This window comes from Pseudomonas sp. PONIH3 (assembly GCF_002934345.1).
Taxonomy (GTDB): domain Bacteria; phylum Pseudomonadota; class Gammaproteobacteria; order Pseudomonadales; family Pseudomonadaceae; genus Aquipseudomonas; species Aquipseudomonas soli.
Map to the genome: position 1 here is coordinate 4,023,194 of NZ_CP026386.1, position 224,345 is coordinate 4,247,538.

Sequence of the window (224,345 nt, forward strand, 5' to 3'; positions counted from 1 at the left end):
ATCAGCGTCACCTTGACCTCGGCGGTGACGCCGCGCAGCGAGTTGCCACGCTCCGCGCTGCTCGAACGCGATGGCAAAACCCAGGTGTGGGTAGTCGACCCGCAGGGCAAGACCGTGGCCACCCGTGACGTCACCCTGGCGGAGCGTGGTCCTGACAGCATCATCCTGTCCTCCGGTGTACAACCCGGCGAACGCGTCGTCACCGCCGGCGTCAACAGCCTCAAGCCTGGCCAGAAGGTCATATTCGACGAGGACGCACGATGAAAGGAAGCTTCAACCTCTCCGAATGGGCGCTCAAGCACCAGTCTTTCGTCTGGTACCTGATGTTCGTCGGGCTGCTGATGGGGGTGTTTTCCTACTTCAACCTGGGCCGGGAAGAGGATCCGTCCTTCACCATCAAGACCATGGTGATCCAGACACGTTGGCCGGGGGCGACCCAGGCCGAGACACTGAACCAGATCACCGATCGGATCGAGAAGAAACTTGAGGAGCTCGATTCGCTCGACTATGTGAAAAGCTATACCCGTCCCGGCGAATCCACGGTTTACGTGTATCTGCGCGATACCACCAAGGCCAGGGACATTCCAGCTATCTGGTACCAGGTGCGCAAGAAGATCCAGGACATCCGTGGCCAGTTTCCCCAGGGTGTGCAGGGGCCGGGCTTCAATGACGAGTTCGGCGATGTGTTCGGCTCGATCTATGCCTTCACCTCCGATGGCCTGACCTTGCGCCAGCTGCGCGACTATGTGGAGCTGGCCCGCGCCGAGGTGCGCGAGGTGCACAACATCGGCAAGATCGAGCTGATCGGCACCCAGGACGAAGTGCTCTACCTGAATTTCTCCACCCGCAAGCTGGCGGCCCTGGGCATCGACCAGCGGCAAGTCATGGAGGCGCTGAAATCGCAGAACGCGGTGACCCCTGCGGGGGTGATCGAAGCCGGCCCCGAGCGCATCTCGGTGCGCACCACAGGCCAGTTCGCCTCGGAGAAGGACCTGGAGACGGTCAACCTGCGCATCAACGACCGCTTCTTCCGCCTGGCCGATATCGCCGACATCGAGCGCGGCTACGTCGACCCGCCGTCACCGATCTTCCGCTACAACGGCCAGCCGGCCATCGGCCTGGCCATCGGCATGAAGGCCGGCGGCAACATCGAGGTGTTCGGCGCTGCACTGAAGAAGAAGAAGGATAGCATCGTCAGCGAACTGCCGGTCGGGGTCGGCGTACACACCGTGTCCGACCAGGCGGTGGTGGTCAAGCAGGCGGTTGGCGGCTTCACCAGTGCCTTGTTCGAAGCCGTGGTGATCGTGCTGGTGGTGAGTTTCGTCAGCCTGGGCGTGCGTGCCGGGCTGGTGGTGGCCTGCTCGATTCCGCTGGTGCTGGCCATGGTGTTCGTGTTCATGGAGTACAGCGACATCACCATGCAGCGGATTTCGCTGGGTGCGCTGATCATTGCCCTGGGCCTGCTGGTGGATGACGCGATGATCACCGTGGAGGTGATGGTCACGCGCCTGGAAATGGGTGAGACGAAAGAGCAGGCGGCGACCTTCGCCTACACCTCGACGGCCTTCCCCATGCTGACCGGAACCCTGGTGACCGTGGCCGGTTTCGTGCCGATCGGCCTCAATGCCAGCTCGGCCGGTGAATACACCTATACCTTGTTCGCGGTGATCGCCGTGGCGCTGCTGGTGTCGTGGGTGGTGGCGGTGTTCTTCGCCCCGGTGCTGGGCGTGCATATCCTCAGCAGCGAAAAGCTCAAGCCCCACGAGGCCGAACCTGGGCGGGTGGGCCGGGCGTTCGAGCATGGCCTGCTGTGGTGCATGCGCCACCGCTGGGTGACAGTGATCGGCACCATCGTGCTGTTCGCACTGTCGGTGGTGGGCATGCGCTTCGTACAGAACCAGTTCTTCCCATCCTCGGACCGCCCGGAGATCCTGGTCGATCTCGACCTGCCGCAGAACGCCTCGATCGAGGAAACGCGCAAGGTGGTGGATCGCCTGGAGGCGAAGATCAAGGACGACCCCGACCTGGTGCGCTGGAGCACTTACATCGGCCAGGGGGCGATTCGCTTCTACCTGCCCCTCGACCAGCAATTGCAGAACCCCTATTACGCCCAGCTGGTGATCGTCAGCAAGGGCTTCGAAGAGCGCCAGGGCATGATCGAGCGCCTGCAGAAACTGCTGCGCGAAGACTTCGTAGGCATCGGCAGCAACGTGCAGTCGCTGGAGATGGGCCCGCCGGTCGGCCGGCCGATCCAGTACCGGGTCAGCGGCAAGGACATCGACCAGGTGCGCCGCTATGCCATCGAACTGGCCACGGTGCTCGACAGCAACGAGCATATCGGCGACATGATGTACGACTGGAACGAGCCCGGTAAGGTGCTGCGCATCGAGATCGCCCAGGACAAGGCGCGTCAACTGGGGCTTTCGTCCGAAGACGTGGCCAATGTAATGAACAGCATCGTCAGCGGCGTGCCGGTCACCCAGGTCAACGACAACATCTACCTGGTCGACGTCATTGCCCGGGCCGAGGACAGCGAGCGGGGCTCCCCCGACACCCTGCAGAACCTGCAGATCGTCAGCCCCAGTGGTGTGTCCATCCCTCTGCTGGCGTTCGCCACCGTGCGTTACGAGCTGGAGCAGCCATTGGTGTGGCGGCGCGACCGCAAGCCGACCATCACCATCAAGGCCTCGGTGGTCGGCGATATCCAGCCGACCAACCTGGTGGCGCAACTCAAGCCGAAGATCGACGAATTCGCCGGCAAGCTGCCGCCCGGCTACGGCGTGGCCACCGGCGGTACGGTGGAGGAGAGCGGCAAGGCCCAGGGGCCGATCGCCGATGTCATTCCGTTGATGCTGTTCCTCATGGCGACCTTCCTGATGATCCAGCTGCACAGCGTGCAGAAGCTGTTCCTGGTGGTCAGCGTCGCGCCGCTGGGGCTGATCGGCGTGGTCCTGGCCCTGGTGCCCACGGGCACGCCCATGGGCTTCGTGGCGATCCTCGGCATCCTCGCCCTGGCCGGGATCATCATCCGTAACTCGGTGATCCTGGTGACCCAGATCGACGAATTCGAAGAGCAGGGCTACACCCCCTGGGACGCGGTGGTGGAGGCGACCAACCACCGCCGCCGGCCGATCCTGCTGACGGCGGCGGCGGCAAGCCTGGGCATGATCCCGATTGCCCGGGAAGTGTTCTGGGGGCCGATGGCCTACGCCATGATCGGCGGCATCATCAGTGCAACGCTGCTGACGCTGTTGTTCCTGCCGGCGCTGTACGTGGCCTGGTACAAGATCCGCGAGCCGGAAAAGACTTCCTGAGAACCACGCGCACCCTGTGGGAGCCGGCTTGCCAGCTCCCACAGGACTCAGTGTTCGCGCTAATGGTTATATAAAAATTCTTAAACAGTATTTTTAAGAATATCCGCGCCTCACTAGTATTGCCCTCAAGCCAGGCGCAAATCCCCTTCAAAACCTCTGCCCGGCTCCCTTACTCACAGGAGAACGAGCATGAGTGCATCTCTGCGCAGCATCGACGGTCAGGACGAAGCCACCATTCTGCGTGAAATCCAGAGTGCCCTGCGCGACCTGCGCTTTGGCGCGGTGGAGATCACCGTGCACAACGCCCAGGTGGTGCAGATCGAACGCAAGGAGAAGTTCCGCCTGCAGCAGCCCGGCAACAAGACCGGCTGACACCGCACCCCTTCAAAACTAGAAAAATGCCAATCGGGAGCTTCACCATGTCCATCCGCCGTTATGCGCTTGCCGCCCTGGCCAGTGCCGTTTTTGCCGGTTCCGCGATCGCCAAGGACTACGAATTGCTGAACGTGTCCTATGACCCGACCCGCGAGCTGTACCAGCAGTACAACGCCGAGTTCATCAAGCATTGGCAAGCCGCCAACCCCGGCGACAAGGTGAAGATCCAGCAGTCCCACGGCGGTTCGGGCAAGCAGGGCCGCGCGGTCATCGACGGCCTGCGCGCCGACGTGGTGACCCTGGCCCTGGCCGGCGACATCGACGAGATCGCCAAGCTCGGCAAGACCCTGCCGGAGGACTGGCAGAAGCGCCTGCCGGACGCCAGCACGCCGTACACCTCGACCATCGTGTTCCTGGTACGCAAGGGCAACCCGAAAGGCATCAAGGACTGGGGCGACCTGATCAAGAAAGACGTCTCGGTGATCACGCCCAATCCAAAGACCTCCGGCGGCGCCCGCTGGAACTTCCTCGCCGCCTGGGCCTACGGCCTGAAGACCGGCGGCAGTGAAGACAAGGCCAAGGCCTACGTGCAGGAGCTGTTCAAGCACGTGCCGGTGCTCGATACCGGCGCGCGTGGCTCGACCATCACCTTCGTCAACAACGGCCAGGGCGATGTGCTGCTGGCGTGGGAAAACGAAGCCTTCCTGGCGCTGAAGGAAGACGGTGGCAGCGACAAGTTCGAGATCGTCGTCCCATCGCTGTCGATCCTGGCCGAGCCACCGGTGGCGGTGGTCGACAAGAACGCCGAGAAGAAGGGCAACGAGAAGATCGCCGAGGAATACCTCAAGCATCTGTACAGCCCGGCTGGCCAGAAGATCGCTGCACAAAACTTCTACCGTCCGCGTGACGCGAAGGTCGCCGCCGAATTCGGCAAGCAGTTCCCGAAACTGGACCTGGTGACCATCGACAAGGACTTCGGTGGCTGGAAGACTGCGCAGCCGAAGTTCTTCAACGATGGCGGTGTGTTCGACCAGATTTATCAGGCACAGTGATCGGCAATGAACAAGCGGGGCTGCGCAGCAGCCCCACAAACAAAACCCTTCAGTAGCCTGCACCGGCCCGGGATGACTCCCGGGCTTCGTGCGTTCAACCAGGGACCTTTATGTCACGTCGCATTTCCCCCGTCATACCCGGCTTCGGGCTGACGCTGGGCTACACCTTGGTGTACCTCAGCCTGATCGTGCTGATACCGCTGGCGGCCATGTTCATCCATGCCTCGCAGCTCACCTGGGAGCAGTTCTGGAACATCGTCAGCGCGCCGCGGGTCATCGCCGCGCTGAAGCTGAGTTTCGGCACCGCCCTGTTCGCCGCCATCATCAACGGCGTGATCGGCACCCTGCTGGCCTGGGTGCTGGTGCGCTACACCTTCCCCGGGCGCAAGGTCATCGACGCGATGATCGACCTGCCGTTCGCCCTGCCCACCGCCGTGGCCGGCATTGCCTTGACCGCCTTGTACGCCCCTGCGGGCTGGGTTGGTCAGTTCGCCACGGATCTTGGTTTCAAGATCGCCTACACCCCACTGGGCATCACCCTGGCGCTGACGTTCGTCACCCTGCCGTTCGTGGTGCGCACGGTGCAGCCAGTGCTGGCTGACATCCCGCGTGAGGTGGAAGAGGCTGCCGCCTGCCTGGGCGCGAAGCCTTTGCAGGTGTTCCGCCATGTACTGGCTCCGGCGTTGCTGCCAGCGTGGCTGACCGGCTTCGCCCTGGCCTTTGCCCGTGGCGTTGGCGAGTACGGTTCGGTGATCTTCATCGCCGGCAACATGCCGATGAAGACCGAGATCCTGCCGTTGCTGATCATGGTCAAGCTCGACCAGTACGACTACACCGGCGCCACTGCCATCGGCGTGTTGATGCTGGTGGTTTCCTTCATCCTGCTGCTGCTGATCAACTTGCTGCAGCGGCGCATCGAAACCCCTTGAAGGAGGCCCGCTAATGTCTTCATCAACCCTTGGCGCGACCGCCGCCGCCAACGCCGCCCGGCGTGGCAGTGCCACTTCGCGCCGCGTGCTGATCACCCTGGCCTGGATCGTCTTTGCGCTGTTCCTGGCGCTGCCGCTGGTGATCGTGGTGTCCCAAGCCCTGAAAAACGGCTTCGGCACCTTCTTCGAGGCGATCTTCGAGGCCGATGCCTTGTCTGCGCTCAAGCTCACCCTGCTGGCGGTGGCCATTTCGGTGCCGCTGAACCTGCTGTTCGGGGTCAGTGCCGCCTGGTGCGTGAGCAAGTACAGCTTCCGTGGCAAAAGTATCCTGGTGACCCTGATCGACCTGCCGTTCTCGGTGTCACCGGTGATCGCCGGCCTGGTCTACGTGCTGATGTTCGGCGCCCAGGGCCTGTTCGGCCCGTGGCTGCAGGACCACGATATCCAAATCGTCTTCGCCCTGCCGGGCATCGTCCTGGCGACCATCTTCGTCACCGTGCCGTTCGTCGCCCGTGAACTGATCCCGCTGATGCAGGAGCAGGGCACCCAGGAAGAGGAGGCCGCGCGCCTGCTCGGGGCCAACGGCTGGCAGATGTTCTGGCACGTCACGCTGCCGAACATCAAATGGGGCCTGATCTACGGCGTGGTGCTGTGCACCGCACGGGCCATGGGCGAGTTCGGCGCGGTATCGGTGGTCTCCGGGCATATCCGTGGCGTCACCAACACCTTGCCGCTGCACGTGGAGATCCTCTACAACGAGTACAACCATGTCGCGGCCTTCAGCGTGGCCAGCCTGCTGCTGATCCTGGCGCTCTTCATCCTGCTGCTCAAGCAGTGGAGCGAGAACCGTATTAACCGCCTGCGCCACAGCGCCGCGGAGGAATGATTCATGTCGATCGAAGTTCGTAACGTCAGCAAGCGCTTCAACAGCTTCCAGGCCCTGGACAACATCAACCTGGACATCCACAGCGGCGAGCTGGTTGCCCTGCTGGGCCCGTCGGGCTGCGGCAAGACCACCCTGCTGCGCATCATCGCCGGCCTGGAAACCCCGGATGACGGCAGCATCGTGTTCCATGGTGAGGACGTGTCCGGGCACGACGTGCGTGATCGCAACGTCGGCTTCGTGTTCCAGCACTACGCGCTGTTCCGCCATATGAGCGTGTTCGACAACGTCGCCTTCGGCCTGCGCATGAAACCCAAGGGCGAGCGCCCGAGTGAGAGCAAGATCGCCGAGAAGGTCCACGAGCTGCTGAACATGGTGCAGCTCGACTGGTTGTCCGATCGCTACCCCGAGCAGCTGTCCGGTGGCCAGCGCCAGCGTATCGCCCTGGCCCGTGCCCTGGCGGTGGAGCCCAAGGTATTGCTGCTCGACGAGCCGTTCGGGGCGCTGGATGCCAAGGTGCGCAAGGAACTGCGCCGCTGGTTGGCGCGGCTGCACGAAGACATCAACCTGACCTCGGTATTCGTTACCCACGACCAGGAAGAGGCCATGGAAGTTGCCGACCGCATCGTGGTGATGAACAAGGGCGTGATCGAGCAGATCGGCTCGCCGGGCGAGGTGTACGAGAAACCGGCCAACGACTTTGTCTACCACTTCCTTGGTGACTCCAACCGCCTGGCGCTCAGCGAAGGCCACCACGTGCTGTTCCGTCCGCACGAGGTGTCGCTGTCGCGCCATGAGACCGAAGGCCACCATGCCGCCGAGGTCCGCGATATCCGCCCGTTGGGCGCGACCACCCGGGTTACCTTGAAGGTGGAAGGGCAAAGCGAGCTGATCGAGGCCGAAGTGGTCAAGGATCATGACAGCCTGACCGGGTTGGCGCGGGGGGAGACGTTGTTCTTCCGGCCGAAGGTGTGGCAGAAGGTGGCGGATATCTGAACTACTGGATGTGAATGAAGAACCCGGGCCTGGTCCCGGGTTTTTTGTTACCTGGCGGACGCAATCGCGGGGCAGTTGCCCACATGCCATTCGAGCATTTTTTTCATGCCTTCCAGGCATGTCGAACACCCGACCCGGCTAGAGGTCGCTGGTGCCAAGGCTTGCAGCGGACCGGACAAAATCGATAGCAAAAAAAGCTATAACAATAAATTTAAACATTCCTTCATGGCCTAAGCCCCTGCCGTCGATGATTCAGCCACACACCTGAATCAACACCCCAGGAGTTTCTAGCAATGGGTAATGTCCAGTCGGCCGTCAGGGCCTTTGAGCAGCCTTGGCACCCGGCATCGGGCGACCTGGTCGAGCTCGGACGCACGCTACGCCTGCCGCTTGGCCAGTTACGCCTGCAACGCACGCCACTGAGCGGCCTCAAACGACGCGACAAGCTGGCGTTGGTGCTGCTGGTGCTGGCCCTGCACGGTGCCGTCGCCTACTGGATCAACCAGGCACCGACCCCGGCGTTGCCCATCGTTCCGCCGCAGATTCCGCCCATGACCATCGAGTTCGCCGCGCCCGCGCCGCCGGTCGTCGAGCTGCCGCCGCCAGCCCCGGCAGCGCCTGTGGTCGAACCGCCACCGCCGGTGATCGACGAGTTGGCTGCCAAGCCAAAGCCCAAGCCGAAAGTCTTGCCCAAACCTGTGGCCAAGCCACAGCCAAAACCGCAGCCGAAACCGAAACCGGTCGAGGCGCCGCCACCCACGCCGACGCCCGTGGCCGCGCCGGCTCCGCCTGCGCCACCCGCCCCGGCCCCGGTGACGCCAGCCTCGGCCAACGCCGCCTACCTCAAGAACCCGGCGCCGGAATATCCGCAGATGGCCCAGCGCCGTGGCTGGGAGGGCACCGTGCTGCTGCGCGTCGAGGTGCTGCCCAGTGGCAAGCCAGGGCAGATCCAGATCCAGAAAAGCAGTGGTCGCGACGCTCTGGACGCCGCCGCGCTAGCCGCGGTGAAACGCTGGAGCTTCGTCCCGGCCAAGCAGGGCGAGGTGGCCCAGGTGGGTTGGGTCAGCGTACCGATCGATTTCAAGCTTCGTTAACTTGCGAGCGCACACAGGAAGGACTTCATCATGAGCTTGTTGGCATCTCCCCTCGAATCCGTTGAAGGCGCGGTCATCTGGCTGCTGGTCGGCTTCTCCGTCGCCACCTGGGCGTTGGCCCTGGTCAAGGTCGTGCAGTTCGTGCGCCTGAAGAACCAGGACAAGCGCTTCCACCAGCAGTTCTGGGCCGCGTCCAGCCTCGACTCTGCCGCGGAGCCGGCCCACGATCTGCCAGGCCCGGCTGCCCGTGTCGCCCAGGCGGGATTCGCGGCGATCGCGGTTGGCGAGCCTGGTCACGCTAACGATTTGAGCCAGGCCATCAACCACCAGGACCGCCTGGAGCGCGCCCTGCGCCAGCAGATCGTTCGCGAGCGTCGTTCGCTGGAAACCGGCCTGGCGGTGGTGGCCAGTATCGGCAGCACTTCACCCTTCATCGGCCTGTTCGGCACGGTGTGGGGCATCATGGAAGCGCTCAAGGGCATCAGCGCGGCGGGCTCGGCGAGTTTGGAGACCGTGGCGGGGCCGATCGGTGCCGCACTGGTGGCCACCGGCGTGGGTATCGCCGTCGCGGTGCCGGCGGTGCTGGTCTACAACTACTTCCTCCGTCGCCTCAAGCTGACCGCCGCCGACCTCGACGACTTCGCCCACGACTTCTACAGCCTGGCGCAGAAGAGTGCCTTCCGCGTGCTGGTGCATCCGGCGGTGCAGCGCCAGCACACCGGCTTCACCCAACCTGTGAAGGAGGCGTCCTGACATGGCCTTCTCGACCCAGGACAGCGATGAAGTGTTGAGTGAAATCAACGTCACGCCGTTGGTGGACGTCATGCTGGTGCTGTTGGTGGTGTTCATCGTCACCGCGCCGTTGCTGACCAACGCCATCCCTATCAACCTGCCCAAGACCGAGGCCGTGGCACCGGTGGAGCAGAAGGACCCGCTGGTAGTGAGCATCGACGGCAGCGGCAAGCTGTTCATCAACAAGGACGAGATCCAGCCCGACCTGCTGGAGACCAACCTCAAGGCTGCCAAGGACAAGGACGCCGAGCTGCGTGTGCAGTTGCAGGCCGACGATGGTGTGAACTACGGCGAGGTCGCCCGGGCGATGGCGGCGATCGAGCGTGCCGGGATCAGCAAGCTGGCGGTGATCACCGCGCGCTGACCGGCGATACCTTCTTCAGGCAAGTGCTTAGGGGCCATTTTCCTTGGCAGGGGATGGCCCTTTTTTTATTTCACGATGACTCCAGCACCGAAATTCGCTGGACTGCGCTCAGACCCGATACAGCAGGTTTATCAATAACTTAGCTGTGTCCATCATATGCCGGTGCTTTCTGAAACCCGACCCGGCTTCCGCCCGCTTGGCCCCCATGTGGCTCTTGGAAACGGGTCTTTCCGAGGAGTCATCATGGCTAAGATCAAGCTCACCAAAACCGCCGTGGATGCGGCGCAACCCCAGGCGCAGGCCGTCGAACTGCGGGATACCGTGGTACCCGGCTTCCTATGCAAGATCACTCCGGCGGGCCGCAAGGTGTTCATGCTCCAGTACCGGACGAACACCGGGGAGCGCCGCAAGCCCGCCCTAGGCTTGTTCGGCGAACTGACCGTGGAGCAGGCCCGCGTGATGGCGCAGGACTGGCTGGCCGAGGTTCGCCGGGGCGGCGACCCCGGCGGGGCCAAGGCCGAGGCGCGCAAAGCGCCCACGATGGCCGAGTTGTGCGAGAAGTTCATGGAGGACTACTCCAAGAAGCGCAACAAGCCGAGCACGCAGGAAGGCTATCAGGCCGTCATCGACCGCAACATCGTCCCGCTGTTGGGCCGCAAGAAGGTTCAGGATGTGAAGCGCCCCGACATTGCTGGGCTGATGGAGAAGCTGGCCTACAAGCCGGCCGATGCGAATCACACCTTCGGCGTGCTGCGCAAGATGTTCAACATGGCCGAAGTTTGGGGCTTCCGCCCGGACGGCACCAATCCCTGCCGGCATGTCCCCATGTTCCCCGCAGGCAAGGCCACTCGCCTCATCAATGACGAGGAAATGACGCGAATCTTCCGCCACCTGGAGCACTTGGAGGCCGAAGGGCTGGAGAACTACGTCATTCCTCTGGCGATCCGGCTGCAATTCGAGTTCGCCGGCCGCCGCTCCGAAATCTGCGCGCTCGAATGGGATTGGATCGACTTGGAGAACCGGCGCGTGGTGTGGCCGGACAGCAAGACCGGCGGCATGTCCAAGCCCTTGAGCGAAGAAGCCCACCGGCTGCTTTCAACCGCGCCGCGCCGGCAGGGCTGCCCCTATGTCCTGCCGTCGCCCAAAGACCCGGCCAAGCACCTGACCTATGGCGAGCACTACGGCGGCTGGAGCCGGGCGCTCAAAGCGGCTAACGTGCCGCACGTCGGCACGCACGGCATCCGCCACCGCTCGGCGACCGACATTGCCAATTCCGGCATCCCGGTCAAGGTTGGCATGGTGCTGACGGCACACAAGACCGTGGCGATGTTCATGCGCTACGTCCACACCGAGGATAAGCCGGTGCGGGAAGCGGCCGAACTGGTGGCAAGCCGGCGCAAGACGATCACCGGCACCAAACGTCCCCTTGCTGCGGAGGCGACGACATGACCAGGCGCAAGGCATCCATTGCGTCACCCGCAGGGTCGATGGCGCTGCTGGGCGACATTCGGGCACTGATCGAGGCATCGCGCCAGCGCGTCGCCTCGACGGTCAATGCCGAGCTGACCCTGCTGTTCTGGCAGATCGGCCAGCGCATCCATACGGAGGTGCTGGCCGGGCAGCGGGCCGGGTACGGCGAGGAAATCCTGCCGACCCTGGCCGAGCAGCTTGCGCGCGACTATGGGCGGGGCTTTGGGGAGAAGAACCTGCGCCGGATGGTCAAATTCGCCGCCACGTTCCCCGAGGAACCAATTGTCGCGACACTGTCGCGACAATTGAGCTGGTCACATTTCGTCCTGCTGCTGGCACTCAAGGAACCGCTCCAGCGGGACTACTACGCGCAGATGGCAGGTACCGAACGCTGGAGCGTGCGGACGATGCGCGAGCGCATCGACTCGATGCTGTATGAGCGCACTGCGCTGTCCCAAAAGCCGGAAGAAACCATCGCGCAGGAGCTGGCGACCCTGCGCGACGCGCAGCGCATGACACCGGCGCTGGTCATGCGCGACCCGTACATCCTCGACTTCCTGGGCTTGCGGGATAGCTGGCAGGAAAGCGACCTGGAGGCGGCCATCATCCGCGAAATGGAAGCCTTCCTGCTGGAGCTGGGCGCGGGCTTTTGCTTCGTCGCGCGGCAGAAACGCATTCAGATTGACGACGAGGATTTCCACCTTGACCTGCTGTTCTACAACCGCAAGCTGCGGCGGCTGGTGGCGGTGGAGTTGAAGATCGGCGAGTTCAAGGCGGCCCACAAGGGGCAGATGGAGCTTTACCTGCGCTGGCTGGACAAGCACGAGCGCGAGCCGGAAGAAGCCTCACCGTTGGGGATCATCCTTTGCACCGGCAAGAAACGCGAGCAGATCGAATTGCTGGAACTGGACAAGTCGGGCATCCACGTTGCCGAGTACCTGACAGCCTTGCCGCCGAGGGGCGTGTTGGTTGAGCAACTACAACGGGCAACTCAGCGGGCAAAGTTACAGATGGAACAGCGAGAAGCGGGGAACGATTAGCCTTGTATCAAACAGACTGGTTTCTCAACGTGCCGCTCCAGCTATCTGCTCGCATCTCGCCTCCACTCTCGCGCTACCATATTAGTAAGAATTCTGATCCTTCGCAGGCCAATCATCTACTGATACAGCGGCTCAAGGGAACGCTGCTGGTGGTAAAGCGCGATGGTCTACTCAGGGCTGGACAATCTATCGCTACCCTAGCGTTAGCTGAAAACAATATGAAAAGGAGGGGCGGTGGAGCCCTCCTTAAATTACTAAAAATCATTCGATCACAATGATCGGATGACCTCGGTCACGCGGCGATCCCGGAAAATTCGAGTAGCACACTCTCTTTCCAGGTGTGGCTGATGACTTTGACCCATAAACGCTTTCTCGACTAAAAAAGGTCGTTACACCGTCGTCGCCATCTATGAATCCACTGTATCCGTTTTGAATTAGGTTTGTCACGCTTCCAATCTTTCTGTCAACGCCGATAAAGCAAAGATTAGAGATTCTCGCAACCACATCATCGGCGGTGGGGCGATCCGCAATATTGTATTGAAGGCAGTCTTCCACGAGGGACTGCAACTGTTGCGAAAGGATCTTATATTGCGGGTTTGACGTCATGAAATCTGGCCAAGGCTCTCTATTCTTATTTTGCACATTGACAGCAGCCTGAAGATACACGCCGAAAGGAACTTTTCCGGTCATTATTTGGAACATCATGGCACCAAGCGACCAAATGTCGACTGAGGCACCAGGATGTTCACCCGGTTGCCTGAACATCATTTCTGGTGCCATATAAGGCAGAGCACCGCGGATTGTTCCAGATGTCGATCTGGTTATATCGCCTTCTCGCGCAGCTTCGTCAAAGACCTCTTCTGTTAGCGTAGCGATGCCGAAATCAGTGATTTTTAGCTCGTGCAAATTAACGCCATGTTCAACAATGATGTTGCTTGGTTTTAAGTCACGATGAACAACTCCCGCATGATGTGAGGCGGCAACGCCTTTGGATACATGCAAAAATATACGAGCAGCGAGGTGAGGATCAATGGCTCCAAAAATCTTTAGCTTATTTTCAAGATTATCACCATCAACCAGCTCTTCGATAAGAAAGAGTCGGTCATTCTCCTCAATATAATCTAAGGTCTTTGCAACATTATGATGATTAACTCTCGCAGCTATTTTTGCGCTGCTTTTGAATCTCTTATCAGGCTGCCCGGGCTGAGGCGTTTTTAGTGCAACATTAGACTCCAGCAAAATGTCATGTGCCAAATAGACATCTTGCATACCGCCTCGACCGATGTGGCGCTCTATACGATAGCGACCGGAGACAACATCATTTGGATTCATGGCATTACCTCCGGATTTGAGACGTCAAAGGTCACGAACTTTCTGCCACCGCCATTGCCGAAGGTTAGAACACAACAACCTGGCACTATCGCCCCAACATTAACGGACGTGTTGTTTATATAAACAGCCCCTGTGACTTGTGTAACGCAAAACACCAAGCCATCATATTCAATCGTGAGGCTCCCGACAGTTGCATTTAGCGATATTCTTCTATTTTTATGATCTAGAGTGTTCGCCACTCCATTTAAAACGACGGTGGCGCGATGCTTATCCTTCAGAAGATGTTTTTCCAACAAGTTCTTGATGACTTGCATAGACGGCCTGTCTCTCCTGTCTGCCGCAAGGCATTGAAACAAGGTATTTGTAATTTCACTTGGCACCCCAGGGAGGAGAGCTGAAAAATCCGCTAGCGTTGGCTGACTTGGAGGCCTACTGCGCAGACTAAGAGGAGGCGTATCGGTGAGCAAGGCTAGGCATGTCACACCAAACGCATAGACATCAATAGATGAGTCAAAAGCAATTGTGTGGTCACCCCATAGTTCTGGCGCCATGAATATAGGAGTCCCTATTATGCTCCTTGTCTCAGCATTAGAATTACTTCTCGACAATCCGAAATCAATAATCTTGACCACACCCTCGCTATCTATTTTTATATTTCCAGGCTTAATGTCCCGATGGATGATTCCGTGAGAATGAATATCCGCGAGTCCGCACGAAATCTGCCATATCACGTTAAGGTAGTCTTGATTGACAGAAAAAGACCCAACCTGAAGTATCTCTCCATCAATATATTCAAGGACAATAGCGGGCTGTTGCACGCCTCCTCCTTGAATGTTCACGATGTCATAAAGTTGAACGACGTGCTTTGATCTAACCTTTGACAATGCCTTTTGCTCATCAAGCAATCTACGAGCTTCAACCCCAGCTTGTAGATGCTTCAATACAACCTGGCGTTGCAAATGAAGATCTTCGCAAAAAATTACCTCTCCCATTCCGCCCCTGTCGGAGTTATCGAGAGTTTTATATCTATTTGCTATCAGCACCGACGTCTCCCTGTTCGGCAGAATTGCCAATCTCTATATCCAGTTGAACCTCTTCCGGGTAATTCTCGGTTTTCTTTTTTCGAGATTTTCGAACGGGTGGCTTCGACTTCTTCGATGCTCGCTCAATCTTAGGTGGCTTGCTGGGTATGAGCTGGGATGAATAATTATTCACTGCGTCATTCATCTCATTTGGGGCTTGAGCGTGTTTTGCATTAAACGCCGGCTCTTCCTCGCGCAGCCAAAGGGTAGTTAGATCCCCGCCTGCATCCCACAAACGGATTCCGCTGCCTTGATATTGTGCAAGCGATGGAAGCATTTCGGCGATGTCAAATATGGCGGATGTTGAGTTGTCATTGCCTCCGCACCACATCGCGACAGAATTCAGACGCTCGGAAGCTTCGTTAAGACTTGACGAATTTTCCAAAATCCTGCTGAGGGTTTTTTCTTCTATGCCGTGAATGCCATCAGTGGTAATGGCGCAAAAACCTTCCTGACAAGAAAATTCAGATATCTTGGGCTGAATCGAATCGCCCATTCCAATAAATTGGAGCAATTCTCGGCCGCTTCCACCAACAGCCTCTACGAGAGAGTCGTCAGTTGTATGTCGCTCAACCTTTTTCCCAGCCCCGAAAGTGTAGACACGCGTATCACCAAGATGAACAATTATCTTGGCGCCTTGAGAATCCAGCAAAACTGCAGTTAGCGTAGAACCGCCATCGCCTCGATATATCTCGAATACTTGATTGTTTGATGCTTTTACAGCTTCGTAAGCTCTTTCCTTGATACCTAAATTACGGTGCTGTATCAAAGAGTAGAAGAAGCTCGATATTGCCAATGAAGAACATTTCCCGCCATCGCGCATGCCTCCCATGCCATCAGCAACCGCTATTGCAAACAGCGGATTTATTGACTTCTTTCCAGTGTAGAGAGCGGCCGCACGATCCTGATTCTCCTTTCGAACCAGTCCTATATCACTGGATAACACAAACGGAATATCAAGGCATTGACTGGATGAGCGGCTAGCAAGACGCCGAGAAATCCAAGTTTGTATATTCTCTTGGAATGGGTGCATTGTTTTCTCGCAACTCCTATATTGGAAGCAATCTATTTGCGTCTTCGTTGGGACTTACACCACTTTGGTCTTGAAGTGCTGTGCGATAGTTACATTTTAGCTGACGTACTTCCAAGCGTCACGCCCATACCGGTTTATATCGCCGACGCTTACGGCCCTTTCGGGCGGGCCCACTTACAGATTGAGCAGCGCAGACAGGACACCGAGTCGGCCAAGCAGCATTCGTGCGTCCCGGCGTGCCCCCGTAGGTCTCGCGGGCTGCACCCCGCGCCTTATGCCGAATCGTGGCTATCCGGCTTTGATCCCTTGACGCCTTCGGCCCATGTGGGCCTGCGCGCTCCGCTTGCCAAAGGCGGGTATGTGCATTGGGCGGGGTGTAGGCGGTCTTGCTGTTCCCTTCACCGTACCACGGCGTTCTCGCCGTCAAGGGCTTCGCGTGCTTGCACGCTTGCGGCCTGTGGCCGTCCTTGACCCCTGACTGCTTGCGCTGCGCCGTGCTCTCCACGGTTCCGGGCAATTCCGCCCGAGCAACCGGAGCACGATCATGTCGCAACTGTCCTTTCCTTCCTTCGATTCCCCGCTGCTGGTGCGCGACACGCAAGGGCGCTATCTGCCGGCATCGGCCGACGAGATTCTGGAAGCTGCGCGGCAGGTCATCGACCAGAAGATGCAGCGCGGGGCCGAGTTCACTTCGCCGGCGGCGGTCAAGGAGTACCTCCGCGCCAAGCTGGCCGGCTTCGAGCATGAGGTGTTCGCGGTGCTGTTCATGGACTCGCGCCATCGGCTGATCGAATACCGGGAGATGTTTCGCGGCACCATCGACGGTGCTTCGGTGTATCCGCGCGAAGTGGTCAAGGAGGCGCTGCGGTTGAATGCGGCGGCGGTCATCGTTTCGCACAACCATCCGAGCGGGAACCCCGAGCCGAGCGCGGCCGACCGGGCGCTGACCCTGCGGCTCAGGGAGGCGCTGGGGCTGGTGGACGTGCGGGTGCTCGATCACGTCATCGTCGCCGGTGCCGCAACGGCATCGTTTGCCGAGCGTGGGCTGATCTAACCAAAGGGGCTTCGGCCCCCTTTTTGCTGCGCCTGGTGGCGCAGCTCCGGCCTCTCGGGCCTGATGCTTAGGCGGTCGCAACCTGAACCATCTCGTCGTAATGTTTCTTGTCCACTTCTTCCAACCACTGAAAGATGTGCCCGATGACGCTATGGCTTTCGCCAGCCAAGTTTTCTGCGGATTCCTCTGTTATCTCAATAACGTCGCTATGTGAATACTTATTGATAAAACGGTAGATTTTTTCTTTAAGCTCCGGTGTCGTGATAGTGCAATCTTTTAGTCCAGCCTCCATCAATTGACTAATGTCGCTTCGCCGCCTTGGATATTTAAAGGTGAAGAACGATTCAACGAGCTTTCGGGCGAGGTTGGCGGTCAAGAACGCCTCATCTCGATTGAGTGTCGTGTGCGCCCTGTATTCATAGAGCTTCTTGAAGATATAGTGGTACTCGGAACCGTAGTTCTTAAGAGAGTCATCGGCATCGACAAGCAGGGAGTGACGAGGGGAGCCAGGTGGCGCATCCAGGCGATAAAAGAAGCAATTCTCGGCGTTGCCTTTCTTGACTCGATTCCTATTTGTGCCAGTGAACCAGTCTCTCACCAGCTTGAAGTAGGTGAAGTTGTGAGTCAGCACAAAAAGCTGCTTGGCTTCAGTGCATTGCGTTCTCAAGAATGAATAAGCATGAAACAAGTGATTTGAATCAAAGCTTGAGACCGGGTCATCAACGACGACGATCGTGTCCTTGATGTTATTTCCGTTTTCCTTGAGCTTCGTGATGAAGTAGACAAATGCAATCGCAGTCTTCTCACCTTCGCTCAAATTCCCGTCATGCTCACCAACCCCGTTTCTGATGATCTCATAACCCTTCTTCTTTTGATTGAAGCTCAGGCAAAGTTCAGAGCGGCCAATGAAGCGATGCAAGATGTCATTGAACTCCTTCGCTCCGACCGTTTCATTCGAGAGCAGCGCCTCTATGGCTCCGACCTCTTGACTAATCTTTTCAATCTCCTTGTGGTCGTTCTTTGCTTCTGACTCAAGGTCATTGCATTTCTTCTCACTTCCAGCATAGTCAAATTCTTGCACCTCAGCGGCAGCAAAGTGAAGCTCCAGCGCCACCTTGCTTTTTGATGTCTCAGATTTGAAGTTTGAAGTCTTATTGTTGTGCTTTCCGACAAGAGCAACAATCGACTTCAGGATGTCATTGAAATTGGTGACATCGCCTTCAACCACATCCGAGATCTGAATGTCTGTCTTCGCAGGGTCTGTGATCTTGGCCTTCAGGGCTTCCCGCCATGCGTCCATTTGCTGGTCGATCTTCTCAGCAGCAGTCGCGTAGTCCTTTTGAAGCTTCTCTGCCTCGGCCGATAGTTCTTTATAAAACTCGGTCGCTGCGGGCAACTGATTGGCTGGGGCGCCTTGAGACTCAATCCAAGTCGCCGCGTTCTGAAGTCGGCTCTGAAACTCTGTGAACTCTTTGCTGAAGTGGGCAGCAAGTGCCTCGGCACGAAGCTGGGCGAACGGAGAGCCGCAGAACTCGCAGGATTGCGAGTCGTGGTTTTTATGGATTTCCAAGCCTGTTTGAACCCATTCACGGATGTCCGGGTTATCAGTCAGCCGCTGGATAGCTTGATTGACCGCAGTAGTCCCAATCAAATCTCTGATGCGGCCCGCCGCCTTCTTAAAGTAGTCCGGCTCAATGGCCGTTGAGGCGAAAGCAATGCTTGGAAGCTGATCTGGCTTGGCGGCATTCGTAAGGTCGATAACCCTCTCATCTGGAAGCACCGACTCCGCCTTGATAATTGCCTCGCCATTATTCTGTATGAAGTTAGAGAGCTTGCGGCGGTCGTAATTCAAGTAATAACTGTCGCTCGTATCAATCGCCTGAAGTCCAAGCTTCATTTTCTTGGCAGCATTGGTCAGGAATTTCTCTAATGCCTCACGCTGCTTCTTGATATCGCTTTGCTTGTCGTCGTGAGCCTTCTTTTTCGACTGAAGCTCGCTCTTCAGCTTCTCCAGCTTCTGCAAGTCATCAATCTTCTCTTTCGCAATAAGAAGTATGCTCTTTACGGATTTGTCCCAATCAATGTTCTCATGCACGAAGCGCTGATTGAAAACATGAATATTCAATTGGGATGAGTGGAGTGTGGATTCTGTGATCGTTGAGCCATCCTCCAGAACTACTGAAAATTGGCCCGTGCTGAAGCGGGGAACCATCGAGCGAAGCTCAAAGCAAGAGAATAGATTTGATAACGTTGACTTGCCTGTTCCATTCCAACCATAGACCAAGTTGTACCGGCCAAACTTTTGGATCTTCGTTCCATTAAAGTCGCTGAAGATGCCGAACTGCTTGAGGCGGTTGATGCAGACAATCATTTCTAGATCTCCGTGTTTTTGCTTTTCCATCATTTGCTTGCGAAACAAATGGTAAACGAAGAGTCCTCTTGCGTCTCCGCTTCGCGGATCGCGCTGCTCCAGGTTCGCTAGTCGCTCATCCCTGGCGGGAGTGGCTTTGCCAGCCTTCCGCACCGCTGACGCCTACGGCCCGGCTTCCAGCTTCGGGCCTGCGCGCTTCGCTTGCGTGCGGTTTGGCACACAAGGGCGGCCGTTGCCATGCCCAGCCGTCTCCCCTGACTTCATCACCTTGTCCGCGACCGTAGCGCGCTCCCGTGTGTCGTCAAGGCGCGCAGGGCCGTGTCCTCGGCTGCGCCTGCGGGCCGCACCAACCCTGCGCTTGTCTCCTTGACGGCCCCCGTCCGCGCGCTCCTTTGGCCGCGGGCGATGAACTCAGGAAAGACGGTGGCAACAGGGCCAACCGGGTTCCTCGTGCCAACCGCACAGAACAGCCAAGAGCTGGGCTTCCGAATCTAGGAATCCGGTGTGCGGTGTGAACAGCAAACCCTTTTCGTCAGGAGAAAGATCATGCAACTCGCATCCCGTTTCGCTTCCCGTTCCCCCTCGCTGCGCAGCGATTACCCGCTGACCGATGACCAGATTCACCGCGTGGCCCCGTCTATCTTTGCGGACGCGCCGCATGAGAGCCGTTCGCAGCGGTACGCCTATATCCCCACCGCCGCCGTGCTGGCGGAACTGCGCAAGGAAGGATTCCAGCCCTTCATGGTGACGCAAACCCGCGTGCGCGACGAAGGCAAGCGCGAACACACCAAACACATGCTGCGCCTGCGCCACGCCAGCCAGATCAACGGCGCGGAGGCTAACGAAATCGTGCTGCTGAACTCCCATGACGGGACGAGCAGCTATCAGATGTTGGCCGGCATGTTCCGGTTCGTGTGCAGCAATGGGCTGGTGTGCGGCGACACCGTGGCCGATGTGCGCGTGCCCCACAAAGGCGATGTTTCCGGGCATGTCATCGAAGGCGCTTACGAAGTCTTGCGCGGCTTCGACCGGGTGAAGGATTCCCGCGATGCCATGCGCGCTATCACGCTGGACGAAGGCGAAGCCGAAGTGTTCGCCCGTTCCGCGCTGGCCCTCAAGTACGACCCCACCGACAACAAGCCCGCGCCGATCACCGAATCGCAAATCCTGATGCCGCGCCGCTTCGACGACCACCGCCCGGACTTGTGGAGCGTGTTCAACCGCACCCAAGAAAACCTGACCAAAGGCGGATTGCATGGGCGCAGCGCCAACGGTCGCCGCCAGCAAACCCGCCCGGTGCAGGGCATTGATTCCGATGTGCGCCTCAATCGCGCCCTCTGGATGCTGGCCGATGGCCTGCGCCAGTTGAAAGCCTGATTCCCCACGCGGCAGGGGCAGGCAGCAGCCCTTGCCGCTTTCCTCGCTGCTGCATCCCTGAACCGATAGGAGTTATCACCATGAACGCCATTACCCAAACCGAAGCCCGCGCCGTCAATACCGCCGCCGCTATCCCGCTGGAAGCAGCCGACTCGACCAAGAACCTGATTCTTGTTTCACTGTCGCGGCTGGTGTCGCGCCCGACCGGGCGCAACGTGCGCAAGACCCCGCGCATGTCCATTCCCGAACTCGCCGCCAGCATCCAGCGTGTGGGCCTGCTGCAAAACTTGATCGTCATTGCCGCCGCCGATGGCGAGCATTACGAAGTTGTGGCCGGTGGCCGTCGCCTTGCAGCCTTGAAGCTGCTGGCGAAGAAACACCGCATCAGCAAGGAATGGGACGTGCCTTGCCTGCTGGTGGCCGATGGCACCGCCCGCACGGCCAGCCTCACCGAGAACGTGCAGCGCGAAGCCATGCACCCCGCCGACCAGTTCGAGGCATTCGCCGCGCTGGTGGCCGAAGGCCGACCCATCGAGGACATAGCCGCCGATTTCAGCGTGTCCCCGCTGGTGGTGCAGCGCCGCTTGAAGCTGGCGAACGTCTCGCCCCGGCTGCTGGCCGACTACCGCGCCGAAGCCGTCACGCTCGATCAGTTGATGGCCCTTGCCATCACCGACGACCACGCCGCGCAGGAAAGCGCCTTCTACGACGCTCCGACGTGGCAGCGCAACCCGCACAACCTGCGCGAACGCCTCACCGAGCGCGAAATCGACGCATACCGGCATCCGCTGGTGCGCTTCGTCGGGCTGGACGGCTACGAGCAAGCAGGCGGCGGCATCCGCCGCGACCTGTTCGCGGAAGGCGACAAGGGCGTGTATCTGACTGATGCCGCGCTGCTGGAACGGCTGGCGCAAGACAAGCTGGCAGGCATCGCCGCCGAGTTGCAGGCCGAGGGTTGGGCGTGGGTGGATGCCACGCCGGGCATGACCCATGCCGACCTGCACACCTTCCAGCGTGCGCCGAGGGAACGCCGCAGCCCGAACAAGCGCGACGCGCAGCGCATCGAGAAGTTGCAAACCAAGATGCACGAACTGGCCGAAGCCGTGGATGCTGCGCTGGACGACGAGGACGAAGAAAAGGCCGATGCCTTGCAGGAAGAAGGCGAACGCCTGGGCGAGCAGTTGCAGGCGCTGGAAGATGGCTTGCTGGACTACGCGGCCAACGTGAAGGCGGCAGCCGGTGCCATCGTCACCATCGACCGCGACGGGCAGGCCGTGATTCATCGCGGGCTGCTGCGCGAAGCCGAGGCCAAGGCGCTGCGCACGCTGGAACGACTGCGGCAGGGTTTCGGCAGCGAAGGCGAAGCCGACAACGACGACGAAGGCGAGGACGACGACCCGCCCAAGAACGCCGCCATGTCCGACCGGCTGGCGCAGCGATTGAGCGCCCACCGCACCGCCACGCTGCAAATCGAAGTTGCCCGGCATCCGCGGGTGGCGCTGGCCGCGCTAGTGCATGGCATGGTGCAAACCGTGTTGCAAGACAGCTACCACCGTCACGACTTGCCGCTCGGCGTGAGCCTGAAAGTGCAAGACCGGCTGGAAAGCCTTGCCCCGGACGTGTCGGAATCGCCTGCCGCCGTGGCGCTGCGCACCTTGCAGGAAGTCGCGGGCGAAGCCTTGCCGGAGGACAGCGCCGAACTGTTCGCCGCGTTGCTGGCGAAGTCGCAGGATGAACTGGTGCGGCTGCTGGCCGTGTGCGTGGCTTCCACCGTGGACGTGGTGACACCCCGCGCCACGACGCAGCAACCGGGCGGGGAACTGGCGCAGGCCGTGGGGCTGGACATGGCGGCATGGTGGAAGCCGACCGCAGAGGGGTATTTCAAGCACGTTTCCAAGGCCGTGATCCTGGAAGCCGTGGGCGAGTTCGCCCCCGCGCACGTCACCCGGCTGGCGAAGCTGAAGAAAGGCGACATTGCCAGCGAAGTCGAGCGGCTGGCCGATGGCACCGGCTGGATGCCCGCCATCTTCGCCGCTGAAGCCACGCAGCAGACCGCGCAGGAGGTGGTGACGGACGAGGAAGCCGAAGCGCCGGAGGAAGTCGCCGCCGTGGCGGATGAGCAGCCGCAGGCCGAGGCACTGGCCGCGTGACCTTGCACCACAGATAGCGCCCCGGTTCCGGCCGGGGCGCTTCATGCCGAGGATTCCCCATGAGCCACGACACCACGAACCGCCCCCGCATGGCCGCGACCTACGCCCCCGGCACGGTACGCGCCCGTCGCTGGCATGGTGCTGGCGACGGGCGCGGCTACCGCCCGCCTCGCGGCTGGACAGCCCGCGCCGACCTGACCGACCTGCATCCCATTACGGGCCGCGCCTTGCCGCGTGCCGTGTGGTGGATCATCGAAACCAAAGAATAGGGAGCAGCCCCGCGCCCAAGCCGTTCCGTCTTGGGCGCGGGGAATGCCAAAAATCCGGGCGCGGCGGTGGCCGCGTCCGGTGTTCAAGGCTCAAAGCCAGAGCGCCCCTGCGCCGCCTTCGGGCAGGCCGCGCAGGGGCGGCGCACAAGTAGCCTTGTGCGCGGGAAACCCTCGAAGCCCATAAGTGCGTCGGCGCACAGCGCCGACGACATTCCGAATGCGCCCCGCCGCAATGAGCGGGGCTTGTGGGCCTACGCCCCGGCTTGCTGCCGCAGGTTGCACGAAAGCGTGCCGTCCACGACGCTGGCGGTTCGTCACCTGTACGTCACGAAGGACAGTTCACCGACACGCCACCCGGCCTAGCAATGGAGCTTCCACGCCACGCCTCAAGCAAGAGGCCGCCTGCTACGTCAGGGCGCTTTCACCTTGTCGCTGGCGTTGTCCTTGCCCGTGTCAGGGCGCAAGCCGGTGAAGCCGTCACGCGGGGAGCCGAGTCGGCCATGTTTCCTTTCGGAGCGGGTCGGCCCAAGGCGTCCTGTCTGTTTGTGAATCCTGGCGGTGGCCGGGCTTCTATGGCTACAACCTTCCAGCGAAAACAATTTCCCCTGCGCTACGCGCATTCCTCGCGGGACAAATTCTTTTCGATTCCAGGCGCTCCACTGCGTTGCGCCCGCAAGCGGTGCAGCCAGCCCGTCCTCCGCCGATCGGATCACAACAGGACGCGATGGGCGCGAACCCTGTTCAACGGAAAGGTGTTAATGGCCAATTAAACTGACCCACCTCTGGCCAACAATTTTGACCCACCCATAGTGGCATTGGCCACCGACCATGTAGCGTCACCCGCCTTATGCACAGGCCGGGGACAGATCATTGAAGGAGTGGGTTGTGATTCACAAGATCAAGGGGTTGTATGACCAGGGCCGAGGCCTGTCGGTCCGTGCCATCAGTCGTGAGCTGGGGATTTCCCGGAACACCGTACGCAAGTATCTCCACCTGGATGAGATGCAGATCAGCGCTACCATTGCTGACCCTTCACGCACCAAGGTGCTCGACGAGCACCGCGATTATCTGATTAATCAGTTGGGTCAGTTTCCAGCCCTGAGCGCAGTCAAGCTGGCCCGTCGCCTGAGGGAGCGCACCACCGAGCTGGCGGTGTCAGACCGGAGCATTCGCCGCTATGTGCAAGCGCTCAAGCAGCAGGTTGCCAGTGGCCAGTTGCGCTATTACGAGCCGGTCGTTGAGTCAGTGCCTGGCGTGCAGTGTCAGGTCGACCCCGGTGAGCTGCGAGGCGTCATGATTGGCGGCCTGGAGCGTGTCGTTCATTTTGTGGTGTTTGTGCTGTCCTGTTCACGGCTGATGTATGTCGGTCTGAACTTCCGGCCGCTGGATACCGAACGGTTTATCCAGATGCACGACGAGGCCTTCCGCTACTTCGGCGGCGTCACCGAGGAGTGCATCTACGATCAGACCAAGATGGTGGTGATCAACGAGCAGTACCGTGAGCTGACGCTGAACCAGCGCTTCCACCAGTATGCGACTACCGTCGGGTACCGCATCCATGCCTGCGAGGGCTATGACCCGGAGAGCAAGGGCAAGGTGGAGGCCGGGGTCAAGTACGTCAAGCGTGACTGCTTCTACGGCGAGCACTTCCAGGACGAGGCCGCCGTCCGACAGCACCTGAATGATTGGCTCGAGACTGTCGCCAACGCACGCGTGCACGGCACGACGGGGCAGCATCCAAGAGCGCATTTCGAGGCACTGGAGCGTAGTCAGCTCAAGCCCTATCTCGTCCCGCAGAACCTGCTGCACGTGGCGCCGACAAGGGAGACCCGCAAGGTCGACAAGACCGGCTTGATCTCATGGCAGGCCAACAAGTACTCGGTACCCATGGCCTGGCAGCAAGCCCGTGTCGGTGTCAGCGCACAGGACAACCAGTTGCTGATCCATGACCTGGAGAGCGGTGAACTCATAGCCACCCATGACCTGTGCAAGGCCAAGGGCCGGATGATCAAGAACAACAACCATTACCGAGACCATGCCCAGCGCATTACCGACCTGGAGCGCGGCATCGACTCGATCCTGCCCGATGCCCTTGGGGCAACCCTGTGCCAACTGCTCAAGCGTACTTCGCCGCGTATCTACAAGGATCAGCTGGTTGCTGCACGCGACCTGCTCATGGCCCATGCGCCGGTTGATACGGCGTTGCTCGGCGAGTTGTGCGAGCGCAGTGAACTGACCGCCACCGGGCTCAAGCGCTACCTCGAAGCATGGCAGCAAGCCAAGGCGCGGGGCCGGATCATCGGCGACCATGACTATGCGCCAGAGGCCGGTAGCCAGGTTAGTCACGCCGACCTGAACGCTTATGCCCGCATTGGCCAGTCGACTGGCCACGGGGTGACCCAATGAGCCTGCTCGACAGCACTATCGCGCAGTACCGAAGCCTGCGCCTCAGCGCGACCGCGGGTGAGCTGGCCACCCTGCTGGCCAGAGCCGAAGCCAATGAACTGTCCTACCTGAGCTTCGCCCAGTCACTGGTCGAGCATGAGCTTAACGCCCGCTCCAGTAGCCGCGTAAGCCGCAACCTCAAGCAGGCGCAGTTCCCCTCGGAGAAGCATCTGGAGGCCTTCGATTACCGGCACCAGACCACCATCACCAAGCGCCAGGTCAGCACCTTGCTGGACTTCAGCTTTATCGACAACCGCGACAACCTGGTGTTCATCGGACCACCGGGTGTGGGCAAGACCCACTTGGCCATTGGGATTGGCCACAAGGCGGTTCAGGCGGGCTACAAGGTGCTGTTCCGCACGGCTCTGGCGTTGGTCGAGGATCTGGAGCTGGCGGAAATGAAGGGCGAGCTGAAGAAGCGCCTTAATCAGCTGAGCAAATACGACGTGCTGATCATCGATGAGCTGGGCTACCTGCCGATGACGCGCCAAGCCCGGTACAACCTGTTCCAGTTAATCAACAACCTGTACGAGTACCGCTCGGTCATCCTGACCACCAACAAGGACTTCACCAGCTGGGGCGAGTTCTTCCATGACGACAACGTGGCCGTGCCCATCATCGACCGCGTGATCCACCATTCACACATCTTTATGCTGGGAGGTGAGAGCTATCGTTTGAAGCAGAAAACCGGCGGTTAGCGGTGAGCAAGTGGGTCAATTCTATTGGCCAAAAGTGGGTCAAAATTAATGGCCATTGACAAAAGGAAACTCATCATGGCAAACATCGGCACCTTCACCGCAGAGAAAGACGGCTTCACCGGCACGCTTCGCACCCTGACCCTGAACGTCAAGGTCAAGCTGGTTGCCAACGCCAAGGGCGAGAACGAAAGCGCCCCCGACTTCCGCCTTCAGGCGGCCGGGCACGACATCGGCGCGGCGTGGAAGAAGACCAGCGAAGCCGGACGGCCCTACGTGTCCGTATCCCTCGACGATCCTTCGTTCCCGGCGACGGTCTATGCCCGCCTGATCGAGAACGAGGACGGCACGCACGACCTGATCTGGTCGCGCAGCAAGCCCAAGGCGGCCTGACGGCCGCCCACCGCGCCCAGCCCATTGCGGCTGGGCGCTTCGTGCTTATGAGTTTTCGCTGTCAGACAGCGCACTTCAGATACATGAGGTCCCAGCGGGGGGCAAGTCATTCAAGCGAACTCGTTCGACAACCATCCGCGCTGCCTCCAGCGGTGTGTACTCGTCCAAATCTACGTAACCATCAATCGAAAAGCTGCCGCTTATATCGGCATGATCGAAGCGCATGAACATGATTGCGTGATCGTTCTTGTTCTTGATGATGTTTCGGATGGCGCGCCACTCTAGGCCACACCATTCCTTACGCTCGTACTCTGCGCAAAGAAATACGACGACCAGATCGGAGTTGTTGAGGTAGATGCGCTGCAACAAGGTGTCCAGATTGGGCCGTGCTAGCTGTGCAGTGAAATCCTTGTCATAGAAAACGGCATCGCGCCCCAAACGTTTCTTCACTTCTGCGGCTACGGCAGCTACGTAATCTCGCTTCTCACCGGGAAAGGACAGCGCGACCCGAAATCGCATTTCTTCAACGCGACCAGGCGGGCGGCCTTCAGCAACATAGCTCTCATCCACAAGGCCCTCCGAGGCAAGCAGTTCAAAAAGATCCTCGTCCTTTACGGCCCAGTGGGTGCGCGACATCTCCCACCTTCCAATGTCAAGCTTTGTCAGCAATGACTTCAGCTTGGAGAAATTGAAAGCGGGGATACTGTCATCGAATTCATACTCGACCAGGATGCTTCGCCCACGCTCTTTTATTCTTCTGATATACCCAACCCGCACAACCTCATCGTCTCCTTCGTACGTGAAAAGTGTCGGGAGCGACTTCAGTTCTTCCTGAGCATTTGCATCAAGGTTGGAAAATTTCGCCTTGATGCTATCTGTGGTGTGCTCAAGAAACCGCGTCCGGTCATATTCGTATGCGGAAATGTCCCATGCGCCTTCGGCAGCCGTAACAAGCAGGTTGTACACAGTTCTAATCTCCTTTAGGCCGCATCCGTGGAATGAAGGGCGCGCGATGCTCAGCCAATACCTTCTCCGAAAATTTCTTTGAGTTCCTGCCGTACCTGTTCCAGAACATCCTCAGTTTTATGCGTGCTATTGCCGGCATATGCCAACGTCAATAGCGTGAGCGGGTGAACTTCCATTACTTCGCACAGTTCGGCGAGCTTGTTCAGCGTCGGGCTTTTCAGGTCGCGCTCCAGCGAACTTAGATAGGTGCGGCTGGACACGTCCGAGAAGGCCTCTTGGCTCAGGCCACGTGCTTTCCTGATCTTTCGCAACGCATCGGGCAGCGATGGCTTGAGCGTTGTCATGCTGGACTTTCCCCAAAATCCAGAATGACAACTCATTGCACCCTATAGGACTACAATCTATAGTGTTCATTTCGTTTGTTTGTTCTTTTACTGAAATCCGCATCGGCGGCTTTCTTCAAAAGTGGAGAGCCTGATCTGTGTCTTTCCTGACTTCCGTGCATGTGTCTTCGTGCTTCTACGCTTCTGCGGATGCGTCGGCTTGCTCATCTGTGCTTTCGAGGGGAAGCGGTAAAGCGTCTCTGATGCTCCGCACATCCGTGGGCATACGGCCATGACTCCGCTCATCACCGCCGACGAGTGCACACGCCTGCTGGCCAACGGCCAAGCACGCGCCGCAGGACAGGACACCGATCCGCTGCCCGTGGTGCGCCTGTTCACGCCAGATGCGCATGCCACTTGGCTGCTGGCTTCGCTCGACCCAGCCGATGGCGATACTGCCCACGGCCTGATCGACTTGGGGATTGGCATGCCTGCACTGGGAACGGTGAAGCTGTCCGACTTGGCCGCCATCGTCGGGCCGCGCCAGCAGCCCGTGATGCGGGATCTCTACTTCCAGCCGGTACGACGTTTGTCGGAATACCTGCAACTGGCCGAAGACAACGGCTCGATCACCGATTGAGGGCCGCCGCGAAGCGGTGGCGCACTGTGTCTATTTCGGTCTGGTCCGTGACCCGTTCGGTCTGAATCGGCAGTGTTGCACCGAAGCGGTGCGTGCCTGATCGAAACGGTCATGATGTCTGGCGCAGGCTGCGGCAAGCTGAACGACGCGGCATGCCATTGGAGTGCGTTGCCGCCGTCGCACTCGGACGATTTCAGCAACGCATCGGAGTTCATCGGTCTTGACACTGCCAGTTTACGCTTCACCCATGACGTTTTGACGATGGCCTCGTAGCACGCCGTTTTGCCGTGGCGACGTATTCCCAGCACAGGGAGGTTGCCTCATGGCTGATCGCAGTGCCGAGCCGTGGTATGCCACGGCGGCCTATCTCTACGTTCTACATCTGGATGGCCCGGCGCTGGCCTGGGAGTACCTGCGCCGTCATCCAGACTATCGGCACGACTGGTTGCGCCGTCGTCGCCAACCGGATACTGCCGGGCATTGGGGGCTGCGCCTGCTGGAAGATCCCGCTCTGGATGCGCGGGATGCGCACCCGGCCTGGTTCCCCGATCACGATGCCGTAGTGCAGCTCTACCCGGATACCGATCCACCGCCCGATGCCCTGTGCTTTGAGTTCTGGAAGCTGCCGGGCCACAAATACCTGATCCATGACGGCAAGCGCCTGGTGCTGATGGCGCGCTGGCCCGGCTGCTGCCTGCGCTTCGTGCTCGCGCCCGGCCTGGCCGACGGCATGGCTTACGCCTATGCCATCCGGGCCTGCGCCGTACCGTGTGCTCGATACCACGCACTTGCCGTCGAGTTGGACAGGCTGACCGCTGCGGCGGATGCCGCGCCTGTCGCCACTGCGCGACCCCGGCCTTCGCTAAGCCAGCTTCGGGAAGTGCATACCTTGCAGGCGCTGGACGCGACCCTGGCGGGCGCGTCCTTGCGTGAGGTGGCCGAAGGGCTTTTTGGCGTGGATGCCGTCGTGGCCGACTGGCACAAGGACAGCGCTGTGCGCGCTCGTGTACGTCGGCTGGTGCGGCGTGGCGAGGCGCTGATGCGCGGTGGCTATCGCAGCCTGGCGCAGCTCCCTCCAGTTGCAGCGCAGTAAGGGGGGACGTTTTGCAGCCCCTTCATTTCGTCCCTTAGCAAGAAGCCCATCTTTCTTGAAAGTGCCTCTATCCGGCCGCGTGGTGTGGCCGGGCTTGATGGAGGTACATCCCATGCGACCCGCTCCCTTGCGGCCTGCCGCCGCTGCTGTCGCTGCGCCCGCGCAGCCCCAACGCTACCTGACCAACGACGAGGCCGCCGAATATCTGCGCCTCAGCCCTCGCACGCTGGAGAAGCAGCGCGTGATCGGCGGCGGGCCGAAGTTCCGCAAGTTCGGCCGCCGCGTCATGTACGCGGTGTCCGACCTCGATGCCTGGGCCGATGCGCGCAGTTTTGATGCGACTTCCGACCCGGAGTACGCCGAGCGCCATGCGGGCGACTACCGTGATGGCCGCTGACCGTCGGCGCGTGGGTGGCCTTCGCCATGTCCAGCCCGCCAGGGCAAGCCTTGCAGCAGCGCGAACAGCTCGACCTGTTCCGCGCGCTGCCGGGCGACATGGCGCCACGCGACAGCCAGGACTTGATGGCCTTTCCGTTCTTCTCGCTGGCGAAGTCGCGGCGCGTCGCGCCGATCGACTTCCGGGCAGGCGGCATCACCATCCGCGTGGAGGGGACGCAGGAGCATGGTATAGCGACCATTTGGGATGCCGACATCCTGATCTGGGCGGCCTCGCAGATCGTGGAAGCCCGCGATGCGGGCATCCCGACCTCGCGGCTGATGCAGGTGCGCCCTTACGAAATCCTGCGCTTCATCGGGCGCGGTACGTCGCTACGCGACTACCAGCGCCTGAAAGCCGCGCTCGACCGGCTGCAATCGACCACGGTGGCCACGTCCATCCGCGAAACCACGGGAAGGCGACTGCATCGCTTCTCGTGGATCAACGAGTGGAAGGAACTGGCCGATGCCAGCGGCACGCCGCTAGGCATCGAGCTGATCCTGCCGGACTGGTTCTATGCGGGCGTGGTGGACGCGGCCCTGGTGCTGACCATCGACCCGACGTATTTCCGGCTGACCGGCGGCATCGAGCGGTGGCTATACCGCTTGGTGCGCAAGCATGGCGGGCGACAGGAGCACGGCTGGCAATTCGATTTCCAGCACCTGTACCGCAAGTCGGGCAGCGTGGCGCGCTTCTACGACTTCGCCGCCGACCTGCGCGCGCTGGTGGCGCGGCAGTCGTTGCCCGGCTACGTCCTGGGCATCGAGCGGATGCCTGGCGAGAAAACCGAACTGCTGACCTTCCGGCCCGTGCCGCTCACGGCACGGGGATAACTGTGGGAAAACCTGTTAATTCACTCGTGCTATCAGGCAACAGGAGGCTCGTGCTATCAGGCAACGAATCCTCGTGCTATCAGGCAACAAAATCGGCTGCAAACCCTTGCCAGCATTGGGTTTCGTCCCCCTCTAACATTCCTAACTTAAATTCTCTAACTTTTAGTAGAAGCGCGCCGTTTCGGTGGACAACCACCAAACGGCACGAATTGCAGGAGCGAAAGGCAGGCTTTCCAGCACGGAGGGCCGCGCCATGATCCTCGCTCTGCTCAACCAGAAAGGCGGCGTCGGCAAGACCACACTCGCCACGCACATCGCCGGCGAACTGGCGCTGCGCAGCCAGCACGTCGTCCTGCTCGATGCCGACCCACAAGGCTCATCGCTTGACTGGACACAGCGCAGATGCCAGCAAGGTTTGCCACGGCTGTTCAGCGCCGTGGGCCTCGCACGCGAAACGCTGCATCAGGAAGCGCCAGAACTCGCCAGGCGGGCCGATCACGTTGTCATCGACGGCCCGCCGCGCATCGCCGCCTTGGCGCGCTCCGCGCTGCTGGCGGCCGAGCGCGTGCTGATCCCGGTGCAGCCCAGCCCCTACGACGTGTGGGCCAGCGCCGAAATGGTTTCGCTGATCCGCGAGGCACAGGTGTTCCAGCCTGCACTGCGCGCGGCCTTCGTCATCAACCGGCGCATCAGCACCACCATCATCGGCCGCGAGGCGCGGCAATCGCTGGCCGAACAGCCGCTGCCCGCGCTGCGCTCAGAAGTGCATCAGCGCATCGTGTTCGCCGACAGCGCGGCCGTTGGCCGGCTCGCCCGCGAGACAGCGCCCAACAGCGCCGCCGCCCGCGAAATCACCGCCCTGGTGGACGAACTGCTGCGGTGGCCGACATGAGCGGCCCACGCAGCAAGCGCGTCGGCATCGGCGCACGTCCGCCCGCGAATCCGCACGCAGAAGCGTGGATTCGCCAGGGCGATGCCGATGCGCTGGGCAAAGGCGACCTCTACACCGCGCGCCTGACCCTGGACATCACGCCCGCCATGCGGGCGCGCATCAAGGTGTCGGCCTTCACGCAAGGCGTGACCGTGGCCGACCTGCTGCGCGCACTGCTGGAACGGGAGTTCCCGGAGAACAGGCCATGAACGCATCCACATTGCCTTCGGCTGGCACAACGACGGCAGCGCTGCTGCCAGTGCCGGCGGCACTCGCTGCGCAAGCCGGTAACACACCGCTGACCCGCGTATCGCTCGCCTACATCGAACCGCGCTTCAAGCTCTACCTGCGCTTCGGCGAACCGGCGCGCACGCTGCGGCTCGACCGCTGGCGGCGCTGCGCGGTGTTCCTGCCGCGTGCAATGTTCTGCCGCGTGCGCTGGGAAGCAAACGACTACGGCACGATCCGCTGGCAACTCATGGTGATGCAAGCCGCCACGCCGCTGGACGACATGCAGCGCATCCCTGGCGTGCGGCCGGGCGCACGCCTGCTGCTGCACGCCGAAGGCGAAAACGCGGTGCGTGCCGTGCTGGAACGCATCGACGACATCGACGCGCAAGGCATCGCCGCCATCGACGTGTCGCCCGCGTACTGGCGCACGCTGGGCAACCGTCTGGCGGCCCGCCTGGCGCTGCCCGAATACACCGCCGAGCGGCACGCCGCCTGGCTGGCCGGAAGGGTGCTGCCATGACGACCCAATCCAACACCACATGCACGCACGAAGCCGCGCCGCATCCTCGCTCGCGCCTGCGCGTTCGCATCGTGCTGGCGGGCTTCGCCGCCGTCGGCCTCGCTGCGTTGGCCTGGGCGGCTTTCGTGTCGCCGCTGCCGCGTCTGACCTACAACCCGTCCGACAGCGTGGCGGTCGGCTGGTATCGCGTCGATCCGCAGCGCCGCGGCACCGACTCGCTGCCATGTCCCTTGTCCGTGGGCAGCGTCGTCCTGACCACGCTGCCGCCAGATGTAGCCGCGCTCGCTGTGCAGCGCGGCTACCTGCCGGCACACGTCCCGCTGCTCAAACGTGTGGGCGCGGTCGCGCCGCAACACGTCTGCATCGTCGCCGGTAGGGTACGCATCGACGGCGTGCCGGTAGCCGCCGCGCTGCCTGCCGACCGGCTGGGCCGGCCGCTGCCATCCTTGCAGCTTTGCCGCCGCCTCGAACCGGGCGAACTGTTCCTGTTGAGCGTGACCAACCCGGCGTCGTTCGACAGCCGCTATTTCGGCCCGGTCAGCGCATCCGCCGTGATCGGCGTCGCGCACCCGGTCTGGTTGGAGACACGCCCATGATGGCCGCCGATTCGCTGCACGTTGCCGTGCATCTCATCGTGCCATCGGGCGTGTCGTTCCGGCTGCTGCTGCCGTGTCGTCGCGCGTGCAGTGCGAGCGCATCCACGCCGCACTTCGCGCTGCCTTCGGCGCAGCCGCCCAACGTGCAGGCGTCTTGCCTCGAACGCGCCCGGCCTGCGGTCGTCGTTGCGTTCGCCGGCGGGCTGGCTGCAAGCAGCACAGCGCCGCCGAGCCCCCGACGCCCGGAGCGACAGCGAAGGGCAAAGGCGGAAGGCAAGACAAAAGGACGCGGCACCTGGCCGCGTCGAAAGCCAGTCAGCACATGGGGGGAACGCGGCACGGAGCGGCTTCGCCACCGTGCCGCGTTTGGCGCGAGGGTCGCGCCAATGCTGGCATGTCCGCGTGCTTCGCACGACAGGACACGCCCAAGCTTGCGGGGAGCGCAGCCATGACCGACAGCCGCGACGACGACTTTCGCGTGCGCCCCAGCGCCCCGAAGAACCGGGGCAAGGGCCAGGGGCAGAGCTTCGTTTCCAAGGTGCTCAAGCAGGCCGGCAAAGCCAGCAGCGGCAAGTCGGCAGTACGCCGTCCTGGCGCGGCTGGCACCGGCCAGCGGCCCGGCTCTCGGCTCGGACGTGGCCACACGGCGGCGCGCTTCGCCGGGGCGAAGCTAATGCCCATGTCGCGGCGCGTGACCATCAAGACCTTGCTGGTCAATCACCAGCGGGCCAGCCCGCAATCGCTCGCCAAGCACCTGCGCTACATCGAGCGCGACGGCGCGGGTCGCGATGGCGAACCGGGCCGGGGCTACGGGCCACAGGCCGACGAAGCCGATCTGGACGCCTTCAAGGAACGCTGCGCCGACGACCGGCACCATTTCCGCTTCATCGTCTCGCCCGAGGACGGGGCCGAGCTGGACGACCTGCGCACCTACACCCGGCATCTGGTGAGCCGCATGGAAGCCGACCTGGGCACGCGGCTGGATTGGGTGGCGGTGGATCACTGGAACACCGACAACCCGCACACCCACCTGATCGTGCGCGGGCGCGACGACACCGGCAAAGACCTCATCATCGCGGGTGACTACATCGCCCACGGCTTCCGCCATCGCGCCGCCGAGCTGGCGACCGAGTGGCTGGGGCCGCGCACCGAACTGGAGATTCAGCAGACCTTGAGGCGCGAGGTGGAACAGGAGCGGTGGACGAGCCTGGATCGCACCTTGCAGCGCGAGACCGGCGAGGATGGCCGGGTGCATGTCGAACGGCTCAACGAGCCGAGGTTGCAACGCCAGCGCCTGCTGCTGATCGGCCGCCTGCAACGCTTGCAGCGCCTGGGCCTAGCCGACGAGGTGCAGCCCGGCACCTGGGCCATTCATGCCGATGCCGAGAAGACCTTGCGTGCCCTGGGTGAGCGTGGCGACATCATCCGAACGATGCAGCGGGCCATGAGCGGCCAGCCGCGTGAGCTGGCGGTGTTCGAGCCGGGCGACGATGGTCGCAGCCTCATCGGCCGCGTGGCCGCGAAGGGGCTTGCCGATGAGTTGCACGACCGAGGCTATCTGATCATCGACGGCACGGACGGTAAGGCCCACTACGTTGCACTGAACGCCCGCGACGAACTGGCGAACTATCCCACGGGCGCTGTGGTAGAGGTGAAGGGTTCGACTGAGGTGCGCACGGCCGACAAGAACATCGCCTCGCTGGCGAGCGATGGCCTGTACCGCACCGATCATCACCTGGTAATCGAGCAGGGCCGGGCTACGCCCGGACGCGACCCGCAGGAAGTCGTCGCCGCTCATGTCCGGCGGCTGGAAGCCCTGCGCCGGGCTTGCATCGTGGAGCGCGTGGCCGAAGGGCTATGGAAGGTACCGGACGACCTGGCCGAGCGTGGCCGCCAATACGACGCGCAACGGCTGGGCGATGTAGCCGTAGAGCTGAAATCACACCTTCCTATTGAACGGCAGGCCCGCGTCATCGGCGCGACTTGGCTTGACCAGCAACTGATCGGCGGTGGCCGTGGGCTGGGCAACTTGGGCTTTGGCGGTGATACCAAGCAGGCCATACAGCAGCGAGCCGATTTCCTCGAAGAACAGGGGCTGGCACAGCGCCGCGGGCAGCGCGTCATCCTCGCGCGCAACCTGCTGGGCACGCTACGCAATCGGGAACTAGTGCAGGCCGCGAAAGACATTGCGGCGGAAACCGGCCTAGAGCATCGCCCGGTGGCCGACGGGCAGCGCGTAGCCGGTATCTACCGGCGTTCCATTATGCTCGCCAGCGGGCGCTACGCGATGCTCGATGACGGCATGGGGTTCAGCCTTGTGCCGTGGCGGCCGGTAATTGAGCCGCGACTGGGACAACAGCTTGCCGCAAAGGTTATCGGCGGAAGTGCCTCTTGGGAACTTGGACGAAAGCCCAGTATCGGTATCAGTTAGATATCAAGGGAAGCTGAGTACCAGGCGCAGTCTGCTTGGCTGCTGTGATTCTTCTTAGAGATTCAATCAATGCCATAAACTCCTTGGATTGCCTCAGTGCTTCGCCTCCCGCAGTTTGCAGGTCCAAGACATCCGTAGCCTCGATCGTGAAGGCTGTGGGCACGCGCAGCAGCGAATGCCGGATCTTGTCGTCCGGCACGTCGTTCAGACTTACGCTTACTACGTAGATTTCTGCGTCGGCCGCAAAGGGGCTGTCCGCTTGGCCACGGGTGCGGACAATCTCGGAACGCCAGTGTTGCAGGTCGTCGTTAAGCATGGCCAGCGTCACCTGGGTCTCGCGAGCGCCGGCACCGAAGATCAGCGACTCAAGTACTTGCGTCGTGCTGGGAACTCGGTCGCTACTGTCCACTCTCTCGCTCAGTCCTCGTTCGGAGTTCACCGTCACCAACACGAGTCGGCGCAAGCTTCCGGGCTTGACCTCCGAGAAATTGGCGCTCATTGAGCCCGAAGCTACTAGCCGGTCTAGCATCAGACGTACGCCGAGGTTGTCGGAGACACCACCGTCCACGAGGTGGATATAGGGCCGATCGTGCGCATTGAGGTAGCTGTCTATGCCGCTTTGCAGGATGCGTGATCTGTAATTTTGCCCTCTGACAGGCAAAGATCGGAGAGGCGGCGGACAGGTATTGGCGTTGTTTCGCACCGTTACGGGCGACAGCACCAGCGGTACTGCCGACGAGGCCGCCACCGCGAAAGACAGCGGCGTTGCATCGAGGTCGGAACAGATTAGCCGGAATTGCTCGGTGGTGAAATCGAAAGGGGCACCGGTCGTGAGGTCGGTTGCCGTGATCATCAGTTCGGGCGCGCCCGGTCGTCGGCGCACGTCACCAAAGGTGCGGCCTTCAAAAAGTTCGTCCAAGCGTTGAGCCAGGATCTGGCTGCGCCCAAACCAAGGTGAAGTTAGTCTATAAAGACGCTCAGGCCACAGAGCTTCACGTATGAGTCGCCCCTCAAAAGGCACAAGCAGAAAATCCGGCTCGAAACGAGTCAGCGTGGCATCGCCGAAGGCCGCGAAGTGCGCGGCAAGGATGCTGCCCCCCGACACTCCGCTGACCAGGAACACCTGATCCAACAGAGTGGTCTCCTGGCCCTCTAGCGCGAAGCGTGTGGCCTTGAGTTCGCGCAGCACGCCCAGGCCGAAGGCCGCCGCCCGAGCGCCCCCGCCTGACAGTGTCACCGCTACAACCACCGGTTGGTTGACCTCCGACGGCCTGATGCGTTGGTCGTTCTCGGCGAGAGACATTAAGGCGGCGTCGGAAAGTGTCGGGTTGATCCAAGGACGGTAAGTGGAACACCCTGTCAGAACTACCGTTGCCAGCACACCGGCCAAACTCCATCGTGTGAATTTACACACCTCCAGGCGCTTTACCTCTGCAAGCAGCACCACGCAGCGTTTCGAATAGACAAGAACGAGAAACGCCGGCAATTTTGCGACGAAGCAGAGCCACTCCAGAATGCTGCAGACGTTACAAGAACGGCACCCTACGAATCCCCTTGATGAGGCTCCTCGCGATCCGCGCGAAGTTATGGAATAGCAGCTATTCACGAGCCAGCACTCCTCCAAGCGCTATTGATCCGTTCAAGGCAGGTGGTGATTGCAGACTTTGCATGCCCGAGCAGTGTGTAGGAGCCTTTGAAATCCGCGAGAGCGTTGCCGTGCTCGAAGCAGCTAGCAGCAGCCACCCGACGATCTGTTTGTTCATCTACTGCCTCAAACTCCAAACTAGCTCCCCCAGTTGTCACTGGTCCAACAAGCAACGTCGTTAGGGTGTTGACTGCTCTATTGGGCGTCTCAATGGTCGTAATTGCCACACGCACACGTATGCGGCCTGACGATGCGGGAGCTTCGGACTTAGTTTGGAGATGTCGCAGTTCACTGTTGACGTGATCGAGAAGCTCTCGCACTTGCTCAGCTTCAAGCCCACCTATGCGTCCAGTTGCCGTCACTACCTGAGCATCCTCGACTAATATTTCCCGGTAACGACTGGGTTCAAAGCCTGGCGCCTTGAAGAGCAGAACATTTTCGTACTTCGTTTTTCCCAATACATCGTAATCACCAAGAAACCCTGATCGAGTCATTCCGTTTGAAGCACAGCCAGATAAGGTTGCCGTGAGGCCTGCCAGCAGCACAAAATGGATTAATGAAATAGGGCGTTTCATATATATTTTCATTTATCCCATTTTCAGACAGACGATGCCAGCAACAACCAGCGCAATTCCAACCCAACGTATCAAGGAGGCGGTATCGCCGAACACATACACGCCCACGAAAAACGCGCCCAGCGAACCGATGCCGGTCCAGACCGCATAAGCTGTTCCTATGGGGATCTGTTTAAGAGATAACCATAGGAAAAAGCCGCTGGCTGCCATACAGGCAACTGCAATCGCCGGCCCCACGTAGCGCATCGCTGCATTGGCCGCACCCATCTTGAGGCCTAGTGGCCAACCGATTTCGAACAGGCCGGCAATCAGTAGAACCAACCATGGATTCCATGACAACGGGTTCATATATTTCTCCAAATCTATTCAGTGAAAATTGATTATCAAAGCATCAAAGCATCAAAGAATAGGCAGTAGGCGGTCAATTCGCTCTGCTTCTGATTTCTTCTTAAACTCTCTGATGGCGAGAATCTGTCTCCCCGATCTCTCCGGCCACGAGAGAGATCGGGGGAAGCGTGTGGACAGTTACGCTGAGGGATCAGACCGGTTGCACTGGTTGTTGTACCGCCTCGTGACTCCGTTTGCTGCCCGGCCACTTCATTCCGAACAGCACCTCGTAGAGCAACGGAATCAGGCCAAGCGTCACGAGCGTGCCAAGTGCGAGACCACCGATCATGCCGATGGCCATGCCCTTCCACAGCGGCCCCGCAAACAACATCAGGGGCACGAGACCCGCGATACAGGTCACCTTGGTCATCACGATTGGACGCAGCCGCTGCATCGCAGCTCCCACCAGGGCTTCATGTCGGGCGAGACCTTCCGAGAGGCCGTGTTCAATTTGTTCGAGCAGAAGAACGGCGTTGTTGACGATGATTCCGAACAGCGCAAGCACCCCGAATGTCGCCATGAAGCTGAAAGGAGTGCCTGTTGCCTTCAGTGCAATCACGACCCCAATCAACGTGAAGGGAATCGTTGCGAGAATCACGATCAGCTTGCGGAAGGAGTTGAACTGCCAGATGAATAGCAGCAACATCGCCAGAAGAGCGAACGGCATGTAGTGCGTGAGCGATGCATTCGATTCAGCCGATTCCTCAATTTCTCCACCAAGCTCTATGGCATAGCCTGCAGGTAGTTCAATTGCGGCGATCCGAGGTGCGAGGTGATCCACGATCTCTTGCGCGGTGTATGCGGTGTTCTGCCCCTGAACTGTGACTGTACGAATGAGATTGCGGCGCTGGATCACAGACGGCTCGCTAGCGAGCGTGACATCGGCCACTTGCGCCAGGGAAACCGGCTGGCCACCCGACGCTGGATAGATGGTCGTCGAACCAACGTCCGCAGTGCTGCGCCGATCATTGGACGTCCCGCGCATCACGATTGGCACGCTGGTATCGCCATCTCGGATCACAGAGATCGACTGGCCGATGTAGCGGGTGCCAAGCCAGGCAGCTATGTCGTCGGTGGTGACGCCAGCACGTCGCGCACGATCTTGATCGACCCGAACATCGAGACGGCCGACACGGGTATCCCAGTTGTTCTTGATGTTGGCCGTACCTGGCAGCTCCCGTAGCGCGGACTCAATTTTCGCCGCCGCATTCATCAGCACCTCATGATCCGGCCCACTGACCCGGTAGACGGCTGTGCCGGCTTCGGTAGTGCCTAGCGAGAACCGCTGAGGCTCTGCGCGTACATCTCCATGATGCTGCGCGAAGTAAGCCCGAGTTCGGGCAATCACGACGTCAATGTTGGTGCCTGCCTTGACCGTCACGACAAAGTACGCGATGTTCGATGCTGGCAATGGGGGATTGAGCCCAAGGATGAAGCGCGGCCCACCGTCAGCGACGTAGCCAATGTGATCCGTGATTTCGGGGTTGATTTCTTGATCACCGAGCCAGCCGCTCACTTCCTTCACTTTGGCAAGAGTGAGCCGTGAATCCGTTCCAGGGGCGAGCTGCACCGGTATTTGGAATTGAACTCGGTCGGACTTCGGCAAGAAGTCGTATGGCAGTGTCGTGAATCCGTACAGAGCTACGGCCAATGCACCCGTCATCACACCAACGTAGATCGCCTTGTGGTCAAGCACCCACTCAAGCAACTTGCGATAGCCGCGATAGAAGCGTGTGTTGTAGGTTTGCGCGTCATTCGCCGGTTGATGATGCACTTTGGTGAAGTGGTAGCACAGCAGTGGAGTGACGGTCAGACACAACAGCCAAGATCCGAGTAACGTGAGCGCGAGGACAATGACGAGAGAGCGCAGATACTCACTCGTCGCACTCTGGCCGAAGAAGAACGGGGAGAAGGCGATGACGATAACCAATGAGGACGTCAGCAGCGGCAGTGCGAGGGTACGACCCGCTTCGAGACAAGCCTGTTTGCGGTCTTCACCGGCTGCCAAGCGCCGTTCAATGTCTTCGGCAATCACGATGCCGTTGTCTACCAAGAGCCCCAAAGCGATGATGATGGCTGCCATCGAAACACTTTGCAGCTCGATGTTCAGCGCGCGCATCACGATCAGTGCCCCCAGAATGGTAAGCGGCACGATCATCCCGACGATGAATCCTGTGCGCCATCCCAGGAAAAGGACGACGACGCCGAGCACGATGACAATCGTTTCGATCATCACCTGGTTCATCTTGCCCATTTCACGTTTGACGACGTCTGCCTGGAATGTCACATAGGAGAGCTCGAAACCTGCGGGCAGAAGTTTCTCAAGCTCGGCCACACGGGATTTGAGGGCTACGCCGAATTGCTCCACGTTCTGGCCCGAGGTCATGGACACTGCCATCACTACGGCAGGCTGGCCCTTATAGACTGCAGCAGACTCGGGAGGATCTGCAGGTTGTACCTGCACGCGCGCAAGCTCTCCCAGTGAGATTGAAGGAGCAGGCGAAGCACCGCGCGCACCCTGAGCTTGCGCCATCATGATCGGCAACGCGCGCAGCGAAGCGGCGTCGCGAACCTCTCCACTAACAGCCAGCGAAGCGTTGATGCCACCGATGGCGATTTGCCCGCCTGAAAGCACGACGTTTTGTTTAACGAGTTGATCGATCACCCCTTGTGGGGTCAATCCAAGCTGGGCTAGTTTTGGTCGATCAAATTCGAGATAGACGCGCTCTTCCTGCAAGCCGTAGAAGCTGATGCGATCAACGCCGGGAAGCGCGTATAGGCGATCGCGCATCTCTTTCAACGACACACGCATTTCGCCCATGGAGTAGCCCGGCGCGGTCACCGCAATGGAGGCCACGGCAACACGGCCGAAGTCGTCGTTGACAAATGGCCCCAACGTACCCTGTGGAAGCAGAGGCTGAGCATCGGCAACCTTCGCGCGAACGCGCTGCCATATGGGGGCTAGGTCGGTGTACCGCTCCCAGATCGTGACCTGTATGACGGCCCCGCCCGCGCGAACGGTTGTGGTTACACGCTTGACCTCGGCATCCACGTTACGGACGGCCTCAGGAAGTCCTGGCCAAGCCCCGACTATTGGGGCGCGAAGATAGCACCGAGGGTACGCCGGTGTCAACACCAACTGAAAACTGACCCACTTTACCCCTGAATCACCAAAGTAATACTGACCCACCTGGATCATTCGGGTTTGGAATTTTTCCTGACCACTCCCGCCTTCCTCTTGTCCTTCAAGCGGTAGCTTTCGCCGCTCAGGGTCAGGATATGGCACTGTTGCAAAGTTAGCGATGAGGCAGCCTTTTGTCTTATTCAAAGGCCTTACATTTCAAAAACTCTGCTTACCAGGCGCATTTCGCCCAGGGGATCACCATAATAAAATGCTGAGGCCTGGCCTTTGCGTAGTGCACGCATCACCTCAATACCTTTGATGGTGGCGTAAGCCGTCTTCATGGATTTAAATCCCAGCGTGGCGCCGATTATCCGTTTCAGTTTGCCATGATCGCATTCAATCACGTTGTTCCGGTACTTAATCTGTCGGTGTTCAACGTCAGACGGGCACCGGCCTTCGCGTTTGAGCAGAGCAAGCGCGCGACCATAGGCGGGCGCTTTATCCGTGTTGATGAATCGCGGGATCTGCCACTTCTTCACGTTGTTGAGGATTTTACCCAGAAACCGGTATGCAGCTTTGCTGTTACGACGGGAGGAGAGATAAAAATCGACAGTGCGGCCCCGGCTGTCGACGGCCCGGTACAGATACGCCCAGCGGCCATTGACCTTCACGTAGGTTTCATCCATGTGCCACGGGCAAAGATCGGAAGGGTTACGCCAGTACCAGCGCAGCCGTTTTTCCATTTCAGGCGCATAACGCTGAACCCAGCGGTAAATCGTGGAGTGATCGACATTCACTCCGCGTTCAGCCAGCATCTCCTGCAGCTCACGGTAACTGATGCCGTATTTGCAGTACCAGCGTACGGCCCACAGAATGATGTCACGCTGAAAATGCCGGCCTTTGAATGGGTTCATGTGCAGCTCCATCAGCAAAAGGGGATGATAAGTTTATCACCACCGACTATTTGCAACAGTGCCAACGCCGGGTTATTCTTATTTGTCGCTTCTTTACTCGCCTTTATCGGCCTTCACTCAAGGATGTATTGTGGTTATGCGTTATATTCGCCTGTGTATTATCTCCCTGTTAGCCACCCTGCCGCTGGCGGTACACGCCAGCCCGCAGCCGCTTGAGCAAATTAAACAAAGCGAAAGCCAGCTGTCGGGCCGCGTAGGCATGATAGAAATGGATCTGGCCAGCGGCCGCACGCTGACCGCCTGGCGCGCCGATGAACGCTTTCCCATGATGAGCACCTTTAAAGTAGTGCTCTGCGGCGCAGTGCTGGCGCGGGTGGATGCCGGTGACGAACAGCTGGAGCGAAAGATCCACTATCGCCAGCAGGATCTGGTGGACTACTCGCCGGTCAGCGAAAAACACCTTGCCGACGGCATGACGGTCGGCGAACTCTGCGCCGCCGCCATTACCATGAGCGATAACAGCGCCGCCAATCTGCTGCTGGCCACCGTCGGCGGCCCCGCAGGATTGACTGCCTTTTTGCGCCAGATCGGCGACAACGTCACCCGCCTTGACCGCTGGGAAACGGAACTGAATGAGGCGCTTCCCGGCGACGCCCGCGACACCACTACCCCGGCCAGCATGGCCGCGACCCTGCGCAAGCTGCTGACCAGCCAGCGTCTGAGCGCCCGTTCGCAACGGCAGCTGCTGCAGTGGATGGTGGACGATCGGGTCGCCGGACCGTTGATCCGCTCCGTGCTGCCGGCGGGCTGGTTTATCGCCGATAAGACCGGAGCTAGCAAGCGGGGTGCGCGCGGGATTGTCGCCCTGCTTGGCCCGAATAACAAAGCAGAGCGCATTGTGGTGATTTATCTGCGGGATACGCCGGCGAGCATGGCCGAGCGAAATCAGCAAATCGCCGGGATCGGCGCGGCGCTGATCGAGCACTGGCAACGCTAACCCGGCGGTGGCCGCGCGCGTTATCCGGCCCGCAGCACCTCGCAGGCGTGCCGGGCGATATGACTGGCGGCGGCATCGGAAAGATGCCGGTCGGTAATGATGGTGGTGAACCGGGTCAAAGGTAACGCCATAAACGTGGCCACCTGATTGTATTTCGAACTGTCGCACAGCAGGATGCTTCTCGCGCTGACCTGGCTGACGGTCTCCTTGACGGTAACCTTGTTCTCATCAGGGGTGAATATCCCGCGACTGTCCCAGCCGCTGGCGGAGATAAAGGCCGTATCGATAGCCAGGTGGCGTAACGTACGCGCCGCCGATTCGCCCACGCAGGAGCGGTTCTCCCGGCACAGAGTGCCGCCGGTGTGGATCACGCCGCACTGGCTGGCATCGATCAGCAGCTGGGTTATCTCAAAATCATTGGTGACCACCTGGAGATCGTTCCGGTCGAGGATCGCCCGCGCCAGCGCCAGGGTGGTAGTCCCGGCATCCAGATAGATGCAACTGTTTTTAGCGATATGACTCGCCGCCAGCGCGCCGATCGCCTGTTTCTCCTCACTCTGCAGCGTGCTTTTCACCAGATGACTGGGTTCCGCGGCCAGCCGGCTGACGGCGCGTACGCCGCCCGAGACGCTGACCAGCAGCCCCTGCTCCTCCAGTTTACTGACGTCCCGACGGATGGTCATATGGGACACGCCGAGGATCTCCGTCAGCTCGTTAATGCTTACCGCCCCACGCTGCTCCACCAGGGCTAAAATACGCTGATGTCGTTCTATTGGAATCACCGCTCTCCCCTTACCATTTTTTCACACCAGGCGTCACCACCCAGGCTACGGCCCTGGCGACACCCGGTGTTGTTATCGCGCTTTGCCGCTGTTTTTTACGCTATTTTAGGGCAAGAATCGCCGCTGTGCAGCCTCTTTGGGGGAACCGCAGAATTCGGAAAAAATCGTACGCTAAGCTAACGGTGTTCTCGTGACAGCTCTTTGACTAGGCTTTCTAAGGCCATTCTGATAGCCCTGACTTCCTGAAAAGCCATGGCTAAAATTTGTGCGGCTAAAAGGGATAACCGATGGTAAAGTAAGTTATCCCTGTCGAGATACTGAAAAGCGTTATCCTCGTTTTTCCCAAAACTGTTTTGCCAGTTCGCTCAGAGCGCTAGTTAACTGAGCGACAGATTTCGCACTTTGCAAATTATTCTGCCCGGTCTGTACATTGGTATCAGCAGCATCGCGTATATTGATAATACTGCGGTTTATGTCTTCACTTACTGCTCCCTGCTGCTCGACCGCAGTCGCTATTTGCGCGTTCATGTCGGTAATTTCGTTAACGCGTTGGCCAATTCCATCAAGAGCTGTAGCTGCTTCCTCTGCGTGAGCTACACTCGTGTGCGCTTGCCGACTACTTTGCTCCATGACTGTAACAGCGGATTGCGCTCGCTCTTGTAGAGCGCTGATCATGCTTTGAATATCCGTTGTCGATTGCTGTGTGCGAGCAGCAAGACTGCGAACCTCATCGGCGACAACAGCAAAACCACGCCCCTGCTCACCAGCACGCGCGGCCTCAATTGCTGCGTTGAGTGCCAACAAATTCGTTTGCTCGGCGATCCCTCGTATAACGTCAAGAACTTTTGATATCTCGTTACTTTGACCTTCAAGCTCATGAATAACCTGAGTGGCTTGCCTAATTTCACCTTCAAGGGCAGTGATTGACTGGCTTGTGTGGGCTACCAGACGCTGGCCAGATGCCGTCTCAGTGTCTGCTCTTCCGGCCGCATCTGCAGCATGCTGTGCATTGCTCGCAACCTCTTGAATGCTTGCCACCATTTGGTTTACTGCCGTTGCTATTTGATCTGTCTCTGCCTGCTGCTCAACTGTAAGTACATTGCTTGACTCAATATCCTTTAGTAGGCCTCGGGTGTGTTCGCTAAGCCGATTTGATGCATCACCTATGCGACCTACTATGGCGCCTGTTTCAGCTTGCATCATTCGTAAAGCAAACTCTATTTGGCCAAACTCATCGGTGCGCCCAGTGTAGAGGGATTGACTTAATGGGTTATTGGAAATATTCCTGGCTCTTTCAACCAGTCTTCCAAGAGGAGAGAGAATAGCCAAAACACTAACAGAGCTTAAGCTTCCTGACATTAAAGTGGCTAACAATAAGCTGCTTATTGATGTATCAGTAAGCATGCCGGCAGCCATTGCGCTTGATATAATACTACCCCATATGAGCAAGAGTATTTTCACGGAAAAGCTAGCAGCCAATTTCGGCCTCGCGGCCTTCCCGCTTCTCAATTGAGCATATAATTTTTCCGCAGCCAAAACCTGCTCAGGTTCAGGCTTGGTCCTTACAGACTGGTATTCAACAATCGAACCATTCTTAGCCCTAGATTCTACGTCAGTACTTCAAAAAGCATAATCAAAGCCTTGATAAATATGCATTCCTTCGAAATTCAGCTTTCACCCATTGGGTGAAAGAAAAGTGCTCAAAAATATGTTAAATTATCAGCTTTTATGACTCGATATATGGTAAAATAATAGTAAGAAAAGTAGTAAAAAGGGGTTCTAATTATGATTAATAAAATTGATTTCAAAGCTAAGAATCTAACATCAAATGCAGGTCTTTTTCTGCTCCTTGAGAATGCAAAAAGCAATGGGATTTTTGATTTTATTGAAAATGACCTCGTATTTGATAATGACTCAACAAATAAAATCAAGATGAATCATATAAAGACCATGCTCTGCGGTCACTTCATTGGCATTGATAAGTTAGAACGTCTAAAGCTACTTCAAAATGATCCCCTCGTCAACGAGTTTGATATTTCCGTAAAAGAACCTGAAACAGTGTCACGGTTTCTAGGAAACTTCAACTTCAAGACAACCCAAATGTTTAGAGACATTAATTTTAAAGTCTTTAAAAAACTGCTCACTAAAAGTAAATTGACATCCATTACGATTGATATTGATAGTAGTGTAATTAACGTAGAAGGTCATCAAGAAGGTGCGTCAAAAGGATATAATCCTAAGAAACTGGGAAACCGATGCTACAATATCCAATTTGCATTTTGCGACGAATTAAAAGCATATGTTACCGGATTTGTAAGAAGTGGCAATACTTACACTGCAAACGGTGCTGCGGAAATGATCAAAGAAATTGTTGCTAACATCAAATCAGACGATTTAGAAATTTTATTTCGAATGGATAGTGGCTACTTTGATGAAAAAATTATCGAAACGATAGAATCTCTTGGATGCAAATATTTAATTAAAGCCAAAAGTTATTCTACACTCACCTCACAAGCAACGAATTCATCAATTGTATTCGTTAAAGGAGAAGAAGGTAGAGAAACTACAGAACTGTATACAAAATTAGTTAAATGGGAAAAAGACAGAAGATTTGTCGTATCTCGCGTACTGAAACCAGAAAAAGAAAGAGCACAATTATCACTTTTAGAAGGTTCCGAATACGACTACTTTTTCTTTGTAACAAATACTACCTTGCTTTCTGAAAAAGTAGTTATATACTATGAAAAGCGTGGTAATGCTGAAAACTATATCAAAGAAGCCAAATACGACATGGCGGTGGGTCATCTCTTGCTAAAGTCATTTTGGGCGAATGAAGCCGTGTTTCAAATGATGATGCTTTCATATAACCTATTTTTGTTGTTCAAGTTTGATTCCTTGGACTCTTCAGAATACAGACAGCAAATAAAGACCTTTCGTTTGAAGTATGTATTTCTTGCAGCAAAAATAATCAAAACCGCAAGATATGTAATCATGAAGTTGTCGGAAAACTATCCGTACAAGGGAGTGTATGAAAAATGTCTGGTATAATAAGAATATCATCAATAAAATTGAGTGTTGCTCTGTGGATAACTTGCAGAGTTTATTAAGTATCATTGCAGCAAAGATGAAATCAATGATTTATCAAAAATGATTGAAAGGTGGTTGTAAATAATGTTACAATGTGTGAGAAGCAGTCTAAATTCTTCGTGAAATAGTGATTTTTGAAGCTAATAAAAAACACACGTGGAATTTAGGTATTTGTATTGAGGATGTCAGTAAACGGGATGACATGGCTGAAGTTGAGATTATAAATAAGACATGGCTTCATGATTCGGGAGTGGTTATTCGTTGTTCTCGCGAAAATGAATTGGTTAGATATTCATCAAATTCCTGTCCAGAATGCAGCATTAGATGGCATGTCGTTGATGCGGTAGGTCAGGATATTCGTCCACTGGAGAAAACGTTTCACAATGCTTGCCAGGAGTCGTACTGGTTAAAAGTAAATCGTCAAACGCATCTCCCGGTGTAAACGCTGAACTAACCAATCACAGCGATGCCAAGCCGCTCCATGAGCAACGATGCCTGGTAGCTGTCTAACTTAACGCCTTGTAAATCAACACCCCGAATATCTAAGTCACCTAACTCCGAATTGGTCAGATCGCAATGTGTGAAGTTTGCTGCTCGCCAGTCGAAAGTCGAAAACTCGCCGCCGGAGAGATCTGAACCACTGAACGTCGCACCCAGTACCTGAGTCCCCATCCAGCGGTTTTCCCACAGCTCACACTTTTCCAACACGACTTTCGAAAAATTGGCGTAGCTTAGATTAGTATTAGTGATATATGCGCTGCAAAACCAGGTGCGCGTGGTGATCATATTCATAAAGCTTGCACCGCGGAAATCTGCGCCTTGTGCGCGGCAGTGGCGAATTTCAATGCCCAAGGCACTGACGTTGCGGAAATCTGCCATTGATAAATCACAGCTTTTGAAAATGGCATCTTTCAGCATTGCGCGACTAAAATTGCACCCTTTCTGACTTTCGCGATCATAGAACTGGCAGCCGATAAATTCAGTGCCGCTCAGGTCGGCACCTGAAAAATCGCAGTTAAAAAATGTACTATTTTCAACTTTCTCACCGGTGAAGCGATTTCTGTCAATTTTTTCGCCAACTAATGCCAGAGTCATATCTATGCCTGTGTTTTTATACAGTAATGACGCCATGGTAAACCTTATGACGTTATGCGTCAAACCCGCCAGTATGACACCTGCAAATGCGTATTAGATCTGGTGTTTCTTCAGCAAGGCACGTAGCTGATGATAAGTCAGACCCAGTAATTCAGCGGCTTTTTTCTGGTTAAATTTAGCCTGCTGTAAGCTGGTTTGTAGAAAGTCTTTCTCTTGCTGCTGCTGGAATTCACGCAGATCCAGCGTTAGCTATTGGCGTTACATAAGCACTTACCCAATAGTGGTCGCCATTTTTACAGCGATTTTTTACTAGCCCCATCCATGAGCGGCCAGATTTTAATGTACTCCACATATGCTCAAATGCAGCAGGCGGCATATCTGGGTGTCTTACGATGTTGTGAGGCTGGCCTAATAGTTCTTCCTCAGTGAAACCACTGATTTTAATGAAGTCAGGATTAACGTACGTGATATGGCTTTGAGGGGAGGTAGTCGAAAGAATATTGGCATCTTTTGGGAGTTCTAAGTTTCGACCCGTCACTGGTAAATTCTGGCGCATAAGAACCTCAAGGGTTGGCTGTTTTATTTTATTGTTTTCGGCATTAAGCCCAATTTCTGGCACTGTTGCAAATAGTCGGTGGTGATAAACTTATCATCCCCTTTTGCTGATGGAGCTGCACATGAACCCATTCAAAGGCCGGCATTTTCAGCGTGACATCATTCTGTGGGCCGTACGCTGGTACTGCAAATACGGCATCAGTTACCGTGAGCTGCAGGAGATGCTGGCTGAACGCGGAGTGAATGTCGATCACTCCACGATTTACCGCTGGGTTCAGCGTTATGCGCCTGAAATGGAAAAACGGCTGCGCTGGTACTGGCGTAACCCTTCCGATCTTTGCCCGTGGCACATGGATGAAACCTACGTGAAGGTCAATGGCCGCTGGGCGTATCTGTACCGGGCCGTCGACAGCCGGGGCCGCACTGTCGATTTTTATCTCTCCTCCCGTCGTAACAGCAAAGCTGCATACCGGTTTCTGGGTAAAATCCTCAACAACGTGAAGAAGTGGCAGATCCCGCGATTCATCAACACGGATAAAGCGCCCGCCTATGGTCGCGCGCTTGCTCTGCTCAAACGCGAAGGCCGGTGCCCGTCTGACGTTGAACACCGACAGATTAAGTACCGGAACAACGTGATTGAATGCGATCATGGCAAACTGAAACGGATAATCGGCGCCACGCTGGGATTTAAATCCATGAAGACGGCTTACGCCACCATCAAAGGTATTGAGGTGATGCGTGCACTACGCAAAGGCCAGGCCTCAGCATTTTATTATGGTGATCCCCTGGGCGAAATGCGCCTGGTAAGCAGAGTTTTTGAAATGTAAGGCCTTTGAATAAGACAAAAGGCTGCCTCATCGCTAACTTTGCAACAGTGCCATATCCTGACCCTGAGCGGCGAAAGCTACCGCTTGAAGGACAAGAGGAAGGCGGGAGTGGTCAGGAAAAATTCCAAACCCGAATGATCCAGGTGGGTCAGTATTACTTTGGTGATTCAGGGGTAAAGTGGGTCAGTTTTCAGTTGGTGTTGACACCGGCGTACCCTCGGTGCTATCTTCGCGCCCCAATAGTCGGGGCTTGGCCAGGACTTCCTGAGGCCGTCCGTAACGTGGATGCCGAGGTCAGGCGAGGTGGCCGACCCATGAACGCCGACCTGATTCGTTTTTCAATAGCGCTGGACGTTGTGGTGCCAGGGACTTACCAACCCGATGTGTGCCCATCCGGGGCAGTTACAGCCGTTACAGCCTCTGGAGAGGGAGCGGCTTGCCGCTCGGTGATAATCCCAGCTGTAGCGGCCTGATTACATCCGGCCGCTACACCTAGCTCCACCTTCAAACAAGGAATATCGTTGATGTCACTGTATCGCCGTCTAGTTCTGCTGTCTTGTCTCTCATGGCCGCTGGCTGGCTTTTCTGCCACCGCGCTGACCAACCTCGTCGCGGAACCATTCGCTAAACTCGAACAGGACTTTGGCGGCTCCATCGGTGTGTACGCGATGGATACCGGCTCAGGCGCAACTGTAAGTTACCGCGCTGAGGAGCGCTTCCCACTGTGCAGCTCATTCAAGGGCTTTCTTGCTGCCGCTGTGCTGGCTCGCAGCCAGCAGCAGGCCGGCTTGCTGGACACACCCATCCGTTACGGCAAAAATGCGCTGGTTCCGTGGTCACCCATCTCGGAAAAATATCTGACAACAGGCATGACGGTGGCGGAGCTGTCCGCGGCCGCCGTGCAATACAGTGATAACGCCGCCGCCAATTTGTTGCTGAAGGAGTTGGGCGGCCCGGCCGGGCTGACGGCCTTCATGCGCTCTATCGGCGATACCACGTTCCGTCTGGACCGCTGGGAGCTGGAGCTGAACTCCGCCATCCCAGGCGATGCGCGCGATACCTCATCGCCGCGCGCCGTGACGGAAAGCTTACAAAAACTGACACTGGGCTCTGCACTGGCTGCGCCGCAGCGGCAGCAGTTTGTTGATTGGCTAAAGGGAAACACGACCGGCAACCACCGCATCCGCGCGGCGGTGCCGGCAGACTGGGCAGTCGGAGACAAAACCGGAACCTGCGGAGTGTATGGCACGGCAAATGACTATGCCGTCGTCTGGCCCACTGGGCGCGCACCTATTGTGTTGGCCGTCTACACCCGGGCGCCTAACAAGGATGACAAGCACAGCGAGGCCGTCATCGCCGCTGCGGCTAGACTCGCGCTCGAGGGATTGGGCGTCAACGGGCAGTAAGGCTCTGAAAATCATCTATTGGCCCACCACCGCCGCCCTTGCGGGCGGCATGGATTACCAACCACTGTCACATTTAGGCTAGGAGTCTGCGCGGCAGAGCCGTGTGACCGGTTTTCTGTAGAGCACTGACGATGGCGGCGGCGCTCTCTGCAATTGGCAAGGCGTCGGCGCCAAGGATACCAATCTTGCGGCGCGCGGCGTGTTATGACGACTGGGGTGCATTTGAGCCGCCCCATTTAACCTTCGCCCTCACAGATACGCCATTCGCCTCAGATTTAGCGCCATGCAGACGAGCTTCCACTCGGCTTGCACCTTGTCCAGGCCCCTCATGCTGAACTGACGCAATCCCATCACCGCCTTGATCCAACCATTCGGAGCCTCCACGATCGACTTGCGCCGGCGGTAAGCTGCATCGCCTTGCTCCGTTTTCAATTTCGCCGCAATCGCCGCCGTATGCGGATGGGTCTTGGCATTGACCTTGGCATCTTCACGTCCCTCGCGGCCGAGGGCAACGATGACATCGCCGTGGTGATCGGCGACCTTTGCCAGAACAGCCTCACTACGGAATCCCGCATCCGCCAGCGTCTGGGCCGGCATTTCTCCGGTGTTGGCCTGAACTGCTGCCAGCATGCCCAGCAGCGCCTGACTGTCCGCGGCGCAGTTGGTCAACTCCGCCGCCACGATGATCTGGTGCTCGGCATCGACCGCTGTGTACCCGTTGTAGCTCTGCTCGGAGCCACCACCGGCGTGTTTCATGATCCGGCTGTCCGGATCGGTGAAGCTTTCCTGATCACGGTCATCCGGCACACCAAACTCGCGTTTGTACGAGCCACCGCCCTTGTCCGAGCCATCCGGATGGCGAGGCCGGCGGCCATCGTCTTCGCTGCGCCCCCGGGCCTGGTCCGCTTCACGCTGGCGCGCTTCCAGGCGCGCCTTTGCCGCCTGGATCGCCTCCAGGCGCTTCTCGCGGCGAGAAATCTCGGCAGGAATGTCCAGCTCCGGCTCGTTACGCTCCTGGTCGTCGGTAGCCTTGGCGCGATCAAGCAGCGCCTTGATCTCGCAATGCAATTCGTCCTCGGCCGGCTTCATGCGCTTATAGCTCATCGCCTTGTGGCGGCTGGCGTTGGCTTTTACCTTGGTGCCGTCGACCGCGATCGTGCCAAGCTTCACCAGCCCACATTCGCGCGCCAGTTGCACCACCTGAACGAACAAATTCTCAAGCTCGGTCAGGTGTAGGGCACGGAAGTCACTCAGCGTGCGGTGGGCCGGGAAGTTTCCAGCGGCCAGCACACGCAACGCGACATCCTCGTACAGCTTCCTGGCTAGTTTGCGCGAAGAGAAGACGCCGCTCGCGTAACCATAGATCAGCACTTTGACCATCATCGCCGGATGAAACGGCTGATTGCCCGGACCACCGCCGGCATACCGGGCGTGGAATGCGCTCAAGTCCAGCGTATCGACAGTCTCGCTGATGAAGTAGGCAAGATGCCCTTCAGGTAGCCACTCTCCCAGAGAAGGGGGCAGCAGATAGGATTGGTCGGGTCGGTAAGGAAGGTAACTGGCAGCCATCCCCGTATCGTCCTCGATCTTCCGCCGATTTGGCTTCTGCCGCGCAGGCTCCTAGCCTAAATGTGACAGTGGTTGGTAATCCATGCCGCCCGCAAGGGCGGCGGTGGTGGGCCAATAGATGATTTTCAGAGCCTTACTGCCCGTTGACGCCCAATCCCTCGAGCGCGAGTCTAGCCGCAGCGGCGATGACGGCCTCGCTGTGCTTGTCATCCTTGTTAGGCGCCCGGGTGTAGACGGCCAACACAATAGGTGCGCGCCCAGTGGGCCAGACGACGGCATAGTCATTTGCCGTGCCATACACTCCGCAGGTTCCGGTTTTGTCTCCGACTGCCCAGTCTGCCGGCACCGCCGCGCGGATGCGGTGGTTGCCGGTCGTGTTTCCCTTTAGCCAATCAACAAACTGCTGCCGCTGCGGCGCAGCCAGTGCAGAGCCCAGTGTCAGTTTTTGTAAGCTTTCCGTCACGGCGCGCGGCGATGAGGTATCGCGCGCATCGCCTGGGATGGCGGAGTTCAGCTCCAGCTCCCAGCGGTCCAGACGGAACGTGGTATCGCCGATAGAGCGCATGAAGGCCGTCAGCCCGGCCGGGCCGCCCAACTCCTTCAGCAACAAATTGGCGGCGGCGTTATCACTGTATTGCACGGCGGCCGCGGACAGCTCCGCCACCGTCATGCCTGTTGTCAGATATTTTTCCGAGATGGGTGACCACGGAACCAGCGCATTTTTGCCGTAACGGATGGGTGTGTCCAGCAAGCCGGCCTGCTGCTGGCTGCGAGCCAGCACAGCGGCAGCAAGAAAGCCCTTGAATGAGCTGCACAGTGGGAAGCGCTCCTCAGCGCGGTAACTTACAGTTGCGCCTGAGCCGGTATCCATCGCGTACACACCGATGGAGCCGCCAAAGTCCTGTTCGAGTTTAGCGAATGGTTCCGCGACGAGGTTGGTCAGCGCGGTGGCAGAAAAGCCAGCCAGCGGCCATGAGAGACAAGACAGCAGAACTAGACGGCGATACAGTGACATCAACGATATTCCTTGTTTGAAGGTGGAGCTAGGTGTAGCGGCCGGATGTAATCAGGCCGCTACAGCTGGGATTATCACCGAGCGGCAAGCCGCTCCCTCTCCAGAGGCTGTAACGGCTGTAACTGCCCCGGATGGGCACACATCGGGTTGGTAAGTCCCTGGCACCACAACGTCCAGCGCTATTGAAAAACGAATCAGGTCGGCGTTCATGGGTCGGCCACCTCGCCTGACCTCGGCCAGCTCCCGCAAACGCTCCTCGATCGGACGCGCGATCAACTGCTCAACACGTTCGGCTGGCATGCCAGGGTTCAGAACGGCAACAACCGCATCTCGAATCGTGACCGATGGCTCTTCCTGCGAAGGGAAATTGAGAAACGTGGCAATGCCGGCAACAAGAATGATGACCGCGGCAAGGTAGGTGAGTCTGCTGGCGCGCAGCGCCATTTCTGTGATCTTCATAGCGAAGTCTTCCTGTAGCGGGTCAGCGTCCGGCCAATTGGGTCGTGGCCTTGAGTGGGGTGACTTGTTGCTCGTTCGTCAGCCAACTCGCGCCAGCCGCGACTACCATCTCGCCGCGCTTCAGGCCGCCCACAACGCGAACGTTGTCGCCGCCTGGCTCGCTCTGGAATTGCACTTCCCGGCGGTGCACCTTCTTTCCGGTCACGTCATATACAAACACTGCGGCTTGTCCTGCTTTCTCACTGAGCACCAGTGCCGAATAGGGAAGCATCAGACGATCTGGTGAGGCATCCTTCGCTTCCGGTGCCTTCAGCAATACTTGAACGGCAGACCCGGGTCGAAGACTGCGCGCAAGAGTAGCATCTTGAGGAACGAGCACGACAGGTAAAAGTGAGCCATTTTCAGCACGCAAGCCGATGCGTTGTACCGAAGCACGAACGGGACTTGCTGACTCGCTCAGGCGCAGTTCGGCGACCTGCCCAATTTTGATATTTGCCGCCTGGGTCGTCGATGCAGTCGCAAGGACTTCTACGCCGCTGCGTAGTCCATCCACTTGAAGCACCGGCGCTCCGGCTGCAATATCTGTGAACGGCAGAGCGAGTTTCTCCGCGACGACGCCGTCGAATGGCGCATGAATGGCGGCCCCCCTTCGCGCACGCTCGGCAAGGCCGAATGCGGCCTTTGCATTGCGCACCTGGCCTTCAGCTGCAACCAACTGTGCTTTCACACTCTCGAATGCAGCCGGGGAGATTACGTTGCCCTCAAGCAGCCCCCTTTGCTGCGTTGTCTGCACGATTCTGTCTGCCAATGCGGCTTCCGCAGCAGCGAGTGTCGCCCGAGCCTGTTCTAGGCGGAGTTGCTCGGGCTGAACATCCAACTCAGCCAGAAGCTGTCCGCGAGAGAAGCGATCTCCCACGTCCACATGAAGCTTGCTGATACGCCCGCCAGTCTCGAACCCCAAGGTACTCCGCTCACTGGAGCGAGCTAGACCACTCAATTCAATGCGATTGGCCACAGAACCTACATCCCCCACCGTGAGCAGCTTGACCGCTCGCGGTGGATCGGAAGCAGGCTCCTTCTGACTACCACAGCCGGCAAGCGATGCGAGCAGAACAAACGCGAGGCCGACTTTCTGCATTTGCCAGGACTGGGATTTAAAGGGAGTGCAAGACACGGGAAGGCCTTTCATCAGCGTTTATCAATAGGGGTGAGTTCCAGTTCGCCGCGGGCGAGCGCCTGGAGGGTGTGCATGAGTCGAGAAAGGTCTTCGGCAGCAAACGTCGGAAAACCCATCATTTCGGCGAGGAAGACTCCGTCCAAGGCAAATAGAACGATTCCGGCGATATCGGTGCCGCGTGGAGATTTGCTCGCGTTCTCGTACTGCCTGCGGTACCAGCCGCGCACAGGCTCAAGCAGCGTGGGGTCTTCAGCCACGGCCGCCAGCAATGCAGCGCTCATCTTTTGCATCCCGCCGTCAGGCATAGCCGAGACCTGGCTGGATAGCCAAGGGTCTGGATCGCCGACGAATGGCAGCTCTCGCTCTTCCTGCCCGCCATCAAACGCCGAGACCTGGTCATCAATCATCGTGAGGAGCAGATCGCGCTTGGTCTTGAAGTGGTACAGGAACGCACCTTTGCTCATTCCTGCCCGTGCAACGACCGCGTCAAGCGTTAGGTGCCCGGCACCTCCCTCCATGACTACGTCACGCGCAGCTTGAAGGATGCGCTCCCGTGTTTGTTGCGCTTTCTTAGAGATGGAGGGGGCTTCAGCGCCGTTGTCCGCCGAATGCGACTCCTCTGGGCTTGATTTCATACGAGTTGCCATGGTGAAACTCCAAAGATGCTTGATTTATGAACCGTCTGGACGGTATAGTACACGCCATGAACTATGCCCGTCAAGACGGCCTCCTCAATTCACAACCTAGTGGCTCAACATGTCCGATCCCTACGCCCGCCGCGGCCTTACTGCTGTTGCATTCCTATCGATCACGCTTCTCGCCGCGTGCAGCCACTCGCCTCACAGGGTGGAGACATCACGCGTTGAGGTTCCGGCCAAATTCATGAACGAAGCGGGTCTGGCTGTGCAGCAGGTGCCAGCACAAGCACTCCCGGCCGAGTGGTGGACGGCGTACGGTGATCCGCTGATTGACGCGCTGGTGCGCAACGCGCTGGAGCACAACACCGATCTCGCTATTGCAAGAGCGCGGATTGATGAAGCTGTGGCGATCACCCGACGTACACGCGCTTCAATGTTCCCTAGCTTGGCGCTCACGCCCCAAGCAACGCGCGCGCGCGACTTTTCTTTGGCACCGACCATCAGCAGCGATGCCAGGCTTCCGCTGTCGGCTTCATGGGAAGTTGATCTAGCGGGCCGCCTCTCGCATGCCGCTGATGGCGCACGGATGGACGCAGTTGCTGTCGAACAGAACTGGTTCGCGACACGTTGGCAGATCGCCTTTGAGACAGTGTCCGCTGCACTGCAGCAGCGGCAGGCGGCAGAGCTGGAAGATCTGGCAAAAGAGCGACTTCAAGTCGCCGAGCGCCTTGAGCGTCTGACAGAGCAGAAGTTCAAGGCAGGTCAAGCTACGGGCTTTGACATTGAACGCACGCGTTCCGAGGTCATCGCCCTCCGGGTGGAGCAAGAGCAGTTGCGACGCGTACGCGGCGAAGCAACGCATGCCTTGGATGTGCTCGTTGGCCGGATTCCGGGGGCGCTTGGCAGCGGTCCTGCGCTTGCCTCTCTCACCATGCCCGATTGGACTCCCAGAAGCGTGCCAGGCGAATTGCTGCAGCAGCGCCCCGACGTCAGAGCCGCGCAGGCGCGTCTTGCAGCGGCGACGGCGCGATGGAACGCAGCAGAAGGCGAGCGGTTCCCCAAACTTGTGCTCGATTTGAGTGGTGGGCGCCAACGCTTCGAGAACAACGGAACACGTGTGGCAGGGAACATTTTCTCTCTGGGCTTGGGTGTGACGCTTCCGATCTTTGACGGTGGAGCAATACAAGCGGGAATCGACGAGGGCTCAGCACGCAGTCGCGGCGCACAGGCTGACCTGGAACGCACGGTTTTGCTTGCGCTTCAGGATGTGGAGAACGCTTATCTGGGCTGGCAGACCCAGCGGACTTCTCTGCAGCATCAGGTCGATGGTCTTGTCGTCGCTGATCGACTCCTTGACCGCAGTCGACGCCTCTTTGAGGCGGGACAGGTGGATGCGACCGTTGTTGCAGAAGCGGAGCGTGGCACCTTGTCCCAGCGAGCGGCTCTGGTCCGTGCTCGCGCCGACGCAGCCGTGCAATGGGGTGTTCTCGCTAAAGCGCTTTCTGGTTCGCCAGAGCATGTGAATCTGCAATCTTCACCCTGAGTCCTTGAGTTGGAAGAACGCAGCATGGCAGCGAGTTTTAAATACTGAATAGATCGACGATTAGTAGGGGACGCATGGAAATTCGACATCTACGTTGTTTTATGGCGCTCGCCGAGGAACTTCACTTCGCTCGCGCCGCTGCGAAACTGCATATTGAGCAGTCCCCACTGTCTCGCACGATCAAAGAACTCGAAGAGGAGTTAGGAGCACAGCTCTTTATTCGGAACACGAGAAGCACGCGTTTGACACGAGCTGGGTTGATGCTCATGGAGCACGCACCTCGGGTGTTCGCATCCTTGCAACAGGCGCGGGACTGCGTGAAGGCAGCAAAAAATGGCTTTCATGGACAACTCCGCGTCGCCTTGTCAGACGGCGCAACACTACTGTGCTTACCAGCCCTATTGGCGTTGTGTCGCGAGGAGGAGCCCGAGGTTGAGATTCGCTTTTTTGAGGTGCCACTATCCCAACAAATCAAAGGATTGCACGACGACCTGTATGACGTCGGCTTTGCACAGTCCGACGACGTAGGTGATGGAATCGTCGCACTTCCCGCGTGGACTGACACGCTTATGGTGGCGCTGCCAGCTCGGCATCCGTTGCTGGCTCTTAAGCGAATTCCATTGGATGAACTGCTGCGCTACCCGCTAGTGCTATCTGATCCTCAAGTGTGCGAGGGCCACGCCAAGCACATTGAGCGAGTACTTAGCCGGGCTGAAATGCAGCCTCTAGTTGCCGAGCGGGTTACCACTTTCGACCTGATGATGGCGTTGGTATCTGCCGGTTTTGCACTCGGACTTACAGGGGCTGCACACATTGCAGCCTCCCGAGAGCCAGGAGTCGTGGCGAGGCCGCTTTCGACACGCGTACCACCTTTGACGACCTATCTACTCAGACTTGAAGGCGATCCGTTTGACGAGCTTGCGCGCTTCATTCAGCGAGTACAGGCCATCGAATTGCCAGAGTTTCTCAGGTCAACAAAAAGCCGAAATCCCGATCTTCCGGAGGAATTGATGCCATGAGACTCGCCATCACGCTCGTCGCTGCAATGCTAGTCGCATGCGGTCAATCTGATAAACCGCACAAAGCCACTAGTGCAGAAAAGAAAACCCCGACAGTAGAAGAGCTGGTGGCAGACCCGGAACAGCTCAAGAAGTTGCGCCAGCAATGCAAGACGGATCGGCCTACTTTGGGCGAACTGCTTTGCAACCGGGTAGCGGAGGCAACACGTAAGCGGTTCTACGGTGACGGAAAAACGCCATACACACCGCCCAAAGAATCCCCCAAATTCTGAAATTCAGCAATTCAGCAATTCAGCAATTCAGCAATTCAGCAATTCAGCAATTCAGCAATTCGCTAGTCTGCCTGAATCTTCTGTTCGGCACGCTGATATTCGCCGGCGCTTACGGAGTCACTCCCTGGCTAGACACAGCGCGAATTCATTCTTTCTTATCGACCTTTCTGCCCCAAACGGTCTTTGACCGGCACTAAGCCAGCACCGATCCTGACGCCTGCGGCACATTTCTAAGCCGCGTTTCCCAAGGGAATCAGCGTAGGAGAGATTGGAGGCGGGGCTATGCAAGGTACGAATGTGCTGTTCGGTCAGATAGCCGTGGTATTCGGCATCGTGATCGCGGGTGTGTGGGGCGCCACACAATGGACGGCAGCAGCCCTTGGCTATCAGGTACGCCTTGGCTCCCCCTGGTTTGATTTCCTCGGCACACCGATCTACCTCCCGTGGAAGCTGTTTGAGTGGTGGTTCTTCTTCGATGCCTACGCGCCACGCGTTTTCGACACGGGCGGTGCCATAGCGGGTGGCAGTGGCTTGCTGGCGGTGGTGGTCGCAGTCTGCATGTCGATCTGGCGCTCTCGTCAATCACGCCTAGTCACGACCTATGGCTCGGCACGCTGGGCAAGTACGGAGGACATTCGCAAAGCCGGCCTTACGCAGCCGATCGGCGTGTTCCTCGGTCAGCACGATGGCAAGTACCTTCGGCATGAAGGCCCGGAACACATCCTCACTTTCGCGCCCACGCGCTCAGGCAAAGGCGTCGGCCTTGTGGTGCCGACGCTGCTTTCTTGGCCTGCATCCGCCGTAGTCCACGACATCAAGGGCGAGAATTGGCAGATCACCGCAGGTTGGCGCTCACGCTACTCACACTGCCTGCTGTTCAATCCGACCGATGCGAAGTCGGCGGCCTACAACCCGCTGCTAGAAGTTCGGCGCGGCGCACATGAAGTGCGTGACGTACAGAACATAGCCGACATTCTGGTCGATCCAGAAGGCGCGCTTGAGAAGCGCAACCATTGGGAGAAGACTTCGCACGCGCTGCTGGTCGGGGCCATCCTGCATGTGCTCTACGCGGGCGAGGACAAGACGCTGCGCGGCGTCGCCAATTTCCTCTCCGATCCGGCCAGCCCCTTCGAGCTGACCTTGCACCGGATGATGACCACACAGCACCTCGTGAACGTGGAAGGTGGTGGCCCGCATCCAGTCGTCGCTTCGGCGGCGCGCGAAGTGCTCAACAAGTCGGACAACGAGCGTTCCGGCGTGTTGAGCACCGCCATGTCGTTCCTGGGCCTCTACCGCGACCCCACGGTGGCCGAAGTCACCTCGCGCTGCGACTGGCGTATCGCCGACCTGATCGCGTCCGAGCATCCGGTGTCGCTTTATCTGGTAGTGCCACCTTCGGATATTTCGCGGACGAAACCGCTCATTCGCCTGATCCTCAACCAGATCGGCCGACGGCTCACCGAATCGCTCGACGGCAGCGACGGCATCGAACGCCGCCACAAGCTGCTGCTGATGCTCGATGAGTTCCCGGCGCTGGGCCGCCTGGACTTCTTCGAGACGGCGCTTGCCTTCATGGCGGGCTACGGAATCCGCAGTTTTCTTATCGCCCAATCGCTCAACCAGATCGACAAAGCCTACGGCCAGAACCATTCGATTCTGGATAACTGCCATGTCCGCGTGACGTTCGCCACCAACGATGAACGCACTGCGAAACGGATCTCCGAAACGCTTGGCACCGCTACCGAACTGCGCGCGCAGCGCAACTATGCCGGGCACAGATTGGCACCGTGGCTGGGGCACCTCATGGTGTCGCGGCAGGAGACGGCCCGCCCGCTACTGACGCCCGGTGAAGTGATGCAGCTTCCGACTGAGGAAGCTGTGGTGATGGTGTCCAGCGTGGCACCGATCAAGGCCAAGAAGCTGCGCTACTACGCCGACGCGAATTTCAAGAACCGCGTTTTACCGCCGCCTGTGCTCGCGGCCGGGCAATACGCGGACGCGCCACCGGCCCGGCCCGACGACTGGAGCGGCCTATCGATCCCAGCCGTGTCAACGGTCCGGGCTGCGGGCCTGTCCGGCGATGGCACAGGCACCGCCGATGACGGCGGCCCACGCCGACAGCCGGAGCTATCCGAAGTCAGCGAATACAGCCCCGAACCGCTGCTCGCCGGCCATGACCTGACTCTGCTCGATGACGACGACGACCTGCCGCTGCCGCTTCCCGGCCAGCTCGACCCGGCCATGCAGCGCACGGCCCGGCTGGCTTCCCTCGACCCCAACGACGGAATCGACTTATGAGCCAATACCGCCTCAATCTGTTCATTCAGCCCGAGCACGCCAAGCGTCTCGAAGAACTGGCCGCCAAGAAAGGCGTGTCCAAGTCGTCCATTGTCGCGGCGGCGCTCGCGTCGTGGCTATCGCCCGATGCTGGCGACCAGCGCGAGGCGGCCATCGCCAAGCGGCTCGATCGCCTGTCGCGGCAGGCCGAGCGCATGGAGCGCGACCAGAACATCCAGATCGAAACACTGGCGCTGTTCATCCGCTACTTCCTGACCGTCAGCACCCCGATTCCCGAAGCCCATCAGGACGCAGCTCGCGCCCAAGGCAAAGCGCGTTTCGAGCAATTCGTGGAGCGGCTCGGCCGCCACCTGCTGCGTGGCCGCAGCCTGGTGCGCGACGTTGTGGAAGAACTGCACCCAGACCCGGCGCGAATGGATGACGCGGAGGCACTGGCTGAAGCGCAGGAGCGTGCCTCATGAGCGCCATTCCGCAAACCCCGCCCGAACTCTCATCCGCCGCAACCTCTCTGGATCGCCGTATCCAGATGCTGCGCACGGCAATGGGGCCAGTCATCGCCGCTGCGCTGGCCGACCCCGACGTGGTGGAAATCATGCTCAACCCCGACCGCACCCTATGGGTGGATCGGTTGTCATCGGGCCGCATGCCGCTGGGCGTGGAGCTGTCCCAAGACGATGGCGAACGCATCATCCGGCTGGTGGCTGCGCACGTCGGCGCAGAGGTGCATCGCGGGCGGCCGCTGCTGACCGCCGAGCTGCCCGAAACCGGCGAGCGGTTCGAGGGCATCTTGCCGCCCGCAGCGCCCGGCCCAGCCTTCGCGCTGCGCAAGCGCGCCGTGAGCATCATCGGGCTGGATCGCTATGTGGCCGACGGCATCTTGACCACAGGCCAGGCCGAGTTCCTGCGCCGCGCCGTGCGTGAGCGCCAGAACATCCTGATCGCCGGGGCGACGAGCAGCGGCAAAACCACACTCGCCAATGCCTTGCTTGCGGAGATCGCCGCCACGGGCGACCGCGTGCTTGTGCTCGAAGACACCATCGAGCTGCAATGCGCAGCCCGCGACCATGTGCCGCTGCGCACCCGCGCTGGCGTCGTGTCTATGACCGAGCTGGTGCGGGCCACGATGCGCCTGCGCCCCGACCGCGTGATCGTCGGCGAGGTACGCGGCGGCGAAGCCCTGGACTTGGTTAAGGTGTGGGGCACCGGCCACCCCGGCGGCATCGCCACCATCCACGCCGGTTCCGCGCTGGGCGCGCTGCTGCGCCTCGAACAGTTGATTCTTGAAGTGGCGGTGAACCCACCGCGTGCGCTGATCGCCGAGGCGGTCAACGTCGTGATCCACATCGCCGGGCGTGGCCGCAAGCGCCGCGTCGAAAGCATCGCCCGTGTCGTCGGTTTCGACGGCACCGGCTATCGCCTGGCGGACGCGCTGGAAACACCGTTTCCCGAGCTGATGCCGGTTCCTCTCGCAGCCGATGCCGCTGCGCCTTCCTCGTCCCTTGACCTACCTGGAGAACTGCCATGACGCAGATGCACGTTCACGCTTTCCGTAATTCCGTAAATCCGGTTTCAACCATCGCACGCCTGCGGCGGCTGGCCGGCCCCGCGCACCACGGCCTGCTGCTGGCCGCAGTCATGCTGATGACGGCGGGCACGGCGAAGGCATCCGGCTCCTCGATGCCGTGGGAAGGCCCGCTGCAATCCATTCTGGAGTCGATTCAGGGGCCGGTGGCACGCATCGTCGCGGTCATCATCATCATCGCCACGGGCCTCGCGCTCGCCTTCGGCGACACGTCGGGCGGCTTTCGCAAGCTGATCCAGATCGTGTTCGGTTTGAGCATCGCGTTCGCCGCGTCCTCGTTCTTCCTGTCGTTCTTCAGCTTCTCCGGCGGGGCTGTCGTATGAGTGGCCCGGATAGCTTCGCGGCCGGCTTCGAGGTGCCGCTACATCGCTCGCTGACCGAGCCGCTCTTGATGGGCGGCGCACCGCGCACGGTGGCGATTGCCAACGGCACGCTAGCCGCTGCCGTCGGGCTGGGCCTGCAACTCTGGATTCCTGGCGTAGTGCTCTGGATCGTCGGTCACTCGCTGGCCGTGTGGGGCGCGAGGGTCGATCCGCAGTTCATGCAGGTCTTCGCCCGGCACATCAAGCACAAGCCGCTGCTGGACGTGTAGGAGACGCCGCCATGCTTAACCTTGCCGAATACCGCCAGCGGCCCGCCTTGCTGGCCGACTGGCTTCCCTGGGCTGGGCTGATCGCGCCGGGCGTGGTGCTGAACAAGGATGGCTCGTTTCAGCGCACGGCGCGCTTTCGCGGGCCTGATCTGGACAGCGCCACGCAGGGCGAATTGATCGCCACGACGGCACGGCTAAACAACGCGTTGCGCCGGCTGGGTTCGGGCTGGGCGCTGTTCGTGGAAGCCGAGCGCCAGTCGGCCGCGGACTATCCGCATTCCGACTTTCCCGAACCGCTGTCCTGGCTGGTGGACGAAGAACGCCGCGCTGCCTTTGAGGAATCGGGGAACCACTACGAAAGCAGCTATCACCTGACGCTAGCCTATCTGCCGCCGGAGGAATCCCGCGCTCGTGCAGCCAAGCTGCTCTACGAGCACGCGCCGGGCGATGGTGTGGACTGGCGCGGTCGGCTTGACGCCTTCCTGGCAGAAACGGATCGGGTTTTCGACCTGCTCGATGGCGTGATGCCAGAAATCGTCTGGTTGGACGATGCCGCGACGCTGACTTATCTTCACGCCACGGTGTCCACGCGGCGCTACCGGCTGGCCGTGCCCGAGGTGCCTTTCCACCTCGACGCACTGCTGGCCGATTCCGCCCTAGTCGGCGGCCTTGCGCCCATGCTGGGTGACCAGCATCTGCGCGTGGTGTCGGTGCGGGGCTTTCCGACCTCGACCTGGCCGGGCCTGCTGGACGACCTCAATCGCCTGGGCTTTGCCTATCGCTGGAGTACCCGGTTTCTCTGCCTCGATAAAGCCGAGGCGGAAAAGGAGCTGGGCCGCCTGCGTCGCCAGTGGTTTGCGAAACGGAAGAATGTCATTGCGCTACTGCGCGAAACCATCTTCCAGCAGGAATCGCCGCTGGTGGACACGGATGCCAGCAACAAGGCGGCCGACGCGGATGCCGCCTTGCAAGAGCTTGGCAGCGATCAAGTCGCCTTCGGCTACCTCACCGCCACGGTGACGGTGTTCGATGACGACCCTGCCGTAGCCGACGAAAAGCTGCGCATGGTGGAACGTGTCATCCAAGGACGTGGCTTCGTCACCATCCCCGAAACCTTAAATGCAGTCGATGCGTGGCTGTCGTCCATACCAGGCAATGCCTATGCCAACGTGCGCCAGCCCATCGTCTCGACGCTGAATCTGGCGCACATGATGCCGGTGTCCGCCGTGTGGGCTGGGCCGGAGAAAAACGCCCATCTCGACGGCCCGCCGCTGATCGTCACGCGCACGGATGGCGCGACGCCGTTCCGGCTGGTGACGCACATCGGCGACGTGGGGCATACGCTGGTCGCGGGGCCGACGGGCATGGGAAAATCTGTCCTGCTGGCGATGCTCGCCTTGCAGTTCCGCCGCTATGGCGGCTCGCGCATCTTCGCCTTCGACATGGGGCGATCCATGCGGGCGACGGTGCTGGGCCTGGGCGGCGAACACTACGACCTCGGCGCGGACGGCGCCATTGCCTTTCAGCCCTTGGCCCGTATCGACAGCGAAGGCTATCGCACCTGGGCCGCCGAGTGGATCGAAGGCCGCCTGCTGCATGAAGGCGTGACCGTCGGCCCCGACGAGAAAGCCGCCATTTGGTCGGCGCTCGGCAGCCTCGCTGGTGCGCCGGTGGAGCAGCGCACGATGACCGGGCTTTCGGTGCTGCTGCAATCGAACGCGCTGCGGCAGGCATTGTCGCCGTATGTGCTGGGCGGCGCGCACGGCAAGCTACTGGATGCCGACCGCGACCGGCTCGGCAGCGGCGACGTGCAGGGCTTTGAGATGGAAGAGCTAATGCACAGCCCCGCCGCCGTGCAAGCGGTGCTGCGCTACTTGTTCGCCCGCTTCGATGCACGTTTCGACGGTGCTCCCACGCTGCTGATTCTCGATGAAGCCTGGCTATTCCTTGATGAACCGTCCTTCGCGGCACGCATCCGGCAATGGTTGAAAACTCTGCGCAAGAAAAACGTGTCGGTGATCTTCGCCACGCAGTCGCTTGCCGACATCAAGGATTCGACCATCGCGCCCGCGATCATCGAAAGCTGCGCGAGCCGGATTTTCTTGCCCAACCCGCAGGCGACCGAGCCGCAGATTCGCACGGTCTACGAGGGCTTTGGCCTCAACAGTCGGCAAATCGAAATCGTCGCCACCGCGCAGCCCAAGCGCGACTACTACTACCAATCGCGCCTGGGCAATCGTCTGTTCGACCTCGACCTGGGGCCAGCCGCGCTCGCCTTCTCGGGCGCATCCACACCGCAAGACCAACGCGACATTGACCGAGTGCTGACGCAGGCCGGCGCTCCCGGCTTCGCCGGTGCGTGGCTACGCCATCGCGGCCTCGATTGGGCCGCCGACCTGCTGCCGTCCTCGCCGTCGGCGGCTTCTTTCCTCGCTACTCAACCCCTGGAGATTTCGCCATGAAGACCCGTGTACTTTCCGTTTCGCTCGCCGCCGCGCTGGCCGGCTCGCTGATGCTCGCTCAGCCAGCGGCGGCGCTCACTTTCGTTGATCCCGTCAACTTGGTGCAGAACACGCTGACTGCCATCCGCACGCTGGAGCAGATCAACAACCAGATCAACCAGCTCCAGAACGAAGCGCAGATGTTGATGAACCAGGCGCGCAACCTGGCGAATCTCGACTTCAACATCGTCAACCGGCTGCGCTCGACGCTCGCCACGACTGAACGCCTGATTGCCGAGGCGCAAGGGCTGGCCTACGACGTGCAGAGCATGGATGCCACGTTCTCGCGCCTGTACCCGGAGCAGTACGCCGCCACCATCAGCGGCGACCGCATGGCACAGGACGCACGCGAACGCTGGAAGAACACGCTCGACGGCCTGCACACCGCGATGCGGATGCAGGCGCAGGTGTCGCAGAACCTGACGCAAGACGAAAGCGCGCTGGCCGACCTCGTGAGCCAAAGCCAATCGGCCACGGGTGCGCTGCAAGCGATGCAGGCAACGAACCAGCTTCTCGCCTTGCAGGCCAAGCAGTCCATCCAGGCCCAGCAGCTCCAGATCACACAAGACAGGGCGGCCTCGCTGGAGCTGGCGCGGCAGGCAGCGGCCACCGAGCGCGCCCGCGAAGTGCGGCGGCGCTTCCTGGGCACCGGCACGCCGTACACACCGCAGTCCGTCAACTTCTACAACAACTGACGGGAGGCGGCCATGCGATGCGTTCCTGTCCTGCTGGCCGTGCTGCTGACCGCATGCGGCCAGCAGCCGGCTGAAGACCTGACCGCCACCTTGGCCGCCGATCCCGTGCGGCTCAAGGCGCTGCGCGCCCAATGCGCAGCCGACCGGCAAACCGCAGGCGAAGACACCTGTCGCGCCGCTGCCGAAGCCTTCCGGCGGCGCTTCTTCACCGGCCAGACTGGGCCGGACGAATACCGGACGCTGGCAGAACTGCCGCCGATTCCGGCGAGTTTCGACACGCCAACCGACGACGCGCCGGAAGGTGATGCGTCGCTCGCCGCTGCGGAGGACACGCCATGAACGACGTAACGATCATCGACAGATTCCTCGATACCTTCTCGCGCTACATCGACTCCGGTTTCGGTCTGCTGCAAGGCGAAGTCGCGTTCCTGACGGCCACTCTCATTGTCATCGACATGACCATTGCCGGTCTGTATTGGGCCATGAGCCATGCGACCGGCCAGGGCGAGGACGTGATCGCCAAGCTGCTGCGCAAGGTGCTTTACGTCGGTGCCTTCGCCTACATCATCGGTAACTTCAATTGGCTGTCGAGCATCGTGTTCCGCTCGTTCGCCGGGCTAGGCATCACCGCCACTGGCTCGGCCATAACGATGGAGAACTTCTTGCAGCCGGGTCGGCTTGCCAAGACCGGCATCGACGCCGCTGCGCCGATCCTCGACCAGATCGGTGACATGGCCGGCTTCCCCGAAGTGTTCGTGAACCTCGACCCCATCGTGGTGCTGTTCATCGCTTGGCTGGTGGTGATCCTCTGTTTCTTCGTGCTCGCGGTTCAGCTTTTCATCACGTTGATCGAGTTCAAGCTGACCACGCTTGCCGGCTTCGTCTTGATCCCGTTTGCGCTCTGGAACAAAACCTCGTTCCTCGCGGAAAAGGTGCTCGGCAATGTGGTTTCGTCAGGCATCAAGGTCTTGGTGCTGGCGGTAATCGTCGGCATCGGCTCGGGCCTGTTCGCGGAGTTCCAGGTTCATCCCGACGAGCCTTCCATCGACCATGCGCTTGTCGTGATGCTGGCTTCGCTTGCCTTGCTGGCGCTGGGCATCTTCGGCCCCGGCATCGCCACGGGCCTTGTGTCCGGTGCGCCGCAGCTCGGCGCGGGTGCGATGGCGGGCGCTGCCGTCGGCGCGGTAGGCACGGGTGTTGCCATCGGTGCCGCCGCGACCGGCGTGGGCGGTGCCGTCATGGCGGGCGCACGCATGGCCCCGGCCGCCGCAAAGCTGGCCGGGAGCGGCGCACGCGCCGCCACGTCGGCGGCCAGCAGCGCCAAGTCCGCATTCCAGGCCGGTTCCGCCGCTGCGGGCGGCGGGGCTAAAGGCGCGGCTGCGGGCCTCGGCAATGTCGCCAAGACCGGCGCGCAAGCGGCAGGCCGCCGAGCTGCATCGGGCGCTTCCGCTGCCGGTCAGAAGGTGGCCGACTCCTTCCGGGCAGGATGGAACGGTGCGGATGTCGGCGCTGCCGGTTCCGGCCAGGCCGCCGCAGGCGAAGGCGCAGCCAGCGCGCCGAAGCAAGAGCAACCCGCCTGGGCAAAGCGGATGCACCGCCGCCAGCAGATCACCCATGCCGCAACCACCGCAGCCCACACGCTGCGCAGTGGCGACGGCGGCGGCTCAGGGCAAGGCCCAAGCCTGCGCCCCGATGCGTGACCCGATACCTGACCACCAAGGAGAACCCTATGCGATTCAAACGCCCGCAGGTGCGCTATGCCGACACGCCGCAGCCTGCCACCCCGTACCAATCCGCCGCGCAGGTGTGGGACGAGCGCATCGGCTCGGCCCGCGTCCAGGCCAAGAACTGGCGTTTTATGGCCTTCGGCTGCCTCACGCTTGCGCTGCTGATGGCCGGTGGCCTGGTGTGGCGCTCGGCGCAGTCCATCGTCACCCCTTACGTCATCGAGGTCGATCAGTCGGGGCAGGTGCGCGCCGTCGGCGAAGCCGCCACGCCGTACCGGCCCGCCGATGCGCAGATCGCGCACCACCTGGCGCGCTTCGTGACGCTGGTGCGCTCGCTGTCTATCGATCCCATCGTGGTGCGGCAAAACTGGCTGGACGCCTACGACTACACCACCGACAAAGGCGCGGCGGTGCTCAACGACTACGCCAGCAAGAACGATCCTTTCGCCCGTGTTGGCCGCGAGTCGGTGACGGTGCAGATCACCAGCGTGGTACGCGCCAGCGATGCCTCGTTCAACGTCCGTTGGACGGAGCAACGGTTCATCAACGGTGCCCCCGCCGGGACCGAGCGATGGAACGCGGTGCTTTCCACCGTCCTGCAAACCCCGCGCACCGAACAGCGCCTGCGCAAGAACCCGCTGGGTATCTACGTCAACGGCCTGTCGTGGAGCCGCGAACTGGATTCTTCTGAAGGAGCCAAGCCATGAACCTGTCTTTCCGCTTATACGCTTTCGCGCTGACCGTGGTGGCCCTGTCGGGCTGCGCTTCGCAGGGCAAGCCGCCTCCGTCCATTTCGCTCGATGAGCCGGTGCAGGCACAGCCGCTGCCGGAGCCGCCTGCTCCAGTGGAAGTCGTCGCCATGCCCGAGCCGCTGGCGCTGCCAGCGCAGTTGAAGCCGCTGCACGAGTTGGACGCGGCCCCGGCTAAGCCGGAGCCGGCCGATGAGAAGGTGCGCGTTTCCCGTGCCAATGCCGAGGCGCGCATCGCGCCCACGCGCGAGGGCTACGTCAATGCGATTCAGGTGTGGCCCTTCACCGATGGTGCGCTCTACCAAGTCTATGCCGCGCCGGGACGCGTGACCGTGGTTTCCTTGCAGCCGGGCGAGGAACTAGTGACGGTCGCAGCCGGCGATACCGTGCGCTGGATCGTCGGTGACACGTCCAGCGGCAGCGGCGACGCGATGCGCATCAATGTGCTGGTCAAGCCCATCCGCTCAGGCCTCAAGACGAATTTGGTCATCACCACCAGTCGCAGAACATACCTGCTGGAACTGACCTCGACGGAAAAGGCATGGATGGCGTCGGTGTCCTGGGACTACCCAAAAGACCGGATGTTGGCCTTGCAGCGCCAGTCGCAGGCGGCTAGCGCCGCCGCACCGGTCGATACCGGACTGTCGCTGGAGAAGATCCGCTTCCGATATTCCGTCTCAGGCAGCAATCCGCCGTGGAAGCCGCTGCGCGCCTTCGACGATGGCGAGAAGGTCTATATCCAGTTCCCGCCGGGAATCGCCCAAGGCGAGCTGCCACCGCTGTTCGTCATCGGCGCGCAGGGCGACGGACAACTGGTGAATTACCGTTTTCGCTCGCCTTACTACATCGTGGATCGGCTGTTCGGCGCGGCCGAACTGCGCCTGGGCGGCGACAAGGGTGACGTGGTGCGTATCGAACGCACGGATGGCTTGGCGCGGAGGAACTGACCATGAGCCAGGACGACACTCCCGACCTCGCCACGCCGCATGCGGGCAAGGTGGCACCCGAGGCAGTTGCGCTGCGCGCCCAACCGCGCCCGGTCACGCGCCTGAACCGGCGCACGCTGGCCATCCTCGTCGGCGGTCTCTCGGTCGCTGTGCTCGGCGCGCTGATGTGGTCGCTGCAACCGCAGCGGCGCGGTGCAGGCGAGCAGACCGAGCTTTACAACGTCGATCGCGTCTCGAAGTCCGAAGGGTTGGACGCGCTGCCGGCGGACTACTCGAAGCTGCCGCCCCCCTTGGCGGCATCCGTGCCGGAGTTGGGGCCGCCGCTGCCAGGCGATCTTGGCCCGGCCATTGTGAAGTCGCAGCAGCCGGTGACGGCCGCCTACGCGGCCCCCGGCAACGACCCCAACGACGCGTTGCGCAAGGAAGCCGAAGCAGCAGCGGCATCGGCGGTGTTCTTCCGCTCTGGTTCGCAGAAGGCCGCGCCGGTGGCGCAGACACAGGTAGCCGCTGCGCCGGGCTTCACCGCCAATGCGGCCTTCGACCCGCTGGCGGCCGGGCCTGCGTCGACGGCGGCCCAGCCCGCCGACCCGACCGCCGTGCAGAACCGGCAAGACCAGAAAGAGGCATTCCAGAAAGCCGGAACCACGGAAGCCCGTGATTCCGGCAACCTGACGCTGCCGGCGTCGCCGTATCAGGTCATGGCCGGAACGGTGGTCGCCGGGGCGCTGGTGACGGGCATCAAGTCGGACTTGCCGGGCGATGTGATCGCCACAGTGACGGAGCCGGTCTATGACACGGCTACCGGCAAGTTCCTGCTGATCCCGCAGGGGTCACGCATCCTGGGCAAATACAACAGCCAGGTCAGCTACGGGCAGAGCCGCGTGCAAGTGGTGTGGAACCGGATCATCCTGCCCGACACGTCTTCGCTCAAGCTCGACAACTTGGCCGGCACCGATCCGGCCGGCTACGCCGGCTTGGAAGATGATGTGGATTGGCATTGGGATCGCGTCTTTGCCGGTGCGGCACTGACGACGCTACTGGGCATCGGTGCCGAACTGGCTGCGCCGGAGAACCGGCAGGACGGTGATCGCGTCATCATCGCCGGCCGCGATAGCGCCCAGGACAGCATCAATCAGGTCGGTCAGGAGATGACCCGGCGCAACCTCAACATCCAGCCCACCTTGACGGAGCGCCCCGGCTTGCCGGTTCGCATCATCGTCAACCGCGATCTGGTGCTGCGGCCGTACCAGCCACTTTTCTTCAACAGGGGGACTTCGCGATGACGACGCGCAAGCTACGGCTCGGGCCGCTGCCGAAAACGGAATCCACGAAGCTGACTTTTGCTTGCCCGGCCAGCCTGAAAGCCGACCTCGACCGCTACGCTACGCTGCACGCGCAGACCTACGGCGAGGCGGTCGATGCCACGGTGCTAATTCCGCACATGCTAGAAGCCTTCATGGTCGGAGATCGGGGATTCAGGAAGGGAGGCGCGGGCAAGGCCGCGCCGCCGAAGCCAAGCTGATGATGCCGGTTTCCGCTGGCGGCCATCCCTCAAACGCGCAGCCCAAGGCTGCGCGTTCTTCATTCTGGAGGACGGCGACCGATTGGGCTATGAAGACCAAACGCGGCTACCGCCTGCAGGCAACCGCCCCCGATGCAGCACGCTCGGGCTTTCTACCGCGAAGCTCCTATGTGGCTCCCAGCCCACAACGCCACAGCCCCGCAAGGCGGCCCGAAGTAGAGCCAAACCCGCACCCCATATAGACTTCCGGCCATCAGGCTGATTTCAACAATCGCTTGACTGCGGACATTTTTTATGCGCGAAGCCAAGCCTCCTCCATATAAGTTTTTTGGTTATTAATAAATAGCTTCTTATTCCTTTACGAATATATCCCCCTCCCTATACTTGCACCCAAGCACGCAAACTTCCGGAGGCGTCCCCATGCGCAATGAGTCGATTCGTTACCTGATTGTGCCGGGCTGGCAAGGATCGCCAGACAACCATTGGCAAAGTCACTGGCAGCGCAGCCTGCCCAACAGCGCACGGGTCGAGCAGAGCGACTGGCTCACGCCACAACGACGCGATTGGGTACAGGCGCTGGAACAAGAGATTGCCGCCGAGCGCTCGCCGGTGATTCTCATCGCCCACAGCCTCGGCTGCATCACAGTCGCGCATTGGGCCGCCCAGGCCAGCCCTGATTTGCAGCAAAGGGTGCGCGGCGCGCTGCTGGTGGCACCGGCGGATGTCGAGCGGCCGAACTGCGCGCCAGCCCTGCGCAATTTTGCGCCGATTCCCCTGCAGGCCCTGCCGTTCCCCAGCCAGGTGGTCAGCTCCGACAACGACCCGGCGGTGAGCGTGCCGCGCGCGTTGTACCTGGCGCAGGCCTGGGGCGCCGAAGCCGGGCTGCTGGCCAACGCCGGGCATATCAACGTCAAGTCCGGGCACCAGCGCTGGGAGCAAGGCTTTGCCTATCTCTACCGGCTGCAGGCCCGTGTCGACCAGCGCGCCCTGCGCCGCGCCTGATCCACAGGTTTTCATCGACTGAGCTGAGTCCCTCGACCGCTTGCGGCCGGGGCGGGAGTATTCCATGACATTTCACACACCATTCGGTCAGCCGCTGCTGACCTTCCCCGAGCTGGACAAGAGCCCGCTGAGCATCCGCGCCAAGGCGCTGGTGTTCGTCGACCCGCGCTCCCAGGCGCTGCGCCAGGCCCTGGAACGGCTGGCGCCACAACCGTTGCCGGTGCTGATCCGCGGCGAGACCGGCACCGGCAAGGAGCTGCTGGCCCGGCAGATTCATCGCGCCAGTGATCGGGGCGGGTTGTTCGTGTCGGTCAACTGCGCGGCCATCAGCCCGACCTATGCCGATGCCGAGCTGTTCGGCTATAGCGCGGGTAGCCAGGGTGGTACTGCCAGCAGTCGCGCCGGATGGTTCGGCTCGGCCAATGGCGGCACCTTGTATCTGGACGAGATCGCCGACCTGCCCCTGGCGATCCAGGGCAAGCTGCTGGCCGCCCTGGAGAATCGTGAGGTGATCCGGGTCGGCGCCACGCAGCCGCAGGCGGTCGATGTGCGGCTGGTGGCCGCTTCCAGCATCGACCTGGCGCTGGCAGTGCGCGCGGGGCGTTTCAACGAGCGGCTCTACCATTACCTGCACGAAGGCGAGCTGGAGTTGCCGGCGCTGCGTGATCGGGTCGGCGATATCCTGCCGTTGGCCGAGTACTTCGTGGGGATCTACAGCGTGCGCCTGGATCGGCCGGTTCCCCTGATCAGCGAGGCGGCACAACAGGCGCTCGAAGCGCATGCCTGGCCGGGCAATACCCGCGAGCTGGAGAACGTCATTCACTTCGCCCTGCTGGTCAGCGATGGCGATGAAATCCTCCCTGAGCACCTCGACCTGCCGGCCACCCGCCCACTGGCCAACCTGGCGCGACAGCTGGAACAGCTACGCCGTGGCGGCGAAGCGCAGACCCTCGCTGAACTGCGTGGGCTGCTGGGCGAAGCCCTGGCGCGACTGGGTGAAACCGCGCCTTAGAGCCGCGCGGTGTCGCTCATGACCAAAGGTCATGATGGCGATTTGTTTTTGGAATAAGCAGCTAAGTAAAAGATATTGTTACGGAATAAAAATAATCGGTATTGTCCGGTTCACGCCCACCCGAACGGATGGGCACCCGACTCGCCATCTGCGATGGCCCAGCTATAGAACAAGGATCACCATGAAAAAGACCCTGCTGACCACCGCCCTGGCCGCCGCCCTGTCGTTCGCGGGCCTCGCCAACGCCGCTGAAAAACTGGTGGTCGCCGCCACGCCTGTGCCGCACGCGGAAATCCTCGAACTGATCAAGCCGACCCTGGCCAAGGAAGGCGTGGACCTGGAGATCAAGGTCTTCACCGACTACGTCCAGCCCAACGTGCAGGTCGACCAGAAGCGCCTGGACGCCAACTACTTTCAGACCCTGCCGTACCTGAAGAACTTCAACGAAGGCAAGGGCACCCACCTGGAGACCGTGATCGGCGTGCACGTCGAACCGTTTGGTGGCTACTCGAAGAAGGTCAAGAGCCTGGCCGAGCTGAAGGACGGCGCGACCGTGGCCATCCCCAACGAAGGCAGCAACAGTGGCCGTGCCCTGCTGCTGCTGCAGAAGGCTGGGCTGATTACCCTGAAGGATCCGAAGAACGCCCTGGCCACGCCGAAGGACATCGCCGAGAACCCGAAGAAGCTCAAGTTCAAGGAGCTTGAATCGGCCATGCTCCCGCGTGTGCTGGATCAGGTCGACCTGGACATGATCAACACCAACTATGCGCTTGAAGCCGGCCTGAACCCGGCCAAGGACGCCCTGGTGATCGAAGGCAGCGATTCGCCATACGTGAACTTCCTGGTTGCCCGCCCGGACAACAAGGACAGCGCGGCCATCCAGAAGCTGGCCAAGGCGCTGACCAGCCCGGAAGTGAAGGCATTCATCGAGAAGAAATACAGCGGTGCGGTACTGCCGGCGTTCTGATACGCGACCTGGTACGAAAAACGCCGACGCATTTTGCGTCGGCGTTTTTGTTTGGGCTGGCTTGAAGAGGGGGCAGCCAGTAGTGGCGCTTCAGCGCTGACTGGCCAGGGCCCGGCGCAGCGCCAGGAGCCACAGCAGTTGTTCGTTCGAAGCAGGCAAGCAGGGGCTGTTCATCGTTGTCTTCCTTGTTGAATGTGATGGGCCGTGCAAGTCACAGTTTGAAATCCCTTGGAGGGGAAAATTCTCGGAAAGATCCGCGTTTGGTGAAGGAAATTTCAGAGCGTCACGGGGTGGTGATATAGATATGCGATAAAGATATTTATAAAAATATTTTTATGCCTTTAGAGTCTATGAATCGTGCTTACCGGCACAGCGCCACTATTCGTGAAACGACGCCGAGCAACCCTCGTGCCGACCCTGGACCTTCCCATGCCGTACCTTCGTGACCCCGTGCCGAGGCCCTTTCCATGAGCTTCGACACCGCTTTCATGCTTAGCACACTGCCGGCCTTCTTCAAGGCCGTTGGCGTGACCTTGCAAGTCGGGGCGATCGCAATCGCCACCTCATTGCTGGTGGCGCTGCTCAACGCGACGATCCTGGTATTGCGAACGCCCTACCTGTGGCGCCTGGTCAAGGGCTACGTGGAGCTGGCCCGCAACACTCCGTTGCTGATCCAACTGTTCTTCGTCTACTTCGCCTTGCCGAGCCTGGGGGTGAAGGTATCCGGCTTCGCTGCCGCGATCATCACCCTGACGTTCATGGGCGGTGCCTACCTCACCGAGGTACTGCGCGCCGGGGTCGAGGCCGTGCCGCGGGCGCAACTGGAGTCCGGGCGCTCCATCGGCCTTTCCGAGGGCCAGCTGCTGCGACATGTGATCCTGCCCCAGGCCGGCATCCTCAGCCTGCCGGCACTGTTCGCCAATTTCGTCTTCCTGCTCAAGGAAACCACCGTGGTTTCGGCGGTGGCGGTGCCGGAGATTCTCTACACCACCAAGAACTACATCGCCCTGTACTACAAGACCTACGAAATGCTCGCCGTGCTGACCCTGCTCTGCGTGCTGATCTTCCTGCCGCTGTCGCTGCTGCTGCGCTACCTGGAACGGAGGCTGCAACATGGCCAGTTCGGGCATTGAGCTGCTGCTGGTTTCGCTGCCGCAACTGGCCATGGGCGCCGGGCAGACCCTGGCGATCTCGGCCCTGGGCATCCTGTTCGCCACCTTGGGCGGCGTGCTCTACGGCGTGCTGGCGACACTCGGTAGCCGTTGGCTAAATATCCTGCTGCAGGTGTACCTGGAGCTGTTCCGGGCGATTCCGGTGCTGGTCTGGCTGTACCTGGTGTTCTTCGGCTTGCCGATCTTCTTCGGCCTGAGCATCCCCAGCTTTTGGTGCGCGGTGCTGGTGCTGGGCCTGTGGGGCGCCAGCGAGGTCGGCGAGGTGGTGCGCGGTGCCTTGCAGTCGCTGCCACGCGGTCAGCGCGAGGCGGGGTTGTCTATCGGCCTGGGCGGCTGGCAGCTGTATGCCTATGTGCTGCTGCCCCAGGCGCTCAAGCGCATGACCCCGCCGACCATCAATATCTACACGCGGATCATCAAGACCAACTCGCTGGCGGTGCTGATCGGTGTGGTCGAAGTGATCAAGGCGGGGCAGCAGATCATCGAACGCACCTACGAGTCGGTGCTGATCTACGGCGCGCTGTTCCTGTTCTTCTTTCTTGTCTGCTATCCGCTGTCAGCCGCCTCCCGCGTGCTGGAGCGGCGCTGGGCCCACGCATGAATCCATTGATCGAATTCCAAGGCTTCAACAAGTTCTTCGGCCAGCACCAGGTGCTCAAGGATGTCGACCTCGCGGTCCAGGCCGGCGAGGTGGTGGTGATCCTCGGCCCCAGCGGCTGCGGCAAGAGCACCCTGCTGCGCTGCCTCAACGGCCTGGAAGAGGCCCAGGGCGGCAGCCTGCGCCTCGACGGCCAGGAGTTGCTCGGCCCCGACACCGACTGGCGCCAGGTGCGCCAACGGGTCGGCATGGTGTTCCAGAGCTACCACCTGTTCGGCCACATGAGCGTGATCGACAACCTGCTGCTGGGGCCGCTGAAGGTGCAGAAGCGCGAACGCCACGAGGCCCAGGCCCAGGCCGAGGCTTTGCTGGCCCGGGTAGGGCTGCTGGACAAGCGTGACGCGTTCCCGCGCCAGCTCTCCGGTGGTCAGCAGCAACGCATCGCCATTGTCCGTTCGTTATGCATGAACCCACAGGTGATGCTCTTCGATGAGGTCACCGCCGCCCTCGACCCGGAGATGGTCAAGGAGGTGCTGCAGGTGATCCAGGGTCTGGCCCGCGAAGGCATGACCCTGCTCATCGTCACTCACGAAATGGCCTTCGCCCGCGCGGTGGCCGACCGCATCGTGTTCATGGAGGCCGGCAGGATCCTTGAACAGAACCACCCTGAGCGCTTCTTCACTCAACCGCAGACCGCACGCGCGCAGCAGTTCCTGGAGAAATTCTCGTTCGTCGAAAGCCTGCCCAAGACACTGTCTAAGCCATTGCACAAGGAACTGTCATGAAGACTGCCCCGTTCGCCAAACTGCTCGCGCCATTGTTGGGCCTGGCCCTGCTGGCCGGCTGCAACAAATCCGAAGATCCGGCCAAGCCCGCCGCCGCCTCGCCGCCCAGCAGCTACCTGGAAACCATCAAGGCCCGCGACAAACTGATCGTCGGCGTGTTCACCGACAAGCCACCGTTCGGCTTCGTCGATGAAAGCGGCCGCTACGTGGGCTTCGACACCGACATCGGCCGGCGCTTCGCCAAGGACCTGCTGGGCGACGAGAACAAGGTCGAGTTCGTCGCCGTCGAGCCTGCCAGCCGCATCCCGTTCCTGCAGAGCGACAAGGTCGACCTGATTCTCGCCAACATGACCGTCACCCCGGAACGCAAGGAGGCCGTGGACTTCACCAACCCCAACCTGCGCGTGGCGGTGCAGGCCATCGTCGCCGACGGCAGTCCGGTGCAGAAGCTCGACGACCTGGCCGACAAGACCATCATCGTCACCACCGGCACCACCGCCGACATCTGGCTGACCAAGACCCACCCGGACTGGAAACTGCTCAAGTTCGAGAAGAACACCGAGTCGCTGGCCGCGTTGGCCAACGGTCGGGGTGATGCCTATGCCCAGGACAACCTGATCCTGTTCAGCTGGGCCAAGCAGAACCCGGGCTACCGCGTGCTGCCACAGCTGCTGGGTGATGAAGCACCGATCGCCCCGGCGGTGAAGAAGGGCAATACCGAGTTGCGCGATTGGGTGAACACCGAACTGGCCAAGCTCGGCGAGGAGAAGTTCTTGCTCAAGCTGTACGACCAGTACGTGCGCAAGGAACTGAGCGACGATACCAAGCCTGAGAGCGTGATCGTCGAGGGCGGCAAGTGGCAGGGTTGATTATCTGAACGGGGCCGCACAGCGGCCCCCTCCGGTCTCAGCAATTGCGCGGTAACCAGTTCAACAGGAAATCATTCACCACCTGCGGATTCTCCAGGCTGGAGATATGCCCGGCGAATGGAATCTGTGCCGCCAGGCATCCAATCAACTGCGCCATCTCGGCGGACTCCGCCGGTGGCCTTGGGATGTCCTGGTCGCCACAGAGCACGATGGTCCGCTCTCCCGGCAGTTCACCGAGTCGCGCCAGCAGGTCTGGCCGGCCGAAGATCACCCGGCCCATCGGGTCGAGGCTGTCGCGGATGGTTTCGGCGCTGCTTGCCTTGAGGTCCGCACGGAAGGACTCGCGCACCTCGGGCACCGTCTGGCCACCGGCATGGAAGAAGATCGGCACCACGACGTCCAGCAACGGGTCGATGAAGGCTCCCGCTTTGCTTGCCGCATCCAGCAAACCGAAATACTTCAGCCGCGTCGCCTCGGGCTCGGCCCCCAGGTAGGTGTCCATCAGCACCAGGCGGTCGACTCGTTCAGGGTGGTCGACGGCCAACTGCGCGCCCCACATGCCGCCAACCGACAGCCCGACCAGGTGGCACTTCTGGATATCCAGGGCATCGAGCAACGCCAGGTGCTGGCGAGCCAGGGCGGCCATGTCGACGGTACTGGCGGGCGGGGCTGTGGAATCGCCGTGCCCCCACAGCTCAGGCACGATGACCCGGAAGTGCCGTGACAGGGCGTCGATCTGCGGTTGCCACATGGCGGACGACCACAGGTAGCTGTGGCCCAGCAGCACTGGGAAGCCATGGCCCTGGTCGACATAGCTCATGCGTGCTCCGTCGATCTCGATGAAGTGTTTCTGCATTGCGTGACCTCATGGATTGCGAGAGGGCCGCTGTGCGGCCCCGGTTTCTATCTGGGCATCAGCCGCAGCGTGCTTTGCGCCGGAATCACCCCCATCCGCGCCTTGTGATAGCGCCCCTCGATGTAGTCCTCGGCCTGGTCGCCATAGTGCCGGTCGAACGGCACGCCACTCTGTCCGACCGGGTTGATGGTCAGCGCGGCGCCGGCGTCGGCGAAGTCGATCAGGCGGCGGGTGGATGGCCCGTAGGTGACCGGCCAGGGCGCCGGTCCGATTTTCGCCGACAGGTTGTTCGGCACCTCATGGGTCCCGGGCGCGGCGTAGGGCCCGACATTGAACAACAGGTTCAGCGGCTTCTTCACGCCCAGCGGATGGTTATGGGTGAGGGTATGGGCCTTGCCCCACTGCCAGCTGGCCGGATCCTTGCCGAAGGTCTCGCGCAGGTGCTTGAGGCTGCGCTGCCAGGCCAGGCGCACGATGGCGTTGCGATCGGTGTGTTCGTTGCTACCGCGCAGATTCCACCACGGTGATTGAGGGTCGCCAGCCAGGCGAGGCAGCGCGGCGTCGATGGCACGGGTACTGATCAGCACCGGGAACCAGGTGTCGCCCAGCTCGTCGTGCAGGGCGGCGAACGCCAGCTCGTAGAGGAACTGGTTGAACAGCGTGGCGCTGGTGGAGTCCAGCGGGTAGTCGCCGCGCCAGGCCGCCAGCTGCTCGACCAGTTCTTTCTCTTCGTCGCCCTGGGCGACGTTGCGCAAGGTGCCGAGCAGCGGTGCCAGGGTACGCGGGCCATAGTCGGTGCTGGTGTCCAGCTGCAAGGCCTGGCTGTTCTGGGTGTCCCACTTGATGTCCGGGTCGCGTAACAGGCGATCGAGCTGGCGTCCTCGGTCGGCCAGGTTGTAGTAGCCGGGCACGGGCAGTGCGCCCGGTGGTTGGTAATTGGCCGAGACGATATAGCCGTTGGCCGGGTTCTCCTGCTGTGGATTGGCACTGAACGGGTAGAACCCCGGCTTGGCGGCCTGGCCGCTGCCCCCGTCGAGGATGAACGCCGGGTTGACGCCATCCGGGCGGATCGGCAGGCGCGCCGCCGCCCACCAGCCGATGTCGCCACGGGCATTGGCCCATACGAGGTTCAACCCTGGCGCCTGGATCTTGCTTGCCGCCTCGCGCATCTTGTCCAGGGTGTCGGCGCGGTTGATCTGGTAGAAGCCCTCGAGTATCGGGTTCTCGGTTTCCAGGAAGGCCCACCACATGGCGATGGGCGTCGGGCCGGCGGTGTCGCCGAGCACGCTATTGACGATCGGACCGTGGGGTGAGCGGCGCAAGGTGATGCTGGCCGGCTGCGCATCCTTGACCGCGATCTGCTGCTCGGTCTTTTCCAGCGACTGCCAGCGGCCATCGACCATCACCTGCTCGGGGTTCTGCGGATTGGTCCGCTCCGCGATCAGGTCGACGTCGTCGTTCTGGAACATGGTCAGGCTCCAGCCGAAGTCGCGGTTGTGGCCGAGCAGGGCGAACGGGTTGAGCGCCTGGAAGTAGCCATACAGGTTGAAGCCTGGCGCCGACAACTCGGCTTCGTACCAGATCGCCGGCACCGCGAAGCTGATGTGCGGGTCACCCGCCAGCAGTGGCCGGCCGCTGCGGGTATGGCTGCCGGCCACGGCCCAGGCGTTGCTGCCCTCGAACTGCGGAATACCCGCATCGCCCAGGGCCTCGTGGCTGAGCCGCGCCAACTGCTCCAGGCTGCGCCAGTCGGCGGCGGCCAGCGGCGTGGCCACGGCGCCGTCGGGCTGCCAGTCGAGGTCGAAGATCTTCAGGTACTCGGGGCCGAGCTGATCGCGAATGTAGGTCAGCGCCGGGTCGGTGCGGAACGCGGCGGCGAAACTGTAGGCGAGGTAGCCGGCAATGCTCAGGGTGTCCTCGGCGGTGAAGGGGCGCGGCGTGATGCCGAGCAGGTCGAACTCCATCGGCTTGGGGTGGCTGGCCTGCCACTGGTTGATGCCGTCCAGGTAGGCCTGCAGCGCCTGCCAGGCCGGTGACTGGCGGTCCTGGCGCTGCACCATCAAGGCCGCCTGGTCGCGAATGCGCAGGCTGCGGAACAGGGCATCGGTGGGCAGCAACTTCTCGCCCAGCACCTCGGCCAGCTCGCCGCGCGCCAGGCGGCGCATGATCTCCATCTGGAACAGACGGTCCTGTGCTTGCACGTAGCCGAGGGCGCGGTACAGGTCCTGCTCGTTCTGCGCCTGCAGGTGCGGCACGCCACGGGCATCGAAGCGCACGCTGACCGGCGCCTGCAAGCCGTTGATGGCCGCTTCGCCATCTCGCTGGGGCTGCTTGCCCTGCACGTACCAGTAACCGCCGCCCGCGGCGGCCACGGCGATCACCACCGCCAGCAAGGTCAGGCTGCGCTTCATCGAGACTCCTTGTGCACTCGAGCGAAAGAATGTGGTCCGATCATCGGCGGATTCGCGAACTGAGCATAGCCCCCCGAAAGGAGTTTCCATGTCCCTGAGCGAAAAACAGAAAATGCTGGCAGGCCAGCTCTACCATGCCGGCTGCCCCGAGCTGCAAGCCGAGCAGGCGGCCAACCGGCAGTGGTTGCACCGCTACAACGGCAGCGTCGAGCAACCCAACGAAGCGCGTCATGATTTGTTGAAGGCGCATTTCGCCAGCGTGGGCGAAGGCGTGGTGATCCGGCCGCCGTTCCACTGTGACTACGGCTACAACATCAGCGTGGGCGCCAACACCTTCATGAACTTCAACTGCGTGATCCTCGACGTGCTGCCGGTGCGCATCGGCGCCGACTGCCAGATCGCCCCGGCGGTGCAGATCTACACCGCCGACCACCCGCTGGACCCGGCGCTGCGCCGCAGTGGCCTGGAAAGCGGGCGCCCGGTGATCATCGGCGACAACGTCTGGATTGGCGGCGGGGCGATCATCCTGCCTGGGGTGACCATCGGTGATAACGTCGTGGTCGGCGCCGGCAGCGTGGTGACCCGGGATGTGCCGGCGGGAGCGGTGGTGGTGGGTAATCCGGCGCGGGTGCGTCAATCGATCCAGGGGCAATAGCAGCCGACCGCCAGGGTATTCGAGGCCTGCACCCGACGCCCTTGTGCCAAGGCCTTGAGGATCGGCTCGATGAAACTATTGCTCGAGTTGCATACCGCGCCTTCGCTGTAGGGGCCGAAGTAGGCGAGGTTGCCGTCGTGGTCCCAGATCGCCACGGCGGGGCTGGCGGGCAGGTGCTCGCTGCCGGGCAGGCTGGCCAGGGGCTTGAGTGTTCCCAGGTTGGCCGGCAGTTGGCCGTGGCTGCCAGGCTTTTGCACGACATGGAAGCTGACCCCGAGCGGTGCGAAGTGCTCGACCAGTTCGCCCAGGTGTTGCTGGTTGCCGACATTGCATGGGCAGGCCGGGTCCCAGAAATGCACCACGCGGATCGGGCCCGGGCCGGCCAGTTCGGCTGGGAGGCGCAGTTGGCTGCCGTCGAAGAAGGTGGCCTGGTTGTCGAACGGACGCAGGTAACGGGACTGGAAGCTGTCGTAGGCCCACCAGGCGGTGGCAGCGCAGAGCAGCAGTGCAAGGAATATCAGAAGTCGCTTCGCCATAGGGGCCCGGTCGCGGTACCTGCAGGAGCGGGCTTGTCCCGCGATGGCTGCGGTGAAGCCAGCATCGCTATCGCGGGGCAAGCCCGCTCCCACGAGGTCGCGTGTTTCGTTGAGAAAGGCAGCAAGCTTGCCATGACGCGGCCCAGAGCTGAATATCGCAGATCAATACTTGCTTCACTCTGGATGTACCGATGCCCGCCAGTTTCCACCCCGACCTGCTGCGCGCCAGCCTGTCGCCCCTTGCCGATCGCCACCTGCTATCCACCCAGGGCCAGGCCTACCAGGGCTTCTACGGCCTGGGTCTGTCCGCGCACAGTTGGCTGGGTGGCTTCCAGGTGGCGGGCTTCGACCTGGTCGGCCAGGTCTGGCTGCCCGAGCGGCCACAGGCGACGTTGTTCCTGCTGCATGGCTACTACGATCACATGGGCTTGTACCGCCACGTGATCGAATGGGCCCTGGGGCGCGGCTACGCCGTGATCGGCTGCGACCTGCCGGGGCATGGCCTGTCCAGTGGCGAGCGGGCCAGCATCGATGATTTCGGCATCTACCAGCAGGTGCTCGAGGCCCTGTTCGAACAGGCCCGCTTGCTCGACCTGCCACGGCCCTGGCATCTCTGTGGCCAAAGCACCGGTGGGGCGATCGTGGTCGACCACCTGTTGCATCAGGGTGAAAGCAGCCCTGTCGACGGCGAGGTGATCTTGTTGGCCCCCCTGGTGCGCCCGCGTGCCTGGGGCTGGTCGAAGCTGAGCTACCGGGTGCTGCGCCACTTCGTCAACGGCATCGAGCGGCGCTTCAGCGAGAACACCAATGACCCGGCCTTCCTGCCCTTCCTCGAAGCCGACCCGCTACAACCACGGCGTCTGCCGACCGCCTGGGTCGGTGCGTTGATGAAGTGGGTCCGGCGCATCGAAGCCGCGCCCAGGAGTACGCGGCGGCCGCTGATCGTGCAGGGCGAGGCGGACGGTACGGTGGATTGGCCGTACAACCTCAAGGTGCTCAAGGCCAAGTTTGCCGAGCCGCAGATCCTCATGCTGCCCGAGGCGCGGCATCACCTGGCCAACGAGCTGCCCGGCATCCGCCAGCGCTACTTCGAGTTCATCGGCCAGCGCCTGGGCTGACTCACTTCAGGTTGGCGGCGTTCTGGCCCACGGCCAGGGCGGCGCGAATCGCGGCCACCGCGGCCTTGTAGTAGGCCTGGCCGTCCGTCGATTCGGCGAAGGTGGCGAACTGCTCGAGCTCGGCGTCCGACAGGTCGCGATAGACGTACAACAACGTGTTGTTCAGGTCCTCGCCCACCTGGTTCATCAACCGCTGGCGCTGGCCATCGAGCAGGTTCTGGGCCTGGCCGCCGCCGAACAGGCCGGGCAACATCGAGCTCAGGCTGTCGGCCGCCACGCCGGCGATCGCCAGGCTGACCTCGGCGCCGGCCTCGCGGGCGGGCAGGGCCTGGGCCAGGTGGCCGACGATCAGCACGCGGTTGTCGCTGGCCTGGATTTTCGGCAAGCCCTTGGCGTGCTTGGCCAGTTGATCCTTGCGCGTGGCAAGCAGTTCGGCGGCCACGACCTTGCGCCCCAGCGGTGACTGGAAGAAGGCCAGGGCTGGCGAGGGGTTGGGCAGGTTGGCGCGCAGTTGTGCCTGGGCCCGTTGGTCCATGGCCTGGGCCTGGAACCGTTGGTTGCTGTTGTTGACCAGCGCCTGGTAGACGGCAGGCGGCAGGCTATTGCGGTAGCGCTGCTGGGCGGCGCTCACGGCATCGTTGAAATGGGCGCGCTGGTCGGGCCAGCCGGCGACCTTGTACAGCTGATCGAGGGTGTCTGCCCAGACAGGCATGGTGCAGATCATCAGCAGAAGCAGGGAAAACAGACGGCGCATTCAGGACTCCTGTCGGCAGGCCGCTATTGTCCTTGGCGTGGCGGGGCTTTGTCGAGTCGCCAGCGGCGCTTCCTGACCAAGTGGCGCTGTGCGAGCGATGGCCGAATGGCTATGATGCGCCATGCACATACCTTCCGAACATCCGCTGCTGTCGACCATCGTCGATGACCTGGCCACCCGTGGTTGGTCGCAGCAACCCCTCTTCCTGCCCGACGAACTGTCGCGCGCGCTGGCGGCCGAATGCCGTCGTCGTTACGCCGAGGGTGAGCTGAACCCCGCCGGCATCGGCCGTGGCGCCGCGCAGGAGATCCGCGAGGCGATCCGTGGCGACCAGATCCAGTGGATCGACCCCGGTGAATCGGAGGTCTGCGACCGCTACCTGGGGGCGATGGACAGCCTGCGCCAGGCCATCAACCAGGGATTGTTCCTGGGGCTGGAGGACTTCGAGTGCCACTTTGCCCTCTATCCGCCGGGCGCCTTCTACAAGCGCCATCTCGACCGCTTCCGCGACGATGACCGGCGCATGGTGTCGGCCGTGCTGTACCTCAACGAGGGTTGGCAGCCGAAGGACGGTGGACAATTGCGCATGTTCCTGAAGGGCGATGTCGAGCACGACGTGGCGCCATTGGCCGGCAGCCTGGTGGTGTTCCTGTCGGGTGAGGTCCCGCATGAGGTACTGCCGGCAGGGCGTGAACGCCTGTCGTTGACCGGTTGGTTCCGGCGCCGTGGCAATGAGCCGTTCTGAGCTGCCGAAGGTACTGGTCAGCGCCTGCCTGCTGGGCCAGCCGGTGCGCTATGACGGGCGTGCCAGTGGCCATCCCGATGTATTGCAGCGTTGGCAGGCTGAAGGCAGGGTGGTGCCACTGTGCCCGGAGGTTGCCGGTGGCTTGCCGACACCGCGACCGCCCGCTGAGATACCCGGTGGGCAGGGCGGGGCGGTGCTGGACGGGCAGGCACAGGTGCTGACGGTGACCGGCGACGATGTCAGCGACGCCTTTCTCGCCGGGGCCCGCCTGGCGCTGGAACTGGTGCGCCGGCATGGCATCCGTGTGGCGGTGCTCAAGTCGGGCAGCCCCTCGTGTGGCAATCTGCAGACCTATGACGGCAGTTTCAGCGGTGTGAAGGTGGCGGGTGAGGGCGTGACCACGGCCTTGTTGCGGCGCGAAGGGGTGCAGGTGTTCAGCGAGCTGGAGCTGGAAGAGGCGCAGCGAGCGTTGAGCCAGATCTGATCGCGGGGCAAGCCCGCTGCCCCGCGATGCGGTGTTACTGTCCGGCGCTCGCCTGCTTGGAACCCTTGAGCCATTTGCTTTCCAGGTCAGCCAGGCGGCCGTCGTCCTTGATCCGTTGCAGGGCATTGTTCAGAGCCGTCTCGAAGGCTGGATTGTCCTTCAGGTACGGAATCACCAGATTCTGGCTGGCCAGGGTCCGAATGGTGTCGAGTTGGTCGCTAGGTTCGACGTCTTGCTTGTTGAAGGCCATGTCGAACTTGCCGCTCTCCACCCCGGGCAGCACCTCTTCGGCTGCGGTCTCGACGAACTCGGCCCGCACATCCAGCTCCTTGGCCAGGGCCTGGCCCAACTCGATCTCGAAACCGGTCAGGTGTTCGTCTTCCTTGAACGCATAAGGTGGTGAATCGCTCAGCACGGCAATGCGCAGTTCGCCACGGTCGTTGATTTCGTCGATCAGTTCGGCCTGGGCCAGTGGGCTGAACAATACCGCCAACAGAATGCCAATGGTCAAACGCATGAGTGCCCCTTTCTTGTTCGGCAGGTGAATGTCATTCGCCGAGGCTTTCTTTTCTGCCGCGGTCGAACGCAGCCTATGACCGTGTAGCCGCGTTAATGTTTACGCCGGCCTGAAATATTTCTGCCGTTGTTTTTGAACCTCTGCCTGGTTGGTTGGACTATGGTGAAGTACCGCTGTGCTTCGTTTAAGTGATAGCGGTCAATTGAAGTGAATCACAGGAGAAGTGAATGAAAAGCCTATTTTCGCGTGCTGCCGTTGCCGGTCTGCTGATGGGGGCGTCGGTGTTCGCCAGTGCTGCGGATGCGCTGAAGAGCCAGCAGCCACCGCAGGGCGCCAAGGTCTTCATCGTTTCCCCCGCCGACGGGGCCACGGTCGACAAGACCTTCACCGTCAAGTTCGGTATCGAGGGCATGGGCCTCAAGCCAGCGGGTGACCAGACCCCGCACACTGGGCATCACCACCTGCTGGTGGATGTGGACAAGGCCCCGGTCGCCGACATGCCGCTGCCGACCAGCCTGATGCCGGAGAACAACGCCCCCCTGCCGGCCGGCCCGCAAGTACTGCACTTCGGCAAGGCGCAGACCGAGGCGACCATCACCCTCACCCCAGGCAAGCACACCCTGCAACTTGTGCTGGGCGACAAGTATCACGTGCCGTTCAAACCGAGCGTCGAGTCGCAGAAGATCACCGTCAACGTCAAGTGATGCTGAACCTGTAGGTGCGACTTCAATCGCGAACTAGATACCGCGGTGCTTGGCACCCGCTTTCGCGGGTGATCGCGGCTGAAGCCGCTCCTACAAGATCGCAACAGCGAAAAAGGGAGGCCACCAGGGCCTCCCTTCTTCATGCAGCCGGCAAACTCAGAACAGTACGCGCGAGCGAATAGTGCCCTTCACATGCTGCAGTTTTTCCTGGGCCAGATCGGAGTACTCGGCATCGACGTCGATGACTACGTAACCCACTTTTTCGTCGGTCTGCAGGAACTGACCGGAGATGTTGATACCGTTCTCGGCGAACACCTTGTTGATCTCGCTGAGCACGCCCGGGATGTTTTCGTGGATGTGCAGCAGGCGGTGCTTGCCCGGGTGGGCCGGCAGCGCGACCTCCGGGAAGTTGACCGACGACACCGAGGTCCCGTTGTCGCTGTACTTGACCAGCTTCTCGGCAACTTCCAGGCCGATGTTAGCCTGGGCTTCGGCGGTGGAACCACCGATGTGCGGAGTCAGGATCACGTTGTCCAGGCCGCGCAGCGGGCTCTCGAACTCTTCGTCGTTGGAGCGTGGCTCGACCGGGAACACGTCGATGGCGGCGCCGATCAGGTGCTTGTCCTTGATCGCGGCGGCCAGGTGGTCCAACTCGACCACGGTGCCACGGGCGGCGTTGATCAGGATCGCGCCTTTCTTCATCGCACGGATTTCCTTCTCGCCGATCATCCACTGGGTGGACGGCAGCTCAGGAACGTGCAGCGAGACGATGTCAGCCAGGCCCAGCAGTTCGTTCAGGCTGGTGACCTGGGTGGCGTTGCCCAGCGGCAGCTTGGTCAGCGGGTCGTAGAAGTAGACCTGCATGCCCAGGCCCTCGGCCAGCACCGACAGCTGGGTACCGATCGAGCCGTAGCCGACGATGCCCAGTTTCTTGCCGCGGATCTCGAAGGAGTTGGCCGCGCTCTTGATCCAGCCACCGCGGTGGCAGGAGGCGTTCTTCTCGGGGATGCCGCGCAGCAACAGGATGGCTTCGGCCAGCACCAGTTCGGCCACCGAACGGGTGTTGGAGTACGGTGCGTTGAACACCGCGATGCCGCGGTTGCGGGCCGCGCTCAGGTCGACCTGGTTGGTGCCGATGCAGAAACAGCCGACCGCAACCAGTTTCTTCGCACAGTCGAAGACCTCTTCGGTCAGCTGGGTGCGCGAGCGGATGCCGATGAAGTGGGCATCGGCGATCTTTTCCTTCAGCTCTGCATCCGGCAGCGAGCCAGTGAGGTACTCGATGTTGCTGTACCCGGCAGCCTTGAGGATATCCACCGCATTCTGGTGGACGCCTTCAAGAAGAAGGAACCTGATCTTGCTCTTGTCGAGAGAAGTCTTGCTCATCTGCGTAAACCTGTATCCCGGAGAAAAATGGCGAGGGGGGTGAAGCGGCGCGGCGTCGGCCTTAGCACGAACAGCGGGAGGGCTATGCTAGCATACGCGACACAATCTGAGCCCATCCCGACAGGTGAAGCGTGCTCAGGGTGACTATGAATAAGTCGAGAGTTCCAGCGATGACCCAGTCCGTGGTAATTGATGAACTGATGACCCTGGTCGACCCTGGCAAGGTCCTCACCGACCCAGCCTCGCTCGATGCCTACGGCAAGGACTGGACCAAGCACTACCCGCCAGCGCCCAGCGCGATCGTCTTCCCTAAAACCATCGAGCAAGTCCAGGCCATCGTGCGCTGGGCCAACCGGCACAAGGTCGCCTTGGTGCCATCGGGCGGGCGTACAGGGTTGTCGGGCGCTGCCGTGGCCGCCCATGGCGAGGTGGTGGTCGCCTTCGACTACATGAACCAGATCCTCGCCTTCAATGAGTTCGATAGAACCGTCGTGTGCCAGCCGGGCGTGGTAACCCGGCAGCTTCAGCAGTTCGCCGAGGATCAGGGGCTGTACTATCCGGTGGACTTCGCCTCCTCCGGTTCCAGCCAGGTCGGCGGCAATATCGGCACCAATGCCGGCGGGATCAAGGTGATTCGCTACGGCATGACCCGCAACTGGGTGGCCGGGCTGAAGGTGGTCACCGGCAAGGGCGAGCTGCTCGAGCTGAACAAGGACCTGATCAAGAACGCCACCGGCTACGACCTGCGCCAACTGTTCATCGGCGCCGAAGGCACCCTGGGGTTCGTGGTGGAGGCGACCATGCGCCTGGACCGTGCGCCGCGCAACCTTACGGCGATGGTGCTGGGCACGCCTGACTTCGACGCGATCATGCCAGTGCTGCACGCCTTCCAGGGCAAGCTCGACCTCACCGCCTTCGAGTTCTTTTCCGACAAGGGCCTGGCCAAGATCCTCGCCCGGGGTGATGTGCCCGCGCCATTCGAAACCGACTGCCCGTTCTATGCCCTGCTGGAGTTCGAAGCCAGCACCGATGAGGTGGCCAACGAAGCCCTGGCCACCTTCGAGCACTGCGTCGAGCAGGGCTGGGTGCTGGACGGGGTGATGAGCCAGAGCGACACCCAGCTGAAGAACCTGTGGAAGCTGCGCGAGTACCTGTCCGAGACCATCTCCCACTGGACACCGTACAAGAACGACATCTCTGTCACCGTCTCGAAAGTGCCGGCGTTCCTGCGCGACATCGACGCCATCGTCGGCGAGCATTATCCCGACTACGAGGTGGTCTGGTACGGCCATATCGGCGACGGCAACCTGCACCTGAACATCCTCAAGCCCGACCATATGAGCAAGGATGACTTCTTCGCCTCCTGCGCCAAGGTCAACAAGTGGGTGTTCGAGATCGTCGAGCGTTACAACGGCTCGATCTCCGCCGAGCACGGCGTGGGCATGACCAAACGCGATTACCTGGGCTACAGCCGCTCACCGGAAGAAATCGCCTGCATGAAGGCGATCAAGGCGGTGTTCGACCCGAACGGCATCATGAATCCGGGTAAGATCTTCGCTCCCGAATAAAAAGCAGTGTTCACAGGAGTCGGCCATGAGTTACCAGCACCAGTACGTAGACGGCACGCGCATCCACTTCCCGCTGGGCAAGGTGGTGTGCATCGGCCGCAACTACGCCGAGCATGCCAAGGAACTGGACAACCCCATCCCCAGCGAGCCGCTGCTGTTCATCAAGCCCGGCAGTTGCGTGGTGCCCCTGGAAGGTGGTTTCAAGATTCCGACCGAGCGTGGCTCGGTGCACTACGAGGCGGAAATCGCGGTGTTGCTGGGCAAGCCGTTGTCGACCAAGCCGACCGAGGAAGAGGTGCTCGACGCCATTTCCGGCTATGCCCCGGCTTTGGACCTCACCCTGCGTGACCTGCAGAGCAAGCTGAAGGAAAAGGGCCTGCCGTGGGAGCTGTGCAAAAGCTTCGATGGTGCTTGCGTGCTGCCGCCGTTCGTCTCGGCAGGGGCTTTCGAGGACGTGAAGGACATCGGCATACGCCTGACCATCAACGGCGAGGTGCGCCAGGACGGCAACAGCGCGATGATGCTCAACCCCATCGTCCCGATGATCCAGCATATGGCCGCGTGTTTCTCGTTGCAGGCGGGTGATGTAATCCTCACCGGCACCCCGGCGGGCGTGGGGCCGTTCGAGGTTGGTGACGAGCTGGTGCTGGAGCTTCCAGGTGTCAGCCGGTTCGAGAGCCGGGTGCTCTGACCCACAGGTTCGCGCCTTTCCTACAAAAAGTGCAGAGACGTTTACCGTTTTTTCACACCCTTTGCGGATAATGCGCGAACCTACGCCTACCCTCAGGACCCTTGCATGCCCTTTCCTTCCCGCGCCTCCGTGTCCCCCAAGCGCCCGTTCTACCGGCGCTGGCCGTTCGGCCTGGCAGCAGCAGCGGTTATCGGCTATGGCGTCATCTCGGCCATGCACTGGGACGACCGCGGCCTGCTGTGGATAAAGGAAGGTTTCGAAAGCCAGGCTGAACGCCAGGAAAGCATCTGGCTGCCCAGCTACGTGGTCGACATCGATGCCAAGCCGTTGCCTGGTATGGAGCGTGACGAGGCGTCGGACCTGGCGTTCAACCCGCACACCCGGTCGTTGTTCGCAGTCATGGGAAAGCACCCGTTCCTGGTCGAGCTCACCCTCGATGGCGATGTGCTGCGCAAGATCCCCCTGGTGGGCTGGTCCAATCCGGAAGGCGTGGCGATACTCGAGGATGGCCAGATCGCCATCGTCGACGAGCGCAACCATGACCTGACGCTGGTCAAGGTGGATGCCGCCACCACCTCGCTGAACCGTGCCGACTACCAGTCCCATGACCTGGGTGAAGCGGATGAGGGCAACAAGGGCTTTGAAGCCATTGCCTGGGACCTGATGCGCCAGCGCCTGGTCATCGGCGCCGAGCGTCCGCCCAAAATGTTCACTTGGGGCACTGATGGCCGTAGCCCGCTGAAGGGCGAGAAGCAGCCGCTGGCCAGCGACGAACTGGACCTGCGCAACTTGTCCGCGCTGGGTATCGACCCGCGCACGGGGCATCTGCTGGCATTGTCGGCAGACTCCAACATGCTGCTCGAGCTTGACGAAAAAGGTGAGCAGGTCAGCTTCATGACCCTGCTGGGCGGGTTCAATGGCCTGGCTGACACCATTCCCCGGGCCGAGGGAGTGGCAATGGACGACCAGGGCAACCTGTACATGGTCAGCGAGCCGAATCTGTTCTATCGCTTCAAAAAGAACTGACCGATCAGACATTTCTGATGGTGGCATTAAGCTTTGCTTCAGTTGATAGTGGTTAGCTACGCGCTCCTATTGCCGAGTCCGCCCGCATGCGCCGCCACGTTCGCCTGATCTTCGTCTTCTTCGTGTTTGTCTGCCTGCTCGTGCTGGGGGCTGCCGGGCATGAGTTCCGCTTGTTCGAGCGGGGCTGGTTCAACCTCAAGGCTTGGTGGCAGCCGGCCGAGCAGAGCATCGGCCTGGATCGTTACCAGGTGGTGCTTGAGGCCAGGCCTGTCGAGGGCCTGGACGACGACATCTCGGCGTTGACCTATGATCCCGACCGCAAGAGCCTGTTCACCGTCACCAACGCCCGGTCGGAGCTGATCGAGTTGTCGCTGGATGGCCGTATCCTGCGCCGTGTTCCGCTGACCGGCTTCGGTGACCCCGAGGCGGTGGAGTATGTCGGGCCCAACAGCTATGTGATCACCGATGAGCGTCAGCAGCGGCTGATTCGTGTGCGCCTGGACGATGACACCCTGTTTCTCGATGCCGCCGACGCAGAGCAGTTGTCCCTGGGCATAGGCCTGAATGGCAACAAGGGGTTCGAGGGGCTGGCCTACGACTCGGCAGGCAAGCGCCTGTTCGTGGCCAAGGAACGGGACCCGATGATGATCTACGAGGTGCACGGCTTTCCCCACGACAATCCCGACAAACCCTATGCCGTGCATGTGGTGCAGGATCGCAAGCGTGACCGGCGGTTGTTCGTGAGGGATCTATCGAGCCTGCAGTTCGACGAACGCAGCGGGCATCTGCTGGCGCTGTCCGACGAGTCGCGGCTGGTGCTGGAGCTTGATGTGAAGGGGCGGCCGCTGAGTACCTTGTCATTGCGCAAGGGGTTCCAGGGGTTGAAGCAGACCGTGCCACAGGCTGAGGGGATTGCGATGGATGACGCCGGGACCATCTACCTAGTCAGTGAGCCGAACCTGTTCTATGTGTTCAAGCAGCCTTGATGGGTTGAGAATGGCACTGGCTTCGCCGGTGCTCGCTTGCAAGCCAGCTCCCACAAGGCAGCGCGGACCCTGTGGGAGCTGGCTTGCCAGCGATTCGAGGGCGCAGCTCTCGCTGGCGATTACTCGGCCTTCAGGCTCTTCACGCCTTCAGCGGTACCCAACAACAGCACATCCGCCGGTCGCGCCGCGAACAGACCATTGGTAACCACGCCGACGATGGCGTTGATCTGGCTTTCCAGCTCCACCGGGTTGGTGATCTGCAGGTTGTGCACGTCGAGGATGACATTGCCGTTGTCGGTCACCACGCCTTCGCGGTAGACCGGGTCGCCGCCCAGCTTGACCAGCTGGCGCGCCACGTGGCTGCGCGCCATCGGAATGACCTCGACCGGCAGCGGGAAGGCACCCAGCACCGGCACCAGCTTGCTGGCGTCGGCGATGCAGATGAAGGTCTTGGCCACTGCGGCGACGATCTTTTCGCGGGTCAGGGCCGCGCCGCCGCCCTTGATCAGGTTGAGGTGGGCATCGCTCTCGTCGGCGCCGTCCACGTAGAACTCCAGCTCGCTGACGCTGTTCAGCTCGTAGACCGGAATGCCATGGCCCTTCAGGCGCTGCGCAGTGGCTTCGGAGCTGGCGACGGCGCCGTCGAAAGCGGTCTTGTGCTGGGCCAGGGCGTCGATGAAGAAGTTGGCGGTCGAGCCTGTGCCGACGCCGACGACGCTTTTTTCATCCAGCTTTGGCAGGATGAGGTCGACGGCGGCCTGGGCGACGGCCTGTTTGAGTTGGTCCTGGGTCATGCGGGCTCCGGGAGGGGCAGGGCGGATATCGAAAGTTGCCTAGTATAACGGCTCCGGCGGCTTTGCTGTGGTCGCCCGACGTGGCGCTGCGGTAGACTCCCAGCCCTTGTCCCGCGGCCCAGTGATGCTTTCCGATGCTCGAACAGTACGTCAAGAAGATCCTCACCTCGCGCGTCTACGACGTTGCTGTCGAAACCCCGCTGCACACTGCCGGGCAACTGAGCAAGCGCCTGGGCAACACGGTGCTGCTCAAGCGCGAGGACCTGCAGCCGGTGTTCTCGTTCAAGATCCGCGGGGCCTACAACAAGCTGGCGCAACTGAGCGCCGAGGAGCTGGCCCGTGGCGTGGTCACCGCCTCGGCCGGCAACCATGCCCAGGGCCTGGCACTGGCGGCGCGGGAGCTGGGTATCAAGGCGACCATCGTCATGCCCAAGACCACCCCGGAAATCAAGATCGAAGGCGTGCGCTCGCGTGGTGGCAAGGTGTTGTTGCATGGCGACAGCTTCCCCGAGGCGCTGGCCTACTCGCTGAAGCTGGTGGAGGAGAAAGGTTTCGTCTACATCCACCCCTACGACGACCCACACACCATTGCCGGGCAGGGCACGGTGGCCATGGAGATTCTGCGCCAGCACCCGGGCCAGCTAGACGCGATCTTCGTGCCGGTCGGCGGCGGCGGTCTGATCGCCGGTATCGCCGCCTACGTGAAATACCTGCGCCCGGAAATCAAGGTCATCGGCGTCGAACCGGACGATTCCAATTGCCTGCAGGCCGCCATGGCCGCCGGTGAGCGCGTGGTGCTGCCGCAGGTCGGGCTTTTCGCCGACGGCGTGGCGGTGGCGCAGATCGGCCAGCACACCTTCGATATCTGCCGCCACCACGTGGACGAGGTCATTACCGTCAGCACTGACGAGATCTGTGCCGCAATCAAGGATATCTACGACGATACCCGCTCGATCACCGAACCTGCCGGTGCCCTCGGCGTTGCCGGAATCAAGAAGTATGTCGAGCTCAAGGGTGTGGCCGGGCAAACCCTGGTAGCCATCGACTCGGGCGCCAACGTCAACTTCGACCGCCTGCGGCATGTGGCCGAGCGCGCCGAGCTGGGCGAGAAGCGCGAGGCGATCATCGCCGTGACCATCCCCGAGCGCCCTGGCAGCTTCAAGGCCTTCTGCGAGGCCATCGGCAAGCGCCAGATCACCGAATTCAACTACCGCAAGCACACCTCCGACGAGGCGCACATCTTCGTCGGCGTACAGACTCACCCGGAAACCGACCCGCGTGCGGCATTGGTACAGCAGCTGACGGAGCAAGGTTTCCCAGTCACCGACCTGACCGACAACGAACTGGCCAAGCTGCATATCCGTCACATGGTGGGTGGCCACTCGGCCGGGGCCAGCGATGAGATGGTGCTGCGTTTCGAGTTCCCGGAGCGGCCCGGTGCCCTGTTCAACTTCCTCAACAAGCTGGGCGGGCGTTGGAACATCTCGATGTTCCACTATCGCAATCACGGCGCCGCCGACGGGCGCGTGGTCGCGGGCCTGCAGGTGCCGGAGGAGGAGCGTCACCTGGTGCCGGCAGCCTTGGCCAAGATCGGCTATCCATACTGGGACGAGACCGAGAACCCGGCTTACCGGCTATTCTTGGGCTGAACACGCTTCACCTCGCGGGGGCGGGCCTGCCCCGCGATGAGGCCGAAAGCGAAAAAGCCTGCTGAAGGATGATTTTCACATGGAACACCTGACCACCCTCAAGACCCTGCACATCCTCGCCACGGCCCTGTTGCTGCTTGGCGCCCTGGGCCTGGCGGGCTGGACCTGGCATGCCCGGCGCAAGGGCGATGGCGAGGCCTACGGCAAGTTGTTGCGCCGGCCGCTGGTGTTCGTCTGGCTGCTGATGGGGCTGTGCCTGCTTAGCATGCCGTTCACCGGCTGGTGGCTGGTGCACCTGGTCGGCTGGCCGCTGGGGCAGACCTGGGTGCTGGCCTCCAGCGTCATCTATACCCTTGGCGCGTTCGCCGTGTGGTGGCTGGTGGCGCGCCTGAACCGGCTGCGCAAGGCCGAAGTCGTAGGCTTGAAGTTCACCCTGGCGCTGGCGGTGTTCAGCGGTGTGTGCTTCCTGTCCATCGCCGGCCTGATGGGCGCCAAGCCGGTCTGATGACACTCGTCAGCCTGCTCCCATTGGCAAACTCTGGGAGCGGGCTGGCCCCGCGAGAGGCTGACGCAGTCGCGTCACCTTGCCTTCACGCAAACCCGGTATACCAGTGCCACGCCCGGTGTGGCGACGCTCGCTCAATACGCAGTCTTCACCTCGCCGCAGATAAGCTTGGCGGGCGCGTTGCTGCGCGCTCAGGCTTTGTGGAACAATGCGGCGACATGCGTTTGCGAGGTTGCTGCCGTGATCGACCCGGATGGTTTTCGCCCCAATGTCGGGATCATTCTCACGAATGATGCCGGGCAGGTGCTATGGGCTCGGCGGATCAACCAGGATGCCTGGCAGTTTCCCCAGGGTGGCATCAACCCTGATGAAACGCCGGAAGATGCCCTGTACCGCGAGCTGAACGAAGAAGTGGGCCTGGAACGCCAGGATGTGGAAATACTTGCCTGCACCCGTGGCTGGTTGCGTTATCGTTTACCCCAGCGCCTGGTGCGCACCCACAGCCAGCCGCTGTGTATCGGCCAGAAACAGAAGTGGTTCCTGTTGCGCCTGGTGAGCAACGAGCAACGGGTGCGCATGGACCTGACCGGCAAGCCGGAATTCGATGGCTGGCGCTGGGTCAGCTACTGGTATCCGCTGGGCCAGGTGGTGACATTCAAGCGCGAGGTGTACCGCCGCGCACTGAAAGAGCTAGCCCCGCGCCTGCTGACGCGCGACTGACGACGGAGTCCGACCCCGAGCCATGCTCAATACGCTGCGCAAGATCGTCCAGGAAGTGAACTCCGCCAAAGATCTCAAGACGGCGTTGGGTATCATTGTCTTGCGCGTAAAGGAGGCGATGGGCAGCCAGGTCTGCTCCGTCTATCTGCTTGACCCGGACACCAACCGCTTCGTGCTGATGGCCACCGAGGGCCTGAACAAGCGTTCCATCGGCAAGGTCAGCATGGCCCCTAATGAAGGCCTGGTCGGCCTGGTGGGTACCCGCGAGGAGCCACTGAACCTCGAGAACGCGGCCGACCACCCCCGTTACCGCTACTTCGCTGAAACCGGCGAAGAGAAATTCGCTTCCTTCCTCGGCGCACCGATCATTCACCACCGCCGTGTGGTGGGTGTCTTGGTCATCCAGCAAAAAGAGCGCCGCCAGTTCGACGAAGGCGAAGAGGCTTTCCTGGTCACCATGAGCGCGCAGCTCGCCGGGGTTATCGCCCACGCCGAGGCGACGGGTTCGATCCGTGGCCTGGGCCGTCAGGGCAAGGGCATCCAGGAAGCCCGTTTCGTCGGGGTGCCGGGTTCTCCGGGCGCCGCAGTCGGTCGATCGGTGGTGATGTTGCCGCCCGCCGACCTGGAGGTGGTGCCGGATCGCACTGTCGAGGACATCGACAACGAACTCAAGCTGTTCAACAATGCCCTGGAGGGCGTGCGCGAGGACATGCGCAAGCTGTCGGCCAAGCTTGCCACCCAGTTGCGTCCCGAAGAGCGTGCGCTGTTCGACGTGTACCTGATGATGCTCGAGGACGCCGCCCTTGGTGGCGAGGTGGTCGAGGTCATCAAGACCGGCCAGTGGGCCCAGGGCGCCTTGCGCCAAGTGGTCGGCGAACACGTCAATCGCTTCGAGCTGATGGATGACGACTACCTGCGCGAGCGGGCATCGGACGTCAAGGACCTGGGCCGGCGCCTGCTCGCGTACCTGCAGGAGGCCCGTTCGCAGTCACTGGTCTACCAGGACAACACCATTCTGGTCAGTGAAGAACTGACCCCCGCCATGCTCGGCGAGGTGCCGGAGGGCAAGCTGGTGGGCTTGGTGTCGGTACTCGGCTCGGGTAACTCCCACGTGGCGATCCTGGCCCGGGCCATGGGTATCCCCACGGTCATGGGGGTGGTCGACCTGCCTTACTCGAAGGCCGATGGCATCGAGATGATCGTCGACGGCTACAAGGGCGAAGTCTTCACCAACCCCGGCGAAGTGCTGCGCAAGCAATACAGCGACGTGGTCGAGGAAGAGCGCCAGCTGGCCAAGGGGCTCGATGCCCTGCGCGAACTGCCGTGCATCACCCCGGACGGCCACCGCATGCCGCTGTGGGTCAACACCGGCCTGCTCGCCGATGTGGCCCGCGCCCAGCAGCGCGGCGCCGAGGGCGTGGGTCTGTACCGCACGGAAGTACCGTTCATGATCAACCAGCGCTTCCCCAGCGAAAAGGAGCAGCTGGCGATTTACCGCGAGCAGTTGCAGGCGTTCCATCCGCTGCCGGTGACCATGCGCAGCCTCGACATCGGTGGCGACAAGTCGCTGTCGTATTTCCCGATCAAGGAAGAAAACCCGTTCCTCGGCTGGCGCGGCATCCGTGTGACTCTCGACCACCCGGAAATCTTCCTGGTGCAGACCCGCGCCATGCTCAAGGCCAGCGAGGGCCTGAACAACCTGCGCATCCTGCTGCCGATGATTTCCGGCATCCATGAGCTTGAAGAAGCCCAGCACCTGATCCACCGCGCCTGGGGCGAAGTGCGTGACGAAGGCACCGATGTGCCGATGCCGCCGGTAGGGGTGATGGTGGAGATCCCCGCCGCGGTGTACCAGACCCGCGAACTGGCGCGGCAGGTCGATTTCCTTTCGGTCGGCTCCAACGACCTCACCCAGTACCTGCTGGCCGTGGACCGCAACAACCCACGGGTCGCCGATCTGTACGACTATCTGCACCCGGCGGTGCTGCAGGCCCTGCAGACGGTGGTCAGCGTGGCCCACGAGGAAGGCAAGCCCGTCAGTATCTGCGGCGAGATGGCCGGTGATCCGGCTGCGGCGATCCTGCTGATGGCCATGGGCTTCGACAGCCTGTCGATGAACGCCACCAACCTGCCGAAGGTGAAGTGGATGCTGCGCCAGATCAACCTGAGCAAGGCCAGGGAGCTGCTGGCCGACGCCATGAGCCATGACAACCCGCAGGTTATCCACAGCTCGTTGCAGCTGGCGCTGAAGAATCTCGGGCTGGCGCGGATGATCGGGCCGAACAAGACCCTCTGATCGCCTGTACCGACCTCATCGCGGGCTCCGAAGCAAAGCTGTTGGTGCGAGCCCGTGGGAGCGGGCTTGCCCCGCGATGAGGTCTAATCAGATCTCCAGGCTAACCTCGCCCAGATGCCCACCAAACGGCCCGAAACTGCGTTCGATCATGCGCCGCCGGCCTTGGTCATCGACAATCAGCACCGTACTCGCCCGCGTCCCATAGTTCTGGCTGGCGATGAACACGCTCGACAGCAGCCGCTCGGTGGCCAGCCCCACGCCGGTCTCGGGCAGTTCGCCGGCCGGTGCGGGCTGTGCATCGCCCAGCAGCGTCAGTAGCTGCTGTGGGTCAGCGTTCTCGAGCAATCCCTCAAGCCCGCTGCGAGCCTTCAGCAGCTTCGGCCACGGCGTATCCAGTCCGGCATTCGACAGCCCGTACACCCCCGGTTCAAGCAGGCGTGGTGCCGGCTCGCGGGCATGCAGGTAGCCCAATCGCTCGCCATCGCCGACCAGCAGGTTGAACCCCGAGTACTGGTCACTGCGGCTGGCCACCTGGTCCAGATAGGCCTCGACCCCCAGTTCGCCCTGCAGATAGGCCGCCACCAGTTCACCGCGGGACCGTGGCCCCAACGGCTGGCGTGGATCACGGATATTGGTCAGCGCCGCAAAGCGCCCGTTCGGCCCGACACCCAGCCAGGTGCCACCGGCTTCCAGGTCACGCCCGGCGTGCACGCCCGGGGCGTCCTCCCAATTGCCCAGGGCCTGGGTCGGCCGCGCGTAGAACTCATCACGGTTGGCCGCGACGATCAGTGGTCGGGCTGTCCCCGGCCGCCAGGCGAATACGATCAGGCACATAGGTTGTCCCCTGTGTTTTCGGCCACTCTACCCGCGCCGCCGGCCGCTATCCACCATCTGACACAGAGTTCACTAGAGCGCCGGGCGTGGCTTCCGTTACCATGCCAGATTGTTTTCCACTGGGGCCACGAATGGAATTCGCTCTCTATCTGCTGTTGGGCGCCTGCGCCGGCGTGCTGGCCGGGCTGTTCGGCGTCGGTGGCGGCATCATCATCGTGCCGGTGCTGGTGTTCAGCTTCACCTTGCAGGGCTTCGACCCTTCGGTGCTGACCCACCTGGCGGTCGGCACCTCGTTGGCGACAATCGTCTTCACCTCGATCAATGCCGTGCGCGAGCACCAGCGCAAGGGCGCGGTGCAATGGCCGATCTTCGCCTGGATGACCGTGGGCATCCTGCTCGGCGCGTTGGTCGGGGCCAAGACCGCCTCGCTGATACAGGGCCCGATGCTGCAGAAGATCATCGGTGTGTTCGCCCTGGTGATCGCCGCGCAGATGGCCCTGGATTTCAAGCCCAAGGCCAGCCGCGGCATTCCCGGCAAGCCCGGCTTGACCGCCGCGGGCGGGGTGATCGGCTGGGCCTCGGCCATTTTCGGTATTGGCGGTGGCTCATTGACCGTACCGTTCCTCACCTGGCGCAGCCTGCCCATGCAGCAGGCCGTGGCGACTTCGTCGGCCTGTGGCCTGCCGATTGCCTTGGCCAGTGCCTTGGGCTTCATGTGGCTGGGTTGGCACGAGGAACACCTGCCGGCCCACAGCCTGGGCTACGTCTATCTTCCGGCGCTGGTCGGCATCGCCGCCACCAGCATGTTCTTCGCCCGCTACGGCGCGCGTCTGGCGCACAAGCTGTCGCCGCGCGTGCTCAAGCGTCTGTTCGCCGCGCTGCTGTTCTGCGTCGGACTCAGCTTCCTTATCTGAACCTAGAGGAAAGACAATGCTGCCTTACCCGCAGATCGACCCGGTGGCCGTGGCCCTCGGTCCACTGAAAATCCACTGGTACGGCCTGATGTACCTGATCGGCATCGGCGGCGCCTGGCTGCTGGCCTCGCGCCGGTTGAACCGCTTCGACCCCACCTGGAGCCGCGAGAAGCTTTCCGACCTGGTGTTCTGGCTGTCGATGGGCGTGATCGTCGGCGGGCGCCTGGGTTACGTGCTGTTCTACGACCTGCACCAGTACCTGGCCAACCCGACGCTGATCTTCGAGGTGTGGAAGGGCGGCATGTCGTTCCACGGTGGCTTCATCGGCGTGATGCTCGCCGCCTTGTGGTTCGGCAAACGCAACAACAAGTCGTTCTTCGAGCTGATGGACTTCGTCGCGCCGCTGGTGCCGATCGGCCTTGGCGCTGGGCGTATCGGCAACTTCATCAACGCCGAACTGTGGGGCAAGGCCACCGACGTGCCGTGGGCAATGATCTTCCCGCCGTTCAGTGACCCTGCGCAATTGCCGCGTCACCCGTCGCAGCTGTACCAGTTCGCCCTCGAAGGTGTGGCATTATTCGTCATCCTTTGGCTGTACTCGCGCAAGCCGCGCCCGACCATGGCCGTTTCCGGCATGTTCGCGCTGTTCTATGGCATCTTCCGCTTCATCGTGGAGTTCGTGCGCGTACCCGACGCACAGCTCGGCTACATCGCCTTTGGCTGGTTGACCATGGGTCAGTTGCTCTGCGTACCGATGATTCTCGGCGGCATCTTCCTGATCTGGTGGGCCTACAACCGTAAACCGTCGGCCAAGGCCACCGTCTGATTTCCACGGCAGGGGCGCTCCCCTGCCGTTCTTGTTACAGGTAAGCCATGAAACAGTATCTAGACCTGGTCCGTGACGTCATAGACAACGGCACGCTGCAGGAAAACCGCACCGGTATCCGCACCATCAGCCTGCCCGGTGCCATGCTCAAGTTCGACCTGCAGAAGGGCTTTCCGGCCATCACCACGCGCAAACTGGCGTTCAAGTCGGCGATTGGCGAGATGGTCGGCTTCCTGCGCGGCGTGAAGAACGCCGGCGAGTTCCGCGAGCTGGGCTGCAAGGTCTGGGACCAGAACGCCAACGAAAACGCCCAGTGGCTGGCCAACCCGTTCCGCCAGGGGCATGACGACCTCGGCGAAATCTACGGCGTGCAATGGCGCCAGTGGCCCGGCTACAAGCGTATCCCGCTGAGCAACCCGGCCGCCATCGAGATGGCCGAGAAGGCCGGTTTCCGCCGTATCGCCCAGGACGAGGAGGACGGCCAGGCGTTCGTCATCCTCTACAAGGCCATCGACCAAGTGCGCCAGTGCCTGGACACCATCGCCAACGACCCGGGCAGCCGGCGTATCCTGTTCCACGGCTGGAACTGCGCCCAGCTCGACGAGATGGCCCTGCCACCGTGCCATTTGCTGTACCAGTTCCACCCGAATGTCGAAACTCGGGAAATCTCCCTGACCCTCTACATCCGCTCCAACGACCTGGGCCTGGGCACGCCGTTCAACCTCACCGAAGGTGCCGCGCTGCTGTCGCTGTTCGGCCGCCTGACGGGCTACACCCCGCGCTGGTTCACCTACTTCATCGGCGATGCCCATGTGTACGAAAACCACCTGGATATGCTGGGCGAGCAGATGAAGCGTGAACCGCTGGCGGCACCGAAGCTGGTGATCAGCGACCGCGTGCCGGCGTTTGCCGAGACCGGCAAGTACGAGCCGGAGTGGCTGGAGAAGATCGAACCGAGCGACTTCTGGCTGGAAGGCTACGAGCACCATGCGCCGATGACGGCGCCGATGGCGGTCTAACTCAAGGAAGTGGGGGGGGCGCAAAGCGGCCCCAAGTCTCTAATGCCCGTGGCTGCGCCCCACATGGGAATGCTCGATCTCCGGCACCGACACCGCCCCATTCGTCTCCAACTGCTGCAAGATCGCGCACTCCGCCCCCTGCGCATTGCACTGCTGCCGCAGTTCCACCAGCTGCGCCTGCAGTGCCACCAGCCCATCGATCCTCGCCTGCACATGCTCGATATGCTCGTCGATCAGCGCGTTGACGCTGCCGCATGAGCCATCGGGGCTGTCGCGCAGGTTCAACAGGCTACGGATCTCGTCCAGGGTCATGTCCAAGGTGCGGCAGTTGCGGATGAAGGTCAGGCGCTCGACGTGGGCCTGGGTGTAAAGCCGGTAGTTTCCATCGCTGCGGGCAGGTTCCGGCAGCAGCTGTTCGCGCTCGTAGTAGCGGATGGTCTCCACGGCGCAGTCGGTGGCCTTGGCCAGTTCTCCGATCTTCATGGCAAATCTCCTGCAAAGGGCTTGACCCTATAGTGGCTACAGGGTGTTCACTTGGCAACAACCCACTCTGTGGATCTCTACAGAGGCCAGCGCTCAGTTAAGGATGATTCCATGAACCAGCCTGTCAGCCCCGACCGCAAGCATGATCACGCCCATGACCTCGATCATGGCCACGCGCCCCACGCCCACGGCTGCTGCGCCAGCAAGGGCGCCCCGGCCCTGGTGCAACTGACCGAAAAGGCCAGTGGCCAGGCGCAGCTCAGCCGCTTCCGCATCGAGGCCATGGACTGCCCTACCGAGCAGACCCTGATCCAGGACAAGCTCGGCAAGCTGGCCGGCATCGAGCAACTGGAATTCAACCTGATCAATCGTGTGCTCGGCGTGCGCCATACGCTCGAGGGCACCTTCGAGATCGAGCGGGCCATCGATAGCCTGGGCATGAAGGCCGAACCCTTGGCCGCCGAGGATGATGGCGCCGCCAGCGCGCCCCAGGCCAGCAAGACACGCTGGTGGCCGCTGGCGCTGTCCGGTGTTGCGGCGATCGCCGCCGAAATCGTGCACTTCTCCGGCAAGGCACCGGAGTGGGTGGTCGCCGCGCTGGCCCTGGCGGCCATCCTCGGCTGCGGCCTCGGTACCTACAAGAAGGGCTGGATTGCCCTGAAAAACCGCAACCTCAATATCAATGCGCTGATGAGTATCGCCGTGACCGGCGCGGTGCTGATCGGCCAGTGGCCGGAAGCGGCCATGGTCATGGTGCTGTTCACCGTTGCCGAACTGATCGAAGCCCGTTCCCTGGACCGCGCGCGCAATGCCATCGGCGGGTTGATGCAGCTGGCCCCGGACATGGCCACCGTGCAACAGGCTGATGGCCAGTGGCGCGAGGTAGAGGTGCGCGAGGTGGCAATCGGCGCACGGGTGCGGGTGCGCCCAGGCGAGCGCATCGGCCTGGACGGCGAGGTGGTCAGTGGCCAGTCCAGTGTCGACCAGGCGCCGATCACCGGTGAAAGCCTGCCGGTCGAGAAGTCGGTCGGCGACAAGCTGTTCGCCGGCACCATCAACCAGGCCGGCGCGATGGAGTACCGCGTCACGGCCGCCGCCGGTCAATCGACCCTGGCCCGCATCATCAAGGCCGTCGAAGAAGCCCAGGGCGCCCGTGCGCCGACCCAGCGCTTCGTCGATCAGTTCTCGCGCATCTACACCCCGGTAGTGTTCGCGGTAGCGCTCGCCGTGGCGCTCATCCCGCCACTGTTCATGGCCGGTGCCTGGTTCGACTGGATCTACCGTGCCCTGGTGCTGTTGGTGGTGGCCTGCCCGTGCGCGCTGGTGATCTCCACCCCGGTGACCATCGTCAGCGGCCTGGCCGCGGCGGCACGCAAAGGCATCCTGATCAAGGGCGGTGTGTACCTGGAGGGCGGGCGCAAGCTGGACTTCCTGGCCCTGGACAAGACCGGCACCATTACCCACGGCAAGCCGGTGCAGACCGACAGCAAGGTGCTCGACCCACTGTTCGAAGGGCGCGCCCAGGCGCTGGCCGCGAGCCTGGCCGCCCGTTCCGACCACCCGGTGTCGGGTGCCATCGCCCTGTTCGCCAGGGGCCAGGATCTGGTTCTGAGCGAAGTCACCGAGTTCGCCGCCCTGGCCGGTCGCGGTGTGCGCGGTGATATCGAGGGCCAGACCTACCACCTGGGCAACCATCGCCTGGTGGAAGAGCTCGGCCTGTGCTCCCCGGAGCTGGAAGCGCAACTGGATGTGCTGGAGCGCCAGGGCAAGACCGTGGTGCTGCTGCTCGACCGCTCCGGCCCGTTGGCGTTGTTCGCCGTGGCCGACACGGTCAAGGACAGCAGCCGCCAGGCCATCGCCGAGCTGCACGAGCTGGGTATCAAGACGGTCATGTTGACCGGCGACAATCCCCACACCGCCCAGGCCATTGCGGCCCAGGTGGGGATCGACCGTGCCGAGGGCAACCTGCTGCCCGCGGACAAGCTCGCCAGCATCGAGAACCTGTACGCCCAGGGGCATCGTGTCGGCATGGTCGGCGATGGCATCAACGACGCGCCGGCCCTGGCCCGCGCCGAGATCGGCTTTGCCATGGCCGCCGCCGGTACCGACACCGCCATCGAGACCGCCGATGTGGCGCTGATGGACGACGACTTGCGCAAGATCCCGGCCTTCGTCAGGCTGTCGCGCCAAAGCGCGGCGATCCTCACCCAGAACATCGTGTTGGCCCTGGGGATCAAGGCAATCTTCCTGGCTATCACCTTCGCCGGCATGGCCACCATGTGGATGGCGGTATTCGCCGACATGGGCGTGAGCCTGCTGGTGGTGTTCAACGGTCTGCGCCTGTTGCGCAAATAACGCCTGTGGCGTGAAAAAGAGGTTCTGCCAATGCTGAGCGCCGAGCTCAAAGCCTTCTACATGGTGGCCCGCCTGGGCAGCATCACCCTGGCGGCGAAGAAGCTCGGGCTCAGCCAGCCCACGGTGACCACGCAGATCCGCAACCTCGAGGGCCAGTACAACGTCGAGTTGTTCTACCGCGGCGGCCGGCGCCTGGTGTTGAGCGAGGAGGGCGTGCGCCTGCTGCCGATGGTCAAGGCGCTGCTGCAACAGGAAGCCGAAATCGAGTTCGAGTTGCGCAACAGCGGCCAGGCTCAGGGCAGCCTGCGCATCGCCGCTACCGCGCCGTACTACATCCTCGACCTGGTGAAGATCTTCCGCGAGCGCCTGCCACAAGTGGAGGTGGCGGTGGAGATCGGTAACTCGCAGCAGGTGCTGCAAATGCTCGAGGACTACCGGGTGGATATCGCCGCCTCGTCACAATTGCTCGAAGACGCACGCCTGGTACGCCGGGTGCTGGGCACCGACCCGTTGGTACTGGCGGTGCACCGCAATCATCCCTTGGCCCAACGCCAGGCGGTGTCGATCGAGGTGGTGGCCGGGCATTGCCTGCTGATGCGCGAAAAGGGCTCGACCACCCGCAAGCTCACCGAGCAGATGATGCAGGACGCCGGGGTTAAAGCCGGGGCGCTCTTGGAGATAGGCAGCCGCGAGTCGATCCGCGAGGCGGTGCTGCGCAACATTGGCATCAGCATCATTGCCCGACATGAGGTGCCGCATAACCCCGAGCTGCGGGTGCTGGCGCTGGACGACGCACCGGTGATGCACGAGTACCTGTACTGCCTGAAGGAGCGGCGCCAGGCGCGGTTGCCGGCGGCGTTCCTGGGGGTGGCGCAGGAGGTGGTGGGTTCGCAATTCTGACAGTTCTCTACTGGTTGCACCGGCCTCATCGCCGGCAAGCCGGCCCCCACAGGGTTGGCGCCGACTTGCTTTTGTGGGAGCTGGCTTGCCAGCGATAGGGCCCTCAAGGCCACTACAAAATCTGCCTATACCACTATCGCCGGCTTTTGCCCCAACGCCACGGAACCTTCGCACAGCCTGCCTAGCATGGCCCACATCGCTTCGATGAGGACCTGCCATGAACCACGTCACCCCGGGCGCACAGATGAAAGTGCGCGGCATCCACAAACGCTTTGGCGCTTTCACCGCGCTCAACAACGTGTCCCTCGACATCGCCGCTGGCGAGCTGGTGTGTCTGCTCGGTCCCTCGGGCTGCGGCAAGACCACGCTGCTGCGTTGCATCGCCGGCCTCGAGCGCCAGGACCGCGGCACGCTGTACATCGGCGACCGCGATATCTCCGAGCTGCCGCCCCAGGCCCGTGACTACGGCATCCTGTTCCAGTCCTACGCACTGTTCCCCAACCTCACCGTTGAAGCCAACATTGCCTATGGCCTGACCGGCGGCAACCGCGAGGCCTCGCGCCAGCGGGTGAGCGAGATGCTCGAGCTGGTGGGCCTGGCCGGCAGTGAGAAGAAATACCCCGGCCAGCTCTCCGGCGGCCAGCAGCAGCGCGTGGCCCTGGCCCGCGCCTTGGCGCCGTCGCCCTCGCTGCTGCTGCTCGACGAACCCATGTCGGCCCTCGACGCCCGTGTTCGCGAGCACCTGTGCACTGAACTGCGCCAGCTGCAACGCCAGTTGGGCATCACCACGCTGATGGTCACCCACAACCAGGACGAAGCCATGCTGATGGCCGACCGCATCGCCGTGATGAACAACGGCCAGGTCGAGCAGTACGCCAGGCCCCAGGAAATCTACGACCAGCCGGCGACACCCTTCGTCGCTGAGTTCGTCGGCCAGGGCAACTGGCTGCCGTTCCAGCGCAGCAGCAATAGCCACGCCCAGGTCGGCGGCATGCACATGCGCCTGGCCGACAACGCCAGCACCGTCAGCAGCGGCCGACTGTTCTGCCGGCCCGAGGCGATCACCGTCAACCCGGTGGTGCACGAGGAGAACCTGTTCCCGGCCAAGGTTCGGGAAGTCACCTTCCTCGGCAATCGCTGCCGCATGAGCTTCGAGCTCGAAGCCCTGCCGGGCCATGCGCTGCTCGCGGAGCTGGCGCCCGAAGCCATGCCGCGCCTGGGTTCGCAGGATATCTGGGTGGCCCTGCCGCCGCAGAGCCTGCAGGTGTTCGCCTGAGATGGCCGCGCCCATGACCCTGCCGCTCACTCACGGCAACGACAGGCCACGCAACGGCGTCGCCCTGGGGGATCGACTGTTCGTCGTCGGTGGCAAGAGCCTGTTGCTGAGCCTGCTGGTGCTGGCGGTGCTGCTGCCGTTGCTGGCGATCTTCTGGCGTGGCTTCAGCGCTGAAGCCGGGCAGGGCGGGGGGCTGCTGGCCGCCCGCGAACTGTTTGCCAGCGCGAACTTCCACTGGCTGCTCGGCAACAGTCTGTCGGTAGCCCTCACCGTTGCCGCCATCGTTGTGCCGCTGGCCTACCTGTTCGCCTATGCCCTGCAACGCACGTTGATCCCGGCCAAGGGGCTGTGGCGTGGCATTTCGCTGCTGCCGTTGCTGGCGCCGTCGATGCTGCCGGCGATCGCGCTGGTCTATCTGTTCGGTAACCAGGGCCTGCTGCGCGGGCTGCTCAGCGACAACATCTACGGCTTCTGGGGCATCGTGCTTGGCGAGGCCATCTACACCTTCCCCCATGCGTTGATGATCCTGCTCTCGGCGCTGTCACTGGCCGATGCACGACTGTTCGATGCCGCTTCGAGCATGGGTGCCGGACCTGCCCGGGCATTCTTCAGCATCACCTGGCCGGCCACGCGCCAGGCGGTGTTCGCGGCGTTCTGCCTGGTGTTCACCCTTACCATCACCGACTTCGGCGTGCCGGTAGTGGTCGGTGGTGATTACCAGGTGCTGGCGCTGGAAGCCTACAAGGCGGTGGTCGGCCAGCAGCAGTTCGGCCGTGGTGCGCTGATCGGCATGGTGCTGCTGGTGCCGGCGCTGCTCAGTTTTGCCGTGGATGCCTGGCTGCGCCGCCGCCAGGGCGAGGCCATGAGCGGCCGCGCCCAGGTGTTCGAGCCGAAGCCTTCGAAGCTGCGTGATGGCTGCTACCTGGCCATCGTGTTGCTTGTCTGCGCGGCGCTGCTGGCGGTGATAGGCATGGCGGTGTACTCGTCGCTGGTCAAGTTCTGGCCGTACAACCTGTCGCTGTCGCTCAAGCACTACATGTTCGAAGACACCGCTGGTGGCGGCTGGCTGGCCTATCGCAACAGCGTGACCATGGCCATCGGCACCGCGCTGATCGGCAGCGTGGTGATCTTCACCGGTGCCTACCTCATGGAGAAGACCCAAGGCCAGCGCCTGCTCAATCAACTGCTGCGCCTGCTCAGCTTCATCCCCATGGCGGTGCCTGGCCTGGTGCTGGGCCTGGGCTACGTGTTCTTCTTCAACCTCAACGGCAACCCGTTGCACGTGTTCTACGGCAGCATGGCGCTGCTGGTGGTGTGCACCATCTCCCACTACCTGACCACCGCGCAGATGACCGCCACCACCGCCCTGCGCCAGCTCGACGGTGAGTTCGAAGCCGCCGCGCTGTCACTCAAGGCGCCGCTATACAAGCACTTCGTGCGGGTCACCGTGCCGATCTGCCTGCCGACGCTGCTGGACATCATCCGCTACCTGTTCGTCTCGGCGATGACCACGGTGTCGGCGGCGATCTTCCTCTACAGCCCCGACACCATCCTCGCCGCCGTTGCCGTGCTGAACATGGATGACGCCGGCAACGTTGGCGGCGCCGCTGCCATGTCGACCCTGATCCTCTTGACCAGCGCCGCCGCCTCCCTGCTGTTGGCCGGCGCTTCGCGCGGCCTGCTACGCCGCTCCCAGGCCTGGCGCCAACGCGCCCCCGGCTATTGACCTACTGCCCACACCGATAGGAACCGCATCATGTTCAAGCCCCTTGCACTTGCCGCTGCCGTATCCGCCGTGTTCAGCCTGCAGGCTTCGGCCGCCACCCAGCTGACTGTCTACACCGCCCTGGAGGCCGAGCAGCTCAAGAGCTACAAGCAGGCCTTCGAGAAGGCCAACCCGGACATCGAGATCAAATGGGTGCGCGACTCCACCGGCATCATCACCGCCAAGCTGCTGGCTGAAAAAGAGCGCCCACAGGCTGACGCCGTGTGGGGGCTGGCGGCCTCCAGCCTGGCCATCCTCGACCAGAACGGCATGCTCGAAGCCTATGCGCCGAAGGACCTGGGCAAGATCTCGCCCAACTACCGCGACGCCGCCAATCCGCCGGCCTGGGTAGGCATGGACGTGTGGGCCGCGACGATCTGCTTCAATACCGTCGAGGCCGAGAAGCAGGGCCTGAGCAAGCCGGTGAGCTGGCAGGATCTGACCAAGCCTGAGTACAAGGGCAAGATCGTCATGCCCAACCCGGCCTCGTCCGGTACGGGCTTCCTCGATGTGAGCGCCTGGCTGCAGACCTACGGCGAGCCTCAGGGCTGGGCCTACATGGACGCACTGCACCAGAACATCGGCCAGTACGTACATTCCGGCTCCAAGCCATGCAAGCTGGCGGCAGCAGGTGAATTCCCGATCGGCATCTCGTTCGAGTACCCGGCCGTGCAGCTCAAGCGCCAGGGCGCACCCCTGGACATCGTCCTGCCCAAGGAGGGGCTGGGCTGGGAGATCGAGGCCACGGCGCTGATCAAGGGCTCGCCGAAAGCCGATGCCGCCAAGCGCCTGGCCGACTTCTCCGCCAGCCCTGCCGCCATGGAGCTGTACAAGGAGAACTTCGCGGTGCTCGCCGCCCCCGGCATCGCCAAGCCGCAGACCGAACTGCCGGCCGACTATGAGCAGCGCCTGATCAAGAACGACTTCGCCTGGGCCTCGAAGAACCGCGACCAGATTCTCGCCGAGTGGCGCAAACGCTACGACGGCAAGTCGGAGAAAGTCGCCCAGCAGTAAGGCCCTCATCGCGGGGCAAGCCGGCTTCTATACTCAAGCTGCCCCGCGATGGCGTCAGACCAGGCAACGCAGGAGCCCACGCAATGCCAACTTCTTCCCGGATCATCGACGACACCTTCGCCTTGTACGAGCGTCATGGCAGCGCCGACTATATCGGCGAGGCCATCACCCAGATCGAGCACATGTCCCAGGCAGCCCAGCTCGCCATGGCCGAAGGCTACGACGACGAAGTGATTCTGGCCGCCTTCTTCCATGACATCGGCCACCTGTGCGAGGGCGAGGACATGGGCGGTTATGGCGTTGTCAGTCATGAGCGCATCGGTGCCGAGTATTTGCGCCGGTGTGGTTTCAGCGAGCGGCTGGCCAGGCTGGTGCAGTATCACGTCGAGGCCAAGCGCTACCTGACCTTGCGCCAGCCCGGATACTACGATCGTTTGAGCGAAGCCAGCCGACGCACCTTGGCGTACCAGGGTGGGATGATGAACGATGCCGAAGCTGATGCGTTCGAGGCCGACCCGTTGTTCAGGGTCAGCCTGCGCCTGCGCGAGTGGGACGAGATGGCCAAGCGGGTAGGGGTGCCGGTGATGGATCTGCAAGTGTTGAAGGCAAAGGCATTGGCCGTGCTCTGAACTATCTGGCGACTCTCCCTGCTGCAAGATCCCGCATCACTTCTCCCGGTGCTTGCTCCGTTCCTCTCCCCATACTTCTCCTCCTGGCAGCCGCTTGTCGTAATGGTGGGTATGGTGTTGATAATTGTCTGTTGGTGGTTATACTAACCACCAATCGGCCGGCCCAAGGAATGGGTGAATGAACAGCCGTGAAATGATTGCTGTGATCGAGGCGGATGGCTGGTATCTGGTGCGCTCCAAAGGCAGCCACCATCATTTCAAGCATCCTGAAAAAGCCGGGCTGGTCACCATCCCGCATCCCAGGAAAGACCTGCTGCCCGCGACTGCGGCCAGCATCCTGCGCCAGGCACGCATCTGCTACGCCAGCTGACGAGGAGACTCATCACCATGTTGTTCCCTATCGCGATCCTCCCCGGTGACGACCAGCACGCCTGGGGCGTGGAAGTCCCGGATATCCCTGGCTGCTTTTCGGCGGGCGAAGACCTCGACAACGCCATCGCCATGGCGCGTGAAGCGATCGAAGGCCACCTCGAACTCCTGGCCCAGGACCAGCAGGAAATCCCCAGGGCCAGCAAGGTCGGCGTGCATGCGGCCAACCCCGCCTATGCCGGCTGCACCTGGGCACTGATCGATATCGACATCACCCGCTACCTGGGCAAGGCCGAGAAGCTCAACATCACCTTGCCGGCGTACCTGCTCACCCGCATCGACAGCTACGTACAGAACCACCCGGAGCACAAGAGCCGTTCGGGCTTCCTGGCCGAGGCGGCGCTGAGGATCCTGCAGGGTGATGGCAAATGATCAGGCGATATTGCCCCTGGGCAATCGTACGCTGACCCGCAACCCGCCCCCTTGGCGGTTCCTCAGCTGCAGTTCGCCGCCATGGCTGGCAACGATGCGCTGGGCGATGCTCAGCCCCAGCCCATAGCCGCCAGAGGCCTGGTTGCGTGAGTCCTCGCCGCGCACGAAAGGCTCGGTGACAGTCGCCAGCAAGCCCGGGTCGATGCCCGGGCCGCGATCGTCGATGTGGATGTACCCATCGGTTGGCGTGCTTTCCAGCACCACCGCGACTTCCCTGGCATAGCGCAGGGCATTGACCAACAGGTTTTGCAGGCACCGTTGCAGTAGCAGGGCATCTACCTGGGCCTGGCCCACCTGGCCATGGATCGATAATGGCTCTTCGGCGTTGGCCAAATCCGCGCATTGGCGTGCCACCAGGCGGTCGAGGTCGACCGTTTGCAGGTTCTGCTGCTCGCCCGCCCGCAGGTAGTCGAGCACCTGGCCGATCATGCCGTCCATCTGTGCGATGTTCTGGCGCAGGCGCTCCTTGTATTCGCTGTCCTCCAGCCGTTCCAGGCGCAGGCGCATGCGCGTCAACGGCGTACGCAGGTCGTGGGACACGGCGGCGAGGAAGTAGGCCTTGTCGTTGACCATGCGGATCAGCCGTTGCTGCATGGCATTGAAGGCCTGGGCGGCGTGCCGCACTTCCTCGGGGCCGTCCAGCGGCAACGGCGCCTGTTCCAGATTGCCACCCAGGCCACGGGCGGCATCGGCCAGGCGGCGCAGCGGGCGCAGGCACAAGCGTACCGCCACCAGGCACACCACCAGCACGGCGGCGATGCGCAGGGCATAGACCCGCAGCAGGTAGTCGCTGATCAGCACCCATGCCGACTCGCCGCTCCAGCCCTGCAACTCCTGGCCATCGATGACCAGCCAGTGGCCATCGGCGAGGGGCACGGCAAACTCGATATGCGCCTGGGCGGTGCGCAAGCCGAACAGGCTGCGCCAGACGATGGGCTGGCCCAGTTCGTCGGTGAGCCGGACCTTGAGCAACCTCGGCCGCACATCGCCCCCCAATTCGTAGGCCAGTGCCTGATGCAGCAACAGCTCGATGCGCCGCCAGCCGCGCCGTTGGTCATGCTCACCCTCGGGCGGCGCTTCGGCGCAACGCAGCTGGTAGTGCTTCGGTACCTGGCGTGCCGTGCCATGGCAGTCGGCCTGGGCGATCAGGGGCGCGCTGCGCGCCGCGATCAACCGCACCGGCGCTTCCAGCACCTGGGCGAAGCGTACGTCGAACCAGATGCTGCTGGACATCAACTGGATCACCAGGGTGCCGCTGATCATGATCAGCAGCAGTTGGCCGAACAGCGTGCGCGGCCACAGCCGGCGAAGCAGTCGCACCTCAGGCGCCCAACGCTTCGCGGGCCAGGCTCAGCAGATAGCCTTCGTTGCGGATGGTGAGGATCTGCACGCCTTGGCCTGGCGCCCGGCGCAGTTGTTGGCGCAGGCGGCTGATGCACATGTCCACCGAGCGGTCGTCGGGCAGATGGTCGCGGCCGAACGCGCTGCGTGTCAGGTGGTCCCTCGAGACCACGCGGTTGTTGGCGTCCAGCAGTTCACGCAGCACACGGTAGTCGGAGCGTGGCAGGTTGAAGGCTTGGCCGTCAGGGTGAACGAGCAACCGTTTGACGTGATCGAGACGAAAACCCGCAAACAATTGTGGCTCGCTATCCGAAGTATCGGGCTCTACCTCCAGACGATGGGGGCGGCGCAACACAGCCTTGATCCGGGCGACCAGCTCGCGCGGCTCGAAGGGTTTGGCCAGGTAATCGTCGGCGCCTACTTCCAGGCCGATGATGCGGTCCAGAGTGCTGCCCCTGGCCGACAGCATCACCACCGCCAAGCCCGGCTGCGCCTGTAACTGCCGGCACAGGCTCAGGCCGTCCTCGCCGGGCAGCATCAGGTCGAGTACCACCAGGTCGACCTTGTGCCGGGTCAATTGCGCGTGCATCTGCTTTCCATCGACAGCAGCGAGAACCTGATAGCCGGCGTCCGTCAGGTAATCGCAGAGAAGTTCGCGAATCTCGTCGTCATCATCGACGACCAGCAAGGTGGTATTCATGGCTGTGGGTACCTGTGGAAAGAGGAACTGCGCTGCTCGTTACGTTCGATTACATCCCCATACAAGCCATCCATGGAGCCTAAGGGGTAGATGCCTAGAATCGTAACAAAAAATCATCTGCGAATACGAAGCCTTCCCAAATGGTATGCAAGAGCATCATGACTGACACAACCCCCTTGGTCCGAGGCGGCAGTCGCCTCTCCCCGCTTGCCTTCTGCGTGGCCCTCGGGCTTAGCGGCACAGCCTTCGCTGACGGCCCGGTGCTGGAACTGGGCGCCACCAACATCGACAGCAGTGCGTTGCCGCTGGCCGACGATAGCGGCCAGATCGGCTACACCGTGCAGAACACACGCAGCTCCACGGGCTTGCAGCTGACACCCCGGCAGACGCCACAGTCGGTCACCAGCATTACCCGCCAGCAAATGGAAGACCGTGATATCCACACCCTCGAGCAGGCCCTGGACACCACGCCGGGCGTGAGCATGAGCAAGATGGAAGTGGGCGGGCGCACCGACTTCCGCGCCCGTGGCTACTCGATCAGCAACTGGAAGATCGACGGCTTGCAGTTCCCCGGCGGTTCGGACTTCAGCGGTGGCGGCAACGCGCTGAACATGGACCTGTACGAACGCATCGACATCGTCCGTGGCGCCAACGGCCTGCTCGGTGGCACCGGTGACCCTTCGGCTACCGTCAACCTGATCCGCAAGGCGCCGACCCGGACCTTCGGCGGCAGCGCCTACGCCACCTATGGCAGCTGGGACAAGCGCCGCCTGGGTGCTGACCTGAACCTGCCGCTGTCCGAGGACGGCCGCCTGCGTTCGCGTCTGGTCATGACCCAGCAGGACGCCGGCTCGTTCCGCGACAACCAGTCCGAACGCTCCCGCGCGGCCCTGGCCAACTTCGAATTCGACCTGGACGATGCCACCACCCTGGGTGCCGGCTACCAGTACGAGTACAGCAAAGTGGTCGGCGGCGGCTGGGGCGCCAACATCCCGATCTGGTACGGCGATGGCAGCAAGACCGACCTGCCGCGCAGCACCAACGTGGTACCCAGCTGGAGCTTTGGCGAATACATCACCCGCACCGCCTTCGGCTCGCTGGCGCACCGTTTCGACAACGACTGGAGCCTGGACCTGAAGGTTGCCCAGAGCAGCGGCGAGGCGCTCAACCACCGTGGCCTGGCCAAGGTCAACTCGTCCGGCCGTGGCGTCTACGGCGGCTACTGGAACCAGGACGGCAGCGGCGCGGTGCTCAACGGCCTGCACAGCTCCACCGACACCACCCAGCAATCGGCGCAGATCGACCTGTCCGGCCCATTCCAACTGTTCGGGCGCACCCATCAGGCGATGGTCGGCTACAACGACAGCCGCACCGTGGCCTGGTCACCGCAGTACACTTGCAGCATGGTCGGCGGCGGCAAGGCAGTGAACAGTGGGGTGGGTTGCCAGTTCCGGGCGAACAATGGCCTGGGGCTGGGCAACTGGCTAGACGGCGTGGACGACGACTACGCCATGCTGGCCTCAAAAACCGGCCTGCACAGCAAGACTACCACCCGTCTTCAGGGCATGTATGCCGCCACCCGCCTTAGCGTCACCGACCCCCTGTCGCTCATCCTCGGTGTGCGCAGCACCGACTATTCGGCTACTACCGTCAGCGTCAACGGTGCGCGCAGCAACCAGCAGAACAACGGCATCGTCACCCCTTACCTGGGCGCGGTGTACGACCTCGACGACAACTACTCGCTGTACGCCAGCTACACCGACATCTTCAACCCGCAGACCGAAGAGAGCGCCAGCGGCACCAAGGTCGAGCCGATCCGTGGCCAGAGCTACGAAACCGGGATCAAGGGTGAATGGTTCGATGGTCGCCTGAACGCGTCCGCGGCCTACTTCCGCACCAGGCAGGAGAACAAGGCGGTGATGGACGGCGACCTGCTGACGCCGACCGGCGCCACTGCCTACAAGGCCGGTTCCGGCCAGGAAACCGACGGTATCGACCTGGAAGTCGCCGGCGCCCTGACCCCGAACTGGAACGTCTATGCCGGCTACACCTACCTGCACTTCCGCCGCCTGGACAGCGACGGGCGCAGCGACCCCTCGCACCTGTTCAAGGCCTCGACCACTTATCGCCTGTCCGGCCCGCTGGATCGCCTGACCCTGGGCGCTGGCGTGACCGCGCAAAGCAACATCCGCGCGGTGTCCACCCCCGCCGGGCAGCCGAGCAACGGAGTTAGCCGCAGCGCCAGCGACGTAAACTGGTCGGGCTATGCGATCTGGAACGCCATGGCCAAGTACCAGCTGACCGACGACACCAGCGTCAGCCTCAACGCCAACAACCTGTTCGACAAGCACTACTACACCCGTTACGGGTTCTATGCCGGGGCAATCTATGGCGACCCGCGCAACCTGGCGGTGACCGTGAGCACGGCGTTCTAGAAGAGCTTTTGACACCGCTACTGCTGGTTGATTTTTGATCATGTTCCTTATACGTTACATTCATCTAAATTTGTCACGTATAAAGAACATGGATCACTCATTGATCGTCGAGCGCCTGGGCGCGCAGGTTCGCACGCGAAGGCTTAACCGGGGATTGACCCAGCAGGCGCTCGCAACCTTGGCCGGTATCACCCGGCAAAAGATCATTGCCATGGAGAAAGGTAGCCTCTCAGTGGCCATCGGTGCATATGCACGTGCATTGGCGGCGCTCGGCTGCGAACTGCAGGTCATAGCGGCGGTGATGCCGACGCTTGACGAAATCGAGGGGATGTTCGAATGACGCCGCTGATAGTCGCGACACCCGAGGGTGACAGTGGAGCATTGCTGACCAGTGCAGGCGACTACCTCTTCCGCTATGGCCCGCACACCGGAAGACGTGCTGGCGTTTTCGCTATCCGGCAACAAATCCTTGTTTGCGTCGCGGCAAGGCCTGCTGGACTTCGCACCGCTTTGCGACGTGAGCTACCCGGCTGAAGTCATTCGCAAGCAGCTTGAAGCATTGGAGCGAACACTGGCCAGGGAGTCCGCGCTTTGCGATCAGGCACCCAAGGTAGTTGCCGCCATCAAGGCAAGCGCGGCGCCGTTCATTCAGACTTTTGGTTGAGCGGCATTTCCTGTCCGGGCGCGGCATGCGAAGTGGCTATGGTCGCATCCAGATGATCATCGAGCTGTTCCCAATCCTCGCCGAACAACTCCACCGGGTGCATGGTCCGGTCCGCACCATTGCCGCAGGCCAGCGCCTTGGCCGGGCAGTACAAGTCGCAGCCCCAGCAGATCCGTTCGGGATGGCTGGGGTTCGTGGGAAATCGCTTGGCCATGGTCTCCCTCCATGAAGTGGATGCCTGCGCTCAGGCTATGCCGCGCATGGCCAAGTGGCTTGATCCGGATCAATACCGCTAGCGGATCGGCCCGGGCGCCTGCACCTGTTTCATCAGGTCGTCATTCCACTGCCCCTCCACCTGCACATGCGCGGCGGCACCGAGCATCACCGCCTCGATCAGGTTGTGGTTGAGGTAGGTGTACAGGCCGGGCTGGCGGAAGGTGTACAACGCCGCCCCCGCCGCGCCGCCGGGGATGAACCAGGTCTCCAGGTTGCGCTGCGGCGGGTTGGCGAACTTGCCCGAGGCCCAGACGTAGTCGCCGTGCCCGCCGATCAGGTGCGGGCGGGTATCACGGTTGGCCTGGGAATGAACGATCAGCACGGTCTCGCCCACCTTGGCGGTGAGCGCCTGCTTGCCGGTCAGGGCGCCGACGCTGCCGTTGAACACCACATGGCTGGGCACCAGCCCCTTCATCAGCTGGCTCATGTCACCGAAGCTGGCCATGGGGTTGGCGTAGCGCTTGTACTTGCCGTCCTTGTCGCGGGGGATGTAGTAGTCCTGCTCGCCGATGTACCAGGCCTTGTCGTACTGCAACGGGCGGCCCTCAGGGTCTTTCAGGCCGTCACGGGGCAGCACCATGATCGCGCCGTTCATGCCACACACTACGTGCCAGGGAATCATCGCCCCGCCCGGCGCGCAGTGATACACGAACACCCCGGCACGGTCGGCCTTGAAGCGCAGCACCACCTGCTCGTCCGGCTTCACATGGGTCAACTCACCGCCGCCGAGGGCGCCGGTGGAGGCGTGGAAGTCGATGTTGTGCATCATGCTGTTGCTGGCCGGGTTGACCAGCGTGAGCTCCACGTAGTCGCCCTCGTGCACCACCATCAGCGGGCCGGGCACCGAGCCGTTGAAGGTCATGGCGTGGATGTAGGCGCCGGTGCTGTCGACAGCCAGTTCCTTCTCCTCGATGACCATGCGGAACTCGACAATGCGCGGCTTGCCGGGAGCGCGCTGGCTGTGGGGGTGCACCTGTGGCGGTGCCACCAGTTCGACGCTCACCCGCTCCAGTTTCGCCAGGTCAGGCACCGGGCCGGCGGCGGGCGAAGCGGTAGCGGCCTGGGCCAGGCCACTGCCAAGCGCCGAGGCACCGACGCCCAGCAACACAGTGCCGGCCAGCATGCCACGCCGGGTCAGGGACACGCCTTCTTGCTCGTTCATGGGACTTCTCCTTAAGTCGACGAAAGTCGTCGGGCACAGGAATAGCCGCTTTGAAATTAGGGTTTATTGAGCGAAAACAAGAAGTGGAGAGGGCGGACAATGTGTCGCAGGAGCGGAAACGAAAAAGCCCCGACATTCGTCGAGGCTTTTGAGGATGGTGCCGGCACCAGGAATCGAACCCGGGACCTACTGATTACAAGTCAGTTGCTCTACCATCTGAGCTATACCGGCACAGGGGCGTCATTATAGCGATGGATTCGGCGCTGTAAACCACTTCGTTGCATCCAGCGCACAAAACCCTAAGTCACCGAACTGAAAGGAGAATTTTCTTACCAGCCGCGGTGCATGGAGTTGACGCTTGGCTCGGGCTGGCCGGGGTTGAAGAACAGCTTGCCGTTGTCGCAGCCGCGCTTGCGGCAGCTGCCGTCGGCGTTGTGCAGGGGCAGGCCGCGGTCACCGCCCAGCTGCATGCCGGGCATGTTCCAGTTCAACGGGGCCGGCTTGCTGGATGGCGTGCTGTTGGCGCAGCCGGTCATGGCCAGGGCGAGGGTCAGCAGGGCGAAAGGCTTGGTGTGTTTCACGATGTTCGAGTCCGTTCCGGGATCAGTCTTTGTTCAGGATGCGCTGGATGGTGCCGCCGCAGGCCATGTAGCAGGAGTCGTAGTCATTGCCGCAACTGTAGCTGCTCCCTGTATTGAAGGGGTAGCTCGGGTAGTGGCAACTGTGACGCGCTTCCTTCTTGCTCTTGCCGTTCTGGCAGTACTGGTAGGCCCTCATCTCGGCCTGGTACAGCGCACGTTCGCTGTTGTCCTGCAGGCGGGCCATCTGCTGGCAGTGGTTGCGCTCCGTCGAACAGCTGTTGATGCAGTTCATGCCATGCGCGCTGGGCGGTGGCGAGTATCTATAGGTGTAGCTCGGGCCGCAGCCGGTCAGGGCCAAGGCCAGGCAGGCCAGCACGAGGGCGGCCAGGCCATTGTGGAAAAGTGCCATGGGTGTTGCAGTCCTTGATCATTCGTCGCTGAACTCCAGCAAATCGCCGGGCTGGCAGTTCAGGGCGCGACACAGCTTCTCCAGGGTCTCGATCTTGAAACCCTTGATCTTGCCGTTCTTCAGCAGCGACAGGTTCGCTTCCGTGATACCGATGATTTCCGCCAGGTCCTTGGAACGCATCTTGTTCCGGGCCATGACGACGTCGAGGCGGATGATTATCGGCATAGGAAGCAGTCAGACATAACAGTTGTGTTCATCGCTGATGGTCTTGGCGTCACGCATGAGCAGCGAGAAGGCACACAGCAGGATGCCTTTCATGATCTCGTAGACAGCCTGCGATGATACACCGATCGAGAAGCTGAAGCTCCTTTCGCCGGCCGGCAGGTCGATGGCCAGGGCCAGGCCCTGCAAGGTGTAGGTCACCGGCCACAGCAACGGGGTGAAGATGCACAGCAGGCCGACCCACCACAGCAATTTGATATTGGCCGAGGTCCAGGTCTGCCCACGCGAGAGGCGGTGGAAGAACAGGCCGGTCAGGCCGAGGGCCACAACGGAAATCAGCGTGGGAATCATGTCCACCGCCAGTACCAGGCCGATGGCCAGGGGGGATGCCTGGTAGCCGGGTTCGAGCAGCAGCGGCATCTGGTCGCCGTAGGCTTGCAGGTAGCCGTTGAAGATCTCGGGGAAGTCGAAGATGAAGAGCAAGGGCGTGATGGTCAGCTCGACGACCGCGGTTGTCCAGGCCAGGTAGGCGGCGAATGCGCCTATGGTGCGTAGGCGCGAACGCGCATAGGCCACGGATCTACTGTTCATGGGGTGCCTCCGTACAGTGATGAACGGAGCGGATTATTCTTGAATAATTATCGTAAAACAATAATTAATTTTGAGTATTTACCGATGGCGACGGTTTGTCGCAGGGGTGGCCTTGCTGGTGATCGCGGGGCAAGCCGGCTCCTGCAAAGACAACGTGGGGATTATAATTTACGAAGCTTTCAGCAAGCTTTACGGGGGTTTTTCTTGAGAAGTCCATTTTTCACGAGAAATAATTAGACTCAACCTATCATTTTGACTAAATCGATCAGCCAAGCTAATCTTGTGTTCATTATGTTGAACAGTAAAGCTTTCAAGCTCCTCTCTTCCTCCCGCCTGGTCTCCCGTGAACGTCACTGGACCGGCGACCTCTAGCGCCACCCTCCCTCTACAGCCGTAAACGTCTCTGTCTGGCGCCGATGCCTGTGCGCTCGGCCGCTGTCGCCCATGGGAGGGCACCATGCGTTCCTGGATCTACCTGATTGTCGCCATCACCTTCGAGGTGATCGGCACGGCGTCGATGAAACTCGCCGCCACTCATTTCCCCTTGATGGGGCATGCCGTCATGTACGTCATGATCTGTCTGTCGTATTTCTTCCTGGCCCTGGCGGTCAAGCGCGTGCCGGTGGGTGTGGCCTACGCGCTGTGGGAAGGGTTCGGTATCGTGCTGATCACCTTGATCAGTGTGCTCTGGCTTGGCGAAAGCCTGGGCTGGACCAAGGCCCTGGGCCTGGCGGTGATGATCGCCGGCATCCTGCTGGTCAAGGCCGGTACCCGCGCCAAGCCCGTCGAGCGTCAAGGGGAGGCCGTGCCATGTTGATTCCATTTGCCTGGCTGGGCCTGGCCATCGTGCTGGAGGTACTGGCCAACCTGCTGCTCAAGTATTCCGACGGTTTCCGCCGCAAAGACCTGGGCCTGGCCTCGATCCTCTGCGTGCTGGCGGCGTTCACCGCGCTGGCGCAGGCGGTGAAGGACATCGACCTGTCGCTGGCCTACGCCATCTGGGGCGGCTTTGGCATCCTTGCCACCGTGGCCATGGGCTGGGCCTTGTTCGGTCAGCGTCTGGCCGGGCGTGGTTGGTTGGGTCTTGCGTTGCTGCTGGTAGGCATGGGCTTGCTCAAACTGGCTTGACAACTGCCCTTCCAAAGCGCTTGGCAAAATTGCTTATGCACAAGTGGCATTGGCCGCTTGCGCGAAAGGCATGCCGATAGGGGCTACCACCGGTCTTTGCGCAAAGGCCTGTTTTTACTGGCTTTGAGGCCCACGACGGAATAAGCAAAGCAGCGCAAATAGCCCAAGGATCCAAGATTTCGTGATTTTCATCACAAGCTTGTACACAGAGTTATCCACAGGCTGTCAACCGCGCTGCGGCGTTGCGTCGCGCTCACCCAGCAGCAACAGGTTGCGCGGGGTCAGCGGGTAATCGCAGAACACGCCTAGCCGTACCGAATAGCCTTGCTCCTGCAGGAACAGGGCGCGATCGAGCACCAGCCACATCTCCAGTGGGCGGCGGAACAGGTTGCGTACCTGTTCGAGGTTGCGTACCTCGGCCAGGCGTTGCTGGCCGGCTGCCTCCAGGGCAACCCAGTCGGGTTGGCCGTTGATCGTCAGTTGCTTGAGCTCGGCCAGGTCGCGACAGTAATGCTCGAAAGGTTTTGCCAGCCAACTGACCGGCAGCGAAGGGGTGGGCAGGTATTCGTCCACGTCCCGTTGTTGGCGCTGCAGCAGGTCGAACCCGAGGCGGCGGGCCATGGACTGGTCGCGCTGGCGGCGGGTGCGCTGGCTGGAGGTGACCGCTTCGCTCAGCGGCAGGCCCAGGTCGTCCTGGGTCAATGCCAGGGCCGAGGCCTGGGCGGCGCCGGAGAGCGGCTGATAGCGCTTGCCCTGGATGCGGTTGTAGCAGCAGGGCGCGACGGCGATCTGTCGGCATCCCTGCTCGCTTGCCAGTTGCAGCAGCCGCACATGCAGATCGCCGCAGGCGTGCAGGGCGACCGCGCTCTTGCCGCCATCCAGATGCCGGGCGCTGTCCATGGCCATGACGTCCTGCTGGACATGGGTGGCAGCCAGGTGGTGATGCTCGCTCAGGGCCTTGCCGGCGCTGACCAGCTCGGCGTCGTACTCCAGGCAGGTCAGCTGCTGGCCGGGTTGCAGCAGGCGCCTGCCCAGGTGGCCTTTGCCAGAGCACCAGTCGAGCCAGTGCCGCGCAGGCTGGCTGAACGCCAGGCGGCGGCTGAAGGCTTCGATCTGCTGCCACTTGCGGCCGGGGACGTTGACGTCGAGACGGTGCGCGGCGGGGTGCAGGCCGGCATCGGGCAGCTCGCCGACGACGGACAGTGCCTGCGCCTGTGCGGCCAGTTGTGGAAATGGGGCCGGGGCTGCAGGTTGCTCGGGGGCTTCGGCTTGCTCAAGGGTACGTTGGCGCAGCCAGCAGGACAGCTCGGTGTGTTCGTCTTCCCAATCCAGGCGCAAGTGGTTGAACGGGCGCGGGCGCCACAGTTGTTGGTGCTGCAGCAGGAAATGGTCGAGGGCCTGGAAGCGCTCGAGCAGGTGCTGGTCGTGGAGGTAAGGCGTGGTCGGCATGCAGGCACCGCAGCGCTATCAATAGGGGCCGCCAAGCGGCCCCGATGGTATTTACAGCCTCAACGCCCTTGGCAGGCATCCACGCGCAGCCAGCGCTCCAACAGCTTGAAGCCTTGCACCAGCACGAACGAGATCAGCAGGTAGAACACCCCGGCGGCAAAGAAGATTTCCACCGGCAGGTAGGTGCGGGCAATGATGGTCCGTGCCATGCCGGTCAATTCAAGCAAGGTCACGGTACTGGCCAGGGCACTGGCCTTGAGCATCAGGATCACTTCGTTGCTGTAGGCCGGCAGGCCGATGCGCGCGGCGCGCGGCAGCATGATGTAGAGCAGCGTCTTGCCCCGCGACATGCCCAGTGCTCGGGCCGCTTCGATCTCGCCCTTGGGGATCGCCTGCAAGGCACCGCGCAGGATCTCGGCGATATAGGCGGCGGTGTGCAGGGTCATGGTCAGCACCGTGCACCAGAACGGATCGCGCAGGTACGGCCACAGCGAGCTGTTGCGCACCACGTCGAACTGGGCCAGGCCGTAGTACACCAGGAACAGCTGCACCAGCAGCGGCGTGCCGCGGAAGAAGAAGATGTAACCGAAGGGCAGGGCGCGCACATACCAGTGTCGCGACGAGCGCGCCACGCCCAGTGGAATGGCCAGGATCAGGCCAGCGATGACGGCGATGGCTACCAGTTCCAGGGTCAGGGTGGCACCCTGGGCCAGGCGTGGCAGCCACTTGATGATGACTTCCCAGTTCATTTATTCGGCCCTCATGAAGCCGCGAGCGGCGCGCTTTTCCAGGAAGTGCATGCCGGTCATGGCAATCACGGTCAGGCCCAGGTATATGCAGGCGGCCACGGCGTAGAAGGTGAACGGCTCCTTGGTGACGGTCACGCCGATCTGCGCGTGGCGCATGATCTCTTCCAGGCCGATCACCGACACCAGCGCAGTGTCCTTCATCAGGATCATGAACAGGTTGCCCAGGCCCGGCAGGGCGATGCGCCACATCTGCGGGAGGATGATCCGTGACAGGATACGGCCCTTGGACAGACCAAGGGCCAGGCCCGCTTCACGATGCCCCTTGGGGATGGCCAGGATCGCGCCGCGGAATACTTCCGTGGCGTAGGCGCCGAAGCACAGGCCGAGGGCGATCACGCCAGCGGTGAAGGCACTGAGCTCCAGGCCAGGCATGTTCAGCAGTTCGCCAAGGCTGTTCATCAGCCCGACGGTGCCGAAATAGATGAGCAGCACCCAGAGCAGTTCGGGTACGCCGCGTACCAGTGTGGAATAAGTGCCGCCAAGCCATTGCAAGGGCTTGACCGGCGAGGTCTTGGCCAGGGCGCCGAGCAGGCCCAGGACCAGCCCCAGCAGCAAGGCGCAGAGCGCCAGTTTTACGGTCATCAGGGTACCGGCCATCATGGCCGGGCCGAATCCGTGCAGGTCGATATTCATGGGTAAGTTTGTTCAAGGGACAGGCACCGCCAAGGCGGCGATGCCTGTCGGGGCGAATCAATAGATGCTGAACGGGAAGTACTTGTCGTTGATCTTCTTGTAGGTACCGTCGGCGACGATTTCCTTCAGTGCGGCATTGAGCTTGTTACGCAGCTCGTTGTCGCCTTTGCGTACTGCGATGCCGACCTTGTCGCTTTCGTTCACCGGGTCGCCTTTGAACTCGTAGTTCTTGCCGGCTTCGGATTTCAGCCAGTCGTAGTTGGCGTACTTGTCGGCGAGGATGGCGTCGACGCGGCCGGAGGTCAGGTCCAGGTAGGCGTTTTCCTGGCCGTCATACAGATTGACCTTGAATTTGCCGTCCATACCGCCGTGATCGTCCAGCCAGGTAGCGGCCTGGGTGGCGCGCTGGGTGCCAATGGTCTTGCCTTCGAGCGATTTGTCGTCTGTCTTGAAGTCGACGTTCTTCGGCGCGATGAACTGCTGCTTGTTCGAATAGTACGGGTCGGTGAAGTCCACGGCCTGCTTGCGCTCGTCGGTGATCGACAGCGAGGAGACGATGAAGTCGAACTTCTTGGCGTTCAGGGCGGGGATGATGCCGTCCCAGTCGGAGGTGACCACTTCGCATTCGACCTTCATCTTGGCGCACAGGGCGTCGCCGATGTCTTTGTCGAAGCCCACGACCTGGCCGCTGGCATCTTTGTTGTTGAACGGCGGGTAGGCAGCCTCGATGCCCATTTTCAGTTTCTCGGCTGCCATGGCATTGGCCGAGAACACCAGGGTGGCGGCAGCGGCCAGGAGGACTTTCTTATAGGTCTGCATTCGTGTTGCTCCGTTAGCGGTGGCTGGACATGAATTGCTTGCAACGCGCCGAGGTCGGGTTTTCGAAGACCTGCTGCGGCGATCCTTGCTCTTCGACCAGGCCCTGGTGCAGGAAGACCACTTCACTGGACACCTGGCGGGCAAAGTTCATCTCGTGCGTCACCAGCAGCATGGTACGGCCTTCTTCGGCCAGGGCGCGGATGACGTTAAGCACTTCCTGGACCATCTCCGGATCGAGCGCCGAGGTTGGCTCGTCGAACAGGATGACCTTGGGCTTCATGGCCAGGGTACGGGCGATGGCGGCACGTTGTTGCTGGCCACCGGAAAGCTGGGCAGGGTAGCTGTGGCGCTTGTCGAAGATGCCGACCTTGTTCAGCAGCGCCTCGGCATGCTCGATGGCCTCGGCCTTGCTCTGGCCGAGCACGCGGCGCGGCGCCTCGATGATGTTGTCGAGGATCGACATGTGCGGCCACAGGTTGAAATTCTGGAAGACAAAGCCGATCTCGCTGCGCAGGCGGTTGATCTGGCGGTTGTCGGCGGCGATCAGGTCGCCGTTTTTCTGCGCCTTGAGCTTGAGGGCTTCACCGGCGACCAGGATCTCGCCCTGGTGCGGGTTCTCCAGCAGATTGATGCAGCGCAGCAGGGTGGACTTGCCAGAGCCGGACGAGCCGAGGATGGAGATCACGTCACCGTCGCGCGCGGTCAGCGAAATGCCCTTGAGAATTTCCTGCTCGCCATAGCGTTTGTGCAGGTTGCGGATTTCCAGCGCGGGCGTGGCCTGAGCCATTTGCGGTCCTCATGTGTTCGGGTGCGTTCCCAGCTGTTGGCGGCCTTCCTGGCGAGCGCCACGCTAGCATAGCGGCGCAACGGCGGCCAACCGGGTCGCGGGGTGCTCGGGTCGCTGGTGGGACAGTTTGTCGCATCGCTGCAGTGGACTGTCGCCAGGATGTCCGCAATAGCGTTTTGCCCAGCACCGGAGCCTTGATGAAAAAAGGCGCGATGGTGCCAGCTTTGGCCCGGTCTGGGAAGCCGTTTTTAGCCGGGTGGCACTGTGTCGCGGACTTGACGGGGGCAAGGTTGCGCCTGTTGGTTGCGCTTTCTGATGCGCAGAATTCGTGCACAGGTGTTACCCAGGAGCACCTTTGGTGCGTTTGTAAGTGGGTATTTCAGTAATCCAGACTTGGCATGGGGTTTTGGTGGCCTTTCGGTCAAAGCTTGGCACAATGCCCTGCAAGCCGCGCCGTTATTGGTGGCAGAAACATTTCAGACGAAAGTCATTCTCAGGTGGCCCGCTTATTGCCCTCTGGAAACCACTGAATGCGGCGACGCCTATCCACACCTCGGCGCGCTGGCCAGTCATTCGTGTAGTCCACCTCCTTACAAAGGTAGTTTTATGAGCGGTAACAATTCCAATGACCTCGCTCAGGGGCTCAAGCAACGGCATGTGACCATGCTGTCCATCGCCGGCGTGATCGGCGCAGGGCTGTTCGTCGGCTCCGGCCACGCCATCGCCGCCGCCGGCCCCGCCGTGCTGCTGGCCTACGCCGCGGCCGGTACCCTGGTCGTGCTGGTGATGCGCATGCTCGGCGAAATGGCCGTCGCCTCGCCTGACACCGGTTCCTTCTCCACCTACGCCGACCGCGCCATCGGGCGCTGGGCCGGTTTCACCATCGGCTGGCTGTACTGGTGGTTCTGGGTGCTGGTGATTCCGCTGGAGGCCAACGCCGCCGCCGCCATCCTGCATGCCTGGTTCCCCTCGGTGGACCTGTGGGCGTTCTCGTTGATCATTACCCTGGCGCTGACCATCACCAACCTGTTCAGCGTGAAGAACTATGGTGAGTTCGAATTCTGGTTCGCCCTGCTCAAGGTGCTGGCGATCATCGGCTTCATCGTCGTCGGTTGCGCGGCCATGTTCGGCATGGTGCCGAGCAGCCAGATCAGCGGCGTCAGCCACCTGTTCGACACCCAGGGCTTCATGCCCAATGGCCTGGGCGCGGTGCTGGCCGCCATGCTGACCACCATGTTCTCGTTCATGGGGACCGAGATCGTCACCATCGCCGCCGCCGAATCGAAGGATCCGGGCAAGCAGATCAGCCGCGCCACCAACTCGGTGATCTGGCGTATCTGCCTGTTCTACCTGGTGTCGATCTTCCTGGTCGTGGCCATGGTGCCGTGGAACGATCCGGCCCTGGCCGAGAAAGGTTCCTACCAGACTGTCCTCAGCCTGATCGGCGTGCCGAACGCCAAGCTGATCGTCGACATCGTCGTGCTGATCGCCGTGACCAGCTGCCTGAACTCGGCGCTGTACACCTCTTCGCGCATGCTCTTCTCCCTGAGCAAGCGTGGCGACGCCCCGGCGGTTGCCCAGCGCACCACCAAGGCCGGCACCCCGCACTGGGCTGTGCTGTTGTCCACCGCCGCAGCCTTCCTGTGTGTGTTCGCCAACTTCCTGGCCCCGACCGCGGTGTTCGAGTTCCTGCTGGCCAGCTCCGGCGCCATCGCCCTGCTGGTGTATCTGGTGATCGCCGTGTCGCAACTGCGCATGCGCAGCCAGCGTGAAGCCAAGGGCGAGAAGATCTCGTTCAAGATGTGGATGTTCCCCGGCCTGACCTGGGCGACCATCGCCTTCATCATCGCCGTGCTGGCGGTGATGGCGCTGCGCGAGGATCACCGTGCCGAGATCATCGCCACGGCAATCCTGAGCATTGGTGTGGTGGCAGCTGGTCTGCTGGTGCACCGCAAGCGTGGCGCTGCTGCGCGTGTGGCGTTGGATAGCTGATCCACAAGTGAAATGAAAAGGCCGCGTCCTGTGAAGGGCGCGGCCTTTTTTGTCTGCACAGGTTTTGGAAGCGGGAGCGGTTCGACTCAGCCGAACTGCTTCTGCTGTTGCTGCTGCTTGGCCACGACCTCCGAGGCGGTGACATAGGCGTCCTGGAACTCGTCGCTCTCCAGCCAGGCCATGGTCGCGTCCTCGTCGGCGCCGTCCAGCCATTTGCGGTAGGCGGTGAACACCAGGACGATATAGTCGGTGGCGTGCTCTTCCTTGTGGCCCTTGAGCACCAGTGCCAGCAGTGGATCGACCAGGAACACCGAGATCATCGGCACCAGACCGTTTGCCTGGGCTTCCTTCATCTTTTCGAACAGACTGTCGTAGCTGCCCGATTCCATGGCCTTGTTGAACACCTGCTCGACACTGGCGCTGTCGCCGGCGCTGGCCTTGACCGCCTGGCCGCTGCGCACCATGCGGTTCTGCTTGGCCTTGGTGGCGGCGCGCTTGGCGCGTTTCTGTTGCTTGGTGCTGGTGGCCATGGGTGGATCCTTGGGATGACTGGTAAAGGCGCGTATTGAAGCGTAGTTGCGCGAGAAACCCAAGAGGCCGCCTAGCGGCCCCAAAGTGTTCAGCTTACCAGCGCCGCCGGTTCATCCTCTTCGAACCCACGCGAAGCCCGCCCGACCAGCAACGGATCCGGTGCATGCGCCACGCTGTGGTCCTTGCCTGGATAATCCAGCGAGTGCAGGAAGTGACGAATGCAGTTGATCCGCGCGCGCTTCTTGTCGTCCGACTTGATCACCGTCCATGGCGCATCGGCCGTGTCGGTATGGAAGAACATCGCTTCCTTGGCAGCGGTGTAGTCCTCCCACTTGTCCAGCGACTTGATGTCGATGGGCGAGAGTTTCCAGTGCTTGAGCGGGTCGTCGCGGCGAGAAATGAAACGGCGCAACTGCTCCTCGCGGTTCACCGAGAACCAGAACTTGAACAACAGGATGCCACTGTTGCACAGCATGCGTTCGAGGTCAGGTGCCTGGCGCATGAACTCCAGGTATTGCAGCGGCGAGCAGAAGTCCATCACCTTTTCGACCCCGGCGCGGTTGTACCAGGAGCGATCAAAGAACACCATTTCACCAGCGGTGGGCAGGTGTTGCACATAACGCTGGAAGTACCACTGGCCCTTTTCCTGCTCGGAAGGCTTCTCCAGTGCCACGATCCGCGCACCGCGCGGGTTCAGGTGTTCCATGAAGCGTTTGATGGTGCCGCCCTTGCCCGCGGCATCACGGCCCTCGAACAGTACGACGATGCGCTGGCCGGTTTCCTTCACCCAGTTCTGCACCTTGAGCAGCTCGATCTGCAGGTCGTGCTTGGCCTTCTCGTAGTCCTGGCGGCGCATGCGCGTACGGTAGGGGTAGCTGGCCGGCAGGCGTGCCGAGGTACTGTCCTCGCTGCTGCCCTTGCGGGCGTTGGCCACTTCCAGGGCGGCGGGCTGTTGGCTGACCTGGGTAATGGTCTCTGGCGCGGCGGCGCTGGCGACCGGCTTGCGCTGGCGCGGACGACGGGTGCGAGGGCTGGGCTTGACGCTGCTGCCGGCCTCGGCAGGCGATGGCAGGAGGAGGGTGGCGGATTCTTCGCTCATGGAGGTCCTTGCGGGGTCGTTCGAATGTCCACCTGCCATCCTATGAGCGCATGGCAAGTGGCTTTTTGATGTCGATCAACCGGGCATGAAGGAGCTAGAAGAAAAATCGCAGGCAACAAAAAACCCGCACTAGGCGGGTTTCTTGTGTCGCTTCGGGTAACTTTGCAACCACCAGAAGCTGAAGGTGGTGCCCAGAGACGGAGTCGAACCGCCGACACGAGGATTTTCAATCCTCTGCTCTACCGACTGAGCTATCTGGGCGACGGGGTGAATTAAATAGATTTTCTCAGAGGCCGTCAACGACTTTTTCAAAAAAATTTAAATTAATTCCGTCGGTTACGTTTTCTGGGGTCAATTCGAGGGTGGAACGTAGCCTTCGGCCTGGGCGTAGTCTTCACCGGCGAAGAACTTGTCCATCTCGGCCTGGATGAATTTGCGGTCCTCGGCATTCATCATGTTCAGGCGCTTCTCGTTGATCAGCATGGTCTGGTGGTCCTGCCACTCCTTCCAGGCCTTCTGCGAGATGTGCTCGAAGATGTCCTGGCCCTTGGCGCCCGGGTAGGGTGGGCGGTCGAGGCCTGGGAGTTCTTCGTTGTACTTGCGGCACTTCACGGTGCGGGTCATCGCTTCTCTCCTGCAATCAGTTCGTCGGCCGCGCGTTGCAGCAGCTTCTTGACCGGGGCGGCGAGGCCCAGGCGCGGCGGGGTGGCGAGGTTATACCAGAGCCAGTCGGGCTCGGCCACGTGCGCGCCGAGGGGGTCGACACGCACCAGCCATGGCTCGATGGCCAGCTGGAAATGGCTGAAGGTGTGGGTCAGTCCGTCGAGCGCCTGGCTGCCGGCCAGGCGCAGGCCGTGCTGGTAGGCGAGGTCTTCGAGCTGCTCGAGGCTGTCCAGCTCCGGCAGGCTCCACAGGCCGCCCCACAGGCCGGTGGAGGGCCGACGATAGAGCAGGATCGCGCCTTCGTGGTTGGTCAGCAGCGGCATCAGGGTCTTGCGCTGGGGCAGGGCCTTGCGCGGCTTGGGCTCGGGGTAGCGGGTCTCTTCGCCGTGCAGGTGCGCTTCGCAACCGCGTTGCAACGGGCAGATCAGGCAGCTGGGCTTGCTGCGCGTGCACAGCGTCGCGCCCATGTCCATCATCGCCTGGGTGTAGTGGTTGGCCCGGGTCATCGGTGTGAAGCGCTCGGCGCTGGCCCACAGCTGGTTGGCCACCTTCGGCTCGCCCGGGTACCCGGCCTGGGCGGTGAAGCGGGCCAGTACGCGCTTGACGTTGCCGTCGAGGATCGGCGCGCGGATGCCCATGCTGATGCTGGCGATGGCCCCGGCGGTGGAGCGGCCGATACCGGGCAGCTCGGTGAGCTGCTCGACGCTGCGCGGGAACTCGCCGCCATGTCGCTCGACGACGATCTTAGCGGCCTTTTGCAGGTTACGGGCACGGGTGTAGTAGCCCAGGCCCGTCCACAGGTGCAGCACCTCGTCCTCCGGCGCCTCGGCCAGCGCCTGCACGGTGGGCAGGGCCTGCATGAAGCGGTCGAAGTAGTTGAGCACGGTGCTGACCTGGGTCTGCTGCAACATGATTTCAGACACCCACACCCGATACGGGGTGATGCCCTGTTGCCAGGGCAGGTCATGCCGACCGTGCTGGTCGTACCAGTCCAGCACGGCGCTGGAGAACTGCTGGGGTGTCATCGCTTGAACAGCCCCTTCAATGCATCTTTGAGTTCAGGGCTCACCTTGTCTCCGAGTTTCTCTTCGAGCTTTTCATCGATCTTGTCCTTGAGGCGGTTGCCGGCAAGCTTGGCGGCAACCTTGCCCAGGCCGTCCTGGTCCAGGCGGCAGGCCTTGGCACCCAACTCCAGCGGGCCGCGGCAGCGCAGCGGCACTTCGACGCCGACATAGCGCTCGTTGACCTGGCAGGCCGGGTCGGGCATGGCGCGTTGGTCGCCTTCGACGACCACGCCGACGTTGTAGTCCATGCCCAGCACGCGCAGGTCGAGGTCACCGTGGCCGTTGACGGTCAGGCCCGGGATACGCACCTTGAGGTCCGGATTGCTGGCCACGCCGTTACGCATTACCAGGCTGCCGCGCAGCTCCTGGAACGGCGTGTCCTTGCCACGGGGTTCGCCGCTGAGCTGCTTGCGGTTGAGGGTGGCGATGGCCTGGCACAGTTGCTGTTCCAGGTTGGCATTGACCAGCACGCCGTCGTTGATGGTGAAGCTGGCATTGCCATTGAGCGTATCGACCAGTGCCTTCTGGCTGTTGCCGGTAGCGGTGAGGTCACTGTTCAGGGTCAGCAGGCCCTTGACCGGCGGTGCCTGTTCCGGGGATTCACGCTTGATGAAATGTTCGACTGGCACGCGGTTTATCTTGGTGTTCACGCCGATCTGCGGCACGGCAGGGCGTACATCCACGGTGCCCTTGGCCTCGAAGGTGCCGTTGTACAAGGCGCCGCGCAGGGTCTGCAGGGTGACCAGGCCGCCTTGGCCGCTGGCGGTCAGCTGCGCGTCGCTGATCGGCAGCCTGTCCAGCGTCAGGGCGCCGAACGACAGGTCGGCCTGCAGATCGAGGGCGCGCAGGCGGTCGACCGGCAGCAGCTTGTCGCTGCTCCAGGCGACTTGCGTCGGTGCGTCGGGTAGCGGCGTGGAGCCGGCGCCGGCGACGGCAGTGGCTTCCTGCTGCTTGACCTCGGCCTGGCGCGCAGCGGTGGCACCCTTGGCTTCCTCGCTCTTGGCCGGCAGGTAGCGGTCGGCGTCGAACTTGTCGCCCTTGAGGCGCACGCGCAGGGCCTGCTTGGCGAAGTCTTCCACGGCGACCCGGCCGGTGAAGGTGCTGTCGTCCAGCTTCACCGCCAGGTCTTCGAGGGCGATGCTGTTCGGCGTGCCTTGCAGGCGGGTGACCAGTTCCAGCTTCTTGAACGCTGCCGCGTCGGCGGTGGCGGGCAGCGGGTGGCCGATACCGTCGAGGAAGGTGCGCAGGTCGAACTGGGCGATGGACAGGCCGCCGCTGACCTGCGGCGTCTTGTCGAGGTCGCGCACGTTCAGCTCGCCCAGGGCGCGCAACTGGTTGGCCGAGACCTTCAGGCCGCTCCATGAGGCGACATTGGCCGCCAGGTCGACCAACACCTGGCCTTGGGCGGCGAAGGTCATGGTCTTGCCGGCCAGTGGCTCGCCCGAGGTTTCGCCAGACAGGCGCATGTCCTCGAGGTTGTAGCGCTTGAGACGCCGGTCGAAGCGCAGTTCGCCGGTCAGTTCGGTACGCGCCTTCAGGTTCGGCTGGCTGGCGCTGAGGAAGGCGCTGGCCTTGAGCGGGATGTTCACACCTTCGTGCACGGGGCCGGTGCTCAACTGAATGCTTTCTGCGCCGTAGGTCTGGCCGGCTTTCTCGTCGGTATAAAGCACGCGGGCGTTGTTGACGGTCAGGCTGTCGATATCGAGCTTGACCGAGCGCTCGCCACTTTCCGGCTTGGCAGGTTCCGTCGCTGAGCTTGCATCGGGCGTGCTTGTCGGCGCGTTGGCGATCGCCGGGTCCGGCAATGGCTTGCCGATGTCTTCCCAGTTGCCATGGCCGTTGGCATCGCGGGTCAGCGTCAGGTTGAGGCCTTCGACCCGCACGTCGCTCATCTGCACTTCACGGCGCAGCAGCGGCAGCACGCGTACAGACAGGCCGAGCATCTGCAGGTCGGCGAATGGCACCTTGGGGTTTTTCAGCGTGGCGATGCTGGCCTCGTGCAGTTCCAGGCCCAGCCAGGGGAACAGGCTCCAGCCGATGTCGCCGTTGAGGGTCAGTTCCACGTGGGCCTTGTCACGGGCCAGCTGGCGGATTTCTTCTTTGTAGTCGTTGGGATCGAATAGGTGGGTCAGGGCGAAGCCCAGCGCCACGATGATCAGCAACAACCCGAGAAGCCCCAGCCCCAGGATTTTGCCGAACGCTTTCATGGGCGAGTCCTTGTAGTCCGATTATGAATTTCAGCGGCGAGTATAGCGCTGTGGCACTTGGCTCTGCGTATCCGACATTTCGACAGTGGCAATGGCAGCAGTTCATTTATTGCTTGTCCTGGCCTCATCGCCGGCAAGCCGGCTCCCACAGCGACCGCGCAGGCCTCAAGACTTGCGTTGTCCCTGTGGGAGCCGGCTTGCTGGCGATGCAGACGCCACCGATAGCGGATTGATCGTTTCAGTTGACAAAAAAAACACGATATCAGATTGCTTTCATGTCACCCGCTGCTGGTAATCTTGCGCCCGCCCGTGGAGCCCCGCGACCCATTGTCGCGGGTGATGCCTGAAGCGGCCGGGCTGCCTTGCGTGCAGCCATACAGAGCCGTCCACGCGCACAGCCCACCTACAAAAGGATCAATCCATGAACAGCAGTATCACGGCGGGAGCGGCGGCGAGCACGCCGGGCTTCCTGTCGAAGGAGCGCATCATCGCCCGCCCGGGCTTCAACCGCTGGCTGGTGCCGCCGGCGGCCCTGGCCATTCACCTGTGCATCGGCATGGCCTATGGCTTCTCGGTGTTCTGGCTGCCGCTGTCCCAGGCCCTGGGTGTCAGCGCGCCAGTGGCCTGCGCCGCCGACATGGGCTTCGTCGCCCGTCTGTTCAGCGCCGAGTGCGACTGGCCGATCTCCATGCTCAGCTGGATCTACACCCTGTTCTTCGTGTTCCTCGGCTGCTCTGCCGCGGTACTTGGTGGCTGGTTGGAGCACGCCGGCCCGCGCAAGGCCGGCCTGGTCTCGGCACTGTGCTGGTGCGGCGGCTTGCTGATCTCGGCGATTGGCGTGAAGACCCACCAGCTGTGGTTGATGTGGCTGGGTTCGGGGGTGATCGGCGGGATCGGCCTGGGCCTTGGCTACATTTCGCCAGTGTCTACCCTGATCAAGTGGTTCCCGGACAAGCGCGGCATGGCCACCGGCATGGCGATCATGGGCTTTGGTGGAGGTGCCATGGTGGGCGCTCCTCTGGCCACCGCGCTCATGGGCCACTTCGGCAGCGCGACCGAGGTGGGCGTATGGCAGAGCTTTGTCGCCATGGCCGCGATCTACTTCGTGTTCATGACCGCGGGCGCCCTGGCCTACCGAGTGCCGCCAACCGGCTGGAAGCCCGAAGGCTGGACACCGCCGGCGAAGAAAGCCAACGCCATGGTTACCGACCGCCACGTGCATGTGAGCGTGGCCTGGAAAACCCCGCAGTTCGCCCTGGTGTGGTTGGTGCTGTGCCTGAACGTCTCGGCCGGTATCGGCATTCTCGGCATGGCTTCGCCACTGCTGCAGGAAGTGTTCGCCGGCAAGCTGCTGGGCAACGAGCTGACCTTCAGTGAGCTGAATGCCGCGCAACTGGCGCAGATTGCCGCGATTGCCGCCGGTTTCACCGGCCTGCTGAGCCTGTTCAACATCGGCGGGCGCTTCTTCTGGGCGTCGTTCTCCGACTATATCGGCCGCAAGAACACCTACTTCGCGTTCTTCGCCCTGGGCGTGGGGCTCTACAGCCTGGTGCCGAACATGGGTCACATCGGCAACGTGGCGCTGTTCGTGGCGGCCTTCTGCATCATCCTGTCGATGTACGGCGGCGGCTTCGCCACCGTGCCGGCGTACCTGGCCGACCTGTTCGGCACGCAGATGGTCGGTGCCATCCATGGTCGCCTGCTGACTGCCTGGGCGGCGGCCGGCGTACTCGGCCCGGTGCTGATCACCTACCTGCGCGAGGCGCAGCTGGCGGCGGGCGTGGAGCGGGCCGCGGCCTACGACATGACCCTGTACATCCTGGCCGGCCTGCTGGTGCTGGGGTTCATCTGCAACATGCTGGTACGCCCGGTGGCGGACAAGTACTTCATGACCGACGCCGAACTGGCGGCCGAGCGCGCGCTGAGCCATGACAAGGGCGCCGATTCCGCGCGTTCGCTGGAGTGGCACGCGGCGCCGGGCAGCCTGCCGCTGGTGCTGGTGGCCTGGGCGGTGGTGGTGATTCCGCTGGCCTGGGGGGTGTGGATCACCCTGCAGAAGACTGCGGTGCTGTTTCATTGATGGATGACACGGCTGGCTGACTGGCTGGCTTCAAGGGCCCTGTCGCGGGGCAAGTCGCATCGGCGCACCGCGATGGGGTCAACAGAAAAATCTGCTTGTATAGACCTGTAGGTCTCTCCCACCCCCGTAATTACTAGCCCTGCCATATGTCATCCGCGTTTCAAGCTGGCGCGTTCTGGGCCTATAATGGAGCCCTTTTCGCCCAATGATTTTGCGGAGCTGGTGATGGTCGAACGTAAGGCTTCCGTCGAGCGCAATACCCTGGAAACCCAGGTCAAGTGCTCGATCAACCTCGATGGCAGCGGCAAGGCCCGATTTGAAATCGGCGTGCCTTTCCTTGAACACATGCTCGACCAGATCGCTCGGCATGGGCTGATCGACCTGGACATCGAGTGCAAGGGCGACCTGCATATCGACGACCACCATACCGTCGAGGACGTCGGCATCACCCTGGGCATGGCATTCGCCCAGGCCATCGGCGACAAGAAAGGCATCTTCCGCTATGGCCATGCCTATGTGCCGCTGGACGAGGCCCTGTCGCGCGTGGTCATCGACTTCTCCGGTCGTCCGGGCCTGCAGATGCACGTGCCGTATACCCGCGCCACCGTGGGCGGCTTCGATGTCGACCTGTTCCAGGAGTTCTTCCAGGGCTTCGTCAACCATGCCCTGGTGACCCTGCATATCGACAACCTGCGTGGCCACAACACCCACCACCAGATCGAGACCGTGTTCAAGGCGTTCGGCCGCGCGCTGCGCATGGCCGTTACCCTCGACGAGCGCATGGCCGGGCAGATGCCGTCCACCAAAGGGTGCCTGTAAATGCAGACGGTAGCCGTAATCGACTATGGCATGGGCAACCTGCACTCGGTGGCCAAGGCCCTGGAGCATGTGGGCGCCGGCAAGGTGCTGGTGACCAGCGATGCCGCGGTGATTCGTGAAGCCGACCGCGTGGTGTTCCCGGGCGTCGGCGCGATCCGCGACTGCATGGCCGAGATCCGCCGCCTGGGCTTCGACAGCCTGGTGCGAGAAGTCAGCCAGGACCGCCCGTTCCTCGGCATCTGCGTAGGCATGCAGGCCCTGCTCGAGCGCAGCGAGGAAAACGACGGTGTCGACTGCATCGGCCTGTTCCCCGGCCAGGTGCGCTTTTTCGGTAAAGACCTGAAGGAAGACGGCGAGCACCTGAAGGTGCCGCACATGGGCTGGAACGAAGTCGGCCAGACCATCGACCACCCGCTGTGGCATGACATCCCCGACCGTGCGCGTTTTTACTTCGTGCACAGCTACTTCATCGAGGCCGGCAAGCCGGGCCAGGTGGTCGGTCGCGGCCACTACGGCGTCGATTTCGCCGCCGCGCTGGCCGAAGGTTCGCGCTTCGCCGTGCAGTTCCACCCGGAGAAGAGCCATACCCATGGCCTGCAGCTGCTGCAGAACTTCGTCGCCTGGGACGGGCGCTGGTAAATGAGCCGATCGAAGACCAAGGCCCCGATCATCACCCTGACCCCGGAGCAGGAGCGCGAGGCGCTCGACACGCTCAAGCGCTTTCTCGAAGACCGCTTCGAGCTGGAGCTGGGGTCGTTCGAGGTGGCCGAGGTCCTCGAGCTGTTCAGCAAAGAGATTGCACCCCATTACTACAACAGGGCGATTGCCGATGTTCAGCTGCACCTCAAGGAGCGGTTCGAGAGCATCGAAAGCGACCTGTGGGCGCTCGAGAAGCCCTGAATTCCAACGATTAGACAGGTTCCTCACATGCTGATTATCCCCGCTATCGATCTCAAGGACGGTGCCTGCGTACGCCTGCGCCAAGGCCGCATGGAAGACTCCACGGTATTTTCCGACGACCCGGTGAGCATGGCCGCCAAATGGGTCGAGGGTGGTTGCCGCCGCCTGCACCTGGTCGACCTAAACGGCGCTTTCGAAGGCCAGCCGGTCAACGGTGAAGTGGTCACGGCTATCGCCAAGCGCTATCCGACCCTGCCGATCCAGATCGGCGGTGGCATTCGCTCGCTGGAAACCATCGAGCACTACGTCAAGGCTGGTGTCAGCTACGTGATCATCGGCACCAAGGCGGTCAAGCAGCCTGAGTTCGTCGCCGAAGCGTGCAAGGCGTTCCCTGGCAAGGTCATCGTCGGCCTGGACGCCAAGGACGGTTTCGTCGCCACTGACGGCTGGGCCGAAGTGAGCAGCGTGCAGGTCATCGACCTGGCCAAGTGTTTCGAGGCCGATGGCGTCTCGGCGATCGTCTACACCGACATCGCCAAGGACGGCATGATGCAGGGCTGCAACGTGCCCTTCACCAAGGCCCTGGCCGAAGCCACGCGTATTCCGGTGATCGCCTCGGGCGGCATCCACAACCTGGGCGATATCAAGGCCCTGCTGGACGCCAAGGCACCAGGCATCATCGGCGCCATCACCGGCCGTGCCATCTACGAAGGCACCCTCGACGTCGCCGAGGCCCAGGCCTTCTGCGACAACTACCAAGGCTGAGGAGCGACCATGGCACTGGCCAAGCGCATCATCCCTTGCCTGGACGTGGATAACGGCCGGGTGGTCAAGGGCGTCAAGTTCGAGAACATCCGCGATGCCGGCGACCCGGTGGAGATCGCCCGGCGCTACGACGAGCAGGGCGCCGACGAGATCACCTTCCTCGACATCACCGCCAGCGTCGATGGCCGTGACACCACCCTGCATACCGTCGAGCGCATGGCCAGCCAGGTATTCATCCCGCTGACCGTGGGTGGTGGCGTGCGCACCGTGCAGGACATCCGCAACCTGCTCAACGCCGGTGCCGACAAGGTGTCGATCAACACCGCCGCGGTGTTCAACCCGGAGTTCGTGGGCGAGGCGGCGGACCGTTTCGGTTCGCAGTGCATCGTCGTTGCCATCGACGCCAAGAAAGTCTCCGGCCCGGGTGAAACCCCGCGCTGGGAGATCTTCACCCACGGCGGGCGCAAGCCTACCGGGCTGGATGCGGTGGAGTGGGCGAAGAAGATGGAAGGCCTGGGGGCTGGCGAGATCCTGCTTACCAGCATGGACCAGGATGGCATGAAGAATGGCTTCGACCTGGGCGTGACCCGCGCCATCAGCGATGCACTGGGGATCCCGGTGATTGCTTCCGGTGGCGTAGGCAACCTGCAGCACCTGGCCGACGGTATCCTGGAAGGGCATGCCAGCGCGGTGCTGGCGGCGAGCATCTTCCACTTTGGCGAGTACACGGTACCGGAAGCCAAGGCCTACATGGCTTCGCGCGGTATTGTCGTACGCTGAAAAAATGATTGGGGCCGCAACGCGGCCCCAATTGAATCACCCGTGATTCTTGCCGAGCAACGCGTGATACAACTCGGTATCCCCGAGTATCCCCACCACCTTGTCGTTATCCTGCAGCACTAGCTTGTTGCCGGTTTGATAACGGATCTGCAGTGCCTCGCGCATGCCGATATCGGCGTGCACCACGGTTGGCCTGCGCTCCAGCAAGCCGACGTCCTGCCCTGGCGCCCAGTTCTGCATGTCCAGGCCATTCTGGCCCTGGCGTGCGCGCTTGAGCGAGCCGCCTTCGCCAAGGTCCAGCCATGAGTCGATGCCAGGGTCCAGGCACACCGAACCGTTGACCCGCCGGCAATTGTCCAGGCTGCGCATCAGGCTGCGGCCGCACAGCACGTTGAGCGGGTTGGTGTGGGCGACGAAGGTGCGCACGTATTCGTCGGCCGGGTTGAGCACGATCTCTTCCGGCTTGCTGTACTGGATGATGCGCCCGTCCTTCATGATAGCGATGCGGCTGCCCAGTTTCAGCGCCTCGTCCAGGTCATGGCTGACGAACACGATGGTCTTGCTCAGCTTGCTCTGCAGGGCCAGCAATTCGTCCTGCAGACCCTGGCGGATCAGCGGGTCGAGTGCCGAGAATGGCTCGTCCATCAGCAGGATGTCGGCGTCCATCGCCAGCGCCCGGGCCAGGCCCACGCGCTGCTGCATGCCACCGGAGAGTTCGTCCGGTTTCTTGTTGCGCCACTGGGTCAGGCCCACCAGCTCGAGCTTTTCATCCACCAGCTTGCGCCGTTCCTTCTCTGGCCGGCCCTGCATCTCCAGGCCGAAGCTGATGTTCTCGCGCACCGTCAGCCAGGGCATCAGGGCGAACTTCTGGAACACCATGGCGATGCGCTTGGTGCGCATCATCTTTAGTTCTGCCGGGGTGCAGTGGGCGATGTCGATGTGCTTGCCTTCGTGCTCGACGAACAGCTTGCCGCGGCTCACGGTGTTGAGGCCGTTGATGCAGCGCAGCAGGCTGGACTTGCCCGAGCCGGACAGGCCCATCAGTACGCAGATCTCGCCCTTGTTGATGTCCAGGTTGGCCTTTTCGACGCCGACCACCAGGCCCGTCTGCTTGAGGATCTGCTCGCGGGTCTTGCCCTGGTCGAGCAGGGCCAGCGCCTCGCGCGGCTTGCTGGAGAAGATGACGTCGACGTCTTCGAAACGAATGATGCTCATGCCTCACCCCTTACCGGCAGCTCCGGTTGCTTGCAGATACGGTCGAGCATGATCGCCAGCAGCACGATGGCCAGGCCCGCTTCGAAGCCCAGGGAGATATCGGCGGTGTTCAGTGCGTTGACCACGGGTTTGCCCAGGCCGTCGGCGCCGACCAGGGCGGCGATCACCACCATCGACAGCGACAGCATGATGCATTGCGTCACCCCGGCGGCGATGCTCGGCATGGCGTGGGGCAGTTCGATGCGGGTCAGCAGCTGGCGGCGCGAGCAACCGAAGGCCTTGCCAGCGTCCATCAGCTCCTGCGGCACGTCGCAGATACCCAGGTAAGTCAGGCGGATGGGCGCTGCGATGGCGAATACCACGGTGGAGATCAGCCCCGGCACCACGCCCAGGCCGAACAGGGTCAGGGTCGGGATCAGGTAGACGAAGGTGGGCACGGTCTGCATCAGGTCCAGCACCGGGCGCATGGCGGTGTAGAACATCGGTTTGTGCGCGGCGGCGATGCCCAGCGGCACGCCGATGACCACGCAGACCACCGTGGCGAAGGTAACTTGCGCCAGGGTTTCCATGGTCTCCTGCCAGTAGCCCAGGTTGAGGATCAGCAGGAACGACAGGGCGACGAAGACGGTGAGCGCCCATTTGCGCTGGATCAGGTGCGCGAGGGCGGCGAACAGGGCGATGAGCACGAACGGGTTGAACCAGGTCAGGGCGCTGGTGACCCCATGGATCATGAACTCCAGGCCTGCGGCGATGGCGTCGAAGTAGCTGGCGCCATTCTGGGTCAACCATTCGACGAATGAGGCGATGTACTGCCCCAGGGGTATTTTCTGATCGATAAGCATGATAGCGAGCTTCCACCTGCAAAGATTGAAATCAGTCCGGGGTGGGCACGGTCCCACCCCGAGGTGTTGCCATGGCGTCTTGCGTTATTGCGTCAGTTTGGCCTTGGCCGCCTCAAGGCCGGGTTTGCCATCCACGGTGGTCACGCCGGCGAGCCAGGCGTCGAGTTTGCCAGGGTTGTCCTTCAGCCATTTCTTAGCGGCCGCCTCGGGCTTCATCTTGTCGTCCAGGACATAGCCCATCATGGTGCTTTCATCCTTGAGCTCGAACGACAGGTTCTTCAACAGCTGGCCAACGTTGCCGCATTCCTGTGCGTAGCCCTTGCGGGTGTTGGTCAGCACGGTGGCCTTGCCGAAGTCGGGACCGAAATAGGCATCCCCACCGGTCAGGTACTGCATCTTGAAGCGGGTGTTCATCGGGTGCGGTTCCCAGCCGAGGAAGACGATCGCGTCTTCACGCTTCTGCGCCCGGTCGACCTGGGCCAGCATGCCCGCCTCGCTGGACTGCACGATCTGGAACCCGGCGTCCTTCAGGCCGAAGGCGTTGTCGTCGATCATTTTCTGGATGGTGCGGTTGCCGTCGTTGCCCGGTTCGATACCGTAGATCTTGCCCTTGAGCTCCTGCTTGAACTTGGGAATGTCGGCGAAGTCCTTCAGGCCCTTGTCATACAAGGCCTGGGGCACGGCCAGGGTGTACTTGGCATTTTCCAGGTTGGCGCGCACGGTCTCGACGGTGCCGGCGTCACGGTACTGCTTGATGTCGTTCTCCATGGTCGGCATCCAGTTGCCGAGAAACACGTCGAGGTCCTTGCCGGTCGCCAGAGACTTGTAGGTCACCGGTACCGAGATCATGGTGGTGTGGGTCTTGTAGCCCAGGGCTTCGAGCACGACGCTGGTGGTCGCGGTGGTGACCGTGATGTCGGTCCAGCCGACATCGGAGAACCGCACCGTCTGACACTGCTCGGGTTCGGCGGCCTGGGCCAGCAGCGGAGCGGACAGCAACGCGACCAGCAACAGCTTGGGTGAACCTTTCATGGATGGACTCCTGTGATTTTATCTTCGGGTTCGCGTGGGCCGCCGGGCGTTCTCAGGGCTCCGGTCGACCAGGCCTGCAGAGGGCAGGATGCGAGGCCGTGCAATACGAGTCGCTTTCGATAATCCTCCAGCGTTCGGCAATCGCCTACTGGTGGCGTCGTATCCAGTACAGGACGGGTCGTATCCAGTACGGACGATGTCGCAACTGGATTTTTCCACCCCCATACCTCGGTTTTTGCGTCGTCCCGCCGCTGGAAAACGGCGCACGAAAGGCCCGTGCAGCGGCGGCGCTGCTGGACAAAAGTACGTCGGTTGCAGACGGCGAAGGGCTGGGCAAAAGCCCGATGATGCGAGCATTCAAGGCGGCTCGACTGTTTCAGCCTAGCAGTTGCTCCGCCCTGCGCCTGGCGCGCAGAGACAAGCCCAGCAAGAGGTGATTCGACAATGGCCATCAGCGTGTTCGACCTGTTCAAGATCGGTGTCGGGCCTTCCAGCTCGCACACCGTCGGCCCCATGCGCGCCGCTGCGCTGTTCGTCCAGGGGCTGCGTGAGCGCGGCGAGCTGGAGCAGGTACGGCGTATCGAAGTGAGGCTGTATGGCTCGCTGTCGGCCACCGGTGTCGGCCACGGCACCGACAACGCCACGATCATGGGGCTGATGGGCGAATGGCCGGACGCCATCGATCCCAGCCAGATCACCCCACGTATCGCCGACCTGCGCGAAACCAACGTGCTCAAGCTCGATAATCGCCTGCCCGTCGAGTTCGTCTGGACCCGCGACATGCTGCTGCTGGACGAGAACCTGCCTTACCACCCGAATGCCATGACCCTGATTGCCGAAGGCGAGGCGGGCGAGCTGCACCGCGACACCTATTACTCGGTGGGCGGCGGTTTCGTGGTCGATGCCGCCCAGGCCGCCAGCGGCGTGCTGGACGCCGACCAGACCGTGCTGCCCTACGACTTCGACAGCGCCGCCGAACTGCTGCGCCTGTGCAAGCAAAACGACCTGCGCGTGTCGCAATTGATGCTGGAGAATGAAAAGGTCTGGCGCAGCGAAGCCGAGATCCGCGCCGGCCTGCTCAAGCTCTGGCAAGCCATGCAGGAGTGCGTGAACAACGGCCTCAAGCATGAAGGCATCCTGCCCGGCGGGCTCAATGTGCGTCGCCGCGCCGCCCGCCTGCACCGCAGCCTGCAGGAGCTGGGCAAGCCCAATGTGATCGGCTCGACCATGAGCGCCATGGAGTGGGTCAACCTGTTCGCCCTGGCGGTCAACGAAGAGAACGCCGCTGGCGGGCGCATGGTCACCGCGCCCACCAACGGCGCTGCTGGCATCATCCCGGCGGTGTTGCACTACTACATGCGTTTCTCCGATGCGGTGGATGAGTCCAACGTGGTGGACTTCTTCCTCGGCGCTGCTGCCGTGGGCATCCTGTGCAAGAAGAACGCCTCGATCTCCGGCGCCGAGGTTGGTTGCCAGGGCGAGGTCGGTTCGGCCTGCGCCATGGCTGCCGCAGGCTTGGCCGATGTACTTGGCGCCACCCCGGCGCAGTTGGAGAACGCCGCCGAGATCGCCCTGGAACACAACCTCGGCCTGACCTGCGACCCGGTCGGTGGCCTGGTGCAGGTCCCGTGCATCGAGCGCAACGCCATCGCCGCGGTGAAGGCGATCAATGCCGTGCAGATGGCCTTGCGCGGTGATGGCGAACACTTCATCTCGTTGGATCAGGTGATTCGCACCATGCGCGACACCGGCGCCGACATGCACGACAAGTACAAGGAAACCTCTCGCGGAGGCCTGGCGGTCAGCGTCATCGAATGCTGATGCGCCGTTCTGGCCCACACGTGACCGATGCGCCACATTCTGGCGCAGCGGTTGTCATCTACCGGCCGTCGCCTGTCGTTACCAGCAGGTTGGTTGTCGGTGACACTTAAGTCTGTCGCATCTGGGCAACCTTCCCACAAGTGCTACCGAATTGCTCAGGAGTGACGCGCAGAAGCGCTGGCGCGCCTGTTTGCGTTTGACCTGACGCTCATCACCCAGGCCGCTGGAAGGCGCATGCCGACGTCGCTTTTGGGTTTTATTGGATGGGCGTTCAAATTCAGGCATGCCATTTGCGTTGAGATTGGCAAAGCCCCTGCATACGAAACGGGGCCATTACAAGAACAGTGCTCGCCTGAAGCACACCCTGCATTGTGTGAGGAGAAATCGCGATGACGTCGTACACCTCCGGGACCCCAACCCAGAACCGCACAGCACCCCAGTCCATCGGCTTTCTCCTGCTGGACAACTTCACCCTCATTTCCCTGGCCTCGGCCGTCGAACCCCTGCGCATGGCCAACCAGCTTTCCGGTCGCGAGCTGTACCGCTGGCACACCCTGACCGTCGATGGTGGCCAGGTGTGGGCGAGCGACGGCCTGCAGATCACCCCCGACGCGGCCATGCACAGTGCGCCGCCAATGGACACCGTGATTGTCTGCGGTGGCGTTGGCATCCAGCGCACTGTCACCCGCGAGCACGTCACCTGGCTGCAGGCCCAGGCCCGCCAATCGCGTCGCCTGGGCGCGGTGTGCACCGGCAGCTGGGCGCTGGCCTGCGCCGGGCTGCTTGACGGCTTCGATTGCAGCGTGCACTGGGAATGCCTGGCGGCAATGCAGGAGGCCTACCCGCGGGTGAACATGAGCACCCGCCTGTTCACCCTCGACCGCAACCGTTTCACCAGCTCCGGTGGCACCGCGCCGCTGGACATGATGCTGCACCTGATCAGCCGCGACCACGGCCGCGAGCTGTCGGCGGCGATCTCCGAGATGTTCGTCTACGAACGCATCCGCAACGAGCAGGACCACCAGCGCGTGCCGCTCAAGCATATGCTTGGCACCAACCAACCGAAGCTGCAGGAAATCGTCGCGCTGATGGAAGCCAACCTCGAGGAGCCGATCGACCTCGACGAACTGGCGGTCTATGTGGCAGTGTCGCGGCGCCAGCTCGAGCGCCTGTTCCAGAAGTACCTGCACTGCTCGCCGTCGCGCTACTACCTCAAGCTGCGGCTGATCCGCGCCCGGCAACTGCTCAAGCAGACGCCGATGTCGATCATCGAGGTGGCCTCGGTGTGCGGGTTCGTCTCCACGCCGCACTTCTCCAAGTGCTATCGCGAATACTTCGGCATTCCACCGCGTGACGAACGGGTGGGCTCGAACACCACCCAGCAGGTGGCGATGATGCCGATCCCGCAGGCAATGGCGCTGTCGCCCCACAGCGGGCCGATGGCGGCGCTCAGCCAGGCGCGCAATGAGTCGACGTTTGCCAGTGTGAGGCTCTGAGCTCCGCGTTGCCTTTGTGGAATACACGCGGAGGGGGTAGCCAAGGAGTGTTGTCGTTCATGTTGCCCGGTCGCGTAATGCGGCCGGGCTTTTTGTTTTTTTGACCTGATATTTTTGCTAGTTGCAGACTGTGGACGGTTACGAAAGGATGGTCATGAGCGATCTATCAAGCCGGATTTCTGCAAGCCCGCAGATGTCCGAAAAATGGTTCTAGTTCTCATGAGGGCAATATAGCCATGAAAGCAAGAGCAATTTATGTTTCTATTTTTATGAGTTTGTTGGTGGTTTCATCTTTTTCGGCCTGTACGTCGGTACCATCAACTAATTCCGGTCATGAAATAAAAGTGACCACCTATACGAAAATTCGCATGCAAGGCGACAATTGTCTCACGGTGGCGGGGCAAGGTGAAACTCTAATGTGCAGAGAAACAAGAGGCGGTTGCAGGAGCTGAGTGCAACACGGTCATTGAATTGAAACTGGAGCATCATGCCGCATAGCCATGGCCTTCTGCATCACCTCGCCCATAACTTCGATTGGGCATTTGAAGTCGAAGCGCTTACGCGGACGCATGTTCAGTTGCAGTGCGATGGCATTCAGTTCTTCCTGGCTGTGTACCGACAGGTCTGTGCCTTTGGGCAGGTACTGGCGGATCAGGCCATTGATGTTTTCGTTGCTACCGCGCTGCCAAGGGCTGTGCGGGTCGCAGAAGTAGATCGCCACGCCGGTTCTTTGGGTGATCTCGGCGTGTCGCGCCATCTCCCGGCCCTGGTCGTAAGTCATGCTCTTTCGCATCTCCAGCGGCATGCCATTGAGCGCGGCGCTGAAGCCTTCCAGCGCCGAAGTCGCCGTCGCGTCGTTCATCTTTACCAGCATCAGGTAGCCACTGGTGCGTTCCACCAGCGTACCGACGGACGAGGCGTTGGCCTTACCCTTGATGAGGTCGCCTTCCCAATGCCCCGGCATCTGCCTGTCTTCAATCTCCGGCGGGCGCACATGAATACTGACCATCTCGGGGATCTGGCCGCGCCGATCCACACCACCAGAGCGCGGTCGGCGTGTCGTCTTGCTTTGCCGCAGGCAGATGATCAGCTCCTTGCGCAGTTCACCGACCGGCAGGGCATAGATCGCGTTATAGATCGTCTCGCGACAGACGTAGGCATCTCTGAGGCTGGGAATGTTCATGCTGCGCAGCTTGCCGGCAATCTGCTCGGGAGACAAACGCTCACGGAGCATATGCGCCACCAACTCGAAGCGCTCACCACCCGGCAACAGCTTTCGCTTCGGTCGACACACCTGGCGGCGAGCCTGCATCTGCTGCTGGGCCGCGTGGGCCGAGTAGCCGCCACAGACATCTCGATTGCGGCGCAGCTCCCGGCTGATGGTCGAAGGGGATCGGTTGATCAAGCAGGCAATCCTACGCAGGCTGAAGCCTTGAGTACGACCGATTTGAATGGTGGCGCGCTCTTCAACGCTGAGTTCGGTATAAGACATAGTGGCAGCACCGTACCGGAAAGGTCAGGTGTTGCACTCAGTTTTTGCCGCCGCCAGAAATAAGATGATAGACTCGATCGCTCTTGGTAATCTGCCAAGAGGCCACATGAAGCTTTGTTTTCAAACTGAGAGTCGGGTGAACGCTCTGTGCATTGAGGGTGAGCTTGATAAAGAGTATCGCGAGCGTTTTTTGATTAGCCTAAGGCCCTTGGAAACTTCACTTCTTTCCCCATACCAAGTTACGCGAAGTAACCGGGATTTGTTTGATAAGATTGAGTTTATACAGTATTCGGCTCCTCAGGGTTTTGCAGGTAAATGACTTGGTGGCATGCCGTAAAGCCTGGGCCTGCTATCTCGCATATATTAATCGAAACAGTCAGGCCCGGCGTGTCTCCCTGATTTCGCGTTGAATCAAGCGTGTTTGTTATATTGTGCCAGCGCCGGCAGCAACTGCTTGTCGATGGCTTGGCGTACCGCTGGCAGGATCGTCGCGCTGCCGGTATACATCTGCTCCACCATGCCCTTGAGCGCCCGGGCATTGGGTTCGGTCAGCCCACGCACTACCACCTCGCAGGCCTGCTCGGCGCTGGCGCCGGCCGGAATGTCGAAACCCCGTGAGCGCAATTGACCCAACAGGTCGTCCTGGTCGATCAGATCCGCATGCATCATGGCCGTTGCCCTTCGCTTGTGTTGTTTGCAATTGATTCTGTGACGGAGTCGCCGGCGCGGCAAGGGCAGAATGCCGCGATGGCCGCTTTGGCTAAGAACAGGTCGTTTACGGCTAAATCGTCGGGGCGGCAAGCCTGCACACTGATGTCATTCACGGCACCGAGGGTTTGGTCACCCTCATTCCACGCAAAGTGAATGTTGCCCGCGCTTGGCCCCGGATGCTCACGGCTTACCGGGGTTTCTTTTTTGCGCTACGCGCTACCTGGTAATTCTGCCAGTTGTCGGATACCTCATCCGCCTGTCCAATTGAACCTCGTCTATTTTCGGAGGTGAGGTATGAGAGACCTGACATTGAAGTGCTGGGCGCATGCCGTGCTTTTGGTAGTGTTGTTACTGATTTCCTTACGCCCTGCTTTAGCGCAGGAAGCCCTGCGGTTGGCCACACTGGAGCCTTCGGTAAACCGTGAGGCGCTAGAAGCTGAAAAAGCCGCTGGCCGGCACAAGCTGGGGGTATTGCTTGATAGGCCGGGGAAAGAAAGCATTCAGTTGATACGTGTAGACCCTGAGGTCGTAAGGAAGTCGACAAACCGCTTGTCTGTATTGCTGCCAGGCGGAAGAGCTGTAGAGTTTAAACTGCGCAACTATAAAGGGCATGAATCTGATGAGGTTGGCAGCCGCGCAGAGGCGGCGCTGAAGTATACCCCCGCTGACTATTGGTTCGGTGATGCCTCATCTGATGTGAAGGATGGACATTTCAACGCAGCGAATTTCATTTTTCTAGCCCGTCGCGGCGATTCACTCAGGGGGCGAGTGGTTGTCGAGGGTAAGCTCTATGTTCTGGAGGATGTAGGTAACGGCCAGCATGGGTTGATGCAGGTCGACATGGCGGCAGCACCGCCCTGCCTGGTACTAGAAAATGAGCCAGCTGTGCAAGAGCACGCTACTAAAGCGGTAGCATCAAAGTCTATCTCGAAGGCCAAACCTTCGATCTCGGTACTTCTGGTTAGCACCAGGAAAACCAATACAATGGAACCGTCAGCGATGATTGTCCTGAGAGACGAGCTTGAGTGGTTCAACGAAATGACTAATCAGGGGGATGGCGTATCTCTGAAACTCACCGTGGCTCACATGACCGCATCGAATGCAGCTGACAGTATTTTTCATCACAACGATAAAATTCTGCTGGATTTTACAGATGCAGAAACTGAAGCCACAAAAGAAGTGGCTAGACTTCGTAAGCAGCATGCTGCCGATGTGGTCATCGTGGGGGCGTACTGGGTGGACAAGAAAGAAGTAACTTATGATGAAGCCGAAAAAGATAACGCGTTTTATGTGTTCAATATTAAAAGTCCAGAATATTTTTTGCACGGCTTTGGCCATTTAATGGGGATTAATCATGTATGGAAACCAGGGGGGCCGGAATATGTCCCTCCTTACCAATTTGGTTTCATAAGTCCGACTTATGAGGGTAAGCGTTATGCATCAATTGGCTATGATCCGAAGGATTGCACTGGCAACTGTGAGTATATCTATCGCTGGTCTGATCCTGGCGTAACTTATCTCGGTGTGCGATTCGGCGACGACCACTCTCATGAAAAGCGCCGTCTGAACGAGCGGGCTGTTGTTATATCGAACTTTTATTAAGTCTTCCAAGGGGTGCGTTTGGGCGAATTGCCAAGGGCATTCAGCTTGGCAACCGAATTACTCTTCCTGTCAGCGCCGGCAATGGGAGATCGTATTGCTGCTGCGTCAGCTCCCGCAGCAGCATCACGCTATGCTCACCAAAGGCGGTCGACCTGGGACCGGCCAGGTCGACATGGAGCAGCATCTGTTCGCTGGCCGACAGCGCTTCGTCAAACCCATTGCGATGGAGGCTGTGATATAGGTGCAGACGCTTCTTGTCGAAGCCGATGATGTGAGTCTGCACCCACACCTCGATGTCAAGTTTCACCTCGTGCAGGTAATTGATATGTGCCTCCAGGGTGAATAATGAGTGCCCACTCTGGCCCCGTGCTTGGCCATCCAGGCCGATGCGCTCCATCAGCGCATCGGTGGCAAAGCTGAAGATCAGCAGGTAGTAGGCATCGCGCAGGTGGCCGTTGTAGTCGACCCACTCGGGCAACACGCGAGTGCGATAGGTGATCAGGGCGGGCATCGTTTTCTCCTCAGTCGCTGAAGGCCATGCCGTGCTTGGCCTTGCTGGTTTTCACCGCTTCCAGCACCGCCAGCAGGGTGTCGTCACGATAACGCTCCAGCGCGGCGATGCTGTGTTCGCCCAATTGCTCCGAGGTGCCTTCAACCACGTCGTCAATCAGCTTGTCCGTCAGTTCCGGCGCTGGCAGGTAGGTCCAGGGTAGCTTCAATGCCGGGCCGAACTGGGCCATGAAGTGGCGCATGCCGGCATCGCCTCCAGCCAGAGTGTAGGTGAGGAACGTACCCATGAACGACCAGCGCAGCCCAGCGCCAAAGCGAATCGCGTCGTCGATCTCGCCGGTGCTGGCGACACCGTCGTTGACCAGGTGCAGGGCTTCGCGCCATAGCGCTTCGAGCAGTCGATCAGCGATAAAACCGGGGACCTCCTTGCGCACATGCAGCGGGCGCATGCCCAGGCTGGTGTAGATGCTTTTCGCCGCTTCGATGGCTTCAGGGCTGGTCTTGCGACCGCCGACGATTTCCACTAGTGGCAGCAGGTAGACCGGGTTGAACGGGTGCCCCACCACACAGCGTTCGGGGTGGGTCGCCGACTCGTAGAACTCGCTGGGCAGCAGCCCCGAGGTGCTGGAGCCGATGATTGCGTCGGGCTTGGCGGCGGCGCTGATCTTCGCGTGCAGGTCGAGCTTGAGGTCCAGACGTTCGGGGGCGCTTTCCTGGATGAAGTCGGCATCGCGCACACATTCCTCGATGGTGGGCACGAACCTCAGGCGATCCTGCGATGCGCCGGGTGCCAAGCCTTGCTTTTGCAGCGCCGGCCAGGCGTTGGCGATGCGCTTGCGCAGCGCGACCTCGGCACCGGGGGCCGGGTCCCAGGCAACCACGTCGAGGCCGTGGGCCAGGGCGCGGGCGACCCAGCCGCTGCCGATCACGCCGCTACCCAGCGCGGCGAAAGTCTTGATGTCGGTGATAAAAGGCATATCTGGCTCCTGCGGGGATATTAGCGACGCTTGAGGTTCATCTTTTCCCGGCCTTCGGCCGGGGTGAGCACACGGCCACCCATGCGGGTGATGATCTCAGCGGCCCGCTCGACCAGTTGGCCGTTGCTGGCCAGCACGCCACGGTCCAGGTACAGGTTGTCTTCCAGCCCGACCCGCACGTTGCCGCCAAGCAGCACCGCCTGGGCAGCCATCGGCATCTGCATGCGACCAATGCCGAAACCGGCCCAGGTAACGTCGGCAGGCAGGTTGTCGACCATGGCCTTCATGGTGGTGGTGTCGGCCGGAGCGCCCCACGGGATGCCCAGGCACAGCTGGAACAGCGGGTCTTGCAGCAGACCTTCCTTGATCATCTGTTTGGCGAACCACAGGTGGCCGGTGTCGAAAATCTCCAACTCTGCTTTCACTCCCAGCTCGGTGATGCGCTTGGCGCCGGCACGTAGTTGGGCGGGGGTGGAGACATAGATGGCGTTGCCATCGCCGAAGTTGAGGGTGCCGCAGTCCAGGGTGCAGATCTCCGGCAGCAGCGCTTCGACATGGGCCAGGCGCTCCAGCGGGCCGATCAGGTCGGTGCCCGGGCCGAACTCCATGGGCGATTCGCCGGGACCGATCTCCAGGTCGCCGCCCATGCCGGCGGTGAGATTGACGATGATGTCCACGTCGGCCTCGCGGATGCGTTCCATCACCTCGCGGTAGAGGTTGACGTCGCGGCTGAAGCGGCCGGTCTGCGGGTCACGGACGTGGCAGTGGACCACCGTGGCGCCGGCCTTGGCGGCTTCGACGGCGGACTCGGCGATCTGTTTCGGCGTGATCGGGACCAGGTGGCTCTTGGCGACCGTGTCGCCGGCACCGGTGAGGGCGCAGGTGATGATGACGTCGTGGTTCATGGTGGGTTCCTTTGTATCTGTCAGGTCGCTATCGCGTGGCAAGCCCGCTCCCACAGAGAGGCCGTGTGCTGGCGTGGGAGCGGGCTTGCCCCGCGATGGAGGAATGTCAGTTGGCGGTGAGCTTGAGGTTGTCCGCGGCCGGTTTGCCGTCGAAGGTGGTCACCCCGTCAAGCCAGCGGGCCTTGTCCTCGGGGTGGTCATTGAGCCACTGGCGCGCGGATTCCAGCGCGTCCTTGTGGTCCAGCAGCGGCTGCATCATCCGGCTCTCGTCCTCGGCGCTGAAGCTGAGGTTGGTCAGCAGGCGATGGGCGTTGGGGCAGCGCTGGGCATAGTCCGGCGCGGTCACCGTCCACACTGTGGCGCGGCCCTCGTCCGGGCCGAGGGCGTCCTGGCTGTCGCCCAGGTAGACCATGTCGATGTTCACGTTCATCGGGTGCGGCGCCCAGCCGAAGAACACCACCGCTTCCTTGCGCCGCACGGCGCGGTCGACGGCGGCGAGCATGCCGGCCTCGCTGGACTCGACCAGCTGGAACTTGCCGAGGTCGAACTGGTTCTTGCTGATCATCGCCTTGATCTGGGTATTGGCGCCGGAACCGGGCTCGATGCCGTAGAGCTTGCCGCCCAGCTCCTTGTGGAACTTGTGGATGTCGGCGAACGTCTTCAGGCCCTTGTCGGCCAGGTATTTCGGCACGGCGAGAGTGGCGCGGGCATCTTCCAGGCTGGGCTTGTCGAGCACCTTCACCTGGCCGGCCTGGACGAACGGGGTGATGGTCTGGGTCATGATCGGGTTCCAGTACCCGAGGAACATGTCCAGGCGCTTGTCGCGGATGCCGGCGAAGATGATCTGCTGCGAGGCGCTGGTCTGCTTGGTCTGGTAACCCAGGCCGTCGAGCAGCACCTGGGCCATGGCGCTGGTGGCGATCACATCGGTCCAGTTGACCACGCCCAGGCGCACATCCTTGCAGGTGGCGGGTTCGGCGGCGAAAAGCGGAGTGGCTACGGTAGTGCTGAGCGCGAGGGACAACAGGCTGCGGCGGATAAAGCGATGCATGGTGGCTCTCCATCGGCAGTGCGTATTGTTATCGGATCCGGCCTCTGCGGGCCGTGAGAACACGCTACGCTGGCGGCAGGGTGGAAAATCGCACCCTGGCGACCAACACTTGCACGGAGGCGACCACCTTTGCCGCGGAGCACGCGATGCCGCAAACCATAGACTTCCTGTTGCTGCCAGGCTTCTCCGCCATGGGCTTCATCAGCGCCATCGAGCCGCTGCGCGTGGCCAACCGTTTTCGTGGCCCGCTGTACCGTTGGCGTGTGTTGAGCCTGGACGGTGGTGCGGTGCAGGCCAGCAACGGCATGTCGGTGAATGCCGACGGCGCGCTGGGGGAGGGAGAGCACGGGCGCCTGCTGCTGCTGGTGGCCGGGTTCGAGCCACTGGCGTGCTATGGGTTGAAGTTGCAGCACATGCTGCGTCGTCTCGACCATGAGGGCGTGGTGCTGGGCGGGATCGACACGGGCGCCATGGTATTGGCCGAGGCTGGCCTGCTCGATGGTCACCGGGCCACACTGCATTGGGAGGCACTGGAGGCGTTCAAGGAACGTTATCCACGCCTGCAGGCGACCCAGGAGCTGTTCGAGATCGACCGCCGACGCATCACCTGCGCCGGCGGCACGGCCTCCATCGACCTGATGCTCGACCTGATCGCCCAGGCCCACGGCAGCGAACTGGCGGTGCAGGTGTCCGAGCAGTTCGTGCTCGGGCGCATCCGCCCGCGCCAGGATCACCAGCGCATGCAAATCGCCACGCGCTATGGGTTGCGCAACAAGAAGCTGGTGAAGGTGATCGGCGAGATGGAGCGCAATACCGAGCTGCCACTCAACACCCAGGTGCTGGCCGATGGCGTGCAGGTGACCCGGCGGCAGCTGGAGCGGCTGTTTCGCCTGCACCTGGACGACACGCCCAGTGGCTTCTATCTGCGGCTGAGGCTGGACAAGGCCCGGCAGTTGCTGCGCCAGACCGACATGAGTGTGCTGGAGGTAGGAGTCGCGTGCGGATTCGAATCGGCGTCGTACTTCACCCGTTGTTATCGGGCACGGTTCGAGCGCTGTCCCAGGGAGGATCGACGGCTGGCGCTGCCGTCATGACGCCTGGACCGGGTCGAGCCTCGGCAAGCCGGCTGCCACAGGTGCCGCACAGCGCGAAACCTGTGGAAGCCGGTGCAGCTTAGCTGTTGGGCAGCAAGCGGCAGGTGATGCTCTTGATGTAGCGGGTCTCGGCGATGGCCGGGTGCACCGGGTGGTCCGGGCCCTGGCCGCCGCGCTCGAGCAGTTGCAGGTTGCGGTCCAGGTGGCGGGCGCTGGTCAGCAGGATGTTGTGCAGGTCGTCCTCGGGCAGGTGCATCGAGCACGAGGCGCTGACCAGGATGCCGTCCTTGGTGAGCATGCGCATGGCCTGTTCGTTGAGGCGGCGGTAGGCGGCCTCGCCGTTCTTCAGGTCTTTCTTGCGTTTGATGAAGGCGGGCGGGTCGGCGATGATCACGTCGAAGCGCTCTTCGGCGGCTTTCAGCTCGCGCAGGGCTTCGAACACGTCGCCTTCGATGCAGGTCAGCTTCTCGCCGATGCCGTTGAGCGCGGCATTGCGCTCGACGCCGTCGAGGGCGAAGCCCGAGGCGTCCACGCAGAACACTTCGCTGGCGCCGAACGCGCCGGCCTGCACGCCCCAGCCACCGATGTAGCTGAACAGGTCGAGCACGCGCTTGCCCTTGACGTAGGGGGCCAGGCGGGCGCGGTTCATGCGGTGGTCGTAGAACCAGCCGGTCTTCTGGCCTTCACGCACCGGCGCTTCGAACTTGACGCCGTTCTCTTCCAGCGCGACCCAGTCCGGCACTTCGCCGTAGACGGTCTCGACATAACGCTCCAAGCCTTCGGCGTCGCGGGCGGCGGAATCGTTCTTGAACAGGATGCCGCTGGGCTTGAGCACCTGCACCAGCGCGGCGATTACCTCGTCCTTGTGCGCTTCCATGGTGGCCGAGGCCAGCTGGACCACGAGGATGTCGAAGAAACGGTCGACCACCAGGCCCGGCAGCAGGTCGGAGTCGCCATACACCAGGCGGTAGCATGGCTTGTCGAACAGGCGCTCGCGCAGCGACAGGGCCACGTTCAGGCGGTGCACCAGCAGCGACTTGTCCAGCGGCAGCTTGGCATCGCGCGACAGCAGGCGCGCGCAGATCAGGTTGTTCGGGCTCATGGCCACCACGCCCAGCGGCTTGCCGTTGGCGGCTTCGAGAATGGCCTGCTGGCCGGCCTTCAGGCCTTGCAGCGGGGTCGCGGCAACATCGACTTCATTGCTGTAGACCCACAGGTGGCCGGCGCGCAGGCGGCGATCGGCATTGGCTTTGAGGCGAAGGCTGGGCAGGGACATGACGTCGCTCCGGGAAAAAAGAGCGGGAGTATACCGTGTTGGCCCCAGGTTCGCTGGTGACTGCGACCAACTGGTCGGCGCCCACAGCTAAAGAAATTCTTGGATCCAACGATTCACTGATAGTCACCCTGGCGGCGTACAGGGTTAGAATCCCCCGTCCCCAGCGAGAATGCACGAATGTCCCAGGAACTCACCGCCGAACAGATCCAGCAAGCCCTGCAGGGCATCACCATCCCGCCACAGCCGCAGATCATGGTCGACCTGCAGTTCGAGCAGTACATGCCCGACCCGGACCTGGAGACCATCGCCAAGCTGATCGCGCAGGACCCGGGCCTGTCCGGCGCCCTGCTCAAACTGGTCAACTCGGCGCAGTTCGGCCTGGCGAACAAGATCGGCTCGATCCAGCGCGCGGTAAACCTGCTGGGCAGCCGTTCGATCATCAACCTGATCAACGCGCAATCGATCAGGGGCGAGATGAGCGACGAGACTATCGTCACCCTCAACCCGTTCTGGGACACCGCCCAGGACGTGGCCATGACCTGCCTGACCCTGGCCAAGCGCACCGGCATCCAGGCCGTGGACGAGGCCTACACCCTTGGCCTGTTCCACGATTGCGGCGTGCCGCTGATGCACAAGCGCTTCCCCAACTACATGGAAGTGCTGGAGGAATCCTACGCCAAGACCAATGACGAGGTCCGCGTGGTGGACACCGAGAACCGCGTGTTCAACACCAACCATTCGGTGGTCGGCTACTTCACCGCCAAGTCCTGGCGTCTGCCCGAGCACATCAGCGCGGCCATCGCCAACCACCACAATGCCCTGGCGGTGTTCCGCGACGAATCCTCGCGCAATACCCAGACCCAGCTGAAGAACCTGCTGGCGGTACTGAAGATGTCCGAGCACATCTGCGCTTCGTACCGTGTGCTGGGCAACCAGAGCGTCGATCACGAGTGGAACATGGTGGGGCCGCTGGTGCTGGACTACATCGGCCTGACCGAATACGACTTCGAGCAGCTCAAGCAGAACATCCGCGAAATGGGCGGGCACTGAGCCATGCCGGAGCTGCCAGAGGTCGAGACCACGCGGCGCGGCATCGCGCCCCATCTGCAAGGCCAGCGGGTCAGCCGCGTGGTGGTGCGTGACCCGCGCCTGCGCTGGCCGATCCCGGAAGACCTGGATGTGCGCCTGTCGGGGCAGCGCATCGTCAGTGTCGAGCGCCGCGCCAAGTACCTGCTGATCAACGCCGAGGTCGGCACCCTGATCAGCCACCTGGGCATGTCGGGCAACCTGCGCCTGGTCGAGTTGGGCTTGCCGGCGGCCAGGCACGAACATGTGGATATCGAGCTCGAGTCGGGGCTGATGCTGCGCTACACCGACCCGCGCCGCTTCGGGGCGATGTTGTGGAGTCTCGACCCGCTCAACCATGAGCTGCTGATTCGCCTGGGGCCAGAGCCGCTGACCGACCTGTTCGACGGTGAGCGCCTGTTCCAGCTGTCCCGGGGACGGTCGATGGCAGTCAAGCCGTTCATCATGGATAACGCGGTGGTGGTTGGCGTGGGCAACATCTACGCCACCGAAGCCTTGTTCGCGGCCGGGATCGATCCGCGCCGCGAAGCTGGCGGGATTTCGCGGGCGCGCTATCTGAAGCTGGCGATCGAAATCAAACGAGTGTTGGCGGCGGCCATCGAACAGGGCGGGACCACCTTGCGTGACTTCATCGGTGGCGATGGCCAGCCGGGCTACTTCCAGCAGGAGTTGTTCGTGTATGGGCGTCGTGGGCAGCCATGCAAACTGTGTGGCACCGAGCTGCGCGAAGTGAAGCTGGGCCAGCGGGCGAGCGTGTTCTGCCCGAAATGCCAGCGCTGATGCCACAGGCCTGATCGCGGGGCAGGTGGAAATGGATCAGTCGACGATCGCGGCCTGGCCTACGCCCCTGGGGTCACTGGCCGCTTCCAAGGTCCCGGCAGCTTTGTTCCAGTACAGCACCTGCTGATTACCGTACTGACGCCCGACATCCTTCAACCGATACCCGCGCCCTTCAAGCTCGGCCTTCTGCCGGGCACTGAACGTCCCCGGTTCATGCTCCACCACGTCCGGCAGGTACTGGTGGTGATAGCGTGGTGACGCCGGCCACTCGGCCACCGGTCGGCCCTCGAGGAACCCCAGCACCGACAGCAGCACCATGCTGGGTATGCGGCTGCCGCCTGGCGTGCCGAAAGTGGCGAGCTGGCTGGGGCTTTCGATGAAGGTCGGGCTCATGCTCGACAAGGGGCGCTTGCCCGCCGCCACCGCATTGGCCTGGCTGCCGGCCAGGCCATAGCTGTTGCTGCCGCCAGGGTCGGCGGCGAAATCGTCCATCTCGTTGTTCAGCACCACCCCGGTCCCCGGCACGCTGAACGCCGCGCCAAACGGCAGGTTGACCGACAGCGTGGCGGATACGGCGTTGCCGTCGCCATCGATCACCGCGAAATGGGTGGTGTGGTCGCCTTCACGCCAGGCGGGTGAGGGCGGCAGCGCGCTGCTGGGGGTGGCCTGGTGCACATCGATGCTGTCGGCCAGCCCTGTCAGGTACTGGCGCGCCAGCAGGCGGTTGATCGGGTTGCTCACATAGTCCGGGTCGCCGAGCAGGCCGCGGTCGCGGTAGGCGCGGCGCAGCACTTCGATCACATAGTGGCTGCGCTGCACGGGCGCGGCGCTCTGCCAGGGCAGGCGCTGGAGCATGGCCAGGCTTTGTGCCAGGGCCACGCCGCCGGCCGAGGGCGGCGGGCTGCTGATCAATTCACGCTGGTCGGCCAGTGGATAACGCAGCGGTTCACGCCACGCCGTACGGTAGCCGGCGAGGTCGTCGAGGGTCCAGATACCGCCGGCCTGGCGCACGCCTTCGGCCAGGCGGCGGGCCAGCGGGCCACGGTAGAAGCCGTCGCGGCCCTGCTCGGCCATGGCTTGCAGGGTGGCGGCCAATTCGGGTTGGCGGATCACCGTGCCCAGGGCCGGTACATCATTGCCACTGAGGAACAGCCGCGCGCTTTCGGCATCGTCGCGCAGGGCGCTCAGGCGCATGGTGGCGCGATCTCGATAGATGCGGTCGACGGCGAAGCCCTGGTTGGCCAGGCGGATGGCCGGGGCCAGGCTGTCCTTGAGCGGCAGCTTGCCGTGGGTGCTGGCGAGGTCGGCCAGGGCCTGAGGCAGGCCGGGGATCGCGGCGGCCAGCGGCCCGTTGATCGACAGGCCGGGCTGCACCTTGCCGTCCTTGAGGTACATGTCCGCACGGGCCGCGGCCGGAGCGCGTTCCCGCGCATCGAGGAAGGTATACCGTGGCGTGGCGCCGCTCTCGCGCAGCAGGAAGAAGCCACCGCCACCCAGGCCCGAGCCATAGGGCTCGACCACGGCCAGCGTGGCGCTGATGGCCACGGCGGCGTCGAAGGCGTTGCCGTCTTGTTGCAGGATCTGTTGCGCCGCCGAGGTCGCCTCGCTGTGCGGGCTGGCGATAGCCGCACGCCCGGGGCCTTGCGCCTGGGCGGCGCAGGCCAGCAGGGCCAGGCAGGCGCCTAGGGCTGCGCGCTGTAACGCGGCGACGAACGGCATCAGGCCTTGCCGGTGATCCGGCGGTACTTGGCCATCAGCTCGTCTTCGGTTTCCGGGTGGGCTTCATCCAGGGGGATGCAGTCGACCGGGCAAACCTGCTGGCACTGTGGCTCGTCGTAGTGGCCCACGCACTGGGTGCACAGGTTCGGGTCGATCACGTAGATCTCTTCGCCTTGCGAGATAGCGGCGTTCGGGCACTCGGGTTCGCAGACGTCGCAGTTGATGCAATCGTCGGTGATGATCAGGGACATGGGGACTCCGGCCTGGGCATCGGGCCCGGGCATGTTTCAAAGCGATGGGCGCAATTGTGCCGGATTCGCGCCCGCAGTGCACGCGGGCGCGACATCGTGACCGCGAGGGTTACTTGCGGAAGCGCTCGGTCAGTGCGTCGGCCACGGCCGGGTGCACGAACTTGCTGATATCACCGCCCAACGCGGCGATTTCCCGGACCAGCGTCGAGGAAATGAACGAATAGCGCTCCGACGGCGTGAGGAACAGGCTCTCGACGTCTGGCGCGAGCTGGCGGTTCATGTTGGCCAGTTGGAACTCGTATTCGAAGTCGGACACGGCACGCAGGCCGCGCAGGAACACATTGGCGCCTTTTTCCTTGGCGAAATGCGCCAGCAGCGAGGAGAAGCCGATGACTTCGACATTGGGCAGGTGCTTGGTGACCTCGCGGGCCAGCTCGACCCGCTGTTCCAGGGGGAACAAGGGGTTTTTCTTCGGGCTGGCCGCCACGGCGATGATCACATGGTCGAACAGGCGCGAGGCGCGCTCGACCAGGTCGCCATGGCCTTTGGTAATGGGGTCGAAAGTACCCGGGTACAACACTCGGTTCATCGCGTCATCCTGGCTGGAGTGCGTTGGGGAGTCGGATGGTAGCGCAGCGATTGCGCCCGGCCAAGTCGCGTGGCCGGCTGATGGCACTATAGACAGCGCAGCCATTGGCTGTCATGTGCCGCGTGCCAGGCGGCCGACCAGCGCTTCGCTGAGCAGGGCGGCCAGGGCGTAGACCGACAGCTGCGGGTTGGCGCCGATGCTGGTGGGGAACAGCGAACCGTCGTGGATCGACAGGTTCTCCAGCTGGTGATGCCGGCCCAGGCTGTCGCACACTGCTTGGCGCGGGTCCTCGCCCAGGGCGCAGCCGCCCATGACGTGGGCGCTGCCCAAACGCATGCGCAGCAGCTCCAGGGTCAGGCCGTCGATCAGTGCCTGGGCTTGCGCCGGGGTGCTGACATAGCGCGCATCTCCATGCACCGGCATCACCTGGCGGGCACCGGCGGCGAACTGGATCTGCGCCATGCTGTGCCAGGCTCGGCGCAGGCCATCGCGCAGGTAGCCGGTGACGGGGTAGTCGAGCACCGGTGAGCCATCGCCGCGCAGCTCCACCTGGCCGCCGGGGCTGTCGGGATGAAAGCCGTCGCGCAGCAGCGCCAGCATCACATGGGTATGGGGCAGTTCAGCCATGCGCTGGGCGTTTTCCTGGCCATGGCCGCCGAGCAGGGTGCTGGCCAGGGCCGGGTGCAACGGTGGTACTTCGAGTTTGTAGCCTACCGCGCCGGCGACACCGTCCTGCCACTGGAACTGGTCGCTGTAGATCGATTGCGGCGCCCCGTAGTACGGGTCGATCTTCGCTTCGAACTGTGCGGCGCTGAAATTGACCAGGTGCAGGAAGGTGCGCTTGCCCAGGCGCTGGTGCGGGTCAGGCGCGTCTGAGCGCAGCAGCAGTGCCGGGCTGTTGATACCGCCGCCGGCGAGCACATAGTGGCGGGCGCGTACGCGAATATGGCGGCCTGTGGGCTGAATACCCCGGGCGTCCAGGGCCTGGCATTGCAAGTGGGCAATGCGCTGGCCGTCATGACTGAACCGCTCGGCACGGGCCAGGTAGAGCAGTTCACCGCCGTGCTCCAAGGTAGCCGGGATGCTGGTGACCAGCATCGACTGCTTGGCGTTGACCGGGCAGCCCATGCCGCAGTAACCCAGGTTCCAGCAGCCGCGCACGTTGCGCGGAATCACCGCCCAGCGGTGACCAAGCGCCTCGCAGCCGCGACGCAACACGTCGTTGTTGGCATTGGGCGGCATGGCCCAGGGGCTGATGCCCAGATGCTGCTCCATGCGCTCGAACCACGGCTTCAGGGTGTCGTTGTCCAGGCCCTTGACCCCATGCTCGCGAGCCCAATGTTCCAGGGTCTGTGGCGGTGTGCGAAAGCTCGATGTCCAGTTGACCAGGGTGGTGCCACCCACCGCCCGGCCCTGCAGAATGGTAATGGCGCCGTCTTTGCTTAGACGGCCCAGGCCCTCCTGGTAGAGGTCGGCGTAGGCTTTGTGCTCGAGCAGGTGGAAGTCGCTGCTGGTTTTCAGCGGTCCCTCCTCAATCAGCAGCACCTTCAAGCCGGCGGCGCTGAGCCGTTCGGCGGTGGTGGCGCCGCCCGCGCCGCTGCCGATGACGGCGACGTCGACGGCGAGGGTCAGGTCCTGTTCCAGGCGCGAGCCGTCGTGGGTGATCCAGCCTCGTTCGAGGCCTAGGCGGAATGGGTCGGGGACGGGCATTTGGCGGTGCTCTTGTCTGGTATTCAGATCTTTGGTGGGCCGGGGTAGCCGCACGCCGCCCAGGCTTCGGGGCGTTCGTACCAGGCCATCAGCAGCAGTTGCAGCAACGAGGCGTGGCCCTGGCGCAGCAGGTTCAACGAGCTGTCGCGCCAGCGTTCGAGGAAACGTTCAATTTCGGCGTCGGTGGCCTCTGCCCAGCTGCCCCAGACCCCGGTCAGCGGGCCGCGGGTGAGGGGCAGGGTGAGCAGGTCGAACAGTTGTCGGGTCAGCTTGAGCATGGCAGGCGACAGTGCCGCCAGCTTGTGGTCGAGGCTTTGCAGCACCTGCTCCGTGGAGGCCTGGGTGCCGGCCAGCACGACGGGGATCAGGGCCTGCAACAACGGCAGGTCGTCTTTGCGCAGCGCCTGGTAACCCGCCGACGGCGTCTGCTCGCTGCAGCCGACCAGGCTGGCCGCCCCCAGAAACAGGCTGGCGCCCAGGCCGAAGCGCAGCAGGTCGCGGCGCTGCATCAGCGGATAAACAGCTTGTAGACCAGGCGCTGCAAGGCCTTGCCATAGGGCGGATAGATCACCTTGGCGGCATTGATGCGTTGCTTGGCCAGCACGGCCTTGGCCTTGCTGAAGGTCAGGAAGCCTTCGTGGCCGTGGTAGTGACCCATGCCCGACGGGCCGATGCCGCCAAATGGCAGGTCATCCTGGGCCACATGCAGCAGGGTGTCGTTGAGGCAGACACCGCCGGAGTGGGTGTCGCGCAGCACCCGGGCCTGCTCGCCACGTTCATAGCCGAAGTAGTAGAGCGCCAGGGGGCGAGGTCGCTGGTTGATGTAGGCCAGGGCCTCGTCCAGGCGGTCGTAGGGCACCACGGGCAGCAATGGACCGAAAATTTCATCCTGCATCACCTGCATGCTGTCGTTTACGTCCAACAGCAGGTGTGGGGGCAGGCGGCGCCCCTGGCGCGGCTCGTCGGGATAGAGGTCGATCACTTGGGCACCCTGCTCACGGGCATCGTCCAGCAGCCGGTTCAGGCGGCCAAGCTGGCGCTCGTTGATGATCGCGCTGTAGTCGGGGTTGCCAGCGAGCCGCGGATAGAGGCGACGCACGGCATGCCGGTAGGCCTCGGCGAAGGCGTCCAGGCGCTCGCGGGGCACCAGCACGTAGTCGGGGGCGACGCAGGTCTGGCCGGCGTTGAGGGTCTTGCCGAAGGCGATGCGTTCGGCGGCGGTCTCCAGCGGCACGTCGGCCGAGACGATGGCCGGCGACTTGCCGCCCAGCTCCAGGGTCACCGGCGTCAGGTTCTCTGCGGCGGCCAGCATCACATGGCGACCGACGCTGGTGGCGCCAGTGAACAGCAGATGATCGAAGGGCAGGCGGGCAAAAGCCTGGCCGACTTCCACCTCGCCAAGCACCACGCTGACCAGATCAGTGGGGAACACGCGCTCGAGCAGGTTCTTGAGGGCCTGGCCACTGGCCGGGGTCGACTCGCTGAGCTTGAGCATCACCCGGTTGCCGGCGGCCAGGGCGCCGGTCAGCGGGCCGATGGCGAGAAACAGCGGGTAGTTCCACGGCACGATGATCCCCACAACGCCCAGTGGCTGGTATTGCACCCGGGCGCTGGCTGGTTGGAAGGCCAGGCCGACCTTGCGCCGCGATGGGCGCATCCAGCGGCCCAGCTGTTTCTCCGCATCGCGCAGGCCCATGACCGACGGCATCAGTTCGGCGAGCAGGGTTTCGTCACGGCTGCGGCCACTGAAGTCGGCATCGATGCTCGTGATCAAGGCCTCCTGGTCCGCCAGCAGCGCCTCGCGCAGGCTTTTCAACCACTGCCGGCGTTGCGTGGCCGGGGGCATCGGGTTGCCGGCGAACGCCTGTCGCTGGGCGTCGAACGTCGCTTGCAGGTCGAGGTCGGATTGCACAGGGGGAAGTACGGCAGGCGAGGTCATGGCGGCTCCAGGGCTGACGAGTGAGTAGAGCATATACTCTAATTGGTACCATGGTGCACCATTTTTCACTTGGCCGCCGATGCACCCGACGGGCTGGAGGCCGTAAGATGGGCCCGATCATTACACGCTGGAGACTGGAGCTGAGCATGGCCCCGCGCATGAAGACCCGAGAGCGCATCGTGCAGAGCAGCCTGGAGCTGTTCAACCAGCAGGGCGAGCGTTGCGTCAGCACCAATCACATTGCCGCGCACATGGAAATCTCGCCCGGCAACCTGTACTACCACTTCCCCAACAAGCAGGCGATCATCGCCGTGCTGTTCAATCAGTATGAAGAGCTGGTCGACAGTTTCCTGCGTCCGCCCCAAGGCCGCAGCGCCACCGTCGAAGACAAGCGCTTCTACCTCAAGGCGCTGCTGGCGGCGATGTGGAACTACCGTTTCCTGCATCGCGACCTCGAGCATCTGCTTGACAGCGATCCGGAGCTGGCGGCCCGCTACCGGCGTTTCTCGCAGCGCTGCCTGCAGCAGGGTCAGGCCATCTACCGCGGCTTTGTCGAGGCCGGCATCCTGAACATGGACGCCGCGCAGCTGGAGTCGCTGACCATCAATGCCTGGATCGTGCTGACTTCCTGGGTACGTTTTCTCAGCACCACCCGCGAGCATTCCGCGCACCTGGGTGAAGAAGCGTTCAAGCGCGGCGTCTATCAGGTGGTGGTGCTGGAGCTGGGGTATGTCACCCCGGCCGCGCGTGCCGCGGTGCAGGCGCTGTGCGCTGAGTTTCATGTCCCGTTCAACCAGGCCCTGGAGCAGTGATCCGGGGTTTCGAGCCATTCATCAGGAGATTGTCATGCCCCTCGCGCAATTGATCACCCCTCAACAGCTGGCCGAACGCCTGGATGCGCCCGGCCTGGTGATCCTCGACTGCCGCTTTGCCCTGGAAGATGTCGACTACGGTCAACGCAGTTATGCCGAGGGACATATTGCCGGGGCGCACTTCGCCGATCTCGAGCGCGACCTGAGCGGGCCGGTGCTCAAGGGCAGCACAGGCCGCCACCCGCTGCCCGACCCGCAGCGGCTGGTGGAGCGCCTGCGCGAGTGGGGCGTGGACAACGACAGCCAGGTGGTGCTCTACGACGACGGCCCCGGCGCCTTTGCCGCCAGGGCCTGGTGGCTGCTGGCCTGGCTTGGCAAGCGCGACGCGGTGTTCATTCTCGATGGCGGCCTCAAGGCCTGGCACGCGGCGCACCTGCCGTTGAGCCTGGACCCGCCGGTACGCCGCGAGGGCAACTTCAGCGGGGAGCCGGACATGAAGCTGCTGATCGATGCCGCCCACCTGTCCAAGCGCCTGGGCGACCCTGCTATGACCTTGATCGACGCTCGCGGCCTGCCGCGTTTCCGTGGCGAGGTCGAGCCGATCGACCCGGTGGCCGGGCATATCCCTGGCGCCCAGTGCGCGGCTTTCACCGACAACCTTGGCGAGGACGGGCGGTTCCTGCCGGCCGACAAGCTGAAACAGCGGTTTGCCGAAAAACTGGGGGCCCGGTCGCCGGAGCATCTGGTGGCTTATTGCGGCTCTGGCGTGACGGCGTGCCACAACCTGTTTGCCCTGGCGCTGGCGGGTTATCCGCTGGGGCGGCTGTATGCCGGGTCGTGGAGTGAGTGGATCAATGATCCACAGCGTGGCATAGCCACTGGCGAGTAATTCGTAACGTGGGAGCGATGGCCCGGGAGTGCTATCGCGGGGCAAGCCCGCTCCCACAACCCCCTCTTACACCTCTTGCTTGGAGGGGGGCTATCGGCCTTCCATCAGCCACTGCGGAATCCTTCGTTCCAGGTAATACCCCGGATTGCGCAGGCTGCCCTCGACAAAACCCACATGGCCACCCCGGCTGTGCAGTTCGAACTGCGTCTGCGCCGCCAGCTCACTGGCATCGGGCAGGCTATGGCCAAACACGAAGGGATCATCGTTGGCGTGGATGATCAGCGTCGGCGTGCGGTTCTCGCCCAGGTAATAGCGGCTGGAGGCGCGCCGGTAGTAGTCATGGGCATCGCTGAAGCCATTGAGGGGCGCGGTCACCTTGCCATCGAAGTCCCAGAACGTGCGCAGGTTGCGCAGCGAGCCCAGGCCTTCGAGGGTGGCCAGCCCTTCATGGTGGCCCTTGTCGCGGAAGTGCCGTTGCTTGTCCTGCACGTAGGCCAGCATCTCGCGCATGAAGTGCGCCTGGTAGACCTTCGAGAAACCCAGGCCGATACGGTCGGCGCACTGGTCCAGGCGAAACGGCACCGACACCGCTACCGCTGCCTCCAGTTGGCTGGCCGCGCCGCTTTCCCCCAGGTACTTGAGCAGCACATTGCCGCCCAGCGAGTAGCCCACGGCATACAGCGGCGCCAGCGGCCGCTGCGCCCGCAGGTGACGGATGGTTTCGGCCAGGTCTTCGCTTGCCCCTGAATGGTAGCTGCGCGCCAACAGGTTGGGTTCGCCTGAGCAGCCGCGCCAGTTCAGCGCGACACTGGCCCAGCCGCGTGTCTGCAAGGCCAGTTGCAGGCCTTTGACATACGGCGAATGGGATGAACCGGTCAGGCCGTGGAGTACCAGCACCAAGGGCACATCGGCCTGATGCGGGCCGTGCCAGTCGAGGTCGAGGAAGTCGCCGTCGGCCAGCCACAAGCGCTCGCGGGTGCGCTCAAGTGCGGGGAGTTTGCGCCATAGTGGCCCCCACAACGTCTGCAAGTGGGGGTTGGACAGGCCGGCGGCCGGGCGGAAGGTGGCGGTGGGGCTGATCATGCTGGGCGACTCGTGATGTGCCCGCTTAGAGTGCCATGAAACACCGCCGCCGCGCCTGTGCTATTGGTCGCCAGCCGCACGCTGCCACAGGGCGTAATGCACCTGGCCGGTCTTCTTCTCGCGGTGCAGGCGCCAGTTGCCCGGCATCGGCAGCGAAGAGGGCACGGCTTCGCTTTCGGTGTAGATCCACGCCTGCTCGCGCAGCCACTGGCCCTGTTCCAGCAGGTTGCAGGTATTGGCCAGCAGGTCCTGGTGGAACGGTGGGTCGAGGAACACCACATCGAATTGCTGCTTGGCCGGGCCTTGCAGGTAGCGCAGGGCGTCGGTCTGCAGGATCTGCCCGCGCGGGCAGCGCAACACTTCGAGGTTGTCCTTGAGGTTGCTGGTGGCCGCAGGGTTGCTGTCCAGCGCCACGGCATCCTTCGCGCCACGGGACAGCGCTTCGAGCACCAGGGCGCCGCTGCCGGTGAAGGCATCGAGCACCAGGGCGCCCTCGATGTAGGGCGCCAGCCAGTTGAACAGGGTTTCGCGCACGCGATCAGGGGTCGGGCGCAGGCCTTCGCCTTCCGGCACGGCCAGGCGACGGCTGCGCCATTCGCCGGCGATGATGCGCAACTGGCCGGGGCCCTTGCTGGCGCCCGGGGCCGGGCGCGCGGGAGTGTTGGGTCTTGCCATTAGTGCTCCGGTACGCCGAGCGGCTGCTCGGCGGGTTTGTCAGTAGGGGCCGGCAGCGGTTGCTGCGCCACCTTCGGGCCGACGGTGACGATCACCAGCTTGTCCGCCGCAAGATGCTTGTTCATGGCGGCCTTGACCTGCTCGACGCTCAGCGCCTGGGACTGCTGCATGAAGTCCTCCAGCCAGCTCAGCGGCAGGTTGTAGAAGCCGATCGCGCCCAGCTGCCCGACAATACTGGCGTTGCTGGCATTGGACAGCGGGAAGCTGCCGGCCAGCTCGCGCTTGGCATCGTCCAGTTCCTGCTGGGTGGGGCCGTTCTTCAGGTAGTCGGCCAGGATATCCTGGACCAGCTTGAGCGTGCCCTCGCTGAGTTCGGCGCGGGTCTGCAGGTTGATCATGAACGGGCCGCGCACCTGCATCGGGCTGAATACCGAGTACACGCCGTAGGTCAGGCCGCGCTTTTCACGCACTTCGCTCATCAGGCGGGTGCCGAAGGCACCGCCGCCGAGGATCTGGTTACCCAGCGACAGCGCCGGCCAGTCCGCATCGTTGCGGTCGATACCCAGCTCGGCCAGCATCAGGTGGGTCTGCTTGGACGGGAAGTCGATATGCGTGGTCCCCGGCTTGGGCTCGACAGGTTGCTCCGGCTTGGCCAGTGCCGCGCCCTTGGGCAGGCCGGCGGAGACCTGCGCGGCGATGGCCTCGGCTTCGCCGCGGCTGAGGTCGCCGACCAGGGCGATCACCGCGTTGCCGGCCGCGTAGGCCTTGCCGTGGAAAGTGCGCAGCTGCGCCAGGGTGATGCCCGGGATGGACTCGGCGGTACCGTCGCTGGGGCTGGCATAGGGGTGCTGGCCATAGAGGTTGGCGAACAACGTCTTGCCGGCGATCTTGCCGGGGTTCTGCTTCTCGTACTCGAAACCTGCCAGCAATTGGTTCTTGATGCGCTTGAGGGCGTCCTCGGGGAAGGTCGGCTGGCCCACCACCTCGGTGAACAGCTTCAGCGCCGGTTCGCGCTTGTCCGAGGCGCTGAGGCTGCGCAGCGAGGCCACGGCCATGTCGCGGTAGGAGCCATTGCCGAAGTCGGCACCCAGGCCTTCGAAGCCTTCGGCGATGGCGGTGACGTCCTTGCCGGCCACGCCCTCGTTGAGCATGGCGTTGGTCAGGGTGGCCAGGCCCGGGGTACCGCCGTCCTGGCTGCTGCCGGCGGCGAAGGTCACGCGCAGGTCGAACATCGGCAGCTCGCGGGCCTCGACGAACAGTACGCGGGCGCCTTCGGCGGTGGTCCAGTGCTGGATGTTCAGCTGGCGCCGGCTGGGGGCCTTGCCGTCCAGTTCGGCCAGCGATTGCAGGGTGTTGGCCGGGCGGGCCGCAGTGTCCGCCTTGCCTTGGCTGTCGGACTGGGCAGGGCGCGCCAGCAGCGCGGCGATGGCCACCACCAGCACGATGATCGCCAGGCCGAACAGGGTGTAGCGCGGTGCGCTGCGATCACTCATGAGCGGACTCCTCGGGCAGTACATGGGCAACGCTCAGGCGTTCGCGGGTGAAATAGGTGCGGGCGGCGGCCTGGATGTCCTCCGGGGTCACGCGCTTGAGGTCGTCGAGCTCGCTGTCTATCAGCTTCCAGGACAGGCCGACCGTTTCCAGTTGCCCGATGGTGGTGGCCTGGCTGCTGATCGAGTCGCGGTCGTAGACCAGGCCGGCGATCACCTGGGCGCGGACGCGCTCGAGCTCTTCGGCGGTGGGTGGCGTGGTCTTGAGCTCATCGAGCAACTGCCAGATGCCTTTCTCCACTTCGGCCAGGGTCTTTTGCTTCTGCACGTTGGGCGTGGCCGAGATCATGAACAGGCTGTCGCCGCGGGTGAAGGCGTTGTAGCTGGACGAGGCACCGGCAACCAGCTCCTGGCCGCGTTCCAGGCGCGCCGGCATGCGGGCGCTGTAGCCGCCGTCGAGCAGGGCCGAGATCAGCCGCAGGGCGTTGACGCTGCGTGGGTCCTTGGCGGTGGCCAGGGCCGGGACATTGAAGCCGTAGATCAGGCTGGGCAGTTGCGTGCGCAGGTGCAGGGTGAGCAGGCGCTGGCCTGGCTCGGCCAGTTCCAGCGGCAGTTTGCTCGGCGGCACGGCGCGTTTGGGGATGGAGCCGAAGTACTTCTGCGCCAAGGCCTTGACCTCGTCCGGCTTGACGTCGCCGACCACCACCAGGGTGGCGTTGTTCGGGGCGTACCAGGACTCGTACCAATGACGCAGCTCCTCGACTTTCATGCGCTCGAGGTCGGCCATCCAGCCGATGGTCGGCGTGTGGTAGCCGCTGGCCGGGTAGGCCATGGCGCGGAACAGCTCGAAGGCCTTGGCATTGGGCTGGTCGTCGGTGCGCAGGCGACGCTCTTCCTTGATCACCTCGATCTCGCGGCTGAACTCGTCGGCCGGCAGGCGCAGGCTGGCCAGGCGGTCGGCTTCGAGCTCCAGGGCCACCGGCAGGCGGTCGCGGGCCAGCACCTGGTAGTAGGCGGTGTAGTCGTCGCTGGTGAAGGCGTTCTCCTCGGCGCCGAGATCGCGCAGGATGCGCGAGGCCTCGCCGGGGCCGATCTTGGCGCTGCCCTTGAACATCATGTGTTCCAGGGCATGGGACAGGCCGGTCTGGCCCGGCGTCTCGTAGCTGGAGCCGACCTTGTACCAGATCTGCGAAACCACCACTGGCGCCCGGTGGTCCTCGCGCACGACAACTTTCAGGCCGTTGTCGAGGATGAATTCGTGGGTGGGTTGCACATCGGCGGCGAAAGCCGCCAGCGGCAGGCACAGTGTGCCGAGCAACAGGCCAGCGGCGCGGCGGGCTAGAGCATTCATACGGTGTTCAACCTGTTCGGCGGCCCGCTTGGGTTTAGCGTCGGCGGGCCAGGAGGTGCTAGGATACTGATCCGGTTGCCTGGCGACCATGCCTGTCGCCGTTCTGGCCCGCAGGCCCTTACGACAAAACGTTGCGCATGAACCCGCTGGCTTCACAGTAGTCTGTTCTGCGTGAGTTAAGAATTCCCGATGCGCCGCTGCTGGCCCATCGCTACCCTGAGATAGCCGTCTTCCATGTTTGGTTCCAACGACGACAAAAAAGCGCCGGCCGCGGCTGGCGAGAAGAAAGGCCTGTTCAGCTGGTTCCGCAAGAAGCCGGAACAGCCTGCCGCCGAACAGCCGCAAGCCCCTGCACCGCAAGCGCCCGTCGAGCAGACCGCACCGGCTGCCGAGCCGTTGCAGGCGCCTGTGCCAGAGCCGGTGGTTGCCGCGCCGCAGCCGGAGCCTGTGCCAGAGCCGGTGGTTGTAGCGCCGCAGCCGGAGCCCGTGCCAGAGCCGGTGGTTGCTGCACCGCAGCCGGAGACTGCGCCAGAGCCGGTGGTTGCAACGCTGCAACCGGTCGAGGTCGAAGTAACTGCGGCCCCGGTCAGCAACCTGGTCTTGCCTGTCGCCGAAGAGCCGGTGGCATTGGTCGAGGACCTGGAACCCAAGGCGCCGCCCGTCATCCCTGCCCGGCCGTCCGTCGAAACGGTAGACGCTGCCATTGTCGCTCCAGCACCGGTTGTCGAAGCCGCGCCGGTCGTTGTGCCGGCTCCAGTCGACCCAGAGCCTGTCGTCGTTGCGGCCGCCGAGCCATCCAAGCCTGGTTTCTTCGCCCGCCTCAAGCAGGGCCTGTCGAAGACCAGCGCCAGCATCGGCGAGGGCATGGCCAGCCTGTTCCTCGGCAAGAAGGTCATCGACGACGACCTGCTCGACGAGATCGAGACCCGGCTGCTGACCGCCGACGTCGGTGTCGAGGCCACCTCGACCATCGTCCAGAACCTGACCCAGAAAGTTGCCCGCAAGCAATTGGCCGACGCCGACGCGCTGTACAAGTCGCTGCAGGAAGAGCTGGCCGCGCTGCTGCGCCCGGTCGAGCAGCCGCTGAAGATCGAGGCGCAGAACAAGCCCTACGTGATCCTGGTGGTTGGCGTGAATGGCGCCGGCAAGACCACCACCATCGGCAAACTGGCGAAGAAGCTGCAGCTCGAAGGCAAGAAAGTCATGCTCGCGGCCGGCGACACCTTCCGCGCCGCCGCGGTGGAGCAGTTGCAGGTGTGGGGCGAGCGCAACCAGATCCCGGTGATCGCCCAGCACACCGGCGCCGACTCGGCTTCGGTGATCTTCGACGCGGTGCAGGCCGCCAAGGCCCGTAATGTCGATGTGCTGATCGCCGACACCGCCGGCCGCCTGCACACCAAGGACAACCTGATGGAAGAGCTGAAGAAGGTCCGTCGGGTCATGGGCAAGCTTGATGTCGAGGCGCCGCACGAGGTGCTGCTGGTGCTCGACGCCGGTACCGGGCAGAACGCCATCAGCCAGGCCAAGTACTTCAACCAGAGCGTCGAGCTGACCGGCCTGGCTCTGACCAAGCTGGATGGTACAGCCAAGGGCGGCGTGATCTTCGCCCTGGCCAAGCAGTTCAACATCCCGATCCGCTTCATCGGTGTGGGCGAAGGTATCGACGACCTGCGCACCTTCGAAGCCGAACCTTTCGTCAAGGCGCTGTTCGCCGAGCGTGAACCTTCATGATCCGATTCGAACAGGTAGCCAAGCGCTATCCCAACGGCCATGTCGGCCTGCACGAGCTGAGCTTCCGGGCGCGTCGTGGCGAGTTCCTGTTCGTCACCGGCCACTCCGGCGCCGGCAAGAGCACCCTGTTGCGGCTGCTGCTGGCCATGGAACGTCCGACCAGCGGCAAGCTGCTGCTGGCCGGGCAGGACCTGGGCCAGATCAGCAATGCGCAGATTCCGTTCCTGCGCCGGCAGATCGGCGTGGTGTTCCAGAACCACCAGTTGCTGTTCGACCGCACGGTGTTCAACAACATCGCGCTGCCGTTGCAGATTCTCGGGCTGTCCAAGGCCGAGATCGCCAAACGCGTCGATTCGGCGCTGGAGCGCGTGTCGCTGAGCGACAAGGGCGAGCTGTTCCCGGCCGACCTGTCCACCGGCCAGCAACAACGGGTCGGCATTGCCCGGGCCATCGTGCATCAGCCAGCCCTGCTGCTGGCGGACGAGCCCACCGGTAACCTCGACCCGCGTCTGGCCGCCGAGATCATGGGCGTGTTCGAGGACATCAACCGCCTGGGCACCACGGTACTGATCGCCAGTCACGACCTGGCGCTGATCGCGCGCATGCGCCACCGCATGCTGACGCTGCAACGCGGCCGCTTGATCGGCGATGGGGAGGCCGGGCAATGAGCACCACACGTACACCAAAGGTTTCCGAGCGCGTCGCGCCGAAAGCCGCCGACCCGCAGCCGTCGAAGAAAAAGCGTGGCGATCACGATGACGATGGCCCGGACTTCCGCAGCCTCCTGCACGCCTGGCTGGAAAGCCACCGTGCCAGCCTGGCCGACAGCTTGCGCCGCTTGGGCAAGCAGCCGATCGGCAGCTTCTTCACCTGCCTGGTAATGGCGGTGGCGCTGAGCATGCCCATGGGTCTGTCGCTGTTGCTCAAGAACGTCGAGAAACTCGGCGGTTCCTGGCAGCGCGCGGCGCAGATCTCGCTGTATCTCAAACTCGATGCCAGCAGCCGCGATGGCGAGGCCCTGCGTGACGAGATCAAGGGCATGCCCGGCGTCGCCGAGGCGCAGTACGTCAGCCGCGAGCAGGCGCTGGAAGAGTTCCAGCAACAGTCGGGCCTGGGCGAGGCGCTGCGCGAACTGCCGGACAACCCACTGCCCGGCGTGGTGGTGGTGACCCCGACCGAGGTCGACAAGCCAGCCCTGGAAGCCTTGCGTCAACGCCTCTCCGAGCTGCCTCGCGTGGAAGCGGCGCAGCTGGACCTGGTGTGGGTCGAGCGCCTGGCGGCGATTCTCAAGCTGGGTGACCGGTTCGTCTTCGGCCTGGCGGTAATGCTGATTTCCGCGCTGCTGTTGGTAATCGGTAACACAATTCGTCTACATATCGAAAACCGCCGGGTCGAGATCGAAGTGATCAAGCTCGTCGGTGGCACCGACAGCTACGTACGGCGGCCTTTCCTGTACATGGGCGCCCTGTATGGACTGGGTGCGGGCGTGCTGGCCTGGGGCATCCTGGCGTTCGGCCTGAACTGGCTGAACGACGCGGTGGTCGGGCTTTCCGGCCTGTATGGCAGTGATTTCGCCCTGGGTGGCGTACCGGCCTCGGATGGCGTTTCACTCTTGATCGGGGCGGTGCTGTTGGGGTATATCGGTGCATGGATCGCAGTCGCTCGTCACTTGAACGAGCTTGCACCGCGATAAATGTTTCATGGCCAGTATTGACAAATTTTTCATCCTGGAACTTGTACAACGGTTCCTTGTCTATGCTGGCAGTGCCCAAAAGGCATGAGTCTGTAAGCCGGAGGTACTTGAATGACCAATTCGTTGCAACCTGCCTATGCCCTGGTTCCCGGTGCAAACCTGGAAGCCTATGTGCACACGGTCAACAGCATCCCCTTGCTGACGCCGGAGCAGGAGCGTGAACTGGCCGAGCGTCTCTATTACGAGCAGGATCTCGAGGCCGCTCGGCAAATGGTGATGGCCCACCTGCGTTTCGTCGTACACATCGCGCGTAGCTATGCAGGCTACGGGCTGGCCCAGGCCGACCTGATCCAGGAAGGCAACGTGGGCCTGATGAAGGCGGTAAAGCGTTTCAACCCGGAAATGGGCGTGCGTCTGGTGTCCTTCGCCGTGCACTGGATCAAGGCCGAGATCCACGAGTTCATCCTGCGCAACTGGCGCATCGTCAAGGTGGCCACCACCAAGGCCCAGCGCAAGCTGTTCTTCAACCTGCGCAGCCAGAAGAAGCGCCTGGCCTGGTTGAACAATGACGAAGTCCATCGAGTGGCCGAGAGCCTGGGTGTGGAGCCGCGTGAAGTACGTGAGATGGAAAGCCGCCTGAGCGGTCAGGACATGGCCTTCGACCCGGCGGCGGAAGCCGACGACGACAGCGCCTTCCAGTCGCCTGCGCATTACCTGGAAGACCACCGCTACAACCCGGCCGTGCAACTGGAGGACGCTGACTGGAGCGACAACTCCACCAGCAACCTGCATGAAGCGCTGCAGGGCCTGGATGATCGCAGCCGCGACATCCTTTACCAGCGTTGGTTGGCCGAAGAAAAAGCCACGCTGCATGAGCTGGCAGAGAAGTACAGCGTGTCGGCCGAACGTATTCGCCAGCTGGAGAAGAACGCTATGAACAAGGTCAAGGCATTGATCACGATCTGATCGGCGCCCTGGCTGGATTGAAAAGCCGCTGCTCTCGGAAGAGGCAGCGGCTTTTTTGTGTGTTGAAGCTGACTGGGGCGTGGAAGCGGGCCTTAAAGCCTGCGCGAAGCATCCAGTTGCATCAGGTAGCTCGGCCCGCCCAACTGGCTCATCTGCCGGCGGATCCACCCCGCACGGCTTGCCACATAGGCGCTGGGACGGCTGGCACTCCACTTGATCGGGCTTGGCAGCACCGCCGCGAGCTGTGCGGCCTGTTGTCGCGTCAGGCGGCTGGCATCCACGCCGAAGTGATAACGCGCCGCCGCCTGGGCACCGAACACGCCCTTGCCCCATTCGGCACTGTTCAGATACACCTCGAGTATCCGCTCCTTCGACCAGAACAACTCGATCAGGGCGGTGAACCAGGCTTCCAGCCCCTTGCGCAGCCAGCTGCGCCCGGACCACAGGAACAGGTTCTTGGCCACCTGCTGGGTCAGCGTGCTGGCGCCGCGTACCTTGCCGCCACGCTCGTTGTAGGCCAGCGCCGCCTGGATCGCGGGGATATCGAAGCCCCAGTGGCTGGCGAACTTCTGGTCTTCGCCGGCGATGACCGCCACCTTGAGCTCGTCGGAGATATCCTCCCACGGCGTCCAGTCGCGTTGCAGGTCGATCGGCTCGCCGCTGGCCCATGACTGCACCTTGCGCTCGACCATCAGCGCGGTGCCGGGCGGCGGCACCCAGCGCAACACCAGGACCACGGCGATGCTGCCAGCAGCAAACCAGAGCAGGGCGCGGGAAAGGCGGCGAAGAAGGGATGACAGCATGGTGATGGCTTGGCCGGACCGTTGGAACGGGCCATTATACAGACCCCTCCCGAGGAGTCGTCCCATGCTTCGCAGCTTCCTGATGCTCGCCGCGTTCTTCGGCTTTACCGGCGTCGCCCTCGGCGCTTTCGCCGCCCATGGCTTGAAAAACCGCCTCAGCGCCGACTACCTGGCGATCTTCCATACCGGTGTCACCTATCAACTGGTGCATGCCCTGGCGATCCTTGGCGTGGCGGTGCTGTCGGCGCACTTGCCCGGGCGCCTGGTCGGCTGGGCCGGTGGCTTGTTCGCCGTAGGTATCCTGCTGTTCTCCGGTAGCCTCTACGCCCTCACGCTCAGCGGTCTGGGCAAGCTCGGCATGATCACTCCGCTGGGTGGCCTGTGCTTCCTTGCTGGCTGGCTTTGCCTGGGGCTGGCCGCCTGGCGGCTGGGCTGACCGGTCGGTCCACAATCGCGACTAATGGCGTGTGTCGCCCTTGGGTTGCAGGGCGGATCGGGGCTAGAATGCGGGCCCCCAAAGAACAATGGTGGCCGTGCGCATGCGCATTCAATTGAACGGTGAACCTTACGAACTGCCCGCGGGCGAGAGCGTCGCGGCGCTGCTGGGCCGGCTGGAGCTGGCCGGCCGCCGGGTGGCGGTGGAACTGAACCTGGACATCGTGCCGCGCAGCCAGCACGAGAGCACGCAGCTCAAGGACGGCGACCAGGTCGAGGTGGTCCACGCCATCGGTGGCGGCTAACCGCCCCTGAAACCTCGCCAGCAAAGTCCCGCAATCTTTCCTGAGGAACAACGATGAGCAACGTTCGCAGCGACAAGCCCTTCATCCTGGCCGGGCGCACTTTCCAGTCGCGCCTGCTGGTAGGCACCGGCAAGTACCGTGACATGGAAGAAACCCGCCTGGCCACCGAGGCCTCGGGTGCCGAGATCGTCACCGTCGCCGTGCGCCGTACCAACCTGGGCCAGAACGCGGGCGAGCCGAACCTGCTCGACGTGCTGTCGCCAGACAAGTACACCATCCTGCCGAACACCGCCGGTTGCTTCGATGCGACGGAAGCGGTGCGCACCTGCCGCCTGGCCCGTGAGCTGCTCGATGGCCGCAAGTCCCATGAGTCCAGGACGCTGGTGAAGCTGGAAGTGCTGGCCGACCAGAAAACCCTGTTCCCCAATGTGATCGAAACCCTCAAGGCCGCCGAAGTGCTGGTCAAGGAAGGTTTCGACGTGATGGTCTACACCAGCGATGACCCGATCATCGCCCGTCAGCTGGCCGAAGTCGGCTGTATCGCCGTCATGCCGCTGGCCGGCCTGATCGGCACCGGCCTTGGCATCTGCAACCCGTACAACCTGCAGATCATCCTGGAGGAATCCAAGGTGCCGGTGCTGGTCGATGCCGGCGTGGGTACCGCCTCCGACGCCACCATCGCCATGGAAATGGGTTGCGAAGCGGTGCTGATGAACTCGGCCATCGCCCATGCCCAGCAGCCCGTACTGATGGCCGAGGCCATGAAACACGCCATCGTTGCCGGTCGCATGGCCTACCTGGCCGGCCGCATGCCGAAAAAACTCTATGCCAGCGCCTCTTCGCCGCTGGATGGTCTGATCAAGTAAGAGCTCCTGATGACTGAATCGCAAGAAACGCCGATCTCCAAAGACGGCGAAACCCGTCCGCACCGCCGTATCAAGAGCTTCGTGATGCGTGCTGGGCGCATGACCGAAGGCCAGCAGCGCGGCCTGGACCAGGGCGGCCCCCTGTTCATCCTGCCGCTGACCGACAGCCCGGTGGACTACGACCAGGTGTTCGGCCGTTCGGCTCAGCGTACCCTGGAGATCGGTTTCGGCATGGGCCACTCGCTGCTGGAAATGGCCGCCGCTTCGCCCGAGCTGGACTTCATTGGTGTCGAAGTGCACCGCCCGGGTGTCGGCGCGCTGCTCAATGGCGTGCTGACACAGGGGCTGAAGAACCTGCGGGTGTACGACTGCGATGCCATCGAAGTGCTCAACCGCTGCGTGGCGGACAACAGCCTTGACCGCCTGATGCTGTTCTTCCCCGATCCGTGGCACAAGGCGCGTCACCACAAGCGCCGGATCGTTCAGCTGGAGTTCGCCGAACTGGTGCGCCGCAAGCTCAAGCCCAGTGGCGTGTTCCACATGGCGACCGACTGGGAGCCCTATGCCGAGTACATGCTGGAAGTGATGAGCGCAGCGCCCGGCTATCGCAACCAGGCGGCTGATGGTACCTACGTGCCACGTCCGGAAGAGCGGCCGATCACCAAGTTCGAGCGTCGCGGCGAGAGGCTAGGGCATGGGGTGTGGGACCTGAAGTTCGAAAAACTGGCTTGATCCTCTCCCTGCCAGAGGTGTCGTTGCGCCTCTGGCCCCTTCCCTGTGCGTAAAGGACTGCGCTTTGAAACATCGTGTTGTGCTGTCGCTGACAGGGCTCGTCCTTGTTGTCTGTCTTGGGATCGCCGACCTGTTGAGTGCGCCCCCACTTTCTTCACAGCAGCACCTGGTACATGCCCAAGCTCTGATGCAGCAGGCCAATGAGCAGCTCAAGGAGCTTGCTGCGGGCGAAGCAAGAGGGGAGGCCGACGACTTTGAGCGCCTTTTGGCAATGAACGTCGCCATTGCCGAGGCGCGTGCTCACATCGATCAGGCAGCTGATGCGGGCGAGGTGCTGGCGCTGTTCTGGCAGTCAGGTCTCCACCCCCTTACTGGCGGGCATGACGAAACGCCGCAGTCAGAGTCTTGTGTTCGCTTGCATCAGGCGGTGGATCAAGGATTCTTGGCAGCGGCGATCGCTTATCAGTACCGGTGCAGGCCCGCGGCTAAGGGTTTTGAGTACACCGCGGAACAGGCCGAGCAATTCCAGGCACTCAGGCGTGCGTTGGAGCGAGACGATCCCTTCCTGTCGCTTTATCCGCAGGTTTTGCGTGAAAGTCGTTGTTCAACCCCGCCAAACGCCTTTTCCGTTCAGCTGCCAGGAGGCCCCCGCTGGTTCTCCGAAGCCGTGGAGGCATCGACACGTTCGCTGACATACGACATGTACAAGGCCGAGGGGTTGTATCTCTTGGCCATGCAGCCTGATTTGGCATTATCCGAGCGTTTGGCGCTGCTGCGTCAGTCGGAAGCCTTGGGTTGCAAAAAAGGGGGGCACTGGAGGCAAAGGCTGGAGTCGGAATTGGCGCGTGAGCGATCCTGATTGTGCTCATGGTGATCGGCTTACGTAAGCTCGCCGGGCTCCCTCAATACCAGAAGCTTCATTTTCAGAACCGTCAGGGACTTCCTGTGTGATCACTTCGACGATGCCCGTTAAGAGGGGAGTCGGGTGAGAAGCCGCCCTGGCCCGCCAGGGCGGCTTTTAGCGGACGCTCACCCCCGCCGATCAGCGACCACGCCGATCAAAACCAGCACCACCAGCAGCACCGGCGCCAGCGCATAGTTGTTGAACTGCCCCAGCCCCTTGACGATCCACGGCGTCGCATAGATCAGCGCCGCACCGCTGCCGATCATCACCAGCAGTGCCATGAACGGCACGCGCAGGGCGCCGGCCAGGCCGCCCAGGCGCCCCTCGACCCAGCCTTTGATATCGGTGCCGAACAGCACCAGCAGGCAGCCCACCAGGGCCAGCGAAATCTCCGAGAGGTTGCTGCGGCTCCAGCGGGAAACGGTCGAGAGCAGGTCAAGTACCAGGTCCATGGGTCATCCTTAATTCAAGAAGTACTGCAGCAGGTCGTTGAGGAACAGCTGGCCGCGCGGCGTGGCGGCCAGCCGATCCGGTTCGACCCGCAAAAGGCCTTTTTGTTCGGCTTCACGGCGGGCTTCGGCCAGTTGTGCAAGGGGCAGGCCGGTACGCAGGTTGAACAGCTCGGCCTCCACGCCGTCGGTGAGGCGCAGCGCGTTCATCAGGAACTCGAAGGGTAGCTCATCGGTGTCAATGGCCATTAATTTTGACCCACTTTTGGCCAATAGAATTGACCCACTTGCTCACCGCTAACCGCCGGTTTTCTGCTTCAAACGATAGCTCTCACCTCCCAGCATAAAGATGTGTGAATGGTGGATCACGCGGTCGATGATGGGCACGGCCACGTTGTCGTCATGGAAGAACTCGCCCCAGCTGGTGAAGTCCTTGTTGGTGGTCAGGATGACCGAGCGGTACTCGTACAGGTTGTTGATTAACTGGAACAGGTTGTACCGGGCTTGGCGCGTCATCGGCAGGTAGCCCAGCTCATCGATGATCAGCACGTCGTATTTGCTCAGCTGATTAAGGCGCTTCTTCAGCTCGCCCTTCATTTCCGCCAGCTCCAGATCCTCGACCAACGCCAGAGCCGTGCGGAACAGCACCTTGTAGCCCGCCTGAACCGCCTTGTGGCCAATCCCAATGGCCAAGTGGGTCTTGCCCACACCCGGTGGTCCGATGAACACCAGGTTGTCGCGGTTGTCGATAAAGCTGAAGTCCAGCAAGGTGCTGACCTGGCGCTTGGTGATGGTGGTCTGGTGCCGGTAATCGAAGGCCTCCAGATGCTTCTCCGAGGGGAACTGCGCCTGCTTGAGGTTGCGGCTTACGCGGCTACTGGAGCGGGCGTTAAGCTCATGCTCGACCAGTGACTGGGCGAAGCTCAGGTAGGACAGTTCATTGGCTTCGGCTCTGGCCAGCAGGGTGGCCAGCTCACCCGCGGTCGCGCTGAGGCGCAGGCTTCGGTACTGCGCGATAGTGCTGTCGAGCAGGCTCATTGGGTCACCCCGTGGCCAGTCGACTGGCCAATGCGGGCATAAGCGTTCAGGTCGGCGTGACTAACCTGGCTACCGGCCTCTGGCGCATAGTCATGGTCGCCGATGATCCGGCCCCGCGCCTTGGCTTGCTGCCATGCTTCGAGGTAGCGCTTGAGCCCGGTGGCGGTCAGTTCACTGCGCTCGCACAACTCGCCGAGCAACGCCGTATCAACCGGCGCATGGGCCATGAGCAGGTCGCGTGCAGCAACCAGCTGATCCTTGTAGATACGCGGCGAAGTACGCTTGAGCAGTTGGCACAGGGTTGCCCCAAGGGCATCGGGCAGGATCGAGTCGATGCCGCGCTCCAGGTCGGTAATGCGCTGGGCATGGTCTCGGTAATGGTTGTTGTTCTTGATCATCCGGCCCTTGGCCTTGCACAGGTCATGGGTGGCTATGAGTTCACCGCTCTCCAGGTCATGGATCAGCAACTGGTTGTCCTGTGCGCTGACACCGACACGGGCTTGCTGCCAGGCCATGGGTACCGAGTACTTGTTGGCCTGCCATGAGATCAAGCCGGTCTTGTCGACCTTGCGGGTCTCCCTTGTCGGCGCCACGTGCAGCAGGTTCTGCGGGACGAGATAGGGCTTGAGCTGACTACGCTCCAGTGCCTCGAAATGCGCTCTTGGATGCTGCCCCGTCGTGCCGTGCACGCGTGCGTTGGCGACAGTCTCGAGCCAATCATTCAGGTGCTGTCGGACGGCGGCCTCGTCCTGGAAGTGCTCGCCGTAGAAGCAGTCACGCTTGACGTACTTGACCCCGGCCTCCACCTTGCCCTTGCTCTCCGGGTCATAGCCCTCGCAGGCATGGATGCGGTACCCGACGGTAGTCGCATACTGGTGGAAGCGCTGGTTCAGCGTCAGCTCACGGTACTGCTCGTTGATCACCACCATCTTGGTCTGATCGTAGATGCACTCCTCGGTGACGCCGCCGAAGTAGCGGAAGGCCTCGTCGTGCATCTGGATAAACCGTTCGGTATCCAGCGGCCGGAAGTTCAGACCGACATACATCAGCCGTGAACAGGACAGCACAAACACCACAAAATGAACGACACGCTCCAGGCCGCCAATCATGACGCCTCGCAGCTCACCGGGGTCGACCTGACACTGCACGCCAGGCACTGACTCAACGACCGGCTCGTAATAGCGCAACTGGCCACTGGCAACCTGCTGCTTGAGCGCTTGCACATAGCGGCGAATGCTCCGGTCTGACACCGCCAGCTCGGTGGTGCGCTCCCTCAGGCGACGGGCCAGCTTGACTGCGCTCAGGGCTGGAAACTGACCCAACTGATTAATCAGATAATCGCGGTGCTCGTCGAGCACCTTGGTGCGTGAAGGGTCAGCAATGGTAGCGCTGATCTGCATCTCATCCAGGTGGAGATACTTGCGTACGGTGTTCCGGGAAATCCCCAGCTCACGACTGATGGCACGGACCGACAGGCCTCGGCCCTGGTCATACAACCCCTTGATCTTGTGAATCACAACCCACTCCTTCAATGATCTGTCCCCGGCCTGTGCATAAGGCGGGTGACGCTACATGGTCGGTGGCCAATGCCACTATGGGTGGGTCAAAATTGTTGGCCAGAGGTGGGTCAGTTTAATTGGCCATTAACAATCGGCCGGCAACAGCTTCTCGCCGGCCTTGAACGGCTTGGCCGGGTTCAGGTAGTCCTTGGGCAGGCGGGTCTTCCAGGTACGCAGGATGCGCCCGTCCGGGAACGACAGCTTGCCATGGGCGCCGGCACCGATGCCGATGAAGTCGCCGAAACGCCAGTAGTTCAGGTTGTGCCGCGCAGCACGACCGGCTTGGGCATAGGCCGAGACTTCATACTGGCGGTAACCGTGGTCGGCCATCAGCGCCTGGCCGGCTTCCTGGATATCCCAGAGGATGTCGTCCTCGGGCAGCTCAGGTGGCTGGTTCCAGAACACGGTGTTGGGTTCTACCGTCAGCTGGTACCAGGACAGGTGCGTCGGCGCCAGTTCGATGGCCTGGCGCAGGTCACTTAGGGCGTCGTCGAGCGACTGGTCCGGCAAACCGTGCATCAGGTCCATGTTGAAGTTGTCGAAGCCCGCGGCACGGGCCATATCGGCGGCGCGCACCGCTTCGGCGCCATTGTGGATGCGCCCGAGTCTTTCGAGCTTGGCGGGCTGGAAACTCTGCACGCCGATGGACAGACGGTTGATGCCGGTATGGCGGTAGGCCTTGAACTTCTCCTGCTCGAAGGTACCCGGGTTGGCCTCGAGGGTGATCTCGATGTCCGGGGCGAACGGGATGCGTTGCTCGATACCGCGCAGCAGGCGCCCAAGCGCGTCGGCGCTGAACAGGCTCGGGGTGCCGCCGCCGAAGAAGATCGTGCTGATCGGACGGCCCTGCACGGCATGCATTTCCTGGTCGAGGTCGGCGAGCAGGGCGTCGATGTACTCGGCTTCCGGCAGGATCGGGCCGGCCTGGTGCGAGTTGAAGTCGCAGTACGGGCATTTGCGCACGCACCAGGGAATATGGATATAGAGCGACAGCGGCGGGAGTTCGGGAAGGATCAGGCCCGCCGGCTGTACCAACAGCTTTTCGCTCATGCCAGACCCAGACGCTGACGCAGCAGGGCCATGGCGCGGGCGCGGTGGCTGAGCTGGTTCTTGTCGGCAGGGGCCAGGTCGGCGCTGGAGCACTTGCGCTCCGGCACCCAGAACAGCGGGTCGTAGCCGAAACCGTGTTCGCCGCTGGCTTCGAACAGGATGCTGCCGTGCCACAGGCCTTCGCAGAGGATCGGCAGCGGGTCGTCGGCGTGCCGCACCAGGGCCAGAACGCAGACGAACTGCGCGCCGCGCTGGTCTTCAGGAACGTCCTTGAGCGCATCGAGCAGCTTGGCGTTGTTCGCCGCGTCGCCCTTGCCGTCGGCATAGCGCGCCGAGTAGATACCCGGCGCGCCGCCGAGGAAGTCCACCGCCAGGCCCGAGTCGTCGGCCAGGGCCGGCAGGCCGGAGATGCGCGCGGCATTGCGCGCCTTGAGGATGGCGTTCTCGACGAACGACAGGCCGGTTTCCTCCGGCTCAACCTGGCTGAATTCACCAATCGAGCGAAGGTTCACGGACTCGCCGAGCATGGCCTGCAGTTCCTTGAGTTTGCCGGCGTTATGGCTGGCCAATACGAGTTGCTGGATATTCATCATTCGCCTGGGAACACTTCCTGATTGAAGCTGAGTTTATTGCTGACGCCGCCGGTCTCGACGTTGAGGTCGAAGGTGACGGTCTCGGCCTGGTCGATCTTGAACTGTGCGATGTAGTACACCGCACCCTGATCGGTAATCTGCTTGAACGACAACGGACTGCTGCGCCCGGTGAGATCTTTCACTGTGCCGCTGACTACCGCCATCGCGGGTTTGCTGGCCTTGAGCACGGCGATGTTGAGTACGCCCTGGTTCTTGCTGCGGGTCAGGCCCGTGGCGGCAGCGATGTCGGGTTGCAGCATGATTGAGGTGAAGGCGCTGTAGTGGATCGTCACATCACCGAACACTTCCTTGCGCTCGGGCCTGGCGGCATCGGCAGCCAGTACCGGCAAGGCCAGGCACAGGCTGATCAGAAACAGTGCTAGTCGACGCATGATGCCATTCCTCCGTTGAGGGTCAGACCGCGAGCTGATGCTCCTGCAGGCCCGGGCTGCTGACCCGATAGATACCGATCTCACCTAGAAGATTAGGCCAAAGCCGTCCACCCAACCCGTTACGGTGCAGGTGGTCGACGGCGAGGCGGTCGAGGACCTTGGCCTTGCGCTCATGGCACAGGTTCTCGAAATCCTCGAAGGTGCAGAAGTGGATGTTCGGTGTGTTGTACCAGGTATACGGCATGAAGTCCGAGACCGGCATGCGACCCTTGGTCGCCAGGTACCAGCGGCAGCGCCAGTGGCCGAAGTTGGGGAAGGTGATGATGCACTGGCGGCCCACCCGCAGCATTTCGTCGAGGATCCGGTCAGGGTACTCCACGGCCTGCAGGGCCTGGGTCATGACCACCACGTCGAAGCTGTTGCTGGCGAAGTTGCCCAGGCCCTTGTCCAGATCCTGCTCTATTACGTTGACGCCCTTGGCCACGCAGGCGGCGATGTTGTCGGGGTCGATCTCCAGGCCGTAGCCGGTGACGTTCTTGCGCTCGCGCAGCGAGGCCAGCAGTTCGCCGTTGCCGCAGCCCAGGTCGAGTACCCGGCTGCCGGCGGGGATCCAGTCTTGGATGATTTCCAGGTCGGCTCTCATTGGGTCCTCAAACGGCGATGCGGTTCATGTAGTTGGCGAAACCCTGCATGTAGCGGGGGGTCGGGATGAGGAAGGCGTCGTGGCCGTAAGGCGAGTCGATGTCCAGGTAGCAGACGTTCTTGCGCGCGGCCATCAGGGCGTCGACGATCTCCCGCGAACGGGCCGGCGAGAAGCGCCAGTCGGTGGTGAACGACATGATGCAGTAGTCCGCCGTCACATGTGCCAGGGTCGCCGCCAGGTCACCGCCGTGGGCGGCGGCCGGGTCGTAATAGTCCAGGGCCTTGGTCATCAGCAGGTAGGTGTTGGCGTCGAAGCGCCCGGAGAACTCCTCGCCCTGGTAGCGCAGGTAGCTCTCGACCTGGAATTCGACGCTGTGGAAGTCGTAGTTGAGCTTGTCGCTCTTGAGCTCGCGGCCGAATTTCTCGCCCATCGAGTCGTCGGACAGGTAGGTGATGTGACCGACCATGCGCGCCAGCATCAGGCCGCGCTTGGGGATCACGCCCCGGTCCTGGAACGAACCACCGTGGAATTCCGGGTCGGTGAGGATGGCCTGGCGCGCCACTTCGTTGAAGGCGATGTTCTGCGCCGACAGCTTGGGCGCCGAGGCGATGTCCACGCAGTGGCGCACCCGGTCCGGGTAGGTGATGGTCCATTGCAGCGCCTGCATGCCGCCCAGGCTGCCGCCGACGATGGCGGCCCAGGTGTGGATCCCCAGGCGATCGGCCAGGCGCGCCTGGCTGTGCACCCAGTCTTCCACGGTCAGCACCGGGAAATCGGCGCCGTAGGGCTTGCCGGTGGCCGGATTGAGACTGCTTGGGCCGGTGCTGCCATTGCAACCGCCGAGGTTGTTCAGGCTGACCACGAAGAAACGGTTGGTGTCGATGGGCTTGCCGGGGCCGATGCAGCTGTCCCACCAGCCCGGCTTGCGGTCGGTGGCGGCATGGTAGCCAGCGGCATGATGGTGGCCGGACAACGCATGGCAGATCAGCACGGCATTGCTGGCGTTGCTGTTGAGGGTGCCATAGGTTTCGTAGATCAGCTCGTACGAGGCCAGGGCGCGGCCACAGGCCAGGGCCAGCGGTTCATCGAACCGGGCGATCTGCGGTGTTACCAGACCGACGGAATCTTCGGGAAGGACAGTGGACATCGACCCTGCTCACGCTTGACGGAGGCGTAAGTCTAAAGAGCGCTACCCCCAGCGGCAAGCAAAGGCTTGCCGCTGGATGCAGGGTGGGTCAGATCATCCGCCACAGCTCTTGCGGCATGCCGGCGTAGGCTGCCAGCTGGGGCATGAGGAACGACTGGATCACCTGGATGGCGATGAAGGCGAAGATCGGCGAAATGTCCATGCCGCCGAGGTTCGGCACCAGGCGGCGGAACGGCGCCAGCACCGGTTCGCTGATCTGGTAGGCCAGTTCTGCAGCAGGGTTATGGCTGTTCGGCGCGACCCAGGAGACGATCACCATGACGATCATCGCCACCCAGAAGATCTTCAGGAACAGCGAGGTGATGCCCAGGATCGACCACATCAGCAGGTGCAGGACGTCGCCGAAGGTGCCGTAGGTGACCATCAGCACGAAGGCCATCAGCAGCGCCTGGATGATGATCGACAGCAGCAGCGAGGAGGTATCCAGGCCAGCGATGCTGGGGACCACGCGGCGCAGCGGCTTGAGCAGTGGCTGGGTGGCGCGCACGGCGAACTGGCTCAGCGGGTTGTAGAAGTCGGCCTTGACCAGCTGCAGCACGAAGCGCAGCAGGACGATCACCAGGTACAGGCTGACCAGGGTTTGCACCACGAAGATCGCGGCGCCGGACAGTGCATTCATCAAAAGCTCCTTATTTGCCCAGTTTCTCGGCCAGCTCGGCCGAGCGTTTCGCCGCGGCCTGCAGGGCCTGTTCGACGATGGCCTCGAAGCCGTTGGCCTGGAACGATTTGATCGCCGCTTCCGTGGTGCCGGCCGGCGAGGTCACGCGGCGACGCAATTCGGCGGCGTCGACGTCGCTGGAAACCGCCATGCGGGCGGCGCCCAGGGCGGTCTGCAGGGTCAGTTGCGAGGCGGTCTCGCGCGGCAGACCGAGTTTTTCGCCGGCAGCGGTCATGGCCTCGATCAGCAGGAAGAAGTACGCCGGGCCGCTTCCGGAAACAGCGGTCACGGCGTCCAGCTGCTGTTCTTCATCAAGCCACAGGGCGGTGCCCACGGCCGACAGCAGTTGTTCGGCCTGGCGGCGTTGTTCCATGGTTACTTCCCGGGTCGCATACAAGCCGCTGACGCCTTGGCGCAGCAGCGCCGGGGTGTTCGGCATGCAGCGCACCAGGGGGATCGCGCCCAGCCAGGCCTGCAGGCTGGCGCAGGTGATGCCGGCGGCAATGGAAACCACCAGCTGGCCTGGTTTCAGGTTCGGCTTCAGCGTTTCGCAGACCGCTTTCATTACCTGCGGTTTGACTGCCAGGACGACCACGTCCACGCCATCGATGGCCTGGGCGTTGTCTTCAAAGGCTTCGATGCCGTGCTCGGCCGTGATCCGTGCGCGGGTTTCGGCACCCGGGTCGCTGGCGCGGATCAGCGCGGTGTCCAGGCCCTGGGCGCGCAGGCCGCCAATCAGGCTGGCGGCCATGTTGCCGGCGCCGATAAAGGCAATACGAGTCTTGCTCATGTCGGGTCCTTGTGGGGGAAGGGAGAGTTAAGCATGGATTCAGGCCTGACCGTAGTCGCGGGCGCCGAACAAGGCGGTACCGATGCGGACCCAGGTCGCACCTTGGGCGATGGCGGCTTCCAGGTCATGGCTCATGCCCATGGACAGGGTGTCCAGGTCGAGGCCGAGCTGGGCCTGCAGTTCACGTAGCGTGGCGAAAGCGGCCTCTTGCTCGGCGCGGTCCTCGGTAGGTTCCGGGATCGCCATCAACCCGCGCAGGCGCAGGCCGGGCAGGGCGTTCACGGCCTGCGCCAGGGCTGGCAGTTCGGCGGGCGAGCAACCGGACTTGCTGGCCTCGCCGCTGACATTCACCTGCAGGCAGATGTTCAGCGGCGGCAGCGCGGCGGGGCGCTGCTCCGAGAGGCGTTGGGCGATCTTCTGGCGGTCCACGGAATGTACCCAGTCGAAGTGCTCGGCGATGGCCTTGGTCTTGTTCGACTGAATGGGGCCGATGAAGTGCCAGATCAAGGGCAGGTCGGAAAGCGCCTGTTGTTTTGTCAGCGCTTCCTGAAGGTAGTTCTCACCCATGTGGCAAAGGCCGGCGGCATGAGCTTCGCGGATGGCGCTGGCGGGCTTGGTCTTGCTCACTGCCAGCAGCTGCACGCTGGCCGGATCACGCCCGGCGGCCCGGGCCGCGCTGTCGATGCGGTGGGCAATGACGGAAATATTGTCTGCTAGGGTGGACATGGTTCGTCGCCGACGGCTTTGGGGTCTGCGGCATTCTACCTGCTTGATCGCCGTTGGGGAGTCTCATGGATGTGACTGAGCTGCTGGGCCGGGCCGTGGCCGCGGGCGCCAGCGACCTGCACCTGGCCGTGGGCGAGCCGCCGTTGCTGCGCCTGGATGGCGAGCTGCGGCGCATGGCGGTGCCGGTGCTGACCTGCGCAGCTCTGGAGCAGGGAATGGCCGACCTGCTCGATGACGGGCAGCGGCGGCAATGGCTGAGCGGTGATGAACTGGACCTGGCGCTGAGCTTGCCCGGTGTGGGGCGCCTGCGCTTGAACCTGTTCCGCCAGCGCAATGGGTTGGGCGCAAGCGCGCGCCTGATCCCGGCTCGGGTCCCGAGCCTCGATGAGCTTGATCTGAACGATGTGTATCAAGTCGTTGCGCAATGCCGGGATGGCCTGGTGCTGGTGGGCGGGCCGACGGGTAGCGGCAAGTCCAGCACCCTGGCGGCGCTGCTCGATCAGATCAATCGCGAACGCGCGTTACAGGTCATCACCCTTGAAGATCCTATCGAATTTATCCACAGCGGCCAGGGTTGCCTGGTCAACCAGCGGGAGATCGGCGTGCACAGCCGTGACTTCGCCCAAGGGCTGCGCAGCGCCCTGCGCCAGGATCCGGATGTGATCATGGTGGGTGAGTTGCGTGATCTGGAGAGCATCCGCCTGGCGTTGCGCGCGGCAGAAACCGGGCATCTGGTGCTGGCAACGGTGCACACCCGCTCGGCGGTGAACAGCATCGACCGGCTGGTAGAGGTGTTCGCGGCCGAGGAGAAGCCGCTGGTGCGCATGATGCTGGCTGAATCACTGCGCCTGGTGGTGGCTCAGGTGCTGCTCAGGCGGGTGGGCGGCGGCAGGGTCGCCGCAAGAGAGGTACTAATAGCGACGCCAGCGGTGCGCAACCTGATTCGCGAGGGGCGCATGGCACAGGTGCAGTCGGTGATGCAGGCGGGGGCGGCATTTGGGATGCAGACGATGGAGGGAGCAATGCGGGCGCTCAGGCAGAACGGCCTGGTTGATTAGCATTGCTGCCTGCTGGGGCAAGCCCGCGATTGAGGGCTTAGCGCTTGGCCAGGGCCAACGCCTGCTGGTTCTTGGGCAGGACGCGCTTGGCTACCACGTAGTGCTTTTGCCAATAAGGTTTTTCCAGGCTGTCGATGCTCACCCGTTTGCCGGTGCGTGGCGCGTGGATGAAGCGATCGTTGCCCAGGTAGATGGCTACGTGATTGACCCGGCGACTCTTGATGTTGAAGAAGATCAGGTCGCCCGGCTTGAGATCGCTCTTGGCCACCTTGACGCCCTGGCCCCGGGCCATTGCGTTGGAGGTGCGCGGCAGGTCGACATCGGCCACATCGTTGAACGCGTACTTGACCAGGCCGCTGCAATCGAAGCCCTTCTTCGGGCTACTGCCGCCCCAGCGATAGGGCGTGCCAAGTACGTTCACGGCGCGGCTGAGCACTTCGCTGCTCTGCTTGGGTGACATGGCCACCGCCTGCATGCCCACAGCTTGTTGCTGCTTGGCGGCGTTGGCCGGGCGAGCGCGCGCGGAACTGCTGCGATACTGGATCGGGGTGCGTTTCACCGTGGCATCGGCGTTGGTCGTATAGCCGGTGAATCCGCTGGGAAGTCGTTGCTCACGGTTGGTGGCGTGGGCGGCCAGGGGTAACAAAAGGCAGAGGGTCAGCCATGTCTTGATAAAAGGTGGCATAGATGAAGCTCTTATAAGTGTTGGCGCGCAACTTTATAACAGCTTTTTGATCAAATTCTGATCCGTTGGTCGCTCAAGCACGTACCATATGTCGGGTAAAAACGAAAAAGTCACATTTTTCCTTAGAAAATTTTCGGCTATCCCACGAGGGCTTCGAATGAATGGTTATCAACAGGGTGCTCCCTCGCACGACACCCATAGCAAGGTTCTCGGCTACCTGCTGTGGATCTTCGGCTTCACCGGCTCGCACCGCTTCTACTACGGCAAGCCGATCACCGGAACCATCTGGTTCTTCACCCTGGGCCTGCTGGGCATCGGCTGGCTGATCGACCTGTTCCTGATCCCGTCGATGGACCGTGAGGCAGACATGCGTTTCGAGTCGGGCGGCGTGGACTACAACCTGGCGTGGATACTCCTGACCTTCCTCGGCATCTTCGGCGTGCATCGGCTGTATCAGGGCAAGTGGATCAGCGCGCTGATCTACCTGTTCACCGGAGGGTTGTTCCTGTTGGGTGTGCTGTATGACTTCTGGACGCTCAACAGCCAGATTTCCCAGGTCAACGCCGAGCGTCGCCGGGTATGAAAAAAGGCCTTGTCGCTGAGCGGCAAGGCCTTTTTCGTTACTGACGCCGCTGTTGCAGCAGCAGGTTGCTGAAACCTGCCCCGGCCAGCTGTTTCTGCGCCACGGTCAGCTGTTCGCGGTTGCTGAACGGGCCGACCATCACGCGGTACCAGGTCTCTTCCTTCACCGTGCCCGACTCAACCTTGACCGCCTGGCCAAGCAGGATGATCTGCGCACGGACCTTGTCGGCATCGGCCTGCTTGCGGAACGAGCCGGCCTGCAGGAAGAACTGGGTCGTGGCCGCTGGCTTGATCACCGGTGGTGCCGGTGGCGGTGTCTGGCCCAGCAGGGCGGCCTGGGCCCGGGCGGTGTCGATCTTCGCCGCTTCCGCAGGGGTGACCGGCGTGCTTGGCACGGGCGGTTGCGCCGGTACCGGCGGAGTTTTCTCCGGCACGGCCTCGGGCGGTACGATCACTTCCGACTCCGGCAGCAGCGTATAGAAGTCGTACTTCGGCTTCACCGGTTGCTGTGGCGTCGGCGTGGTGGTCTTGCTCGCTTCGGCGACCTTCTCCTGCTTATGTTGCTCGGGCTTGGTGCGCTTGATATCAGCGCCACCGGGTTCGAGCTTCATCAGGAAGACGATGAACGCCCCCACGGTCAGGCCGACCGCCAGCCACACCCAGCCCGGAATCGGCTGCTTGCTGGCGGGCGGCTGGGAGCGGCTGGCGCCGCGCTTGGGTGCGGGTTTCTTCTTTGCAGCCAACTTACATGCGCTCCAGGGTTTCCAGGCCGAGCAGTTCCAGGCCCTGCTTGAGGGTGCGGCCGGTCAGGGCGGCCAGGCGCAGGCGGCTCTGCTGTTGTTCGGCGGTTTCGGCGGAAAGGATCGGGCAGTTCTCGTAGAAGCTGGAGAACAGGCCGGCGAGGTCGTACAGGTAGGTGCACAGCACGTGAGGCGTGCCTTTTTCGGCGACGTTGTTGAGGATCTCGCCGAACTGCGCCAGGCGCGCGGCCAGGTCCTGCTCGTGCGCTGCCTGCAGGACGATGCTGCCGTCGACTTCGTCGAAGCCCTTGCCGAGCTTGCGGAACACGCCGGCCACGCGGGTGTAGGCGTACAGCAGGTACGGCGCGGTGTTGCCCTCGAAGTTCAACATCAATTCGAAGTTGAAGCTGTAGTCGCTGGTGCGGTGCTTCGACAGGTCGGCGTACTTGACCGCGCCGATGCCGACCACTTCACCGATGTGGCGCAGCTCGTCCTCGGCCAGCGACGGGTTCTTCTCCTTGACCAGCGCATAGGCGCGGTCCTTGGCCTCGGTGAGCAGGTCGATCAGCTTGACGGTGCCGCCATCGCGGGTCTTGAACGGGCGGCCATCGGCGCCGTTCATGGTGCCGAAGCCCATGTGCTCCATCTTCATCGGGTGGCCGACAAAACCTGCGCGGCGGGCCACTTCGAACACCTGGTTGAAGTGCAGGGCCTGGCGCTGGTCGACGAAGTACAGGGCACGGTCGGCCTGCAGCTTGTTGCTGCGGTAGCGCACGGCGGCCAGGTCGGTGGTGGCGTATAGGTAACCGCCGTCGGCCTTCTGCACGATCACCGGCAGCGGCTCGCCCTCGGCGTTCTTGAATTCCTCGAGGAACACGCACTGCGCGCCCTGGTCCTCGACCAGCAGGCCCTTGGCCTTGAGGTCGGCGACCACGTTGGCCAGGTCGGCGTTGTAGGCGCTCTCGCCCATCACGTCGGCCATGGTCAGCTTGACGTTGAGCAGCTCGTAGGTCTTCTGGCAGTGCGACAGCGAGATGTCCTTGAAACGCGTCCACAGCGCCAGGCACTCGGTATCACCGGCCTGCAGCTTGACCACCAGCCCGCGGGCGCGGGTGGCGAACTCTTCGGACTCGTCGAAGCGCTTCTTGGCGGCGCGGTAGAAGTTCTCCAAATCCGACAGCTCGTCACTGGTGATCGGGTTTTCCTGGAGGTAGGCCATCAGCATGCCGAACTGGGTACCCCAGTCACCCACGTGGTTCTGGCGGATGACGTCGTCACCGAGGAACTCCAGTACCCGGGCAACGCTGTCGCCGATGATGGTCGAGCGCAGGTGGCCGACGTGCATCTCCTTCGCCAGGTTCGGTGCCGACATGTCGATCACCACTTTTTCCGCCGGGCCGGTCTTGCGCACGCCCAGGTGGCCATCGCTCAGGGCGGCGTCGAGGCGGCCTGCCAGCGCTTCGGTGTTCTGGAAGAAGTTCAGGAAGCCGGGGCCGGCGATCTCGGCCTTGCTGATGTCGGCGCTGGCCGGCAGGGCGGCGATGATCTTTTCGGCCAGGTCGCGCGGTTTCATGCCGGCCGGCTTGGCCAGCATCATGGCGATGTTGCTGGCGAAGTCGCCGTGGGTCTTGTCCCGGGCGTTTTCCACCTGGATCGCCGGCGTCAGCCCTTCAGGCAGCACACCGTCGGCGACGAGTTGGGTGAGGGCTTGCTGGATCAGCTGGCGAATGGTGTCTTTCATGAGGGTCTCTTTTCGACCGCAAGCGCGGTGGAGCGCTTCGATGCGCAGGTGGAAAAACTGGGCATTATCCGTTGCCGGGGGCGGGTTGCCAACCTTTTGGGGCACAGTCCATTGTCGGTGTGGGAGCGGGCTTGCCCCGCGATGACGCCATCGCGGGGCAAGCCCGCTCCCACGCCAACCCTCAAAAAGTCAGTAAAGGTCGACCGGATCGACATCCAGCGACCAGCGCACCTGGCGCCCCGACGGCATCTGCTCCAACACTAGCAACCAGGCACTGATCAGTCGATGCAGGGGTGCCCGGGCATTGGCCTGGAGCAATAGTTGCGCACGGAACCTGCCCGCCCGTCGCTCCATGGGTGCCGGGACCGGGCCGAGCAACTCGATGCCGTGCAGCCCCTGCTCGGCAAGTATGCGCTCGGCGGCGGCGCAGGCTTCGTCAAGGAAGCCTTCCGCCTGGCCCGGCTTGTGCGCGTCGGCGCGCAGCAGCGCCAGGTGAGCGAACGGCGGCAGCCCGGCCGCACGGCGCTCGCTCAAGGCCTGTTCGGCAAAGGCGAAGTAGCCCTGCTCTGTCAACTGCACCAGCAGTGGGTGATCGGCCAGGTGGGTTTGCACGATGACCTTGCCCGGCTCTTCGGCCCGGCCGGCCCGGCCGGCCACCTGGACGATCAGCTGGGCCATGCGTTCGCTGGCGCGGAAGTCGCCGGAGAACAGCCCGCCGTCGGCATCGAGGATCGCGACCAGGGTGACGCGGGGGAAATGGTGCCCCTTGGCCAGCATCTGGGTGCCGACCAGGATGCTCGGCTGACCACGCTGGATAGTGGCGAACAGGTTGTGCATGGCGTCCTTGCGCGAGGTGCTGTCGCGGTCCACGCGCAGGATCGGGTAATCCGGGAACAGCACCTTCAGGCGCTCCTCGGCACGCTCGGTACCGGCGCCTACCGGGCGCAGGTCGACGTGGGCGCATTGCGGGCACTGCAGCGGCAGGCGCTCGTCGTAGCCGCAATGGTGGCAGCGCAGCACGGCGGAGCGTTGGTGCACGGTCATGCGCGCATCGCAACGTGGGCATTCGGAGAGCCAGCCGCAGTCGTGGCACAGCAATGTGGGGGCGAAGCCGCGGCGGTTGAGGAACACCAGCACCTGCTGGCCGGCCTCGAGTGTCTGGCGGATGGCCTGCTGCAATGGGCCGCTGATGCCGCTGTCCAGTGGCAGGCTGCGTACGTCAAGGCGCAGGAAGCGCGGTGCTTTGGCGCCGCCGGCGCGCTGGTTCATGCGCAGCAGGCCGTAGCGGCCACTGTGGGCGTTGTGCAGGCTTTCCAGCGACGGTGTGGCCGAGCCCAGCAGAATCGGGATGTTCTCCTGGTGCGCACGCACCACGGCCAGGTCGCGGGCGTGGTAGCGCAGGCCTTCCTGCTGTTTATAGGAGCCGTCGTGTTCTTCGTCGATGATGATCAGGCCCGGGTTCTTCATAGGGGTGAACAGTGCCGAGCGGGTGCCGATGATGATGTCCGCATCGCCATCGCGTGCCGCCAGCCAGGCGTCCAGGCGCTCGCGATCACCCACCGCCGAATGCAGCAGGGCGATGCGCGCGTTGAAGCGTTGCTCGAAGCGTTGCAGGGTCTGCGGGCCGAGATTGATCTCGGGGATCAGGATAAGGGCCTGCTTGCCGGCTTCGAGGGTTTCGCGAATCAGCTGCAGGTAGACCTCGGTCTTGCCGCTGCCGGTGACGCCAGCCAGCAGGTAGGCGTGGAAGGCGCTGAAGCCCGAGCGCACGGCCTCGAAGGCAGCGCGCTGTTCTTCGTTGAGCGGCAGTTCCGGTTGGGCCAGCCAGTGCTCGTGGCGTGCGGCCGGCAGATGGCGGCGTACTTCGACTTCCACCAGTTCCTTGGCCAGCAGCAGGTCGAGGCTGTCCTTGTTCAGACCAAGCTTGCTCAACAGGCTGTGGGCTACGCCGTGGGGGTGCTGCGACAGGGTCTTGAGAGCGTCGCGCTGGCGCGGGGCGCGGGCGATGCGCGGGTCTTCCAGGCGCGCACCGGGCGCGACATGCCAGAAGCGTTCCTGGCGCGCCTCGGCCGGTTCGCCCTGGCGCAGCAGCGTCGGCAGGGCCCAGTTGAGAGTGTCGCCCAGGCTGTGCTGGTAGTACTGGGCCGTCCACAGACACAACTTGAACAATGCCGGCGGCAGGGGGGAGACCGGGTCGAGCAGGGCGCTGGCCGGCTTGAGCTTGTCGGCTGGCACCTCGCTGTGCTCGGCGACTTCCACCAGTACCCCGATCATCTCGCGGCGGCCGAATGGCACGCGGATGCGCATGCCTGGCGTCAGTGCCTGGCGCGCCATGCTCGCGGGTGCCCGGTAGTCGAACAGGCGACGCAGGGGCGAGGGCAGGGCAAGGCGCAGAATGACGTCGGACACGCGGAAGGTCTCTGGAGGGTGTTTCACAAATCAGGCGAGCCTAGCAGACGACGGTCGGTGCAAGCGACAACTTGCGCTACGGCTGCTCTCTGGTATTATTCGCCGCCTAATTACGTGCGGTATTCAACAATAGGTGTTGGGTGGCGGCACGCAGCTCGAGGAAGTGACCATGAAAGCAGATATTCATCCGAACTACGAAGTAGTTGCAGTCACCTGCAGCTGCGGCAACAAGTTTGAAACTCGTTCGACCATGGGCAGCGTCCTGGCGATCGACGTTTGCAACCTGTGCCACCCGTTCTACACCGGTAAGCAGAAAGTCCTGGACACCGGCGGCCGCGTACAGAAGTTCGCCGATCGCTTCGGCATGTTCGGTGCCAAGAAGTAATCATGCACGTGGCGAAGCCTTCGGGGTTCGCGCTGTTGCAAAAGAAGGCGCCCCTTGTGGGCGCCTTTTTTGTGGGCGCGATCTGGCACTTTCCTGCCCTGGCCTTCTGCCCGATGCCCGAAAGGGTGCAAGCGGTGGCGGTACGTCAGGTGGTCGATGGCGACACCTTGCGCCTGAGCGATGGGCGCAGTGTGCGACTGATCGGTATCAATGCTCCCGAGATCGGCCGCAAGGGGCGCCCCAGCGAACCTTATGCCGAGGCTGCCAAGAAGCGCCTGCAGGCGCTGGTGAAGGCCAGCGATGGCCGTGTCGGGCTGGTTCCGGGCGTCGAACCCAAGGACAAGTATGGCCGTATCCTGGCGCATATCTACGGCCGCACTGGCAACAATCTGGAAGCACAACTGCTCAGCGAAGGCCTGGGCTACCAGGTGGCGATTGCACCCAACGTGCAACTGTCGGGCTGCCAGCAGCAGGCCGAGCAGCAGGCGCGCAAGGCCAGGGCAGGACTGTGGCGACAATCGCCGGTCACGCGTGGGCGCGATGTGCGGCAATCCGGATTCGCGGTGATCGGCGGCAGGATCAACGGGATCGAGCGTAATCGCGGCGGCATCTGGCTGGAGCTTGACGAGAGCGTCGTCCTGCAGGTTCCCGCTCGTCTGCAGCGCCACTTCCCCGCCAGCTTCTTCGCTAACCTCAAGGGACGCCAGGTCGAGGCGCGTGGCTGGGTGCTGGATCGTTCCCGCAAGGGCGGGCTCAAGCCTGGGCAGCGACGCTGGCTGTTGCCATTGACCGATCCGAGCATGTTGGCGCTTGTTTCTGGCTAAATAGTTGTAGACATTTTGCTATTGGATTGTACACACTGGCTCCCGAAAGCCCCGTGGGTTATAGCGTAAAGTCGTAGGCCAAAGGCCTTGACACATAGTGACCGGGCAGTCTTGTCGCCCCCCGGCTCTTTGCGTATCCTCGGCGGTCCGTCAGAACAGTAAATAGCGGAATGCCCATCATGTCAGACCTGAAAACCGCCGCTCTCGAATACCACGCTCAGCCTCGTCCGGGGAAACTGAGCGTCGAGCTCTCCAAGCCAACCGCCACCGCCCGTGACCTCGCCCTGGCCTACAGCCCGGGTGTCGCCGAGCCTGTGCGCGAGATCGGCCGTGATCCGGAGCTGGCCTACAAGTACACCGGCAAGGGCAACCTGGTTGCGGTGATCTCCGATGGCACCGCCATCCTCGGTCTGGGTGACCTCGGCCCACTGGCCTCCAAGCCGGTCATGGAAGGCAAGGGTGTTCTGTTCAAGCGTTTCGCCGGTATCGATGTGTTCGATATCGAAGTCGAGTCGGAGAGCCCGCAAGCCTTCATCGACACCGTTCGCCGCATCTCCATCACCTTCGGCGGCATCAACCTGGAAGACATCAAGGCACCTGAGTGCTTCGAGATCGAGCGCACGCTGATCGAGCAGTGCGACATTCCCGTCTTCCACGATGACCAGCACGGCACCGCTATCGTTACCGCGGCCGGCATGATCAACGCCCTGGAAATCGCCGGCAAGAAGCTCGAAGACGCCAAGATCGTCTGCCTGGGCGCCGGCGCCGCGGCCATCTCCTGCATGAAACTGCTGGTGAGCATGGGTGCCAAGGTCGAGAACATCTTCATGATCGACCGCAGCGGCGTGATCCACGCTGGCCGCGACGACCTGAACCAGTACAAGGCCCAGTTCGCCCACGCCACCGACAAGCGCACCCTGGCTGACGCCCTGAACGGCGCAGACGTGTTCGTCGGCTTGTCCGGCCCGAACCTGCTGAGCGCCGAAGGCCTGAAGTCGATGGCCGCCAACCCGATCGTGTTCGCCTGCTCGAACCCGGACCCGGAAATCGCCCCGGAACTGGCTCACGCCACCCGCAGCGATGTGATCATGGCCACCGGTCGTTCGGACTACCCGAACCAGGTCAACAACGTACTGGGCTTCCCTTTCATCTTCCGTGGGGCCCTCGACGTTCGTGCCAAGCGCATCAACGAAGAGATGAAGATCGCTGCCGCCATCGCCCTGAAGGACCTGGCCAAGTTGCCGGTGCCGAAGGAAGTCTGCGAGGCCTATGGCGTTCAAGGACTTGAGTTCGGCCGTGAGTACATCATTCCGAAGCCGCTGGACGCGCGCCTGATCACCGTGGTTTCCGATGCCGTGGCCAAGGCCGCCATCGAGTCCGGTGTGGCCACCCTGCCGTATCCGAAGCACTACCCGCTCAAGAGCGTGGATGACGTGTTCAACGGCTGATCCAGTCGTAGCGTCATGAAAAAGCCCCGGCTCGCAAGAGTCGGGGCTTTTTGTTGGACTGGGTTATTGCGGGGCAGGCCTGCTTACGCGGAGTTCAATATCATCCCTTTCAAGGCGATCGCGTCAGGGCTTGCTGGTGCTCGCCAACAGTCTTGCAGCGCCTGCCAGATCGAGCGCCGCCCGCGCGGCGCTCGATCTTGAGAGCGCTGCAAGGTTTTCGGCGAGCACCTGGCGGCCCTCACCGAAAACCTTCAAAGGTTGCCCTTTAGAACAGATCCATCGGCGCTGCTTCGTCTGCCGGCAGCGGGCTGCCCGGTGCTGCACCGTTACCCAGTTCGTCCGCCGACGGTGGCGAGTCCTCGGCCTTGAACAGTTCGAAGTAGGCGTTCGGCGTGCTTGGTGTGGCGGCGCGGCCGCTGATCGGGTCGACGCGCAGGCTGAGGATGCCCTCGGGTTCGGCTGGTGGATGCTCGGGCATGCCCTTGAGCGCGGCGCCCATGAAACTCATCCAGATCGGCAGGGCCACGGTGCCACCGTATTCGCGACGCCCCAGGGTTTCCGGCTGGTCGAAGCCGACCCACACGGTGGTGACATAGTCAGCGTTGTAGCCTGAGAACCAGGCGTCCTTGGATTCGTTGGTGGTGCCGGTCTTGCCCGCCAGGTCCGAACGGCCGAGGGCCAGGGCGCGGCGGCCGGTACCACGCTTGATTACGTCCTGCAGCATGCTGGTGAGGATGTACGAGGTACGGCCGTCGATGATCTGCTCGGCCACGGCGGGCACCTGGGGCACTTGGGATGCCGGGGTGACCTGGCCTGCGGCCGACGGCGCCTCGCCTGGCATCGGGGCGGCGCTGATGGGTGCCTCAGGTGCGGCGAGGCCGATCTGGTCTTGGCTGCCCTGCGGCACGCGTGGCGGGTTTGCGGTGAACAGCGTTTCGCCGTTGCGGCTCTCGACACGCTCGATCAGGTACGGGCTGATCTTGTAGCCGCCGTTGGCGAAGGTGCTCCAGCCGGTGGCAATCTCCATCGGCGTGAGCGTCGCGGTGCCCAGTGCCAGCGACAGGTTGCGCGGCAGGTCCTGCTTGTTGAAGCCGAACTTGGCGATGTAGTCGATGGTGCGATCCACGCCCATGGCCTGCAGCAGGCGGATCGATACGAGGTTGCGTGACTTGTACAACGCCTCGCGCATGCGGATCGGGCCGAGGAAGGTGTTGGTGTCGTTCTTTGGACGCCAGACCTTGTCCAAGTACTCGTCGACGAACACGATCGGCGCATCGTTGACCAGGCTGGCGGCGGTGTAGCCGTTGTCCAGCGCGGCGCTGTAGACGAAGGGCTTGAAGCTCGAGCCCGGCTGGCGCTTGGCCTGCATGGCGCGGTTGTAGTTGCTCTGCTCGAATGAGAAGCCGCCAACCAGTGCGCGGATGGCGCCATTGTAAGGGTCGAGGGTGACCAGCGCGCTCTGGGCGCCGGGAACCTGACTGAACTTGAGTTTGCCATCTTCCAGGCGTTGCAGGCGCACCAGGTCGCCGACCTGGGCCACATCGGCCGCTGATTGCGGCGAGCGTCCTTGGGAGTTGCTGTTAAGGTACGGGCGGGCCCATTTCATGGTGTCCCAGGCCACGTCTTCCTCCAGGCCGGCGCGGGTCATCACCTTCAGGCCGTTCTTCTCGACCTGGGTGACAATGGCGGGCTCAAGGCCGCCGAGGGTGCGTTGCTTGTTCAGTTCCTGCAACCACGCCGTGCGTGTCTTGCCAGGGAAGCGTGCCTCCGGACCGCGGTAGCCGTGGCGTTCGTCGTATTGGCTGAGGCCGTTGAGGACCGCGCTGTTGGCCATCTGCTGCATGTCGCTCGGCACTGTGGTGGTGACCCGGAAACCTTCGGTATAGGCGTCGCTGCCGTAGCGACCGACCATCTCGGCGCGGGCCATTTCGGCGACGTACGGCGCATTCACTTCCGGGGTCGGCACATGGTAGCTGGCATTCAGCGGTTCACCCAGGGCGGCCTGGTAGCTGGCCTCGTCGATCTTGCCGAGCTTGTACATGCGCCCGAGGATCCAGTCGCGGCGCTCCTTGGCGCGTACCGGGTTGGCCAGCGGGTTGAAGCGCGATGGGGCCTTGGGCAGACCGGCGATCATGGCCATCTGCGCCAGGCTGACGTCGCGAATCGACTTGCCGTAGTACACCTGCGCCGCGGCATCGATGCCGTAGGCACGGTTGCCCAGGTAGATCTTGTTTACGTACAGCTCGAGGATTTCGTCCTTGGTCAGTTCCCGCTCGATCTGCAGGGCCAGGAGAATCTCGTTGGTCTTGCGCGAGAAGCTGCGTTCGCTGGTAAGGAAGAAGTTCTTCGCCACCTGCATGGTGATGGTACTGCCGCCGCTCTGGATATGCCCGGACTTGACCAGCTGTGAGGCCGCACGCATGAGGCTGCTGGGGTCGACGCCATAGTGATTGAGGAAATTGTCGTCCTCGGCGGACAGAAGCGCCTGGATGAATTGTGGGGGAATTTCCTGGAACTTGATCGGCGAGCGCCGCATCTCGCCGAACTCGGCGATCAGCTTGCCGTCGCTACTGTAGACCCTCAGGGGGATTTGCAACTGGACGCTTCTGAGCGCGTCGACCGAAGGCAGGTTAGGACTAAGATACAGAAACGCACCGCTCACACCGAGTACGAGCGCGCAGATGACGGCGACGAGAGACCACCAGAAGAACTTCAGCAGGCGTATCAAGGCTTTTGGGTGTCCAGGTTGAGAGTGGATTGCGCGCAGGGCCGGCGGACAGGAAAAACGCTGGTCATTATAAGCATTTTTCGTCCCGCCGGGTGACCGCCCGGGGAGAGCGACGACCGCCTGCACCGCAAGGGTTCAGGCAGCCAATGACCAGGAAGGAACAGCCATGCTTGGACGCTTTGGCAGGGACACCGGTTCACTGCTGGGGGTGGAAATTACCTCCGACGCGATACGAATGCTGCACCTGCGCCGCCAGCGTGGCGGTTGTCGGGTGGTGGGCTGGGCGCACGAGCGCCTTGGGGCTGCGTCAGGTAGCTCATTGGAGTTTGATCAGATGGAGCGCCTGGTCGCGGGTTTGCGGCAGGCCCATGCCCGGTGTCGAACTTCGCAGTGCCGGGCCGCCCTGGCGTTGCCTGCATCGCAGGTCATCTGCAAGGTTTGCCGCCTGCCTGCCGGGTTGCCCGGCCATGCCGTCGAAGCTGCCTTGCTCGCGCAGGCCGAGCAGCTGTTTCCCTTTCCTGTGGAGGACCTTGCCCTGGATTTCCAGGTGCATGACCCATGCGTGGAGGATGTCGGGCAGGTCGAGGTGTTGGTGGTGGCCTGTAGGCAAAGTCAGCTCGACCCACTGGAGCGCGTGTTCGCGCAAGCCGGCTTGCAGTTGGTGGCCGTGGAGGTGGACAGTTTCGCGTTGCGGCGGGCGCTGGTGCCTGAGCCGCAGGCAGGCGACATGGCGCTGCTGCAGTTGGAGCCGGACGAGGTGATCCTGCACCGTTGGCAGGGAGGCCGCGTGCCGCATCGGCAGCGCATTGCCTTGCCTTCTCTGGAGCGCTGGGCCGAGGCTGTCGATGGGCTCTGGCAGCCGGATATCCAGGGCGCGTTTGAGCAGGTTGTTTTGTTCGGGGCCGCCGCCGATGAAGCTCGAGCGGCAGACTTGTCGGAGCGTCTGGGCGTGAAATGCCATGTCGGTCGCCCGGGCCCTCTGGTCAGCGGTTTCGATGAAACCAGCGTGCCCGCTGCTGCCATGGCTCTTGCCTGTGGTTTGGCAATGGGAGGCCCGGTATGAAAGGGCGACTGAACCTGATGCCCTGGCGCGAACAGCGCAGGGCAAGCGCTGTGCGGCGATTCCAGATCACCTTGGTCGGCACGCTTGTGGTGGCGCTGTGCGGGGTGATGTTGCTTGATCGAATGGCGCGGTCGCGTCTGGCCAGGCAGGCGCAGGTCATCGCCACGCAGCAGGCGGCCGTTGAGCGGTTGGACGCTTCGCTGCGGCAGATCGATAAGTTGCGTGAAGCACGGGATGCGTTGTTGGCCCAGCAAGCGACGGTGTCTGCGCTGAGCGCCGGACGGGCGCAGTTGCCTGGGCTGTTTCGCGCACTGGAGCAGGCAATGCCCGAAGGCGCGCGCTTGACCGAGGTAGGTGTGGAGGACGGGCGTCTGCGCCTTGCCGGGTTGGCTGCCTCTGCTTCAGTGGTGGCCAGGCTTATGCGCAGCCTGGAGCAGGTAAAGATGGTGCGGGACCTGGAGCTTGTTCACTTGCGGCGTCATGGCCAGGGCGATGAATTCCTGCTGGCGGCACGCTTGTTGGCGGGTGAGTCATGAACCGCCCGTGGCTCCAGGATTGGCAGGGCCTGGTGGCCCGGTCTTGGTTGGTCCGGTGGGTGCTGGCAGTAGGGCTGCTGTTTCTGGTGGTTTTCGCGGGTTATATCGCCCGCTTGCGTGAGCCGCTCAATAGCCATGCCGAGGCAGTCCAGAGGCAGTTGCAGCTACAGGGTGTCTTGGCGGATGGGGCGGAAAAACTTGTCGAGCTTGAGAGAGCGCAACAGGCTCTGGAACAAGCCATGACCGGGCTGCAAGCGTTGCGCTGGCGATTGGCTGCGGGAGAGGGCATGAGTGAACTGCTCGACCAGCTGGCTTTGTCGGGTCATGAGCATGGTCTGTCATTCGAACGCATCGAAGTAAACGAAGCGCAGGAGGCAGCAGGATATCGTCTGCAGCCTTTGGAGATCAGCGTGCACGGGCGCTACCCGGCGTTGCGCTTGTGGCTTGAGCAGTGGCTGCAGCAGTTGCGGTTGTTGAATGTGCCCCAGCTCAGGCTGGCCTTGCAGGAGGAAGGCTCAGAAGTGGTTGGCGCCCGGTTGCTGATACATGCCTATCACCCAGGGGAAGAGCTACCCGTGCCGGCTGCCTTGGCGGATGAACCTGCGCAGGCCGCTCTGTCGAAGACCACGTTCGATCCATTTCAAGCCTGGTTGCCCGCCACACCTGGTAAAGAGCTGCGGCATATTCCCTTGGCGCGACTGGAAATGGTCGGAAGCCTGTACCAGTCAGGGCGCCGGCAGGCATTGTTGCGTTCGGCGGAGCACTTGTACCGGGTTGGGCAAGGCGACCGGCTCGGATTGGATGAGGGGGTCGTGGTAGCCGTTGATGCTGGTCAGCTGGAGGTCCGCGAGCGGATCTACCTCGGCGGGCGCTGGCTGGCGCGTTATCGGTATCTGGTGCTTGAGAAGCGTGAGTAAGGAGAGGTCAGGGATGAGGCCGAGGCGATGGTTGAGTGGCTTAGGGTTGATGTCGAACATCCTGGCAGTGCAGGCAGCGCAATTCCAGGGTGAGCCGATATCGCTCAACTTCCAGGATGTCGAACTGCGCTCAGTGCTTCAGGTCATGGCGGAGCACGCCGGCGTCAACCTGGTCGCCAGCGATTCGGTGCAGGGGCGAATAACCCTGCACCTGGAAGACGTGCCTTGGGCCCAGGCACTTGACCTTGTGCTGCGCAGCAAGGGGCTGGGCCGGCGCCAGGAGGGCAACGTGCTGTTGATCGCTCCCGTTGCTGAGCTGGCCGGGCAGGCCCGGGGCATGGGCGAGGAGGTGTTGCTGGAGCCTTTGCGACGAGAGCTGATCCCTGTCTTTCATGCAAAAGCCGCCGAGCTGGCGGAACTGTTGCTTGCGAGCTTGGCCGATGACGGCATCCTGACTGGGCGCGGCAGCCTCAGTGTGGATGCACGGACCAACACGCTGGTGGTTACCCAGCCTGGCGAACGACTTGCCGATTTGCGAAGGTTGGTAGCGCAGTTGGATGTGCCGGTACGCCAGGTCATGATCGAGGCGCGTATCGTAGAAGCCAGTGTCGATTACGAGAAGGGCCTGGGTGTGCGATGGGGCGGCCCGTTGTATGGGGTGGACAGTCGCCTGGGTAGTGACCTGTTCGTCGACCTTGGGGTTGAACGGGCCACTTCCGGGCTCGGCGTGGGCCTGCTGCGCAGCGACATTCTGCTGGATCTGGAGCTCAGCGCCATGGAGAAGAGCGGCAATGGCGAGATCATCTCCCAGCCCAAGGTGGTCACGGCTGACAAGGAAACCGCCCGCATACTCAAGGGGACCGAAGTACCCTATCAAGAGACCACTCGCAGTGGGGCTACCTCCATTTCTTTCCGTGAGGCCTCCCTGTCGCTGGAGGTAACGCCGCAGATCACGCCGGATGGCAAGGTAGTGATGGATGTGCGCGTGACCAAGGACGAGCCCGACTTCATCAATGCACTCAACAATGTACCGCCGATCCGCAAGAACGAGGTTACGGCGAAGGTCCGGGTGACCGATGGGCAGACCATTGTGATTGGCGGCGTGTACTCGACGTCGCAGAACAAAGTGGTCGACAAGGTGCCATTTTTCGGCGATCTGCCGTATGTTGGGCGGCTGTTTCGACGCGATGCATTACAAGAGAAAAAATCCGAGCTGCTGGTCTTCCTGACTCCGCGTATCATGAGTGACCAGGCGATTGCTGTGAGTCGTTGATTCTGTGCGAAATTTGATACTTGTAGGGCCCATGGGCGCTGGGAAAAGCACCATCGGACGCCTGTTGGCCAAAGAGCTGCGCCTGCTGTTCAAGGATTCCGACAAGGAAATCGAGCTGCGAACCGGCGCCAATATCCCGTGGATCTTCGACAAGGAAGGCGAGCCGGGCTTTCGCGACCGCGAGCAGGCGATGATTGCCGAACTCTGCGCGCTTGATGGCGTGGTCCTGGCGACCGGTGGCGGCGCGGTGATGCGCGATGCCAACCGTGCCGCGCTGCACGCCGGTGGCCGGGTGATCTACCTGCATGCCTCGGTGGAGCAGCAGGTGGGGCGCACTTCCCGTGACCGCAACCGACCGCTGCTGCGCACAGCCAACCCGGAAGCCACCTTGCGTGCCCTGCTAGAAACCCGCGACCCGCTCTATCGCGAGATTGCCGACCTGGTGGTGGAAACCGACGAACGGCCACCTCGCATGGTCGTGCTCGACATTCTCGAGCGTCTGCAGAAGTTGCCGCCCCGCTGAGCGGGGTCTATCCTCGGCGACCAACGCCGAGACGGGGTTGAACGTCACCGCGTGGGGCCACAGTGCCACCGCGCCCAAGTACATTGTGGGGAAACATGCAGACACTTAAGGTCGACCTGGGCGAGCGTAGCTACCCGATCTACATTGGCGAAGGCCTGCTTGACCAGCCCGAGCTGCTGGCGCCGCACATTGCCGGCCGGCAGGTCGCCATCGTCTCCAACGAGACCGTCGCGCCCCTGTACCTCGAACGCCTGAGCAAGACCCTGGGTGCCTACTCGGTGCTGCCGGTGGTGTTGCCCGACGGCGAGGCCCACAAGAACTGGGAAACCCTGCAACTGATCTTCGATGCCCTGCTGACCGCGCGTCATGACCGGCGCACCACCGTGGTCGCCCTCGGTGGCGGCGTGATCGGTGACATGGCCGGCTTTGCCGCAGCCTGCTACCAGCGTGGGGTCGATTTTATCCAGGTGCCGACCACGCTGTTGTCCCAGGTGGACTCCTCGGTGGGCGGCAAGACCGGCATCAACCACCCGCTGGGCAAGAACATGGTGGGCGCCTTCTACCAGCCCAACGCGGTGCTGATCGATACTACCAGTCTGAAAACCTTGCCCGCGCGTGAGCTGTCCGCCGGTCTCGCCGAAGTCATCAAGTACGGCCTGATCTGCGACAAGCCATTCCTTGCCTGGCTCGAAGACAATATGCAGGCACTGCGTGCCCTGGACTCCGTTGCCCTGACCGAGGCCATCCGTCGCTCCTGCGCGGCCAAGGCTGCCGTGGTTGGCGCTGATGAGCGCGAATCGGGCGTGCGTGCCACGCTCAACCTTGGCCACACATTCGGCCATGCCATCGAAACACACATGGGTTATGGCGTCTGGCTGCACGGCGAAGCCGTGGCGGCCGGCACGGTCATGGCCCTGGAAATGTCCATGCGCCTGGGCTGGATCGACCAGCCGGCGCGTGATCGCGGAATTCGCCTGCTGCAGGACGCAGGATTGCCGGTGGTGCCACCACAGGAAATGACCCCGGCGCATTTCATGGAGCACATGGCGGTCGACAAGAAAGTGCTCGACGGGCGCCTGCGCCTGGTGCTGCTGCGCCAGCTGGGCGAGGCCGTCGTCACTGACGACTATTCGACAGAGATTCTTCAGGCCACGCTGGCGGCGGATTACCGCGCGATCGTGGCCCAGCTTTGAGGTTGTGACAACGCAATGACCAGTCTGCATGCCGATGAGGCGTTTCTCGATCATTACCAGCTGAGCCACGATCCGTTCGCCCCCCGGGTGCCCGGTTTCAAGTTCTTTCCCGCCCAGCGCAAGCCAGTGCTTGGCCAGCTGCATCATCTGGCGCGCTACAGCCAGCTGATGCTGGCGGTCACCGGCCCTGTGGGCAGCGGCAAGACCTTGCTGCGCCAGGCACTGGTGGCCAGCACCAACAAGCAGTCGGTGCAAAGCGTGGTGGTATCCGCCCGTGGTGCCAGCGACGCGGCCAGCGTGCTTGGCCAGGTGGCGCAGTCGCTGGGTGTGGCGCAGCCGGAAGTGCAGGCGATCCTGTCGCAGGTGGTGCAACTGGCGCTGACCGGCCAGGAAGTCTATCTGCTGGTGGACGATGCGGAACAACTGGACGAGTCGGCACTCCAAGCGTTGCTGGAGTTGGCGGCAGGCGTAGCTGAAGGACGCCCGCATGTGTTCCTGTTCGGCGAGCCTTCGCTGATCGCCGGGTTGGATGAGCTCAATGCCGATGGCGAGCGATTCCACGTCATCGAACTGGCCCCGTACAGCGAGGAAGAAACCCGCGAGTACCTGGAGCAGCGCCTGGAGGGTGCTGGCCGGGGCATCGAGGTGTTCACCGCCGAGCAGATCGTCGACATCCACGAAAACTCCGACGGCTGGCCTGGGAACATCAACCAGGTCGCCCGCGATACCTTGATCGAAGCCATGATCGCCAGCCGTACCACGGTCAAGCGACCATCCATGGGGTTCAAAATGCCTAAGAAACACGTGCTCGCGTTGTCCGCAGTGGTCGTGGTTGCCGTTGGCGCGGCGGTCCTGATGCCCAAGAAAGGCGACAAGGCCCCGGCCGACGCGCCCCCCGCTGCCCAGGCCCAATTGCCCCTGGGCCAGGGTGGCAACGGCGGCGCGCCCGCCATCGAGTTCTCCGGCTCCTCGCAGCCGATGCCGTTGCCGCTGGTCGGTCAGTCGCAGCCGGTGATGCGCGAACCGCTGGCCCAGGCCGCTGGCATGGGTGAAGGTGAAGACGGCGGGCCGGCCGACAACACTGCACTGCAGCCAGCCACGCCATCGGCTGCCGTGCCGCCGACCGTGACCACCATCGCGCCGCCGCAAGGTGCCACCGCCAGCCCTGCGCCGACTCCGGCCCAGCCGGTGACCAGCGCTCCGGTACAGCCGGTTGCGCCTGCGACAAAACCTGTAGCAACCCAGCCGGCAAAGCCGGTTGCACCTGCCAAGCCAGCCCCGGCTCCGACCCAGGTCGCGAGCGCCAAGCCCGCAGCCAAACCTGCCGAGAAACCGGCTGCCGGCGGCGCCGGCAACAGCAGCTGGTATGCTGGCCAGAAGCCCGGTAACTACGTGGTGCAGATCTTCGGCACCAGTTCCGAGGCGTCGGCACAGTCGTTCGTCAAGGCACAGGGTGGCGACTATCGCTACTTCAGGAAAAACCTGCAGGGCAAGCCGCTGTATGTGGTGACCTACGGCAATTTCGCCAGCCGCGATGCCGCCGCTGCGGCAATCAAGAACTTGCCAGCCAAGGTCCAGGCTGGTAAACCTTGGCCACGTACCGTGGGCAGCGTCCAACAAGAGCTGGCCACGGCCCGCTGATACCTTCCGGGCGGCATCACCCCGCCGCCCAGTTGCTGAGCGACTTTCTAGCTTTCAACTAGCCTGCTGCGCCCGAGCGCGGCAGGCTTTTCTGTCCCAGACTGCCGGCCACGAGCCCTTTCTTGCAGTCCTGGCTGAAACGCTTCAGACTCCAGTCATGCCGCTATCACGGCGTACGACTTAAAAACATTCAAAATTACGACATAAATTTTCAATGGTGAGACATGAAAATTTGTGGGCGTTGCTGTCGCTGTGCAACAATGGTTTTCCATGGCCACCGCAAAAAAGCTGGCATTTGATCGGCGTGGATGGTAAGTGGTTGTTAAAAAAGAGATTTGCCTCCGGTTGAGAGGTGAACCTGGTGAGAAAGTGTCTATGAAAACAGGTCTGTACCATCCCGAAGAATTCAAGGACAACTGTGGTTTCGGCCTGATCGCCCATATGACGGGCGAGCCGAGTCACCACCTTCTGCAAACCGCCATGCAGGCGCTGACCTGCATGACCCACCGCGGCGGCATCAACGCCGACGGCAAGACCGGCGACGGTTGCGGTCTGCTCATGCAGAAGCCCGATCAATTCCTGCGCGCCGTGGCCCAGGAGCACTTCGCCGCCGAGCTGCCCAGGCAGTACGCCGTCGGCATGGTGTTCTTCAACCAGGACCCGGTCAAAGCCGAAGCCGCCCGCGCCAACATGGATCGCGAGATCGTCAATGCCGGCCTCACGCTGGTGGGCTGGCGCAAGGTGCCGATCGACACCAGCGTCCTTGGCCGTCTGGCCCTGGAGCGCCTGCCGCAGATCGAGCAGGTGTTCATCGGCGGCGAAGGCCTGAGCGATCAGGAATTCGCCATCAAGCTGTTCAGTGCCCGTCGCCGTTCGTCCGTGGCCAACGCCCACGACGCCGACCACTACATCTGCAGCTTCTCGCACAAGACCATCATCTACAAAGGCCTGATGATGCCGCGCGATCTCGCGGCGTTCTATCCGGACCTGGGTGACGAGCGCCTGCAGACCGCAATCTGCGTGTTCCACCAGCGCTTCTCCACCAACACCCTGCCGAAGTGGCCGCTGGCGCAGCCCTTCCGCTTCCTCGCCCACAACGGCGAGATCAACACCATCACCGGCAACCGCAACTGGGCCATGGCCCGTCGCACCAAGTTCGCCAACGACCTGATCCCCGACCTCGAAGAGCTCGGCCCGCTGGTCAACCGCGTAGGTTCCGACTCATCCAGCATGGACAACATGCTCGAGCTGATGGTCACTGGCGGCATCGACCTGTTCCGCGGCGTGCGCATGCTGGTACCGCCAGCCTGGCAGAACGTCGAGACCATGGACGCCGACCTGCGTGCCTTCTACGAATACAACTCCATGCATATGGAACCGTGGGATGGTCCGGCCGGTATCGTCATGACCGAAGGCCGCCACGCGGTGTGCCTGCTCGACCGCAATGGCCTGCGCCCGGCGCGCTGGGTGACCACCACCAACGGCTACATCACCATCGCCTCGGAAATCGGCGTATGGGGTTACCAGCCCGAGGAAGTCCTGGCCAAGGGCCGTGTCGGCCCAGGCCAGATCCTGGCTGTCGATACCGAGACCGGCCAGATCCTCGACACCGACGCCATCGACAACCGCCTGAAGTCGCGCCACCCTTACAAGCGCTGGTTGCGCCAGCACGCCACGCGCATCCAGGCGACCCTGAGCGACGACCAGGGCGTGGCCAGCTACGACGCTGACCAGCTCAAGCAATACATGAAGATGTTCCAGGTCACCTTCGAGGAACGTGACCAGGTGCTGCGCCCGCTCGGCGAGCAGGGCCAGGAAGCGGTCGGCTCGATGGGCGACGACACGCCGATGGCCGTGCTGTCGCAGCGCGTGCGTTCGCCGTACGATTTCTTCCGCCAGCAGTTCGCCCAGGTGACCAACCCGCCGATCGACCCGCTGCGCGAAGCGATCGTGATGTCCCTGGAAATCTGCCTGGGCGCCGAGCGCAACATCTTCCAGGAGTCCCCCGAGCATGCCTCGCGGGTGATCCTCAGCTCGCCAGTCATCTCGCCTGCCAAGTGGCGTTCGCTGATGAACCTGGAGCGCGAAGGTTTCGACCGCCAGCTGATCGACCTCAACTATGAGCAAAGCCTCGGCCTTGAAGCGGCCATCCGCAATATCGCCGACCAGGCCGAAGAAGCGGTGCGCGGCGGCAAGACCCAGCTGGTGCTCAGCGACCGCTACATTGCCCCGGGCAAGCTGCCGGTACACGCCTCGCTGGCCGTAGGCGCTGTACACCACCGTCTGACCGAACAAGGGCTGCGTTGCGACAGCAACATTCTGGTCGAGACCGCCACTGCCCGCGACCCGCACCACTTCGCCGTGCTGCTGGGCTTCGGTGCCTCGGCTGTATACCCGTACCTGGCCTACGAAGTGCTGGCCGACCTGATCCGCACCGGCGAAGTGCTGGGTGATCTGGACGAAGTGTTCAAGTACTACCGCAAGGGCATCTCCAAGGGTCTGCTGAAGATCCTGTCGAAGATGGGCATCTCCACCATCACCTCGTACCGTGGCGCGCAGCTGTTCGAAGCCATCGGTCTGTCCGAGGAGGTGGTTGGCCTAAGCTTCAAGGGTGTGTCGAGCCGTATCAAGGGGGCGCGTTTCGAAGACCTGGAGAGCGACCAGAAGCTGCTCGCAGCCGAAGCCTGGAGCGCGCGCAAGCCAATCCAGCAAGGTGGCTTGCTCAAGTTCGTCCATGGTGGCGAATACCATGCCTACAACCCGGACGTGGTCAACACCCTGCAGGCCGCCGTGCAACAGGGGGACTACGCCAAGTTCAAGGAATACACCTCGCTGGTCGACCAGCGTCCGGTGTCGATGATCCGCGACCTGCTGAAAGTGAAGGTGGCCGACCAGGCCCTGCCGTTGGATGAAATCGAGCCACTGGACGCGATCCTCAAGCGGTTCGACTCCGCTGGTATCTCCCTGGGCGCGCTGTCGCCAGAGGCGCACGAAGCCCTGGCCGAGGCAATGAACCGCCTCGGCGCGCGCTCCAACTCCGGCGAAGGCGGCGAAGACCCGGCCCGCTACGGCACCGTCAAAAGCTCGAAGATCAAGCAGGTGGCCACCGGCCGCTTTGGCGTGACCCCGGAATACCTGGTCAATGCCGAAGTGCTGCAGATCAAGGTCGCCCAGGGCGCCAAACCCGGCGAGGGCGGCCAGTTGCCGGGCGGCAAGGTCAACGGCCTGATCGCAAGGCTGCGCTATGCGGTACCGGGCGTGACCCTGATTTCGCCGCCGCCGCACCACGACATCTACTCGATCGAAGATCTGGCCCAGCTGATCTACGACCTCAAGCAGGTCAACCCGCAGGCCCTGGTCTCGGTCAAGCTGGTTGCCGAAGCCGGCGTGGGCACCATCGCCGCCGGCGTGGCCAAGGCCTATGCCGACCTGATCACCATTTCCGGCTACGACGGCGGCACCGGCGCTTCGCCGCTGACCTCGATCAAGTACGCCGGCGCTCCGTGGGAACTGGGCCTGGCTGAAACCCACCAGACCCTGCGCGGCAACGACCTGCGCGGCAAGGTGCGGGTGCAGACCGATGGCGGCCTGAAAACCGGCCTGGACGTGATCAAGGCCGCGATCCTCGGCGCCGAGAGCTTCGGTTTCGGCACCGCGCCGATGATCGCCCTGGGCTGCAAGTACCTGCGCATCTGCCACCTGAACAACTGCGCCACCGGCGTGGCCACCCAGAACGACAAGCTGCGCAAGGACCACTACATCGGCACCGTCGACATGGTGATCAACTTCTTCACCTTCGTCGCCGAAGAGACCCGCGAGTGGCTGGCCAAGCTGGGCGTGCGCAGCCTGGGCGAGCTGATCGGCCGTACCGACCTTCTGGATGTGCTGCCGGGCGACACCGAGCGCCAGGGCCACCTCGACCTGACGCCGCTGCTGGGTAGCTCGCATATCCCGGCTGACAAGCCGCAGTTCTGCCAGGTGGACAAGAACCCGCCGTTCGACCAGGGCGAACTGGCCGAGAAGATGGTCGCCATGGCCCTGCCGGCGATCCGCGACATGGCTGGTGGTGAATTCGCCATGGACATCTGCAACTGCGACCGTTCCATCGGTGCACGCATCTCTGGCGAAATCGCCAGGCTGCACGGCAACCAGGGCATGGCCGCCGCGCCGATCACCTTCCGCTTCAAGGGCACCGCGGGCCAGAGCTTCGGCGTGTGGAACGCCGGCGGTTTGAACCTGCACCTGGAAGGCGACGCCAACGACTACGTCGGCAAGGGCATGACCGGGGGCAAGGTGACCATCGTGCCACCGGCCGGAAGCCCGTTCGAAACCCAGCACAGCGCCATCGTCGGCAACACCTGCCTGTATGGCGCCACCGGCGGCAAGCTGTTCGCCGCAGGCACCGCGGGCGAGCGCTTCGCTGTACGTAACTCCGGCGCCCACGCTGTGGTCGAGGGCACCGGCGATCACTGCTGTGAATACATGACCGGCGGGTTTGTCTGCGTCCTGGGCAAGACCGGTTACAACTTCGGTTCTGGCATGACTGGCGGCTTCGCCTACGTGCTCGACATGGACAACAGCTTCTTCGACAAACTCAACCACGAGCTGGTGGAAATCCAGCGTATCAGTGGTGAGGCGATGGAAGCCTACCGCAGCCACCTGGCGCGGGTCCTGGGCGAGTACGTGGAAGAGACCGGCAGCGAGTGGGGGCGTGAGCTCTCGGAGAACCTGGACGACTACGTGCGGCGCTTCTGGCTGGTCAAGCCGAAGGCGGCCAACCTCAAGCACCTGTTGTCCAGCACCCGTGCCAACCCGCAGTAAGAACAGCTGCAAGTGACGGGCCCCGTGTGCGGGGTTCGTCGGGCTTAAGTGATCGTCTTGCAGCTTGCAGCGTGTAGCTGGCAACTGCGGTAAAGAGGTTTTGAAAAATGGCTGAACGTCTGAGCAACGACTTCCAGTTCATCGAAGTGGGGCGTAAAGACCCCAAGAAAAAGCTGCTGCGCCAGCGCAAGAAGGAGTTCGTCGAGATCTACGAACCTTTCAAGCCGCAGCAGTCCGTGGAGCAGGCGCACCGCTGCCTGGGATGCGGTAACCCGTATTGCGAGTGGAAGTGCCCGGTGCACAACTTCATTCCCAACTGGTTGAAGCTGGTTTCCGAGGGCAACATCCTCGCGGCAGCCGAGCTGTCGCACCAGACCAACACCCTGCCGGAAGTCTGTGGCCGCGTGTGCCCGCAGGACCGCCTGTGCGAGGGTGCGTGCACCCTGAACGACGGCTTCGGCGCGGTAACCATCGGCTCGGTGGAGAAGTACATCACCGACACCGCCTTCGCCATGGGCTGGCGCCCGGACATGTCCAAGGTCAAGCCGACTGGCAAGCGTGTCGCCATCATCGGCGCCGGCCCTGCCGGCCTGGGCTGCGCCGATGTGCTGGTACGTGCCGGCGTGACCCCGGTAGTGTTCGACCGCAACCCCGAGATCGGTGGCCTGCTGACTTTCGGCATCCCCGAGTTCAAGCTGGAAAAGACCGTGCTGAGCAATCGCCGCGAAGTCTTCACCGGCATGGGCATCGAGTTCCGCCTGAACATTGAGGTGGGCCGCGACATCACCATGGAGCAATTGCTCGCCGAGTACGACGCGGTGTTCATGGGCATGGGCACCTACACCTACATGAAGGGCGGCTTCCCCGGCGAGGACCTGCCGGGTGTGCACGACGCGCTGGACTTCCTGATCGCCAACGTCAACCGCAACCTGGGCTTTGAAAAGTCGCCGGAAGACTTCGTCGACATGCAGGGCAAGAAGGTCGTGGTGCTTGGCGGAGGCGACACCGCGATGGACTGCAACCGCACCTCGATCCGCCAGGGCGCCAAGTCGGTGACCTGTGCCTATCGCCGTGACGAGGCCAACATGCCGGGTTCGCGCAAAGAGGTGAAGAATGCCAAGGAAGAGGGCGTGAAGTTCCTCTACAACCGCCAGCCCATCGCCATCGTCGGCGAGGACAAGGTCGAGGGCGTGAAGGTGGTCGAGACCCGTCTCGGCGAGCCGGATGCCCGTGGTCGCCGCAGCCCCGAGCCAATCCCGGGCTCCGAGGAGATCCTGCCGGCCGACGCCGTGGTGATTGCCTTCGGCTTCCGCCCGAGCCCGGCGCCGTGGTTCGAGCAGTTCGGTATCCAGATGGACAGCCAAGGCCGCGTGGTGGCCCCGGAGAAAGGCAAGTTCAAGCACCAGACCAGCAACCCGAAAGTGTTTGCCGGTGGCGACATGGTGCGGGGTTCGGACTTGGTGGTGACGGCGATCTTCGAAGGGCGTACCGCAGCCGAAGGCATTCTGGATTACCTCGAAGTCTGATCCAGCCTTATCGCGGGCTAATCCCGCTCCCACGCCAGTGATAAGGCTGCGTGGGAGCGGCGGTGCGGCGATCCGACTGGCCCCGCGATGCTTTTTGTATACAAAAATGTTTGATCCATGGCACCTGATAGACAAAACGCATGGCCATGGCCGTGCCTTTTGCGTCCGCGTCTGAGAAAATGCCCGCACTTTTTTTCCGGATGCCGACATGACTGCCCTGAAGAACGATCGTTTCCTGCGTGCACTGCTCAAGCAACCTGTAGATGTCACCCCGGTATGGATGATGCGCCAGGCCGGCCGCTACCTCCCGGAGTATCGCGCCAGCCGCGCCAAGGCCGGTGACTTCATGAGCCTGTGCATGAACCCGCAGTTTGCCTGCGAGGTCACCCTGCAGCCGCTGGACCGCTACCCGCTGGACGCGGCGATCCTGTTCTCGGACATCCTCACCATCCCCGACGCCATGGGCCAGGGCCTGTACTTCGAGACCGGCGAAGGCCCGCGCTTCAAGAAAGTCATCAGCACCCTGGCGGACATCGAAGCGTTGCCGATCCCCGATCCGCAGAAGGACCTGGGCTACGTGATGGACGCGGTCAGCACCATCCGCCGCGAACTCAACGGCCGTGTGCCGCTGATCGGCTTCTCCGGCAGCCCATGGACCCTGGCCACCTACATGGTCGAAGGAGGTTCGTCCAAGGACTTCCGCAAGATCAAGGCCATGGCCTATGACAACCCGCAGGCCCTGCACCTGCTGCTGGACAAACTGGCGCAGTCGGTCACCAGCTACCTCAACGGGCAAATCCAGGCGGGCGCCCAGGCGGTGCAAATCTTCGATACCTGGGGTGGCAACCTGTCTGCGGCGGCCTACCAGGAGTTCTCCCTGGCCTACATGCGCAAGATCGTCAGCGGCCTGATCCGCGAGCATGAAGGGCGCAAGGTGCCCGTGATCCTGTTCACCAAGAACGGCGGTCTGTGGCTGGAAAGCATCGCCGATGTCGGTGCCGACGCCCTTGGCCTGGACTGGACCTGCGAAATCGGCGACGCCCGCCGCCGCGTCGGTGACAAGGTCGCGTTGCAGGGCAACATGGACCCGACCGTGCTGTACGCCAACCCCGAGGCGATTCGCAAGGAAGTGGCGCGCATCCTGGCCAGCTACGGCAAGGGCAGCGGCCACGTGTTCAACCTGGGCCATGGCATCACCCCGGAAGTCGATCCGGAGCACGCCGGCGTATTCATCAACGCCGTGCACGAGCTGTCGGCGCAGTACCACCAGTAACCCGTGTGCAACGCAAGAAGCCCGGCCAAGTGCCGGGCTTTTTGTTGTATTAAGTTTCAATTCAGCGATCGTCGGTAATCTGGTGCCATCAAAACGCAAACAGGACCCGATCACCATGAAAACCCGTTACCTGCCTCTGATCCTCGCCCCACTGTTCAGCACCGCGGCCCTGGCCGCCGGCTACACCGGCCCCGGTGCCCAGTCCGTGACCACGGTGGCTGCCGCCAACGATGCCGCCGACGACACCCCGGTGGTGTTGCAAGGCTACGTGATCAAGAAGATCAACAACGACGACAAGTACGAGTTCAAGGACAACACCGGCACAATCACCGTCGAGATCGACGACGAAGACTTGCCAGCGACGCCGTTCAACGACAAGACCAAGGTCAAGCTGACCGGTGAGGTGGAGAAGCACCTGATGAGCCGTGAGGTGGATGTGGATATCGTCGAGATCATCAACTGATCCAAAGGCCCAATCACCGCGGCTTGTCGTGGCGACGAACCGCGGCGATTGGGCTGCAAAGCATCCCTACTCAGGCAGTCTTCGGCGCCAACCTGCTCAAATGCAACGCCACCAGCAAAGCCACCATCAGCAAACTGCCAATGAACATTCCAACCCCCTCCCACCCGGCGTAATGCCAGAACACCCCACCTACCGTCCCCGCCACACTCGACCCTGCGTAATAGCTGAACAGGTACAGCGAAGAAGCTTGCCCCTTGGCCCTCAGCGCCCGGCGGCCGATCCAGCTGCTGGCCACCGAATGCGCGCCAAAGAAGCCAAAGGTGAACACCAGCATGCCGAGAATGATCATGGCCAGCGGGTTGGCCAATGTCATGAGCAGGCCGCCGGCCATGACCACGATACTGGCCCAGAACACCTTGCGCCGCCCGAGCTTGTCGGCCAGCGCGCCGACCTGCGCCGAGCTGTAGATCCCCGACAGGTACACCACCGACAGCAGGCCGACCAGCGCCTGGTTCATATGGTAAGGCCCGGCGAGCAGGCGATAGCCGATGTAGTTGAACAGGGTGACGAAGGCGCCCATCAGCAGGAAGGCCTCAAGGAACAGCCAGGGCAGCCCGGCATCCTTGAAGTGCATGACGAAACCGTCCAGCAGGCTGCGGGGTTTCAATGACTGGGGCCGGAAGTTGCGCGATTCGGGCAGCACCTTCCAGAACACCACGGCCGCCACAAGGGCCAGGCCGCCGATCACCAGCATCGCCGTGTGCCAGCTGACGAAGTCGATCAACACGCCGGTGATCAGGCGCCCGCTCATGCCGCCAATGGCATTGCCGCCGATGTACAGCCCCATGGCCAGGCCGATGTGCTGCGGGTGGATCTCTTCGCTCAGGTAGGTCATCGCAACCGCTGCCAAGCCGCTCAGCGACAAACCCACCAGTGCCCGCGTGGCCAGCACCAGCTCCCAGCTCGGCATCACCGCGCTGGCCAGGGTCGATAGCGCCGCGCACAGCAAGGCGAAGACCATCACCGGCTTGCGGCCGATACGGTCGGAAATGGGGCCGGTGACCAGCAACCCGATCGCCAGCATGGCGGTGGACACCGACAGCACCAGGCTGCTCTGCGCGGCGTTGATGGCGAACTCCTGCGACAGCAGCGGCATCATCGGCTGCACGCAGTACAGCAGGGCGAAGGTGGCAAAGCCGCCGCTGAACAGCGCCAGCACGGTTTTCATGAAGGCGGGGGTGCCTTTCTCGATCCAGATGTCGTTGAAGGCAGGTTTGGGTTCGACGGGCAGGGGGGCGACGGCGGATCTCACGGGAGCGGTACCTCGGGGCGTTGCGATGGAAAAATCATATAGCTGGCTAATAATTAGATCCAATATATTGTTCGACCTGTTTAAGACGTTTAACGACCTGTTCGGAGCCGGCCATGGAGCTGCGACACCTGCGTTATTTCATCGCTGTAGCCGAAGAGCTGCACTTTGGCCGTGCCGCCCAGCAACTGGGCATCTCGCAACCGCCGCTGAGCCAGCAGATCCAGGCCTTGGAGCAGGAGCTGGGCGCACGGCTGTTCGAGCGCACCAACCGCCGGGTCGAGCTCAGCGAGGCCGGGCGGTTGTTCCTCGAAGAGGCCCGGCAAGTCCTGGTCCAGGTGGAAAAGGCCGCTGATGTGGCCCGCCGGGCGCAGCTGGGCGAATTGGGTGAGATGAAGATCGGATTCACCTCGTCGGCGCCTTTCACCTCGCGGATTCCCAAGGCTATTCACGCCTTTCGCCATCGTTTCCCCTCGGTGCATCTGAATTTGAAGGAAATGAGCAGCCGTGAAGTGGTCGAGGCGGTGTTCGATGAGTCCATCGAAGTAGGTCTGATGCGGCCGATGCCACTGCCCGAAGGGATCGCTTGTACCGAACTGTTCCGCGAACCTTTGGTGGCCGTGCTCAACGCATCGCATCCGCTGGCCAGCGGCAGCGAGCAGGGGCTGTACATGCAGGCTCTGGCCCACGAGCCCTTCGTGTTCTTTCCGCGCAGCTATGGCAGCGGCCTGCATGCCCAGTTGCTGAGCCTGGCGCGCCAGGCGGGTTTCAGCCCGCATTTTGCCCAGGAGGCCGGGGAGGCGATGACCATCATTGGCCTGGTCTCTGCGGGGCTCGGAGTGTCGGTGCTGCCAGCGTCGTTCCAGCGCATGCGCATCGAGGGAGTGGTGTATCGCACACTGCTCGACGAGCAGGCCATGACCGCCGTGTGGCTGGTGCGCCGCGAAGCGTCTGGCTCGGCCATGGCCAATGCCTTCGTCGCGTTGCTGGCCGGGCTGGAGCAGCCCGAAGGTGCTGGCTAAACCGCCGCGCTGGCCACATACTCGGGCATTCGTTGATACACGGAGGTCTGACATGCGGCGCGTGGTGTTCAATCAGAAAGGTGGCGTGGGCAAGTCGAGCATTGCCTGCAATCTTGCGGCGGTCAGTGCCAGTGAAGGCTATCGGACCTTGCTGATCGACCTGGATGCCCAGGCCAACTCGACCCAGTACCTCACCGGCCTGACTGGCGACGATATCCCCATGGGCATCGCCGACTTTTTCAAGCAGTCACTGTCCAGCGGACCGTTCGCCAAGAAGAACAAGGTCGATATCTACGAAACCCCTTTTGACAACCTCCACGTGGTGACCGCCACCCCCGAGCTGGCCGACCTGCAGCCCAAGCTCGAGGCCAAGCACAAGATCAACAAGCTGCGCAAACTGCTGGACGAGCTGGACGAGGACTACGAGCGGATCTATATCGATACCCCTCCAGCACTCAATTTTTACGCGGTTTCCGCATTGATCGCGGCCGATCGCGTGCTGATCCCCTTCGATTGCGACAGCTTCTCGCGCCAGGCCCTGTATGGCCTGCTGGCCGAGATCGATGAGCTCAAGGAAGACCACAACGACGACCTGATGGTCGAGGGCATCGTGGTCAACCAATTTCAGTCTCGCGCCAGCCTGCCCCAGCAGATGCTCGACGAACTGCTGGCCGAAGGCCTGCCGGTGCTACCGGTTTACCTCGGCAGTTCGGTGAAGATGCGTGAGTCCCACCACGCCAGCCTGCCGCTGATCCACCTGGAGCCACGGCACAAGCTGACTCAGCAGTTCGTCGAGCTGCATGATTTGCTGGAGCGTAGCGCCTAGATCGGACGGACTGCGCTTGTGGCTCACGCAGTTCATCACTACTATCTCCCAAAACGGGAGATTGCGCCGGGATGCGGATAATTGCATAGCGAACGCTGGTCAGGTTCTGGGAGATGCCAGGGCATGAGGACGCCAAGGCACCACTGGAGAGTTGGCATGACTTGGTGCTCAAGGCCGTCTGGTCTTCGCCTCAGGACGTGAAAGACCAGATTGGTAATGCCAGTGTCTGTGCCAACAACCGCGTGGTCTTCAACATCGGAGGCAACAAGTACCGCCTCGTAGTGGAAATGCAGTACCGGTCCGGCATTGCCTGGGTCAAATTCGTCGGTACGCACAAGCGTTATGACGAGATCGACGTGGAGACGATCAATGAATATTAAGCCTATCCGCAGTGATGATGACCTGCACGCCGCGTTCAAGCGGTTAGAAGTCATTTTCCAGGCCGAGCCCGGCACGCCTGAGGCCGATGAAATGGAAGTGCTTGTTACATTGATCGAAGTCTATGAGAACAAGCACTATCCCATTCAAGCCGCCAACCCTATTGAGGCCATCAAGTTCTGCATGGATCAGCAGGGGCTTACAGCACGTGACCTTGAGCGATACATCGGCCCTAGTGGACGCGTTTCCGAAGTGTTGAATGGCAAGCGTGGTTTGAGTCTTTCGATGATCAAACGCCTTCACGATGGCTTGAGGATCCCCTACGAGTCACTTCTCGCGGGAGCTTAGTAAACCTCTCTCTCGTGTCCTGTCTCGGAAATACGTTCTCTTTTGGCAGGTGGCTTGGGTGTTCGGCCAAGGCGCCGCGACGAGTCATAGCGAGGCTATGGCGAGGAGTGGCAACGCGGGCCGGGCGCCCAAGACGCCGTCAAAAGTGAACAGCTTATTTCCGAGACAGGACACTAGACCCCTTGCCCGCGCAGCCACTCCAGCAACGACTGAAGTGGAAACGCGCCGGCCTGGCGGGTCACTTCGCGGCCGTTCCTGAACAGGATCAGGCTCGGGATTGAGCGGATGCCCAGTTGCCCGGCCAGGTTGCGGTTGGTCTCGCTGTCGAGCTTGGCCAGGCGGCAGCGGCCCGAGAGCTGCCGAGCGGCTTGTTCGAAGGTCGGGGCGAAGCTCTTGCACGGGCCGCACCAGTCGGCCCAGACATCCAGCAGCAGCGGCAGATCACCTTTGATCTGGGCGGCATAGTTGCCTTCGGTCAGCTCGAACGAGCTGCTCAGCAGCACGTTCTGTTTGCAGCGGCCACATTTCGGCGTGTCGCCCAGGCGCTCGGCGGGGATGCGGTTGAGGCCGTTGCAGTGTGGGCAGGGGATTAGCAGTGGATCAGGCATGTTCAACTCCAATGGGCATTCAAGGGGCACTGTGGGAGCGGGCCCCACAAAAGGGCGTCGTTCAGGACGAACAGCTGATCTCCAGGTGCTTGCCCCATTCCGGCGGTCGCTCGGCATACGCTTGCATCCCGGGTTGTTCCTCGAACGGTTTGCTCAGCACCTGATGCAGCCGACGCACTTCACTGTAGTCACCGGCTTCTGCTGCTTCGATAGCCTTCTGCGCCAGATAATTGCGCAGTATGTACAGAGGGTTGACCGCATGCATCCGCTCACGGCGACCTTCGGCATTACCCGGCTCACGCTCGCAGCGTGCCAGGTAGTCCGCACCCCAGGCATCGAAACCGGCCAGGTCGACGAAATCGTCGCGCACCACTTGCAGGGCGCCGGCCACCGGTTGCTCGCCCAGGCGGCGGAAGAACAGCGTGTAGTCCACGCCGCCGCTCTGCATGCGTTGCAGCAGGCGTTCGACCAGGGCCATGTCGTCGTCCTCGGCGGTGGTCAGGCCCAGGCGGCGGCGCATCAGGTCCAGATAGTGGGCCTGGTACAGCGGCAGGAACAGCGCCAGCATCTCCTTCAGTGGCTCGACCTCGATCACCGTGGTCAGGGCCTGGGCCAGGGCGCTGAGGTTCCAGTGGGCGATTGGCACCTGGTTGGCGTAGCTGTAGCGGCCGCGGTCGTCGGAGTGGTTGCAGATGAAGTTGGCGTCAAAGTCGTCGAGGAAGGCGTAGGGGCCGAAGTCGAAGGTGATGCCGAGGATCGACATGTTGTCGGTATTCATCACCCCATGACAGAAGCCGTAGGCCTGCCAGCGAGCGATCAGCTCGGCATTGCGTTCGACGATGGTGCGAAACATGGCCAGGTAAGGCTGTGCGGCGTCGCGGCATTCGGGATAGTGCTGGTGCAGCACATGGTCGATGAGCACGCGCTGCTGTTCTGGCTGTTTCGTGTAGTAGAAGTACTCGAAATGGCCGAAGCGCACATGGCTATGGGCCAGGCGCAGCAGCATCGCGGCGCTTTCGCGGGTTTCCCGCCACACCGTGGTGCTCGAGCCGATCACGCACAGTGCCCGGCTGCTGGGGATGCCCAGCGCGCTCAGGGCCTCGGAGGCAAGGAACTCGCGAATCGACGAGCGCAGCACGGCCCGGCCATCACCCATGCGTGAGTAAGGCGTCTGGCCGGCGCCCTTTAGGTGCAGGTCCCAGTGTTCGCCGGCCTCGTTGAGGATCTCGCCCAGCAGCAGGCCGCGGCCATCGCCCAGGCGCGGGTTGTAGGAGCCGAACTGGTGGCCGGAGTAGACCATCGCACGCGGGTCGGCCTCCTCCCAGAGCTTGTGGCCGCTGAACAGCTCGGCGAACACTGGCAGTTCGGCCTGGGCCGGGTCGAGGTCGAGCAGGGCCATTGCCGAATCGCTGGCAACGACCAGGCGGGGGGCGGCGATCGGGTCGGGCAGGACCTGGGTGGAGAAGGCATCGCCGAGTTGGGCGAAGCGGTTGTCGAAGGTCAGGTGGTCAAGGGTTTTCACAGGCCGGCTCCGCGATTGGAATGATCGCGGGGCAAGCCTGCTCCCACACAGCTGCGTGGGAGCAGGCTTGCCCCGCGAGGCGGTAGGACATTGTCAGGGCGCATGCCCCCTGGCGTCCACTCAGCTCGGCGGCGTGCTGTCCGGTTTGCTGTCGATCGGGATCAACTGCTGCTTGCCGTTCTTCGGGTCCATGAGGAACACCTCCACCTGGCGCACCGAGATCTTGATGTTGTGCGCCTTGAACTCACGGTTGATATAGCGGTTGAGCTCGTCCAGCGTCGGGTTGCGGTCGCCGAGGTCGCGCACGTGCATGCGCAGCTCGTGGTCCAGCGAGCTTTCGCCGAAGTTGAGGAAGTACACCAGCGGTTCCGGATCCTTGAGCACCCGTGGGTTCTCGTGGGCGCCCTTGAGCAGCAGGTCGCGCACCAGGTCAAGGTCCGAGCCGTAGTCTATGCCCAGCTTCAACGTCACCCGGGTGACCGTGTCGGTCAGCGACCAGTTGATCAGCTGGCCGGTGATGAAGGTCTTGTTTGGGACGATGATGTCCTTGCGGTCGAAATCGGTGATGGTGGTGGCGCGGATGCGGATCCTGCTCACCGTGCCGGACAGGTTGCCGATGGTGATGGTGTCGCCGATGCGTACCGGGCGTTCGAACAGGATCATGATGCCGGAGATGAAGTTGGCGAATATCTCCTGCATGCCGAAGCCCAGGCCCAGTGACAGGGCCGCCACCAGCCATTGCAGCTTGTCCCAGCTGACCCCGAGGGTGGCCAGGGTGCTGACGATACCGACCCCGGCGATCACATAGGACAGCAGCGTGGTAATGGCGTAGGCGCTGCCCTGGGCCAGGTTCAGGCGCGACAGCACCAGCACTTCGAGCAGGCCGGGCAGGTTGCTGGCCAGGGCCACGGCGATGCCGGCGATGACCATGGCGCCGAGCAGGTCGCCGAGGCTGATCGGTACCATGCTGGCAGCTGCGCCGGTGCCGCTGCTGTATTCGTACAGGGTGATGTTGTTGAGGTAGGCGAATACTGTGATCAGGTCCGCCCACACCCAGTACAAACCGCCGATGAAGCCGCCGAGCAGGGCCAGGCGGATCAGGCGTAGCGACTGCTGGTTGACCTGCTCGATGTCCAGGGTCGGTTCCTCCACCACCACCTCGCCATCCAGGCCTTCCTTGGCGGCCTGGCGTTTGCTCAGGGCACGCTGGTAGGCCAGGCGCCGCGCCGCGACCGACAGGCCGCGCACGAACGCGGCCTCGATCACCAGCCAGAACAGCAGCAGGTAGAGGGTGTAGATCAGCCTGTCGGTGAGCTTGAGGGCGGTGTAGTAGTAGCCGAAGCACACCGCCACGAACAGGGCGATGGGCAGGGCGGTGAAGGCCACCCCGACCGCCTTGCGGAATAACGAGGTATTCTGGTGCGCCGGGCTGCTCAGCAGCAGGCGGCTGAGCAGCCAGGCCATCAGCGCATAGCAGGTCAGCACCACGCCAATGCCCAACACGTCGTCGGCCAGGGCCGACGGCTGATGCTCGGCCACCGCCACCACGCCGACCAATGCCAGCACCACGGTACCGAGCCGGCGCACCCAGCCGCGCAGAAACTCGACCTGGGGTTTGTGCCAGCGGAAATGGATCTCGGCAACCCCGCCCGGGGCAAGGATGCGGTAGGCGGTGTAGAACACCAGCCAGGCCTGGGCGATCTGCCAGAGGGCGGCGCCGAGATTGGCGTTCTGACCACGGGCATCGATCTGCAAGGCATAGCTGCCCAGGGTCAAGGCCAGGGCCACCGGCAGTGCAAGCAGGATGTTGATCAGGATTGCCTGGGGCGTATGCCACTGGCTGTCGCGCTTGAAGTGGCCAATATCCTGATGGACCTTGCCCAGGCGCCGGTATAGCGCCTTGCGCCGCCACAGCAGGGCGCCGATCACCAGGATCAGTGGCAGGAACAGTAGCGGCTGTTGCACCAGACCGTCGCCCAGCTCCTTGATGCCGGCGCCCCATGGCAGGCTGGCCACCTGGTAGGTCAGACGTTCGGGCACTTCGCGCAGCCACTGCCAGTCCAGCGGCTTGTTGCTGGGGATCCAGAACATCTGCTCTTCCAGTGTAGTGCGCAGGTTCTGGGCGGTGCTCAGCAGCTGTTTCTGGTTCAGCTGCAGGGTGATGCACTCGTTGAGCAGGGCCGAGAGCTCACGGTTCAGCCGTTCGAGCAGATCGCCTCGAGTGATCGCCACCTCCAGCAGCGCCTTGCGCAACTGTGGGGTCACGTCCTCCTCAGGCTGGTTGGCCAGCAGCTTGTCCACATAGTTGGATGGGCTGCTCATCTGCTCGCGTTGCTGGTTGACCTCGAACTGGTAAAGGCGGATATCGGCGATCTGGTCCGCCAGGTCGCGGTCGACCTTCAGGTGCGGCAGAGCTTGTTTCTGCTTGTAGAGGATCTTTGACAGCAGCAGGCTGCCCTTGAGCACGTTGATCTGCTCGTCCAGGGCCTGGTCCGCCTGGGTGAGGCTGTCGAGTTGCTGCTTGGTGCGCAGGTTCTGCTGGGTGACCTCGTTGAGGCGGTCGGTGCTGCGCAGCAAGTAGTCGGACAGCTGCAGGTTGGCCGTGCTCTCTGTGGCCAGCAGGTTGCTGCCGCCGGCCTTCTGCGCTTCGATCGACTGGCGGGTGACGGTCTGTTGCGACTGGGCCAGGCGCTTCTCGTTTATCAGCGTCTGCAGGTCCTGGATTTCCTGTTCCAGGCGGGTGGCGCGTTCGATCAGCAGGTCGTGGCGGGCGTTGCCCAAGTCCTGCAGCACGCTATTGCTCGCCAGCTCCTGGCGGCGCAGCAAGGTCAGGGCGTTGAGCGACGCCAGCTCGGCATTGAGCTGGTTGCGCTGGTCGGCGTTAAGCGATTTCCCATTGTCCTTGCCGCTCTTGAGGCTGTTGTTGATCTGCTGGGCGCGCATCTGGTTGCTGCTGATCTCAGCCTGGGCGCGTTCAGGGCGGGTCTGCGAATTGATGATCAGGCTGTTGGCTTCGGAGAGCCCCTTTTGCAGGTCGCCCTGTTGGGTACTGCGTTCGCTGAGCATCTGCTCCAGCTGCGGTACCGTCAGGTTGGCGTAGCGCTGCGCCACCGGCAGGGTGGCACTAGCCTTGAGCTTGATCAGCTCGCGTTGGCTGTCGCGGATCTCCTGGGGCGCGTTGGCCAACTGCTGCTTGAGCGCTTCGAGCTTCTTTTCGCTGTCGTCGCGGGCGTTGAGCAGCGCCAGGGTCTGCTCCAGCACCTGTTGCACGGCTTTCTGCTCGGTCTCCGGCAGTTTGCGCTCGGCGATCTTGCTGAGGCTGCTCTGGATGCCCGGAGTGGTCGGGATTTCCACCGCAGCGGCGGCGAACGAGAGGGTCAGGCACAGCCCCAGCAGGGCTGCCCGGCAATGGTCACGCAGGGACATAGGCAGAGTTCTTGTGTTACGCGGCAAATCGGAGTTTAGAGGAACAGCCCGGGGCCGGGGCGGGTACCTTCGGGGAATCTGACGCCCACTTTCTGGATCTTGTTCCCGTCCATGACCGCGACGGTCCAGATCGTGCCGTGCCATTCGATCTGGTCGCCTACTACTGGAGCGCCTCCGACCTTTTGTCGGATGAACTGAGCCAGCGGCATCTTCGCGTCCAGGCCATCGAGTTTCAGGCCATAAAGTGCAGCCACCGCGCCCAGCTCGGCATCGCCTTCGAGTACGAAGTCGCCGAAGAACCGCAGGTCCAGGCCGCGTTGCGGTGCTTGGCTGAACAGCTTGCCCAGCGCCGGCAGGTTATGTTCGTGGCCGATCACGCAAAGCATGTCGCCGACCTCCAGCACGGTGCTGCCCGACGGGTGCAGCAGCTGTTCGCCACGGAACAAGGCGGCGATCCGCGTGCCCTCGGGCATCTTTAGCTCGCGCAGGGCGGCGCCGATGCACCATTTTTCGGCGCCCAGACGGTAGACGAACAGCTCCCATTCGCTGGTGACGTGCACTTCGAGCGCGGAGCGGGAAATCGGTGCCGGGTCCGGCGGGACCGTGACCTTCAGCAGCTTGGCCATCCACGGCAGGCTGGTGCCTTGTACCAACAGCGACACCAGCACGATGAAGAACGCCAGGTTGAAGAACAGCTGGGCCTGGGGCAGGCCGGCCATCAGCGGGAACACCGCCAGGATGATTGGCACCGCGCCGCGCAGGCCGACCCAGCTGATGAAACCTTTCTCGCGACCATGGAAGGCCTTGAACGGCAGCAAGGCGGCGACCACCGACAGCGGCCGGGCCACCAGGATCATCCACAGTGCCAGGCCCAGGGCGGGCAGGGCGATGGGCAGCAGGTCGTGGGGCGTGACCAGCAGGCCGAGCACCAGGAACATGCCGATCTGCGCCAGCCAGGCCATGCCGTCGAGCATGTGCAGGATACCGTGACGGCTGCGGATCGGCCGGTTGCCCAGCACCAGCCCGCACAGGTATACGGCGAGGAAACCGCTGCCGTGCAGGGCGTTGGTCAGGGAGAACACCACCAGGCCGCCGGCCACCACCAGGATCGGGTACAGGCCGCCGGCCAGGTTGATACGATTGACCAGTTGCAGCATCAGCCAGCCGCCGCCCAGGCCCATCAGGCCGCCAATGCCGAACTCGCGCAGCAGGTGGGTGAGCAGGCTCCAGTGCAGGCCGGCCTGGCCGCTGGCGATCATGTCGATCAGGGTCACGGTGAGGAACACCGCCATCGGGTCGTTGC

The 224,345-nt window shown here is 62.5% G+C and carries 214 protein-coding genes, 2 tRNA genes and 8 pseudogenes (2 of these 224 running past the window's edge); 130 read left to right on the plus strand and 94 right to left on the minus strand.

What is annotated here, in order from left to right:
• The 12 genes from C3F42_RS18620 to C3F42_RS18675 all read left to right on the plus strand — a co-directional run.
• Positions 1-264, plus strand: partial view of an efflux RND transporter periplasmic adaptor subunit gene (locus tag C3F42_RS18620; protein ID WP_038707011.1) — the 3' end only. It extends 804 nt beyond the left edge of the window; only the last 264 of its 1,068 coding nucleotides appear in the window; the start codon falls outside the window, past its left edge; its stop codon occupies positions 262-264.
• Complete coding sequence (locus tag C3F42_RS18625; RefSeq protein ID WP_104444732.1) at positions 261-3,314, plus strand: efflux RND transporter permease subunit; 3,054 nt, start codon at positions 261-263, stop codon at positions 3,312-3,314. The genes C3F42_RS18620 and C3F42_RS18625 overlap by 4 nt, the downstream gene beginning before the upstream one ends.
• A 189-nt stretch (positions 3,315-3,503) precedes the next feature.
• Positions 3,504-3,686: a sulfur starvation response protein OscA gene (oscA, locus tag C3F42_RS18630; RefSeq protein ID WP_003258557.1), complete on the plus strand. Its 183-nt coding sequence runs from the start codon at positions 3,504-3,506 to the stop codon at positions 3,684-3,686.
• 47 nt (positions 3,687-3,733) lie between these two features.
• Entirely contained in the window at positions 3,734-4,741 is a 1,008-nt protein-coding gene (locus C3F42_RS18635) for a sulfate ABC transporter substrate-binding protein (protein WP_031314766.1), read from the plus strand.
• A gap of 110 nt (positions 4,742-4,851) precedes the next feature.
• On the plus strand, positions 4,852-5,670 hold the full coding sequence (gene cysT, locus C3F42_RS18640) for a sulfate ABC transporter permease subunit CysT (protein ID WP_023629656.1): 819 nt from the start codon (positions 4,852-4,854) through the stop codon (positions 5,668-5,670).
• Positions 5,671-5,683: 13 nt separating this feature from the next.
• A complete protein-coding gene (gene cysW / locus C3F42_RS18645; RefSeq protein WP_046853746.1) occupies positions 5,684-6,556 on the plus strand; it encodes a sulfate ABC transporter permease subunit CysW in 873 nt (290 codons plus the stop codon).
• 3 nt (positions 6,557-6,559) lie between these two features.
• Positions 6,560-7,549: a sulfate/molybdate ABC transporter ATP-binding protein gene (locus tag C3F42_RS18650; RefSeq protein WP_008093195.1), complete on the plus strand. Its 990-nt coding sequence runs from the start codon at positions 6,560-6,562 to the stop codon at positions 7,547-7,549.
• A 293-nt stretch (positions 7,550-7,842) separates the two neighbouring features.
• The gene (locus C3F42_RS18655; RefSeq protein WP_094010959.1) at positions 7,843-8,643 is read left to right on the plus strand and encodes an energy transducer TonB; all 801 of its coding nucleotides are present in this window, start codon (positions 7,843-7,845) and stop codon (positions 8,641-8,643) included.
• Positions 8,644-8,673: 30 nt separating this feature from the next.
• The gene (locus C3F42_RS18660; RefSeq protein WP_038707008.1) at positions 8,674-9,396 is read left to right on the plus strand and encodes a MotA/TolQ/ExbB proton channel family protein; all 723 of its coding nucleotides are present in this window, start codon (positions 8,674-8,676) and stop codon (positions 9,394-9,396) included.
• Position 9,397: 1 nt separating this feature from the next.
• Entirely contained in the window at positions 9,398-9,799 is a 402-nt protein-coding gene (locus C3F42_RS18665; RefSeq protein WP_028688526.1) for a biopolymer transporter ExbD, read from the plus strand.
• 243 nt (positions 9,800-10,042) lie between these two features.
• Positions 10,043-11,248: a site-specific integrase gene (locus tag C3F42_RS18670; protein WP_104444733.1), complete on the plus strand. Its 1,206-nt coding sequence runs from the start codon at positions 10,043-10,045 to the stop codon at positions 11,246-11,248.
• Positions 11,245-12,309, plus strand: coding sequence for a YhcG family protein (locus C3F42_RS18675; RefSeq protein ID WP_104444734.1), 1,065 nt, complete (start codon positions 11,245-11,247; stop codon positions 12,307-12,309). Before C3F42_RS18670 ends, C3F42_RS18675 begins: the two co-directional genes overlap by 4 nt.
• Positions 12,310-12,570: 261 nt before the next feature.
• On the opposite strand, the gene C3F42_RS18680 is transcribed toward C3F42_RS18675, so the two are convergent.
• From C3F42_RS18680 to C3F42_RS29410, 3 genes are read right to left on the minus strand one after another with little or no spacing between them, the layout of a single operon-like run.
• Positions 12,571-13,641 (minus strand): serine/threonine-protein kinase, encoded by a 1,071-nt coding sequence (locus C3F42_RS18680; protein ID WP_104444735.1) that lies wholly within the window; start codon positions 13,639-13,641, stop codon positions 12,571-12,573.
• Entirely contained in the window at positions 13,638-14,684 is a 1,047-nt protein-coding gene (locus C3F42_RS18685; RefSeq protein ID WP_158659576.1) for a serine/threonine-protein kinase, read from the minus strand. Before C3F42_RS18685 ends, C3F42_RS18680 begins: the two co-directional genes overlap by 4 nt.
• Positions 14,668-15,756: a PP2C family serine/threonine-protein phosphatase gene (locus tag C3F42_RS29410; RefSeq protein WP_158659577.1), complete on the minus strand. Its 1,089-nt coding sequence runs from the start codon at positions 15,754-15,756 to the stop codon at positions 14,668-14,670. Before C3F42_RS29410 ends, C3F42_RS18685 begins: the two co-directional genes overlap by 17 nt.
• Positions 15,757-16,300: 544 nt before the next feature.
• Here C3F42_RS29410 and radC point away from each other — a divergent pair.
• Positions 16,301-16,810, plus strand: a complete 510-nt coding sequence (gene radC, locus C3F42_RS18690; RefSeq protein ID WP_104444737.1) for a DNA repair protein RadC — start codon at positions 16,301-16,303, stop codon at positions 16,808-16,810.
• Between the two features lie 67 nt (positions 16,811-16,877).
• On the opposite strand, the gene C3F42_RS18695 is transcribed toward radC, so the two are convergent.
• Positions 16,878-19,334 (minus strand): AAA family ATPase, encoded by a 2,457-nt coding sequence (locus C3F42_RS18695; protein ID WP_256586211.1) that lies wholly within the window; start codon positions 19,332-19,334, stop codon positions 16,878-16,880.
• A 393-nt stretch (positions 19,335-19,727) separates the two neighbouring features.
• Here C3F42_RS18695 and C3F42_RS18700 point away from each other — a divergent pair, with 393 nt between their 5' ends.
• The 6 genes from C3F42_RS18700 to C3F42_RS18725 all read left to right on the plus strand — a co-directional run bounded on the left by C3F42_RS18700 (position 19,728) and on the right by C3F42_RS18725 (position 26,510).
• Entirely contained in the window at positions 19,728-20,558 is an 831-nt protein-coding gene (locus C3F42_RS18700) for a DUF932 domain-containing protein (protein WP_104444739.1), read from the plus strand.
• 80 nt (positions 20,559-20,638) lie between these two features.
• Positions 20,639-22,708, plus strand: coding sequence for a ParB/RepB/Spo0J family partition protein (locus tag C3F42_RS18705; RefSeq protein WP_104444740.1), 2,070 nt, complete (start codon positions 20,639-20,641; stop codon positions 22,706-22,708).
• Positions 22,709-22,767: 59 nt separating this feature from the next.
• Positions 22,768-22,977, plus strand: a complete 210-nt coding sequence (locus C3F42_RS18710) for a hypothetical protein (protein ID WP_104444741.1) — start codon at positions 22,768-22,770, stop codon at positions 22,975-22,977.
• Between the two features lie 885 nt (positions 22,978-23,862).
• Entirely contained in the window at positions 23,863-25,383 is a 1,521-nt protein-coding gene (gene istA / locus C3F42_RS18715; protein WP_081273177.1) for an IS21 family transposase, read from the plus strand.
• Positions 25,380-26,120: an IS21-like element helper ATPase IstB gene (gene istB / locus C3F42_RS18720; RefSeq protein WP_064491510.1), complete on the plus strand. Its 741-nt coding sequence runs from the start codon at positions 25,380-25,382 to the stop codon at positions 26,118-26,120. The genes istA (C3F42_RS18715) and istB (C3F42_RS18720) overlap by 4 nt, the downstream gene beginning before the upstream one ends.
• A 75-nt stretch (positions 26,121-26,195) precedes the next feature.
• Positions 26,196-26,510: a DUF736 domain-containing protein gene (locus tag C3F42_RS18725; RefSeq protein ID WP_104444742.1), complete on the plus strand. Its 315-nt coding sequence runs from the start codon at positions 26,196-26,198 to the stop codon at positions 26,508-26,510.
• Between the two features lie 75 nt (positions 26,511-26,585).
• Here C3F42_RS18725 and C3F42_RS29695 read toward each other — a convergent pair whose 3' ends face one another.
• Both C3F42_RS29695 and C3F42_RS18735 read right to left on the minus strand, forming a co-directional pair.
• Positions 26,586-27,476, minus strand: a complete 891-nt coding sequence (locus C3F42_RS29695) for a TIR domain-containing protein (RefSeq protein ID WP_218277418.1) — start codon at positions 27,474-27,476, stop codon at positions 26,586-26,588.
• A gap of 50 nt (positions 27,477-27,526) precedes the next feature.
• Positions 27,527-27,820 carry a helix-turn-helix domain-containing protein gene (locus C3F42_RS18735; RefSeq protein WP_104444743.1) on the minus strand — a complete coding sequence of 98 codons (294 nt, stop codon included), beginning with the start codon at positions 27,818-27,820 and terminating at the stop codon, positions 27,527-27,529.
• Between the two features lie 271 nt (positions 27,821-28,091).
• Between C3F42_RS18735 and C3F42_RS18740 the strand changes: the two genes are divergently transcribed.
• From C3F42_RS18740 to C3F42_RS18790, 9 genes are all read left to right on the plus strand, one after another.
• Positions 28,092-28,439 (plus strand): DUF2958 domain-containing protein, encoded by a 348-nt coding sequence (locus C3F42_RS18740; protein ID WP_104444744.1) that lies wholly within the window; start codon positions 28,092-28,094, stop codon positions 28,437-28,439.
• Positions 28,440-28,761: 322 nt separating this feature from the next.
• The gene (locus C3F42_RS18745) at positions 28,762-29,532 is read left to right on the plus strand and encodes a DUF2285 domain-containing protein (RefSeq protein WP_104444745.1); all 771 of its coding nucleotides are present in this window, start codon (positions 28,762-28,764) and stop codon (positions 29,530-29,532) included.
• Between the two features lie 112 nt (positions 29,533-29,644).
• Positions 29,645-29,929 carry an AlpA family transcriptional regulator gene (locus tag C3F42_RS18750; protein ID WP_104444746.1) on the plus strand — a complete coding sequence of 95 codons (285 nt, stop codon included), beginning with the start codon at positions 29,645-29,647 and terminating at the stop codon, positions 29,927-29,929.
• Between the two features lie 26 nt (positions 29,930-29,955).
• Positions 29,956-30,801, plus strand: coding sequence for a replication initiator protein A (locus C3F42_RS18755; RefSeq protein ID WP_104445324.1), 846 nt, complete (start codon positions 29,956-29,958; stop codon positions 30,799-30,801).
• A 253-nt stretch (positions 30,802-31,054) separates the two neighbouring features.
• The gene (gene parA / locus C3F42_RS18765) at positions 31,055-31,693 is read left to right on the plus strand and encodes a ParA family partition ATPase (RefSeq protein ID WP_104444748.1); all 639 of its coding nucleotides are present in this window, start codon (positions 31,055-31,057) and stop codon (positions 31,691-31,693) included.
• Positions 31,690-31,941, plus strand: coding sequence for a chromosome partitioning protein ParB (locus C3F42_RS18770; RefSeq protein ID WP_104445325.1), 252 nt, complete (start codon positions 31,690-31,692; stop codon positions 31,939-31,941). Before parA ends, C3F42_RS18770 begins: the two co-directional genes overlap by 4 nt.
• Complete coding sequence (locus C3F42_RS18775) at positions 31,938-32,483, plus strand: DUF2840 domain-containing protein (RefSeq protein ID WP_104444749.1); 546 nt, start codon at positions 31,938-31,940, stop codon at positions 32,481-32,483. The genes C3F42_RS18770 and C3F42_RS18775 overlap by 4 nt, the downstream gene beginning before the upstream one ends.
• Entirely contained in the window at positions 32,480-33,079 is a 600-nt protein-coding gene (locus C3F42_RS18780) for a S26 family signal peptidase (RefSeq protein WP_104444750.1), read from the plus strand. Before C3F42_RS18775 ends, C3F42_RS18780 begins: the two co-directional genes overlap by 4 nt.
• A gap of 448 nt (positions 33,080-33,527) precedes the next feature.
• Positions 33,528-35,510, plus strand: a complete 1,983-nt coding sequence (locus C3F42_RS18790; protein WP_004883068.1) for a relaxase/mobilization nuclease and DUF3363 domain-containing protein — start codon at positions 33,528-33,530, stop codon at positions 35,508-35,510.
• Here the strand turns inward: C3F42_RS18790 and C3F42_RS18795 are convergent.
• The 6 genes and pseudogenes from C3F42_RS18795 to C3F42_RS18820 form a co-directional block, all read right to left on the minus strand.
• On the minus strand, positions 35,503-36,957 hold the full coding sequence (locus C3F42_RS18795; protein WP_196636953.1) for a patatin-like phospholipase family protein: 1,455 nt from the start codon (positions 36,955-36,957) through the stop codon (positions 35,503-35,505). The two genes, C3F42_RS18790 and C3F42_RS18795, sit on opposite strands and share 8 nt — an antisense overlap.
• A 155-nt stretch (positions 36,958-37,112) precedes the next feature.
• The gene (locus tag C3F42_RS18800; RefSeq protein ID WP_004883071.1) at positions 37,113-37,730 is read right to left on the minus strand and encodes a DUF3313 family protein; all 618 of its coding nucleotides are present in this window, start codon (positions 37,728-37,730) and stop codon (positions 37,113-37,115) included.
• Between the two features lie 12 nt (positions 37,731-37,742).
• Positions 37,743-38,078: a multidrug efflux SMR transporter gene (locus tag C3F42_RS18805; RefSeq protein ID WP_004883073.1), complete on the minus strand. Its 336-nt coding sequence runs from the start codon at positions 38,076-38,078 to the stop codon at positions 37,743-37,745.
• A 190-nt stretch (positions 38,079-38,268) separates the two neighbouring features.
• Positions 38,269-41,316, minus strand: a complete 3,048-nt coding sequence (locus C3F42_RS18810) for an efflux RND transporter permease subunit (RefSeq protein WP_104444752.1) — start codon at positions 41,314-41,316, stop codon at positions 38,269-38,271.
• Positions 41,313-41,411, minus strand: a pseudogene (locus tag C3F42_RS18815) (AAA family ATPase); the annotation flags it as partial. The gene C3F42_RS18810 and the pseudogene C3F42_RS18815, both read right to left, overlap by 4 nt.
• Before the next feature lie 39 nt (positions 41,412-41,450).
• Positions 41,451-42,155 (minus strand): IS6-like element IS26 family transposase, encoded by a 705-nt coding sequence (locus C3F42_RS18820; RefSeq protein ID WP_001067855.1) that lies wholly within the window; start codon positions 42,153-42,155, stop codon positions 41,451-41,453.
• A 136-nt stretch (positions 42,156-42,291) separates the two neighbouring features.
• On the opposite strand from C3F42_RS18820, the gene C3F42_RS18830 reads away from it, so the two are divergent.
• On the plus strand, positions 42,292-43,152 hold the full coding sequence (locus tag C3F42_RS18830; RefSeq protein ID WP_002904004.1) for an extended-spectrum class A beta-lactamase SHV-12: 861 nt from the start codon (positions 42,292-42,294) through the stop codon (positions 43,150-43,152).
• Positions 43,153-43,172: 20 nt separating this feature from the next.
• Here the strand turns inward: C3F42_RS18830 and C3F42_RS18835 are convergent, their stop codons facing one another.
• Both C3F42_RS18835 and C3F42_RS18840 read right to left on the minus strand, forming a co-directional pair.
• Positions 43,173-43,934, minus strand: a complete 762-nt coding sequence (locus tag C3F42_RS18835) for a DeoR/GlpR family DNA-binding transcription regulator (RefSeq protein WP_002210513.1) — start codon at positions 43,932-43,934, stop codon at positions 43,173-43,175.
• Between the two features lie 327 nt (positions 43,935-44,261).
• Positions 44,262-45,533: pseudogene (locus C3F42_RS18840) on the minus strand (methyl-accepting chemotaxis protein); the annotation flags it as partial.
• Positions 45,534-45,719: 186 nt separating this feature from the next.
• On the opposite strand from C3F42_RS18840, the gene C3F42_RS18845 reads away from it, so the two are divergent.
• A complete protein-coding gene (locus C3F42_RS18845) occupies positions 45,720-46,982 on the plus strand; it encodes an IS1380-like element ISEcp1 family transposase (RefSeq protein ID WP_000608644.1) in 1,263 nt (420 codons plus the stop codon).
• 489 nt (positions 46,983-47,471) lie between these two features.
• Here the strand turns inward: C3F42_RS18845 and C3F42_RS18855 are convergent, their stop codons facing one another.
• From C3F42_RS18855 to C3F42_RS18865, 3 genes and pseudogenes are all read right to left on the minus strand, one after another.
• Positions 47,472-48,116 (minus strand): quinolone resistance pentapeptide repeat protein QnrB19, encoded by a 645-nt coding sequence (locus C3F42_RS18855; protein ID WP_012954666.1) that lies wholly within the window; start codon positions 48,114-48,116, stop codon positions 47,472-47,474.
• Positions 48,117-48,209: 93 nt separating this feature from the next.
• Positions 48,210-48,359 (minus strand): helix-turn-helix domain-containing protein, encoded by a 150-nt coding sequence (locus tag C3F42_RS18860; RefSeq protein ID WP_199771030.1) that lies wholly within the window; start codon positions 48,357-48,359, stop codon positions 48,210-48,212.
• Positions 48,352-48,672 (minus strand): annotated as a pseudogene (locus C3F42_RS18865) (PAS domain-containing protein); the annotation flags it as partial. The gene C3F42_RS18860 and the pseudogene C3F42_RS18865, both read right to left, overlap by 8 nt.
• A gap of 121 nt (positions 48,673-48,793) precedes the next feature.
• On the opposite strand from C3F42_RS18865, the gene C3F42_RS18870 reads away from it, so the two are divergent.
• The 3 genes and pseudogenes from C3F42_RS18870 (at position 48,794) to C3F42_RS18885 (ending at position 50,904) form a co-directional block, all read left to right on the plus strand.
• Positions 48,794-49,498 (plus strand): IS6-like element IS26 family transposase, encoded by a 705-nt coding sequence (locus C3F42_RS18870; protein ID WP_001067855.1) that lies wholly within the window; start codon positions 48,794-48,796, stop codon positions 49,496-49,498.
• A 39-nt stretch (positions 49,499-49,537) separates the two neighbouring features.
• Positions 49,538-49,636 (plus strand): annotated as a pseudogene (locus tag C3F42_RS18875) (AAA family ATPase); the annotation flags it as partial.
• Between the two features lie 386 nt (positions 49,637-50,022).
• Positions 50,023-50,904, plus strand: coding sequence for a carbapenem-hydrolyzing class A beta-lactamase KPC-2 (locus tag C3F42_RS18885; RefSeq protein WP_004199234.1), 882 nt, complete (start codon positions 50,023-50,025; stop codon positions 50,902-50,904).
• Between the two features lie 249 nt (positions 50,905-51,153).
• On the opposite strand, the gene C3F42_RS18890 is transcribed toward C3F42_RS18885, so the two are convergent.
• The 5 genes and pseudogenes from C3F42_RS18890 to C3F42_RS18910 form a co-directional block, all read right to left on the minus strand.
• Positions 51,154-52,473, minus strand: coding sequence for an IS1182-like element ISKpn6 family transposase (locus C3F42_RS18890; protein WP_004152397.1), 1,320 nt, complete (start codon positions 52,471-52,473; stop codon positions 51,154-51,156).
• Between the two features lie 133 nt (positions 52,474-52,606).
• A complete protein-coding gene (locus C3F42_RS18895) occupies positions 52,607-53,488 on the minus strand; it encodes a carbapenem-hydrolyzing class A beta-lactamase KPC-2 (protein ID WP_004199234.1) in 882 nt (293 codons plus the stop codon).
• Positions 53,489-53,710: 222 nt separating this feature from the next.
• A pseudogene (locus C3F42_RS30330) lies at positions 53,711-53,947 on the minus strand (efflux RND transporter permease subunit); the annotation flags it as partial.
• Positions 53,948-53,969: 22 nt separating this feature from the next.
• A complete protein-coding gene (locus C3F42_RS18905) occupies positions 53,970-55,136 on the minus strand; it encodes an efflux RND transporter periplasmic adaptor subunit (protein WP_023123862.1) in 1,167 nt (388 codons plus the stop codon).
• Positions 55,136-55,771 carry a TetR/AcrR family transcriptional regulator gene (locus C3F42_RS18910; RefSeq protein ID WP_022652140.1) on the minus strand — a complete coding sequence of 212 codons (636 nt, stop codon included), beginning with the start codon at positions 55,769-55,771 and terminating at the stop codon, positions 55,136-55,138. The genes C3F42_RS18905 and C3F42_RS18910 overlap by 1 nt, the downstream gene beginning before the upstream one ends.
• A 109-nt stretch (positions 55,772-55,880) precedes the next feature.
• Here C3F42_RS18910 and C3F42_RS18915 point away from each other — a divergent pair, with 109 nt between their 5' ends.
• The 23 genes from C3F42_RS18915 to C3F42_RS19025 all read left to right on the plus strand — a co-directional run bounded on the left by C3F42_RS18915 (position 55,881) and on the right by C3F42_RS19025 (position 77,614).
• On the plus strand, positions 55,881-57,305 hold the full coding sequence (locus C3F42_RS18915) for an efflux transporter outer membrane subunit (RefSeq protein WP_028699135.1): 1,425 nt from the start codon (positions 55,881-55,883) through the stop codon (positions 57,303-57,305).
• A 74-nt stretch (positions 57,306-57,379) separates the two neighbouring features.
• Positions 57,380-58,324, plus strand: coding sequence for a LysR family transcriptional regulator (locus C3F42_RS18920; protein WP_004883081.1), 945 nt, complete (start codon positions 57,380-57,382; stop codon positions 58,322-58,324).
• Positions 58,321-58,596, plus strand: coding sequence for an EexN family lipoprotein (locus C3F42_RS18925; RefSeq protein ID WP_004883082.1), 276 nt, complete (start codon positions 58,321-58,323; stop codon positions 58,594-58,596). Before C3F42_RS18920 ends, C3F42_RS18925 begins: the two co-directional genes overlap by 4 nt.
• 282 nt (positions 58,597-58,878) lie before the next feature.
• Positions 58,879-60,894, plus strand: coding sequence for a conjugal transfer protein TraG (locus C3F42_RS18930; RefSeq protein WP_004883083.1), 2,016 nt, complete (start codon positions 58,879-58,881; stop codon positions 60,892-60,894).
• Positions 60,891-61,355, plus strand: coding sequence for a ribbon-helix-helix protein, CopG family (locus C3F42_RS18935; RefSeq protein WP_004883086.1), 465 nt, complete (start codon positions 60,891-60,893; stop codon positions 61,353-61,355). Before C3F42_RS18930 ends, C3F42_RS18935 begins: the two co-directional genes overlap by 4 nt.
• Positions 61,352-62,419 carry a P-type conjugative transfer ATPase TrbB gene (trbB, locus tag C3F42_RS18940; protein ID WP_004883088.1) on the plus strand — a complete coding sequence of 356 codons (1,068 nt, stop codon included), beginning with the start codon at positions 61,352-61,354 and terminating at the stop codon, positions 62,417-62,419. Before C3F42_RS18935 ends, trbB begins: the two co-directional genes overlap by 4 nt.
• Positions 62,416-62,799, plus strand: a complete 384-nt coding sequence (locus C3F42_RS18945; protein ID WP_004883090.1) for a TrbC/VirB2 family protein — start codon at positions 62,416-62,418, stop codon at positions 62,797-62,799. The genes trbB and C3F42_RS18945 overlap by 4 nt, the downstream gene beginning before the upstream one ends.
• Complete coding sequence (locus C3F42_RS18950; protein WP_004883097.1) at positions 62,796-63,068, plus strand: VirB3 family type IV secretion system protein; 273 nt, start codon at positions 62,796-62,798, stop codon at positions 63,066-63,068. Before C3F42_RS18945 ends, C3F42_RS18950 begins: the two co-directional genes overlap by 4 nt.
• An 11-nt stretch (positions 63,069-63,079) precedes the next feature.
• The gene (gene trbE, locus C3F42_RS18955; RefSeq protein WP_004883099.1) at positions 63,080-65,530 is read left to right on the plus strand and encodes a conjugal transfer protein TrbE; all 2,451 of its coding nucleotides are present in this window, start codon (positions 63,080-63,082) and stop codon (positions 65,528-65,530) included.
• Positions 65,527-66,264: a P-type conjugative transfer protein TrbJ gene (trbJ, locus tag C3F42_RS18960; RefSeq protein ID WP_004883101.1), complete on the plus strand. Its 738-nt coding sequence runs from the start codon at positions 65,527-65,529 to the stop codon at positions 66,262-66,264. Before trbE ends, trbJ begins: the two co-directional genes overlap by 4 nt.
• A gap of 12 nt (positions 66,265-66,276) precedes the next feature.
• On the plus strand, positions 66,277-66,603 hold the full coding sequence (locus C3F42_RS18965) for a hypothetical protein (protein WP_004883103.1): 327 nt from the start codon (positions 66,277-66,279) through the stop codon (positions 66,601-66,603).
• Positions 66,600-67,964 (plus strand): P-type conjugative transfer protein TrbL, encoded by a 1,365-nt coding sequence (trbL, locus tag C3F42_RS18970; RefSeq protein WP_004883106.1) that lies wholly within the window; start codon positions 66,600-66,602, stop codon positions 67,962-67,964. Before C3F42_RS18965 ends, trbL begins: the two co-directional genes overlap by 4 nt.
• A gap of 29 nt (positions 67,965-67,993) precedes the next feature.
• Positions 67,994-68,698, plus strand: a complete 705-nt coding sequence (gene trbF, locus C3F42_RS18975) for a conjugal transfer protein TrbF (RefSeq protein WP_004883108.1) — start codon at positions 67,994-67,996, stop codon at positions 68,696-68,698.
• Positions 68,695-69,687: a P-type conjugative transfer protein TrbG gene (gene trbG / locus C3F42_RS18980; RefSeq protein WP_004883112.1), complete on the plus strand. Its 993-nt coding sequence runs from the start codon at positions 68,695-68,697 to the stop codon at positions 69,685-69,687. The genes trbF and trbG overlap by 4 nt, the downstream gene beginning before the upstream one ends.
• A 2-nt stretch (positions 69,688-69,689) precedes the next feature.
• Entirely contained in the window at positions 69,690-70,970 is a 1,281-nt protein-coding gene (locus C3F42_RS18985) for a TrbI/VirB10 family protein (RefSeq protein ID WP_004883119.1), read from the plus strand.
• Complete coding sequence (locus C3F42_RS18990) at positions 70,967-71,209, plus strand: DUF2274 domain-containing protein (RefSeq protein WP_004883121.1); 243 nt, start codon at positions 70,967-70,969, stop codon at positions 71,207-71,209. The genes C3F42_RS18985 and C3F42_RS18990 overlap by 4 nt, the downstream gene beginning before the upstream one ends.
• Before the next feature lie 420 nt (positions 71,210-71,629).
• Positions 71,630-72,211: an alpha/beta hydrolase gene (locus C3F42_RS18995; RefSeq protein WP_038707007.1), complete on the plus strand. Its 582-nt coding sequence runs from the start codon at positions 71,630-71,632 to the stop codon at positions 72,209-72,211.
• 64 nt (positions 72,212-72,275) lie between these two features.
• On the plus strand, positions 72,276-73,223 hold the full coding sequence (locus C3F42_RS19000; protein WP_094010960.1) for a sigma 54-interacting transcriptional regulator: 948 nt from the start codon (positions 72,276-72,278) through the stop codon (positions 73,221-73,223).
• 181 nt (positions 73,224-73,404) lie between these two features.
• Positions 73,405-74,190, plus strand: a complete 786-nt coding sequence (locus C3F42_RS19005; protein ID WP_094010961.1) for a MetQ/NlpA family ABC transporter substrate-binding protein — start codon at positions 73,405-73,407, stop codon at positions 74,188-74,190.
• A 467-nt stretch (positions 74,191-74,657) separates the two neighbouring features.
• Positions 74,658-75,323: an amino acid ABC transporter permease gene (locus tag C3F42_RS19010; RefSeq protein ID WP_023630800.1), complete on the plus strand. Its 666-nt coding sequence runs from the start codon at positions 74,658-74,660 to the stop codon at positions 75,321-75,323.
• Positions 75,304-75,963, plus strand: coding sequence for an amino acid ABC transporter permease (locus tag C3F42_RS19015; protein WP_104444754.1), 660 nt, complete (start codon positions 75,304-75,306; stop codon positions 75,961-75,963). The genes C3F42_RS19010 and C3F42_RS19015 overlap by 20 nt, the downstream gene beginning before the upstream one ends.
• A complete protein-coding gene (locus C3F42_RS19020; protein WP_094010963.1) occupies positions 75,960-76,745 on the plus strand; it encodes an amino acid ABC transporter ATP-binding protein in 786 nt (261 codons plus the stop codon). Before C3F42_RS19015 ends, C3F42_RS19020 begins: the two co-directional genes overlap by 4 nt.
• Positions 76,742-77,614, plus strand: coding sequence for a transporter substrate-binding domain-containing protein (locus C3F42_RS19025; protein ID WP_023631065.1), 873 nt, complete (start codon positions 76,742-76,744; stop codon positions 77,612-77,614). The genes C3F42_RS19020 and C3F42_RS19025 overlap by 4 nt, the downstream gene beginning before the upstream one ends.
• A 37-nt stretch (positions 77,615-77,651) precedes the next feature.
• Here the strand turns inward: C3F42_RS19025 and C3F42_RS19030 are convergent, their stop codons facing one another.
• Both C3F42_RS19030 and C3F42_RS19035 read right to left on the minus strand, forming a co-directional pair.
• Positions 77,652-78,470, minus strand: coding sequence for an alpha/beta fold hydrolase (locus C3F42_RS19030; RefSeq protein WP_094010964.1), 819 nt, complete (start codon positions 78,468-78,470; stop codon positions 77,652-77,654).
• Between the two features lie 47 nt (positions 78,471-78,517).
• Complete coding sequence (locus tag C3F42_RS19035; RefSeq protein ID WP_104444755.1) at positions 78,518-80,881, minus strand: penicillin acylase family protein; 2,364 nt, start codon at positions 80,879-80,881, stop codon at positions 78,518-78,520.
• 88 nt (positions 80,882-80,969) lie between these two features.
• On the opposite strand from C3F42_RS19035, the gene C3F42_RS19040 reads away from it, so the two are divergent.
• Positions 80,970-81,536, plus strand: a complete 567-nt coding sequence (locus C3F42_RS19040; protein ID WP_038707003.1) for a sugar O-acetyltransferase — start codon at positions 80,970-80,972, stop codon at positions 81,534-81,536.
• Here C3F42_RS19040 and C3F42_RS19045 read toward each other — a convergent pair.
• On the minus strand, positions 81,515-82,072 hold the full coding sequence (locus C3F42_RS19045) for a DUF6436 domain-containing protein (protein WP_094010966.1): 558 nt from the start codon (positions 82,070-82,072) through the stop codon (positions 81,515-81,517). The two genes, C3F42_RS19040 and C3F42_RS19045, sit on opposite strands and share 22 nt — an antisense overlap.
• A gap of 191 nt (positions 82,073-82,263) precedes the next feature.
• On the opposite strand from C3F42_RS19045, the gene C3F42_RS19050 reads away from it, so the two are divergent.
• Complete coding sequence (locus C3F42_RS19050; protein WP_094010967.1) at positions 82,264-83,190, plus strand: alpha/beta hydrolase; 927 nt, start codon at positions 82,264-82,266, stop codon at positions 83,188-83,190.
• Position 83,191: 1 nt separating this feature from the next.
• Here C3F42_RS19050 and C3F42_RS19055 read toward each other — a convergent pair whose 3' ends face one another.
• Positions 83,192-83,944: a DUF2059 domain-containing protein gene (locus tag C3F42_RS19055; protein ID WP_038707001.1), complete on the minus strand. Its 753-nt coding sequence runs from the start codon at positions 83,942-83,944 to the stop codon at positions 83,192-83,194.
• Between the two features lie 121 nt (positions 83,945-84,065).
• Here C3F42_RS19055 and C3F42_RS19060 point away from each other — a divergent pair, with 121 nt between their 5' ends.
• Together C3F42_RS19060 and C3F42_RS19065 are read left to right on the plus strand one after the other, a co-directional pair.
• On the plus strand, positions 84,066-84,689 hold the full coding sequence (locus C3F42_RS19060; protein ID WP_094010968.1) for a 2OG-Fe(II) oxygenase: 624 nt from the start codon (positions 84,066-84,068) through the stop codon (positions 84,687-84,689).
• Positions 84,676-85,173 carry a DUF523 domain-containing protein gene (locus C3F42_RS19065; RefSeq protein WP_094010969.1) on the plus strand — a complete coding sequence of 166 codons (498 nt, stop codon included), beginning with the start codon at positions 84,676-84,678 and terminating at the stop codon, positions 85,171-85,173. Before C3F42_RS19060 ends, C3F42_RS19065 begins: the two co-directional genes overlap by 14 nt.
• Before the next feature lie 34 nt (positions 85,174-85,207).
• Here the strand turns inward: C3F42_RS19065 and C3F42_RS19070 are convergent, their stop codons facing one another.
• Positions 85,208-85,690: a transporter substrate-binding domain-containing protein gene (locus C3F42_RS19070; protein WP_023632416.1), complete on the minus strand. Its 483-nt coding sequence runs from the start codon at positions 85,688-85,690 to the stop codon at positions 85,208-85,210.
• A gap of 227 nt (positions 85,691-85,917) precedes the next feature.
• On the opposite strand from C3F42_RS19070, the gene C3F42_RS19075 reads away from it, so the two are divergent.
• Positions 85,918-86,394 (plus strand): DUF4399 domain-containing protein, encoded by a 477-nt coding sequence (locus C3F42_RS19075; RefSeq protein ID WP_094010970.1) that lies wholly within the window; start codon positions 85,918-85,920, stop codon positions 86,392-86,394.
• Between the two features lie 156 nt (positions 86,395-86,550).
• Here C3F42_RS19075 and serA read toward each other — a convergent pair whose 3' ends face one another.
• The gene (serA, locus tag C3F42_RS19080) at positions 86,551-87,780 is read right to left on the minus strand and encodes a phosphoglycerate dehydrogenase (protein ID WP_023629826.1); all 1,230 of its coding nucleotides are present in this window, start codon (positions 87,778-87,780) and stop codon (positions 86,551-86,553) included.
• Positions 87,781-87,950: 170 nt separating this feature from the next.
• Between serA and C3F42_RS19085 the strand changes: the two genes are divergently transcribed.
• The 4 genes from C3F42_RS19085 to C3F42_RS19100 all read left to right on the plus strand — a co-directional run bounded on the left by C3F42_RS19085 (position 87,951) and on the right by C3F42_RS19100 (position 92,051).
• A complete protein-coding gene (locus tag C3F42_RS19085) occupies positions 87,951-89,348 on the plus strand; it encodes an FAD-binding oxidoreductase (RefSeq protein WP_094010971.1) in 1,398 nt (465 codons plus the stop codon).
• Between the two features lie 25 nt (positions 89,349-89,373).
• Positions 89,374-90,039, plus strand: a complete 666-nt coding sequence (locus tag C3F42_RS19090; protein WP_046853765.1) for a fumarylacetoacetate hydrolase family protein — start codon at positions 89,374-89,376, stop codon at positions 90,037-90,039.
• Positions 90,040-90,144: 105 nt separating this feature from the next.
• Positions 90,145-91,065 (plus strand): SdiA-regulated domain-containing protein, encoded by a 921-nt coding sequence (locus tag C3F42_RS19095; RefSeq protein WP_104444756.1) that lies wholly within the window; start codon positions 90,145-90,147, stop codon positions 91,063-91,065.
• An 86-nt stretch (positions 91,066-91,151) separates the two neighbouring features.
• Positions 91,152-92,051, plus strand: a complete 900-nt coding sequence (locus tag C3F42_RS19100; RefSeq protein WP_094010973.1) for an SdiA-regulated domain-containing protein — start codon at positions 91,152-91,154, stop codon at positions 92,049-92,051.
• Positions 92,052-92,170: 119 nt separating this feature from the next.
• Here the strand turns inward: C3F42_RS19100 and rpiA are convergent, their stop codons facing one another.
• On the minus strand, positions 92,171-92,845 hold the full coding sequence (gene rpiA, locus C3F42_RS19105) for a ribose-5-phosphate isomerase RpiA (protein ID WP_038707000.1): 675 nt from the start codon (positions 92,843-92,845) through the stop codon (positions 92,171-92,173).
• A gap of 134 nt (positions 92,846-92,979) precedes the next feature.
• On the opposite strand from rpiA, the gene ilvA reads away from it, so the two are divergent.
• From ilvA to ptsP, 4 genes are all read left to right on the plus strand, one after another.
• On the plus strand, positions 92,980-94,494 hold the full coding sequence (ilvA, locus tag C3F42_RS19110) for a threonine ammonia-lyase, biosynthetic (protein WP_038706999.1): 1,515 nt from the start codon (positions 92,980-92,982) through the stop codon (positions 94,492-94,494).
• Between the two features lie 79 nt (positions 94,495-94,573).
• Positions 94,574-94,999: a DUF2269 family protein gene (locus C3F42_RS19115; RefSeq protein ID WP_104444757.1), complete on the plus strand. Its 426-nt coding sequence runs from the start codon at positions 94,574-94,576 to the stop codon at positions 94,997-94,999.
• A gap of 240 nt (positions 95,000-95,239) precedes the next feature.
• Complete coding sequence (locus C3F42_RS19120) at positions 95,240-95,719, plus strand: RNA pyrophosphohydrolase (protein ID WP_028688498.1); 480 nt, start codon at positions 95,240-95,242, stop codon at positions 95,717-95,719.
• A 22-nt stretch (positions 95,720-95,741) separates the two neighbouring features.
• Positions 95,742-98,015, plus strand: coding sequence for a phosphoenolpyruvate--protein phosphotransferase (gene ptsP, locus C3F42_RS19125; RefSeq protein ID WP_046853769.1), 2,274 nt, complete (start codon positions 95,742-95,744; stop codon positions 98,013-98,015).
• Between the two features lie 87 nt (positions 98,016-98,102).
• Here the strand turns inward: ptsP and C3F42_RS19130 are convergent, their stop codons facing one another.
• A complete protein-coding gene (locus C3F42_RS19130) occupies positions 98,103-98,849 on the minus strand; it encodes an NRDE family protein (RefSeq protein WP_104444758.1) in 747 nt (248 codons plus the stop codon).
• Between the two features lie 131 nt (positions 98,850-98,980).
• Between C3F42_RS19130 and C3F42_RS19135 the strand changes: the two genes are divergently transcribed.
• From C3F42_RS19135 to C3F42_RS19145, 3 genes are read left to right on the plus strand one after another with little or no spacing between them, the layout of a single operon-like run.
• Positions 98,981-99,763 (plus strand): sulfite exporter TauE/SafE family protein, encoded by a 783-nt coding sequence (locus tag C3F42_RS19135; RefSeq protein WP_104444759.1) that lies wholly within the window; start codon positions 98,981-98,983, stop codon positions 99,761-99,763.
• Positions 99,764-99,779: 16 nt separating this feature from the next.
• On the plus strand, positions 99,780-100,589 hold the full coding sequence (gene lgt / locus C3F42_RS19140) for a prolipoprotein diacylglyceryl transferase (RefSeq protein ID WP_023630701.1): 810 nt from the start codon (positions 99,780-99,782) through the stop codon (positions 100,587-100,589).
• A gap of 47 nt (positions 100,590-100,636) precedes the next feature.
• Entirely contained in the window at positions 100,637-101,608 is a 972-nt protein-coding gene (locus C3F42_RS19145; protein WP_023630700.1) for a thymidylate synthase, read from the plus strand.
• 39 nt (positions 101,609-101,647) lie between these two features.
• Here C3F42_RS19145 and cadR read toward each other — a convergent pair whose 3' ends face one another.
• Positions 101,648-102,091, minus strand: coding sequence for a cadmium resistance transcriptional regulator CadR (gene cadR, locus C3F42_RS19150; RefSeq protein WP_023630699.1), 444 nt, complete (start codon positions 102,089-102,091; stop codon positions 101,648-101,650).
• 111 nt (positions 102,092-102,202) lie between these two features.
• On the opposite strand from cadR, the gene C3F42_RS19155 reads away from it, so the two are divergent.
• The 8 genes from C3F42_RS19155 (at position 102,203) to C3F42_RS19190 (ending at position 110,831) form a co-directional block, all read left to right on the plus strand.
• Positions 102,203-104,446 (plus strand): heavy metal translocating P-type ATPase, encoded by a 2,244-nt coding sequence (locus C3F42_RS19155; protein ID WP_104444760.1) that lies wholly within the window; start codon positions 102,203-102,205, stop codon positions 104,444-104,446.
• A gap of 30 nt (positions 104,447-104,476) precedes the next feature.
• Positions 104,477-105,346: a LysR family transcriptional regulator gene (locus C3F42_RS19160; RefSeq protein WP_094010978.1), complete on the plus strand. Its 870-nt coding sequence runs from the start codon at positions 104,477-104,479 to the stop codon at positions 105,344-105,346.
• A gap of 217 nt (positions 105,347-105,563) precedes the next feature.
• Positions 105,564-106,622, plus strand: a complete 1,059-nt coding sequence (locus tag C3F42_RS19165) for a putative 2-aminoethylphosphonate ABC transporter ATP-binding protein (RefSeq protein ID WP_094010979.1) — start codon at positions 105,564-105,566, stop codon at positions 106,620-106,622.
• Position 106,623: 1 nt separating this feature from the next.
• Complete coding sequence (locus tag C3F42_RS19170) at positions 106,624-108,348, plus strand: putative 2-aminoethylphosphonate ABC transporter permease subunit (protein ID WP_104444761.1); 1,725 nt, start codon at positions 106,624-106,626, stop codon at positions 108,346-108,348.
• 30 nt (positions 108,349-108,378) lie between these two features.
• A complete protein-coding gene (locus tag C3F42_RS19175) occupies positions 108,379-109,401 on the plus strand; it encodes a putative 2-aminoethylphosphonate ABC transporter substrate-binding protein (protein ID WP_094010981.1) in 1,023 nt (340 codons plus the stop codon).
• Between the two features lie 83 nt (positions 109,402-109,484).
• A complete protein-coding gene (locus tag C3F42_RS19180; protein ID WP_094010982.1) occupies positions 109,485-110,030 on the plus strand; it encodes a phosphonate degradation HD-domain oxygenase in 546 nt (181 codons plus the stop codon).
• Positions 110,031-110,208: 178 nt separating this feature from the next.
• Positions 110,209-110,400: a type II toxin-antitoxin system HicA family toxin gene (locus tag C3F42_RS19185; protein WP_023630583.1), complete on the plus strand. Its 192-nt coding sequence runs from the start codon at positions 110,209-110,211 to the stop codon at positions 110,398-110,400.
• Between the two features lie 17 nt (positions 110,401-110,417).
• Positions 110,418-110,831 carry a type II toxin-antitoxin system HicB family antitoxin gene (locus C3F42_RS19190; RefSeq protein ID WP_094010983.1) on the plus strand — a complete coding sequence of 138 codons (414 nt, stop codon included), beginning with the start codon at positions 110,418-110,420 and terminating at the stop codon, positions 110,829-110,831.
• Here C3F42_RS19190 and C3F42_RS19195 read toward each other — a convergent pair whose 3' ends face one another.
• Both C3F42_RS19195 and C3F42_RS19200 read right to left on the minus strand, forming a co-directional pair.
• Positions 110,832-112,211, minus strand: a complete 1,380-nt coding sequence (locus C3F42_RS19195; RefSeq protein WP_104444762.1) for an ATP-binding protein — start codon at positions 112,209-112,211, stop codon at positions 110,832-110,834. It lies immediately after the preceding gene.
• A 1-nt stretch (position 112,212) separates the two neighbouring features.
• Positions 112,213-112,932: a response regulator gene (locus tag C3F42_RS19200; protein WP_023629985.1), complete on the minus strand. Its 720-nt coding sequence runs from the start codon at positions 112,930-112,932 to the stop codon at positions 112,213-112,215.
• A gap of 140 nt (positions 112,933-113,072) precedes the next feature.
• Between C3F42_RS19200 and C3F42_RS19205 the strand changes: the two genes are divergently transcribed.
• The 3 genes and pseudogenes from C3F42_RS19205 to C3F42_RS19215 form a co-directional block, all read left to right on the plus strand.
• Positions 113,073-115,367, plus strand: coding sequence for a TonB-dependent siderophore receptor (locus C3F42_RS19205; RefSeq protein WP_094010984.1), 2,295 nt, complete (start codon positions 113,073-113,075; stop codon positions 115,365-115,367).
• Positions 115,368-115,455: 88 nt separating this feature from the next.
• Complete coding sequence (locus C3F42_RS19210; protein WP_094010985.1) at positions 115,456-115,707, plus strand: helix-turn-helix domain-containing protein; 252 nt, start codon at positions 115,456-115,458, stop codon at positions 115,705-115,707.
• A gap of 78 nt (positions 115,708-115,785) precedes the next feature.
• Positions 115,786-116,031: pseudogene (locus C3F42_RS19215) on the plus strand (type II toxin-antitoxin system HipA family toxin); the annotation flags it as partial.
• Here C3F42_RS19215 and C3F42_RS19220 read toward each other — a convergent pair.
• The 7 genes from C3F42_RS19220 to C3F42_RS19250 form a co-directional block, all read right to left on the minus strand.
• Complete coding sequence (locus tag C3F42_RS19220; RefSeq protein WP_094010986.1) at positions 116,012-116,245, minus strand: DUF3079 domain-containing protein; 234 nt, start codon at positions 116,243-116,245, stop codon at positions 116,012-116,014. The pseudogene C3F42_RS19215 and the gene C3F42_RS19220 sit on opposite strands and share 20 nt — an antisense overlap.
• A gap of 78 nt (positions 116,246-116,323) precedes the next feature.
• Positions 116,324-117,469, minus strand: coding sequence for a copper-containing nitrite reductase (gene nirK, locus C3F42_RS19225; RefSeq protein ID WP_104444763.1), 1,146 nt, complete (start codon positions 117,467-117,469; stop codon positions 116,324-116,326).
• Positions 117,470-117,624: 155 nt separating this feature from the next.
• Positions 117,625-117,700 (minus strand) — tRNA-Thr (locus C3F42_RS19230).
• A gap of 98 nt (positions 117,701-117,798) precedes the next feature.
• Entirely contained in the window at positions 117,799-118,005 is a 207-nt protein-coding gene (locus C3F42_RS19235; protein ID WP_104445326.1) for a hypothetical protein, read from the minus strand.
• Between the two features lie 67 nt (positions 118,006-118,072).
• Positions 118,073-118,459 carry a hypothetical protein gene (locus tag C3F42_RS19240; RefSeq protein WP_046853791.1) on the minus strand — a complete coding sequence of 129 codons (387 nt, stop codon included), beginning with the start codon at positions 118,457-118,459 and terminating at the stop codon, positions 118,073-118,075.
• 18 nt (positions 118,460-118,477) lie between these two features.
• The gene (locus C3F42_RS19245) at positions 118,478-118,684 is read right to left on the minus strand and encodes a helix-turn-helix transcriptional regulator (RefSeq protein ID WP_023629980.1); all 207 of its coding nucleotides are present in this window, start codon (positions 118,682-118,684) and stop codon (positions 118,478-118,480) included.
• Between the two features lie 9 nt (positions 118,685-118,693).
• Complete coding sequence (locus C3F42_RS19250; protein WP_104444764.1) at positions 118,694-119,272, minus strand: hypothetical protein; 579 nt, start codon at positions 119,270-119,272, stop codon at positions 118,694-118,696.
• 457 nt (positions 119,273-119,729) lie between these two features.
• Between C3F42_RS19250 and C3F42_RS19255 the strand changes: the two genes are divergently transcribed.
• A complete protein-coding gene (locus C3F42_RS19255; protein WP_104444765.1) occupies positions 119,730-120,089 on the plus strand; it encodes a multidrug/spermidine efflux SMR transporter subunit MdtJ in 360 nt (119 codons plus the stop codon).
• On the plus strand, positions 120,083-120,400 hold the full coding sequence (mdtI, locus tag C3F42_RS19260; protein WP_104444766.1) for a multidrug/spermidine efflux SMR transporter subunit MdtI: 318 nt from the start codon (positions 120,083-120,085) through the stop codon (positions 120,398-120,400). Before C3F42_RS19255 ends, mdtI begins: the two co-directional genes overlap by 7 nt.
• A gap of 225 nt (positions 120,401-120,625) precedes the next feature.
• Here the strand turns inward: mdtI and C3F42_RS19265 are convergent, their stop codons facing one another.
• Genes C3F42_RS19265 through C3F42_RS19285 form a run of 5 tightly spaced genes read right to left on the minus strand, consistent with a single transcriptional unit; the run spans position 120,626 to position 124,897 of the window.
• Positions 120,626-121,849, minus strand: a complete 1,224-nt coding sequence (locus C3F42_RS19265; protein WP_094010995.1) for a methyltransferase — start codon at positions 121,847-121,849, stop codon at positions 120,626-120,628.
• Positions 121,850-121,908: 59 nt separating this feature from the next.
• Positions 121,909-122,598 carry an ABC transporter permease gene (locus tag C3F42_RS19270; protein WP_023630847.1) on the minus strand — a complete coding sequence of 230 codons (690 nt, stop codon included), beginning with the start codon at positions 122,596-122,598 and terminating at the stop codon, positions 121,909-121,911.
• Entirely contained in the window at positions 122,599-123,291 is a 693-nt protein-coding gene (locus C3F42_RS19275) for an ABC transporter permease (RefSeq protein WP_094010996.1), read from the minus strand.
• Positions 123,292-123,348: 57 nt separating this feature from the next.
• Complete coding sequence (locus tag C3F42_RS19280) at positions 123,349-124,110, minus strand: ABC transporter substrate-binding protein (RefSeq protein ID WP_094010997.1); 762 nt, start codon at positions 124,108-124,110, stop codon at positions 123,349-123,351.
• Positions 124,111-124,123: 13 nt separating this feature from the next.
• Positions 124,124-124,897, minus strand: a complete 774-nt coding sequence (locus C3F42_RS19285; protein WP_046853793.1) for an ABC transporter ATP-binding protein — start codon at positions 124,895-124,897, stop codon at positions 124,124-124,126.
• Positions 124,898-125,503: 606 nt separating this feature from the next.
• On the opposite strand from C3F42_RS19285, the gene gabP reads away from it, so the two are divergent.
• Positions 125,504-126,889 (plus strand): GABA permease, encoded by a 1,386-nt coding sequence (gene gabP / locus C3F42_RS19290; RefSeq protein WP_104444767.1) that lies wholly within the window; start codon positions 125,504-125,506, stop codon positions 126,887-126,889.
• Between the two features lie 86 nt (positions 126,890-126,975).
• Here gabP and C3F42_RS19295 read toward each other — a convergent pair whose 3' ends face one another.
• The 6 genes from C3F42_RS19295 to C3F42_RS19320 form a co-directional block, all read right to left on the minus strand.
• A complete protein-coding gene (locus C3F42_RS19295) occupies positions 126,976-127,419 on the minus strand; it encodes a hypothetical protein (protein ID WP_094010999.1) in 444 nt (147 codons plus the stop codon).
• An 89-nt stretch (positions 127,420-127,508) separates the two neighbouring features.
• Complete coding sequence (gene ppk2, locus C3F42_RS19300; protein ID WP_094011000.1) at positions 127,509-128,519, minus strand: polyphosphate kinase 2; 1,011 nt, start codon at positions 128,517-128,519, stop codon at positions 127,509-127,511.
• Positions 128,520-128,704: 185 nt separating this feature from the next.
• Positions 128,705-128,780: transfer RNA gene (locus tag C3F42_RS19305), tRNA-Phe, on the minus strand.
• 90 nt (positions 128,781-128,870) lie between these two features.
• Positions 128,871-129,143, minus strand: a complete 273-nt coding sequence (locus tag C3F42_RS19310; protein ID WP_011536185.1) for an oxidative damage protection protein — start codon at positions 129,141-129,143, stop codon at positions 128,871-128,873.
• A complete protein-coding gene (gene mutY / locus C3F42_RS19315) occupies positions 129,140-130,207 on the minus strand; it encodes an A/G-specific adenine glycosylase (protein WP_038706988.1) in 1,068 nt (355 codons plus the stop codon). The genes C3F42_RS19310 and mutY overlap by 4 nt, the downstream gene beginning before the upstream one ends.
• Positions 130,204-132,453: an AsmA family protein gene (locus C3F42_RS19320; RefSeq protein ID WP_094011001.1), complete on the minus strand. Its 2,250-nt coding sequence runs from the start codon at positions 132,451-132,453 to the stop codon at positions 130,204-130,206. Before C3F42_RS19320 ends, mutY begins: the two co-directional genes overlap by 4 nt.
• A 421-nt stretch (positions 132,454-132,874) precedes the next feature.
• Between C3F42_RS19320 and C3F42_RS19325 the strand changes: the two genes are divergently transcribed.
• The 6 genes from C3F42_RS19325 to hisF all read left to right on the plus strand — a co-directional run bounded on the left by C3F42_RS19325 (position 132,875) and on the right by hisF (position 137,797).
• Positions 132,875-134,533 carry an OFA family MFS transporter gene (locus tag C3F42_RS19325; RefSeq protein ID WP_046853801.1) on the plus strand — a complete coding sequence of 553 codons (1,659 nt, stop codon included), beginning with the start codon at positions 132,875-132,877 and terminating at the stop codon, positions 134,531-134,533.
• Positions 134,534-134,758: 225 nt separating this feature from the next.
• A complete protein-coding gene (gene hisB / locus C3F42_RS19330; protein WP_028688464.1) occupies positions 134,759-135,352 on the plus strand; it encodes an imidazoleglycerol-phosphate dehydratase HisB in 594 nt (197 codons plus the stop codon).
• Positions 135,353-135,991 carry an imidazole glycerol phosphate synthase subunit HisH gene (hisH, locus tag C3F42_RS19335; RefSeq protein WP_046853802.1) on the plus strand — a complete coding sequence of 213 codons (639 nt, stop codon included), beginning with the start codon at positions 135,353-135,355 and terminating at the stop codon, positions 135,989-135,991.
• A complete protein-coding gene (locus C3F42_RS19340) occupies positions 135,992-136,252 on the plus strand; it encodes a DUF2164 domain-containing protein (RefSeq protein ID WP_023629859.1) in 261 nt (86 codons plus the stop codon). It abuts the gene before it with no gap.
• Positions 136,253-136,279: 27 nt separating this feature from the next.
• Complete coding sequence (gene hisA / locus C3F42_RS19345) at positions 136,280-137,017, plus strand: 1-(5-phosphoribosyl)-5-[(5-phosphoribosylamino)methylideneamino]imidazole-4-carboxamide isomerase (protein WP_094011002.1); 738 nt, start codon at positions 136,280-136,282, stop codon at positions 137,015-137,017.
• Positions 137,018-137,026: 9 nt separating this feature from the next.
• Positions 137,027-137,797 carry an imidazole glycerol phosphate synthase subunit HisF gene (hisF, locus tag C3F42_RS19350; RefSeq protein WP_023629858.1) on the plus strand — a complete coding sequence of 257 codons (771 nt, stop codon included), beginning with the start codon at positions 137,027-137,029 and terminating at the stop codon, positions 137,795-137,797.
• A gap of 36 nt (positions 137,798-137,833) precedes the next feature.
• On the opposite strand, the gene choV is transcribed toward hisF, so the two are convergent.
• The 3 genes from choV to C3F42_RS19365 form a co-directional block, all read right to left on the minus strand.
• Entirely contained in the window at positions 137,834-139,012 is a 1,179-nt protein-coding gene (choV, locus tag C3F42_RS19355; RefSeq protein WP_023629857.1) for a choline ABC transporter ATP-binding protein, read from the minus strand.
• The gene (gene choW / locus C3F42_RS19360; RefSeq protein WP_172402369.1) at positions 139,009-139,857 is read right to left on the minus strand and encodes a choline ABC transporter permease subunit; all 849 of its coding nucleotides are present in this window, start codon (positions 139,855-139,857) and stop codon (positions 139,009-139,011) included. The genes choV and choW overlap by 4 nt, the downstream gene beginning before the upstream one ends.
• Positions 139,858-139,938: 81 nt before the next feature.
• A complete protein-coding gene (locus C3F42_RS19365; protein ID WP_023629855.1) occupies positions 139,939-140,886 on the minus strand; it encodes a choline ABC transporter substrate-binding protein in 948 nt (315 codons plus the stop codon).
• A 98-nt stretch (positions 140,887-140,984) separates the two neighbouring features.
• Here C3F42_RS19365 and C3F42_RS29700 point away from each other — a divergent pair, with 98 nt between their 5' ends.
• The 3 genes from C3F42_RS29700 (at position 140,985) to C3F42_RS19375 (ending at position 144,203) form a co-directional block, all read left to right on the plus strand.
• Positions 140,985-141,323 (plus strand): hypothetical protein, encoded by a 339-nt coding sequence (locus C3F42_RS29700; protein WP_218277419.1) that lies wholly within the window; start codon positions 140,985-140,987, stop codon positions 141,321-141,323.
• Between the two features lie 7 nt (positions 141,324-141,330).
• Positions 141,331-142,707, plus strand: a complete 1,377-nt coding sequence (locus tag C3F42_RS19370) for an L-serine ammonia-lyase (protein WP_094011003.1) — start codon at positions 141,331-141,333, stop codon at positions 142,705-142,707.
• Positions 142,708-143,096: 389 nt separating this feature from the next.
• Positions 143,097-144,203, plus strand: a complete 1,107-nt coding sequence (locus C3F42_RS19375) for a GlxA family transcriptional regulator (protein ID WP_046853807.1) — start codon at positions 143,097-143,099, stop codon at positions 144,201-144,203.
• A gap of 463 nt (positions 144,204-144,666) precedes the next feature.
• On the opposite strand, the gene C3F42_RS19380 is transcribed toward C3F42_RS19375, so the two are convergent.
• Both C3F42_RS19380 and C3F42_RS19385 read right to left on the minus strand, forming a co-directional pair.
• Positions 144,667-145,695, minus strand: coding sequence for an IS30 family transposase (locus C3F42_RS19380; RefSeq protein ID WP_100774681.1), 1,029 nt, complete (start codon positions 145,693-145,695; stop codon positions 144,667-144,669).
• 411 nt (positions 145,696-146,106) lie between these two features.
• Entirely contained in the window at positions 146,107-146,364 is a 258-nt protein-coding gene (locus tag C3F42_RS19385; protein ID WP_094011004.1) for a hypothetical protein, read from the minus strand.
• Between the two features lie 336 nt (positions 146,365-146,700).
• Between C3F42_RS19385 and C3F42_RS19390 the strand changes: the two genes are divergently transcribed.
• Positions 146,701-148,008 (plus strand): hypothetical protein, encoded by a 1,308-nt coding sequence (locus C3F42_RS19390; RefSeq protein WP_104444768.1) that lies wholly within the window; start codon positions 146,701-146,703, stop codon positions 148,006-148,008.
• Between the two features lie 40 nt (positions 148,009-148,048).
• Here C3F42_RS19390 and C3F42_RS19395 read toward each other — a convergent pair whose 3' ends face one another.
• The 4 genes from C3F42_RS19395 to choX form a co-directional block, all read right to left on the minus strand.
• Positions 148,049-148,519 carry a thioesterase family protein gene (locus tag C3F42_RS19395; RefSeq protein WP_094011006.1) on the minus strand — a complete coding sequence of 157 codons (471 nt, stop codon included), beginning with the start codon at positions 148,517-148,519 and terminating at the stop codon, positions 148,049-148,051.
• Between the two features lie 10 nt (positions 148,520-148,529).
• The gene (locus C3F42_RS19400) at positions 148,530-149,495 is read right to left on the minus strand and encodes an L-carnitine dehydrogenase (RefSeq protein WP_094011007.1); all 966 of its coding nucleotides are present in this window, start codon (positions 149,493-149,495) and stop codon (positions 148,530-148,532) included.
• 20 nt (positions 149,496-149,515) lie between these two features.
• The gene (locus C3F42_RS19405) at positions 149,516-150,400 is read right to left on the minus strand and encodes a 3-keto-5-aminohexanoate cleavage protein (protein ID WP_023631618.1); all 885 of its coding nucleotides are present in this window, start codon (positions 150,398-150,400) and stop codon (positions 149,516-149,518) included.
• Positions 150,401-150,506: 106 nt separating this feature from the next.
• A complete protein-coding gene (choX, locus tag C3F42_RS19410; protein ID WP_094011008.1) occupies positions 150,507-151,451 on the minus strand; it encodes a choline ABC transporter substrate-binding protein in 945 nt (314 codons plus the stop codon).
• Positions 151,452-151,597: 146 nt separating this feature from the next.
• On the opposite strand from choX, the gene C3F42_RS19415 reads away from it, so the two are divergent.
• Positions 151,598-152,545: a GlxA family transcriptional regulator gene (locus C3F42_RS19415; RefSeq protein ID WP_094011009.1), complete on the plus strand. Its 948-nt coding sequence runs from the start codon at positions 151,598-151,600 to the stop codon at positions 152,543-152,545.
• Positions 152,546-152,624: 79 nt separating this feature from the next.
• On the opposite strand, the gene C3F42_RS19420 is transcribed toward C3F42_RS19415, so the two are convergent.
• Positions 152,625-153,821, minus strand: coding sequence for a class I SAM-dependent rRNA methyltransferase (locus C3F42_RS19420; RefSeq protein WP_046853814.1), 1,197 nt, complete (start codon positions 153,819-153,821; stop codon positions 152,625-152,627).
• 231 nt (positions 153,822-154,052) lie between these two features.
• On the opposite strand from C3F42_RS19420, the gene C3F42_RS19425 reads away from it, so the two are divergent.
• Both C3F42_RS19425 and mutM read left to right on the plus strand, forming a co-directional pair.
• Positions 154,053-154,871: an HDOD domain-containing protein gene (locus tag C3F42_RS19425; protein WP_177182901.1), complete on the plus strand. Its 819-nt coding sequence runs from the start codon at positions 154,053-154,055 to the stop codon at positions 154,869-154,871.
• Positions 154,872-154,874: 3 nt separating this feature from the next.
• Positions 154,875-155,687 carry a bifunctional DNA-formamidopyrimidine glycosylase/DNA-(apurinic or apyrimidinic site) lyase gene (gene mutM, locus C3F42_RS19430; RefSeq protein WP_094011010.1) on the plus strand — a complete coding sequence of 271 codons (813 nt, stop codon included), beginning with the start codon at positions 154,875-154,877 and terminating at the stop codon, positions 155,685-155,687.
• A gap of 36 nt (positions 155,688-155,723) precedes the next feature.
• Here the strand turns inward: mutM and ggt are convergent, their stop codons facing one another.
• The 6 genes from ggt to C3F42_RS19460 all read right to left on the minus strand — a co-directional run bounded on the left by ggt (position 155,724) and on the right by C3F42_RS19460 (position 161,895).
• Positions 155,724-157,406 carry a gamma-glutamyltransferase gene (gene ggt / locus C3F42_RS19435; RefSeq protein WP_094011011.1) on the minus strand — a complete coding sequence of 561 codons (1,683 nt, stop codon included), beginning with the start codon at positions 157,404-157,406 and terminating at the stop codon, positions 155,724-155,726.
• Positions 157,406-157,657, minus strand: coding sequence for a YfhL family 4Fe-4S dicluster ferredoxin (locus tag C3F42_RS19440; RefSeq protein WP_011531711.1), 252 nt, complete (start codon positions 157,655-157,657; stop codon positions 157,406-157,408). The genes ggt and C3F42_RS19440 overlap by 1 nt, the downstream gene beginning before the upstream one ends.
• A gap of 109 nt (positions 157,658-157,766) precedes the next feature.
• Positions 157,767-158,246 carry a pantetheine-phosphate adenylyltransferase gene (gene coaD / locus C3F42_RS19445; RefSeq protein ID WP_023631729.1) on the minus strand — a complete coding sequence of 160 codons (480 nt, stop codon included), beginning with the start codon at positions 158,244-158,246 and terminating at the stop codon, positions 157,767-157,769.
• A gap of 111 nt (positions 158,247-158,357) precedes the next feature.
• Positions 158,358-159,956, minus strand: a complete 1,599-nt coding sequence (locus C3F42_RS19450) for a GMC family oxidoreductase (RefSeq protein WP_094011012.1) — start codon at positions 159,954-159,956, stop codon at positions 158,358-158,360.
• A 23-nt stretch (positions 159,957-159,979) separates the two neighbouring features.
• Complete coding sequence (locus tag C3F42_RS19455) at positions 159,980-160,465, minus strand: hypothetical protein (protein WP_023632095.1); 486 nt, start codon at positions 160,463-160,465, stop codon at positions 159,980-159,982.
• Positions 160,465-161,895: a coniferyl aldehyde dehydrogenase gene (locus C3F42_RS19460; RefSeq protein WP_094011013.1), complete on the minus strand. Its 1,431-nt coding sequence runs from the start codon at positions 161,893-161,895 to the stop codon at positions 160,465-160,467. The genes C3F42_RS19455 and C3F42_RS19460 overlap by 1 nt, the downstream gene beginning before the upstream one ends.
• A 146-nt stretch (positions 161,896-162,041) precedes the next feature.
• Between C3F42_RS19460 and C3F42_RS19465 the strand changes: the two genes are divergently transcribed.
• Entirely contained in the window at positions 162,042-162,707 is a 666-nt protein-coding gene (locus C3F42_RS19465) for a TetR/AcrR family transcriptional regulator (RefSeq protein WP_031315521.1), read from the plus strand.
• A gap of 34 nt (positions 162,708-162,741) precedes the next feature.
• Entirely contained in the window at positions 162,742-163,596 is an 855-nt protein-coding gene (locus C3F42_RS19470) for a sulfurtransferase (protein ID WP_094011014.1), read from the plus strand.
• A 90-nt stretch (positions 163,597-163,686) separates the two neighbouring features.
• Here C3F42_RS19470 and C3F42_RS19475 read toward each other — a convergent pair whose 3' ends face one another.
• Genes C3F42_RS19475 through C3F42_RS19490 form a run of 4 tightly spaced genes read right to left on the minus strand, consistent with a single transcriptional unit; the run spans position 163,687 to position 168,195 of the window.
• Entirely contained in the window at positions 163,687-164,679 is a 993-nt protein-coding gene (locus C3F42_RS19475; protein ID WP_104444769.1) for a hydrolase, read from the minus strand.
• A 60-nt stretch (positions 164,680-164,739) separates the two neighbouring features.
• On the minus strand, positions 164,740-165,354 hold the full coding sequence (rsmD, locus tag C3F42_RS19480) for a 16S rRNA (guanine(966)-N(2))-methyltransferase RsmD (protein ID WP_038706977.1): 615 nt from the start codon (positions 165,352-165,354) through the stop codon (positions 164,740-164,742).
• A complete protein-coding gene (locus C3F42_RS19485) occupies positions 165,354-166,847 on the minus strand; it encodes a pitrilysin family protein (protein ID WP_038706976.1) in 1,494 nt (497 codons plus the stop codon). Before C3F42_RS19485 ends, rsmD begins: the two co-directional genes overlap by 1 nt.
• A complete protein-coding gene (locus C3F42_RS19490; protein ID WP_094011015.1) occupies positions 166,840-168,195 on the minus strand; it encodes a pitrilysin family protein in 1,356 nt (451 codons plus the stop codon). The genes C3F42_RS19485 and C3F42_RS19490 overlap by 8 nt, the downstream gene beginning before the upstream one ends.
• Positions 168,196-168,429: 234 nt before the next feature.
• Here C3F42_RS19490 and ftsY point away from each other — a divergent pair, with 234 nt between their 5' ends.
• From ftsY to rpoH, 4 genes are all read left to right on the plus strand, one after another.
• On the plus strand, positions 168,430-169,926 hold the full coding sequence (gene ftsY, locus C3F42_RS19495) for a signal recognition particle-docking protein FtsY (RefSeq protein WP_104444770.1): 1,497 nt from the start codon (positions 168,430-168,432) through the stop codon (positions 169,924-169,926).
• The gene (gene ftsE, locus C3F42_RS19500) at positions 169,923-170,594 is read left to right on the plus strand and encodes a cell division ATP-binding protein FtsE (RefSeq protein ID WP_011531723.1); all 672 of its coding nucleotides are present in this window, start codon (positions 169,923-169,925) and stop codon (positions 170,592-170,594) included. The genes ftsY and ftsE overlap by 4 nt, the downstream gene beginning before the upstream one ends.
• A complete protein-coding gene (gene ftsX, locus C3F42_RS19505; RefSeq protein ID WP_038706973.1) occupies positions 170,591-171,619 on the plus strand; it encodes a permease-like cell division protein FtsX in 1,029 nt (342 codons plus the stop codon). Before ftsE ends, ftsX begins: the two co-directional genes overlap by 4 nt.
• A gap of 111 nt (positions 171,620-171,730) precedes the next feature.
• Entirely contained in the window at positions 171,731-172,585 is an 855-nt protein-coding gene (rpoH, locus tag C3F42_RS19510) for an RNA polymerase sigma factor RpoH (protein ID WP_023630664.1), read from the plus strand.
• Between the two features lie 92 nt (positions 172,586-172,677).
• On the opposite strand, the gene mtgA is transcribed toward rpoH, so the two are convergent.
• Positions 172,678-173,388, minus strand: coding sequence for a monofunctional biosynthetic peptidoglycan transglycosylase (gene mtgA, locus C3F42_RS19515; RefSeq protein WP_023630665.1), 711 nt, complete (start codon positions 173,386-173,388; stop codon positions 172,678-172,680).
• Between the two features lie 64 nt (positions 173,389-173,452).
• On the opposite strand from mtgA, the gene C3F42_RS19520 reads away from it, so the two are divergent.
• The 5 genes from C3F42_RS19520 (at position 173,453) to C3F42_RS19540 (ending at position 176,585) form a co-directional block, all read left to right on the plus strand.
• Entirely contained in the window at positions 173,453-173,824 is a 372-nt protein-coding gene (locus C3F42_RS19520; protein WP_094011016.1) for a DUF423 domain-containing protein, read from the plus strand.
• A 103-nt stretch (positions 173,825-173,927) separates the two neighbouring features.
• Positions 173,928-174,128 carry a sulfur carrier protein ThiS gene (gene thiS, locus C3F42_RS19525; protein WP_038707614.1) on the plus strand — a complete coding sequence of 67 codons (201 nt, stop codon included), beginning with the start codon at positions 173,928-173,930 and terminating at the stop codon, positions 174,126-174,128.
• A 53-nt stretch (positions 174,129-174,181) separates the two neighbouring features.
• Positions 174,182-174,994 (plus strand): thiazole synthase, encoded by an 813-nt coding sequence (locus tag C3F42_RS19530; protein WP_023629908.1) that lies wholly within the window; start codon positions 174,182-174,184, stop codon positions 174,992-174,994.
• A 9-nt stretch (positions 174,995-175,003) separates the two neighbouring features.
• Positions 175,004-175,726: a tRNA (guanosine(46)-N7)-methyltransferase TrmB gene (gene trmB, locus C3F42_RS19535; protein ID WP_104444771.1), complete on the plus strand. Its 723-nt coding sequence runs from the start codon at positions 175,004-175,006 to the stop codon at positions 175,724-175,726.
• A 64-nt stretch (positions 175,727-175,790) separates the two neighbouring features.
• Entirely contained in the window at positions 175,791-176,585 is a 795-nt protein-coding gene (locus C3F42_RS19540; protein WP_104444772.1) for a hypothetical protein, read from the plus strand.
• A 170-nt stretch (positions 176,586-176,755) separates the two neighbouring features.
• Here the strand turns inward: C3F42_RS19540 and C3F42_RS19545 are convergent, their stop codons facing one another.
• The 12 genes and pseudogenes from C3F42_RS19545 to C3F42_RS19600 form a co-directional block, all read right to left on the minus strand.
• On the minus strand, positions 176,756-177,082 hold the full coding sequence (locus C3F42_RS19545) for a DUF3392 family protein (RefSeq protein ID WP_011531731.1): 327 nt from the start codon (positions 177,080-177,082) through the stop codon (positions 176,756-176,758).
• A 9-nt stretch (positions 177,083-177,091) separates the two neighbouring features.
• A pseudogene (locus C3F42_RS19550) lies at positions 177,092-177,313 on the minus strand (YggW family oxidoreductase); the annotation flags it as partial.
• Positions 177,314-177,376: 63 nt separating this feature from the next.
• On the minus strand, positions 177,377-178,117 hold the full coding sequence (istB, locus tag C3F42_RS19555) for an IS21-like element helper ATPase IstB (protein WP_064491510.1): 741 nt from the start codon (positions 178,115-178,117) through the stop codon (positions 177,377-177,379).
• Positions 178,114-179,634, minus strand: a complete 1,521-nt coding sequence (gene istA, locus C3F42_RS19560) for an IS21 family transposase (protein WP_081273177.1) — start codon at positions 179,632-179,634, stop codon at positions 178,114-178,116. The genes istB (C3F42_RS19555) and istA (C3F42_RS19560) overlap by 4 nt, the downstream gene beginning before the upstream one ends.
• Before the next feature lie 135 nt (positions 179,635-179,769).
• Positions 179,770-180,726 (minus strand): annotated as a pseudogene (gene hemW / locus C3F42_RS19565) (radical SAM family heme chaperone HemW); the annotation flags it as partial.
• Complete coding sequence (gene rdgB / locus C3F42_RS19570; protein WP_104444773.1) at positions 180,723-181,319, minus strand: RdgB/HAM1 family non-canonical purine NTP pyrophosphatase; 597 nt, start codon at positions 181,317-181,319, stop codon at positions 180,723-180,725. The pseudogene hemW and the gene rdgB, both read right to left, overlap by 4 nt.
• A complete protein-coding gene (locus C3F42_RS19575; RefSeq protein ID WP_104444774.1) occupies positions 181,316-181,750 on the minus strand; it encodes a DUF4426 domain-containing protein in 435 nt (144 codons plus the stop codon). The genes rdgB and C3F42_RS19575 overlap by 4 nt, the downstream gene beginning before the upstream one ends.
• A 22-nt stretch (positions 181,751-181,772) precedes the next feature.
• Entirely contained in the window at positions 181,773-182,393 is a 621-nt protein-coding gene (gene metW, locus C3F42_RS19580; protein ID WP_023630879.1) for a methionine biosynthesis protein MetW, read from the minus strand.
• Between the two features lie 7 nt (positions 182,394-182,400).
• Positions 182,401-183,540: a homoserine O-acetyltransferase gene (locus C3F42_RS19585; RefSeq protein ID WP_104444775.1), complete on the minus strand. Its 1,140-nt coding sequence runs from the start codon at positions 183,538-183,540 to the stop codon at positions 182,401-182,403.
• An 88-nt stretch (positions 183,541-183,628) separates the two neighbouring features.
• The gene (locus tag C3F42_RS19590) at positions 183,629-184,219 is read right to left on the minus strand and encodes a YggT family protein (RefSeq protein WP_023630880.1); all 591 of its coding nucleotides are present in this window, start codon (positions 184,217-184,219) and stop codon (positions 183,629-183,631) included.
• A gap of 10 nt (positions 184,220-184,229) precedes the next feature.
• Positions 184,230-185,048 carry a pyrroline-5-carboxylate reductase gene (gene proC / locus C3F42_RS19595; RefSeq protein ID WP_094011023.1) on the minus strand — a complete coding sequence of 273 codons (819 nt, stop codon included), beginning with the start codon at positions 185,046-185,048 and terminating at the stop codon, positions 184,230-184,232.
• 39 nt (positions 185,049-185,087) lie between these two features.
• Positions 185,088-185,774 carry a YggS family pyridoxal phosphate-dependent enzyme gene (locus tag C3F42_RS19600; protein WP_023630213.1) on the minus strand — a complete coding sequence of 229 codons (687 nt, stop codon included), beginning with the start codon at positions 185,772-185,774 and terminating at the stop codon, positions 185,088-185,090.
• 65 nt (positions 185,775-185,839) lie between these two features.
• On the opposite strand from C3F42_RS19600, the gene C3F42_RS19605 reads away from it, so the two are divergent.
• On the plus strand, positions 185,840-186,832 hold the full coding sequence (locus C3F42_RS19605) for a type IV pilus twitching motility protein PilT (RefSeq protein WP_104444776.1): 993 nt from the start codon (positions 185,840-185,842) through the stop codon (positions 186,830-186,832).
• A gap of 37 nt (positions 186,833-186,869) precedes the next feature.
• Here the strand turns inward: C3F42_RS19605 and C3F42_RS19610 are convergent, their stop codons facing one another.
• Complete coding sequence (locus tag C3F42_RS19610) at positions 186,870-187,517, minus strand: C40 family peptidase (RefSeq protein WP_023630211.1); 648 nt, start codon at positions 187,515-187,517, stop codon at positions 186,870-186,872.
• A 157-nt stretch (positions 187,518-187,674) separates the two neighbouring features.
• Here C3F42_RS19610 and C3F42_RS19615 point away from each other — a divergent pair, with 157 nt between their 5' ends.
• Positions 187,675-188,100, plus strand: coding sequence for a TM2 domain-containing protein (locus C3F42_RS19615; protein WP_023630210.1), 426 nt, complete (start codon positions 187,675-187,677; stop codon positions 188,098-188,100).
• 37 nt (positions 188,101-188,137) lie between these two features.
• Here C3F42_RS19615 and C3F42_RS19620 read toward each other — a convergent pair whose 3' ends face one another.
• From C3F42_RS19620 to C3F42_RS19630, 3 genes are all read right to left on the minus strand, one after another.
• The gene (locus C3F42_RS19620; RefSeq protein WP_023630209.1) at positions 188,138-188,842 is read right to left on the minus strand and encodes an SPOR domain-containing protein; all 705 of its coding nucleotides are present in this window, start codon (positions 188,840-188,842) and stop codon (positions 188,138-188,140) included.
• A gap of 1 nt (position 188,843) precedes the next feature.
• A complete protein-coding gene (argS, locus tag C3F42_RS19625) occupies positions 188,844-190,580 on the minus strand; it encodes an arginine--tRNA ligase (RefSeq protein ID WP_104444777.1) in 1,737 nt (578 codons plus the stop codon).
• 189 nt (positions 190,581-190,769) lie between these two features.
• Entirely contained in the window at positions 190,770-192,989 is a 2,220-nt protein-coding gene (locus tag C3F42_RS19630) for a primosomal protein N' (RefSeq protein ID WP_094011028.1), read from the minus strand.
• 169 nt (positions 192,990-193,158) lie between these two features.
• Between C3F42_RS19630 and rpmE the strand changes: the two genes are divergently transcribed.
• The 3 genes from rpmE (at position 193,159) to C3F42_RS19645 (ending at position 195,646) form a co-directional block, all read left to right on the plus strand.
• Positions 193,159-193,374, plus strand: coding sequence for a 50S ribosomal protein L31 (rpmE, locus tag C3F42_RS19635; RefSeq protein WP_031315083.1), 216 nt, complete (start codon positions 193,159-193,161; stop codon positions 193,372-193,374).
• A 2-nt stretch (positions 193,375-193,376) separates the two neighbouring features.
• Complete coding sequence (locus tag C3F42_RS19640) at positions 193,377-194,198, plus strand: thermonuclease family protein (RefSeq protein ID WP_023630576.1); 822 nt, start codon at positions 193,377-193,379, stop codon at positions 194,196-194,198.
• 179 nt (positions 194,199-194,377) lie between these two features.
• Positions 194,378-195,646, plus strand: a complete 1,269-nt coding sequence (locus C3F42_RS19645) for a malic enzyme-like NAD(P)-binding protein (RefSeq protein WP_023630575.1) — start codon at positions 194,378-194,380, stop codon at positions 195,644-195,646.
• A 265-nt stretch (positions 195,647-195,911) separates the two neighbouring features.
• Here the strand turns inward: C3F42_RS19645 and C3F42_RS19650 are convergent, their stop codons facing one another.
• Entirely contained in the window at positions 195,912-198,371 is a 2,460-nt protein-coding gene (locus C3F42_RS19650) for a penicillin-binding protein 1A (protein ID WP_371041496.1), read from the minus strand.
• A gap of 169 nt (positions 198,372-198,540) precedes the next feature.
• Here C3F42_RS19650 and pilM point away from each other — a divergent pair, with 169 nt between their 5' ends.
• The 11 genes from pilM (at position 198,541) to C3F42_RS19710 (ending at position 213,603) form a co-directional block, all read left to right on the plus strand.
• Entirely contained in the window at positions 198,541-199,437 is an 897-nt protein-coding gene (gene pilM / locus C3F42_RS19655) for a type IV pilus biogenesis protein PilM (RefSeq protein ID WP_104444779.1), read from the plus strand.
• Complete coding sequence (locus C3F42_RS19660) at positions 199,434-199,973, plus strand: PilN domain-containing protein (RefSeq protein WP_023629541.1); 540 nt, start codon at positions 199,434-199,436, stop codon at positions 199,971-199,973. The genes pilM and C3F42_RS19660 overlap by 4 nt, the downstream gene beginning before the upstream one ends.
• A complete protein-coding gene (locus C3F42_RS19665) occupies positions 199,970-200,890 on the plus strand; it encodes a pilus assembly protein PilP (RefSeq protein WP_104444780.1) in 921 nt (306 codons plus the stop codon). The genes C3F42_RS19660 and C3F42_RS19665 overlap by 4 nt, the downstream gene beginning before the upstream one ends.
• A gap of 49 nt (positions 200,891-200,939) precedes the next feature.
• Positions 200,940-202,163 (plus strand): type IV pilus secretin PilQ, encoded by a 1,224-nt coding sequence (locus tag C3F42_RS19670; RefSeq protein ID WP_023629542.1) that lies wholly within the window; start codon positions 200,940-200,942, stop codon positions 202,161-202,163.
• Between the two features lie 4 nt (positions 202,164-202,167).
• Positions 202,168-202,686 carry a shikimate kinase AroK gene (aroK, locus tag C3F42_RS19675; RefSeq protein ID WP_038706967.1) on the plus strand — a complete coding sequence of 173 codons (519 nt, stop codon included), beginning with the start codon at positions 202,168-202,170 and terminating at the stop codon, positions 202,684-202,686.
• 95 nt (positions 202,687-202,781) lie between these two features.
• A complete protein-coding gene (gene aroB / locus C3F42_RS19680; protein ID WP_023631794.1) occupies positions 202,782-203,879 on the plus strand; it encodes a 3-dehydroquinate synthase in 1,098 nt (365 codons plus the stop codon).
• Positions 203,880-203,894: 15 nt separating this feature from the next.
• Positions 203,895-205,520: an AAA family ATPase gene (locus C3F42_RS19685; protein WP_104444781.1), complete on the plus strand. Its 1,626-nt coding sequence runs from the start codon at positions 203,895-203,897 to the stop codon at positions 205,518-205,520.
• A 375-nt stretch (positions 205,521-205,895) separates the two neighbouring features.
• A complete protein-coding gene (gene gltB, locus C3F42_RS19695; protein WP_104444782.1) occupies positions 205,896-210,341 on the plus strand; it encodes a glutamate synthase large subunit in 4,446 nt (1,481 codons plus the stop codon).
• Positions 210,342-210,448: 107 nt separating this feature from the next.
• Positions 210,449-211,867 (plus strand): FAD-dependent oxidoreductase, encoded by a 1,419-nt coding sequence (locus tag C3F42_RS19700; protein WP_094011032.1) that lies wholly within the window; start codon positions 210,449-210,451, stop codon positions 211,865-211,867.
• Positions 211,868-212,075: 208 nt separating this feature from the next.
• Positions 212,076-213,140: a uroporphyrinogen decarboxylase gene (hemE, locus tag C3F42_RS19705; RefSeq protein ID WP_023631238.1), complete on the plus strand. Its 1,065-nt coding sequence runs from the start codon at positions 212,076-212,078 to the stop codon at positions 213,138-213,140.
• A gap of 115 nt (positions 213,141-213,255) precedes the next feature.
• Positions 213,256-213,603, plus strand: a complete 348-nt coding sequence (locus tag C3F42_RS19710) for a YgiW/YdeI family stress tolerance OB fold protein (RefSeq protein WP_094011033.1) — start codon at positions 213,256-213,258, stop codon at positions 213,601-213,603.
• A 70-nt stretch (positions 213,604-213,673) separates the two neighbouring features.
• Here the strand turns inward: C3F42_RS19710 and C3F42_RS19715 are convergent, their stop codons facing one another.
• Positions 213,674-214,831: an MFS transporter gene (locus C3F42_RS19715; RefSeq protein WP_237750168.1), complete on the minus strand. Its 1,158-nt coding sequence runs from the start codon at positions 214,829-214,831 to the stop codon at positions 213,674-213,676.
• A 197-nt stretch (positions 214,832-215,028) separates the two neighbouring features.
• On the opposite strand from C3F42_RS19715, the gene C3F42_RS19720 reads away from it, so the two are divergent.
• The 4 genes from C3F42_RS19720 (at position 215,029) to C3F42_RS19735 (ending at position 217,486) form a co-directional block, all read left to right on the plus strand.
• Positions 215,029-215,934 (plus strand): LysR family transcriptional regulator, encoded by a 906-nt coding sequence (locus C3F42_RS19720; protein ID WP_094011034.1) that lies wholly within the window; start codon positions 215,029-215,031, stop codon positions 215,932-215,934.
• 52 nt (positions 215,935-215,986) lie between these two features.
• A complete protein-coding gene (locus C3F42_RS19725) occupies positions 215,987-216,760 on the plus strand; it encodes a ParA family protein (RefSeq protein WP_094011035.1) in 774 nt (257 codons plus the stop codon).
• Between the two features lie 113 nt (positions 216,761-216,873).
• Entirely contained in the window at positions 216,874-217,140 is a 267-nt protein-coding gene (locus C3F42_RS19730) for a type II toxin-antitoxin system HigB family toxin (RefSeq protein ID WP_256586216.1), read from the plus strand.
• Complete coding sequence (locus C3F42_RS19735) at positions 217,130-217,486, plus strand: type II toxin-antitoxin system HigA family antitoxin (protein ID WP_031314915.1); 357 nt, start codon at positions 217,130-217,132, stop codon at positions 217,484-217,486. The genes C3F42_RS19730 and C3F42_RS19735 overlap by 11 nt, the downstream gene beginning before the upstream one ends.
• A gap of 173 nt (positions 217,487-217,659) precedes the next feature.
• Here the strand turns inward: C3F42_RS19735 and trxC are convergent, their stop codons facing one another.
• From trxC to C3F42_RS19755, 4 genes are all read right to left on the minus strand, one after another.
• Entirely contained in the window at positions 217,660-218,094 is a 435-nt protein-coding gene (trxC, locus tag C3F42_RS19740; protein WP_104444783.1) for a thioredoxin TrxC, read from the minus strand.
• 61 nt (positions 218,095-218,155) lie between these two features.
• Entirely contained in the window at positions 218,156-219,616 is a 1,461-nt protein-coding gene (gene selO, locus C3F42_RS19745; protein WP_094011037.1) for a protein adenylyltransferase SelO, read from the minus strand.
• Between the two features lie 120 nt (positions 219,617-219,736).
• Positions 219,737-223,042, minus strand: coding sequence for a mechanosensitive channel MscK (mscK, locus tag C3F42_RS19750; RefSeq protein ID WP_094011038.1), 3,306 nt, complete (start codon positions 223,040-223,042; stop codon positions 219,737-219,739).
• Positions 223,043-223,077: 35 nt separating this feature from the next.
• Positions 223,078-224,345 carry the 3' portion of a potassium/proton antiporter gene (locus tag C3F42_RS19755; protein WP_104444784.1) on the minus strand. It continues 475 nt past the right edge of the window, so only the last 1,268 of its 1,743 coding nucleotides appear in the window; its start codon lies beyond the right edge, outside the window — the gene reads right to left on this strand; the stop codon is at positions 223,078-223,080.

Excerpts from the sequence above, each read along its gene's own strand:
- C3F42_RS19235 (WP_104445326.1), bottom strand. The coding sequence starts at position 118,005 with ATGACCGGCTGCGCCAACAGCACGCCATCCAGCAAGCCGGCCCCGTTG.
- gabP (WP_104444767.1), top strand. The coding sequence starts at position 125,504 with ATGAGCGGTAACAATTCCAATGACCTCGCTCAGGGGCTCAAGCAACGG.
- lgt (WP_023630701.1), top strand. The coding sequence starts at position 99,780 with ATGCTGCCTTACCCGCAGATCGACCCGGTGGCCGTGGCCCTCGGTCCA.
- C3F42_RS18965 (WP_004883103.1), top strand. The coding sequence starts at position 66,277 with ATGCGATGCGTTCCTGTCCTGCTGGCCGTGCTGCTGACCGCATGCGGC.
- rdgB (WP_104444773.1), bottom strand. The coding sequence starts at position 181,319 with ATGATGAATATCCAGCAACTCGTATTGGCCAGCCATAACGCCGGCAAA.
- C3F42_RS19085 (WP_094010971.1), top strand. The coding sequence starts at position 87,951 with ATGACCCAGTCCGTGGTAATTGATGAACTGATGACCCTGGTCGACCCT.
- C3F42_RS19060 (WP_094010968.1), top strand. The coding sequence starts at position 84,066 with ATGCACATACCTTCCGAACATCCGCTGCTGTCGACCATCGTCGATGAC.
- C3F42_RS19245 (WP_023629980.1), bottom strand. The coding sequence starts at position 118,684 with ATGCCGATAATCATCCGCCTCGACGTCGTCATGGCCCGGAACAAGATG.
- rpoH (WP_023630664.1), top strand. The coding sequence starts at position 171,731 with ATGACCAATTCGTTGCAACCTGCCTATGCCCTGGTTCCCGGTGCAAAC.
- C3F42_RS19190 (WP_094010983.1), top strand. The coding sequence starts at position 110,418 with ATGTTGTTCCCTATCGCGATCCTCCCCGGTGACGACCAGCACGCCTGG.
- C3F42_RS19275 (WP_094010996.1), bottom strand. The coding sequence starts at position 123,291 with ATGAATATCGACCTGCACGGATTCGGCCCGGCCATGATGGCCGGTACC.
- C3F42_RS19240 (WP_046853791.1), bottom strand. The coding sequence starts at position 118,459 with ATGGCACTTTTCCACAATGGCCTGGCCGCCCTCGTGCTGGCCTGCCTG.
- C3F42_RS19165 (WP_094010979.1), top strand. The coding sequence starts at position 105,564 with ATGAACCACGTCACCCCGGGCGCACAGATGAAAGTGCGCGGCATCCAC.
- C3F42_RS19130 (WP_104444758.1), bottom strand. The coding sequence starts at position 98,849 with ATGTGCCTGATCGTATTCGCCTGGCGGCCGGGGACAGCCCGACCACTG.
- C3F42_RS19615 (WP_023630210.1), top strand. The coding sequence starts at position 187,675 with ATGAATGGTTATCAACAGGGTGCTCCCTCGCACGACACCCATAGCAAG.
- C3F42_RS29410 (WP_158659577.1), bottom strand. The coding sequence starts at position 15,756 with ATGCACCCATTCCAAGAGAATATACAAACTTGGATTTCTCGGCGTCTT.
- rpmE (WP_031315083.1), top strand. The coding sequence starts at position 193,159 with ATGAAAGCAGATATTCATCCGAACTACGAAGTAGTTGCAGTCACCTGC.
- mtgA (WP_023630665.1), bottom strand. The coding sequence starts at position 173,388 with ATGCTGTCATCCCTTCTTCGCCGCCTTTCCCGCGCCCTGCTCTGGTTT.
- trbJ (WP_004883101.1), top strand. The coding sequence starts at position 65,527 with ATGAAGACCCGTGTACTTTCCGTTTCGCTCGCCGCCGCGCTGGCCGGC.
- ilvA (WP_038706999.1), top strand. The coding sequence starts at position 92,980 with ATGCTCGAACAGTACGTCAAGAAGATCCTCACCTCGCGCGTCTACGAC.
- C3F42_RS19005 (WP_094010961.1), top strand. The coding sequence starts at position 73,405 with ATGAAAAAGACCCTGCTGACCACCGCCCTGGCCGCCGCCCTGTCGTTC.
- hisA (WP_094011002.1), top strand. The coding sequence starts at position 136,280 with ATGCTGATTATCCCCGCTATCGATCTCAAGGACGGTGCCTGCGTACGC.
- C3F42_RS19050 (WP_094010967.1), top strand. The coding sequence starts at position 82,264 with ATGCCCGCCAGTTTCCACCCCGACCTGCTGCGCGCCAGCCTGTCGCCC.
- C3F42_RS19185 (WP_023630583.1), top strand. The coding sequence starts at position 110,209 with ATGAACAGCCGTGAAATGATTGCTGTGATCGAGGCGGATGGCTGGTAT.
- C3F42_RS19295 (WP_094010999.1), bottom strand. The coding sequence starts at position 127,419 with ATGGCCACCAGCACCAAGCAACAGAAACGCGCCAAGCGCGCCGCCACC.
- C3F42_RS18905 (WP_023123862.1), bottom strand. The coding sequence starts at position 55,136 with ATGAAAGGCCTTCCCGTGTCTTGCACTCCCTTTAAATCCCAGTCCTGG.
- C3F42_RS19145 (WP_023630700.1), top strand. The coding sequence starts at position 100,637 with ATGAAACAGTATCTAGACCTGGTCCGTGACGTCATAGACAACGGCACG.
- cysW (WP_046853746.1), top strand. The coding sequence starts at position 5,684 with ATGTCTTCATCAACCCTTGGCGCGACCGCCGCCGCCAACGCCGCCCGG.
- C3F42_RS18915 (WP_028699135.1), top strand. The coding sequence starts at position 55,881 with ATGTCCGATCCCTACGCCCGCCGCGGCCTTACTGCTGTTGCATTCCTA.
- C3F42_RS19365 (WP_023629855.1), bottom strand. The coding sequence starts at position 140,886 with ATGAAAGGTTCACCCAAGCTGTTGCTGGTCGCGTTGCTGTCCGCTCCG.
- C3F42_RS19640 (WP_023630576.1), top strand. The coding sequence starts at position 193,377 with ATGCACGTGGCGAAGCCTTCGGGGTTCGCGCTGTTGCAAAAGAAGGCG.
- C3F42_RS19310 (WP_011536185.1), bottom strand. The coding sequence starts at position 129,143 with ATGACCCGCACCGTGAAGTGCCGCAAGTACAACGAAGAACTCCCAGGC.
- C3F42_RS19035 (WP_104444755.1), bottom strand. The coding sequence starts at position 80,881 with ATGAAGCGCAGCCTGACCTTGCTGGCGGTGGTGATCGCCGTGGCCGCC.
- C3F42_RS18810 (WP_104444752.1), bottom strand. The coding sequence starts at position 41,316 with ATGATCCAGGTGGGTCAGTATTACTTTGGTGATTCAGGGGTAAAGTGG.
- C3F42_RS18770 (WP_104445325.1), top strand. The coding sequence starts at position 31,690 with ATGAGCGGCCCACGCAGCAAGCGCGTCGGCATCGGCGCACGTCCGCCC.
- C3F42_RS18780 (WP_104444750.1), top strand. The coding sequence starts at position 32,480 with ATGACGACCCAATCCAACACCACATGCACGCACGAAGCCGCGCCGCAT.
- C3F42_RS19395 (WP_094011006.1), bottom strand. The coding sequence starts at position 148,519 with ATGCCCGCCCTGATCACCTATCGCACTCGCGTGTTGCCCGAGTGGGTC.
- C3F42_RS18935 (WP_004883086.1), top strand. The coding sequence starts at position 60,891 with ATGAGCCAATACCGCCTCAATCTGTTCATTCAGCCCGAGCACGCCAAG.
- C3F42_RS19490 (WP_094011015.1), bottom strand. The coding sequence starts at position 168,195 with ATGAATGCTCTAGCCCGCCGCGCCGCTGGCCTGTTGCTCGGCACACTG.
- serA (WP_023629826.1), bottom strand. The coding sequence starts at position 87,780 with ATGAGCAAGACTTCTCTCGACAAGAGCAAGATCAGGTTCCTTCTTCTT.
- C3F42_RS18950 (WP_004883097.1), top strand. The coding sequence starts at position 62,796 with ATGAGTGGCCCGGATAGCTTCGCGGCCGGCTTCGAGGTGCCGCTACAT.
- C3F42_RS19090 (WP_046853765.1), top strand. The coding sequence starts at position 89,374 with ATGAGTTACCAGCACCAGTACGTAGACGGCACGCGCATCCACTTCCCG.
- choX (WP_094011008.1), bottom strand. The coding sequence starts at position 151,451 with ATGCATCGCTTTATCCGCCGCAGCCTGTTGTCCCTCGCGCTCAGCACT.
- C3F42_RS19250 (WP_104444764.1), bottom strand. The coding sequence starts at position 119,272 with ATGAACAGTAGATCCGTGGCCTATGCGCGTTCGCGCCTACGCACCATA.
- C3F42_RS18660 (WP_038707008.1), top strand. The coding sequence starts at position 8,674 with ATGAGCTTGTTGGCATCTCCCCTCGAATCCGTTGAAGGCGCGGTCATC.
- pilM (WP_104444779.1), top strand. The coding sequence starts at position 198,541 with ATGCTTGGACGCTTTGGCAGGGACACCGGTTCACTGCTGGGGGTGGAA.
- hisH (WP_046853802.1), top strand. The coding sequence starts at position 135,353 with ATGCAGACGGTAGCCGTAATCGACTATGGCATGGGCAACCTGCACTCG.
- C3F42_RS19725 (WP_094011035.1), top strand. The coding sequence starts at position 215,987 with ATGCGGCGCGTGGTGTTCAATCAGAAAGGTGGCGTGGGCAAGTCGAGC.
- C3F42_RS19320 (WP_094011001.1), bottom strand. The coding sequence starts at position 132,453 with ATGAAAGCGTTCGGCAAAATCCTGGGGCTGGGGCTTCTCGGGTTGTTG.
- C3F42_RS18725 (WP_104444742.1), top strand. The coding sequence starts at position 26,196 with ATGGCAAACATCGGCACCTTCACCGCAGAGAAAGACGGCTTCACCGGC.
- C3F42_RS19280 (WP_094010997.1), bottom strand. The coding sequence starts at position 124,110 with ATGCAGACCTATAAGAAAGTCCTCCTGGCCGCTGCCGCCACCCTGGTG.
- mutM (WP_094011010.1), top strand. The coding sequence starts at position 154,875 with ATGCCGGAGCTGCCAGAGGTCGAGACCACGCGGCGCGGCATCGCGCCC.
- C3F42_RS18930 (WP_004883083.1), top strand. The coding sequence starts at position 58,879 with ATGCAAGGTACGAATGTGCTGTTCGGTCAGATAGCCGTGGTATTCGGC.
- C3F42_RS18670 (WP_104444733.1), top strand. The coding sequence starts at position 10,043 with ATGGCTAAGATCAAGCTCACCAAAACCGCCGTGGATGCGGCGCAACCC.
- C3F42_RS19715 (WP_237750168.1), bottom strand. The coding sequence starts at position 214,831 with ATGAAAACCGTGCTGGCGCTGTTCAGCGGCGGCTTTGCCACCTTCGCC.
- C3F42_RS19010 (WP_023630800.1), top strand. The coding sequence starts at position 74,658 with ATGAGCTTCGACACCGCTTTCATGCTTAGCACACTGCCGGCCTTCTTC.
- C3F42_RS18845 (WP_000608644.1), top strand. The coding sequence starts at position 45,720 with ATGATTAATAAAATTGATTTCAAAGCTAAGAATCTAACATCAAATGCA.
- C3F42_RS19700 (WP_094011032.1), top strand. The coding sequence starts at position 210,449 with ATGGCTGAACGTCTGAGCAACGACTTCCAGTTCATCGAAGTGGGGCGT.
- oscA (WP_003258557.1), top strand. The coding sequence starts at position 3,504 with ATGAGTGCATCTCTGCGCAGCATCGACGGTCAGGACGAAGCCACCATT.
- ftsX (WP_038706973.1), top strand. The coding sequence starts at position 170,591 with ATGAGCACCACACGTACACCAAAGGTTTCCGAGCGCGTCGCGCCGAAA.
- C3F42_RS19015 (WP_104444754.1), top strand. The coding sequence starts at position 75,304 with ATGGCCAGTTCGGGCATTGAGCTGCTGCTGGTTTCGCTGCCGCAACTG.
- mutY (WP_038706988.1), bottom strand. The coding sequence starts at position 130,207 with ATGACACCCCAGCAGTTCTCCAGCGCCGTGCTGGACTGGTACGACCAG.
- C3F42_RS19440 (WP_011531711.1), bottom strand. The coding sequence starts at position 157,657 with ATGTCCCTGATCATCACCGACGATTGCATCAACTGCGACGTCTGCGAA.
- C3F42_RS18680 (WP_104444735.1), bottom strand. The coding sequence starts at position 13,641 with ATGAATCCAAATGATGTTGTCTCCGGTCGCTATCGTATAGAGCGCCAC.
- C3F42_RS19460 (WP_094011013.1), bottom strand. The coding sequence starts at position 161,895 with ATGACCTCGCCTGCCGTACTTCCCCCTGTGCAATCCGACCTCGACCTG.
- C3F42_RS18895 (WP_004199234.1), bottom strand. The coding sequence starts at position 53,488 with ATGTCACTGTATCGCCGTCTAGTTCTGCTGTCTTGTCTCTCATGGCCG.
- C3F42_RS19220 (WP_094010986.1), bottom strand. The coding sequence starts at position 116,245 with ATGGCCAAGCGATTTCCCACGAACCCCAGCCATCCCGAACGGATCTGC.
- C3F42_RS19340 (WP_023629859.1), top strand. The coding sequence starts at position 135,992 with ATGAGCCGATCGAAGACCAAGGCCCCGATCATCACCCTGACCCCGGAG.
- C3F42_RS19135 (WP_104444759.1), top strand. The coding sequence starts at position 98,981 with ATGGAATTCGCTCTCTATCTGCTGTTGGGCGCCTGCGCCGGCGTGCTG.
- trbG (WP_004883112.1), top strand. The coding sequence starts at position 68,695 with ATGAACCTGTCTTTCCGCTTATACGCTTTCGCGCTGACCGTGGTGGCC.
- C3F42_RS19200 (WP_023629985.1), bottom strand. The coding sequence starts at position 112,932 with ATGAATACCACCTTGCTGGTCGTCGATGATGACGACGAGATTCGCGAA.
- C3F42_RS18635 (WP_031314766.1), top strand. The coding sequence starts at position 3,734 with ATGTCCATCCGCCGTTATGCGCTTGCCGCCCTGGCCAGTGCCGTTTTT.
- C3F42_RS19600 (WP_023630213.1), bottom strand. The coding sequence starts at position 185,774 with ATGTCCACCCTAGCAGACAATATTTCCGTCATTGCCCACCGCATCGAC.
- trmB (WP_104444771.1), top strand. The coding sequence starts at position 175,004 with ATGACTGAATCGCAAGAAACGCCGATCTCCAAAGACGGCGAAACCCGT.
- C3F42_RS18885 (WP_004199234.1), top strand. The coding sequence starts at position 50,023 with ATGTCACTGTATCGCCGTCTAGTTCTGCTGTCTTGTCTCTCATGGCCG.
- C3F42_RS19065 (WP_094010969.1), top strand. The coding sequence starts at position 84,676 with ATGAGCCGTTCTGAGCTGCCGAAGGTACTGGTCAGCGCCTGCCTGCTG.
- C3F42_RS19735 (WP_031314915.1), top strand. The coding sequence starts at position 217,130 with ATGAATATTAAGCCTATCCGCAGTGATGATGACCTGCACGCCGCGTTC.
- C3F42_RS19665 (WP_104444780.1), top strand. The coding sequence starts at position 199,970 with ATGAACCGCCCGTGGCTCCAGGATTGGCAGGGCCTGGTGGCCCGGTCT.
- C3F42_RS18775 (WP_104444749.1), top strand. The coding sequence starts at position 31,938 with ATGAACGCATCCACATTGCCTTCGGCTGGCACAACGACGGCAGCGCTG.
- C3F42_RS19590 (WP_023630880.1), bottom strand. The coding sequence starts at position 184,219 with ATGAATGCACTGTCCGGCGCCGCGATCTTCGTGGTGCAAACCCTGGTC.
- C3F42_RS19450 (WP_094011012.1), bottom strand. The coding sequence starts at position 159,956 with ATGCCCGTCCCCGACCCATTCCGCCTAGGCCTCGAACGAGGCTGGATC.
- metW (WP_023630879.1), bottom strand. The coding sequence starts at position 182,393 with ATGAGAGCCGACCTGGAAATCATCCAAGACTGGATCCCCGCCGGCAGC.
- ptsP (WP_046853769.1), top strand. The coding sequence starts at position 95,742 with ATGCTCAATACGCTGCGCAAGATCGTCCAGGAAGTGAACTCCGCCAAA.
- C3F42_RS18750 (WP_104444746.1), top strand. The coding sequence starts at position 29,645 with ATGCGACCCGCTCCCTTGCGGCCTGCCGCCGCTGCTGTCGCTGCGCCC.
- C3F42_RS19400 (WP_094011007.1), bottom strand. The coding sequence starts at position 149,495 with ATGCCTTTTATCACCGACATCAAGACTTTCGCCGCGCTGGGTAGCGGC.
- C3F42_RS19455 (WP_023632095.1), bottom strand. The coding sequence starts at position 160,465 with ATGCAGCGCCGCGACCTGCTGCGCTTCGGCCTGGGCGCCAGCCTGTTT.
- ftsE (WP_011531723.1), top strand. The coding sequence starts at position 169,923 with ATGATCCGATTCGAACAGGTAGCCAAGCGCTATCCCAACGGCCATGTC.
- C3F42_RS19265 (WP_094010995.1), bottom strand. The coding sequence starts at position 121,849 with ATGCCGACCACGCCTTACCTCCACGACCAGCACCTGCTCGAGCGCTTC.
- C3F42_RS18910 (WP_022652140.1), bottom strand. The coding sequence starts at position 55,771 with ATGGCAACTCGTATGAAATCAAGCCCAGAGGAGTCGCATTCGGCGGAC.
- trbE (WP_004883099.1), top strand. The coding sequence starts at position 63,080 with ATGCTTAACCTTGCCGAATACCGCCAGCGGCCCGCCTTGCTGGCCGAC.
- C3F42_RS19255 (WP_104444765.1), top strand. The coding sequence starts at position 119,730 with ATGCGTTCCTGGATCTACCTGATTGTCGCCATCACCTTCGAGGTGATC.
- C3F42_RS18755 (WP_104445324.1), top strand. The coding sequence starts at position 29,956 with ATGTCCAGCCCGCCAGGGCAAGCCTTGCAGCAGCGCGAACAGCTCGAC.
- C3F42_RS19545 (WP_011531731.1), bottom strand. The coding sequence starts at position 177,082 with ATGGACCTGGTACTTGACCTGCTCTCGACCGTTTCCCGCTGGAGCCGC.
- C3F42_RS19180 (WP_094010982.1), top strand. The coding sequence starts at position 109,485 with ATGCCAACTTCTTCCCGGATCATCGACGACACCTTCGCCTTGTACGAG.
- C3F42_RS19070 (WP_023632416.1), bottom strand. The coding sequence starts at position 85,690 with ATGCGTTTGACCATTGGCATTCTGTTGGCGGTATTGTTCAGCCCACTG.
- C3F42_RS19040 (WP_038707003.1), top strand. The coding sequence starts at position 80,970 with ATGTCCCTGAGCGAAAAACAGAAAATGCTGGCAGGCCAGCTCTACCAT.
- nirK (WP_104444763.1), bottom strand. The coding sequence starts at position 117,469 with ATGAACGAGCAAGAAGGCGTGTCCCTGACCCGGCGTGGCATGCTGGCC.
- C3F42_RS19115 (WP_104444757.1), top strand. The coding sequence starts at position 94,574 with ATGGAACACCTGACCACCCTCAAGACCCTGCACATCCTCGCCACGGCC.
- C3F42_RS19155 (WP_104444760.1), top strand. The coding sequence starts at position 102,203 with ATGAACCAGCCTGTCAGCCCCGACCGCAAGCATGATCACGCCCATGAC.
- C3F42_RS18790 (WP_004883068.1), top strand. The coding sequence starts at position 33,528 with ATGACCGACAGCCGCGACGACGACTTTCGCGTGCGCCCCAGCGCCCCG.
- C3F42_RS19520 (WP_094011016.1), top strand. The coding sequence starts at position 173,453 with ATGCTTCGCAGCTTCCTGATGCTCGCCGCGTTCTTCGGCTTTACCGGC.
- C3F42_RS19585 (WP_104444775.1), bottom strand. The coding sequence starts at position 183,540 with ATGTCCACTGTCCTTCCCGAAGATTCCGTCGGTCTGGTAACACCGCAG.
- C3F42_RS19095 (WP_104444756.1), top strand. The coding sequence starts at position 90,145 with ATGCCCTTTCCTTCCCGCGCCTCCGTGTCCCCCAAGCGCCCGTTCTAC.
- C3F42_RS19685 (WP_104444781.1), top strand. The coding sequence starts at position 203,895 with ATGACCAGTCTGCATGCCGATGAGGCGTTTCTCGATCATTACCAGCTG.
- mdtI (WP_104444766.1), top strand. The coding sequence starts at position 120,083 with ATGTTGATTCCATTTGCCTGGCTGGGCCTGGCCATCGTGCTGGAGGTA.
- radC (WP_104444737.1), top strand. The coding sequence starts at position 16,301 with ATGTCGCAACTGTCCTTTCCTTCCTTCGATTCCCCGCTGCTGGTGCGC.
- C3F42_RS19415 (WP_094011009.1), top strand. The coding sequence starts at position 151,598 with ATGCCGCAAACCATAGACTTCCTGTTGCTGCCAGGCTTCTCCGCCATG.
- istB (WP_064491510.1), top strand. The coding sequence starts at position 25,380 with ATGAGCCTGCTCGACAGCACTATCGCGCAGTACCGAAGCCTGCGCCTC.
- C3F42_RS19055 (WP_038707001.1), bottom strand. The coding sequence starts at position 83,944 with ATGCGCCGTCTGTTTTCCCTGCTTCTGCTGATGATCTGCACCATGCCT.
- C3F42_RS19160 (WP_094010978.1), top strand. The coding sequence starts at position 104,477 with ATGCTGAGCGCCGAGCTCAAAGCCTTCTACATGGTGGCCCGCCTGGGC.
- trbL (WP_004883106.1), top strand. The coding sequence starts at position 66,600 with ATGAACGACGTAACGATCATCGACAGATTCCTCGATACCTTCTCGCGC.
- C3F42_RS19530 (WP_023629908.1), top strand. The coding sequence starts at position 174,182 with ATGAGCAACGTTCGCAGCGACAAGCCCTTCATCCTGGCCGGGCGCACT.
- C3F42_RS18665 (WP_028688526.1), top strand. The coding sequence starts at position 9,398 with ATGGCCTTCTCGACCCAGGACAGCGATGAAGTGTTGAGTGAAATCAAC.
- C3F42_RS19605 (WP_104444776.1), top strand. The coding sequence starts at position 185,840 with ATGGATGTGACTGAGCTGCTGGGCCGGGCCGTGGCCGCGGGCGCCAGC.
- trbB (WP_004883088.1), top strand. The coding sequence starts at position 61,352 with ATGAGCGCCATTCCGCAAACCCCGCCCGAACTCTCATCCGCCGCAACC.
- C3F42_RS18830 (WP_002904004.1), top strand. The coding sequence starts at position 42,292 with ATGCGTTATATTCGCCTGTGTATTATCTCCCTGTTAGCCACCCTGCCG.
- istB (WP_064491510.1), bottom strand. The coding sequence starts at position 178,117 with ATGAGCCTGCTCGACAGCACTATCGCGCAGTACCGAAGCCTGCGCCTC.
- C3F42_RS19075 (WP_094010970.1), top strand. The coding sequence starts at position 85,918 with ATGAAAAGCCTATTTTCGCGTGCTGCCGTTGCCGGTCTGCTGATGGGG.
- C3F42_RS19175 (WP_094010981.1), top strand. The coding sequence starts at position 108,379 with ATGTTCAAGCCCCTTGCACTTGCCGCTGCCGTATCCGCCGTGTTCAGC.
- C3F42_RS18800 (WP_004883071.1), bottom strand. The coding sequence starts at position 37,730 with ATGAAACGCCCTATTTCATTAATCCATTTTGTGCTGCTGGCAGGCCTC.
- C3F42_RS19000 (WP_094010960.1), top strand. The coding sequence starts at position 72,276 with ATGACATTTCACACACCATTCGGTCAGCCGCTGCTGACCTTCCCCGAG.
- rpiA (WP_038707000.1), bottom strand. The coding sequence starts at position 92,845 with ATGACCCAGGACCAACTCAAACAGGCCGTCGCCCAGGCCGCCGTCGAC.
- C3F42_RS19030 (WP_094010964.1), bottom strand. The coding sequence starts at position 78,470 with ATGCAGAAACACTTCATCGAGATCGACGGAGCACGCATGAGCTATGTC.
- C3F42_RS18945 (WP_004883090.1), top strand. The coding sequence starts at position 62,416 with ATGACGCAGATGCACGTTCACGCTTTCCGTAATTCCGTAAATCCGGTT.
- coaD (WP_023631729.1), bottom strand. The coding sequence starts at position 158,246 with ATGAACCGAGTGTTGTACCCGGGTACTTTCGACCCCATTACCAAAGGC.
- C3F42_RS18855 (WP_012954666.1), bottom strand. The coding sequence starts at position 48,116 with ATGACTCTGGCATTAGTTGGCGAAAAAATTGACAGAAATCGCTTCACC.
- C3F42_RS19390 (WP_104444768.1), top strand. The coding sequence starts at position 146,701 with ATGAGAGACCTGACATTGAAGTGCTGGGCGCATGCCGTGCTTTTGGTA.
- C3F42_RS18705 (WP_104444740.1), top strand. The coding sequence starts at position 20,639 with ATGAACGCCATTACCCAAACCGAAGCCCGCGCCGTCAATACCGCCGCC.
- cysT (WP_023629656.1), top strand. The coding sequence starts at position 4,852 with ATGTCACGTCGCATTTCCCCCGTCATACCCGGCTTCGGGCTGACGCTG.
- gltB (WP_104444782.1), top strand. The coding sequence starts at position 205,896 with ATGAAAACAGGTCTGTACCATCCCGAAGAATTCAAGGACAACTGTGGT.
- C3F42_RS18925 (WP_004883082.1), top strand. The coding sequence starts at position 58,321 with ATGAGACTCGCCATCACGCTCGTCGCTGCAATGCTAGTCGCATGCGGT.
- trbF (WP_004883108.1), top strand. The coding sequence starts at position 67,994 with ATGCGATTCAAACGCCCGCAGGTGCGCTATGCCGACACGCCGCAGCCT.
- C3F42_RS19610 (WP_023630211.1), bottom strand. The coding sequence starts at position 187,517 with ATGCCACCTTTTATCAAGACATGGCTGACCCTCTGCCTTTTGTTACCC.
- C3F42_RS19020 (WP_094010963.1), top strand. The coding sequence starts at position 75,960 with ATGAATCCATTGATCGAATTCCAAGGCTTCAACAAGTTCTTCGGCCAG.
- C3F42_RS18710 (WP_104444741.1), top strand. The coding sequence starts at position 22,768 with ATGAGCCACGACACCACGAACCGCCCCCGCATGGCCGCGACCTACGCC.
- C3F42_RS19375 (WP_046853807.1), top strand. The coding sequence starts at position 143,097 with ATGACGTCGTACACCTCCGGGACCCCAACCCAGAACCGCACAGCACCC.
- proC (WP_094011023.1), bottom strand. The coding sequence starts at position 185,048 with ATGAGCAAGACTCGTATTGCCTTTATCGGCGCCGGCAACATGGCCGCC.
- C3F42_RS18650 (WP_008093195.1), top strand. The coding sequence starts at position 6,560 with ATGTCGATCGAAGTTCGTAACGTCAGCAAGCGCTTCAACAGCTTCCAG.
- C3F42_RS19100 (WP_094010973.1), top strand. The coding sequence starts at position 91,152 with ATGCGCCGCCACGTTCGCCTGATCTTCGTCTTCTTCGTGTTTGTCTGC.
- C3F42_RS18745 (WP_104444745.1), top strand. The coding sequence starts at position 28,762 with ATGGCTGATCGCAGTGCCGAGCCGTGGTATGCCACGGCGGCCTATCTC.
- parA (WP_104444748.1), top strand. The coding sequence starts at position 31,055 with ATGATCCTCGCTCTGCTCAACCAGAAAGGCGGCGTCGGCAAGACCACA.
- C3F42_RS18740 (WP_104444744.1), top strand. The coding sequence starts at position 28,092 with ATGACTCCGCTCATCACCGCCGACGAGTGCACACGCCTGCTGGCCAAC.
- C3F42_RS18985 (WP_004883119.1), top strand. The coding sequence starts at position 69,690 with ATGAGCCAGGACGACACTCCCGACCTCGCCACGCCGCATGCGGGCAAG.
- C3F42_RS19210 (WP_094010985.1), top strand. The coding sequence starts at position 115,456 with ATGGATCACTCATTGATCGTCGAGCGCCTGGGCGCGCAGGTTCGCACG.
- hisB (WP_028688464.1), top strand. The coding sequence starts at position 134,759 with ATGGTCGAACGTAAGGCTTCCGTCGAGCGCAATACCCTGGAAACCCAG.
- C3F42_RS19485 (WP_038706976.1), bottom strand. The coding sequence starts at position 166,847 with ATGAGTGATCGCAGCGCACCGCGCTACACCCTGTTCGGCCTGGCGATC.
- C3F42_RS19660 (WP_023629541.1), top strand. The coding sequence starts at position 199,434 with ATGAAAGGGCGACTGAACCTGATGCCCTGGCGCGAACAGCGCAGGGCA.
- C3F42_RS19025 (WP_023631065.1), top strand. The coding sequence starts at position 76,742 with ATGAAGACTGCCCCGTTCGCCAAACTGCTCGCGCCATTGTTGGGCCTG.
- C3F42_RS19645 (WP_023630575.1), top strand. The coding sequence starts at position 194,378 with ATGTCAGACCTGAAAACCGCCGCTCTCGAATACCACGCTCAGCCTCGT.
- argS (WP_104444777.1), bottom strand. The coding sequence starts at position 190,580 with ATGAAAGACACCATTCGCCAGCTGATCCAGCAAGCCCTCACCCAACTC.
- C3F42_RS18870 (WP_001067855.1), top strand. The coding sequence starts at position 48,794 with ATGAACCCATTCAAAGGCCGGCATTTTCAGCGTGACATCATTCTGTGG.
- hemE (WP_023631238.1), top strand. The coding sequence starts at position 212,076 with ATGACTGCCCTGAAGAACGATCGTTTCCTGCGTGCACTGCTCAAGCAA.
- C3F42_RS18735 (WP_104444743.1), bottom strand. The coding sequence starts at position 27,820 with ATGACAACGCTCAAGCCATCGCTGCCCGATGCGTTGCGAAAGATCAGG.
- ggt (WP_094011011.1), bottom strand. The coding sequence starts at position 157,406 with ATGCCGTTCGTCGCCGCGTTACAGCGCGCAGCCCTAGGCGCCTGCCTG.
- C3F42_RS19385 (WP_094011004.1), bottom strand. The coding sequence starts at position 146,364 with ATGATGCATGCGGATCTGATCGACCAGGACGACCTGTTGGGTCAATTG.
- choV (WP_023629857.1), bottom strand. The coding sequence starts at position 139,012 with ATGAGCATCATTCGTTTCGAAGACGTCGACGTCATCTTCTCCAGCAAG.
- aroB (WP_023631794.1), top strand. The coding sequence starts at position 202,782 with ATGCAGACACTTAAGGTCGACCTGGGCGAGCGTAGCTACCCGATCTAC.
- C3F42_RS19285 (WP_046853793.1), bottom strand. The coding sequence starts at position 124,897 with ATGGCTCAGGCCACGCCCGCGCTGGAAATCCGCAACCTGCACAAACGC.
- C3F42_RS18920 (WP_004883081.1), top strand. The coding sequence starts at position 57,380 with ATGGAAATTCGACATCTACGTTGTTTTATGGCGCTCGCCGAGGAACTT.
- C3F42_RS19575 (WP_104444774.1), bottom strand. The coding sequence starts at position 181,750 with ATGCGTCGACTAGCACTGTTTCTGATCAGCCTGTGCCTGGCCTTGCCG.
- C3F42_RS19720 (WP_094011034.1), top strand. The coding sequence starts at position 215,029 with ATGGAGCTGCGACACCTGCGTTATTTCATCGCTGTAGCCGAAGAGCTG.
- ppk2 (WP_094011000.1), bottom strand. The coding sequence starts at position 128,519 with ATGAGCGAAGAATCCGCCACCCTCCTCCTGCCATCGCCTGCCGAGGCC.
- thiS (WP_038707614.1), top strand. The coding sequence starts at position 173,928 with ATGCGCATTCAATTGAACGGTGAACCTTACGAACTGCCCGCGGGCGAG.
- mscK (WP_094011038.1), bottom strand. The coding sequence starts at position 223,042 with ATGTCCCTGCGTGACCATTGCCGGGCAGCCCTGCTGGGGCTGTGCCTG.
- trxC (WP_104444783.1), bottom strand. The coding sequence starts at position 218,094 with ATGCCTGATCCACTGCTAATCCCCTGCCCACACTGCAACGGCCTCAAC.
- C3F42_RS19045 (WP_094010966.1), bottom strand. The coding sequence starts at position 82,072 with ATGGCGAAGCGACTTCTGATATTCCTTGCACTGCTGCTCTGCGCTGCC.
- C3F42_RS19710 (WP_094011033.1), top strand. The coding sequence starts at position 213,256 with ATGAAAACCCGTTACCTGCCTCTGATCCTCGCCCCACTGTTCAGCACC.
- C3F42_RS18820 (WP_001067855.1), bottom strand. The coding sequence starts at position 42,155 with ATGAACCCATTCAAAGGCCGGCATTTTCAGCGTGACATCATTCTGTGG.
- C3F42_RS18625 (WP_104444732.1), top strand. The coding sequence starts at position 261 with ATGAAAGGAAGCTTCAACCTCTCCGAATGGGCGCTCAAGCACCAGTCT.
- C3F42_RS19730 (WP_256586216.1), top strand. The coding sequence starts at position 216,874 with ATGCCAGGGCATGAGGACGCCAAGGCACCACTGGAGAGTTGGCATGAC.
- C3F42_RS18700 (WP_104444739.1), top strand. The coding sequence starts at position 19,728 with ATGCAACTCGCATCCCGTTTCGCTTCCCGTTCCCCCTCGCTGCGCAGC.
- C3F42_RS19670 (WP_023629542.1), top strand. The coding sequence starts at position 200,940 with ATGTCGAACATCCTGGCAGTGCAGGCAGCGCAATTCCAGGGTGAGCCG.
- C3F42_RS19370 (WP_094011003.1), top strand. The coding sequence starts at position 141,331 with ATGGCCATCAGCGTGTTCGACCTGTTCAAGATCGGTGTCGGGCCTTCC.
- C3F42_RS19325 (WP_046853801.1), top strand. The coding sequence starts at position 132,875 with ATGAACAGCAGTATCACGGCGGGAGCGGCGGCGAGCACGCCGGGCTTC.
- C3F42_RS18655 (WP_094010959.1), top strand. The coding sequence starts at position 7,843 with ATGGGTAATGTCCAGTCGGCCGTCAGGGCCTTTGAGCAGCCTTGGCAC.
- C3F42_RS18990 (WP_004883121.1), top strand. The coding sequence starts at position 70,967 with ATGACGACGCGCAAGCTACGGCTCGGGCCGCTGCCGAAAACGGAATCC.
- hisF (WP_023629858.1), top strand. The coding sequence starts at position 137,027 with ATGGCACTGGCCAAGCGCATCATCCCTTGCCTGGACGTGGATAACGGC.
- ftsY (WP_104444770.1), top strand. The coding sequence starts at position 168,430 with ATGTTTGGTTCCAACGACGACAAAAAAGCGCCGGCCGCGGCTGGCGAG.
- C3F42_RS19405 (WP_023631618.1), bottom strand. The coding sequence starts at position 150,400 with ATGAACCACGACGTCATCATCACCTGCGCCCTCACCGGTGCCGGCGAC.
- C3F42_RS18890 (WP_004152397.1), bottom strand. The coding sequence starts at position 52,473 with ATGGCTGCCAGTTACCTTCCTTACCGACCCGACCAATCCTATCTGCTG.
- cadR (WP_023630699.1), bottom strand. The coding sequence starts at position 102,091 with ATGAAGATCGGAGAACTGGCCAAGGCCACCGACTGCGCCGTGGAGACC.
- C3F42_RS19475 (WP_104444769.1), bottom strand. The coding sequence starts at position 164,679 with ATGATCAGCCCCACCGCCACCTTCCGCCCGGCCGCCGGCCTGTCCAAC.
- C3F42_RS19420 (WP_046853814.1), bottom strand. The coding sequence starts at position 153,821 with ATGTCCCTGCCCAGCCTTCGCCTCAAAGCCAATGCCGATCGCCGCCTG.
- C3F42_RS18995 (WP_038707007.1), top strand. The coding sequence starts at position 71,630 with ATGCGCAATGAGTCGATTCGTTACCTGATTGTGCCGGGCTGGCAAGGA.
- C3F42_RS19270 (WP_023630847.1), bottom strand. The coding sequence starts at position 122,598 with ATGAACTGGGAAGTCATCATCAAGTGGCTGCCACGCCTGGCCCAGGGT.
- C3F42_RS18675 (WP_104444734.1), top strand. The coding sequence starts at position 11,245 with ATGACCAGGCGCAAGGCATCCATTGCGTCACCCGCAGGGTCGATGGCG.
- C3F42_RS19380 (WP_100774681.1), bottom strand. The coding sequence starts at position 145,695 with ATGTCTTATACCGAACTCAGCGTTGAAGAGCGCGCCACCATTCAAATC.
- C3F42_RS19470 (WP_094011014.1), top strand. The coding sequence starts at position 162,742 with ATGCCCCTCGCGCAATTGATCACCCCTCAACAGCTGGCCGAACGCCTG.
- C3F42_RS19465 (WP_031315521.1), top strand. The coding sequence starts at position 162,042 with ATGGCCCCGCGCATGAAGACCCGAGAGCGCATCGTGCAGAGCAGCCTG.
- C3F42_RS19205 (WP_094010984.1), top strand. The coding sequence starts at position 113,073 with ATGGTATGCAAGAGCATCATGACTGACACAACCCCCTTGGTCCGAGGC.
- C3F42_RS18805 (WP_004883073.1), bottom strand. The coding sequence starts at position 38,078 with ATGAACCCGTTGTCATGGAATCCATGGTTGGTTCTACTGATTGCCGGC.
- rsmD (WP_038706977.1), bottom strand. The coding sequence starts at position 165,354 with ATGGCAAGACCCAACACTCCCGCGCGCCCGGCCCCGGGCGCCAGCAAG.
- C3F42_RS19170 (WP_104444761.1), top strand. The coding sequence starts at position 106,624 with ATGGCCGCGCCCATGACCCTGCCGCTCACTCACGGCAACGACAGGCCA.